This is a genomic window from Streptomyces sp. XY006 (assembly GCF_002237655.1).
GTDB classification, from domain to species: Bacteria; Actinomycetota; Actinomycetes; order Streptomycetales; family Streptomycetaceae; genus Streptomyces; species Streptomyces levis.
The window spans coordinates 171159-342249 of the sequence record NZ_NOKT01000004.1 but is presented as its reverse complement, the minus strand read 5'-3'; the positions used below and the strand labels follow the sequence as shown (position 1 = coordinate 342249).

Below are 171091 nucleotides of genomic sequence, written 5' to 3'. Positions count from 1 at the left end.
GCCCCGCCCGTGCAGCCGCCGGCCCCGCCCGTCACCACGCCCGCGGCAGCGCCGGCCGCCCCGGCCACGCCCCCGCCGCCCGCGCCCGGCGCCGGGAAGATCAACCTGGACAAGGGCCGCGTAAGCCTCCAGAAGAACCAGACGGTCTCCCTGATCAAGGGCGGCCGTCCCCTGCTCTCCCAGGTCAAGATGGGCCTCGGCTGGGAGCCGGCCTACCGCGGCAAGGACATCGACCTGGACGCCTCGGTCATCGCCTACGGGCCGCAGCGCAACCACATCGACAGCTGCTACTTCGGCAAGCTGCAGATCATCGGCGGCGCGATCCGGCACTCCGGTGACAACCTCACCGGCGAGGGCGGCGGTGACGACGAGGTCATCACGGTCGACCTCGGCCGCCTGCCCCAGGAGGTCACCGGCCTGGTCTTCACGGTCAACTCCTTCTCCGGCCAGAAGTTCACGGAGGTCGCCAAGGCCTACTGCCGCCTCCTGGACGGCACGACCGGCGAGGAGCTGGTCCGCTTCGACCTCACCAGCGCCGAGCCCCAGACGGGCGTGATGATGGCCAAGCTGATCCGCCAGTTCTCCGGCGAGTGGGACATGACGGCGATGGGCGACTTCGTGAAGTCCCGCACGGTGAGGGGCATGGTGAAGCCGGCGGCACAGGCCTTGTGACACCACGCACCACGCCGCCCGACGTCTCGGACGCCCCCGGCCCGGGGGCGTCCGACGTCAGCGCTCCGCGTCAGCTCCCCGCGTCAGCGTCCCGCGGCCGCAAGCCCTCCGTCAGCAGCGCGAGATACCGCCGGATGTGGCGCCCCTGTCCGTCGGCCAGTTCCGACGCCGTCGCCACGCCGTGGGCCAGCCGGAGCACGTCCATCGGCTCCACGTCCGGCCGCAGCGTGCCCTCCTCCTGCGCCGCCCGCACCAGCCGCCCCGCCGCGTTCCGCACGCAGTCGCCGCAGGCCGTGGCGGCCGCCGAGCCGCCCTCGGTGACGGCCGGGCCGAGGAGTGCCCGGAGCCCGCGCATGCGGATCATCCCGGTGCCGAGTTCATGGAGCCACTCCAGCAGCGCCTCGCCCGGCGGCAGTTCGGCGGCCAGCGCGTCGGCCCGGGCCGCGAGCGCCTCGATCCGGTCCAGGTAGGCGGCCTCCAGCAGGGCGTGCCGTGTCGGGAAGTGCCGGTACAGCGTCCCCGAGCCGACCCCGGCCCGCTTGGCGATGTCGTCGAGCGACGCCCCTTCCCCGTGCTCGGCGAACGCCTCCACGGCCACTCGCAGCAACCGCTCGTAGTTGCGCCGGGCATCCGCCCGCATGGGCCTGACCTGCGCCACGCAGTACTCCTCACCGACCGGGGACTCTCTGCGCACCCTACCGAGACAGGGCCATCGGACGTCCCGGTCGGCGGGGCCCGGCTCAGGCGGATTCGCGCACCAGGAGCTCGGGTGTCACCCAGGCGTCCGTCCCGCGCAAGGGCTCCTCGCCGGCCCGCAGCCGGGCCACCTGCTCCACCGCCAGCCGGCCCAGTTGCCGCTTGTCGATGTGCAGGGTGGTGAGGGCGGGTTCCACCAGCTCGCCCAGGGAGAGGCCGTCGAAGCCCAGCACGGCCAGCTCGCCGGGGACCGCGCGGCCGTGCCGGCGGGCGGTGCGCATCGCGCCGACGGCGATGAGGTCGTTGAAGCCGAAGACGGCCGTGATCCCGGGCCGCTCCCGCAGCAGGCGTTCCATGCCGGCCTCGCCGCCCCGCACGCTGTGCTCGGGGCAGATGACGACCCAGTCCTCGTCGACGGGCAGGCCGAGCCGCCGGGCCTGCTCCAGGAAGGCCTGCCGGCGGGGGCCGGGGCCGTGCACGCCGTCCAGCATGCCGATCCTGCGGTGGCCCCGGCGGTGCAGGTGGTCCATGCCCTGGGCGACTCCGGCGGCGGCGTCGATGCCGACGGCCGCGAACCGGGTCTGCTGCGGGCCGCGCTCCAGCAGCACCAGGGGGACGCCCCCGAGGTGCCGGATGAGCACGTCGTCGGGGTCCCTGAAGTAGCCCACGACGGCGTCCGCCTGGTGGGAGAGCACGTCGAGCGCCTGCCGTTCCCGGGCCCCGTCGATCCGCGAGTCCCAGACGACGACCTGCCAGCCGCGCTGCTCGGCGGCCTCCAGCACCCCGGCGGCGACCTCGGGGAAGAAGGGGTTGCGCAGGTCCGGGATGACCAGGCCGGCCGTCACCGCGCCCTTGCGGACGAGCCCGCGGGCGAACCGGCTCGGCCGGTAGTCCAGGAGCCGTGCCGCCTCCAGTACCCGCTCCTTGGTCGCCGGGTCGATCTCGCCCTTGTCGTTGACCGCCCGGGAGACCGTCTGGCGTGACACCCCGGCCAGGCGTGCGACGTCGTGGATGGTGGCCCGGCGCCGCGTGCCGCCGGGCCGCTCGGCTCCCGGCTCCGCGGGCTGATTGTCCGTCCGCACGCCCAGCACCCTATCCGGCGGCGGACGCGGCCCGGGGGCGTCAGTCGCCGAGCTCGGTGAACAGCGTCAGCTGCAGGGCGCCCGGTGCTTCGAGCCGGGAGTTCAGGGAGTTCCAGGGGGTGCGGGTCGGCTCCGCGACGACCTCGGCGCCGGCCGCGGCGAGCCTGGCGGTGGTGGCGGCGGAGTCGTCGACCTGGAAGGCGACCCGGATGTGCCCGGCCACGCGCCGCCCCACCTCGACCTCGTCGATGAACGCGGCATGGTTCGGATCGGTCAGCTCCAGGGTGGCCCGTCCGGCCTCCAGGATCGTCACCCGGCCGTCCTCGGAGGCGAAGGCGCCCCGCTCGGGCAGGCCGAGCACGTCCCGGTAGAAGTGCAGCGCGGCGTCGTAGTCGTCGGCGGTCACGACCAGGCGCAGTTCCCGGACGGCGGATTCGACGGCCGGCCCGTCGGCGGACTGGGCGGGGGATTCGACGGCTGGCTCGACGGCTGCTTCGACGGCTGGTTCGTCGGTCATCACGGCTCCTCGGTGACGTCGGGTCACGGCTCACAACCCGCCGACCGGCCCGTTGATTCCCGGCCGACCGGCCGGTGCCGGGTCGCCGCGGGACACCGCGAGAGGCCAGGGGGAGGGCCAGGGGGAGCCATGAGACACCATGGGGCGCCGAAAATCCGGCGACAGCCCGGAGCGGCGCACGCTACGGTCCGCCGGCATGACCCCTTCACTGGAACGTCCGCCCTTCCAGGCCGACGAACGCACCGCGCTCCTCGGATGGCTGGAGCTGCAACGCCGGATCCTGCGCTGGAAGTGCGAGGGTCTCGGCGAGGCGGACGCGCACCGCTCCGTCGTCCCGACCTCCCCCGGGATGACGATGGCCGGGCTGGTCAGCCATATGCGCTGGGTCGAGCACACCTGGCTGGAGGTGCTGTTCCTCGGCGGGGACGCGTCGCGGAACCCGTCCTTCGACGAGACGGAGGAGGACGCCGACTGGCGCACCGGCTCCCGCACGCTGGCGCAGGTGCTCGCGGACTACGAGGCCCAGTGCGCCCGCAGCGACGAGATCGTGGCGGCGGCGTCCCTGGACGACACCGGCCGGCATCCCGGGTACGCCTCCGCCAAGGCCAACCTCCGCTGGATGCTCATCCACCTCATCGAGGAGACGGGACGGCACGCCGGTCACGCGGACATCGTGCGCGAACTGCTGGACGGGAGGAAGGGCTACTACTAGACGGCTCCCGCACCGGCCGGGCCCCCACCGGCCGCTGCCCCCGACCGCTGCTCCGACGCCGCCCTAGAACAGTGCGCTGTACGCGTTCAGTGCCGGCTGGCCGCCCAGGTGGGCGTAGAGCACCGTGGAGTCCCGGCCGATCTCGCCGCGTGACACCAGGTCGACCATCCCGGCCATGGACTTGCCCTCGTAGACGGGGTCGGTGACCATCCCCTCCGTCCGGGCCGCGAGGCGCATGGCGTCCAGGGTGGCCTCGTCGGGGACGCCGTAGGTGCCCGCGTGGTAGCGCTCGTCGAGCTCGACGTCCGCCTCGGTCAACTCGCGCTTGACACCGATGAGTTGCCCGGTGCGGTGGGCGATGCGGGCGATCTGGGCCCGGGTGGCGGCCGGTTTCGCGGAGGCGTCGACGCCGAGCACGCGCCGGGGCCGCCCGCCGGCCTCCTCCAGCGCGGCGAAGGCGGCGACCATGCCGGCCTGGGTCGACCCGGTCACCGAGCACACCACCACGGTGTCGAAGAAGACGCCCAGCTCCCGCTCCTGCTGCACCACTTCGTGCGCCCAGGCGGCGAATCCGAGGCCGCCGAGCGGATGGTCGGAGGCCCCGGCCGGGATGGCGTACGGCTTCCCGCCCGACTCCTCGACCTCCCTGAGGGCCTGCTCCCAGCTCTCCTTGAACCCGATCCCGAACCCGGCCCTGACCAACCGGACATCGGCTCCCGCGAGACGGCTGATCAGGATGTTGCCGACCTTGTCGTACACGGCGTCCGGCCAGTCCACCCAGCTCTCCTGGACGAGCACGCACTTCAGTCCCGCCCGGGCGGCGACGGCCGCGACCTGGCGGGTGTGGTTGGACTGCACGCCGCCGATCGACACGAGCGTGTCGCAGCCCTGGGCGAGGGCGTCCGCGACCAGGTACTCCAGCTTGCGGGTCTTGTTCCCGCCGTAGGCGATGCCGGAGTTGCAGTCCTCCCGCTTCGCCCACAGGGTGGCGCCGCCGAGATGTGCGGTCAGGCGCTCCAGGGGGTGGACCGGCGAGGGCCCGAACAGGAGGGGGTAACGCGCGTACGAGGAAAGAGGCATGAGTCCCTCCGGGTCGATGTCGGTCCGGTCGGTGTCGGTGCGGGTCGCTCGCCGGCCCGCCTCGGTCGGCGAGCCCTTCTGCTGCGCCTCAGTCGGCGAGTTCTTCCAGGCCCCGCCAGATCTCCGCCGTGACGCGGACCGCCTCGGCCGTGTCGCCGGCCGCGCAGGCGTCGATCAGCCGCTCGTGCAGTCCGGCCGAGCGGCAGTTGCCGCCCTCGCCGAAGCGCCGGCGCTCCAGGCGGCGGATGAGCGGGGTGTAGCGGGCGACGGTCGCGGCGGCCGCGCGGTTGCCGCTCGCCTGGACCAGGACCTCGTGCAGGTCGTCGTCGGCCCGCAGGGCCGCGTCCACGTCCCCGGCGCGCACCGCCGCGGCGAACCGCTCGTTGGCGGCGCGCATCACGGCGAGGTCCGCCTCGGTCAGCCGGGGCACGGCCGTGCGGGTCACCAGTTCGTGCAGGGCGCCGACCACCGCGGCGGCGTCCCGGACGTCGGCGGCGACGAGCGGCGTGACGCGGGTGTAGCTCTGCGGCTTGCTCTCCAGCAGCCCTTCGTCGACGAGGCGGGAGAACGCCTCACGGACCGGCGCCCGGGACAGCCCGAGCCGCTCGGCGAGGTCGGCGTCCCGCACCACCGCGCCGGGTTCGAGCTCCCCGGCCACGATGGCGTCCCGGATGGCCGCGTAGGCCCGGTCCCTGAGCAGGGTCCGGGGCACGGGCCGGATGGCTTCCATGAACTGAAATGTTAGATGTCAGCCAGGGCTTCAACAAGGGGTCGGGCTTGAACAAGGGGCCAGAGGGCCGTGACCCGCACTCCCCACGCGGTGCGGGCCACGGCACTCAGGCCGCCCAGGGCCAGTCGGCGTCACGCGAGGCCTCGATCAGCGGCACCATCCGGAACGCCGCGTCCGTCAGGCCGCCGAAGGTGTGCCGGTTCCCGGTGCCCGACGGGCCGTGGCCCGCCCGGTACCCGGCGAGGTTCCAGGTGTAGACCGGCACGTCGGCCGGGATCTGCTCGGTCGGGTCGCCCAGGTGGTGGTGCGTGTACTGCTCGTCGGTGACGATCAGCACCCGGTCGTGCTTCTCGTAGTGCCGGCGCACCGCCTCGGTGGTGTCGGTGCCGCCGAGGCTGTGGAAGCGGTCCAGGACCCGGAGCACGGACTCGCCCCGGCGGAACGGCACGCGCTCGCTCGTCGTGCCGAACTCGACCAGGTCCGCGCGCTCGGCCCGCAGCGCGAGCGCCGTACCGAAGATCGCCGCCGCGTCGGCCCGGTTGAGCTCGGAGCGGTCGGACAGCCGCGACCAGAACATCGAGCCCGAGCGGTCCACGAGCACCAGCGTCCGGCCGGGCAGCACGGGCACGTTGGCCAGCGAGTGGCCGAGGGCCCGCTCCAGGGCGTACGACCAGCGCAGCGACGGGGCGTGCTGGTGGGCGGCGAGGTACCGGAAGGGGAACTGCCGCGAGCGCGCCACCTCCGCCGGGTCGCTGATCCGCGCCGCGACCCGCTCGGCCACCTCGTCGGACACCCCGGCCTCGTCGAAGTTCCGCAGGTTGCGCACGAGCGCCATGGTGCCCATGGACGGGATCACGGCCTCCCAGGCCGCCTTGTCCATCGGACCCTGCAGCCAGCCGGCCAGCGCCTCCCACGTCATGCCGGCCTCGGCCAGCCGCTCGGCACCGCCCTCGGCGGTCACGAGCGCGCGCCGCTCCTCGACGGGCAGCGCCATGAGCGCGCGGTGCGCGCCGAGCGTGCGGCCGGCGGGCGGCACGGCGGTGTCCGGGTGGTGCCGCCGGTCGAGCGCGTAGCGGAACAGCTCGCCCTGCCAGGGCTTGTCCGGGTCGGGCGCCGCGTGCACCAGGTTGAGGACGTCGCCGAAGCGGTAGCCCTTGGAGGCGGTGTCGTACTTCAGCAGCGCCTTGCCGTGGTAGAGGCGGCGGACGGCGTCGGCGATGCCACGCTTGACCGGCTTGGGCACGTTGCGGCCGTACGTCGCGGTCCAGTACGCGAGCAGTTCGCCGGGCTCGTCGGGGCGCTGGAGCACGGAGTCGACGACCTGCCGGTTGGACGGGCCGCCGGTGGCGCCGGCGTCGAGGCGGGCCTTGACGTACTCGGCCGCGCCGACGACCGAGGCGGTGCGCAGGTTGCCCGCGCCGCGCAGCCAGCCGAGCAGGCCGGCCGTCCACTGCGGGTCCTCGACGGCGAGTTCGCGCACGAGCCGGCGGAACCGGTCGTCGCGGTCGGCGCCGGTCTCGTAGAAGGTCTGCTGGGAGACGAAGTTGCTCACGGCGAGCAGGAAGAGCTCGGAGCGGGCGTCCCGCTCCCGGCCCCGGCCGCCCTCGTACGTCCGCAGCACACGTCCCGTGGACGTCACCCGCGAGACGGGACGGGCCCGCGCCGCCTTGCCGTTGAATCGCGCCATGGTGAATTCCCCCGAATTCTTTTCGTGTTCGAGGGAGTCGCGGCAGGAAAATGGTGGGTGCCCGAGGACCGAAGTCGGCGACGGACTTATTCAGATGCTCTGCCCATTGAGCTACGGCGACCCGAGGTCGCCGACGGGACTTGAACCCGCAACCGTCCGATCCCAGGAAGTAACCGTTGCCTTCGCACCGGGCACCCACACATGCCGCGCCTCCCGAGATCAAGTCGGCGGCGGCGTCGGATTCTTTGGAAGAGAAGTAGCCGCCGCCATCGCACCGGGAAGTGCGTGACGTTGTGATCTCACTGTAGGAGGCGCGGAGCCGGACCTGCGAGCGAATTTAATTCCTCTTCTGCCGCTTCCAGGGGCCGGTGATGGCGAGCAGAATGCCGGGCGTCTGGATGCTCGCGAAGAGGGTCCGGCCGTCGGGCGAGAAGGTGACACCGGCGAACTCGCTGTACTCCGGCTCCTCCTCGGTGCCGATGTTCAGCTCGTTGCGGGCGATCGGGTAGGTGCGGCCGCTGTCGGTCGCCCCGAACAGGTGCTGCACGCCCTCGCCGTCCTCGGCGATGACGAGCCCGCCGTACGGGGAGACGGTGATGTTGTCGGGGCCGTCGAAGGCGCCGTCGCGGGACGGGTCGGGGTTCACGCCGAGCAGGACCTTGAGCGTCAGGGTGCGGCGCTTGGGGTCGTAGAACCAGACCTGCCCGTCGTGCTGCACCGGGCTCTCCTCACGGGCGTAGGAGGAGACGATGTAGGCGCCGCCGTCGCCCCACCACATGCCCTCCAGCTTGCGGGCCCGGGTGACCTCGCCGGCGCCGAACTGCTTGCGCACGGGGGTGGTGCGGGCGTCGCGGTCGGGCACGTCCACCCAGTCGACGCCGTAGACGGTGCCGATCCTCGTGGCGCGGGACAGGTCGTCGACGAACTTGCCCCCGGAGTCGAAGCACTTGGGCGCCTGCAGCACACCGGCGTCGTCGGCGAGCCGGCGGAACCGGCCGGGGCCGTACGCGAAGCCCTGCGGCGGGGTCCAGCGGAAGAAGAGGCCGTTGGGGTTCGCGGCGTCCTCGGTGAGGTAGGCGTGGCCGCGCTTGGGGTCGATGACGACGGCCTCGTGGTCGTAACGGCCGAAGAACTTCAGCGGCTTGGGGTCCCGGTTGGCGCGCCGGTCGACGGGGTCGACCTCGAAGACGTAGCCGTGGTCCTTGGTCATGCCGTTGGTGCCGGCGCGGTCGGAGTTCTCCTCGCAGGTGAGCCAGGTGCCCCACGGGGTACGGCCGCCGGCGCAGTTGGTGGAGGTGCCCGCGATGCCCACCCATTCGGCGACCCGTCCGTCGGGGCGGATCTCCACGACCGTGCAGCCGCCGGAGGCGGCGGGGTCGTAGACGAGGCCCTCGGTGAGCGGGACCGGGTGCGTCCAGTTGGCGCGGGGGCCCTTCAGCTCGTGGTTGTTGACGAGCAGGGTGGTGCCGCGCGGGCCGTCGAAGGCGGCGGTGCCGTCGTGGTTGGACGGCGTGAACTCGCCCGACTCCAGTCTCGTCCTGCCGCTGTAGGTGATGATCTTGTACGAGAAGCCGGCCGGCAGGGCGAGGATGCCCCGGGGGTCGGACACGAGCGGCCCGTAGCCGACGCCGTGCCGGGCGTCCGCCGCGCCCTCGGCGCTGTCGGTGTCGTAGGACGCGAGGGCGTTCGGTGCGGTGGCGAGGGCGCCGACACTGCCCGCCAGCGCGACACCGGCACCGGTGATCGCGGAGTTTCTGGCGAAGTCCCTGCGGGTGAGCGACATGGAGTCTCCTGTGACGGGGGCTGCCGTGGAGGGTGGCGAACCTCGTTCGGCGACACCGTCCCGCTCACATGTGAACTCCGTTTGAACAACACCCCGGGGCCGCGGGGAACGGCGCGCCAAGCCACGACGGCGCGCCGCACCCGCGGACCGGCGTCAACCGCCCTGTTGCGATCGCGCCTTGAAGGCGGCCTTCCGCGCTTCCTTCGCCACCTTCTTGTCGGGATGCAACCGCCCCATCGCCTCCAGCACGTCGGCGGTCGCGGGGTGGTCGACCCGCCACACCGCCGCGAAGAACCCGCTGTGCTGCTGCGCAAGCCCCTCGACCAGGGCCCGCAGTTCCTCGGAGTTGCCCTCCGCCGCGAGCTGCGCGGCGACCGTGTCGATGGTCAGCCAGTACACCATCGCCTCGGACGGCGCGGGCACGTCCGCCGCCCCGTGCTCGGTCAGCCACACCCGGGCGAGTCCGCCCAGCTCGGCGTCGTCCAGCACCTCCCGCAACGCCGGCTCGGCCGAAGCGCCGACCAGCGACAGCGCCTGCTGGCAGCGCAGCCGCCGCAGCGGAGCCCCGGCGTCGGAGCCGCGCGCCGCGGCCAGCAACTCCCGTGCCGCCGTGAGCGATTCGCGCCGCTGCAGCCACTGCTCGGTCTCGGCCTGCGCCGCGGCCGGCGGGAACGCCGCCGTGCCGTCCAGCAGCGCGTCGGCGCCCTTGTCCGCCAGGTCCCCGACGGCCGGCGCCTCGAACCCGGCCTCCAGCAGCCGCGCGCGCATCCCGTACAGGCCGAGCGGGGTGAGCCGGACCATGCCGTAGCGGGAGACGTCGGTGTCGTCGACGGGCGCCGCGGGCTCCTCGTCGGCGTCGGCCATGAGGGCCTCGTCGACGGGCTGGTACTCCACGAGGCCGACCGGCTCCAGCATCCGGAACTGGTCGTCCAGCCGCATCATCGCGTCGGAGACCTGCTCCAGGACGTCGTTGGTGGGCTCGCCCATGTCGCTGGGCACGATCACCGAGGCGGCCAGGGCCGGCAGTGGCACCGGGGACTCGCCGGGCGCGTCCTCGCCGGCCGTCAGCAGGTAGAGGTTGCCGAGCACGCCGTCGAGGAACTCGGCCTCGGCCTCCGGGTCCCAGTCGAGGGCGGAGAGGTCGACCTCGCCGTCCTCGTCGAGCAGTCCGTCGAGGTCGGGGACGCTCGCGTCGGCGAGCACGGTCTCCAGAGCCGCGAGCCACACGGCGAGCACGTCGTGCGGGGAGCCGCCGGTGAGCAGCGCGAGGTCCTCGCCCGCGCGGACGGTGCCCTCCTCCTCGTCGACGATCTCGACGAGCCCGGAGTCCACCGCGACCCGCCACGCCTCGCTGGCGTCGGCGGCGGCGTCGTCCCCGCTCAGCCCGAGGGCCTCGGCGGCCGCGGGCAGTTGTTCCTCGACGAGCCCTCCCCCGGCGTCGACGCGGGTGTCCGGCCCGGCCCAGCGGGCGAGCCGGGCGGCCCGGGACAGCAACGGTGTGGACAGCGCGTCGCGCGCCAGCTCCGCTTCGGTGTGCAGCCGCACCGGCGGCAGGGGGGAGCTGTCTGACATCGGCTGTTTCTCCTAGCGCGCCTTCAGGTGACTCAGCCGCTCAGCCTAGACGGATTTCCACCCATGCCGCCCACTTCATCTCCCCGTCGACTGCCGTACATGGCCGAAACCTTGACAAGTGACATGGACAGGCTGGAGATTGACGCGCGTAGAAGTCGGCGGACACTTGTTCACCGGACCTGCCCCACCAGGCGCCGCACCCGTCGATGTCTACGCGCGTCACCGCCCGCCGCACGCACAGCGGCAGACAGTCCGAGCACCACCCTCGTCCCGGCGCCCTGTCACGTCCCCGGAGGGAATCCCGTTGCCGAGCAAGTCGTCCGCGCGCCTCGCCGCGCTCACCGTCGCCGCCGCGTGTTCCGCGGCCTCCACGATCGTCCTCACCACTCCCGCGCACGCGGAATCGGTCCGCATCCACGACATCCAGGGCAGCACCCGGATATCCCCGTACGCCGGCCGGCAGGTCACGGACGTGACCGGAATCGTCACCGGCGTCCGCACCTACGGCTCCTCCCGCGGCTTCTGGATCCAGGACCCGGACCCGGACGCCGACCCGGCGACCAGTGAGGGCGTCTTCGTCTTCACCAGCTCCACCCCGAAGGGCGTCGCCGTCGGCGACTCCGTCAAGGTCACCGGCACGGTCTCGGAGTACGTCCCCGGCGGCACCGGCTCCGGCAACCAGGCCCTGACGGAGATCACCAAGCCGACGACCACGGTCCTGTCCAGCGGCAACGAACTGCCCGCCGCCACGGCCGTCACGGCGCGCTCGGTCCCCGCCGCCTACACCCCCGCGGGCGACCCGGCCGCGAACGGCTCGATCAACGCCCTCCCCCTGCAGCCCGCGCAGTACGCCCTGGACTACTACGAGTCCCTGGAGGGCATGACCGTCCGGGTCGCCGACACCCGCGTGGTCGGCGCCACCGACCCGTACACCGAGCTCTGGGTGACGGTGAAGCCGCACGAGAACCGCGCCCGCCACGGCGGCACGGTCTACGGCTCCTACGACGCCCAGAACACGGGCCGCCTGCAGATCCAGTCCCTCGGATCGTCGGCGGACTTCCCGAAGGCGAACGTCGGCGACACCCTCGCGGGCACCACGGCGGGGCCCCTGGACTACAACCAGTTCGGCGGCTACACCCTGGTCGCGAGCGAACTCGGCACGCTCGAGAGCGCCGACCGGCAGCGCGAGACCACCCGCAAGCAGCGCTCCTCGGAACTGGCGGTCGCCACCTACAACGTGGAGAACCTCGACCCCACGGACGAGACCTTCGCCGCGCACGCCTCCGCGATCGTGAACAACCTGCAGTCGCCGGACATCGTGTCGCTGGAGGAGATCCAGGACAACAACGGCGCGAAGAACGACGGCACGGTCGCCGCCGACCAGACCCTGACGAAGCTGATCGACGCGATCGTCGCGGCGGGCGGCCCGAAGTACGACTGGCGCTCGATCGACCCGGCGGACAACACCGACGGCGGCGAGCCGGGCGGCAACATCCGCCAGGTGTTCCTGTTCAACCCGGAGCGCGTCTCCTTCACGGACAGCCCGGGCGGCGACGCCACGACGGCCACCGGCGTGACGAAGATCCGCGGCAAGGCCCACCTCACCCTCAGCCCCGGCCGCATCGCCCCCGACGACGAGGCCTGGAAGAACAGCCGCAAGCCGCTGGCCGGCGAGTTCGTCTTCCGTGGCCGCACGGTCTTCGTGATCGCCAACCACTTCAACTCCAAGGGCGGCGACCAGGGCCTGACCTCGCAGTACCAGCCGCCCTCCCGCAGCTCCGAGACGCAGCGCCACCAGCAGGCCACCCTGGTGAACGCCTTCGTCAAGGACATCCTCGACACCCAGAAGAACGCGGACGTCGTCACGCTCGGCGACATCAACGACTTCGAGTTCTCGCGCACCGCCGAGCTCCTGGAGGGCGAGGGCGAACTCTGGTCGGCGATCAAGTCGCTCCCCCGCAGCGAGCGTTACTCGTACGTCTACCAGGGCAACAGCCAGGTCCTCGACCAGATCCTGATCAGCCCGTCGATCCGCCGCGGCTGCGACTTCGAGTACGACAGCGTGCACGTCAACGCGGAGTTCCACGACCAGATCAGCGACCACGACCCGCAGGTCCTGCGCTTCCGCCCCTAGCGGGACAGGGCCGGCCGGACCCGGTGTCCGGCCGGCCCGCCCCTCAGGGCACCAGCCCGAGGACGTGGTCGTAGCGCCAGACGGAGCCGCTCTCCAGCAGGCCCGGCCAGTTCTGCACCCGCTTCCACGACTCGGTGGCCGAGCCGACACCATCGCCCGGCGCGGCCAGGGCGTCGGCATGCGCCCCGGCGCTCTCCCACTCGGCGTAGTTCAGCACCCGGGTGCCGTCCGTACTGAGGTGGAAGTGGGCGGAGATACCCCCGGGATGCGGTTCCGGCTCACTCTCCAGGGCCTCGAACACCGCATCGACCCAGGCGCGCTGCCGCTCCGCGTCGGGCCCGTCGAAACGCACGTCGACGATCACCACACACCCCGGAACGGCCGCGTCCGCACGCCGGGCACTGCGGTACCGCCGGTACCGCCCGAGCCACACCCGCTCGATCCCCGGCACGGCCGTGTCGATCTCGTCGACACGCTCCTGCCGGTGGGTCTTCACGAACGCCTCGTAGGCCTGCTCGCTGCGCCACTGCGAGTAGTGCAGCAGGGTGTCCCCGTCGTGCCCGGCGTACACGTGGTACCCGAGCAGGTCCCCGGCCGGCCAGGGCCGCCGCTCCCAGGCCCGCGCGATCGCCTCCACGGCCTGCCGCTGCCGCTCGGGACTCCCGACCCGCCAGGTACTGAAGAAGGGAGCACCGATCCGGGGGTCGGTGAGATCCGGGTGCTGTTCGGTCCGCCGGGCCATGGAGCTCTCCAGTCGTGTTCGCCGATTGTGACGCCCTCACTCTCGGACCTCGACCGAACTTGAGGTCAAGCACACGGCGTTGGCGCCGGGCCGACCCGCACCCGCGTACGGCGAGAAGGGGACGTGCCGGGGGTGTCCGCCCGCAGCGGTTGGCGCGTCGACGAACCCGCCCCGGACCCGGCACCACGCGCACGCACGCGCACCCCCACGATCACACGCACACCCGCCAAGCGGTCACACCGGCCGTCACCGATGCCCGTGCACATACCTCCACCGCACGACCCCGACCGCCACCACGGCCCCCGCCGCCCCGGCCATCAGCACCGGCTTGGGATGCCGCATCCCGGCCTGCACCACGTTCCGCACCGGCCGGGGCCCCACGTGCGCGGCCCGGTCCTGCACGGAGTGCCCCGCCTGCGCCGCGCTGCTGCGCAACTGCACCGTCATCGCCCCGGCCTTGTCCCGCAGGTCGGCGGCCCGCGCCCGCGCACGCCCCTTCACATCGGCCTTCCCGGCCAACTGCTCCACCGTGTTCCCGAGTTCTCCCCGCGTCTGCTCGATCTGCCGCCGCAGCTCATCGGGCCCCTTGGCCCCACCCGTCGGTTTCGCCCCACCGGTCGGTTCAGTCATCGATGCGCCCTTTCCCTGATCTCCTCGACGTCCGCCTTCACGCTGCCGATCGCCTGCTCAGGGGTGGGCGGCGCGGCCCGCTTCAGCTGGCCCCGCCCCATCGCGGCCAGAATCGCCGCGATCACGAACAGCACGCCCATCACGATCAGCGCGGCAGCCCACACGGGCAGCACCAGCGAGAGCGCGGCAGCGCCGGCACCGGCCATCGCGAGGAACCCGGCATAGGCGACAGCGCCCGCCGCACCGAGCAGTCCACCGCCTCGCCCCGCCCGCCGCCCCTTCTCGGCCAGCTCTTCCTTCGCGAGCGCCACTTCCTGCCGCACGAGCCGAGAGAGCTGTTCCGCGGCCTGCCCGACGAGCTCGCCCACGGAGTGGTGCTCGTCGCGCACGGCCCGATGATCCATCGTCCCGGTCACGGTTCCGCCTCCTCTCGAAGTAGGAACCCCCGAGTACCCGTCCGCTCCCCCGGCTATCCCTGCGGCCCGGCGGTGTCCCCGCGCTGCCCGAGCCGGGCCAGCTGCGCCTGGAACCAGTCGAGCCGCGCCTGCAACAAGGCGGCCTCGGCGACAAGTTCGGGCACCCCCAGCCCGTCCACCACCGCGCCCCCGCCCGGCCCCGCACCCGCACCGCCGGGCTCGATACCACCCCCGCCGACGACACGCACCCCATCGCCCGCCAACCGGGCGAACCCGCCGAGCGACACCGCGACGCCCCGCCCGCGTGCACACACCTCACACGCGGGCGCGAGCCCACGCCATCCGACGCGCCCCCACCCGGCATCGGCCAGCGCGCACGCCCCCGCGCCGCACGCGCACCTCCCCACCGTCACGGTCCGCACCCGCTGCCGCGCGTACCGGAACCCCCGTTCGAAGCGGAGGTACGCCCCGAGGACGGACACCTCCAGCAGCACGGCGCCCCGGTGCTCGTCGGCGCACAGCAGGGCCTCGGCGGCGGCCCGGTCGTGCACGCAGTGGAAGCCGCAGTCACAGCGGCGATGCGGCGGCCGGTGCCGCAGCCCGTACACACAGGCAGCCTCGGCGACCACTCCGTACGGCAGCGCACCGCCCAGTGACACACCGGTGAAGCCGGCCCGGGTGCCGTCCTGGGACAGCACCGGGTGGGCGATCTTGTATCCGGTCGGCGGCTCCGTCGGACGCTCCGAGGGAAGCCGCAGCCTCATCGCGCGACCGGAACCTCTTGAACCGCGGGGGCCTCGACTTGATTCGCGGTGGCCTCGACTTGAGCCGCGGGTGCCCCGACGCCCTCATCGACCGTGAGCACCCCCGCACCGACGGCCTCGCCGCCGCCCACGCTCTCCCGCGCATCGGAGCCGACGCCCCGCGCCTGCGGCTGTTCCTCCGCGACTCCCATGGCCAGTGCCTTGCCGAGCTTCATGACGCCTCCCGGGCATCCGTCGCCGACCCTCCCGGCCATGGTGACTCATGAGGCCCCCACAGGGAAGAACACCTTTTTTGCAGCAGCTCTTAAATAAACCCTGTAGAAGAATTAAGTAGAGCTACACAGTTCTCCCGCCGACACTACTCGCATGACCCCACCGCGCACGAACCTCTTCGGCCGCACGCTCTGCGCCATGATCACCCCCTTCACCGCCGCCGGCGTCCTGGACCTGGACGGCGCCCAGCACCTCGCCGACCACCTGGTCGGGGCCGGTTGCGACGGCCTCGTCCTCTCCGGCACGACCGGCGAGTCCCCGACCACCACGGACGCCGAGAAGTCCGCCCTGATCACCGCCGTCCGCGAGGCCGTGGCCGGCAGGGCGACGATCGTGGCGGGCATCGGCACCGCCGACACCCGCCACACCGCCGAACTGGCCCGGGAGGCGGAGAAGGCGGGCGCGGACGGCCTGCTGGTGGTGGCGCCGTACTACAGCCGGCCCCCGCAGGACGCGGTCGAGGCCCACTTCCGCGAGATCGCCGACGCCACCGGGCTCCCGCTGATGCTCTACGACATCCCGGCCCGCACCGGGACCCGCGTCGAAGCGGAGACGATCCTCCGCCTCGCTGACCACCCCCGGATCGTCGCGGTGAAGGACTGCTCCTACGACTTCCTGGCCGCCCAGAAGGTCCTGGCCCGCACGGACCTGGCGTACTACGCCGGGTGCGACGAACACGTTCTCGCGCTGTACGCCGTGGGCGGCGCCGGCTACGTCAGCACGGTGGCCAACGTGATCCCGGGCCACCTGCGCGCCGTCCTGGACGCGTTCGACGCGGGCGACACGGACCGGGCCGCCCGCCTCCAGCAGCAGGCCACGCCCCTCATCGAGGCGATGATGTCGGCGGGTCTGCCGGGAGCCGTCACGGCGAAGTCGCTCCTGAACGACCTCGCCCTCCCGGCGGGCCCGGTCCGCGCCCCCCTGCGCCCCGCCGACCGCACCACGGCGGACAGCCTGCTCGCGCTTCACAGCACCTTGCACGACACGTGACGGCACCCGATGACCACCCGGCCACCCCGGCCCCACCCTGCACGGATCACCACTCGGCACCGATCACCGCTCGGCGAACACCGGCTCCCACCGCCCCTTGGTGTCGTCCTTGGGCGACCGGAAGTCACTGAGGGGTGTCGTCTTCTCCCGGCCGATGGTCACCAGCACCAGCCGCTGGTGGAACTCGTTCCCGTCCGGCCCGATGTCCCAGGCCACCAGCGACTTCCCGCCGGCCCAGGCGAGGAGTTGCTGCCCGCGCACCTCCTGCTGCTTCCCGGTGCGCGCGTCGAGGACGAAGGAGGACGTCTTCCACTTCCGCCCCGCGAACGGCCCGGCGACGAGCCGCCCGTCCGGGGAGACCCCCGCCTCGACGGACCAGTCCCGATAGCGGTCGGGTGTGGGCCCCGGCACGTCCTTCCCGGTGAAGTCGTAGAACTTCAGCCTGGGTTCGCTGGGCATGCCCGACCAGACGAGCCGGCCGTCGCGGGTGAACGCGAAGTCCTGGCGGGAGTTGATGAAGGCGTCGGGATCGTGCGCGCTGCCGCCGATCTCCACCCCGGCCCAGGAACTGCTCCCGGAGGCCACGTCGATGACGTGGAACCCGGTCCGGTCCGACTCCGTGAAGGGGGCGTCCCAGCCCTCCGACCCCTCGATCCTCACCCGCCGGTCGGGGTTGTCGCTGTACGACGTGGCGACGAGCTTCCTGCCGTCGGCGGAGAACTCCACGCCCGCGACCGGCCGGTCGACCGGGATCCACCGCTTGACCTGACGGCTCGCCAGGTCGAGCAGCCCGATGCGCGGCACGGGCAGGTCCCGCTCCAGGACGGCGGCGGTCGTCATCCCCGGGGCGACCGCGACGTAGGCCCAGCGGTCGTCCTTCACGTACTTCTTCGTCCGCGGGTCCAGCAGCCAGTACGTGCGCTGCGACACGGCACGGCCGGCGGACTGCTCGACGGTCGCCCTGGTGAAGTACGCGGCCAGTGCGACCCGCCCGGCGGCGATCATGTCGCGCGGCGGCGACTGGTCCGGGCGGGCCGTGATGTCCGTCTGCTCCACCCCGCCCGAGGGACGGACGTCCTCCTTGCCGGAGTCCAGGACGGGCACGGCCACGGCCACGGCGATCACGGCCGCGGCAGCCGCGGCGACGGACGCGATCCGCCGGCCGCGACGGCGCCGGCGGACCGCGAGCACGCGGTCGGCGAAGCCGGGTGGCGCGGGCTGCTGCCCGTCGGCCTGGTCGCGCAGCGCGTCACGCACGAGTTCGTCGACGTTCACTGGCGGACCTCCACGGGCGAGTAGTCACGGGACGCCGGCTGCTCGGCGGTGGCCGGGCCGAGGGCGGCCAGCTCGGGCGCGAGGGCGCGCAGCCGGGCGAGGGAGCGGTGGGTGGCGGACCGTACGGTGCCGACGGAGCAGCCCAGGATCCGGGCCACCTCGGCCTCGGGCAGGTCCTCGAAGGTGGGGGTCCCCCCGCTTGAGCGAAGCCGAAAGTGGGGGAGGAGCACGAGCACGGTGCGCTGCCGCGCGGTCAGCCGGGCCAGCGCGCCGCGCATCACCAGGCGCAGTTCGGCCGCGCCGGAGGTGTCCTGGCCGGCGGCGGGCTCAGGTGGTTCGGCGACGCTCAGTTCGCGTCGGGGCCATTTCAGACGCCAGCGGCTGACCTGCTGCCGGTAGAGGACCTGCCGGACGTAGGCCTCGGGTTCCTCGATGCGGTGCCAGCGGCCCGCGGCCTTGATCAGCGCGTTCTGGAGCAGGTCCTCGCCGGCGTGCCGGTCGCCGCCGCTCAGCAGGACTGCCGTCTTCAGCAGCGCGGACGACCGGTTCGCCACGAATTCCCGGAAGCTCTCCTGCGCTTCGGCATCCATCGTCACCTTCGCTCTCCCCCGGGGCGGGCCCGGTGCCCGCCCCCCGTACTCCCTGGGACGCGTGCGGGGACGCCGCGCTATGCCACCCGCACGAAGAAAACGGGGACGGCCCGTGCCGCAGACATCTGCGAGACACGGGCCGTCCCCATGCATCCGTACGAGGCCGAAGCCCCCGCCTTCAGTTCCAGGCGTATCCGTCCCCGAAGAGCAGCGTGTGCTCCAGCACGTCCTCCGCCGGGTCGTCGATCTGACCGACGTTGACGTTGATCAGACCGACCCGGTGGCCGTTGTGCGAGTCCTTGCTGGTCTCGTCGGCGTGCGCGGCGCCCGCGGGCAGCCAGCACACCACGATCCCCGCGACGGCCCCCGCCACCCAGCGACGCACCACGCCCCGCCCCCGCTCGTTCCTCATACCCCGGCCCTCGTTTCATCGCTTCGGCTTCTGATCGGACCCTGCGTCCACCCGTTCATCTGCCAAAACCACCACGAGGTCACGCGGAGTACCTCGTACGGGGCGTCAGTTGTGGCTGTGCAGGAACTCGTTCAGGCCGCCCCATACCGCGTTGTTCGGGCGGGCCTCGACGGTGCCGGTGACCGAGTTGCGGCGGAAGAGGATGTTGGAGGCGCCGGACAGCTCGCGGGCCTTGACGATCTGGCCGTCGGGCATGGTGACGCGGGTGCCGGCGGTGACGTAGAGGCCGGCCTCGACGACGCACTCGTCGCCGAGGGCGATGCCCACGCCCGCCTCGGCGCCGACCAGGCACCGCTCGCCGATGGAGATGATGACGTTGCCGCCGCCGGACAGCGTGCCCATGGTCGACGCGCCGCCGCCGATGTCGGAGCCGTCACCGACCACGACACCCGCGGAGATACGGCCCTCGACCATCGACGTGCCGAGCGTGCCGGCGTTGAAGTTGACGAAGCCCTCGTGCATGACGGTGGTGCCCTCGGCGAGGTGCGCGCCGAGGCGGACCCGGTCGGCGTCGGCGATGCGCACGCCCTTGGGGGCCACGTAGTCCGTCATGCGCGGGAACTTGTCCACGGAGGTCACCTGGAGGTGCAGGCCCTCGGCGCGGGCGTTCAGCCGGACCTTCTCCAGGTCGTCGACGGCGACCGGGCCGAGCGAGGTCCAGGCGACGTTGGCGAGGAAGCCGAAGATGCCGTCCAGGTTCTGGCCGTGCGGCTTGACCAGGCGGTGGGAGAGCAGGTGCAGACGCAGGTAGGCGTCGTGCGCGTCGATCGGCTTCTCGTCGAGCGAGGCGATGACCGTGCGGACCGCGACCACTTCGACGCCCCGGCGGGCGTCCGGGCCGATCGCCGCGGTGGCGCCGCCGCCGAGCAGCTCCGCGGCACGCTCGGCGGACAGCCGCTCGGTGCCGGACGGGCCGGGCGCGTCGGCCAGCTCGGGCGCGGGGAACCAGGTGTCGAGAACGGTGCCGTCGGCGGCGATCGTGGCGAGGCCGGCGGCCACGGCGCCGGTGGTGCGAGGAGCAGTCGTGTCGGTCATGAGGGCAACCTAACCGGCGGACACGGGTCGATGCGAACCGGTCCCCGGACGTCTCACAAGCCGGTCGGTGCCACCCCGGCAGCCGGTACGACCCCAACAGCCGGTACCACCCCGACAGCCGGTGCCACCCCGACAGCGCAGGCGCCCTCCGAGGACCGCCTCCTCCCCCTCACCCCGCCCCGGCCGCCGTCCCCGTCAGCACCCGCCCCAGGACCTCCCGCGCGTACTCCTCGTCGTACGGCACCCCCGTCAGCAGCACCTGGAGGCAGATCCCGTCGACGACCGCCACCAGGGCCCGCGCGGTGACGCGGTCCGTGCGGCGGGAGAGCTGCTCGGCGACGCCCTCGGCCCACTCGGCGGCGACGGGCCGCAGGGCGGGCCGGCGCAGCGCGGCCAGGTACAGCTCGTACTCCAGCTCCACCCCCGTGCGGTCGCCCGAGAGCCACTGTCCGATCCAGCCGGCGAGGGAGGCGGCCAGATCGGTCCGCGGGTCGTCCATGTCGCCGCACGAGGCGATCACCTTGGCGAAGCCCTCGTTGGTCTGGCGCAGCGCGGCGACCAGCAGTTCGTCGAGGGTCTTGAAGTGGTACGTCGTGGAACCGAGCGGCACGTCGGCCTCCGCGGCCGCGGTGCGGTGGCTCAGCCCGGCGATGCCCTTCGCGCCGACGACCCGGATCGCCGCGTCGATGATCCGCTGCCGGCGCTCGGGGTCGTGCCGCCGGGGCATCAGTGCGCACCGCCCAGGTTCAGCACCACGACCCCGACGATGATCAGCGCGATCCCGGCGGCCTTGGCGACGGTGAGGCCCTCGCCGAGGAAGGCGATGCCGATGGTGGCGATGGCGGCGGTGCCGACCCCGGCCCAGATGGCGTAGGCCGTGCCGACCGAGACGGTCTTCAGCGTCTGCGCGAGCAACGCGAAGGAGAGCACGTATCCGAGGAGTGTGAGCAGCGAGGGCCCGATCTTGCTGAACCCGTCGCTGTACTTCATGGCGGTGGTCGCGGCCACCTCGGCGGTGATGGCGCCGGCCAGCAGAAGGTAACCCATGTGTACGAGCGTACACAGCATCTGTACGCCCGTACACAACAGCGGTACGGACCAGCCGGCAACGGCTTGATATCGGCGAGAAACCGCTCTCTTCAAACGAGCCACAGGCGTCTCAGATGTCCACTACGGTGTCACCGATCACACACCGGGCCACCACAACTGCGCCGCCGTCAAGGGTGCCCCGCCGGAGGAACGCCGCATGTCAGACGAGAAGTCCCGCCCGCCCCAGGAACGCCCCTGGGAGAGCGGCTGGGCCCCGGACACCACCCGGGCACCGGGAACGCGACGGCTCTGGCTGGCCGGTGCGCTGGCCCTGGCCACGATCACCGCGTGCGTCACGGCCGTCTCCGTGATGGAGAACGAGTCCGACGAGCCGGCGCACCGGGCGGCGGAGCCGACCACGCTGGGCAGCTCGGCCCCCGGCGGTCTGATCTCCTTCGCGACCCCCTCCACGAGCTCCGCCGCAGCCCCGGGCGCGGACCGCGGCCGTCCCTCCCCCACCCCGGCCACGACCGCTCCCACGGGCTCCGCCCCCGCTCCGCGGCCGCAGCAGAAGACACCCGGGACGCCGGAGTCCGCCGGCCCCTCGAAGCCCTCGAAGCGGCCCGCTGCCCCGGGCATCTCCATACGCTCGGTCAACTACCCCGACCGCTACTGGCGCGTCCGCGACGGCTCCGTGCGCCTGGACCCGGTCGGCCCCGGCGCCCGGCACCGCGAGGACGCCACCTTCCGGCGCGTCCCCGGGCTCGCCGCCCCCTCCTGTTCCTCGTTCGCCACCGCGGACGGCCGCTACCTCCGCCACCGCGGCTTCGTCCTGGTCGAGGACGCCGACGACGGCTCGCCGCTGTTCCGCAAGGACGCCACCTTCTGCCCCCGGCCCGCGGCCTCCTCGGGCGCGGTCATGCTGGAGTCGGTCAACTTCCCCGGCCGCTTCCTGCGCCACCGCGACTTCCGGCTCCGTCTGGACCCGTACGAGCACAGCGCCCTGTACCGCGCGGACTCGGCGTTCCGGCTGGTGGCCGGAGTGGGCTGAGGGAGCATGCGCGAAGGGGCGGCACCCGGGAGGGTGCCGCCCCTTTTCGCTTTTCGCCGCTTCGGGGTCTCAGACGTTGAACCCGAGCGCCCGCAACTGCTCACGGCCGTCGTCCGTGATCTTGTCGGGGCCCCACGGCGGCATCCAGACCCAGTTGATGCGCAACTCGTTGACGAGGCCGTCCGTGGCGGACTTGGCCTGGTCCTCGATGACGTCCGTCAGAGGGCAGGCCGCCGACGTGAGGGTCATGTCGACGGTCGCGATGTTCGACTCGTCGACGTGGATGCCGTAGATCAGGCCGAGGTTGACGACGTCGATGCCCAGCTCGGGGTCGACGACGTCCATCAGGGCCTCGCGGAGTTCCTCCTCCGAGGCCGGCTTCATCTCCACGGTCTCGCTCATGCCGTCGTCTCCTTCTCGGCGTCGGCTCCGCCCAGTACCTGGGCCGTAGCGTCCTTCCAGGCCATCCAGCTCAGCAGGGCGCACTTGACCCGGGCCGGGTATTTCGACACCCCGGCGAACGCGACCGCGTCCTCCAGGATGTCCTCCATCGCCTCGTCGGGCTCGAGCTTGCCCTTGGACTGCATCAGCTCCAGGAAGGTCTCCTGGATCTTCCGCGCGTCGGAGAGCTCCTTGCCGACGAGGAGGTCGTTCAGTACGGACGCGCTCGCCTGGCTGATCGAGCAGCCCTGGCCCTCGTACGAGACGTCCTCGATCGTCGTGCCGTCGTACTTCACGCGCAACGTGATCTCGTCACCGCACGTCGGGTTGACGTGGTGCACCTCGGCGTCGCCATCCCGAAGACCACGCCCGTGCGGGTTCTTGTAGTGGTCCAGGATGACTTCCTGGTACATGGAGTCCAGCTTCACGGTCTCAGCTCACGCCCTTCAGCCGAAGAAGTTCCGAACGTGCTCCAGGCCGTCGACCAGCGCGTCGATCTCGGCCGGCGTGGAGTACAGATAGAACGACGCTCGCGTGGTCGCAGGAATTCCGTACCGCAGGCAGACCGGCCGGGCGCAGTGGTGGCCGACCCGGACCGCGATGCCCTGCTCGTCGAGAACCTGGCCCACGTCGTGGGGATGGATGTCGCCGAGGGTGAAGGAGATCGCGGCGCCGCGTTCCTCGGCCGTGGTCGGGCCGATGATGCGCAGGTCGGGGACCTCCAGCAGCCGCTTGACCGCGTACTCGGTCAGCGCGTGCTCGTGGGCGAGGATCTTGTCCATGCCGATCGAGTTGAGGTAGTCGATCGCCGCGCCGAGACCGACCGCCTGGGCGATCGGGGGCGTGCCCGCCTCGAACTTGTGCGGGGCGGGAGCGTACGTCGACGAGTGCATCGACACGGTCTCGATCATCTCGCCGCCGCCGAGGAACGGGGGCAGGTCCTCCAGCAGCTCCTGGCGGCCCCACAGGACGCCGATGCCGGTCGGGCCGCACATCTTGTGGCCGGTGAAGGCCACGAAGTCGGCCTGCAGGGCCTGTACGTCCAGCGGCATGTGCGGGGCGGCCTGGGAGGCGTCGACGCAGACCAGGGCGCCGACCTCCTGGGCACGGCGCACGATCGCCTCGACCGGGTTCTGGGTGCCGAGGATGTTGGAGACCAGCACGAAGGAGACGATCTTCGTCTTCTCGGTGATGATCTCGTCGATGTTCGACAGGTCCAGGCGGCCGTCGTCGGTGAGGCCGAACCACTTCAGCTTCGCGCCCGTGCGCTGCGCGAGCAGCTGCCACGGCACGATGTTGGAGTGGTGCTCCATCTCGGTGATGACGATCTCGGTCTCGGAGTCCACGCGGTAGGGCTCGTCGGCCCAGCCCAGCATGTTCGCCACGAGGTTGAGCGACTCGGAGGCGTTCTTGGTGAAGATCACCTCGTCGCGCGAAGGCGCGTTGACGAACTCCGCGACCTTGTCGCGCGCGCCCTCGTACAGCGCCGTGGCCTCCTCGGCGAGCACATGCACACCGCGGTGGACGTTGGCGTTGTAGCGCTCGTAGTACTCACTGAGTGCGTCCAGCACCTGGCGCGGCTTCTGGCTGGTCGCCGCGTTGTCCAGGTACACGAGCTTCCGGCCTTCGTGGACCTGCCGGTCCAGGATGGGGAAGTCCTTGCGGATCGCCTCGGTGTCGAGGAGGCCCGGCAGCTGTGTCACGCGGATGCGCCACCCTTCGTGTATGCCTCGTAACCCTCGTTCTCCAGCTTGTCGGCGAGCTCGGCGCCGCCGGACTCGACGATGCGGCCGGCCGAGAACACGTGGACGTGGTCGGGCTTGATGTAGCGCAGGATGCGCGTGTAGTGCGTGATCAGCAGGGTGCCGACCTCGCCGGTCTCGCGGACGCGGTTGACGCCCTCGGAGACGACCCGCAGCGCGTCGACGTCGAGTCCGGAGTCGGTCTCGTCGAGGATCGCGACCTTCGGCTTGAGCAGCTCGAGCTGGAGGATCTCGTGGCGCTTCTTCTCACCGCCGGAGAAGCCCTCGTTGACGTTGCGCTCGGCGAAGGCGGGGTCCATGTTGAGGCGCTCCATGGCCTCCTTGACCTCCTTCACCCAGGTGCGCAGCTTGGGGGCCTCGCCGCGGATCGCGGTGGCGGAGGTGCGCAGGAAGTTGGAGACGGAGACGCCGGGGACCTCGACCGGGTACTGCATGGCGAGGAACAGGCCGGCGCGGGCGCGCTCGTCGACGGACATCTCCAGGACGTCCTCGCCGTCGAGGGTGACGGTGCCGCCGGTGATCGTGTACTTCGGGTGCCCCGCGAGCGAGTAGGCGAGGGTCGACTTGCCCGAGCCGTTGGGGCCCATGATGGCGTGCGTCTCGCCCTGCTTCACGGTGAGGTCGACGCCCTTGAGGATCTCCTTCGTGGCGTTGTCGGCCTCGACGGTGACGTGCAGGTCTCGGATTTCAAGCGTTGCCATGGGTGCCTCAGGACTCCTGGGTGAGGGAGACGAGCACGTCGTCCCCTTCGATCTTTACGGGGTATACGGGGACGGGACGCGTCGCCGGAAGGGCGTCGGGCTTGCCGGAGCGGAGGTCGAAGCGCGAGCCGTGCAGCCAGCACTCGATGTGGCAGTCGTCGACCTCGCCCTCCGACAGGGAGACGTTCGCGTGCGAGCAGATGTCGTGGATCGCGAACACCTCGCCCTCGGTCTGCACGATGGACACGGGCGTGCCGTCGAGTTCCACCCGCTTCGGGGTGTCCTCCTCCAGCTCGCCCAGTCCACAGGCGCGTACGAAGGTCATGCGACGGCCGCCTCCAGCTCCTCCTCGATCTTGGCGATCAGGCGCTCCTCGATGTCGGGGAGGCCGATCTGCTGGACCAGTTCGGCGAAGAAGCCGCGGACCACCAGACGGCGGGCCTCGTGCTCCGGGATGCCGCGGGCCATGAGGTAGAAAAGCTGCTCGTCGTCGAAGCGGCCGGTCGCCGAGGCGTGGCCGGCGCCGACGATCTCACCGGTCTCGATCTCCAGGTTGGGCACGGAGTCGACCCGGGCGCCGTCGGTGAGGACGAGGTTCCGGTTCATCTCGTACGTGTCCGTGCCCTCGGCCTTGGCCTCGATGAGCACGTCACCGATCCACACGGCGTGGGCCGCGTCGCCCTGGAGCGCGCCCTTGTAGACGACGTTCGACTTGCAGTGCGGGACGTTGTGGTCGACCAGGAGGCGGTGCTCCTGGTGCTGGCCCCGGTCGGTGAAGTAGAGGCCGAACAGCTCGGCCTCGCCGCCGGGGCCGGCGTACTGCACGCGCGGGTGCAGCCGGACCACGTCACCGCCGAACGTGACGACGACGGACTTGAAGGAGGCGTCGCGGCCGACGAGCGCGTTGTGCTGCGCGACGTGGACGGCCTTCTCGTCCCAGTCCTGCACGGAGACGACGGTGAGCTTGGCGCCGTCGCCCAGCAGGTAGTCGACGTTGGCGGCGAGCACCGCGTCACCGGTGTGGTCGATGACCACGACGGCCTCGGCGAAGGCGCCCAGCTCGATCACCTGGTGGCCGAAGGCGGTGCCGCCCTCGCCGTGCACCGCGATGCGGATGGGCTCGGTGAGGACGGTCTCCTTGGGAACGGTCACGACCGAGGCCTTCTCGAAGGCCGAGTAGGCCTGGGCGGCGATCCGGTCCACCGGGGTGCCGGCCTTGCCGAGCCGCGCGTCGTCGCGGCCGACGGCCTCGACGGTGACGCCCTCGGGGGCCTGGACGTCGACCTTCACGCCGTTGCCGGTGGCGACGGCGGTGCCGTCGTGCAGGCCGCGCAGGCGCTCCAGCGGGGTGAACCGCCACTCCTCCTCACGGCCGTGCGGGACGGGGAAGTCCGCGACGTCGAAGGAGGGGGGCGCGCTCATGCGGGTGGCGACGGTCGACTCCGCGGCGACCGCGATCGAGCCCGCGGTCGTCGACCCCACGGGGATGTTCTGGGCCTCAGCCATGGCTGTCGTAGTGCTCTCTTTCCTGGATGGACGTCTGCTGTCGAGGGGGGCGGGTCAGCCGACCGCGCCTTCCATCTGCAGCTCGATCAGCCGGTTGAGCTCCAGCGCGTACTCCATGGGGAGCTCCTTGGCGATGGGCTCGACGAAGCCGCGCACGATCATCGCCATGGCCTCGTCCTCGCTCAGGCCGCGGCTCATCAGGTAGAAGAGCTGGTCCTCGGAGACCTTGGAGACGGTCGCCTCGTGGCCCATGGACACGTCGTCCTCGCGGACGTCCACGTAGGGGTAGGTGTCCGAGCGGGAGATGGTGTCCACCAGCAGCGCGTCGCAGAGCACGTTGGACTTGGAGCCCGGGGCGCCCTCGCCGATCTCGATCAGACCGCGGTAGGAGGTGCGGCCGCCGCCTCGCGCCACCGACTTGGAGACGATGTTCGACGAGGTGTTGGGGGCCATGTGGACCATCTTGGCGCCCGCGTCCTGGTGCTGGCCCTCGCCCGCGAAGGCGATGGACAGCGTCTCGCCCTTGGCGTGCTCGCCCATCAGGTAGACGGCCGGGTACTTCATCGTCACCTTGGAGCCGATGTTGCCGTCGACCCACTCCATGGTCGCGCCCTCGTACGCCACGGCGCGCTTGGTGACCAGGTTGTAGACGTTGTTCGACCAGTTCTGGATGGTCGTGTAGCGGCAGCGGGCGTTCTTCTTGACGATGATCTCGACGACCGCGGAGTGCAGCGAGTCCGACTTGTAGATCGGGGCGGTGCAGCCCTCGACGTAGTGCACGTAGGCACCCTCGTCGACGATGATCAGGGTCCGCTCGAACTGGCCCATGTTCTCCGTGTTGATGCGGAAGTAGGCCTGGAGCGGGATCTCCACGTGGACGCCCGGCGGCACGTAGATGAAGGAACCGCCCGACCACACGGCGGTGTTCAGCGCGGCGAACTTGTTGTCACCGGCGGGGATGACCGTGCCGAAGTACTCCTTGAAGAGCTCCGGGTGCTCCTTCAGCGCGGTGTCGGTGTCGAGGAAGATGACGCCCTGCTCCTCCAGGTCCTCGCGGATCTGGTGGTAGACGACCTCCGACTCGTACTGCGCGGCGACACCGGCGACGAGGCGCTGCTTCTCCGCCTCGGGGATGCCGAGCTTGTCGTACGTGTTCTTGATGTCCTCGGGCAGGTCCTCCCAGGACTCCGCCTGCTTCTCCGTGGAGCGCACGAAGTACTTGATGTTGTCGAAGTCGATGCCGGAGAGGTCCGAGCCCCAGTTCGGCATGGGCTTCTTCTCGAACAGGCGCAGGCCCTTGAGGCGGAGCTTGGTCATCCACTCCGGCTCGCTCTTCTTGGAGGAGATGTCCCGGACGACGTCCTCGCCCAGGCCGCGACGTGCCGACGCACCGGCCTCGTCCCGGTCGGCCCAGCCGTATTCGTACTTGCCCAGACCCTCGAGCTCAGGGTGGGCAGTCTCCGTGGGGAGAGTCATGCGGGGTTCCTCCCGGCCGTGCTTGCAGATGCGTTGTGGGAAATCTTGGGGATGAACGTCGTGCAGACGCCGTCGCCGTGCGCGATGGTGGCGAGCCGCTGTACGTGCGTACCGAGCAGCTCCGCGAAAAATTCCGTCTCCGCCTCGCACAGCTGCGGGAACTGCTCGGCGACGTGGGCGACCGGGCAGTGGTGCTGGCAGAGCTGTTCACCCTGTTGCGGGTGGGGGGCGCTGCGCGCGGTAGCAGCGTACCCGTCCGCGCTCAGGGCCTTGGCCAGCGCTTCGGTCCGCTTCTCCGGCGGGGCCGCCTCCACCGCCCGGCGGTAGGCGCCCGCCTGCGCGGCGATCCGTGCCCGGGCGAAGGCGGCGATGGCCTCGCTGCCGCCCTCGCGCTCGGCGATCCAGCGCAGCGCGTCCGTCGCGAGCTTGTCGTACGACTGGTCGAAGGCGTCCCGGCCGCAGTCGGTCAGGGCGAACACCTTGGCGGGCCGGCCGCGGGTGCGCGCGCCGTAGATCCGCTGTTCGCGGGGCTCCACGACACCGTCGCCCGCGAGGGCGTCGAGATGCCGGCGTACGGCCGCCTGGGTGAGGCCCAGCCGCTCGGCGAGTTCCGCGACGGTCGAGGGGCCGTGGTCCAGGATGGACCGCGCGACCCGGTTGCGGGTGGACCGCTCCCCGGTCGCGAGCTCCTCCTGGGGGGTCCCCGTGGGGGTCTCCCGAGCCTCGCCGACGTTTTTCACAACGCCATTGTTGCGTAATTCCTCAGGACCGGGCAAGCCGCGTCCGACCCGCCCGACGGTGCCCTGCGTCACTTAGGTATACCTAATCTGACCTGCGGAAATGATCTCTGATCGATCAAAGCGGTGGCATGGTGCAGCCACTTCGGGGAGACTCCCCCACCATGGTCACACCCCCTCCCACCGGCCCACTTGTCACCCGGGACACCCTGCGCGACCAGGTGCGCGAGCTGGGTGTGCGGCCCGGCGAGACCCTCCTGGTGCACTCCTCGCTCAGCGCTCTCGGCTGGGTCAACGGCGGTGCCGTCGCGGTGGTGCTGGGACTGCTCGACGCACTCGGCCCGGACGGCACGCTCGTGGTTCCGACCCAGACCGGCGACATCTCCGACCCCGCGCTGTGGAGCAAACCGCCCGTGAACCCGGAGTGGTGGGCCGACATCCGCGCCACGATGCCCGCCTACGACCCGCTCGTCACGCCCAGCCGCGGCGTCGGCGTCGTCCCGGAGACCGTGCGCACCTGGCCCGGCGCCCTGCGCAGCGCGCATCCGCAGACCTCCTTCGCGGCGGTCGGCCCGCGCGCGGCGGAGATCGTCGAGGGGCACGCGCCCGACTGCCGGCTCGGCGAGCGCAGTCCGCTCGCGAAGCTGGAGGCGACGGGCGCCCGGGTCCTGCTGCTCGGCGCCGGATACGCCTCCTGCACCAGCTTCCACCTCGCCGAGTACCGGATCCCCTCCCCGCGCGTCGCCGTCGGCCGCCCTGGCCCGCACGGCTGGGAGACCGTGACCGAGGTGTCGATCAGCTCGGACCGTTTCGACGAGCTGGGCTACGACTTCGAGCGGGACCGCCCCGTCCTGCGCGGGAAGGTCGGGGCGGCCGAGGCGCGGCTGTTCCCGGTGAAGGACGCGGTGGACTACGCCGAGCGGTGGCTCGCGACGCACCGGCCGCGCGAGGAGGAGTAGCCGCACCCCCCGCTTCGGACCCCCGCGCGCCTACCTAGACTCTGGAGTCATGCGAAGCGACCCCGTGGTCCAGGTCCAGGCCCTGGTGAAGCGGTACGGCGACAAGACCGCGGTGGACGGGCTGGACCTGGTGGCCCACCGGGGCGTGACCGCGGTGCTCGGACCCAACGGGGCGGGCAAGACGACCACGGTCGAGACCTGCGAGGGGTACCGGAAGCCGGACTCCGGCACGGTGCGCGTCCTGGGCCTCGACCCGGTCCGGCAGTCCTCGGACCTGCGGCCCCGCGTCGGCGTGATGCTCCAGTCCGGTGGCGTCTACTCGGGCTCGCGCGCCGACGAGATGCTCCGCCACGTGGCGAGACTGCACGCCCACCCCCTGGACGTGGACGCCCTCATCGAACGCCTCGGGCTCGGCTCCTGCGGCCGTACGTCCTACCGGCGGCTGTCGGGCGGGCAGCAGCAGCGGCTCGCCCTGGCCATGGCCGTGGTCGGCCGCCCCGAGCTGGTGTTCCTGGACGAGCCGACCGCCGGCCTCGACCCGCAGGCCCGCCGCGCCACCTGGGACCTGGTGAGGGACCTGCGCGCCGACGGCGTCTCCGTGATCCTCACCACGCACTACATGGACGAGGCCGAGCAGCTCGCCGACGACGTGGCGATCATCGACGCCGGCCGGGTCATCGCCCAGGGCACCCCGGAGGAGCTGTGCCGGGGCGGCGCCGAGAACACCCTCCGCTTCAGCGGCCGGCCCGGCCTCGACGTGGGCTCGCTGCTGAAGGCCCTGCCCGCCGACTGCTCGGCCGCCGAGCTGACGCCGGGCTCCTACCGGGTCACCGGCAAGGTCGACCCCCAACTGCTCGCGACGGTCACCTCCTGGTGCGCCCAGCACGGCGTGCTGCCGGAGAAGATCTCGGTGGAGCGGCACACCCTGGAGGACGTCTTCTTGGAGCTCACCGGCAAGGAGCTGCGCTCATGACCGCCACCGGCACCGGGACGTACACGCCGAGGCCCGGCGCGGCCCCGCTCCCCCGCATGATCGCGGCCCAGGCCCTGCTCGAGACGAAGATGCTGCTGCGCAACGGCGAGCAGCTGCTGCTCACCGTCGTCATCCCGACGCTGCTGCTCGTCCTGTTCAGCACCGTGGACATCGTGGACACGGGCTCCGGGGAGGCGGTCGACTTCCTCGCCCCGGGCATCCTGGCGCTCGCGGTGATGTCGACGGCGTTCACCGGCCAGGCGATCGCGACCGGCTTCGAGCGGCGCTACGGCGTCCTGAAGCGGCTCGCCGCCTCGCCCCTGCCCCGCTGGGGGCTGATGACGGCGAAGACGCTGTCCGTGCTGGTCACCGAGATTCTCCAGGTGATCCTGCTGACGGTGATCGCCTTCTCGCTGGGCTGGTCGCCGCACGGCAACCCGTTCGCGGTGCTGCTGCTCCTGGTCCTCGGCACGGCGGCCTTCTCGGGCCTCGGGCTGCTGATGGCCGGGACGCTGAAGGCCGAGGCGACCCTGGCCGCGGCGAACCTGGTGTTCCTGCTGCTGCTCGTCGGCGGCGGGGTCGTCGTCCCGCTCGACAAGTTCCCGCAGGGCGCGCAGGACGTACTGGGCCTGCTGCCCATCGCGGCGCTCTCGGACGGCCTGCGGGACGTCCTGCAGCACGGCGCCGGGATGCCCTGGGGCGATGTGGGGATCCTCGCGGTCTGGGCGGTCGCCGCCCTCACCGCCGCCGGGACGTTCTTCCGCTGGGAGTGAGAGGCCATGCCGGACCCTCGTGAAAGCGTGCACAAGCGGCCGCCTACGATGGGACGCGTGCCAAAAGTGACCCGTGCCGACGCCCTGGCGGCCCTGCGGAACCCGCTCGCCTTCATCGCCGCACGCTGGACCCCGGAACCCCGGACCGTCCGGCGCGCGACCCTGTCCGCGCTCGTGATGTCGGTGCTCATCGTCGTCACCGGCGGTGCGGTCCGCCTGACCGGCTCGGGTCTGGGCTGCCCGACGTGGCCCAAGTGCACCGACGACTCGCTCACGTCGACCGCCGCGATGGGCGTGCACGGCGCCATCGAGTTCGGCAACCGCATGCTCACGTACGTGCTGTGCGCCGCCGTCGGCTGGGCCATCATCGCCGCGCGCTCGCAGAAGCCGTACCGGCGCGGCCTGGTCCGGCTGGGCTGGGCGCAGTTCTGGATCGTGATGAGCAACGCGGTGCTGGGTGGCATCGTGGTGCTGGTCGGTCTGAACCCGTACACGGTCGCGGCGCACTTCGTGGCGACGTCGGCGCTGATCGCGGTGGCCACGGTGATGTGGCAGCGCGTCGGCGAGGGCGACGGGGAGCCGCGGCCGCTGGTCGGCAAGGCCGTGCAGCAGCTGGTGTGGTTCCTGGTCGCCGCGTCCGTGCTGCTCATCCTGGTGGGCACGGTCGTCACCGGGGCGGGCCCGCACGCCGGTGACTCCAGCGAGGTCGAGCGGATGCCGGTCGACTGGGAGACGGTGAGCAAGCTGCACGCCGTGCTGGCCTGGATCGTGGTGACGCTGACGTTCGCCCTGTGGTTCGTCCTCAAGGCCGTCGACGCGCCCGGGGGCCCGCTGCGCCGCACCCGCGAGCTGTTCCTGATCCTGCTCGCCCAGGGCGCCATCGGCTACGTCCAGTACTTCACCGACCTGCCCGAGATCCTGGTCGGCCTGCACATGTTCGGCTCGGCCGTGATGTGGATCTGGGTGCTGCGGGTGGTGCTGTCGCTGCGCGAACGCCCGGGGGTCCTGGCCGAGGTGCCCGGCCCCGCCGCCGAGGCGAGCCTCACCAAGGCCTAGACCGGACGCTCACCCGGGCTGACCGAGCGCCGTACACCCGCGGGCGCTCACCCGCCCTGCCCCAGCCCGTAAACCCGGCGCGCGTTCGCCGAGGCCAGCATGCCCGCCACGCGTTGCGCGTCGCTCAGGGACCAGGCGCCCTCGGCGACCCAGGTGCCCAGGACCCGGCCGAGGGCCTCGCGGAACAAGCGGGCGCCCACCACGTGCAGCTCGGGCAGCCCCCGGGCGCCGGTGGAGAAGAGGATCTTGCCGAAGGGGGCCAGCTCCAGGATCTCCGCCAGAACGGTCGCCGCCCGGGCGCCGGTGCGCACCAGGGCCGCCCCGGAGTCCACGTGCACATGCGGGAAGACACCGGCGAGATGGGCGGCCTGCCGGTGGTACGGGTAGGCGTGCAGCAGCACGAGGTCCGTGCCGAGCCCCGCGGTGGCCCGGACGAAGTCGGTCAGCAGCACCGGGTCCGTACGGTCGATGCGCAGGCCGGGAGCGCCGAGCCCGGCGTGCAACTGGAGCGGCAGCCCCGAGGCGACCGCGCTCCACAGCAGGTGCCGCAGCAGCACGGGATCGCTCAGCTCCCCGCCGACGCCGCGCCCGGCGAGCCAGCGGCCGGCGGCCCCCCGCACCTCCCCCGGCCCGGGCGGCTCCGGCGCCAGCGCGAGGCCGTGCCGTACGCCGGCGACGGAGGTGAAGGCGACGGCGTGCGCGGCGGCCGCGTGCACCGACTCGGCGAGGTTGGCGAGGAAGGACTCGACGGTCCCGGAGGTGTCGGCGACCTGCTCGGCCAGGAGCTCCAGCCGGACGATCTCATGGGCCTCGGCGGCTCCGGCGGAAGCCAGCTCACCGGGTTCCGTGAGATCGCCGGGGAGGCCGGAGTCGACCAGGTAGGTGGTGATGCCGCTGCCGCGCAGCAGTCTGCGGCCGGATTCCAGCACGCCCAGTTCACGGCGGCGGGCCAGGTAGCGGGCCGGTGCGCAGTGGGGTTCCAGGCCGAGCAGGGGCGGGCACCAGCGTCTGACGGCGAAGCCGGTCTGGGTGTCGAAGAGGGTGGTGCCGGGGGCGGGCGGGCCCTCGGTGCGCAGGAGGTGGGCCTCGAAGGTGCCGAGGCCCAGCTCCGTGCGGAGTACGCCGTGGCAGTACTGGTCCACAAGTGACGGCGTTTCGATCATCCGGGCCTCCCGGTGTGGACCCTGTTGCTCATACGGGTCCTAACGGGTGAACCGGGTGTGAGGTCGCGGTCCCGGGGTGGGCGGCCGGTGCCGTACGGCGGCTGCGGACCGGATGGGGTTGCTCGCGCAGTTCCCCGCGCCCCCGAAAGCCGGTCAGTCGTTCTTGGGGCCGCCCACCTGGATACCGGCCATACGGCTCCACTCGTAGCGGCCCGTCTTGACCTTCGCGGCGAACTCGCCGTCGAAGGACTCGTGGCGGGTGATGCCCGACTTCTCCACCGCCTGCTCGGCGATCTCGAAGGAGGGGGCGACCAGGTCGCCCCAGTTGCCGTCCTCGCCGACCAGGACGATGCGGGCGCCGCGCCGGCCGAGGTAGGCGACCTGGCCCTCGGCGCCGCCGTGGGCCTTGGAGAAGGAGCTGATCTGCTGGGCGAGCCGGGCGGCCTTGCGCTCGGCCTTCGGGTCAACCTGCTGCGTGTCTGCCATGACCAGGATGCTACTCACGGGTAGATCCACTCGCGAGGGCAGGGCGGTGTGACGTACGTCGGTCGCGTCAGCGCAGGAAGGGGTCGACCGCGACGGCCACGAAGAGCAGGGACACGTAGGTGATCGACCAGTGGAACAGGCGCATCTCCTTCAGCTTCGCGCCCGTCACCTCCGCCTTCGCGCGGTTCTGCAGGCCGTGCGCCTCCCAGAGCCAGAACCCGCCGGCCAGCAGGGCGACCGAGGTGTAGAACCAGCCGGTGTAGCCGAGCGGGGTCAGCAGGAGCGAGACGGCGACCATGACCCAGCTGTAGATCACGATCTGCTTGGCGACGACCTTGTTGGAGGCGACCACCGGGAGCATCGGCACGCCCACGCGCGCGTAGTCCTCCTTGACCTTCATGGACAGCGGCCAGTAGTGCGGCGGCGTCCAGAAGAACATGACGAGGAACAGGATGACCGGCGCCCAGGACATCGAGTTCGTGACCGAGGACCAGCCGATCAGCACCGGCAGGCAGCCGGCGATGCCGCCCCACACGATGTTCTGCGAGGTGCGGCGCTTGAGGATCATCGTGTAGACGACCACGTAGAACAGGAGTGCGCCGAGGGAGAGCCAGGCGCTCAGCCAGTTCACGGTCAGGCCGAACAGCAGGGTGGACGTGATCGCCAGGGTGATGCCGAAGGCCAGGCACTCGCGCGGGCTGACCATGCCGGTGACCAGCGGCCGCTGCGAGGTGCGGTCCATCAGCGCGTCGATGTCGCGGTCGATGTACATGTTGAGGGCGTTGGCGCCGCCCGCGGACATGTACCCGCCGACACAGGTCAGCAGCACCAGCGTCAGGTCGGGCACGCCCTGCTGCGCCAGGAACATCACCGGCACCGTGGTGATCAGCAGCAGCTCGATGATCCGCGGCTTGGTGAGAGCCACGAAGGCCATCACACGGGCCCCGAACGGCCGGTGGGCCGGGCTCTGGTCCGTCCCGAGCATCCCCGCTGGACGGGATTCAACGGCCGTCACGCACACCCCTACAGAGACATCCCAGCAAGCCCTCGGCCGTGTGAAGTCCCGGTAAAGGCTCGCGCGTACCACGCCACTTTAGACGTTGCCCAGACTCGGACATCCGCGGGGGTCGCCTCGTGTTGGCGGGCGGCTTCCGACGGGCGGCCGGAAGCTCGATTGAGCACCCGGATGAGCGGCTCCGTATTCACCTGTCGAATGCGGAACGGCCCAGTCAGGAGGCGGATCGGAATGAGTCCCTGCACTCTGGAGTGACTCGGAAAAACGCACGTCCCACGGGGGTAGGCTCGGCTGCGGCCGGTGGGCGCCCCGAGACACCGGCATCCGACATGTGGAGAGGAGCCCTGACCCAGGGTGAGCATCAAGCCGACCACCACAGACCTCGAGTGGACCGAGTTGGACCAGCGGGCCGTCGACACCGCGCGTGTCCTGGCCGCCGATGCCGTACAGAAGGTCGGTAACGGCCATCCCGGCACGGCCATGAGCCTGGCGCCCGCCGCCTACACCCTCTTCCAGAAGGTGATGCGGCACGACCCGGCGGACGCCGACTGGGTCGGGCGGGACCGCTTCGTGCTGTCCGCCGGCCACTCGTCCCTGACCCTCTACACCCAGCTCTACCTGGCCGGCTTCGGCCTGGAGCTGGACGATCTGAAGTCCTTCCGCACCTGGGGCTCGAAGACCCCCGGCCACCCGGAGTACGGGCACACGACCGGTGTGGAGACGACGACCGGCCCGCTCGGCCAGGGTGTCGCCAACGCGGTGGGCATGGCGATGGCCGCCCGCTACGAGCGCGGCCTGTTCGACCCGGAGGCCCCGGAGGGCGAGTCGCCCTTCGACCACTTCATCTACTGCATCGCCGGTGACGGCTGCCTCCAGGAGGGCATCTCCGCCGAGGCGTCCTCGCTGGCCGGCCACCAGAAGCTCGGCAACCTGATCCTGCTGTGGGACGACAACCACATCTCGATCGAGGGCGACACCGAGACGGCCGTCTCCGAGGACACCGTCAAGCGGTACGAGGCCTACGGCTGGCACGTGCAGCGCGTCGAGCCGCAGGAGAACGGCGACCTGGACCCGGCCGCCATCTACGAGGCCGTCCAGCAGGCCAAGGCCGTCACGGACCGGCCGTCGTTCATCGCGATGCGCTCGATCATCGCCTGGCCGGCCCCGAACGCGCAGAACACCGAGGCCGCGCACGGCTCGGCGCTCGGCGACGACGAGGTCGCCGCCACCAAGCGCGTCCTGGGCTTCGACCCGGAGCAGACCTTCGAGGTCTCCGACGAGGTCATCACGCACACCCGCAAGGCCCTGGAGCGGGGCCAGGCGGCCCGCGCGGTGTGGGAGAAGGCGTACCAGCAGTGGCGCGACAACAACCCCGAGCGCGCCGCCGAGTACGACCGGATCGCCAAGGGTGAGCTGCCCAAGGGCTGGGAGGAGAAGATCCCGGTCTTCGAGGTCGGCAAGGGCGTGGCCACGCGTGCCGCCTCCGGCAAGATCCTCCAGGCGCTCGGCGCGGTCGTCCCGGAGCTGTGGGGCGGCTCGGCCGACCTGGCCGGTTCGAACAACACCACGATCGACAAGACCAGCTCCTTCCTCCCGGCGGACAACCCACTGCCGGAGGCGGACCCGTACGGCCGCACGATCCACTTCGGCATCCGCGAGCACGCGATGGCCGCCGAGATGAACGGCATCGCGCTGCACGGCAACACCCGCATCTACGGCGGCACCTTCCTGGTGTTCTCCGACTACATGCGCAACGCGGTGCGGCTGTCGGCGCTGATGCACCTGCCGGTGACGTACGTGTGGACGCACGACTCCATCGGCCTGGGCGAGGACGGCCCGACGCACCAGCCGGTCGAGCACCTGGCCAGCCTCCGGGCGATCCCGGGCCTGAACGTGGTGCGCCCGGCCGACGCCAACGAGACGGCCATCGCCTGGCGCGAGATCCTGCGCCGCTGGACGAAGGAGTTCGGCAAGGGCCAGCCGCACGGCCTGGCGCTGACCCGGCAGGGCGTGCCGACCTACGAGCCCAACGACGACGCGGCCAAGGGCGGCTACGTCCTGTTCGAGGCCGAGGGCGGCGACCCCGAGGTGATCCTGATCGCGACCGGCTCGGAGGTGCACGTCGCCGTCGAGGCGCGCGAGCAGCTCCAGGGCGCCGGCGTGCCCACGCGCGTGGTGTCGATGCCGTCGGTGGAGTGGTTCGAGCAGCAGGACCAGGGGTACCGGGACAGCGTCCTGCCGCCGTCCGTCAAGGCGCGGGTCGCGGTGGAGGCCGGGATCGGTCTCACCTGGCACAAGTACGTCGGGGACGCCGGCCGCATCGTTTCCCTGGAGCACTTCGGTGCTTCGGCCGACGGCAAGGTGCTCTTCCGGGAGTTCGGTTTCACTGCCGAGAACGTGGCCGCCGCCGCCCGGGAATCGATCGCCGCAGCCCAGCGCTGACGCTCATATACGACACGTAGGAGATGGAATTTCCATGACAGACGCACTCAAGCGCCTCTCCGAGGAAGGCGTGGCGATCTGGCTGGACGACCTGTCGCGCAAGCGGATCACGTCCGGCAACCTCGCCGAGCTGATCGACCAGCAGCACGTCGTGGGCGTCACCACCAACCCGTCGATCTTCCAGAAGGCGATCTCGCAGGGCGACGGCTACGACACGCAGCTGACCGACCTGGCCGCCCGTGAGGTCACGGTCGAAGAGGCCATCCGCATGATCACCACGGCGGACGTCCGGGACGCCGCCGACGTGCTGCGCCCCGTCTTCGACGCCACCGGCGGCAAGGACGGCCGGGTCTCGATCGAGGTCGACCCCCGCCTGGCGCACAACACGCGGGCCACGGTCGCCGAGGCCAAGCAGCTCGCCTGGCTGGTGGACCGCCCCAACACGCTCATCAAGATCCCGGCGACCGAGGCGGGCATCCCGGCCATCGCCGAGACCATCGGCCTGGGCATCAGCGTCAACGTCACGCTGATCTTCTCGCTGGAGCGCTACCGCCTGGTCATGGACGCGTTCCTGGAGGGCCTGGAGAAGGCCAAGGAGCGCGGCCTGGACCTGTCGCGGATCCACTCCGTGGCGTCGTTCTTCGTGTCCCGCGTGGACACCGAGATCGACAAGCGGATCGACGCGCTGGGCACCGACGAGGCCAAGGCGCTGCGCGGCAAGGCCGCCGTCGCCAACGCCCGGCTCGCCTACCAGGCGTACGAGGAGGTCTTCTCCTCGGACCGCTGGAACGCGCTGGAGAAGGCGGGCGCCAACAAGCAGCGGCCGCTGTGGGCGTCGACCGGAGTGAAGGACAAGGCGTACAGCGACACCATGTACGTCACCGACCTGGTCGCGCCGAACACGGTGAACACCATGCCGGAGGCGACTCTGTTCGCCGTCGAGGACCACGGCGAGATCACCGGCAACACCGTCGCGGGGACGTACGAGCAGGCCCGCGCCGACCTCGACGCGATCGAGCGGCTCGGGATCAAGTACGACGAGGTCGTGCAGCTGCTGGAGAAGGAGGGCGTCGAGAAGTTCGAGGACTCCTGGAACGACCTGCTGAAGTCCACCGAGGCCGAGCTCAAGCGCCTCGCCCCCTCGGAGGGCTGAACAGGTGTCGAGCAGCAATCCGCTGCGTGACCCGGCGGACCGACGGCTCCCGCGTATCGCGGGGCCGTCGGGCCTGGTCATCTTCGGCGTCACGGGCGACCTGTCGCGCAAGAAGCTGATGCCGGCCGTGTACGACCTGGCCAACCGGGGTCTGCTGCCGCCGGGCTTCTCGCTGGTGGGCTTCGCCCGCCGCGAGTGGGCGCACGAGGACTTCGCGCAGGAGGTGCACGACGCGGTCAAGGAACACGCCCGCACGCCCTTCCGCGAGGAGGTCTGGCAGCAGCTCATCCAGGGCATGCGCTTCGTGCAGGGCACGTTCGACGACGACGACGCGTTCGAGCGGCTGCGCTCCACGATCGAGGAGCTGGACAAGGCGCAGGGCACGGGCGGCAACTTCGCCTTCTACCTCTCGGTGCCGCCGAAGTCCTTCCCGGTGGTCATCCAGCAGCTGAAGAAGCACGGGCTGGCGGACCAGACCGGCGGTTCCTGGCGGCGCGCGGTGATCGAGAAGCCGTTCGGGCACAACCTGAAGTCGGCCGAGGAGCTGAACAAGGTCGTCCACGAGGTTTTCGCCCCGGACCAGGTCTTCCGCATCGACCACTACCTGGGCAAGGAGACCGTCCAGAACATCCTGGCGCTGCGCTTCGCCAACACGATGTTCGAGCCGATCTGGAACCGGTCCTTCGTGGACCACGTGCAGATCACCATGGCCGAGGACATCGGCATCGGCGGCCGGGCCGGCTACTACGACGGCATCGGCGCCGCCCGTGACGTCATCCAGAACCACCTGCTCCAGCTGCTGGCCCTGACGGCCATGGAGGAACCGGCGTCCTTCGACGCCGACGCGCTGGCCGCCGAGAAGACCAAGGTGCTCGGGGCCGTGCGGCTGCCGCAGGACCTGGGACGCGACACCGTGCGCGCCCAGTACGCGGCCGGCTGGCAGGGCGGCGTGAAGGTGCGCGGCTACCTGGAGGAGGACGGCATCGACGCCTCCTCCAAGACCGACACCTACGCGGCCGTCAAGCTGGAGATCGACAACCGCCGCTGGGCGGGCGTCCCCTTCTACCTGCGCACCGGCAAGCGGCTGGGCCGCCGGGTGACGGAGATCGCCGTCGTCTTCCAGCGGGCCCCGCACTCCCCCTTCGACTCCACGGCGACCGAGGAGCTCGGCTCCAACGCGATCGTCATCCGCGTCCAGCCGGACGAGGGCGTGACGGTCCGCTTCGGCTCGAAGGTGCCGGGCACGTCGATGGAGATCCGGGACGTGTCGATGGACTTCGCGTACGGCGAGTCCTTCACGGAGTCCAGTCCGGAGGCGTACGAGCGGCTCATCCTGGACGTCCTGCTCGGCGACTCGAACCTCTTCCCGCGCACCGAGGAGGTCGAGCTGTCCTGGAAGATCCTCGACCCGATCGAGGAGTACTGGGACAGCAACGGCAAGCCCGCCCAGTACCCGGCCGGTACCTGGGGGCCCGTCGAGGCGGACGAAATGCTCGAGCGACACGGACGGAGCTGGCGCCGGCCATGAAGATAGACCTGACCGACACCACGGCCAGCAAGATCAACAAGGCGCTGGTGCAGGGCCGCCGGGCGATCGGCACCCCGGCGGTCGGCATGGTGCTCACGCTGGTCATCGTGACGGACGAGGAGAACGCCTACGACGCGCTGAAGGCCGCGAGCGACGCCTCGCGCGAGCACCCCTCGCGCACGCTGGTGGTCATCAAGCGCGTCTCCCGCTCGCCCCGCGACCGTACGCAGTCCCGCCTGGACGCGGAGGTCCGGGTCGGCGCGGACGCGGGCACCGGCGAGACGGTGGTGCTGCGGCTGTACGGCGAGGTCGTCGACCACGCCCAGTCGGTGGTGCTGCCGCTGCTGCTGCCGGACGCCCCGGTGGTGGTCTGGTGGCCGGTGAACGCACCGCTCGACCCGGCCAAGGACCCCCTGGGGGCCCTCGCCCAGCGCCGCGTCACCGACACGTACGCCTCCGAGCAGCCGGTGCGGGACCTGGCCACCCGGTCGGGGACCTACACCCCCGGCGACACGGACCTGTCCTGGACCCGCATCACGCCCTGGCGTTCCATGCTGGCGGCGGCCCTCGACCAGGTCGCCTGCGAGGTCAGCGCCGTCGAGGTGGAGGGCGAGGAGTTCAACCCGAGCTGCGAGCTGCTGGCGATGTGGCTCGCGGACCGGCTGGACGTCCCCGTGAAGCGCTCCCTGTCCAGCGGCCCGGGTCTGACGGCGGTCCGCATGGACACCACCTGCGGACCGATCCACCTGGACCGCGCCGACGGGACCCTGGCGACCCTCTCCATCGAGGGCCAGCCCGACCGCGCGGTGGCGCTCAAGCGCCGGGACACGGCCGAGCTGATCGCGGAGGAGCTGCGGCGGCTGGACCCGGACGACACCTACGCGTCGGCCCTGCGGTACGGCGTGGACCGGCTGAAGGCCTCGGGGCCGGTGCCCAAAAGTGACGGGCGGGCCCGACTCGCCCTCCCCGCTCCCGTCGAGGCGGCTGCGAAAGCTCCCGCTGCGCAGGCGACGGCGCAGGCACCGGTGAGGCAGGAGCCGCCCGCTCCGGAACCGGCCCGGAAGGCGGAGGTGAAGTGAGTACGGCACCGCAGCTGGTCGTCCACCGGGACAAGGAGCTGATGGCGCAGGCCGCGGCGGCCCGGCTGATCACCAGGATCGTGGACGCGCAGGCCTCCCGGGGCTCGGCGTCCGTGGTCCTGACCGGCGGCCGCAACGGCAACGGCCTGCTGGCCGCGCTGGCGGCGGCGCCGGCGCGGGACGCGGTCGACTGGTCCCGGCTGGACCTGTGGTGGGGCGACGAGCGCTTCCTGCCGGAGGGCGACCCGGACCGCAATGTCACGCAGGCGCGGGAGGCGCTGCTGGACGCGGTGCCGCTGGACCCGAAGCGGGTGCACGCGATGCCCGCGTCGGACGGCCCGCACGGCGACGACGTGGAGGCGGCCGCCGCCGCGTACGCGGAGGAGCTGGCGGCCGCGGCCGGCCCGGAGAACCACGGGCCGGTTCCCGCGTTCGACGTGCTGATGCTGGGCGTCGGCCCGGACACGCACGTCGCGTCCCTCTTCCCGGAACTCCCGGCGGTCCGGGAGACCGACCGCACGGTGGTCGGCGTGCACGGCGCGCCCAAGCCGCCGCCGACGCGGGTGACGCTGACGCTGCCGGCGATCCGCGCGGCCCGTGAGGTGTGGCTGCTCGCGGCCGGGGAGGACAAGGCCCAGGCGGCGGCGATCGCCCTCTCGGGCGCGGGCGAGATCCAGGCCCCGGCGGCCGGCGCGTACGGCCGCAGCCGCACCCTGTGGCTGCTGGACGCGGCGGCGGCCTCCCAGCTGCCACGATCGCTGTACCCGCCGGCTTCGGCCTGAGCAGGGGCGGCGGTGGCCTCCGAGCCCCGCCGCCCACCTCAGCGAGCCGCCGTGATGCGCTCCGGCCCGCCTTCCAGCCGTTGCTGAAGGTGCAGTTCTTCGATGTCGGCGGCCAGGCAGTCGCGAATGTCCTTCCCCGTGCGCCGCCATCCGAAGAACTCACAGGCCTGTTTGATCAGTTCGTCCCTCGACATCCCAGGACACTCGGCCGCGAGTTCGGCCAAGGCGACGTACCTCTCGGCCGGGGCGATGTGCACGACCTTGCGCACGGTCTGGCCGTCCCCCGGATGCCGCGCCTTCAGCGCGTCGTGCTGTGCGAGGTCAAAGAACGCGCCGTCCGTGGCGACCAGGCCGGAAGCGACCAAGGCATGAGCCACTTCCCGAACGTTGTCCCGGATCCGGTTGCCTGCCCGCCCCACTCTCCAGGCCTCCCGGGCCCGCTGGACCAGCAGGTCCTCATGGATGGGGCCTTCTGTTTCGATCACCTGAGCCAGCAGGGTTCGCAGGGCAGGGCGGGCCTCGGGTGTATGCAGTTCGTACTGCGAGCTGACGATGATCTGGCTCGTCGTGTACCCGGCGCTCCAAGCGCGTTCCCCGCCGGTGTCGACCGGCACTCGTTCGTACGCGACTTCCTCTCGGAGGGCCGTACGCGGTGACGGCACCGCCGGCAGGCCGTCCTCCACCTCGTCCGTGACCGCACCTTCCGATGTCCCCGACCCCTGGTGGGCGGGAGCGCGGGACTGCGAAGCCGAGTGGTCCGCGACGAGCGGACCTCGGGCGACGGCCTGCTCGACCGCTTCACGCAACCTCAGTTCCGCAGCCGCGCGTCCCCGGTACCAGTCGGTGCCCCAGATCCGGTACAAGCGCCAGCCGAGTCCGTTCAGAACCTGTTCGCGCAACCGGTCGCGGTCCCGGGCTGCTTTGCTGGAGTGGTACATGGCGCCGTCGCATTCGACACCCAGGGCGTACGCGCCCGGCAACTCGGGATGGCGCACTCCGAGGTCGATGCGGTAACCGGCGACGCCGACCTGCGGCTGGACCCGGTAGCCCCAGCCGCGCAGGACCGCGAGGACGGATTCCTCGAACGGGCTGTCCGGCTCGGCGTCGGACTGTACGACGTCCCGGGCCAGGACCGCGGGACCGTTCTCCGCGTACTCGAGATAACGCTTGAGGTACTGCACGCTTTCGTTGGCGCTGTCGGCCAGGCCCGTGCCGCGAAAGGAGGCGACGACCTCCATGCGGTACCGGGCTCGGGTCACCGCGACATTGAGGCGACGCCAGCCGCCGCCCTTGTTGATGGGACCAAAGTTCAGGCCCACCTTGCCGTGTTCGTCGGGGCCGTAGCCGACAGACATGATCATCACATCGCGCTCGTCGCCCTGCACGGATTCCAGGTTCTTGACGAAGAAGCCATCGAGGCGGTCCTCGGTAAAGCAGTGGTCTAGGTCCGGGCGCTTCAGCCGCGCCTGCTGCACGGCTTGGTCGATCGCCGATGCCTGCGCCTGTGAAAGGGCCACCACACCGAGCGTCTTGCCGGGCCGGGTGTCGAAATGGTGTATGACTCGCTGAGCGACGAAATCCGCCTCCACCCGGTTATCCCGACGACCTCCCCGGTCGTAGATGCCGTCGGCCTTCAGGAAGGCGACGCCGACGTCGTTGCCCTCGTCGAGAGCTCCGGGGAACGTCACCATGGAGTTCTCGTAGAACTCGTGGTTGCTGAACGTGATGAGGTTCTCGTGACGGCTGCGGTAGTGCCAGCGCAGGGGCAGCTCCCGCAGGGCCCCGGCCTTGCATGCGTGCAGCAGGGACTCAAAGGAGTCCGGGGTCTCCTCGTCCCACTCGTCGGAGGCATCGTCCACCGACGCGTCGAAGAACGAGGTCGGTGGCAGCTGCTTGTCGTCGCCGGCCACGACGAGTGTCTTTCCGCGGTAGATGCAGTTGATCGCGTCGCCCGGCCGCACCTGGGAGGCCTCGTCGAAGATGACGACGTCGAAATGGAAGTCCGCGGGCAGGAACTGGCTGACGGTCAGCGGACTCATCATGAAGCAGGGCTTGACCGACTGAACGACCTCACGTGCCCTGCCGAGGAGTTCCCGTACCGGCATGTGCCGAGTCTTCTTCTCCGCCTCCCGGACGATCACTGCTCCGGCGCCACCGGCGAAGCGCCGGGGCCGTCGCTCGTTGCACGCCTCGATGACAGCACCACCGGCGGCGGCGATCAGGCGTCGGTCGGCCTCCTGGAAGTCGACCACCCTCGCGTTCAGGTCGTCGGACCGGGTGCTGCGCAGGCGCTTGTCCGTGGCGAGGAGGTCGTCGGCCCAAGCACGCAGCACCGCTTGTTCGACGATGTCGGGCAGGCGCTCGGGATCGACACCTCGTTCGGCCGCGCTGGCCACCAGGCCGCCGGCGCCATGCCGGGACAGGACGGAGAGACCTGCGGTGTGGGCATGCCACTCGTCGGGTCCCTCACGGTCGGTTCGAAGTGCCCCGATCACCCGCTGAGCCTGGTCGAAGGGGCCCTGCAACGCGGGCGAGAGCTGCATGCGCCGTCCCGGCTCGAACAAGCCGAGCAGGGCGGTCACCGAACGGCTCCAGCGCTCTGCGCGGCTGCAGGCGACCGCGCACCACGAGGCGAGCGAGCTTCGCACGTTCCGCGCGAGGAGCAGCGGCAGGTCGTCCCCGTCGGCGTCGTCGGAGAGAAGCGCGGCGAGGGCATCTCTCCGCACGGCCGCACCGCTCAGCGCGGCGATGCGCTCGGCCGTCGCAAGAGCGCGGTCGAGTTCCTCCAGGGCGCTCGTGGCTCTCGGGGTGTATCTGCCGAGGAGTGTCGTGTGGCTGTCGGCCAGCCGTGCCGCCTCGCGCGCGGCGGTGAGCCACGCCAGGGCCTGAGGCAGCCGAGTCGGCAGTGACTTGTCCCAGGTGCCGGTACGAGTGAGCGCAAGCACGAAGCTGCGGTCCTCCTTGTACTGACCGGAGAAGCGGGCCAGCACTCCGCGGTGCTGGTCGGCGAACCGGCCGACGACGTCGGGGAGATCTGCTGCGGTGAGGACCTGCTCCCCAAAGACGTCCGCTGCCGCTTCGCGGGCCGCCGTTTCGGCGTCCAGAGCGCGTCTGAGTTCCTCTGCGGCGTCGCGGGCACGGCCCAGTTCGTCGGCGACGAACCAACCGCGTGGCGGTCGGTGGTCTGATGCGGTGAGGTCGGCGAGCTCGCAGAGGGCGAAGGCGGACTCGGCACCGTCCGGCTTGGGCAGGCCGAACAGGTCGGCGAGCTGGGCGAGCTGAGCGGACACATCGTCCGGCAGGCCGTCGGTCGAGGTGTCCGTGCCGGCTGGCAGGCCCTCCCCCAGCGTCCGCACCATGTGGTGGACTTCCCGTACGGAACGGGGCTCATCCTGCGTGGCGGCAAAGGGGCGGCGTCCAGCCGCAGTCACCAAGGCGTCCAAGGCGTCGGCGGCCTCCGCGACCACTTGGTGAGCATCGGAGCCGACCAGGCCGCGCCAGGGAAAGTCCTCACCCTCGGCTGCCGGGCGCCAGGCGCGGCTGACAGCGTGTGCCGCTGCGGTGGCCTCCAGCAGCGAACCGGCACTCAGGGCGCGCACGGCCTTGGCGTCCTCGGCGCTGAGCGACAGGTCGGGGGTCCCCGCCTGCTCCAGCAGCACGAGGCGTCCGAGAACATCGTGCAGGCTGCGTTGCAGTGGTTCGCGCACCTGGTTCATGGCAGCGGCGTAGGCGGACAGCTCCTCACGCAGCCTGCGTGCCCGCTCCAGTTCGTGGGCGGCGGCGCCCGTGACGCGTGCTTCGGTCGTCAGAACACGAGCCAGCTCCGTGGCCACGCTCTTCTTGCTGGTGTCACCGCTGTGCAGTGCCATGACGAAGTCACCGAGACCCACCCCGCGCAGCCGGTTGCGCACCACGTCGAGCGCCGCTGCCTTCTCACTCACGAACAACACGCTGCGGCCAGCGTGCATGAGGGCCGCGATCATGTTGGTGATGGTCTGGCTCTTGCCCGTGCCGGGCGGGCCGCTCATCACGAACGACCGGTCGTCCAGAACCGCCGCGATGCACTGGCGCTGGGACGCATCGGCGTCGAGCACCAAAGGCGTCTTCTCGGGGAGTTGTACTTCGTCGATGCGGTCCAGGTCGGGTGGATCGAAGCCGATGAGGTCGTCGGGCAGCCCCGCGTCCGGACCGAGGGCAGCGGCCCGCACGAGCGGATGGGCGAGGATCTGGTCCTCGTTCTGCTGCAGGTCCTGGTACATCGCCTCCCGGTGCGAGGCGAACAGGCCGAGCACGACGTGTTCGCGCACGGACCAGCCCTGGTGGTTTCCGGCGACGGAGTGTGCGGCGGCAAGCACCGCCGGCACGTCGCTGACATCTGTACCGGTGACCGGGTCCCAGTCGACACCGAGCCGTTCGAGCTTCACAGCCAGTGCCGGGTTGTGGATGCGTTCCTGGCCCTCAGCCAGGTGGAGACGGTAGTGGCGGTTGCTGTCACGCCGCAGCTCCACCGGAACGAGGACCAGCGGGGCTGTGCTGCTCTCGTGCGCCTCCGCCTCGCACCAGTCCAGCATGCCGATGCCGAGCCACAGCACCCACAGACCATAGTCGTTGTACATCTGGCCGGACTTCTGGCGCAGTTGGTACAGCGTGGCGTCCAGCGAGGCCTGGGTGGCCTTCTGCGTGACCAGCCCGGGCCGGGACCGCTGTTCGACGGTCCCGGCGCGGCCGTCCTCGGTGTCCGAGGAGACCGAGGAGAAGTCCCAACCCTTGGTGAGTTCCGCCACGAGAGTGCCGACGCCGGGCGAGGTGATGTCCAGGGTCGAGCTCTTGGTGGGACGGAAGTTCAGCAGACGGTTGCGTCCGCCCATGTCCAGCAACGAGTTGCGCCAGTCGTCGAGGACCGCCCTCAGACGCTCGAGAGTCGGATCCTCGACGGTGGGCACGGGTCGGAACTGATGGGTCATGCGGCGGAACCTCCTGCGAACGCACAGGGGCAACCAGCGTCACAGCCCCCTGGAGGTATCTACCTATCAGTTCCGATCTTCCCGCACGACACAGATCGCCTACAAGATATGTATTGGTTGTGAAACATGTGGCGGCTTGATGCTGTGTACTGTCCGATCACTTGACCGACCCCGCCATCACGCCCTGGACGAAGTGCTTCTGGAAGGCGAAGAACACCACGACCGGGACGATCAGGGACAGGAACGCCCCGGGGGCCAGGACGTCGATGTTGCTGCCGAACTGGCGTATCTGGGACTGGAGTTCCACCGTCAGCGGCTGTGCGGAGCTGTCCGCGAAGAGCAGCGCCACCAGCATGTCGTTCCAGACCCACAGGAACTGGAAGATGGCCAGGGAGGCGATCGCCGGGCGGCCCACGGGCAGGACCAGGCGGGTGAAGATGCGCCACTCGGTGCCGCCGTCCATGCGGGCGGCCTCCAGCATCTCCTTCGGCATCTCGGCGAAGTAGTTGCGCAGGAGGAACACCGCGAAGGGAAGGCCGTAGGCGACGTGGAAGAGCACGACTCCGGGGATCGTGCCGAACAGGCCGAGCTGCCCGAAGAGTTTGGCGACCGGCAGCAGGCCGATCTGCACGGGCACCACCAGCAGCGCGACCACGACCAGGAAGATCGTCTCCCGTCCCGGGAAGTCCAGCCACGCGAAGGCGTACCCGGCGAGCGCCGCCACGACCACGACCAGCACCGTCGTCGGCACCGAGATCAGCACCGTGTTCCAGAACGCCCGGGTGATGCCGGCGTTCTGCAGTAGCGCCGAGTAGTTGTCGAAGGACAGCTGCCCCGGGCTGGAGAGCACCGTCCACCAGCCGCCCTTGGCCGTGTCCTCGGCGGACCGCAGGGAGGACAGGAACAGTCCGGCCAGCGGGGTCATCCACACCAGCCCCACCAGCACGAGGAAGGCCTGGACGACTCCGTTGCCCAGGGAGCGCCGCACCGCGTTCATCGCTGACTCCTTCGGAAACGGCGGACGTTGAACACCATCGCCGGGACGACCAGCAGCAGGAGCAGCACGCCCAGCGCGCTGCCGAGGCCCTGGTTGTTGCCGCCGCCGAACGACACCAGCCACATCTGCGTGGCGAGGACGGTCGCGTCCTCCTGCACGGGCCCGGGCGCGATGATGTAGACGAGGTCGAAGACCTTCATCACGTTGATGACGAGGGTGACGAAGACGACCGTGAGGACCGGGGCCAGCAGCGGCACCGTGATGCGGCGGAAGATCTGCCACTCGTTGGCGCCGTCCATCCGCGCCGCCTCCAGCGCGTCCCGGGGCAGCGTCGACAGGCCCGCCCCGATGAGGACCATCGCGAAGCCGGTCCAGATCCACAGGTAGGCACCGATGATCGCCGGGGTGACCAGCGCGGGTCCCAGCCAGGAGACGCCCTCGTAGGGCGGGGCGAAGTTGGACGCCGGCAGCCTCACCGCGTAGGAGCCCGACTCCAGACCCTCGAAGCGGAAGGAGCCGTCGGCGGCGGTCGTGGCCGTGGCGACCGGCTCGCCGTCGCGGACCGCCTCGACCTTCATCCCGGGCAGTCCGCTCTCCCGTGCGTCGACCTTGCCCTGCTCCCCTCCCCCGCCGGGGGTGAAGTCCAGGTAGACGACACCGCGCAGTTCGTCCGCGGCGGCCTTCTGCCCCGCCGCCGGTGCGGCGGGCCTGGCGTCACCGGGCAGGTCGGCGGGCTGTACGCCGACCAGGCCCAGCGTCAGCGCGTCCCCGGGCGCGGCGGCCGCGCTGCGGTAGGAGCCGTCCTTCTCCTTGGTCAGGCCCTGGCCGTCACGCGCCCGGGCCGTCGGGTAGGAGGACTCGCCCTTGAAGGCGTCGTGGACCGAGACGACCGCGGCGTTCAGCACGCCCTTGTCGGGGTCCTCGTCGTAGGCGAGGCGGAAGATGATGCCGGCGGCGAGGAAGGAGACCGCCATCGGCATGAAGAGGAGCAGTTTGAAGGCGGTGGCCCAGCGGACCTTCTCCACCAGCACGGCCAGGATCAGGCCGAGTCCGGTGAGCAGGGCCGGGGCCACGACGACCCAGATGGCCGTGTTGCGCACGGCCTTGAGGGTCGCCGGGTCGCGGAACATCTCGGTGTAGTTGTCGCCGCCGACGAAGGTCGTCCCGGAGGCGTCGAAGAAGCTCCGGCCGACGCTGAACAGCACGGGGTAGACGACCAGTGCGCCGAGCAGCAGCAGCGCCGGGAAGACGAACAGCAGGGCGACGATCTTCCCGCGCCGCCGTAGCCGCCGGGTGCGTTCGGCGACCGGGCCGGGCGGCGCCGGCGGGCTCGTCTCTTTCACGAGGGTGGCTGTCATGGCGTATCAGTCCTGGTACGCCTTGGCCGCCGCGGCCTCCAGCTTCGCCGCGGTGCCCTTCGGGTCGGACGGGTCGCGCAGGAAGTCCTGGAGCAGCTTCCACTCGCCGGTGCCCTTGGTGCCGCCGAAGGCCGCCGGGGCCTGGTCGGACATGTCGAAGCGGACCGAGTCGCCGGCCTCGACCAGGGACTTGGCGGTGGCGCGGGTGACGTCGTCGCCGTAGGAGGCGAGGTTGAGCTTCTTGTTCGGGGAGAGGAAGCCGCCGGCCTCGGCCCACACCGCGGAGGCCTCCGGGGTGGCCAGGTACTCCAGGAGCGCCTGGGCGGCCTTCTGGTTCTTGCCGTCCTTGAGGACGACGGCGGCGTCGCCACCGCTGACGACGGGGGCCTCGCCGCCGCCGACCGCCGGGAACGGGAAGAAGTTCGCGTCCTCGCCGACCTTCTTGCCGAACTGGTCCTTGGCGACACCGGCGACGAAGTCGCCCTCGTAGACCATGCCCGCCTCGGGCTCCGGCCCGAAGACCTTCTCCACCGAGCCGGGGAAGTCGGTGTTCAGGGCGCCCTTCTGGCCGCCCGCGATGAGCTGCTTGTCCTTGAAGAGCTTGCCGAGGGTGGTGAGGGCGTCGACGACGGAGGAGTCGGTCCACTTCAGCTCATGGGCGGCGAGGGCGTCGTACTTCTCGGGCCCGGCCTGGGAGAGGTATATGTTCTCGAACCAGTCGGTGAGCGTCCAGCCGTCCTGACCGGCGACGGAGAACGCGGCGAGCCCGGAGTCGGAGACGGTCTGCCCGGCCTTGAGCATCTCGTCGTAGGTCTTCGGGGGCTTCACGCCGGCCTGGGCGAGGGCGTCGGGGCTGTACCAGACGGTCGACTTGTGGGCGGCCTTGAAGTACAGGCCGTACAGGGTGCCGTCGACGCTGCCGTACTCCTTCCACACGGGGGCGTAGCCCGCGTCGACGGACTGCTCGGTCTTCTTCGACAGGGGCTTGAGCCAGCCCTTCTGCGCGAACTGCTTGAGCACGCCGACCTGCGGGACCATCACGACGTCGGGGGCGTTGCCGCCCTCGATCTTGCTGCCGACGACGGTGGAGACGTTGTCACCGGTGGACGTGAACTGCGTCTTGGCGCCGGTCTTCTCGGTGAAGGCGTCCAGCACCTTCTGGAAGTTCTTCTGCTCGGTGCCGGACCAGACGCCGGCGACGGTGACGGTCTGGCCGTCGAGCGCCTTGTCGCCGCCGCCGGCCGCGACGGGGCCGCCGCCGCAGGCGGTCGCGCCGAGCGCGAGGACGAGAGCGGTGCAGCCGGTGAGCAGGGTGGTACGTCGTCGCATCATCGTTGATGTCCCTTCGGGGAGTTGACTTGCGGGGCGTTCAGGAACGGATCCACCAGGCGGCCGTCGAGCCGGAGAGGACTCCGGGCGGGCAGGGGCCGCTGGCGAGCAGGGGGGAGCCGGGGACCGGCGCCGGGGTGGGGGCGGTGCCGAAGTTGACGGCGCACACCAGGTCGTCGCGCTCGAAGGCGAGGACGCCGGGCGGGGTGTCCAGCCAGCGCAGGGTGCCTTCGCCCAGCTGCGGCAGGGCGGCGCGCAGTTGCAGGCCGTCGCGGTACAGGTGCCAGAAGGAGCGGGTGTCGGCGAGGGCGCGGTCGGTGGCGTACTCGGCGAAGTACTCGGGTTGCGGCAGCCACGGCTTGGCGCTCTCCGCGCCCGGCGTGAAGCCGAACGGCGAGGCCTGGCCCGACCAGGGCAGCGGCACGCGGCAGCCGTCGCGGATGCGGGCCCTGCTGCCGGTGCGGCGGAAGATCGGGTCGGTGAGCACGTCGTCGGGCAGGTCGACGACCTCGGGCAGGCCGAGCTCCTCGCCCTGGTAGATGTAGGCGGCTCCGGGCAGCGCCAGCATCAGCAGGGCGGCGGCGCGGGCGCGGGCGGCGCCGAGGCCGCTGCCCTCGGTGGCGGGCTCGCCGTAGCGGGTGACGGTGCGGACCTGGTCGTGGTTGTTGAGGACCCAGGTGACCGTGGAGCCGGTGCCGGCGATGTCCTGCATGGCCTCGGAGATGACCTTGCGGAAGGCGTCCGGGTCCCAGGGCGCGCTGAGCAGGTCGAAGAAGAAGGCCTGGTGCAGTTCGTCGGGGCGGACGTACTGCGCGTGCTCGCGTGCGGTGGGCACGGAGACCTCGCCGACCAGGAGGCGCTCGTGGCCGTCGCGCTCGGTGTACTCCTCGCATATGGAGCGCCAGCGGCGCCACACCTCGTGGACCTCGGGCTGGTTCCAGGCGAGCGGGTTGACCGAGTCGCGGGTGCGGGCGTCGGCCTCCGGGTCGTCGGAGTCGGGCAGCTCGGGGTGCTTGTAGAGGCCGGCGGCGACGTCGATGCGGAAGCCGTCGACGCCCCGGTCCAGCCAGAAGCGCAGGACACGCTCGAACTCGGCGGCGATCTCGGGGTTGCGCCAGTTCCAGTCGGGCTGCTCGGGCGTGAACATGTGCAGGTACCACTGGCCGGGGCGTCCGTCCGCCTCGGTCACCCGGCTCCATGCCGGGCCGCCGAACATGGCGTGCCAGTTGTTGGGCGGCTCGGACCCGTCGGGGCCGCGGCCGTCGGCGAAGTGGAAGCGGGCCCGGGCCGGGCTGCCGGGGGCCGCCGCGAGCGCCTCGCGGAACCAGGGGTGCTCGCTGGAGCAGTGGTTCGGGACGATGTCGAGCAGCACCTTGATGCCGAGCCGCCGCGCGGAGCCCACCAGCAGGTCGAACTCGCCGAGGTCGCCGAAGAGCGGGTCGACGTCGCAGTAGTCGGCCACGTCGTAGCCGTGGTCGTGCTGCGGCGAGGGATAGAAGGGGCTCAGCCAGATCCCGTCGACGCCGAGCTTCTTCAGGTACGGCAGCCCGGCCCGGACCCCGGCGAGGTCGCCGATGCCGTCGCCGGTGCTGTCGAGGAAGCTGCGGACGTACACCTGATAGATCACTGCGTCACGCCACCAGTGGTGCCTGTTCAACCCATCGACCTGTCTCTGAGGAGGGCAGCGGTTATGCATGCATGTTAAGTAGGCGTGACGAGAGGGTGTCAATGAAAAGGCAGAAGCTACCGCGGAGTTGATGTGGCGGATATTGGTACACAACGGACAGGAATCAGCGAGATGAGACGTCCGCGTTACCTAACAAGTAAGTAGTCGAGCCGTCGAAGACGTCAGCGGTTCGAGATCAGCGCGAGCTCCCGCGCCAGCCGGCGCACCGCCGCCTCGGGCGTCTGCCGCCCGGCCATCGCGTCGTGCACGACCGCCTGCACCACCAGGCTCACCTGGTCGTAGCGCGGGCTCTTGGGGCGCGGCTCCGCCGCGAGCACGCTCTGGCGCAGCGTCGGCAGATACGGGAACCGGCGGACCAGCTCCGGGTCCGCGTACAGATCGGCCCGCACGGGCGGCAGCGCGCCGCGCGTGAGCACCTGGCGCTGCACGTGCTCACTGGTGAGGTAGGCGATCAGTCGGGCCGCGGAGTCGGGGTGCCGGGCGTGCGCGCTGACGGCCAGGTTCGAGCCGCCGAGGACACTGGTCCCCGGCCCGTCCGGCCCCGGCAGCGGTACGGCACCGACCTCGCCGGCGACCTTCGAGCCGGGCCCGGAGGCGCCGACGTAGGCGTAGGGCCAGTTCCGCAGGAAGAGCAGCCGGCCGTCCTGGAAGGCCTGCTTGGACTCCTCCTCCTTGTACGTCAGGGCCTGTCTGGGGATCCAGCCCTCGCGCACCCCGCGTGCCAGGTAGCCGATGCCCTCCCGGGCCGCCGCCGAGTCGACCGTGACGCGCTCGCCCTCGTCGCCGAGGATCGAGCCGCCCGCCGAGTAGACCGCCTCGGCCGCGTTGACGGTGAGGCCCTCGTAGGGCAGGAACTGCCCGGCGTACCCGTCCAGGCCGTACTTCGGGGCGATGGTCTTCGCGTACCGCGCCAGCTCCGCCCAGGTGCGCGGCGGCTCGACGCCCTCCTTCGCGAGGACGTCCTTGCGGTACAGGAGCAGCCCGGCGTTGGTGACGTACGGGACCGCGTAGAGCTGTCCGTCGTAGGTCGCCGTGTCCACGACGGGCTGGAGGAAGGTCTTCAGCGGGAAGCGGTCGCGGGGCAGGGGCCGGATCCAGCCCGCCGCGGCGAACTCGGAGGTCCAGTTGACGTCGATGTTGAGCACGTCGAACCGGCTGCGGTCGCCGTCGCGCAGGTCGGTGGCCATCTGCGCCCGGGTCTCGTCGGCCGAGTCGGGCAGCTCCACGAGCGTGACCCGCTCGCCGGGGTGGGCGCGGTTCCAGCCCTCCAGGAGGGGGCCGAGATAGCCGGTGAGGTCCCCGGCGGTGGCCAGGGTGAGCGGTCCGCGGCCGCCCGCGGGAGGCTCGCCGGCCTGTGCTCCGGCGGCGACATACCCGGTCAGGACCACCACGAGAACGAGAAGGCCCCTACCGGCGGCATGGATCCACCGCATAGGTTCCTCCCTGTACACCCGGCGACGGGCACCCTTGCCCGGAACAGAGGCCATGTATACCTGTTAGGTATGGGCGATACTAGGGCCTGGAGCACATTGGACCGGACAGGAGGACTGCACGCGTGCGCCTGCCCCTCCTGGCACTCCTCGCCCGCGGACCCGCCCACGGCTACGAGCTCAAGCAGGACCTTGAGCAACTGCTGGGCTCCGCGTACCCTCAGCCGAACGTCGGCCAGATCTATGTGACCCTCGGCCGCCTCGAGAAGTCGGGACTGATCGAGGGCGAGGACGTGGCGCAGTCCAGCCGGCCCAACAAAAAGGTCTACCACCTCACCGACGCCGGGCGGGAGGCGCTGCGCGCCTGGTTCGAGGAACCCGAGGACGAGCCGCGGGTACGGGACGAGTTCTTCATGAAACTGGCGCTCGCCCCGCAGACCGGCCTCGCCGACCAGGTCGCCCTGATCAACCAGCAGCGGCGCCAGTACCTGAACACCATGCGGCAGCTGTCGAAGCTGGCCGCCGCCGAAGACCGCGACAACCGCATCGCCCACCTGCTGATCGAGGGCGCGATGCTGCACCTGCAGGCCGACCTCGACTGGCTGGAGCGGTGCCAGGAAGAGCTGGAGGAGCTGGAGTGAGCGACGACCGTCCCGCTCCTGTGCTGCGCGCCGAGGGGCTGGTGAAGACCCACCACGGCGAGGGCGCACCCGCCCATGCCGTGCGCGGGGTCGACCTGTGCGTCCGGCCGGGCGAGTTCGTGGCGATCACCGGCCCGTCCGGTGCCGGCAAGTCGACCCTGCTGCACCTGCTCGGCGGGCTCCAGCGGCCGGACGCGGGCCGCATCTGGCTCGACGGCGAGTCCACCGACACCTACAGCGAGGCCCGCTGGGCGGTGGAGCGCCGCAAGCGGATCGGGATCGTCTTCCAGTTCTTCAACCTGGTGTCGAACCTCTCCGTCGCGGACAACGTGGAGCTGCCCGCCCTGCTCGCCGGAGTGGCGCCGAAGCAGGCCCGGGCCGAGCGGGAGCAGCTGCTGGCCGAGCTGGGCCTGACCGGCAAGGAGCGCAGCATGCCGGGCGAGCTGTCCGGCGGCGAGCAGCAGCGCGTGGCCCTGGCCCGGGCCCTGGTCAACCATCCGCCGCTGCTGCTGGCCGACGAGCCCGCCGGCAGCCTCGACAGCAAGGGCACCCGCGAGGTGATGCGGCTGCTGTCCCGCTTCCACCAGCGCGGCCAGACGATCCTGCTGGTCACGCACGACGCCCGGCTGGCGAGCGCCGCGGACCGGGTGATCAGCTTCTTCGACGGCCGCATCGCCGACGACGCGACCCTCGACGGCGGCACCCCGCCGCGCCGGGCCGGCATATCCGGTGTGCTGGAGCTGAAGGACTGAGATGCGCGGGTACGACGATCCCCGGAGGGGCTGACCCGTATGCGAGCCACCCTGCGCTGGGCCCACTCCGATCTGCGCACGCACCGCGGCGAGGCGCTGTTCCTCGTCCTCGCCACCGCGGGCATCGTCGCCTCCCTGCTGCTGGCCACGGCCCTGTTCGGCTACGCGACCAACCCCTGGCAGCGGGTCTTCACGCAGTCGCACGGCGCCCACGTGTGGCTGCACACCGACACCGCCGCCGACACCGGCGAACTGGCCGCCCTCGACGGCGTCGACGAGGTCGCCGGCCCCTACCCCACCGCCGCGACCACCGTCTCCTCGCGCGGCAGCCGCGCCTCCGTCGAACTGCGCGCCACCGCCGAACGCCCCTCCGTCGGCCGCCCGCCCCTGGTCTCCGGCCACTGGCTCGACCCCGCCACCCCGCACGGCGTGGTCCTGGAGAGCCGGCTGGCGCGCGCCCTGCTCGCCCAGCCCGGCGACACCCTCACCGTGCCCGGCACCGCGCGCCGGCTGACCGTCGTCGGCGTCGCCGACAGCGCCGAGCCGCGCTACCGGCCCGGGGAGCAGCCGGGTCTGGTGTGGGCGCTGCCGCAGGCCGTGCCCGACCCCGGCGGTCAGGTGATCGGGCTGCGGCTGACGGACCCCGAGGACACGTCCTACGTCGTGCAGCGGGCCGTGACCGTCCTGGGCGCCGGGGCCATCGGGGAGGTCTCCACCTGGCAGCAGGCCCGGGCCGAGGCCCAGGGCGACAACCGGCTGCTCGGCCAGGTGCTGGGCCTGTTCGGGCTGGGCGCGCTGGTCGCCGCCGGACTCGCCGTGCACGGCGCGATCGGCACCCGCATCCGCGGCCATCTGCGCGACCTGTCGGTCCTGAAGGCGATCGGCTTCACACCCGGCCAGGTGGTGCGCATCTTCCTGCTCCAGCACCTGGCCTACGCCCTGCTGGGCGCCGTGGCCGCCGCCGGACTCGCCGAGGCGCTGGGCAGCCGGATACCCGGGCGGCTCGGGGACGCGGTCGGCGTGTGGCAGGGCCTGCCCGGGCACACGGTGGCCCTGCTGGTGATCCCGGCCGGTGCGGTGCTGTTCATCGGCGCCACGACCGGACTCGCCGCGTGGCGGGCCGGACGGGTGCCTCCGGTGCCGGTGCCGCGGCCCGCCGCGACCCCGGGCGGGCGGCTGTCGGGCGTGGCGCGCCGGGCCCTCGGGGTGCGGGTCCCGCCCGCGCTGGTGCTGGGCTGGCACAAGGCGTTCACCCGCCGGCCCCGGTCCCTGGCCACCGTCGCCCGCCTCACCCTGCCGCTGCTGCTGATCGTCGTGGCGATGAGCGCCTGGACCACCATCGACCGCTTCCACAGCGAGCCCGAGCAGGTGGGTCTGCCCACCACGCTCAGCGTCCGCGCCGACGCCGGTCTGAGCGAGCGGCAGGCCCGCTCCCTGCTGGAACGCGACCCGCAGGTGGCCGCCGCCTACCCCGGCGTCGAGACGGCCGCGCTGGTCCCCGGCCAGACGGCGACCATCGCCCTGCGCGGCCTCGGCACCCGCCAGGACCCCTACCCGTACACCCTCGCCGAGGGCCGCCCCGCCCGCGGCGCCGACGAGGCCGTGGCCGGACAGGGGCTGCTCGACCTGCTCGACGTGCGCGTCGGCGACTGGGTGCGCATGACCGTCGGCGACCAGCCACAGATCCTGCACATCGTGGGCCGCAGCATCGAGCCGCAGAACGCGGGCCGGGTCATCTCCACGTCCCTCGACACCCTCCGCGACAACGACCCCGGCCTGCGCCCGACCCTCTACGAGCTGCGGCTGGCCCCCGGCGCCGACCCCGGCAAGGTCGCCGACCGGCTGACCACGGCCGGGCGCGGCCATCTCGACGTGCACACCGTGACCAACCCCGCCGACGGGCTCTCGCCGCTGCGCGCGGTGGTCGCCGGGCTGATCGCCGTCCTGGCCCTCATCGGGCTGATCGAGCTGCTCACCGCGATCGGCGGCACGGTCCGCGAGGGCGAGCGGGATCTGCTCGCCCTGAAGGCCATCGGCCTCTCCCCCCGGCAGATCACGGCGATCACCGTCACCGCCACCGGCTTCACGGCCCTCGCGGCCGTACTCGCCGCCTCCGCGCTGGGCCTGCCGCTCGCGCACTGGCTGATCGACGCACAGGGCCGGTCCAGCGGCATCGGCGCCGGGATCGCCCAGGGCCCGTCGGCCGTACTGATGCTGCTGGTCGGGGCGGCAGCGGTGCTCTGCGCGGCCGCCCTGGCCGCCGTCCCCGCGACCCGAGCGGCCCACCGCCGCCTCGCGGACACCCTCAGCGCGGTGACCTGACAGGAGGACGCAGGCGGTGCGGCCGCGGCGGCCGTCCCGCGCGGGGACGCCGGCGGTGCGGTCGCCGCGGCCCGGAGCCGGTCGCCCTACTTCCGGCCCCGCAGCTCCCGGTAGGTCGCGACCAATGCCTTCGTGGAGGCGTCCAGGCCCTCGACCTCGGCGCCCTCGGTCAGGGCGGGCTCGACGCGCTTGGCGAGAACCTTGCCGAGCTCGACGCCCCACTGGTCGAAGGAGTCGATGTTCCACACCGCGCCCTGCACGAACACCTTGTGCTCGTAGAGGGCGACCAGCTGGCCCAGGACCGACGGCGTCAGCTCCGGCGCCAGGATCGTCGTCGTGGGGTGGTTGCCGCGGAACGTCTTGTGCGGCACCAGCTCCCCCGGCACGCCCTCGCCGCGCACCTCCTCCGGCGTCTTGCCGAAGGCGAGGGCCTGCGTCTGGGCGAAGAAGTTGGCCATGAGCAGGTCGTGCTGCGCCTTGAGCTGGTCGCTCAGCTCGGCGACCGGCCGGGCGAAGCCGATGAAGTCCGCCGGGATGAGCTTGGTGCCCTGGTGGATCAACTGGTAGTAGGCGTGCTGCCCGTTGGTGCCGGGCGTGCCCCACACCACCGGACCCGTCTGCCACTCCACCGGGTTGCCGTCGCGGTCCACCGACTTGCCGTTGGACTCCATGTCGAGCTGCTGGAGGTAGGCGGTGAACCTGGACAGGTAGTGGCTGTAGGGCAGGACGGCGTGCGACTGGGCGTCGTGAAAGTTGCCGTACCAGATGCCCAGCAGGCCCAGCAGCAGCGGCACGTTCGCCTCGGGGGGCGCGGTCCTGAAGTGCTCGTCGACGATGCGGAAGCCGTCGAGCATCTCCCGGAAGCGGTCCGGCCCGATCGCGATCATCAGGGACAGGCCGATCGCGGAGTCGTACGAGTAGCGCCCGCCGACCCAGTCCCAGAACTCGAACATGTTGGCCGTGTCGATGCCGAACTCGGAGACCTTCTCGGCGTTGGTCGACAGCGCCACGAAGTGCCGGGCGACGGCGGCCTCGTCCCCGAGCGCGTCCAGCAGCCAGGCGCGCGCGGACGTGGCGTTGGTGACCGTCTCGATCGTGGTGAAGGTTTTGGAGGCGATGACGAACAGCGTCTCCGCGGGGTCGAGGTCCCGGATCGCCTCGTGCAGGTCGGCGCCGTCCACGTTCGACACGAAACGCACCGTCAGCGAGCGGTCCGTGAAGGCCCGCAGCACCTCGTAGGCCATCGCCGGGCCGAGGTCGGAGCCGCCGATGCCCACATTGACGACGTTGCGGATGCGCTTGCCGGTGTGGCCCGTCCACTCGCCCGAGCGGACCCGGTCGGCGAAGGCGGCCATCTTGTCGAGCACCGCGTGCACACCCGGGACGACGTTCTCCCCGTCGACCTCGACCACCGCGTCCCGCGGGGCCCGCAGCGCGGTGTGCAGCACGGCCCGGTTCTCGGTGGTGTTGATCCGCTCGCCGCGGAACATGGCGTCCCGCAGCCCGAACACGTCGGTGGCGACGGCCAGTTCGCGCAGCAGGCGCAGGGTGTCGTCGGTGACGAGGTGCTTGGAGTAGTCGACGTACAGGTCCCCGACCCGGAGGGTGTACGCGCTGCCGCGGCCGGGGTCGGCGGCGAACAGTTCGCGCAGCTGGACATCGCCCAGCTCCTCACGGTGTTTGGCCAGCGCCGTCCACTCGGACGTCTGGTCGAGCCTGGTACGGCCGTCTGCGTTCATCTCGGACTTCAGCCTTCTTTCCTGTCCTGCCTGTACTGCTGCGTACCTGCCCCGCTGCCGGTCCCAACCTAATTGATCAGCGGTTGCCGTGACCTGTCGTCATACCGTCCTCCGGCACAACAACAGGTACGTCCCGGCGGCGCCCGGGTATCAGCGCGATGACGGACAGGACGAAGAAGGCGGCCGCGAGCAGGGCCGGGGTGTTCTCGCCCCGGGCGGTGGCGACGGCCCCGCCCAGCAGGGCGCCCAGGGGCGCACCGGCGACGGCGAGCGTCCGGTAGGCGGAACTCACCCGGCCGAGCATCTCGGCGGGGCTGCGCTGCTGCATCAGCGTCGTGGTGTTGACGTTCCACACCATGCCCATGAACCCGAAGAGGGCCAGGGCGGCCGTCAGCGCGACCATGCTGCGCACCGACCCCATGACGAGGAACGCGCCGGTCTGCGCCGTGCCGGCGACGAGCACCATGCGCATCCGTCCGAAGCGGGCGACGAGCCGGCCGCCCGCCACTCCCCCGGCCAGACTGCCGGCCGTGTACGCGGTCATCGCCGCCGCGTATCCGGCGTTCCCGGCGTCGAGCCAGCCGGTCACCAGGACGACGAGGGTGGCGACCAGGGCGCCCATGCCGATGTTGCACAGCGCGGTGGCGGCGCAGAGGCCGCGCAGGGCCTTGTCGCGCGCCAGCGTGCGCAGTCCTGCGGCGATTTCGCGGCGCAGGGTGCTGCCCGCCGGTCTCGGTGTGCGCTCGGACGCGGCGGCCGGCAGGGAGGCGATCAGCGCGGCGGCCACGAGGAACGTCACCGCGTCGGCGGCGAAGGGCACGGCCGCCCCGGCCGCCAGCAGCAGCGGCACGACCGGCGCGCCGAGCAGGCCGCCGGCGATGCGCTGGCCGGTCAGCAGCCGGGCGTTGGCGCTGCCCAGCGCGTCGTGGTCGACCAGGGCGGGCAGCAGCGCCGTTGCGGCGTTGTCGAACAGGGTCTGGAGCGTGGTGAGCGCGAAGGCCAGTACGAGGAGCAGGCCGATCGACGCGTGGCCGAGGGCGACGGCCACCGCGAAGGCACCGACGAGCAGCCCGCGCACGGCGTCCACGAGCCACATGGCGCGCCGCTGGTCGACGCGGTCGGCGACGGCCCCGCCGAGCAGGCCGAAGACGATCCAGGGCAGATAGCCGCAGGCCGTGACCGAGGCGATGAGCAGCGGCTCGTCGGTGAGCGTGACGGCGAGCAGGGGCAGCGCGGCCGTGCGCAGCGCGTCGCCGAAGCTGGACAGCACGGCGGCGCTCCACAGCCGTCCGAAGCCCCCGCGCCACGCGGGTGCGCGCACGCCCCGCACCTCGACCGTCGCCACCGCTCCCCCTCAGTTCGCCCGATGCACAAACCGTAGAGGGCACCACTGACAATCGGTCGGCGGCGACCGGGAAAGCAGCTCCGGCCGGGCACCCGCTGGTGCCCGGCCGGTTCCGGCTGCTAGATCTCGCCCCGCAGTTTGGCGAGCGCCTCGGCGAGGATCGCCTCGCCGTCCGCGTCGCTGCGCCGCTCCCGCACGTACGCCAGGTGCGTCTTGTAGGGCTCGGTGCGCGGCGGGTCCGGCGGGTTGTCCCGGTCCTGGCCGGCCGGGAAGCCACAGCGCGGGCAGTCCCAGGTGTCGGGCACCTGCGCGTCGCTGGCGAAGCTCGGCTGGGTCTCGTGTCCGTTGGAGCACCAGAAGGAGATGCGCAGCCGCGGCGCGGACTCGCCGCGCTCGGCCTCGCCCATCGGCCCCGCCCCGACCCGGCTCCCCCGGATCGCGTTGCCACTTGCCACGGTCGTAACTCCCTGCGTGATGGTGCCGCGAAGCGAGTCGGCGTTCCGCTTCGCCGCGAGCGCCTCAGTCTACGTAAGGCCCAACGCGCGTCCAGTGATTGGAGTTACAACCCTCACACCTAGACGCAAGCCCCATGATAGGCCGCGCTCAGCTGCGCGTACCGAACATGGGGCCTTACGTACGGGTTCCGTGCGAACGCGGCTCGGTCAGTTGTTCACCTTCATGAGGATGCCGAGCACGACAATGCACGCGAACCACAGCAGACCGATCACGACGGTGATCCGGTCGAGGTTGCGTTCGGCGACCGAGGAGCCACCGACGGAGGACTGCATGCCGCCACCGAACATGTCGGAGAGGCCGCCGCCCTTCCCCTTGTGCATCAGCACCAGCAGCATCAGCAGCAGGCTGAAGACGATCAGGGCGATCGAGAACCCCAAAACCACGGCTGGACCAACTTCCTCGGACTCGGATGGACGACGCGGGGCCCAGCACGGCGCTGGACCCCGCAAGGGTACGACGAATCGCCGTTAGCGCATACTCACTGGTCGCGGAAGCGCACGATCTTGACGAACTCGTCGGCGTCCAGGGAGGCGCCGCCGACCAGGGCGCCGTCGATGTCGGCCTGCGCCATGATCTCCGCGACGTTGCCGGACTTCACGGAGCCGCCGTACTGGATGCGGACCTTGTCGGCCAGCTCCTGCGTGTACAGCTCGGCGATCTTGCCGCGGATGGCGGCGCAGACCTCCTGCGCGTCCTCGGCGCCGCAGACCTTGCCGGTGCCGATGGCCCAGACGGGCTCGTAGGCGATCACGACGGTCTCGGCCTGCTCGGCGGGCAGGTCCTTCAGACCGCCCTCGACCTGGGCGAGGGTGTGCGAGACGTGATTGCCCGCCTCGCGGACGTCCAGCTCCTCACCGACGCACAGGATCGGGGTGAGGCCGTGCTTGTAGGCGGCCTTGACCTTGGCGTTCACCAGTTCGTCGGTCTCGCCGTGGTACTGGCGGCGCTCACTGTGGCCGATGGCGACGTACGTGCACTTCAGCTTGGCCAGCATCGGTCCGGAGATCTCGCCGGTGTAGGCGCCTCCGTCGTGGGCCGAGATGTCCTGGGCGCCGTACTTGATCTTGAGCTTGTCGCCGTCGACCAGGGTCTGCACGGAGCGCAGGTCGGTGAAGGGCGGCAGGACGGCGACCTCGACGGCCTCGTAGTCCTTGTCGGCCAGGGCGAAGGCGAGCTTCTGGACGTGCGCGATGGCCTCGAGGTGGTTGAGGTTCATCTTCCAGTTGCCCGCCATCAGCGGCGTGCGCCCGGAAAGATTGGATGGAGCCATAAAGGGTCAGTCCTCCAGTGCGGCGAGGCCGGGGAGCGTCTTGCCCTCGAGGTATTCGAGGGAGGCGCCGCCACCGGTCGAGATGTGGCCGAATGCGTTCTCGTCGAAGCCCAGGATGCGGACGGCGGCGGCGGAATCGCCGCCACCGACCACCGTGAAGGCCTGGGAGTCGAGGAGAGCCTGGGCGACCGCCTTGGTGCCCTCGGCGAAATCGGGGTGCTCGAAGACGCCCATGGGGCCGTTCCAGAAGACGGTGGCGGCGTCGGCGATCTTCGAGGCGTACAGCTTGCGGGACTCGGGGCCGATGTCCAGGCCCATCTGGCCGGCCGGCATCGACTCCGCGGCGACCGTGCTGGGCCGGCCCGGGGCCTTGGTCTTGAGGTCCGGGAACTCGGGCGCGACCACGACGTCCACCGGCAGGACCAGCTCGACGCCGCTCTTCTCGGCGCGCTCGATGTACTCCCGGACGACCGGGAGCTGGTCCTCCTGGACCAGGGACGAGCCGATCTCGTGGCCCTTGGCCTTGAGGAAGGTGAAGACCATGCCGCCGCCGATGAGCAGTCGGTCGGCCTTGCCGAGCAGCTGGTCGATGACGGCGAGCTTGTCGGAGACCTTGGCGCCGCCCAGGACGACCGCGTAGGGCCGCTTGACGTCGTCGGTGAGCTTCCGCAGGACGCCGACCTCGGTGGCGATGAGGTGGCCGGCGTAGTGCGGCAGCCGGGCCGGGAGGTCGTAGACGGAGGCGTGCTTGCGGTGCACCGCGCCGAAGCCGTCACCGACGTAGACGTCCGCGAGGGCGGCGAGCTGGTCGGCGAAGGCGGCGCGCTCGGCGTCGTCCTTGCTCGTCTCGCCGGCGTTGAAGCGGAGGTTCTCGATGACGGCGACCCGGCCGTCCTCAAGGGCGGCGACGGTCGACTCGGCGGACTCGCCGACGGTGTCGGTCGCGAACGCCACGTCGGCCCCGAGGAGTTCCCCGAGGCGGGCGGCGGCGGGAGCGAGGGAGAAGGCGGGGTCCGGGGCGCCCTTGGGGCGGCCCAGGTGCGAGGCGACGACCACGCGGGCGCCCGCCTCGGCGAGCGCCTTGACGGTGGGCAGCACGGCGCGGATGCGGCCGTCGTCGGTGATGCTGGTGCCGTCCAGCGGCACGTTCAAATCGGCGCGGACGAAGACCCGCTTGCCCGCGACTCCTTCGGCGAGGAGTTCGTCGATCGTCTTCATGGGGACTCCTGCAAGTGCTCGTGTTCGCTCGGAAGCGCTCGTGATCGAACAGGTCGGTTCTGTACGTGAGTCAGGGCTCGGACCGCGCGGTCACGCGCTGCCCGAGCCCTGCCCTCACATCGAGGCCTGCTCTATTCGATCAGAGCTGGTTGCCGACGAAGACCGTGAGGTCGACGAGGCGGTTGGAGTAGCCCCACTCGTTGTCGTACCAGCCGATGACCTTCACGTTCTTGCCCTCCTGGACCATGGTCAGGGAGGAGTCGAAGGTGCAGGACGCCGGGGCGTTGACGATGTCGGACGAGACGATCGGGTCCTCCGTGTACTCGAGGATGCCCTTCAGCTCGCCCTCGGCCGCCTTCTGGAAGGCGGCGTTGACCTCTTCCTTGGTGACCTCGCGGCCCAGCTCCAGGACCAGGTCGGTGACCGAGCCGGTGGGGACCGGGACGCGCATGGCCATGCCGTCCAGCTTGCCCTTCAGCTGCGGCAGGACCAGCGCGGTGGCCTTGGCGGCACCGGTCGTGGTCGGGATGATGTTCTCGGCGGCGGCACGCGCGCGGCGCAGGTCCTTGTGCGGGAAGTCCAGGATGCGCTGGTCGTTCGTGTACGCGTGCACCGTCGTCATGAGGCCCTTGACGATGCCGAAGTTCTCGTCGAGGACCTTGGCCATCGGCGCCACACAGTTGGTGGTGCAGGAGGCGTTGGAGATGACGTGGTGGTTCGCCGGGTCGTACGTGTCCTGGTTGACGCCCATCACGATGGTGACGTCCTCGTCCTTGGCCGGAGCCGAGATGAGGACCTTCTTCGCGCCGCCGGCGATGTGCTTCTCGGCGTCGGCCTTCTTGGTGAAGATGCCGGTCGACTCGATGACGATGTCGACACCCAGCTCGCCCCAGGGGATGTCGGCGGGGTTGCGCTCGGCGAGGACCTTGATGGTCTTGTCGCCGACGGTGATGGTGTCCTCGGTGTGCGAGACCTCCTGCTTGAGGCGCCCGAGGATGGTGTCGTACTTCAGCAGGTGAGCGGTGGTCGCGGTGTCACCCAGGTCGTTGACAGCCACGATCTCGATGTCTGCACCCTGCTCCAGCAGCGCGCGGAAGTAGTTACGACCGATGCGGCCGAAGCCGTTGATGCCTACGCGGATCGTCACGAACCGATCTCCTCGTTGGTACGCCGGCCATGAAGAGCCGGCGAGCTCTGTTTGGGATGTCCCCGACCGCCTCCGACCCTACCTCCCTGAGGCCCCGGTGGTGACATCCAGATGCCCCATACACGGCAGGGCGGTCCGTACCGGCCAGTAGGGGTACGGACCGCCCGACCCCGAGCGCGAGGATCACCCGATTTCGCTACTCGGAGTGGTGCCTGTCCACCGCGGAGTTCCCCCTTCGGGGGGAGGTCACACGTCGAGGGAGGCGAGCGCCTTTCTCATCAGGGCCGCCCGGTCGGCGGCGGTGGCGACGTGCTCCAGGCCGAAGCCCAGCAGCACGGTGTCGTCCGTGGTGACCGCGCCGTAGGTCTGGAACAGCGCCCCGGTGCGGGTCCAGTCCTTGGTGACGGCCGGGCTGCCCGCGGGCGGTCCGGCGACCTTCCAGGCGCCGAGCGAGGTCTCGAAGCCCTCGGTCTCCCTGGCCGTGCCGCCGACGACGAGCGAGGCCTCGTCGGCCAGGACGCCGTGGCCCCCGGTGCCCGGGTCGGTGACGTAGCTGATCGCGACCTCGACCGTCCGGCCCGCGTAGGCGCTCAGGTCGAACTCCACCTGCTCCCAGCCGCCGGAGCTGCCGGTGAGGCTGTGCCACGCGCCGGTGCTGCCGGTGGCCGTGCAGCCGGCCTCGGACTGGGTCAGGTAGTGCGTCAGCCAGGGGTGCTCGCGGATGTAGAACCCGCCCTCGCACTCCGTCGGCACGGTCGCCTTGGTCGCGCCGCCCTTCTCGGGCAGGGTCGTCCAGTCGTCGGCACCGGCGGTGTGGGCCTCGATCAGGACGTTGTCGTAGCCGGGCTCGGTGTCCCACATCAGCCGGCTGCGCAGCGTGGGCTGGTCGGCCGCGGTGACACCGGTGAGGTCCACGGTGCGCATGAGGCGCTTGTAGCCGTCGTCGGTGTGGACGGCCGCGGCCATCGAGGAGCCGGCGTACGGGCCGTAGGGGTTGACGGCCCCGGCGAACTGGCCGGCGCCTTGGCTCGCGAACCGCGGGAACTCCTTCGCGGGCAGCTCGTCGGAGGTGACGCTGTACCGCCCCGCCTTGTCCAGCGGGTTGCCGGGGGCCGCGGCGAGCGGGCCGGTGAAGCCGCCCAGCTCACCCGAGCCGGTGAATCCGGTGGCTCCGCCGGCCGAGGTCCGGCTGTAGGCGCCCAGGTAGTACTGGCTGAAGTCGTCCGAAAGGGCACCGCCGCCGAGGTCGACGCTGCCGCCGGCCTGCTCGCCGGCCTCGATCAGCCGCCCGCCCTCGTTGAGGAAGGCCCGCAGCTGCAGCTGGGTGGCGTTGCCGGGGACGCTCGTGCCCGTGTAGTGGACGACGGTGTCGAAGTGGCTCAGCACGCCCAGGGCATCCGGCGCTCCGCGCTGGGCGACGTCCCAGACGGCCGCCTTGCGGCCACTGGCCTTGAGCGCGTCCACGTACGTCTGCGCCTGCGTGGCGGTCGCGCCCTCCTCGGCGACGACGAGGGTGTTCGCCCGGGGCCGCTCGGCGACGGTGTAGGTGAAGCGCTCGCTGGAGACCTTCCTTCCGTTGCGGTTCTCCGCGGTGAACCACACCTCGACCCTGTCTCCGGGTTCGCCGTCCTTGACCTTCGCCCGGTACTCGTCGAAGTAGAGGTTGTCCTCACCGCCGTAGGTCTCGCCGCCCTTCCAGGGCCTGAGCGCCATGTCGTGGGTGCGGCCGCCGTTGACGCGGTACTTCAGCTCCTTGTCGCGCAGCGCCTTCCGCGCGACGACGGAGACCTCCTGGTCGGCGCCGCGCGAGTACGACGTGGAGAACGCGGCCGGGGTGAAGTCGGCGGCGCTCAGCCCCACCGACGACTTCGGCCGGTCGGGGTGGGTGGCGGACTCGGCGACGGAGAGCGCGAACGGGACGTTCTTGGCGAACTCCTGCTGGATCAGCTTCTCGTCGTCCGGGAAGGTGAAGACCGAACGGCAGTCGGACGCTTTCCACTCGTCGTCCGGGTCGAGGTTGGAGACGGTCTGGCAGGTCGACATCTCGGGGGTGAACATGGCCAGGCCGTTGACGTTCGCCGCGTGGCCGTCCGCCTCGCCGTTGGTGGTGTACAGCTCGGAGGAGACCTGCGGGTGGTAGCCCGGGACCGCCGGGTTCTCGGGCGTGCCGGCGAGCGCCTTGTAGGCGACGTCGTCCGGGGTGTTCGTGGCCACCTGCCAGCCGACCCCGTAGAGGATCAGTTCGGCGGCGGAGTGGTAGTTGATGCCGTACGTGAAGCCGATGCGCTTCTGAAAGGCGTCCAGCGCCTGGGTCTCCGGCTCGGAGTTCGGGCCGGCGCCGCGGTAGGTCTCGCTGGTGGGATTGGGGGACGAGCCCTCGTTGTCGTAGCCCCACTTGTAGGCGAAGTTGCGGTTGAGGTCGACGCCGTCACCGGTGGTGATGGTGCCGTCGCCGTTGACGTCCCGGAGGTTCTTGCGCCACATGCGGTTGGCGTCGGCGGCGTGGGTGAAGTCGTAGCCGTCGGGGTTGGCCGAGATCAGGAACCACAGCTCGGTGCTGTCGACGATCTTCTTGACGCGCCGGTCCTTGGTGTAGTTGTCCAGGTAGTGGTGCATCAGGCGCCGGGTCATCTCCGGCGTGATCCACTCGCGCGCGTGCTGGTTGGACATGTAGAGGACGGCGGGCTTGGCGCCGTCCTTGCTCTTCTTCGCGCCCTTGGTGAGCTTCAGGGCGAGGATGTCCTGGCCCTTCACGGTCTTGCCGATGGAGACGACCTTGGTGAGGTCCGGGTTCTCCTGCGCGGCCTCGAGGATCTCCTCCTTCAGGCCGCCCTGCCCGCTGTACGGGCGGAACACGCCCTCGGCGGCGGCCTCGACACGGGCGTCCGCGCGGGTGGAGAGGGTGTGCTCGGCGAGGTCGACGCCCTGCTTCCGCAGGTTCTTCGCCTGACGGGCGGTCAGGTAGACCTCGACGGTGGCGGTGCCCTTCTCGGGCACCCGTTCACTGAGCTCGTGGCCGTCCTGGCCGGCCGCCAGCAGCAGGGGTACCTGCTTGCGGGTGACGTCGGCGCGGAAGACCTTGACTTCGTCCGGGTCGGACGGGTTCGAACTCCCCGGTTGTGCCTGGGCGATGGGCGCGATGCTCGCTCCGCCGATCAGGAGCGCGCCGACAGCGAGGATCGATCTCGCTCTTCGTCTCATGAACCCCCCTAGCGTGGGTCCGCCACAGCAGCGAACAGATGCCAGGCTCATGACAGTCCATGATCGAGTCAAGGGTGCCCGAACGACACGCGGAAGCCGGTGACGACCACCCAAGTGGCGGTCGGCACCGGCTTCTTGACGGTCCGTGGGCCGCTGTCAGCCCACGAGGTTGTCGGCGAGCTCCTCGCTGAGGTTGGCCTCCGTGCCCGGGATGCCGAGGTCGGAGGCGCGCTTGTCGGCCATGGCCAGCAGGCGGCGGATCCGCCCGGCGACCGCGTCCTTGGTCAGCGGCGGGTCGGCGAGCGCGCCCAGCTCCTCCAGGGAGGCCTGCTTGTGCTCCATGCGCAGCCGGCCGGCCGCGGCGAGGTGCTCGGGCACGTCCTCGCCGAGGATCTCCAGGGCGCGCTGCACCCGGGCGCCGGCGGCGACGGCGGCGCGGGCCGAGCGGCGCAGGTTGGCGTCGTCGAAGTTGGCCAGCCGGTTCGCCGTGGCGCGCACCTCGCGGCGCATCCGGCGCTCCTCCCAGGCCAGCACGGACTCGTGGGCGCCCAGGCGCGTCAGCAGCGCGCCGATCGCGTCACCGTCACGGACGACGACCCGGTCCACCCCGCGCACCTCGCGGGCCTTCGCGGCGATCGACAGCCGGCGGGCGGCGCCGACCAGGGCGAGCGCCGCCTCGGGCCCCGGGCAGGTCACCTCAAGGGAGGAGGAACGGCCGGGCTCGGTGAGCGAGCCGTGCGCCAGGAACGCCCCGCGCCAGGCGGCCTCGGCGTCGCAGGTGGCCCCCGAGACCACCTGCGGGGGCAGGCCGCGGATCGGGCGGCCGCGCCCGTCGACCAGGCCGGTCTGGCGGGCCAGCTGGTCGCCGCCCGCGACCACGCGCACCACGTAACGCGAGCCCCGGCGCAGTCCGCCCGGGGCCATCACGATCAGCTCGGAGCCGTGGCCGAAGATCTCCAGGATGTCCCGCTTGAGGCGGCGGGCCGCCATCGCGGTGTCCAGCTCCGCCTCGATCACGATCCGACCGCTCACCAGGTGGAGGCCGCCGGCGAACCGCAGAATGGCGGAGACCTCCGCCTTTCTGCAGCAGGTCCGGGTGACGGGGAGCCGGGAGATCTCGTCCTTCACCGCTGCCGTCATCGCCATGGGCCGATCCTTCCATGCATCCGAAAAATACGGTCGTACGCGGCGGCCAACAGCTCCGGGTCGTGCCTCGGGGTGCCGTCGGGCCGGGCCACCGGCGCCAGCTCGACCGCGGCCCCGAACCGCTTGGCGGCATCGGTCAGGGAGTCCCGGTCGGGCACGGCGGCCTCGTCGGCCAGCACCACGTCCAGGGCGAGTTTAGGGGCGTGTCGTCCCAAAACCTCCAAATGACGCTGCGGGGAGAAGCCCTCGGTTTCTCCGGGCTGCGGGGCGAGGTTCAGCGAGAGTACCCGGCGGGCCTTGGTCTGCGTGAGCGCGTCCAGCAGCTCGGGCACCAGCAGGTGCGGGATGACCGAGGAGAACCAGGAGCCGGGGCCGAGCACCACCCAGTCGGCGTCCAGGACGGCCGCGACCGCCTCGGGCACGGCCGGCGGGTCGCACGGCACCAGGTGCACGGACTGCACCTCGCCCGGCGTGAGGGCCACGGTCGCCTGGCCGCGGACGGTGTCCACCTCGTCCGGGCGCGCCGGGTCGTGCCCCCTGACCAGGGCCTGCAGCTCCAGCGGCACGGCCGACATCGGCAGCACCCGGCCCTGCGCGCCGAGCAGGCGTCCGACCAGGTCGAGGGCCTGGACGTGGTCGCCGAGCTGCTCCCACAGGGCGACGATCAGCAGGTTGCCCACCGCGTGCTCGTGCAGGTCGCCCTGGGACTGGAAGCGGTGCTGGATGACCCGGGCCCAGGTCTGGCCCCAGTCGTCGTCACCGCACAGCGCGGCCAGCGCCTTGCGCAGGTCGCCGGGTGGCAGCACGCCCAGCTCGTCGCGCAGGCGCCCGCTGGAGCCTCCGTCGTCGGCGACGGTGACGACGGCGGTGAGGTCGCCGGTGATCCGGCGCAGCGCGGCGAGGGAGGCGGACAGGCCCATGCCGCCGCCGAGGGCGACGACCTTGGGCTGGGTGCCGCGGCGGCGCGGCCGGCCGCCCCGGGCCTCGGCGGGCCGGGGACCCCTGCCTCCGGTGTCGCCCTCGGGCACCACCCGGCGCAGCCGGCTCAGCCGCGGAGTACGTCGTGTCATTCGCGTCCCATGTCCCGGTGTACGACCACCGTCTCCACGCCCTCGGCGGCGAGCCGGGCGGCGAGCTTCTCCGACATGGCGACCGAGCGGTGCTTGCCGCCCGTACAGCCCACGGCGATGGTCACGTAGCGCTTGCCCTCGCGGCGGTAGCCGGTGGCGACGAGCTGGAGCAGCTCGGTGTACCGGTCGAGGAACTCCTTGGCGCCGGGCTGGTTGAAGACGTAGCCCGAGACCTCCTCGTTGAGGCCCGTGTACGGGCGCAGCTCCGGGACCCAGTGCGGGTTCGGCAGGAAGCGGCAGTCGACCACGAGGTCGGCGTCGACGGGCAGGCCGTACTTGTAGCCGAACGACATCACCGTGGCCCGCAGCTCCGGCTCCTCCTCGCCGGCGAACTGGGCGTCCATCTTGGCGCGCAGCTCGTGCACGTTGAGGCTGGAGGTGTCGATCACCAGGTCGGCGTCGCCGCGCAGCTCGCGCAGCAGCTCGCGCTCGGCGTCGATGCCGTCGACGATGCGGCCGTCGCCCTGCAGGGGGTGCGGGCGGCGCACCGACTCGAAGCGGCGCACCAGGGCCTCGTCGGAGGACTCCAGGAAGACGATCCGCCGGGTGACGTTCTTCGCCTCCAGGTCGGCGAGGGACTCGCGGAGGTTGTCGAAGAAGCGGCGGCCGCGGACGTCGACGACGACGGCGATCCGGGCCACGTTGCCCTGGGAGCGGGCGCCGAGCTCCACCATGGTGGGGATCAGCGCGGGCGGCAGGTTGTCCACGACGAACCAGCCGAGGTCCTCCAGGCACTTCGCGGCCGTCGAGCGGCCCGCCCCGGACATGCCGGAGATGATCACCAGCTCGGGGATGGCCGCGTCCGGGACCGGGGCCTTGTCGTTCGCCATGCCCGTACTCACCTGTGCTCCCGCTCCGGTCTGTGCTTGCTGCCCGTGGTGCTCGTTCACATTCATGTCTCCTGCCCCCGTCGTTCGTCCGGTGCGCCCGTGCGTACGGGCTCGCCGCCGGAACCCATGGTGCCGGGTTCCTCTTCCATGATCTCTCCAGTCGCGGTGTTGACGGCGGGTGCGGCCGGGGCCGAGCGGGCCAGGGCCACGACGATCGTCTCCGCCGTCTTGCGGCCTATCCCGGGGACCTCGCAGATCTGGTCGATGGTGGCGGATCGCAGTCTCTTCAACGAACCGAAGTGCTTCAGGAGTGCCTGCTTGCGCGTGTCGCCGAGGCCGGGGACGTCGTCCAGGGGGCTGGAGCGGAAGCGCTTGGACCGCTTGGCGCGCTGGTAGGTGATCGCGAAGCGGTGGGCCTCGTCACGGACCCGCTGGAGCATGTAGAGGCCCTCGCTGGTGCGGGGCAGGATCACCGGGTCGTCGTCGCCGGGCAGCCAGACCTCCTCCAGGCGCTTGGCGAGTCCGCAGACGGCGATGTCGTCGATGCCGAGCTCGTCCAGGGCCCGGCGGGCCGCCGCGACCTGCGGGGCGCCGCCGTCGACCACCACGAGCTGCGGCGGGTAGGCGAACTTCCTGGGGCGGCCGTCGTCCTCGGTGAGGCCGCCCGGGCCGACCGGGGCGCCCGAGGCGGTGAGGACGTCGGGCCCGGCGGGTGACTCCGTGCCCGTGAGGGCGTCGGGCCCGGCCGGGGTCTCCGTGCCCGTGAGGGCGTCCGGGCCGGCGAGGGTGCCCTCGCCGCCCTGGCCGTCCCGCCCGTCCCCGCCGTTCTGCCCGTCGGTCCACTCGCCCGTCTTCTCCTTCTCGGCGAGGTAGCGGCGGAAACGGCGGGTGATCACCTCGTGCATGGAGCGGACGTCGTCCTGCCCCGCGAAGCCCTTGATCTGGAAGCGGCGGTACTCGCTCTTGCGGGCGAGCCCGTCCTCGAAGACGACCATGGAGGCCACGACGTCGTCGCCCTGGAGGTGGGAGATGTCGTAGCACTCGATCCGCAGCGGGGCGCTGTCCAGGTCGAGGGCGTCGGCGATCTCCTCCAGGGCGCGCGAGCGCGTGGTGAGGTCGGAGGCGCGCTTGGTCTTGTGCAGCACGAGCGCCTGCTGGGCGTTGCGCTGCACCGTCTCCATCAGCGCCTTCTTGTCGCCGCGCTGCGGGATGCGCAGGGAGACGCCGGAGCCGCGCCGCCCGGCGAGCCATTCCTGGACCGGCTCGACGGGGTCGGGCAGGGCGGGGACGAGGACCTCCTTGGGGACGGCGTCGCCGGTCTCCTCGCCGTACAGCTGCTGCAGGGCGTGCTCGACGAGGGCGCCGGTGGTGACCTCCTCCACCTTGTCGGTGACCCAGCCGCGCTGGCCCCGGACGCGTCCGCCGCGCACGTGGAAGATCTGGACGGCCGCCTCCAGCTCGTCCTCGGCGACCGCGATCAGGTCGGCGTCGGTCGCGTCGGCGAGCACGACCGCGTTCTTCTCCATGGCCTTCTTCAGGGCCCCGATGTCGTCGCGCAGGCGGGCCGCGCGCTCGTACTCCATCTCCTCGGCCGCCTCGCCCATCTGCCGCTCCAGGCGGCGGATGTACGTGCTCGTGCGGCCGGTCATGAAGTCGCAGAACTCCTCGGCCAGTTCGCGGTGCTCCTCGGCGGTGACGCGGTCCACGCAGGGGGCCGAGCACTTGCCGATGTAGCCGAGGAGGCAGGGGCGGCCGGTGCGGGCGGCGTTCTTGAACACGCCCGCCGAGCACGTACGCACCGGGAAGACGCGCAGGAGGAGGTCGACCGTGTCGCGGATCGCCCACGCGTGCGCGTACGGCCCGAAGTAGCGCACGCCCTTCTTCTTGTGACCGCGCATCACCTGCACGCGCGGGTACTCCTCGTTCATCGTCACCGCGAGGTACGGGTAGCTCTTGTCGTCGCGGTACTTGACGTTGAACCGGGGGTCGTACTCCTTGATCCAGGAGTACTCCAGCTGCAGCGCCTCGACCTCCGTGGACACCACCGTCCACTCCACGGACGCGGCCGTGGTGACCATGGAGCGGGTGCGCGGGTGCAGGCCCGCCAGGTCCTGGAAGTAGTTCGCCAGGCGCTGGCGCAGGCTCTTCGCCTTCCCGACGTAGATCACCCGGCGGTGCTCGTCACGGAACCTGTAGACCCCCGGGGAGTCGGGGATCTCGCCCGGTTTGGGGCGGTAGCTGGAGGGGTCGGCCATGTCTCACACCCTACTGGCGAGCACCGACACTCCGAGCGGACGGCAGGGTGTGATCACGGTCCCGGCGCGAGGCGATTTTCCACGGCATGTGCCGCCACGGGGTTACAGCAGGCCGGGAGCGGGAATGCAGGCTTCCCACGGGACACGGCGGCGTCCGGCGACGTCGCGCCGTGCCGGTGCGAGCACGGATTGTCGGTGCGGACCGGCCGTCTCCCCCAGGGAGCGGCTCGGGCCACGGGTCGGAGGGCTGCGCAGATGAAGCGGATGCGGATCGAGAAAACCCGGCGGACGGTCCGTGCCCGCCGGCACGCGGACGAGACGTTCGGGCTGCGCGACCTCCTGGACCCGCGTGACGCCGACATAGTGAGGGCCAAGCGCCTCTCGCTGGAGGAGCGGAACGGCGGCGACCGCTCCTAGCGGCCGTCGTCCACCGAGAACGCCCGGGGCGCCTCGCCCCGGGCGTTCGCATGTCCGCGTGCGGGCGGGCGTACATCACTGTCCGGCATCAGGTGTTGTCGGGACCAGGTCAACACGCTTCAATGCGGGGGAACTCGGGACCCTGAACGACGGCGTACGGATGTGAAGACCCGCCCGGCGCCGGCGGGACGGCCCCGGGCGGCCCGCGCGAACGGTCTGACCAGCCGTCGCCGACTCACAGAGAGGCCCCTGCATGCCGCACGCGCCACAGCACGCGGACGCCGTCACCGCCGAACTGGACTCGGCCCTGCGGGGCGGCCCCTTCCACGTAGCCCTGCGGGCCGCGATCGCCGCCCGCGGGCTGCCGCTGCAGCGGGTGCAGCACCATCTGTCGCGCCACGGGGTGAAGGTGGGCGTGACGAGCCTCAGTTACTGGCAGCAGGGGGCACGGCGTCCGCAGCGGCCCGAGTCGCTGCGGGCCGTCCGCGCGCTGGAGGAGATCCTGCAGCTGCCCGAGGAGTCGCTGATCCGGCTGCTCGCCGCGTCCGGCGACGGCCCGTCCGGGCAGCGTTCCTCGGCCCGCTCCTACCGCTCTCTCGTCGAGGCCTCCGGGGTGCTGGACCAGCTGCTGGCCGAGCTGGAGTGCCCTCCGGACGGGGGCCTGCACACCCTGGGGCACCACGAGCGGCTGCGCATCGGGGCGCGCCGCGAGCTGGCCGAGCGCGAGTCGCACCACATCGTGCGCGCCCACCGCGACGGCGTCGACCGCTTCGTCGCCGTCCACCACGGCGAGCGGGGGGCCGTGCCGGAGCGCATGCGGGTGCACGCGCTGGAGAACTGCCGTACCGGCCGCGTCCGTTGGCACAGCGACACGGGAGTGCTCGCCGCCGAGCTGCTCTTCGACACCCGGCTGCGGGCCGGGGACACGTTCCTGTTCCGCTACGGCGTGGAGGACGGCACCGCCGGCGTCTCGCGCGAGTACGTCCGCGGCTTCGACTCCCCCGGCGGCCAGTACGCGCTCCAGGTCTCCTTCGACGCGACGGCCCTGCCGCTGCGCTGCCACCGCTTCGCCCAGCACACCGCGGCGGCGCCCCGCAGCGGGTGCCAGGAGCTGACGATGTCCGGGCGGCACCGGTCGGTCCATCTGGTCGAGCCCCGGGTGCGGGCGGGGTTCCTGGGGATCGGCTGGGACTGGGAACCGGGGTTGTGAGGGTGCCGGCGGCGGCGACGGCCGTGGGGGCGCGGCCGTCGGAGGCGTAGGGGCGTAGGGGCGTACTGGCGGGCTCACGTGCGGGCGTGTACGTAAACGCTTGCGTAAGCGTTTACGTGCGGCGCGGAATGCGGTACGTTCCCCGCCTGGACCGACGCGAGGGCCGGAGTCCCGAAGACCGGAGACCCGAGGCCGGAGACCCGACGACGCGACCCCACCGAGGAGGCGAACGGCATGGCGACGATGGCCGACGTCGCGCGGAGCGCCGGTGTCTCCGTGGCGACCGTCTCGCACGTGCTGAACGGCACCCGGCCGGTGCTGCCGCACACCCGCCAGGCGGTCCTGGACGCCGTCGAGGAACTCGGCTACACCACCAACACCCTGGCCCGTGCCCTGGTGACGTCACGCACCCGGTCCATCGGACTGGCGGTGTCGGCGATCAGCAACCCGTACTTCACGGAGATCCTCCAGGGCGTCGAGGCCGCCGCGCTGGAAGCCGGCTACAGCCTGCTGCTCGCCGATCCGCACGACGACCCCGGGCATGAGCGCAAGGTGGTCCAGCTGCTGCACGAGCGCCGGGTGGACGGCATGATCGTCGCCCCCTCCGCCGACCCGCGGGGGCTGCTCGCCTACCTGGGGCGGCACGACGTACCCGCCGTCTTCCTCGACCGGCTGGTGAAGGCCCCGGAGACGGACGGCGGCCCGCGGTTCGACCAGGTGTGCGCGGACAGTGCCGAACCGACGTCCCGGCTGGTCGCCCATCTCGCCGGGCTCGGGCACCGGCGGATCGGGATGGTGGCGGGACTGCCGGGGCTCAGCACCACGACCGAGCGGATCATGGGCTACCGCAGCGGCCTCGCCTTCGCGGGGCTGCCGTACGACGAGCGGCTCCTGGTGCACGGCGACTCGGAGTCGGCCGGCGCCGAGGTGGCCGTCGCCGCCCTGCTGTCACAGGCCGTGCCGCCCACCGCGCTGATCACCGGAAACAACGCGATGACCATCGGAGCGCTGCGGGCCCTGCGCGCCCACCGCCTGTCCGTGCCGGACGACATCGCGCTGTGCTGCTTCGACGACTTCGCCTGGGCGGATCTGTTCTCGCCCCGGCTCACCGCGATCGCCCAGCCCAGCAAGGACATCGGTGCCCGGGCCGTGCGCGTGCTCCTGGAGCGGCTCGCCGAGCCGGACCGGCCGGCCCGGACCCTGCGGCTGCCCTGCACCTTCGTCCACCGCACGTCGTGCGGCTGCCCGTCCGAGGAAGGAATCCCGTCGTGATCGTCGTCGCCGGTGAGGCACTGATCGACCTGGTACCGCGGGGCACGGGTGCCCTGGCGGCACTGCAGCCGGCGCTCGGCGGCGGCCCCTACAACACAGCGGTGGCCCTGGGCCGCCTCGGCTCCCCCGCCGCCTTCTGCTCCCGGGTCTCGTCCGACGCGTTCGGGGAGGCCCTGCTGGACCGGCTGCGCGAGACCGGGGTGGACGTGTCGGCCGTGCAGCGCGGCACCGAGCCCACGACGCTGGCCGTCGCCACGGTCGGCGCGGACGGCTCGGCGGCGTACTCGTTCTACGTCGAGGGGACGGCGGACCGGCTGTTCGCGGCGCCCTCCGCGCTGCCGGACGGCACCCGCGCGGTCTCCTTCGGCACCTGTTCGCTGGTGCTGGAGCCGGGGGCGAGCGCGTACGAGGAACTGATGCGGGCGGCGGCCGCCCAGGGCGTGTTCACCGCGCTCGACCCGAACATCCGGGCCGGGCTGATCCCGGACGCGGACGCCTACCGGGCGCGGTTCAAGAGCTGGCTGCCGTCGGTGACGCTGCTGAAGCTGTCCGAGGAGGACGCCCGGTGGCTCGGCGGCACGCCCCAGGAGTGGCTCGCGGCCGGTCCGGCTGCGGTCGTGATCACCCGGGGTGGTGACGGGCTGACCGCGTTCACGGCCGACGGCGGCACGTACTCCGTGCCGGGCGAGCGGGTGGAGGTCGTGGACACGATCGGCGCGGGCGACACGGTGAACGCGGCGCTGCTGCACGGGCTCGCGGTACGCGACGCGCTGAGCGGTCCGGCCCTGGCCGCGCTGGGGCCGGACGGCTGGTCGGAGCTGCTGGGCTTCGCGGCGCGGGCGGCGGCGGTGACGTGCTCGCGCGCGGGGGCGGAACCGCCGTACGCGCACGAGCTGGACGGCTGACGCCGACTGACCTCGCTCGGCCGCCCTCGCTGGAGGAGGGGCCCCGCGTCACTCCCAGCCTGTGGTGAGGTTCCGGGCGGGTGGCGCCTCAGCCCGTCTCCCCCACCGCCCGCAGCGCGCCGGGGCGGCGGCCGTTGAGGCGGTCCAGGGCCGCGGCTGTGGCGTCGTCCGCGGGCAGGTGGATGATGACGCGCTGCCCCTCGTCGGGGAGCGCGAGCGTCTCGTGCAGCAGCCGCAGGGAGCCGGCTTCCGGGTGGTCGAGGTGCTGGGAGCCCGTCGTCCTGGGTGTCATGGCGAGGTCGGCGAACCGGTCGGTGAAGTCCGCCCCCGCGGTCACCGTCAGTTCGTCGGCCAGCTCGGTGAGGTAGGGGTCCCTGAGGGGGACGCCGTGCCGGAGCCGGGCGACGAGGTCGTCGGCCACCCGCTCCCAGTCGCGGTAGGCGCTGCGGGCCCGCGCGTCGGTGAACAGGTACCGCAGCAGGTTGGGCGGCTCGCCGTCGAGCAGGCCGATGGGGCCGACCAGCCGCGCGTAGCCGGCGGTGTGGGCGAGGACGTCGCCGATCCAGTTGACCACCAGCGCCGGAGCGGGCTCCAGACGGTCCAGTACGGCCCGTACCGTCGGGCGGGCCGTACGGCTGAGGGCCGGGGCGGCGGCGCAGACCAGGGGGTCGCCGCCGTCGGCCTCCTTGGTCAGGCGGCGCAGCAGCATCCGGTCGGCCAGGGACAGGTTCAGGGCGTCGGCGAGGGCGCCGAGCACCTGGGCGGACGGGTTGCGGTCGCGTCCCTGTTCCAGCCGGGTGAGGTACTCGACGCTGATGTCGGCGAGCATGGCCAGCTCGGCGCGCCGCAGGCCCGGGGTGCGGCGCCGTGGGCCCGTGGGGAGCCCGGCCTCGGCGGGGGTGACGGCTTCGCGCCAGGTGCGCAGGTACGTGCCCAACTCGTTGTCGCTCACCCGTCCGAACGTACCGCCCCGCCGCGCGCGGAGGATGGCCCTGTCACTACCAGCCTCGGGCCGGTCTCCCTGCCGGGCCGCGGGGGCCGCAGGGTGGAGGGCATGACGAATGACACCGCCACCACCACCCTTCCGCTGGCCCCGGGGCACTGGGCCCTGGACCCGTTCCACTCCTCCGTGAACTTCACCATCCGTCACCTGGGCATCGCCAAGGTGCGGGGCCGTTTCGAACGGCTGGAGGCCGAGCTGTTCGTCGGGGAGCGGGTCGATGACGTGCGGGTCTCCGCGACGGTCGACCTGGCCTCGATCGACACGGGCAACGCCGACCGGGACGCCCATGTCCGCGCCTCCGACCTGCTCGACGTCGAGAAGCGCCCGACGATGACGTACCGCTCGACGCGGGTGTCGGGTGCGGGCGAGGACTGGACGATGGAGGGCGAGCTGACGATCGGCGGCGTGACGCGCCCGGTGACGCTCGCCGTGGAGTTCGGCGGGCTGGTCGAGGTGCCGATGGACGGCAGCCGGCACGCCGGGTTCGAGGCGACGGGCGAGATCCGGCGCAGCGAGTTCGGGCTCGACTTCGCTCCCGGACTGCTCGGCGAAGTGGTGAAGATCCAGCTCGACATGCAGTTCGTGGAGCCGAAGGCCGCCTGAGCTGAAGCAGTCGTTCCGGCAGACGCTTCGACAGACGTTCCGGCCGTCGTTCCGGCCGTCGTTTCGGCACTGAACGCGCTGTGCCCCACGGGAGTCACCCGTGGGGCACGGCGCGTTCGGCGGGAGCCGTCAGCTCTTGGTCGTCCGCGTGGTCTTCTTCGCGGCCGCCTTCGTAGTCGCCTTGGTGGCCGCCTTCGTGGTCCTGGCGGTCTTGGTGGCCGCCTTCCCGGTCGCGGCGCCGCCGACCCGCTTGGTGGCGGTCTTCTTCGCCGTGGCCTGGGCCGGGACCGTCTTCTTCGCCGCCCGGCGCGGTGCCTTCACCGAGGAGGCGTCGCTGATGCGGTCGGCGCCGAGAATCTCCCGCAGGAACTTGCCGGTGTGGCTGGCCGGGACCGCGGCGACCTCCTCGGGCGTGCCCTCGGCGACCACCAGGCCGCCGCCGGCGCCGCCCTCGGGCCCCATGTCGACGATCCAGTCGGCGGTCTTGATCACGTCGAGGTTGTGCTCGATGACGATGACCGTGTTGCCCTTGTCGACCAGGCCGGACAGGACCTTCAGCAGCTTGCTGATGTCCTCGAAGTGCAGACCGGTCGTCGGCTCGTCCAGGACGTAGACCGTGCGGCCGGTGGAGCGCTTCTGCAGTTCGCTGGCGAGCTTCACGCGCTGTGCCTCGCCGCCGGACAGGGTGGTCGCGGCCTGGCCGAGGCGGACGTAGCCGAGGCCGACGTCCTTGAGCGTGTTGAGGTGCCGGGCGATGGCGGGGACGGCCTCGAAGAACTCCGTGGCCTCCTCGATCGGCATGTTCAGGACCTCGGCGATGGACTTGCCCTTGTAGTGGACCTCCAGGGTCTCCCGGTTGTACCGGGCGCCGTGGCAGACCTCGCACGGGACGTAGACGTCCGGGAGGAAGTTCATCTCGATCTTGATGGTGCCGTCGCCCGCGCAGTTCTCGCAGCGGCCGCCCTTGACGTTGAAGGAGAAGCGGCCGGGCATGTAGCCGCGGACCTTCGCCTCGGTGGTCTCGGCGAACAGCTTGCGGATGTGGTCGAAGACGCCGGTGTACGTCGCCGGGTTCGAGCGCGGGGTGCGGCCGATGGGCGACTGGTCGACGTGGACGACCTTGTCGACGAGGTCGTCGCCGTCCACGCGCGTGTGCCGCCCGGGCACGCTCCTCGCGCCGTTCAGCTCACGGGCCAGGTGCGTGTACAGGATGTCGTTGACCAGCGTGGACTTGCCGGAGCCGGAGACGCCGGTGACCGCCGTGAACACGCCCAGCGGGAAGGAGACGTCGATGTCCTGGAGGTTGTTCTCCCGGGCGCCGTGCACCGTGAGCTGCCGGGACGGGTCCAGCGGGCGCCGGATGCCGGGCAGCGGGATGGCCTTCCTGCCGGACAGGTACTGGCCGGTCTGCGACTCCTCGTTGGCGAGGAGCTCCTTCAGGGAGCCGCTGTGCACGACCTTGCCGCCGTGCTCACCGGCGCCGGGGCCGATGTCGACGATCCAGTCGGCGGTCTTGATGGTGTCCTCGTCGTGCTCCACGACGATGAGCGTGTTGCCCATGTCGCGCAGCCGGACCAGGGTCTCGATCAGCCGGTGGTTGTCGCGCTGGTGCAGGCCGATGGACGGCTCGTCGAGGACGTACAGCACGCCGACCAGGCCGGAGCCGATCTGGGTGGCCAGGCGGATGCGCTGGGCCTCGCCGCCGGAGAGAGTGCCCGCGGCGCGGTTGAGCGAGAGGTAGTCCAAGCCGACGTCGACCAGGAACCGCAGCCGCTCGTTGACCTCCTTCAGGACGCGCTCGGCGATCTTCTTGTCGCGGGCGGTCAGCTTCAGCTCGCCCAGGAAGTCCGCGCAGTCGCTGATCGACATCGCGGAGACCTCGGCGATGGACTTGCCCATGATCGTGACCGCGAGGACGATCGGCTTGAGGCGCGTGCCCTCACAGGTGGGGCAGGGCACCTCGCGCATGTAGCCCTCGAAGCGCTCGCGGCTGGAGTCGCTCTCGGCCTCGCTGTGCCGGCGCTTGACGAAGGGGACGGCGCCCTCGAAGGCCGTGGTGTAGCGGCGCTCGCGCCCGTAGCGGTTGCGGTAGCGGACCTCGACCTGGGTCTTGTGGCCGTGCAGCAGGGCCTTCTTGGCGCGCTGCGGCAGGCCGGCGAAGGGGATGTCCGTACGGAAGCCCAGCGCGTCGGCGAGGGCGCCGATCAGGCGGCCGAAGTAGTCCTTGGTGTGGCCGTGCGACCACGGGTGGATGGCGCCCTCGTCCAGGCTCTTGTCCGGGTCCGGGACGATCAGCTCCGGGTCGACCTCCATGCGCGTGCCGATGCCGGTGCAGTTCGGGCAGGCGCCGAAGGGCGAGTTGAAGGAGAAGGAGCGCGGCTCCAGTTCCTCGAAGGACAGGTCGTCGTACGGGCAGTACAGGTGCTCCGAGAACATGCGCTCGCGCTCGGGGTCGTCCTCGGGGAGGTCGACGAAGTCGAGCACGACCATGCCGCCGGACAGGCCGAGGGCGGTCTCGACGGAGTCGGTCAGGCGGCGCTTGGCGCCCTCCTTGACCGTGAGGCGGTCGACGACCACCTCAATGGTGTGCTTCTCCTGCTTCTTCAGCGTCGGCGGGTTCGACAGCTGGACCGTCTCGCCGTCGACCCGCGCGCGGGAGTAGCCCTTGGTCTGCAGGTCGGCGAAGAGGTCGACGAACTCGCCCTTGCGCTCGCGCACCAGCGGCGACAGCACCTGGAAGCGGCTGCCCTCGGGCAGCTCCAGGACCCGGTCGACGATGGCCTGCGGCGACTGGCGCGAGATCGGCCGGCCGCACTCGGGGCAGTGCGGCTTGCCGATGCGCGCGAAGAGCAGGCGCAGGTAGTCGTAGACCTCGGTGATCGTGCCGACCGTGGAGCGCGGGTTGCGCGAGGTCGACTTCTGGTCGATGGAGACGGCCGGGGAGAGGCCCTCGATGAAGTCGACGTCCGGCTTGTCCATCTGGCCGAGGAACTGCCGGGCGTAGGAGGAGAGGGACTCGACGTAGCGCCGCTGTCCCTCGGCGAAGATGGTGTCGAAGGCCAGCGAGGACTTGCCCGACCCCGACAGGCCCGTGAAGACGATGAGCGAGTCGCGCGGGAGGTCGAGCGAGACGTTCTTCAGATTGTGCTCGCGCGCTCCACGAACGATGAGACGGTCGGCCACGCCGGTCCGCACCTTTCTTGAGAGAAGTGACAGGGGCGGGGCCCCCGTCTTTCTCAGACTAGGGGGAGCCACTGACAACGCCGGTCGGATTCACGGGTTGCCAACAAACCCCGGCTCTCCAGCATGCCCGACGCCACGTCCGACCATATAGCACGTGCATTCGATTTACGGCACTCCTTCACCACCTTCACCCGAAGGAGTGGCGGAGCTAGGGTCAGCACCATGATTGATCACGCTCATGACCTGGCGTCTGTACGGGACGCGACGGAACGGCTGCTGACCGCAGTCGGCCCCCTGGACAACGCCGCTGTGACGCAGCCGTCACGGCTGCCCGGCTGGACCCGCGGCCATGTCCTGGCCCACCTCGCCCGGAACGCGGACGCCCTCGTGAACGTCCTGGAGGGCCGTCCCATGTACGCCTCCGCCGAGGCCCGGGACGCCGACATCGAGCGGGACGCCCCGCGCGCCCTCGACGTCCAGCTCACGGACCTGCGGGAGAGCGCGGCCCGCTTTCAGGAGACCGGGGACGCGCCGGCGGACTGGTCGCGCACGGTGGAGCTGCGCAACGGCGTCAAGGACGCCGCGGCCCGGGTGCCGTTCCGGCGGTGGGTGGAGGTGGAGCTGCACCATGTGGACCTCGGCATCGGGTACGAGCTGGAGGACCTGCCCGAGGAGTTCACCGAGCGGGAGATCGAGTTCCTCGCGGACCGGTTCGCCGGGCATCCCGACGTACCGCCCACCCACGTGACGGACGGCACGCGCGCGTGGCGCACGGGAAGCACGCCGGGCGACCGCCCCGAGGTGACCGTCACCGGGACGCCGGCGGACCTCCTGGGGTGGCTCGCGGGACGCCGCGACGGTGCCGCGCTGACGGTTGACGGCGGACCGCTGCCCGCACTGCCCCCGTTGTAGGACCCGGCCCGCTCCGCCGCTATAGGCTGGCGGACATGACGTACAGCGGACAGGTGACGGTCGGCGGGCCTGCCGACGTGCACGAGCTCAAGGACCTGATGATCACGAAGATCGCGGTGGGTCCGATGAACAACAACGCCTATCTGCTGCGCTGCCGGGCCACCGACGAGCAGCTGCTGATCGACGCCGCCAACGAGGCGCAGACGCTGCTCGGCATGATCGGCGACGACGGGATCACGTCGGTCGTCACGACCCACCGGCACGGCGACCACTGGCAGGCGCTCGCCGAGGTCGTGGCGGCCACCGGCGCCCGCACGTACGCGGGGCGGGAGGACGCCGAGGGCATCCCCGTGCGCACCGATGTGCCGGTCGACGACGGCGACACGATCCGGGTGGGGCAGGTCGAGCTCACCGCGCGCCACCTGGTCGGGCACACGCCCGGCTCGATCGTCCTCGTCTACGACGACCCGCACGGGCACCCTCATGTGTTCACCGGGGACTGCCTGTTCCCGGGCGGTGTGGGCAACACCCACAAGGACCCGAAGGCCTTCGCCAGCCTCATCCACGACGTCGAGACCAAGATCTTCGACGTCCTCCCGGACGAGACGTGGGTCTACCCGGGCCACGGCAACGACACGAGCCTGGGCGCGGAGCGCCCGCACCTGCCGGAGTGGCACGCGCGCGGGTGGTGAGGACGGCGCGGCACGGAGTACGCCGGGGCGGGGCCGGGGCGTGAGCGCGCCAGCGCGTGAGTGGGGCCGGCGCCTGAGTGGGGCCGGCGCCTGAGTGGGGCCGGCGCGTGAGTGGGCCGCGGAGTGAGCGCGCCGGCGCGTGAGTACGCCGGGGAGTGAGCCGCGTACGCGCCCCGTGTGAAGCATTCGCACACACCAGTCTCGTACATGCGCTCCCCTCTCGTGCGCGCACGCGGTCAACTGGTCGCAGCCCCGCGCAGGATGACGGCTCCTGGGCGGACGGGCCGCCGGTCTGTCGTTCCCCGCCCTCGACCGGCGGCCCCGGCGCATGCCGAACAGCGTCTCCACCGGGCGCAGTTCACACGGTTGCAACACCCGTTCCCACGATCCGGACATCTCTCGGCGTGACCTCGACAAAGAGGACCGCCGGCTGTCAATCTCCCGCCATGCTTCCTGCTCAGCGAGCCCTGCGCCGCACCGCCGCCGTCGTCGTCCTCCTCGCCGCCGTGAGTTGTGCCCCGCAACCGGAAAGCTCGGGCAAGCCCTCCGCGTCGGCCTCCCAGGGGTGCGAGAAAGGCAAGTTGGCCACCGAGACGCCGGGCAAGCTGACCGTCGCGACCGACCAGCCCGCCTACGAGCCCTGGTTCAAGGACGACGATCCCGCCAACGGCAAGGGCTTCGAGTCGGCGGTCGCCTACGCCGTCGCCCAGCGGCTCGGATACGGCAAGGGCAAGGTCGTCTGGCAGACCGTCCCGTTCAACAAGGCCTTCGCGCCCGGGGACAAGACGTTCGACTTCGACATCAACCAGGTGTCCATCAGCGACGAGCGCAGGAAGGCCGTGGACTTCTCGTCCGGCTACTACGACGTCCGCCAGGCCGTCGTCGCGCTCAAGAACTCCGAGGCGGCGAAGGCGAAGAGCCTCGCCGGTCTGAAGGGCGTGAAGCTGGGCGCCCAGGTCGGCACCACCAGCCTCGACTACATCAACGACGTGGTGCGGCCCACGCGCGCGCCCGCCGTGTACGCCAAGAACGACCAGGCCAAGTCCGCACTGAAGAACGGCCAGGTCGACGCCATCGTGGTGGATCTGCCGACCGCCTTCTACATCACCGGGGCCGAGGTGACCGACGCGACGATCGTCGGTCAGTTCGAGCATCGCGGCGGCACACCGGAGCAGTTCGGCCTCGTCCTCGACAAGGGCAGCGCGCTCACCTCCTGCGTCTCGCGGGCCGTGGACGCGCTGCGCCGGGACGGCACCCTCGGGAAGATCGAGCAGCAGTGGCTGTCGGACGCCGCCGACGCACCGGTGCTCAAGTGACGGTGCACGACGAGGAACTCGCCGAGGGCGCCGGACACGACGGGCACGACGGCTACGTCCCGTCCCGGCGGCGCCTGGAGCGCGAGCGCCACCGGCGTCGGCGCGCCCGGCGCGCCACGGCGATCGGCGCGGTGTCGACACTGGTCACCGGTGCCGTCCTCTACCTGGTCGTCGTCAACGCCCCGGGCTGGCCGCGCACCAAAGAGACGTTCTTCGACTGGGGCTACGCGCGCGAGGCGTTCCCGGTGGTCCTCGAAGGGCTGTGGCTGAACGTCCGGCTGCTGCTGGTCTGCGGGGCCGCGGTGCTCGTCCTCGGCATGCTGATCGCCGTGGCCCGGACGCTGCGCGGCCCGGTGTTCTTCCCGCTGCGGTTCCTGGCCGCCGCCTACACGGACTTCTTCCGCGGGCTGCCGCTCATCATCAACCTGATGATCGTGGTCCTCGGTGTCCCGGCGCTGCGGCTCCAGGGGGTGACCGTCGACCCGGTGCTGCTCGGCGGCACCGCGCTCACCCTGACCTACTCGGCGTACGTCGCCGAGGTGTTCCGGGCCGGCATCGAGTCCGTACACCCCTCGCAGCGCGCGGCGGCCCGCTCGCTCGGACTCAGCAACCGGCAGGCGCTGCGGTACGTGGTGCTGCCGCAGGCGGTGCGCCGCCAGGTGCCGCCGCTGCTCAACGACCTGGTGTCGCTGCAGAAGGACACCGGGCTCGTCTCGATCGGCGGAGCCGTGGACGCCGTACGGGCCGCCGACATCATCGTCGGGCGCAGCCTCAACTACACGCCGTACATCGTCGCCGGCCTGGTCTTCGTCGCGCTGACCATCCCCATGACCCGCTTCACGGACTGGGTGACGGCCCGCATGGACCGCCGGCGGGCCCAGGGAGGAGTCGCATGAGCGGGGTGCCCGTGCTGCGGATGGAGTCCGTCCGCAAGAGCTTCGGCGGTGCGGTCGTGCTGCGGGACGTGGACCTGGAGGTCGCCCCGCACACGGTGACCGCGCTGATCGGCGCCTCCGGCTCCGGCAAGTCCACGCTGCTGCGGTGCGCCAACCTGCTGGAGGAGATCGACGACGGGGCGATCTGGCTGGACGGCGAGGAGATCACCGACCCGCGTACCGACCAGGACGCCGTCCGCCGCCGGATCGGCGTGGTCTTCCAGGCGTACAACCTGTTTCCGCACATGACCGTGCTGAAGAACATCACGCTCGCTCCCCGCCGGGTGCACGGGGTGTCCCGTGCCGAGGCCGAGGCACGCGCGCGTGAGCTGCTGGAGCGGCTCGGGCTCGGCGGGAAGGCGAGTGAGTACCCGGACCGGCTGAGCGGCGGCCAGCAGCAGCGCGTGGCGATCGTGCGCGCCCTGGCCGTACGCCCCCGGCTGCTGCTGCTCGACGAGATCACCGCCGCCCTCGACCCCGAGCTGGTGGGCGAGGTCCTCACCGTCGTGCGCGGCCTGAAGGACGAGGGCATGACCATGGTGCTGGCCACGCACGAGATGGGCTTCGCCCGGGAGGTCGCCGACCAGGTGTGTTTCCTGGAGGACGGCGTGGTGCTGGAGCACGGCACCGCCCGGCAGATCTTCGAAGAGCCCCGGCAGGAACGCACACGGCGGTTCCTGCGGCGGATCGTGGAGGCGGGGCGACTGTGAGGCGGGGCGACTGTGGAGCGGGGCGGCTGTGAGGGGCGCGGGCCGGGCGAGGGGGGCTCACGCCTCGGCGTGGGCCGGACCAGCCAGTGCCGCGACGCGCTCCACGCCGAACACGTACCCCTGCACTCCGCATCCGGCGATGACGCCGTCGGCGCGCAGCGAGACGTAGGAGTGGTGGCGGAACGACTCGCGCCGGTGGATGTTGGAGATGTGGACCTCGATCACGGGCATGCCGTCACAGGTGTTGAGGGCGTCCAGGATGGCGACGGAGGTGTGCGAGTAGGCGCCCGGATTGATCACGATCCCGCAGTGCCCGAGCCGTGCCTCGTGGATCCAGTCCACCAATTCACCCTCGTGGTTGGACTGCCGGAAGTCCACCGTGCCGCCGTGTGCGGCCGCCGCCTTGGCGCACAGGGCCTCGACGTCGGCGAGGGTGTCGGAGCCGTAGATCTCCGGCTGGCGCTGGCCGAGCAGGTTCAGGTTGGGGCCGTTGAGGATCATGATCGGGGCGTTGGCCAGGGTGCGGGGCACGTTTCCTCCGGTCCGTTCGAGGTCGGGCGGCCCGTGACGGACCGCTGCACAGCCGGTTTATCACGGTGCGCCGACAGCCCGCCGGGCCGTAGCCTCCCGGCATGACGAGCCCTGTCCGTCCGCCCAAGCCGTCGCCCGGTGACCGCGTCGCCGTCGTCTCGCCCTCGTCCGGCCTGCCGGGACTCTTCCCGCTCCCCTACGAACTGGGCCTGGAGCGGCTGCGCGAGGAGTACGGGCTGGAGCCGGTCGAGTATCCGGCGACCCGGAAGATGGGCTCGACACCCGAGGAACGGGCCGCCGACCTGCACGCCGCCTTCGCCGACCCGGACATCAAGGCGGTCATCGCCTCGATCGGCGGCGACGACCAGATCACCGTACTGCCGTACCTGGACCGTGAGCTGTTCCGGGCGAACCCGAAGCCGTTCTTCGGGATGAGCGACAACACCAACCTGCTCGCTTTCCTGCACACCTGCGGCATCGTCGGCTACCACGGCTGCAGCGTCATGTGCGAGCTGGGCCGTCCCGGAGCCATGCATCCGCAGACCGCCGAGTCCCTGCGGGCGGCCCTGTTCACGTCCGGCCCGTACGAGCTGAGGCCCGCCGAGCGGTGGCGGGACGTCGACCGGGACTGGGCCGACCCCGCGACCTTCGACGCCGAGCCGGAGACGCGACCGGGCAGCGGCTGGACCTGGGTGAACCCCGACCGGGTGGTGGAGGGCCGCAGTTGGGGCGGCTGCCTGGAGATCGTCGGCTGGCTGCTGATGGCCGACCGGGAGGTCTCGCACGACCTGTCCGTGTACGACGGCGGTGTCCTGCTGCTGGAGACCTCGGAGGACATGCCGAGTGCCGCGGAGGTCCACGGCACGATCCGGAGCATGGGCGAGCGCGGGCTGCTCCAGCGCTTCTCGGCCCTGCTGATGGGGCGCCCGAAGACCTGGTCTTTGGCACGCCGCAACAGCCCCGAGGAGGGCGCCCGTTACGCCGCCGAACAGCGCGAGGCCGTCCTGCGCGCCATGCGGACCTACGCCCCCGGCGCCACCGTCGTCTTCGACGTGGACTTCGGGCACACCGACCCGCAACTGGTGATCCCGTACGGGGGCATCGTGCGCGTGGACGGGCCGGCTCGGCGCATCACGGTCATGTACTGAGTGGGCCCCCGAGCCCCCCGAGCCCCCCGAGCCCCCCGGAACCCCTCGGAGCCCCCCGTGCCCTCCGCGCCCCCCGCGCGCCCCCGTAACCGCCCGTCACCGTGGGTAGTTGACGCGGCATGCACGACGTACGCACCGTAAGGGCACCTTCCATGCCGCGCCTCGCGGCCGCCTCACTCGCCGGCACGGCCATCGAGTTCTACGACTTCTTCGTCTACGGCACCGCGGCGGCCCTGATCCTGGGGCCGCTGTTCTTCCCGACGTTCTCACCGGTCGCGGGGACGCTGGCCGCCTTCGCCACCTTCGGCGTGGGGTTCGTGGCCCGGCCGCTGGGGTCGGTGCTGTTCGGTCACATCGGCGACCGGCGCGGGCGGCGGCCGGTCCTCGTCGCCTCCCTGCTGCTGACCGGCGCGTCCACGGTCGCCGTGGGCTGCGTCCCGACCTACGACTCGATCGGCGTGGCCGCTCCCCTGCTGCTCCTGGTCCTGCGCTTCCTGCAGGGGCTGGGCCTCGGCGGTGAATGGGGCGGGGCGGTACTGCTGACGGTGGAGCACGCGCCCGCCGAGCGGCGCGGGCTGTGGTCGAGCTTCCCGCAGGTCGGGCCCGCGCTCGGGTTCCTGCTCGCCAACGGAGTGGTCCTCGGACTGTCCTCGACGCTGTCCGAGGCGCAGTTCGCCGCGTGGGGGTGGCGGGTGCCGTTCTGGGCGGCGGGCGTGCTGGCCCTGGTGGGGCTGTGGCTGCGCTCGTCGCTCGCCGAGAGCCCGAGCTTCCTCGAACTCGACGACCACGCGCGCGTGCCGCTCGTCGAGGTCGTGCGCCACCACTGGCGCCTCCTGCTGCTGACCGGCGGAGCCCTCGCCATCGGCTACGCCATCTTCTACGCCGTGACCACCTGGTCCCTCGCCTACGGCACGGAGCGGCTCGGTGTCGGCCGCGGTGTCATGCTCACCTGCATCATGGGCGCGGTGGTCGTGAAGGGCGCGCTCACGCCCCTGGTGGCCCTGCTCGGGGACCGCTACGGGCGACGGCCGCTGTGCCTGATCGGGTGCGCCGCCGCGGCCCTGTGGATGTTCCCGATGGTCGCGCTGCTCGCCACCGGCGCGCCGCTGCCGATGTTCCTCGGCTTCCTCGGCGCGATGCTCTCGTTCATCACGATGTTCGCCGTGATCGCCGCGTATCTGCCGGAGCTCTACGAGCCGCGGGTGCGCTGCACCGGGGCCGCCGTCGGCTACAACCTCGGCGGTGTCCTCGGAGGTGCGCTCACCCCGATCGTGGCGACGGCCCTCGCCGAACAGGGCGGGCGGGTGCCCTGGGGCGTGGCCGCGTACCTGACGGTGATCGCGCTGTGCAGTCTGACGTGCTTCGCGCTGCTGCCGGAGACGCGGCCGGTGCCGGCGGGGGCGGCTGCGGAGGCGGCTTGAGCCGGAAGGGCTCCCCGGAGAGGTGGTGTCACGGATTGATCGCCAGCTCCAGGTAGGCCGCGAACAGCACCAGATGGACACCGCCCTGGAGTGGGGTCGCCCGGCCCGGGACGACCGTCAGCGAGGCGACGACCACCGTCAGGGCGAGCAGCACCATGTGTGTGGCGCCCAGGCCGAGGACCAGGGGGCCGGACAGCCAGACCGAGGCGAGCGCGACAGCGGGGATGGTCAGGCCGATGCTGGCCATCGCCGAACCGAGGGCGAGGTTCAGGCTGGTCTGGACCCGGTCGCGGCGGGCGGAGCGCAGGGCCGCGATGGTCTCCGGCAGGAGGACCAGCAGCGCGATGATCACACCGACGACGGCATGGGGCAGACCGGCCGCCTGCACTCCCGACTCGATGGTGGGCGACACCCCCTTGGCCAGACCCACCACGCCGATCAGCGCCAGGCCCAGCAGCCCCAGGCTGATCATGGCGGTGCGGGCGGTCGGCGCCTCGGCGTGGGCCTCCGCGGTGATCACCTCGCCGTGCCGGGTGATCGGCAGGAAGTAGTCCCGGTGCCGCACGGTCTGCGTCGCGACGAAGAGGCCGTACAGCACCAGTGAGGACAGCGCCGCGAAGGTCAGCTGGACCGTGGAGAACTCCGGACCCGGCTTGCTGGTGGTGAACGTCGGCAGGACCAGACTGAGCGTGGCCAGGGTGGCGACGGTCGCGAGGGCGGCACCCGTGCCCTCGGGGTTGAAGACGGCCGTGCCGTGCCGCAGGGAAGCGACCAGGAGGCACAGGCCGACGATGCCGTTGCAGGTGATCATCACCGCGGCGAAGACCGTGTCCCTGGCCAGCGTCGAGCTCTTGTCCCCGCCGTCGGCCATGAGGGTGACGATGAGGGCGACCTCGATGATCGTCACGGCGACCGCGAGGACGAGGGAGCCGAACGGTTCGCCGACCCGGTGGGCCACCACCTCCGCGTGGTGCACGGCGGCCAGGACGGCTCCCGCGAGCACCAGCGTGACCAGCGCGACGACCGGGCCGGGCAGATCACGCCCCCAGGTGAACACCAGCAGCACGACGGCGAGCAGGGGAACCAGGGTCGTCCACTGCGCCGCGAGCGGCCGCCGCCGTTCGATCATGCGGTGATCCTGTCAGAGGTGGCGGAGCCCCGCACTCCGTTCGCGGGCTTCCGCCACCCGCCGGCCGTGAGGGACTCCGTCGCCCGTGGTGACGTCCTACTTGAGGTCACGCGCGTCCACGAGGTCGCAGTTGGTGTAGACCCGGTCGCCGATGCAGAGCGCGCCCAACCGCTCGGCCATCCTGCCGGTCTCGGGGTCGTCACTGTTGCTCATGGCCTCCTCGTACGAGTCGAACTCGATGAGAGCCAGGTAGCGGCGGGGGTTGTCACGGTCCTTCAGGAGCATCCGGTGGGTGGGGCCGCCGGTCCGACCGGCGACACGCTGCCCAGCCTCTTCGAAGATCTGCTCCATCTCGTCCAAGCGCTCGGTCTCGAAGTCGATGATCTGGACGAACTTCATGGCACCTCCAGCCGGCCACGGCGTCCCCGGGCCGGAAACGCGCTCAGGTCCAAGCAAGCACCGGGACCGGTGACCGGCAATTCGCCGGGCACCGGTCCGGGTGATGGTTGTTCCTACGACCGACGTGGTCAGACGTCGATGCTGTCCTTCGGAGCGCTTCCGCTCTGCCCCTGCGCCGCCTCGGCCGCCGCCTGCTTCTTGGAGGCCCGCAGGCTGGTGATCGTGGTGACGATCAGGACGGCGCAGATCACGCCGAGGGAGACCGGAATGCTGATCTCCGGGACGTGCACCCCGGACTCGTGCAGTGCGTGCAGCACGAGCTTCACACCGATGAAGCCCAGGATGATCGACAGGCCGTAGCTGAGGTGGACCAGCTTCTTCAGCAGGCCGCCGATGAGGAAGTACAGCTGGCGCAGGCCCATCAGGGCGAACGCGTTGGCGGTGAAGACGATGTACGGGTCCTGGGTCAGGCCGAAGATCGCGGGGATGGAGTCCAGGGCGAACAGCACGTCCGTCATGCCGATCGCGAGCATCACGACCAGCATCGGGGTCATGACCCGCTTGCCGTTCTGCTGGATCCACAGCTTGGTGCCGTGGTAGCGGTCGGCCACGCCGAAGCGGCGCTCGGCGGCCTTGAGGAGCTTGTTCTCCTCCCACTCCTCGTCCTCCTCGTCCGCGCGGGCCTCCTGGATGAGCTTCCAGGCGGTCCAGATGAGGAAGGCGCCGAAGAGGTAGAACACCCACGAGAAGCTGGCGAGGATCGCGGCACCGGCGGCGATGAAGATCGCGCGCAGGACCAGGGCTATCAGGACGCCGACGAGCAGCACGCGCTGCTGGTACTGCGAGGGCACCGCGAACTTCGCCATGATCAGGACGAAGACGAAGAGGTTGTCGACACTCAGCGACTTCTCGGTGATGAAGCCCGCGAAGAACTCACCGGCCGGCTGACCGCCGCCGAACACCATCAGGCCGAGCCCGAAGAGCACGGCGAGGACGATCCAGACGACCGTCCAGATTCCGGCTTCCTTGATCGACACGTCGTGCGGCTTGCGGCCGATGAAGAAGTCGACCGCGATGAGGGCGGCCAGGCCCACGATCGTCAGGACCCATAGGGTCACGGAAACATCCACTGCGCCTCCGGCAGTCGTAACGGCAAATGTCAGCGTCGTAGCTGCCGGAGGTCTCTTCCACCCAACGATGGGCCGACGCCCCGGGCCCAGATCCGGCCTTCACCGACCTGTTCCGTATTGACGGGTACGCCGCAGCAGACAGGGAGTACTCCCCTCCGTGCCCACAAGAGTACCCAATCACCAAGAACAGGTAAAGCGATTGGCAAAAGAAAGACCAAAAACCCTGGTCAGACGGCTTTACGCATACTTGGTACGAGCGGCCGCGACCTGCGCGAGCACCTGCTGGAGGACCTGGCTGCCGGGCGGCACGAGCGACGGCTCGTACGTCCAGGCATGGCCGACCCACGGGTCGGCCAGGTGGTCGTCGGCCACCGGCGTCAGGCGCAGCAGGGAGCGCCACAACGGGTCGAGCAGCGGCCCGTACGCGGAGGACTCCTCACGGTCGGCCACCATCATCAGATGGACGCCGAAGGCGGGGCCCTCGTCGGCGAGGTAGCGCAGCTGGTTCACGGCCCGGTCGTCGAAGCCGTGCGGGAAGTCGTTGACGATCAGCAGCTGCTGGGCGGTGTCGAAGCCGGGCGGGAGGGCGTCCGCGGCGCCGCCCCGGACCGCCATCTGCACCAGGTCGACCCGCTGGGTCAGCCGCGTCAGCACGTCCGTCACGCCCGCGGCGCCGAGCGCGGGCGGGGCCGCGAGCACACCGGTCTGCACGAGGGGCGCCAGCGGCTGCGCTCCAGAGCCGGCCGGGTCGATGACGTGCACGGTGAACTCGCCCGCCGGATAGACGGCGAGCAGCCGGGCCGCGTGCGCGACCGCCGTCTCCATCGCGAGACGTCCCAGGGAGTGGGCGTCGGTGAACGAACCGTCGGACGACGCGGTGCGACCGCTGTCGATCCACAGGCCGCGCTCCAGCGGCAGCCGGACCAGCATGGGGATGCGGATCCGCTCGGCCTCGGGCAGGTGCAGGTCGCCCAGGCGCAGGGCCATGGGGATCTCCATCGGCACCCGGTAGGCGTGCCACACGGGGTTGTCCCAGCGGGCGTACGCCGGCGGCAGGGCCGGTTCGACCACGTCGGCCTCGGCCTGCAGCTGGGCGAGGTCCCGGTCGAGGGCTTCCCTCGCCTGGTCGACGAGCTGGGCGTGCCGGGCCCGGGCCGCCTCACGGGCGGCGTCGCCCTGCCCGCCGATCCGGCTGCGCGGGTCGGACAGGACCTGTTCGAGCTCCTTGTCCATGCGGGACTCGGCGAAGTCGACGGCGCTGCGGTAGGCGGCCGTGGTGCGGGCAAGGTCCTCGAACATGCCCCACACCTGGTTGTACAGCCGCTCCTCCATGGACCAGCCGGTCGCGTCGCCCGCGACGGGCCGGGCGGGCTGGCCGGGCGCGGCCGGGGGCGCGGTGGGCGGCGGCGGGGGCGGCGCGGCGTTCTGGCGGCGCGGGTGGCTGTAGTCGATCGGTCCGCCCGCGGTGGGGGCGGACGGCTGGGTGACGGTGCTCGGGTCGGGCGTGGCGCCGGGGTAGGACGGCGGCTGCGGGGACGTCTGCCCCGGCCCGCCGGAGGTCTGGCCGCCGTACGGGGACACCGGAGGGACCGGTCCGGGCTGGGGCGCGGCGCCGGCCTGGTCCGGGCCGAGGGCCGGGGCCGCCGCCTGCCGGGAGCGGTCGCCGTCGGCCGTGCGCGGCGGGGGCGCCTGCACCGAGCGGGCCAGCCCGTGGGCCACCGCCTCGTTGATGCTGCCCGCGAGCTGCTGGGCCTGCGGCAGGCCCTGGTCGGTGAGGAGTTCGGCGAGGCCGCCCGCGTAGCCCTGGCCGACGGCGCGCACCTTCCAGGCGCCCTGCCGGCGGTAGAGCTCCAGGGCGACGACGGCCGACTCCGCGTCCAGGCCGTGGATGGTGTAGCTGGCGATCTCGGCGCCGTCGAGGCCGGTGACGGCGACGAACGGGGCGGCCACGGAGCCGAAGCGGACCGGGCCCGTCCCGCCGGTGGGCAGGGCGAGCAGCACACCGACCCGGTGGACGGTCTCGGCCACGGCGTCCAGGTCCACCGCGAGGCGGTGGTCCGCGGCGGCCTGCCGGGAGACCTCGAGACCCGGCTGGGTGGGCGCGCCCGGGTGGGCGACCCACTCCACGCCGTGGATCCGGCCGTTCTCGTCGCTGAGCGCAGCCGCGGCCACGATCGGCGTGCCGGCCGAGATCCGGATCTCGAGACGGGCCTGGGAGAGCGGGTGGTTCTGCCCCCGCACCAGCTCGGCCGTCATCGCCTTCGTCCCCCTGTGTCGTTGTGTGGTGTCGTGTGCTGCCCGCCGGGCCCACCGGTCCCGGTCCCGGGTGCTCTCAGAGCACCGGCAGGATGGCCGGCATCAGGTCCTGGAAGGTGCGGCCGTTGGCCGGGTTGCCCAGGGCCGTCATCGTCCAGCCGGAGCCCGAGCGGTGCACCTTGGCCATGATCTGGGCCGTGTACTGGCCGCCGCCGGCCAGCGTGTAGCGGGCGAGCTCCTGGCCGTTGGTCTCGTCGACGAGGCGGCAGAACGCGTTCTGCACCTCCTGGAACGTCTGGCCCGTGAAGGAGTTCACGGTGAAGACGATCTGGTCGATGTGAACCGGGACCCGCGCGAGGTCGACGAGGATCGCCTCGTCGTCGCCGCCCTGGCCGACACCGCCGACCAGGTTGTCACCGGTGTGGCGGACCGAGCCGTCGTCACTCACCAGGTGGCGGAAGAAGACCACGTCGACCGGCTGCTTGTCGGCGAACAGCACGGCGGAGGCGTCGAGGTCGATCTCTCGCGTGCGCGAGCCGAACAGGCCGCGCCGGGGAGCCGCCTGCCAGCCGAGACCCATGCGCACCGCGGTCAGGCTGCCCCCGTCGTTCTTCTGCAGACTGATGGCCTGACCCTTGGTCATGTTGACGGTCACGCGCTGATTCCCCTCTCGAACGTCCCCTGTTGCCGCGCAGTCGCGGTTGACCAGCACCCTACGCAGGGGCACTGACAGCGACGTACCCCGGTCCGCACTTTGTGTCGGTCTTGCAACACACCGCGTGCGCGGTGCGCCGTCAGGCCAGGCCCGCCTCCTTCATCTGGCGCAGTTCCTTCTTCATCTCGGAGACCTCGTCGCGCAGTCGGGCCGCGATCTCGAACTGCAGGTCCGCGGCGGCGGCCCGCATCCGCGTGGTGAGTTCCTCGATCTGCTCGGCGAGTTCGGCCGCGGGGCGGTCGGTGGGCACCGTCTCCTTGGCCTTGCCCTTGCCCTTGGCGGGCTTGGCCAGCTCGGCCGCCTTGCCGAGGGAGGGCACGGGCGCCTTGGTGCCGCCGCCGTCCTTCCTCGACTTGCGGTAGCCCGAGCCGAGGAGCTGCTCGGTGTCGACGTCCTCGCGGGCGATCTGGGCGACGATGTCGTTGATCTTCTTGCGGAGGGGCTGGGGGTCGATGCCCTTCTCCGTGTTGTACGCGATCTGCTTCTCCCGGCGCCGGTTGGTCTCGTCGATGGCCTTCTCCATCGCCGGGGTGATCTTGTCCGCGTACATGTGCACCTGGCCGGACACGTTGCGCGCGGCGCGGCCGATGGTCTGGATCAGGGACGTCCCGGAGCGCAGGAAGCCCTCCTTGTCGGCGTCCAGGATCGCCACCAGGGACACCTCGGGCAGGTCCAGGCCCTCGCGCAGCAGGTTGATGCCGACGAGCACGTCGTACTCACCGGCGCGCAGCTCGCGCAGCAGCTCGACGCGGCGGAGGGTGTCGACGTCGCTGTGCAGGTAGCGCACCTGGATGCCGAGCTCCAGGAAGTAGTCCGTGAGGTCCTCGGCCATCTTCTTGGTGAGCGTGGTGACCAGGACGCGCTCGTCCCTCTCGGTGCGCTGGCGGATCTCGTGCACCAGGTCGTCGATCTGGCCCTCGGTGGGCTTGACGACGACCTCGGGGTCGACGAGGCCGGTGGGGCGGATGATCTGCTCGACGACACCGTCGGAGCGGGACATCTCGTAGGTGCCCGGGGTGGCCGACAGGTAGACCGTCTGGCCGATGCGCTCCTGGAACTCCTCCCACTTCAGGGGGCGGTTGTCCAGGGCGGAGGGCAGGCGGAAGCCGTGGTCGACGAGGGTGCGCTTGCGGGAGGCGTCGCCCTCGTACATGGCGCCGATCTGCGGGACCGTGACGTGCGACTCGTCGATGACGAGGAGGAAGTCGTCCGGGAAGTAGTCGAGCAGGGTGTTGGGCGGGGAGCCGGGCAGGCGGCCGTCGAAGTGCATCGAGTAGTTCTCCACGCCGGAGCAGGTGCCGATCTGGCGGAGCATCTCGATGTCGTAGGTGGTGCGCATGCGCAGGCGCTGGGCCTCCAGGAGCTTGCCTTGCTTCTCCAGCTCCGCGAGGCGCTCGGCGAGCTCCTTCTCGATGTCGTTGACGGCCCGCTCCATGCGCTCGGGGCCCGCGACGTAGTGGGACGCCGGGAAGACGTAGAGCTGCTGGTCGTCGCTGATGATCTCGCCGGTGAGCGGGTGCAGGGTGGAGAGCGCCTCGATCTCGTCGCCGAACATCTCGATGCGGACGGCGAGCTCCTCGTAGACCGGGAAGATCTCGATGGTGTCGCCGCGGACGCGGAAGGTGCCGCGGCTGAAGGCCATGTCGTTGCGCGTGTACTGGATGTCCACGAAGCGGCGCAGCAGCTCGTCGCGGTCGATCTCCTCGCCGACCCGGAGCGGGACCATGCGGTCCACGTACTCCTGCGGGGTGCCCAGGCCGTAGATGCAGGAGACCGAGGCGACCACGATGACGTCGCGGCGGGTGAGCAGCGAGTTGGTCGCTGAGTGGCGCAGGCGCTCCACCTCCTCGTTGATCGAGGAGTCCTTCTCGATGTAGGTGTCCGACTGCGGGACGTAGGCCTCGGGCTGGTAGTAGTCGTAGTACGAGACGAAGTACTCGACGGCGTTGTTCGGCAGGAGCTCGCGGAACTCGTTCGCCAGCTGGGCGGCCAGCGTCTTGTTCGGCGCCATCACGAGCGTGGGGCGTTGGAGCTTCTCGATCATCCACGCGGTGGTGGCGGACTTGCCGGTGCCGGTGGCGCCGAGCAGGACGACGTCCTTCTCGCCCGCCTGGATGCGCCGGGCGAGCTCGTCGATGGCGGCCGGCTGGTCGCCGCTGGGCTGGTAGGGGCTGACGACCTCGAAGGGCGCCACCGTGCGTTCGATCTGGGAAACGGGCCGCATGGGTTCCACCGTACGACCTCCCACTGACAACCTGCTCTGATCAGCGGTTTTGCGGGGCGCGGGAGCTCTGGTGCCGTACGGGGCGGTGGGGCCGGAACCGCAGGCGGGCCGGGTTGTGGTGGACGGTGTCGTGGGCGCGGGCGGGGATGCCGGGCTTGGGCTCGACGGGGGTGACGGCGGGCTTGCCCATGACCATCAGCGGGTCGAACATCACCACGACCCCCGCGAGCAGCAGGAAGGCCAGGGGGCCGATCAGCATGGGGGCGAGCAGGCCTGCCGGCGACTCCCCCGTGGTGGGCTCGGCCGTGCCGTGGAGGTGGACGCTGAGGGCGGCCATCCCGGTGTAGTGCATGCCGCTGACGGCCAGGCCCATGACGAGACTGGCTCCGACGCTCCACATCAGGCCCCGGATCTGGCCGGCCGCCCACAGCGCCGCGGTGGCGGCACACATGGCGATCACGACGGAGGCGCCGACGGTGAAGGTGTTGTACTCCAGCTTCCCGTCCAGGCTCATGCTCGCCATGCCGAGGTAGTGCATCGAGGCGATGCCCAGGCCGGTGATGGTGCCCCCGGTGAACAGGGCCGTTCCGCGGGCGCCCTTGTAGCCGACGATGAAGATCCCGACGCCCACCATCACGATCGCGACGGCCAGGCTCGCGAAGGTCATCGCCTTGTCGTAGTGGATCGGGACCTCCTGGACCGTGAAGCCCATCATGGCGATGAAGTGCATGGTCCATATGCCGGAGCCGATGGCGGCCGACCCCAGGGCGAGCCAGCCGGGGCGCCAGGACTGGGCGACGAGCATGGATCTGGTGGTGCAGCGCAGTCCCAGGGCGCCGCCGAGGCAGGCCATGAGGTAGGCGACCAGGGGTGTGACCAGGCCGTAGCTGAATCCGTCGACCGTGCCCTGCATGCGCGGCTGCCCTTCCCGCCCTTTGCGTCCCGTAATACCTGATGTGCGCCCCCTCCCAGGACCGCACCGGCGGTCAGGGTTGACGCAGAGAGTATGACTCCCACCGGAATGGTCGAACGACTTTCCCGCAAAGAAACACGGCCCCGCCCCAGTTGTGCGGCACCAGTGAGCGGAGTTGGGTCAGCTCCATTCACCCTGTGGCCATCCTGCACCCCTCTCGCGTTGACCCTCTGCTGTCACAGTTGTGCTGTCCGTGATGACGCCGACGACCGTCCGACGCGAGGAGTACGCATGCACGCGCGCACTGTTGCCGCCTCGACCACCGCGCTCCTGGGGACCGCCGCCCTCCTCTTTCCCGCCTCCCCCGCGCGGGCCGCCACCGACGGTGGCGGCCCGCCGCGTGTCATCGCCCACCGGGGCGCCTCCGCCTACGCGCCCGAGAACACGCTGGCCGCGGTGGACAAGGCGGCGGAGCTGGGCATCCGCTGGGTGGAGAACGACGTCCAGCGGACCAGGGACGGCGAGCTGGTCGTCCTCCACGACGACAATCTGCGGCGCACCACCGACGTCGAGGAGGTCTTCCCCGACCGGGCTCCCTGGAGGGTGCGGGACTTCACGGCCCGGGAGATCGCCCGGCTGGACGCGGGCAGCTGGTTCGGCCCCGCGTACGCGGGCGCGCGCGTGCCGACACTGGAACAGTTCGTGCACCGCGTCGAGCGCCACCACCAGAAGCTGCTGCTGGAGATCAAGAACCCGGAGCTGTACCCGGGCATCGAGCGCCAGACGCTGAAGGTCCTCAGCAACGAGGGCTGGCTCGACCGGTCGCATCTGGCGGGCCGGCTGATCGTGCAGAGCTTCAGCGCGGACAGCGTGCGGACGGTGCACGCGCTGAAACCCGGGGTGAAGACCGGGCTCCTGGGGACGCCCCCCGTGTCGGACCTGCCGGGGCTGGCCGGCTTCGCCGACCAGATCAACCCGTCGCACGGTTCGCTCAGCCTGGCGTACGTGTCGTCCGTCCAGGCGTTCACCGGGCCGCACGGCAGACCGATGGAGGTCTTCACCTGGACGGTTGACGACGCGGCGACGGCCCAGCGGGTCGCCGGGTACGGCGTCGACGGGATCATCACGAACAGGCCGGACGTGGTCAGGGAGGCCGTCGGCGGGTGACCGGCGCCTGATGCGTGACCGGTCCCTGGTGCGTGGCCGACGCCTGATGCGTGGCTGGTCCCTGGTGCGTGGCCGGCTCACGGCGGCGGCGTTGTCAGTGGTGGGTCGTACCGTGGGCGCATGGACAGTCAGGGGCAGGACGGGCAGCGGGTCGTATGGGCCGTGGTGGGCACCGGGATCGGTCCGCTGCTGCTGGCCGCGACGAAGGACGGCCTGGTCAACGTGGTCTTCCATGCCACGGAGGCGGTGCGGGAGCGGGCGGTCGAGCGGCTGGCGTCGCGGTTCGGCACCGAGCCCGTGGAGGCGCCCGGCTCCCCGCTGCTGGCCGAGGCGATAGGCCAGGTGGAGGCGTACTTCGCCGGTGAGCGCAAGGACTTCGACCTGCCGCTGGACTGGTCGCTGATCTCCGGCTTCAACCGGCAGGTCCTGCGTGCCCTCGCCGACGGCGTGCCGTACGGCTCGGTCGTGGGGTACGGCGATCTGGCCGGGCGGGTCGGGCAGCCGGGCGCCGCGCAGGCCGTGGGCATGGCGATGGGGGCCAATCCGCTCCCGGTGGTGGTGCCGTGCCATCGGGTCGTCGAGAGCGGCGGCGGCATCGGCGGGTTCGGGGGCGGGCTGGAGACCAAGCGGAAGCTGCTCGCCCTGGAAGGGGTGCTGCCCGAGCCGCTCTTCTAGGCGGACCGGGCCGGTCCGCGCCGCGACACGGGTGCGCGGGCTTGCGGCGGACCGGGCCGGTGGGTCGGTGAAGGCCGTCCGGTCAGTCGTAGTGCCGTGCCTCGAAGACGTTGCCGTCCGGGTCGCGGAAGTAGAAGCTGCGGGTGGCCTTGCCCCGGGCCCCGAACGAGTCGTAGGAGAGGTCGGACACCGGCACGGAGCGTTCCTGGAGGCGGCTGAGAAGCGCGTCGAAGTCGCCGTGGGCCAGGGACAGGCAGACGTGGTTCACGGGGTGCCCGGCGCTGTCCGCGGCGCCGGGCAGCATCGTCATGCGTTCGGCGAAGGTCAGCGGCATGAGGTCGAGGATGGTCTCGTCGTTGACGCGTACGGAGGGGAACGGCACCTCGCCGGCGGCGAACTCGCCGAGCCGGAGCGCCTCCAGCCCGACGGCCTTCTCATAGAAGTCGGCGGCGGCGAGCGGGTCGCGCACCCAGAGGACGACGTGGTCGAGACGTGCTGTGTGGTCCGTCATGCACCCCAGGCTCGTGAGGTGTCCGACGGCCCGCAAGGGTTTGGCCCGGTGTGCCGCCCGCCAGAGATGAGGGAAGACCGACTGGCCGGCTGACAGGAGGCAGGCGCGTGGTGCTGGTGGTGTCCGAAGAGGTGCGGGAGGCGCTCGACGCGGGTCAGCCCGTGGTGGCGCTGGAGTCCACGATCATAGCCCACGGGCTGCCGCGGCCCCGCAACCTCCGGGTGGCGCTGGAGCTGGAGACGGCCGTGCGGCAGGAGGGCGCGGTCCCGGCGACGATCGCCGTTCTCGACGGGCGGCCTCGTGTCGGGCTCGACAAGGAGCAGCTGGAGCGGGTCGCGAACGAGGACGGGATCCGCAAGCTGGGCCATCGCGACCTGCCGCTCGCGGTGGCCTCCGGGGCGAGCGGGGCGACCACGGTGTCGGCGACGGCGCTGCTCGCGGCGCTGGCCGGGGTCCGGGTCTTCGCGACGGGCGGGCTCGGCGGGGTGCACCGGGAGTGGACGGCCACGCAGGACGAGTCGGCGGATCTGGGCCTGCTCGCCCGGACGCGGATCACGGTGGTGTGTGCCGGGGTGAAGTCGATCCTGGACGTGCCGGCGACCCTGCAGCGGCTGGAGACGCTCGGGGTCGCGGTGGCCGGGTACGGGACGGACCGCTTCCCCGGCTTCTACCTGTCCGACTCGGGACATCCGGTGGACTGGACGCTGGGGACGCCGGAGCAGGTGGCGGACGTCATGCGGGCGCAGGACACGCTCGCCGGGCCGGAGTCGGCGCTGATCGTCGCGAATCCCGTTCCCGAGGAGGAACAGCTCGATCCGGAGCTGCACGCACGCGTGCTCGCGGACGCGCTGCACGCGTGCGAGGCGGAGGGAGTCACCGGCCAGGCGGTCACGCCGTTCCTGCTCGACTATCTGGTGCGGCACACCGACGGTGCCTCCCTGGAGGCCAACCTGGCGGCGGTCCGCGGCAATGTCCGCCTGGCGGCGCGGATCGCGGCGGCCTGGACTCGGGGATGAGCGGGGTCGGGGGCGGGGCCGGGGGTGGCGGTACCGGTTCAGGCTCCGCCGGGGGCGGTGCGGAGTCGGTGGGCGGTCCCGGGGCGGGCTCAGGGCTCGGGGGCGCGGGCTCGACGGGCGGCCCGGGCGCGGCGGGCCGTCCGGGCGCGGCGGCCGCGCCGGGCTCGACGGGTGGCGGCTCGGGGGTGCCTAGCGGGCTGCTCGTCGTAGGGGACGTCGTCACGGATGTCGTCGCTCGGCATCGGGCGCCACTCGCCGCCGGTACGGACACGGCCGCCACCATCCGGACGGTGCCGGGCGGGGCGGGCGCCAATGTGGCGTGCTGGGCCGCGCACCAGGGCGCCGAGGTGCGGCTGCTCGGGCGGGTCGGTGCGGACGCGGCCGCCTGGCACGAACGGGAACTGGCAGCGCAGGGCGTACGGCCGCGACTCGTCGTCGACCCGCAGGCACCGACCGGGACGGTGATCTGCCTGGTCGACGAGGGCGCCGCCGCGGAGCGGACGTTCCTCACCGACAGCGGGGCGTCGCTGCGGCTCGAACCCGCCGACTGGTCGGACGCGCTGCTCGACGGCGTCGCCCGTCTCCATCTGTCGGGCTACCTCCTGTTCTCGGAATCGAGTCGCGCACTGGCGGCCGTGGCCCTGGAGGCGGCACGCGCGCGTGGCGTGCCCGTGAGTGTGGACCCGGCGTCGGCGGGGTTCCTCGGACAGCTCGGCGCGGAGCGCTTCCTGTCGCTCGTCGAGGGCGTGGACGTGCTGCTGCCCAGCCGGGACGAGGCGTGCCTGCTGACGGGCGTCACCGACGCGGCCGACGCGGCGGCCGCGCTGAGCCGGCGCATTCCGCTGGTGGTCGCCAAGCAGGGCTGCGAGGGGGCGCTCGTGGCCCGTGCGGGGAAGGTGTGCGCCCGCGTTCCGGCCGTGCCGGCGAGGGCGCGGGACACGACGGGCGCCGGAGACGCCTTCACGGGCGCGTTCCTGGCCGCCCTGCTCGCGGGCGCCGATCCGGAGTCCGCGGCGGCGGAGGGCTGCCGGGCCGGTGCGCGGGCGGTGGAACGGGTGGGCGGACGGCCGCCGTCGCCGGAGTGACGGTGCGCGCGACGCCAGTGGTACGCCCTGTCCTGCGCCCGTGGTACCGACGCGCTGCCCTGCGCCACTCATACCGACGCCCGGCCCAGCGCCACGCGCGCCGACGCACTGCCCTGCGCCACGCGCGCCGACGCACTGCCGTGCCGGTCCGCGCTCCCCTGCGCCGGCCGTGCCGGTGCGTCGCTCCGGTTTCTGGACCGGCTCCGTGCCCCAGCCCGCTACGCCTTGCGTCCCCACGCCGTGATCATGGGCGGGGTGGTCAGGTCGAGCGCGCCGGAGGTGACGTTCGCGAGGTGGCGGTCGATCTCCTGATCCGTGGCGAGTCCGGCGGCGACCAGTTGGTCGCGGATCTGGCGGATGGTGACGGACTCCAGGGCCGCGCAGGCCGGCGAGGCGAGCGGGAAGTAGGCGTCGGCGTGGACGCGGGTCAGGCCGGCCTCCCGCAGCATGCGGGGCAGGGTACGGCCGCAGGGCAGTTCGGTGCCGCGGTCGGCGAGCAGCTTGCGGAAGCCGCTGCGCAGCCGGTTCGCGAGCTGCTGCTCGGGGCCGTACTCGTCGGGGCACAGCAGGGGCTGCAGGCCGGGGTCGGCGTCCTCGACGAGGAGACGGCCGCCGGGGCGCAGGGCCCGGACCATGGACCGCAGCGCCCGCTCCCGGTCGGTGACGTGGACGAGGGCGAGACGCGCGTGCACCAGGTCGAAGCCCTCCCCGGGCGGTTCCTGCGACCCGAGCTCGTGGGCGCGTACCTCGACGGGTGGCCGGGACGCGGAGGCCAGCCGGGCGGTGTCGGTGTCGGTCGCGACGACGCGTCCGGTCGGGCCGACCTTCTTCGCCAGCCAGGACACCACGGTCGTGCCGGCCCCGACCTCCCAGCAGCGCCAGCCGGATCCCACACCGAGCGCTTCGAGGTGCCGGAACGTCGTCGGGTCGAAGAGTGCGGCGAAGGCGCTGAAGTGCTCGGCCGCCTCGGTCTGCCGGGTGTCGAGGAGGTACCCATCGGTTCGCGTCATGCCACGATCATCCCAGTTGTCCGACTTATCCGGAACGGTCGACGCTCCCGAGGAGGACGAAGACCACGCCGACGCCCGGCCGCGCGCACCGCAGGCCCCGCCCGGTTCCCCCGCTCCCGCCCGGTCCCGCCTGGTCCTGCCCGGTGCCGCCCGGTCCCGCCATGAGCTGCCGTGAGAACCACCCGGCCCGCGCAGGCGTCGATATGTCGGAGCGTCAGCGCCGACGCGTCGTTCGTCCACAGCCGGGAACCAAGCGGAACGGGCCCTTTCCACAGGCTTACCCGCAGCTCACGCGGGACTGGCAGACTGGCGGGCCAGGGCGCAGGGACGGCGCGAGGAGTTCCACGCAAGGAGATCCGGATGTCCATGGCAGGGAATCTACGGAAGGTCACGAGCCTCGGCGGGGTCGGTGGCCTGCGCAAGGTGGCCCGGCTGGCCCGGCGGCGCCCGCGCGTCGACCTGAGCCACCCGGCCCGCTCCCCTCTGGGCTCCTCGGTGGTGAACTGCGTGTCGTACCGGGACGGTGTCCGCACCCCCGTGCGCGGCGATCTGGTGGAGGTCGTGGAGCGGGTGCGCAAGCACCGGGAGGGCTTCGTCTGGCTGGGCCTGCACGAGCCGACGGACCAGGAGTTCGCGGGCATCGCCGAGCTCTTCGACCTGCACCCCCTGGCCGTCGAGGATGCCGTCGAGGCCCACCAGCGTCCCAAGCTGGAGCGCTACGGCGAGACGCTGTTCGCGGTGTTCAAGACGGTCTGCTACGTCGAGCACGAGGAGCTCACGGCCACGAGCGAGGTGGTGAACACCGGCGAGATCATGGTGTTCGTCGGCCACGACTTCGTGATCACGGTGCGGCACGGCCGGCACGGCTCGCTGGGTCCGCTGCGGGAGGAGCTGGAGTCCGACCCGCAGCAGCTCGCCAAGGGCCCCTCCGCGGTGCTGCACGCGATCGCGGACCACGTGGTCGACGACTATCTGACTGTCACGGACTCGGTGCAGCTGGACATCGACCAGGTCGAGACGGACGTGTTCGCGCAGGACGGCGCGCGGGCCGACCCGGGCCGCATCTACCAGCTCAAGCGTGAACTGCTCGAACTGAAGCGGGCGGTGGTGCCGCTCAGCCGGCCGCTGGAGGATCTGGCCACCCGGCCGATCCGCGCGGTCGACCCCGAGATACAGGCGTACTTCCGTGACGTCTCGGACCATCTGCTGCGGGCGAAGGAGCAGATCGCAGCCTTCGACGAACTCCTCAACTCCATCCTCCAGGCGCACCTCGCGCAGGTCACGGTCGCGCAGAACGAGGACATGCGGAAGATCACGGCGTGGGCCGCGATCATCGCGGTGCCGACCATGGTCTGCGGGGTGTACGGCATGAACTTCGACCACATGCCGGAGCTGCACTGGAGGTACGGCTACGGCATGGTCATCGGCGTCATATCCGTGGCGTGCCTGTCGCTGTACCGGCTGTTCCGGCGCACCGGCTGGCTCTGACACGGGTCTCGCGGCACCGGGGTACGCGCCGGATCAGGCCGTGGTCGTGTCCCTGGCGTAGACGCCTTCGGTGAAGGAGGCGATCTGGTCGTCGGTCAGGCACCGGGCCAGGTCGGATTCGCTGATCATGCCGACCAGTCGCTTGTCCTCGATCACGGGCAGGCGGCGGATCCGGTGTTCGCGCATCTCGCGGAGCACCTCGCCGACATCGGCGCTCGCGTCGATCCAGCGGGGCGTGCCCTTGGCCATCTCACCGGCGGTGACCCTGGCGGGGTCGTGGCCCATGGCGACGCAGCCGACGACGATGTCGCGGTCGGTGAGGATGCCGCAGAGCCGCTCGTTCTCGTCGCTGATGGGCAGGGCACCGACGTTCAGCTCGCGCATGAGCTGAGCGGCGCGGTCGAGGGTTTCGTGGGCGGGGATCCACTGGACGCCGCGGTGCATGATGTCTCCGGCGGTGGTCATGGGGTACCTCCTTGTGCCGGACGGCCGGCGCGGAGCGGGGACGCACCGCGAGTCCCGGCGTCCTTCATTCTCGCCGCGCCGTCGAACGCCCGCACACGCGGACACCGCACAGCCGTACCACCGCGGGAGCGCCCCGTCCTCGACCGCGGGCTGTTCAGCCGCTCCAGGCGGGGTGGCGCGGATCGTCGGCGCGCACCAGCACGTCCGCCGTGCCCGCCGGGTCCGTCTCCTGCTCGTAGCGTTCGAAGGCCGGCAGGGTCCAGTGCTCGTCGTCGGGGGTGCGGCGGCGCAGGGCGCCCGGGGAGAGGAGGACGTGGACGCTCAGATCGAAGGGGAACCAGTGCCGGAGGAGGAAGGGACCGTGCATCAACAGCAGGCTGTCGGGCGGGAGTTGTACGTAGGGACTGCGGGTGGCCCGGTCGGTGGCCGGGTCCCAGAGGTCGGGCAGGACGCGACCGTCACCGCTGGCTTCGAGAGGGTTGAAGACCTCACGCCGCAGGGCGCCGGTGTCGTACCAGCCGCTGTAGTAGGCCTCCACGTCCCGGTGGCCGTACTCCAGCCGGACGGAGGCGGGGCGCAGGAAGCCCTCCGTGCCGACGACGAGCGCGGAGCGGCCGCGGACGCGCAGCGCTTCGCGGACGCGGTGGGCGAGGTCGCCCGGGTGAGCCGCCGGAGCGCCGTCGAAGGCGATGCGCGGCCAGGGACTGCCGTCGGCGGGCTTCAGGTCGAGCAGGCGCTCGGCGAGCAGGTCGCCGAGCCGGTCCCAGGTGATCGCTTCGAGTCGCACACGGCCCATGATGCGTCAGGCCACGGCAGAGCGTCCCCGAGGTCTCTCCGCCGCCGGCCGACCCGCCCGGTGCGCACGGCCGCCGGGGGGAAAGAACACGGTATGGCCGCTCGCGCACTGTTCCCGCCCCACTCCGGACTTCTCGTCTTCCAGCCCCTCAAGCGGCGGCAGTGTGCCGAGTGCCGGCGGGGGCCGCTGCCGCTGCTCGTCCTGGAGGACAGCGCCCCGCGCTGCCTCGACTGTGCCGACCTGGGACATCTGGTGTTCCTGCCGCGCGGCGACACCGCGCTGACGCGCAGGTCGCGGGAGGAGAGCGTGTTGTCGGCGGTGGTGGTGCGGTTCAACCGGCGCAAGAGCCGTTACGAGCGGCAGGGCGTCCTGGTCGAGGAGGCGGCCCTGGCCAGGGCGGAGCAGCGGTGTCTCGCGGACTCCGAGGCGAGACGGCGGCGCCGGGTCCGGGACGCGCGGCGCCGGGCGGATCAGGACGCCCTGTTCGCGCAGGCGTTCGCGGCGGAGATACTCCGGCTGCTTCCGGGGTGCCCGCCCGACCGGGCGCGGGCCATCGCCGCGCATGCCTCGGAGCGGGGCAGCGGGCGGGTGGGCCGGAGCGCGGCGGGGCGGGCGCTGACCGAGGACGCGGTGATGGCGGCGGTCGTGGCGTCGGTACGGCATCTGGACACCCCGTACGACCGGCTGCTGATGAGCGGTGTGCCGCGGCACGAGGCGCGACGGCGGATCGCGGCGGCGGTGGAGACGGTGCTCAGGGGGTGGACGCGGACGGGGCTCGGCTCCACGGGGTGACAGGGGAAGGAGGGGGCGATCCGAGGGCCCGTGGACGTTCGCGTATGCCCGCGCGTCGCTCGGCGATGGTCGCGGTGCCCGTACGGAATTTCACTTGTGGTGGTGGCGGGTGCCGGGCAGGATCCCGGCCCGACGGGCGGGAGAGGCTGAGATGATCGACGGACCGTACTTCTGGCTGACGGTGCTGGGCGTGCTCGGGACCGGTCTGGTGGCCGGGGTGTTCTGTGCCTTCTCGACTTTCGTCATGCGGGGTCTCGGCGCGCTGCCGCCCGCGCAGGGGGTAGCCGCGATGAAGGCGATCAACGTGGCCGCGGTGACCCCGCCCTTCATGGCCGTGTTTCTCGGGTCGGCCGTGCTGTGCGCGGTGATCGCCGTGGTGACGTTCGTGCTGTGGCCGGAGGAGGGGACGGTGGAGCTGCTGGTGGGCAGCGCGCTGTACCTGTTCGGCTCGTTCGGGCTCACTATGGTCGCCAATGTGCCGCGCAACGACGCGCTGGCCGGGCTGGAGCCGGGCACGTCGGAGGCGGCGGCGTACTGGTCGGCGTACCTGCGCGAGTGGACGCTGTGGAACCACGTCCGCACGGTGGCCTCGGCCGGGGCGGCCCTCGCGTACGTCCTGGCACTCACCTGAGGCACGGCGGCACCCCCGCCCGCACCCGCACCCGCCACCACCCACCGCCCTCCACTCACCGCCCACCGCCCACCGCCCACCGCCCACCGCCCCCACCGGATAAACCACACAACCCGGGCTCGCCCTCACGCCGCGTTGCCCGCCCTGCGGCGACAGGCGGTGGCCGGGGCGCGGACGTATCGTGGCGAGAAGAGTGCCGCCCGACGACGCACGGCCTGTCACCCGCGCACGCAAGGAACACGGCCATGGCCGATCCCAAGGGTTTTCTGACCACGCCCCGCCAGGACTGGCCGCGCCGGCCGGTCGAGGAGCGGGTGCGGGACTGGGACGAGGTCTACGTCCCCGGGGCGCTGCTGCCGATCATCAGCAAACAGGCCGACCGTTGCATGGACTGCGGCATCCCGTTCTGCCACGAGGCGTGCCCGCTGGGGAACCTGATCCCGGAGTGGAACGACCTGGTGTCGCGGGAGGACTGGCGGGCGGCCGCCGACCGGCTGCACGCCACGAACAACTTCCCCGAGTTCACGGGCCGGTTGTGCCCGGCGCCCTGCGAGGCGGGGTGTGTGCTGGCGATCAACCAGCCGGCCGTGACCATCAAGAACGTCGAGTGCGCGATCGCCGACCGGGCCTGGGAGGAAGGCTTCGCGCCGCCGCGGCCGCCGGACCGGCTGTCGGGCAGGACGGTCGCGGTGATCGGTTCGGGACCGACCGGGCTGGCCGCCGCCCAGCAGCTGACCCGGGCCGGGCACACGGTGGCGGTGTACGAACGGGACGACCGGCTCGGCGGCCTGATGCGGTACGGCATCCCCGCGTTCAAGATGGAGAAGCACCATCTGGAGCGTCGGCTGGAGCAGATGCGGGCCGAGGGGACCAGGTTCCGCACGTCGACGGCGGTCGGGCGGGACATCGGCGCCGACGAGCTGCGGACCCGCTACGACGCCGTGGTGATCGCGACGGGCGCCACGGCCTGGCGGGAACTGCCGGTGCCGGGGCGTGAGCTGACGGGCATTCATCAGGCGATGGAGTACCTCCCGTTGTCCAACCGGGTGGGGGAGGGCGATCTGGAGACGTCTCCCCTGTCGGCCGCGGGGAAGCACGTTGTGATCGTCGGCGGGGGCGACACCGGCGCGGACTGCCTGGGCACGGCCGTCCGGGAGGGTGCCGCGTCCGTGACCCAGCTGGACATCTACGCGCTGCCGGGCGCGGAGCGCGACGAGGACACCGAGCCGTGGCCGACCTACCCGGTACGGCTCTACCGGCTGTCCGCCGCGCACGAGGAGGCCCGTGACCTGCGGACCGCCCCGGTCGCGGACGCGGACGCGCGGCTGTTCGCGGCGTCCACCCTGCGCTTCGACGGGGACGCGCAGGGGCATGTCCGTTCGCTGCACCTGGTGGAGGTCGACGAGCGGCGCCGCCCGGTGGACGGCACCGGGCGGACGCTTCCGGCCGACCTCGTGCTGCTCGCGCTCGGTTTCTCGGGGCCGGACCGGCAGGACGGCCTCGTCGACCAGCTCGGACTGGAGCTGGAGCCCCGCGGCACGATCGCGCGGGACGCCGGGTTCGCCACCAACGTGCCCGGGGTGTTCGCCGCGGGTGACGCCGCCCGCGGGCAGTCGCTCATCGTCTGGGCGATCGCCGAGGGGCGGGCGGTGGCGGCGGCCGTCGACCGTCATCTGACGGGCGGTTCGGCCCTGCCGGCACCGATCGGCCCGTACGACCGCCCGATGGTGGTGTAGCGCCCAGGCCGACGGCAGTGCAGCGGGCTCCGGCCGCCGGCAGTGCAGCGCGCCCCGGCCGACCGCGGTACAGCGCCCAGGCCGACGGCTGGCATGGCACCCCCGGCCGACGGCGGTGCAGTGCCCGCAGAGCCCCAGCCGCGGGGCCTCCGGGGCCGGGACGTCACCGCTCGTCCGTCCCCGCCGGCTTCGCCGTGGACAGTGCCACCCGGTTCCACGTGTTGATCGTGCAGATCAGGGCGAGCACCTGGGCCAGTTCCCGCTCGTCGAACCGCGCGGCGGCCTCGGCGTAGACGTCGTCCGGGACGCCCGCGCCGGCCACCAGCGTCACGGCCTCGGTGAGGGCGAGGGCCGCCTGCTCCCGCTCGGTGAAGAAGTGCCGCGCCTCGCGCCACACGGCGACCATGTGCAGCCGGTCCTCGCTCTCCCCGGCCTTGCGGGCGTCGTTGGTGTGCATGTGGAGGCAGTACGCGCAGTGGTTGAGGTGGGAGGCGCGGATCTGGATCAGTTCGACGAGGGCCGGGTCGAGGCCCTCACGGGCGGCGGCGTCGAAGGCGATCAGGGCCCGGAAGGCCTTCGGGGCGGCCTTGGCGAACTCCAGCCGGGGCGCCTTCACGGGGGCGGTGTTCGTGCTCGTGTGCGTCGTCATACCGTTCAACCTATGGGCCGGAAAGACCCACGCTAGGGTGCATTTCCATGGCAGATTCGTGGGTCAATTCGGCGGAGCGGATCGGGTCGGATTTGCATCTGGAGCTGACCGGGCCGGGCGGCCGGCGCGCGGCGCTGATCCGGGCCCTGCGGGAGGCCGTCCGCAGCGGGCGGCTGGCTCCGGGCACCCGGCTGCCGCCGTACCGGTCGCTCGCGGCCGACCTCGGCGTGGCCCGCAACACGGTGGCGGACGCGTACGCCGAGCTCGTCGCGGAGGGCTGGCTGACCGCCCGGCAGGGCTCGGGGACGCGGGTCGCGGAGCGCGCCGCGCCGCTGCGGCCGGCCGCCCGCGTGCCCGCACGCTCCCCCGCACGCGCGCGTGGCCCCCGGCACGACCTGACACAGGGCACCCCGGACGCCTCCGCCTTCCCGCGCTCGGCCTGGCTGGCCTCCTACCGCCGGGCCCTCCAGCAGGCGCCCAACGAGGTGTTCGGACCGGGTGATCCGGCGGGCCGGGCCGAACTGCGCGAAGCGCTGGCCGAGTACCTGGCACGCGCGCGTGGCGTGCGGACCGAGCCGGGCAGGATCGTGATCTGCTCCGGCTTCGCGCACGCGCTGCGGCTGCTCTTCGGCGGGGGCGTGCTGCGCGGGCCCCTGGCGGTGGAGGCGTACGGGCTCGGGTTCCACCGCGAGGTCCTGGCCGCCGCCGGGGTGCGGACGGTGCCGCTGCCGCTCGACGAACACGGCGCCCGGGTGGACCGGTTGGGCCGCGAGCGGGCCGTACTGCTCACGCCGGCGCACCAGTTCCCGACCGGCGGCCCGCTGCACCCGGCGCGCCGGACGGCCGTGCTCGACTGGGCCCGCACCCGGGACGCGCTGGTCCTGGAGGACGACTACGACGGGGAGTTCCGCTACGACCGCAAGCCGGTCGGCGTGGTCCAGGGTCTGGACCCGGAGCGGGTGATCCACGTCGGCTCGGTCAGCAAGAGCCTGTCCCCTGCGGTGCGGCTGGGCTGGATGGTGCTGCCGGAGCGGTACGTCGACGCCGTACGGGCCGCCAAGGGGGAGCGGGAGGCGTGGGCGAGCGTCCTCGACCAGCTGTGCCTGGCGGACTTCATCGCGTCGGGGTCGTACGACCGGCACGTGCGGCGGATGCGGCAGCGCTACCGCCGCCGCCGGGACCGGCTGGTCGCGGCGCTCGCCGCGCACGCGCCGCACATCGAGGTCACCGGTGTCGCGGCGGGGCTGCACGCGGTGCTGCGGCTGCCGCCCGGCACCGAGGCGTCCGCGGTCAAGGCCGCCGCCTGGCAGGGCGTCGCCCTCGACGGTCTGGCCGCCTTCCGGCACCCGGAGACGGACATGCCGGTGGGCGACGGGCTCGTCGTGGGGTACGCGACCCCCTCCGAGCACGCCTACGGGCCGGCCCTGGAGGCGCTGTGCGGCGCACTGCCGCCGCCCTGACCGGCCCGTGCGGAAAGCGAGGCTACGGCTTGCGGGCCACCGCCCCGTACCCCGGGATCACCCCGTCGTCCTGCCCGGGCACGGGCTCGCCCAGCTCGGGGTGCCAGTGGTGCGGCACGTCGACGCCGGGCTCGATCAGCTCCAGCCCGTCGAAGAAGCGGGTGAACTCCGCGCGGGAGCGCAGGGCGAGGGTGACACCGGCGGCGCGGAGCTTCTCGGTGGCCGCCTTCGACTCCTCCGGGGTGAAGTCGGAGGTGGCGTGGGTGATCACCAGGTAGCTGCCGGAGGGCAGTTCGGCGAGGAGCCGGCCGACCAGGTCGTGCGCGCCGTCCTCGTCGGAGACGAAGTGCAGCAGCGCGATGAGGGACAGCGCGACGGGCCGGGTGAAGTCCAGGACCTTCCGCGCGCCCTCCAGGATGGCGTCCGGGTCGCGCACGTCGGCCTGGAGGTACTCGGTCACGCCTTCGTCCGTGCCGCGCAGCAGGGCCGCCGCGTGGGCCAGCACGATGGGGTCGTTGTCGCAGTAGACGACCCGGGCGTCGGGGGCGACCCGCTGGGCGACCTGGTGGAGGTTGGGCTCGGTCGGTATGCCCGTGCCGATGTCCAGGAACTGGCGTACGCCCTGCTGGGCCAGCCAGCGCGTGGTCCGGTGCATGAACGCGCGGTTGACGCGCGCCATCACCGGCACCCTCGGGTCGAGGGTGAGCATCTGCCGGCCCATCTGCTCGTCGACCGGATAGTTGTCCTTGCCGCCGAGGTACCAGTCGTACATCCGCGCGGGATGCGGTCTGGTCGTGTCGATCCTGACGGACGACGTGGGGTCCTGCCCGGTCATGAGGCACTCCATAAGGCACAGAGGGTGGTCACTTCAGCACCAGCGATTCGGCATCAGCGATTCGGCGTCAGCACATCAGCTTCTGCAATTCAGCTTCAGCAATTCAGCGTCAGCAAAGGGAAGTCGAGCGTGAGCAAGGGGCGAGCACGTCAGGACAGCAGGAAGTCCGCCTCTCCCGCCTTCGCCCCTTCGATGAAGGCGGTCATCTCGGCGGTGGTGTAGATCAGCGCGGGCCCGTCCGGGTCGGTGGACTGGCGGACGGCGATCCGGCCGTCGGCGAGCTTCATCGCCTCCAGGCAGTTTCCTCCGTTGCCGCCGCTCCACGGCTTGTGCCAGCCTTCGCTGCCCAAGTCGCGCGCGGGCATGCCGTTGTAGACGTGTTTGCGCGGCTTGATGCGATCCATTCACAGCTCCTTGCGGAGATCCCGGAGGATCTCCTTCGTGCGATGTGCCGTAGCGGCCTGCGCCGCCATGCGGTCCAGGACCTCGAGGTGGGTCGCCACCTCGGCGCGCGCGTCCAGGTAGACCGCGCCGGTCAGGTACTCGCTGTAGACCATGTCCGGCAGTTCGGGCATGGCGAATCGGAACAGCACGAACGGTCCGTACGTGCCGGGGTGCGGCCCGGCCGCGAACGGAGCGATCTGCAGCGTCACGTTGGGCAGCGCGGTCGCCTCCAGCAGTCTGTCGATCTGCGCGCGCATCACCTCGGGGCCGCCGACCGGGCGTCGCAGCGCGGTTTCGTCCATCACGACCCACAGCCGGGGCGCGTCCTCGCGGGTGAGGAGGGTCTGGCGCTGCATGCGCAGGGCGACGTGGCGCTCGATGTCCTCGGGCCGGGTCTGGCCGATGGCGCCCGAGCGGAGCACCCCGCGCGCGTAGTCCTCGGTCTGCAGCAGACCGGGGACGAAATGGGGTTCGTAACTGCGGATGACGCCGGCCGCGCCCTCCAGGCTCACGTACATCGAGAACCAGCCGGGCAGGATGTCGTGGAAACGCTGCCACCAGCCGGGCCTGTTGGCTTCCTCGGCGAGCTGGACGAAGGCGTCGGCCTCTTCGTCGGAGACTCCGTAGGCCTTGAGGAGCAGTTGCAGATACGGGATTTTGAGCCCGACCTCCGCCATCTCCATCCGGCGGACCGTGGCCGGGGCGACGCGCAGGATGCGGGCGGCCTCCTCGCGCTTCATCCCGGCGCGCTCACGCAGGTCCAACAGGCGGCGGCCGAGAACGACCTGGCCGACCGTCGGCGCGGACCGCGGTTCGCTCACGCTCCACCTCCACGAAGAGTTCTGACGAGCCGGCCACAAAAGAACGCTGACAGCCCTGCGGCGCCATTCGAAGACCTTTTCGAAGAACTGATCCGAACATGCGTTTCGAACGAATCTTCGAGGATCTCAACTGGCGCCGCGCGGGGTGCTGTTGCGAGCAGTGTGCCACGCCCTTCCAGACCGTCACACCGCACTCTGCAATTTTCAGAGTGACACTTGCCAAGTGTTCACGCCGGGGAGATAGTGGCAAGCGTGATTCCGTCCGCGCCCTTAGGAACAGACGCCGCCGCAGGCCCCCTCGGGCTTGGCGCTGCCACGGGAGCAGGCCCCCTCGGGCCGGCTGCCGAGCGCCGGTTCCGTTTCGAGCTGGCCGCACACCCGGGTTCTCCCGCCCGGGCCAGACACCTGACGCGGGCCCGGCTGACCGGCTGGTCAGTGTGCGAGGACACGTGCGACAGCGCGGCCCTGGTGGTCTCCGAACTGGTCACCAACGCCATCGTGCACACGGCGAGCACCCACATAGTGTGCGAGCTGCACGACGGCGACGACCTGGTGCGGATAGCCGTACGGGACGAGGGCTGCGCCCCGGGTCAGCCCCACGCGGCCAGCCGCACCCGGCCCGAGGAGGAGCACGGGAGGGGACTGCTCCTCGTCGACGCCCTCTGCCATGCCTGGGGTGCCCATGAGCACGGGCCCGGGCTGCTGGTCTGGGCGGAGCTGCCCCGCACGGCGGACGCCCCGCAGGACCCCCTAGCGGCCTTCGACGACCTCGACGACGCGGACTGGGACGACGTCCTGGACGACCCGCGGCTCAAGGGCCCCCGCGCCGGCACGGGCCGTTCCACCGCCGCGGGCCCGGACGAACCCCGGGGCGACCTCGGCTGGGGCGCCCGCCCCAAGCGCGGCCCGTCCGACGAGCCCGGCGACGACGGTCAGGACACCCACCAGGCGCGCCACCGGGCCCACCCGGCCGACACCGCCCCGGACGTTCCCCCGCAGGGGCGAGGGCGCGAGCGGGGCACGGCATGAGGCCCGGCGGCGGCCGGGTCCTGCACCTGGACACCCTGGCCCGCCTCCGGCGCGCGCAGCGCACCCCGCTCCCGATCCTGCGCCTGCCCGTACCCGAGGGCATGACCACCCCGCTGGGCTGCGACGCCGTGGCGATGCCCGCCCGGTACGGCCCGCTGATCATGCCCCGCCTGCCCCGCGTGGGCTGCGTCTACGCCGACGCCGCGCACTGGTGGTGGCTGGTGCCGTCGGACTCCGACCACGCCCTGGAATGGCCGGCCCCCGCGCGCTACGCCGCCGGAGCGGTCGTCCCGGACGTCCCGGAGCTGCCCGAGCTGATCCACCGGCCGGACGGCACGCTCCCGTACACCCCCCCGATCCCCCTGTACCTGAGCCTCTGCCGCGTCACGGGGACGGCCCCGGCCTGGTCACGCCCGGTCAGCGCGTAGGCCGCGCCGAGGCGCGGGAGCCGCAGCCGCAGCCGCAGCCGGTCAACGCGTAGGCCCCTCCGGCGCGCAGGTGCCGCAGCCGGTCACCGTGTAGGCCCGGCCGGCCTCCTTCCCCGGCCGCAGTCCCGCCGCTCCGCACCGAGCCGCATCCCGAGCCCTCCGGCGCGCAGCCGCAGCCGCACTCCGGTCGTCGCACCCGTCCCGCCTCCCGCGCCGTCCCGGGCCTCTGCCGGTCGTGTCGTGCGCCCGCGCGCCTCCGGCGCCCCGGGCTGCGCCCTGCCCCGGCCCGCTCCGCCCCCGCGATAGTGGCCGCTCACGAGCCGGGACGAACCGGGCGGCGGGATGAGCGGGGAGGTCGGTCGACGGTGGCGAAGAAGCGGACCGCGCCGGAGGTGTCCGAGTCGGAGCGGCTGCTCTTCGGCGGGCCGCTCCGCTACGACATGGGCTGGAACCAGCACGCCGACGCGTTCCTCGAACTGAACTTCCGCGCCATGATCACCCGGCTGCCGTCCCTGCTGGCGTCCAGCCTGCGGCTCGCCCGGCAGGCCGACCCGGGCGCCGCGCGGATCGTGCTCGCCGCCGAGGGAGGCCGGGGCGTGGCACAGGCCGTGAGCCTGCTCGCGGTCAACAGCGTGCTGGCCCGGCTGATGGGCGGCGGCCCCATCGACGAGCGGCTGCGCGGCGCGGTCCCCGCCCTGGTCACGGTGGCCGTCGTGATGCTGCTGGCGGCCCTGCTGCGGGCCGCCAGCACCTACGCCACCGGCCGCCTGGAGCCCAAGGTGGAGCGGGTCGCGACCGAGCGGTACCTGGAGCGGGCCGCGGCCGTGGAGCTGGCCGCCATCGAGGACCACGCCTTCCACAAACTGCTGGACACCGCGCAGTACGGGGCGGCCTCGGCCCGCCGGATGATCTCGTACGGGACGCGCGTGATCAACGCGATGATCTCGCTGGTCGCCGCCGCGGGCGTGCTGACCGTGCTGCACCCGGCCCTGCTGCCACTGCTGGTCACGATGGTGCTGCCGAGCGCCTGGAGCGCCCTGACCGTGGCCCGGCGGCGCTACGAGTCCTTCCACGCCTGGGCGCAGCACGCCCGGGCCGGCCGGCTGCTCGGCAGCCTGCTGATCGAGCCGGAGGCGGCCCCCGAGATCCGGGTGCACGGGGTGGGCGCGTTCCTGCTGCGGCACTTCCGCGCGATGTCGGAGACGGCCGAGGCCGAGCAGGCCCGTCTCGCCCGGCTCGCCGCCCGCACCGGGCTGATCGCGGCGGCCTGGACCGGCCTCGCGACCGTCGCGACGTACGCCACGCTCGGCGCGCTGCTGCTCGCCGGGGCGATGGCCCTGTCCGTGGCGGGCACGGCCGTGATCGCCATCCGCACCGGCTCGCAGAGCCTCGACACGCTCGTGGTGGAGGTCAACGCGCTGCACGAGGAGGCGCTCTTCGTCGGCGACCTGCACCGGCTGTACGCGGAGGCGGCACAGCGGGCGATCCCGGCGGGGGGCCGCGCGCTGCCGGAGGACCCGCGCGAGATCCGGTTCGAGAACGTCACGTTCCGCTACCCGGGGGACTCGGCCCGGCCCGCCCTGGACGACGTCTCGCTCACCCTGCCGCTGGGCCGGATCGTGGCGCTGGTCGGGGAGAACGGCTCCGGCAAGACGACCCTGGTCAAGCTGCTCGCCGGGCTGTACAAGCCGGAGCGGGGGCGGATCCTGTGGGACGACGTGGACGCGGCGAGCGCCGACCGGCACCGGCTGGCCGAGCGGATCGCGATGGTCGCGCAGGACTTCAAGAGGTGGCCCTTCACGGCCCGGGTGAACGTCGCCCTGGGGCGGACGTCCGCGCCCGTGAGCGAGGAGCGGCTGGCCGCGGCGGTCGCCGAGGCCGGGGCCGAGCCCGTGATCGCGGACCTACCGCGCGGGCTGGACACGCTGCTGGCCCGCAACTTCTCCGGCGGGCACGAGCTCTCCGGAGGCCAGTGGCAGCGGCTGGGCATCGCCCGGGCGGCCTACCGCAGGGGCCGCATCCTGATCGTGGACGAGCCGACGGCGGCCCTGGACGCCCGGGCCGAGCTGGAGGTATTCGAGCGGATCCGTGCCCTGGCGGACAGCGGGCAGACGGTCGTCCTGATCACGCACCGGCTGGCGTCCGTACGCCACGCGGATCTGGTGCACGTCCTGGACCAGGGGCGGCTGGTGGAGTCGGGGACGCCGGAGGAGCTGCTGGCGACCGGCGGGCTCTACGCCGAGCTGTACGCGCTGCAGGCGGAGCAGTTCGCCGCGTCGCCCCCGCCGGCCCGGAAGGTACCGGCACCGAAGGCGGGCTGACCACGAAGGAGGGCGAGCTCGGCTGAAGGGCTAGCTTGACTGAAGGGCGAGCTTGACTGAAGGGCGAGCTTGACTGAGGGCGAAATCGACTGAGGGCGCCGGCCTGCGGCGCCCCCGGCACGGTCAGGCGGTGACGTCGGCTCCGTCCCCGCTTCGCACGATGACCAGGAACATGTCGGATGCCAGATCCATGACGACCTCGGCGGGCAGGCCTTCCAGACGCCGCGCCTGCGCGAATTCCTCCGCCGGCCAGGAGCCACGCGGCCCGCCGGCGGGAAAGCGCTCGAGCACCGTTCGCCCGTTCACCACCCTGCACCTCCATGTAGCGCTGTACTCGTAGAGTTAAACGCCAACCATGGGGGGAACGGCTCGCGAAGTGACGGTTCTGAGACGTAGTTGACACGCGTTCACCATCACGTGTGAGCAAACTCTCAGCCGCTTGGCTGATTTCCTCACTATGCGTGTCACTCGTCGTACTCGTCGTGATACCTGACGCGCTCACTTCCCGCAGGCGCCCCGAGAGCCGACGCACGCCCCTTGGGCTCCTCCCACTCCTCCTGCCTGCCCAGCGCGGTGAGGTCCAGCAGGCTGGTGGTCGAACCGAGGCCGTCGAGGCCGCGCTCGTACGTGGAGTACGTGTGGAACACGCGGTCGCGGTCCCGCAGGAAGCAGCTCAGGCCGGGGCGCTCGACGAGCTCGCCGTCGCGTTCGAGCGTCACCTCGAAGTCGCGGTTGAAATCGCTGCCGTAGGACGAGTACCAGGGCAGCGTCCAGCCCATCCGCGCCTTGAAGGGCAGGATCCTCGGATACGGCGCCCGGGACACGACGGCGAACGACGTGCCCCGCGCCGCGAGATGAGCGAGATGCCCCACTTGGTCCAGGAAGGCGGAGCAGCTGCGGCACCCGGCCTCCCACTCGGGCGCGAACATGAAGTGGTAGACGACGAGCTGGTGCCGGCCCTCGAACAGGTCGAGCAGGGTGGCCTTGCCGTCCCCGCCCTCGAAGACGTACTCCTCCTCGACCGCCACCATGGGCAGTCCGCGGCGCTCGGCGTTGAGCGCGTCCCGCGCGCGGGTCGCGGCCTTCTCCTTGACCAGCAGTTCCGCGCGCGCCGCGCGCCACTGCTCGCGCGAGACGATCTCCGGAAGCGACATGGGCCCTCCTGTGACAACGGTCCGTCCGGGGTGGTGACCGGCGGGAGGCGCGGAACTCATCGCCGCACGGGACATCTCCCGGAAAAACTTCCCGGAGACTTCCGGCGTCCACCCGGCTCAGGTGTCGTACTGCTGGACGCGCCGGCCGTGGCTGCGGTCGACGAGCGCGGGCAGCCGCTCCTCCAGCTCCTGTACGACCGACGCGACGTCGATGCTCAGCAGTTCGCGGTCCCGCATCAGGATCCGGCCGTCGACGATCGTGGTGCGCACATCGGCCGAGCGGGCGCTGTGCACGAGGGTGGCGGCGAGGTCGTGGACCGGCCGCGTGTGCGGCCCGGTGAGGTCGACCAGGATGATGTCGGCCCGGCGGCCGGGCGCGATCCCGCCCACGGTCTCCCCCAGTCCCACGGCCCGGGCGCTCTGCAGGGTGGCGTGGTGCAGGGCCTGGCGGGAGGTCAGCCAGCGCGGGTCGCCCTCGGCCGCCTTCTGGACCAGTGAGGTGAGGGCCATGGACTCCCACACGTCGAGGGAGTTGTTGGAGGCGGCGCCGTCGGTGGCCAGTCCCACGTCGACGCCGATGTCGCGCAGCGCGCGCACGGGCGTGGTGTCGGGCCAGGCGAACTTGAGGTAGCCGCGGGGCGCGCTGGCGACGGCCGTACGGCCGTCCGCCCTCTCCAGCAGGGGCAGGTCGCGGTCGGTGATGCCGGTGCCGTGGGCGAGGAGCACGTCCGTGTCGAGGATGCCGGTGCGGTGCAGGACCTCGACCGGGGTGACGCCGTGGCGGGCGAGGCTGGTCTGCGTCTGGTCGCGGTTCTCGGCGGCGTGCAGATGCACGGGCAGGCCGTGCTCGCGCGCGAGGTCCGCGGTGGCGGCGAGGTCCGTGTCGTCGACCGTGTAGGGGGCGTGCGGCGCGAGGGCGGTGGTGACGCGCCCGCCCGCCGAGCCGCGCCGGCGCAACGCGAAGTCCAGGGAGCGCTCGCGGCCTTCGGGCCCCTGGGAGGAGAAGTAGGCCTGGCCGAGCAGGGCCCGCATGCCGCACTCGGCGACCACGTCGGCCACCGCGTCCATCGCGAAGTAGTGGTCGGCGAAGCAGGTGACGCCGGCGCGGATCATCTCGGCGCAGGCGAGCCGCGCCCCCAACTCGACGTCCCGGTCCGTCAGGTTGGACTCCACCGGCCAGACGACGTCGTTGAACCACTCCTCGGTGGGCAGGTCCTCGGCGAGGCCGCGCAGCGCGACCATCGGCGCGTGCGTGTGACAGTTGATCAGGCCCGGCAGGGCCACCTGGCCGCGGGCGTCGAGCCGCTCGGCCGCGGGCAGGTCCGCCGCCTCCGCGGCGCTCGTGACCGCCGCCACGGTCCCGTCCCGTACGACGACCGCGGCGTCCTCCAGGAACCCGATCCGCTCTTGATCGTCGTGCACGAGGACCGTACATGCGCTGATGATGAGCTCGGCGGGACTGTCCGCGGCAGAAGGCGTCATCACGCCAACGTACGACGGGGTCGTAGGGCGGTATGAGCCGAACCGCACATCCTGCCGCGGCTCTGTCGCGGGGCGGCCCGGGCGCGCACCCTGGCCTCACCACCCCGCCTGTCGGCTTCGGAAAGGAGCCCGGCATGCTGCTCGGCACCTGGAACCTGGAGAACCTCTACCGGCCCGGCGGCCCGTACGGCCCGCGGGACGAGGCCGCGTACGGGGCGAAGCTCGCCGCCCTCGCCGCCGTGATCACGGAACTCGACCCGGACCTGCTCGGCGTGCAGGAGGTCGGGGACCCCGAGGCCCTGAAGGACCTGGCCGGGATGCTCGGCGACGACTGGCACATCGCCCTGTCCGAGCACGCGGACAGCCGGGGCATACGCGTCGGGTTCCTCAGCCGTGCGGAGCCGACCGTGCTGGCCGACACGGCCGGGTTCCCGGCGGGGCTGCGGCCCGTGCAGGCGGACGACTCCGGGGCGACGGTGCCGGCGGCGGGGCGGGGCCTGCTCGCGGTGGAGGTCGGGGACGGTCCCCTGCGGGTGGCCGTCTGTCACCTGAAGTCGAAGCTGCTGTCGTATCCGGACGGCCGGTTCCACCCCCGTGACGAGGGCGAACGCGCCCGTTACGGTGCATACGCCCTGTTCCGGCGGGCGGCGGAGGCGACGGCTCTGCGCGCCCTCGCGGACGAGCTGCTCGACGGGGACGGGCAGGGCAGGGACGTGGCGATACTGGGCGACCTGAACGACGAGGTGCAGGCCGCGACCACGCAGATCCTGCTGGGTCCGCCCGGCTCGGAGCTCGGCACGCCGGGCTACGACCGGCCGGACCGGGGTGACGCGGCGCGCCTGTGGGACGTGGCCCCGCTCATCCCGGCCGGACAGCGCTGGTCCCGCGTCAACTCCGGGCGGCGGGAGCTGATCGACCACGTGCTGCTGAGCCACCGTCTGGTGCGCCGGGCGTCGGCGGCGGGCACGGGTCTGCCCGGCGAGGGCCCGCCCGCCCTGCCCTCGGTCGGCCCCGACCCCGGGGAGCGGCGGGGCGCCCCCGGCTCGGACCACGCGCCGGTGTGGGTACGGATCGACGGCTGAACGGACACGGGGTGCGGTGCGCCGGGGCCCGCTACCCGGCGAGGGTCGTCGGGGGCACGCGCAGCCCCAGGCGCTCGGCCGGTATGGCGAGTTCGGTGAGGACGGCGGTCAGCCGTTCCCGGTGGCGGCGCCCGATCCGGCCCGTGTCGTCCAGGTGCACCGCGCAGGCGGTCGTCGTGTCGACGAGCCGTTCGAGGAGGCCGGCCACCTCGTCCGCGCCCTCGGTGTGCCGGGCGAGGGCGGGCAGTTCGTGGGCGGCCAGGGAGATGGCCGTACGGGCCTCGGCGAGGGTGCGGTACGCCTCGCGGCGCAGGGTCCAGCGGGTGGCCCGGTGGCCGGAGGGGGTGCCGGCGGTGCCGATGCGCGGGGCGTCGGCCTCGTCGAGGACGTGGGTGAGGTAGGCGTGGGCGGCCTCGCTCGCCGCCGCGAGCCGGGCGCGCACTCCGCCGCCGTACTGCCCGGGCATCGGCAGGTGGCCCACGATCAGCACGATCGCGCAGGCCAGCAGTGTCTCGCCGATCCGGCCCGCGGAGGCCTGCGGTTCGCCGCCGACCATGACCAGGGCCAGGACGAGGACGGTGACGACGGCCGTCTGGGCGGCGAAGTGGCGGGTGGCGACGGGGATCAGCGCGCCGCTGAGGGCGACGAGCGCGATCAGCCCCTCGGGCCGGGGCAGGACCGCGGCGAACCCGGCGAAGAGCAGCGCGCCGAGCACGGTCCCGGCGGCCCGGTTCAGCACGCGCGAGGCCAGCGGTCCCAGGTCGGGCTTGACCAGGAAGACGGCGGTGGCGGGCAGCCAGTACCAGTGCTCGTGCTGCCCATACCACCGGCTGAGGTGCAGGGCCTGGGCGACGGCCGCACTGGCCCCGAAGCAGAGGGCGACGCGCAGCCCGTACTCGCGTCCGGCGCCTCCGAGGGCGGCGCGCAGCCGGTCCCCGGCGGTACGGGTCCGGGTGTGCAGCTCGCCGGCCCGGCCCTGGTCGAACACCTCGGCGGCGTGCAGCAGGGCGTCGTCGAGGGCGCGCAGGGCGGGAGCCGAGCGGGAGGGGGCGGGCAGGGGGCCGGTGTGGGTGTTGCCGCGTACGGCGGCGGCGAGTCGCCTGGGGCCTTCTGAAGCCCGTCCGGACACGGCCTCCTCCGCCCAGGCCAGCGCGGTGGCGGCCTCGGCGAGCGGGAGGGCGGCGGCGTACTGCGCGTGCAGCCGCCGCTCGGCGGACGAGGAGGCGTAGCGCCGCAACCGGGGTCCGGCCAGGGCGTCCTGGGCATGGTCGAGGGCGGCGGTGAGCGCGGCCCGGCGGCGGATGGCGTCGGGCCCGCCGACGGCGTCGAGGAGATCCGCGACGGCGTCGTACACCCCGGCCACCGCCTGCCGCTCCCCGTCGAACCGGAAGTCCCCGGCGAGCGATCCGGGCGTGGGCAGCGCCAGCCGGAGCAGCAGCAGCCAGCCGGCGCCGGCGAGAAAGGCCAGCGCGCGCTCCCAGCCGGGTTCCGGCAGCGGCATCCCGGCCCCGACCGCGGCGCCGACGAGCAGCTGCGTGCCGGTGGCGGACGCGACGGGCCCCACCGCGCTCATGCCGCCGGCGACCAGGCCGACGACCGTGAACAGCGCGGTGAGCACGACCGCGCCGGTCTCCTGGCCCGCGTAGGTGCCGACGACCAGTCCCAGGGCCCCGCCCAGCGCGGGCACCCCGAGCCGCTTGACGGAGGCCCGCCGGCTTCCGGGCCGGTCGTTGATCCCGGCGAGCATGGCGGCGATGGCGGCGACCACGCCGAGGGAGGTGTGCCCGGTCGCGACGGCCACGAGCAGCAGCGGTCCGGCCGACAGGGCCCCCCGCGTCACCGCGCTCCAGGGAACCGGGCCCCGCTGAGCGCGCAGGGCGTGCGCGAGCCAGGGCGGAAGGTGCGGCGTGGGGCGGCGGGACACGGGGCTCCTGTCGTCTGGCCGGAGGCAGGGGTGGGCCTTCGGGCGACGGTGGCCGGGGCGTGGTGTGGCCTCCACGGTAGGCGGGGTTCCTGGAGGGCAGGTTTCCGGAACGTGACGAAGGGCCTCGACAGCCGCGTTCTTTATGTACGCAACCGGTGCGTGCGCGATGTACGCAACCGGTGCGTGCGCGAGCGGCGGGCCGCCAAGGGGGTTCGCACGCGGCGGGCTGCCCGGCGGGTCCGCACGGAGCGGCTCCCGGCGGCAACCTTTCCGGGCCCGGCGGCCACAGACGAGTCGGAAGCGCGCGTTCTCCCCGACCGCGCATGGACCCGAAGGACTCATCCGTGGCATCCGCATCCCACCGCCGTCCCCGTCCCGCGCGCAAGCGGCGCACGGCACTGCTCTCCGCGGCCGTCGTGGCAGCCGTGGGGCTCGTCGTCTGTCTCGTGGTGGCGCTCCGCCCCGGCGGTGAGCCGGACACCGTGCGCACGGCCGCCGGGCCGGACGCGGGCGGCCGGCCGAGCGCGGGGACCGCGCCCGGGAGCGCGGGGACCGCGCCCGGGAAGCCGGCACCGGCCGCGAAGGCGAAGCCGGGGCCCTCCGCGGCGTCCCCGGGCCGGACCTCCGCACCGGCCACCCCGTCCGCGCGCCCCTCGCCCACCACCGCCCCGCGGTCCCCGGCACGGCCGGCGTCCGGCACGGCGGCGGGGCGGATCGCGCCGGGCGTCACGTACCGGGGCGTCGCCACCCACTACGACGCCGCGGACGGTGACGGTGCCTGTTCGTTCGGCCCGAGCCCCGACCTGATGGTCGCGGCGATGAGCCACACCGACTACGAGACGTCGGCGGCGTGCGGGGCGTACCTCCTGGTCCGCGCGGCGAACGGCGCCTCCGTCACGGTCCGGGTCACCAACGAGTGCCCGCTGCCCTGCGCCCCGGGGCAGCTGGACCTCAGCAAGCAGGCCTTCGCGAAGCTCGCCGGCCTGTCCACGGGCCGGATACCGGTCAGCTGGAGCCTGCTGAGCCCGGCCACGTCCGACACGATCTCGATCCGCTACAAGACCGGCTCCAGCCGCCACTGGTGCGGCATCCAGGCCCTCGGGCACCGCAACCCCCTGGCCCGCCTCGAGGTCCGCACGGGCAGCGGCTGGCAGCGGCTGACCCGCACGGAGTACAACTACTTCCTCTCCCCCGACGGCACCGGCTGCGGCGGCCCCCTGCGGCTGACCGACCTCCACGGCGAGCGCCTCACCGTCGAGGGCGTCACCGTGCGCCCGGACGCGGTGCAGCCGACCCGCGTCCAGTTCGCGCGGGTCACGTGACGGCGCCGACCGCCTCCCCCGCGGCCGGGGTGAAGCGAAATCCGGGTGTGCAGGGGCGGCCGGGCCGCGCATGATCGGCGGGTTGCCCGGTTGCCGTCCGCAGCGTCCTCGTGCGCAGATCGGAGCCCTCACGTGATCCGCCGTGTCACCGTCCCGAGCCTCTTCCCGCCGCCCTCCTACTCCCACGCCTCCGTGGTCGAGGCCGGCACGCGGCTGGCGTTCCTCGCCGGCTCCGTGCCCCTGGACGCCCGGGGGGAGCTCGTCGGGCCCGGGGATCCCGTGCGGCAGGCCGAACAGGTGATCGCCAATCTGCGCGAGCAACTGCAGGCCGTCGGCAGCGATCTGGAGCATGTCGTGGCGACCGACGTGTACGTGGTGAGCGGCGAGCCGGCCGTGCTGTCCGCCGTGTGGGCCGTCGTCGAGGCGTCGGGGCTCAGTGCCGGTCCGCACTCCTCGACGCTGATCGGCGTGGCCTGCCTGGGGTACTCGGGACAGCTGGTGGAGATCACGGCGACAGCCGTCGTACCCGAGTAGGCGAGGACCGCCATGTTGATCGAGCACCGCGGGCAGCGCCCCGTCGTCCCCGAGTCCGCGTACGTCGCCCCGACGGCCGTGCTGTGCGGGGCCGTCGTCCTCGGTGAGCGCAGCCGGGTGCTGCACGGTGCCGTGCTCACGGCGGAGGACGGGCGGGTGCGGGTGGGCTCGGACGTCGTCGTGATGGAGAACGCGCTGGTACGGGGGCGGGCCCGGCACCCCGCCGTGCTCGGGGACGCCGTCCTCGTGGGGCCGCACGCGCATGTCAACGGGGGGACGCTGGAGGACGAGGTCTTCGTGGCCACCGGCGCCTGCGTCTTTCCCGGGGCCGTCGCGGGCGCCGGCTCCGAACTGCGCATCCACAGTGTGCTGCACGTCAACTCCGTGCTGCCGCCCGGCACGGTCCTGCCCAATCGGCTGGATCGCGGCGGGAGCACCCCGGGCGCGGCTCTTCGCACCCGGGGAGCACGACGAGCTGTGGCAGGTCCAGGAGGCGCTGGACTTCCCCGGGACCGTGTACGGCATGCCGCGCGGCACCGGGATGCGGGAGGTCATGGCCCGCCAGGCGGCCTTCTACGGGGCCCATCGCGACGACGTCACCCTCGACGGCCCGTCATGAGCAACCGCCCTGCGGCCTCCGTCATGACCCACCGCCCAGCGGCCTCCGTCATGACCCACCGCCCAGCGGCCTCCCCCACACCCGGCGTTTGGGCAGCGGCTCGGCGTAGCTGCCCGCCCGGCTGGTGGTCAGCCCCAGCGCCACCAGCGACTCCGCCAGCCTGACCGCCGCGGCGACCCCGTCGACGACCGGCAGGCCGAGCTTCTCCGCGACCACGCGCTGCAGGCCCGTCATGCCGGCGCAGCCCAGCACCAGCACCTCCGCCCCGGCCGCGCAGGCCCGCTCGGCGGCGGCGAGGAACGCCGTCTCGGTGCGCTCGTCGTCGGCGAGGTCGAGCACGTTCAGGCCCGTGCCGACGACCGCGGCGCAGTTCCGGGCGACGCCGGCCGTCTCCAGGCTGTCCTCGATCTGGCCGCGGGACCGCTCCAGCGTGGTGACGACGCCGTAGCGGCGGCCGAGCAGGCAGGCCAGATGGGCCGCCGCCTCGGTGATGTCGACGACCGGGACGTCGACCAGCTCCCGTACGCCCTCGCGCCCGTGCTCCCCGAACCCGGCCATGACCACGGCGTCGTACGGCGGCCCGTCGTAGGTCCGCAGCGTGTCCAGGACGGCCGCGGCGGACAGGTAGCTGTCGAGCCAGCCCTCCGCGGACGCGGGCCCCCAGGCGGGGGTCAGTCCGGTCACGGTGGTGCCCGGGCCTGCGGCGGCCCGGGCACCTCGCACGATCTCCTCGGTCATCTCCTGCGTGGTGTTGCAGTTGGTGACGACGATCCGCACGTCTCTCAGACCTCCGCGGTGGCACGCTCGGGGCGGCACAGCGCCGCGTACAGTCCGGCCGCGATGGCCGTGCCGATGAACCAGGAGTAGGGCGCCACGTCGCTGAAAGTCGTCACCAGGGCGAGCACCGCCGCGACCCCGGCCGCCGGCAGGAACGCCCACAGGGCCTTGGGGTTGAAGCCCCTGCGGTAGTGGTAGCGGGAGCCGGGCGTGGCGTCGAACAGTTCGTCGACGTTCACGCGGCCGCGCTTGACCCAGTAGTAGTCGACCATGATCACGCCGAAGAGCGGGCCCAGGAAGGCGCCGAGGCCGCCGAGGAAGTAGTTGACGACGGTCGGGTTGGAGAAGAGGTTCCAGGGGGTGACCAGCAGGGCCGCGACGGTGCTGATCATGCCGCCGACCTTGAAGGTGATCTTCTGCGGCCAGACGTTGGCCAGGTCGTAGGCCGGGGAGACGAAGTTGGCGACGATGTTGACGCCCATGGTGGCGATGGCGAAGGTCAGGGCGCCCACCACCAGTACCCAGGTGTTGCCGATCTCGGCGACCAGGTAGGCGGGGTCGGTGATCTCCTTGCCGAAGACCTCGAAGGCGCCCGCGGTGACGATGACCGAGACGATCACGAAGGCCGTGGAGTTGACGGGCAGGCCCCAGAAGTTGCCGCGCTTGACGGACGCGTAGTCGGGCGCGAAGCGGGAGAAGTCGCAGAAGTTGAGCATCAGCGTGCCGTACGTGGCCAGGACCAGGCCGATCGCGCCGAACCACTGGCGCCACTGCTCGCCGACCGACACCGGGTGCGGGGTGGAGGTGAGGGAGATCGTCCAGCCGGCCTTGGCCAGGATCCACACGGCCAGCGCGATCATCACGAGCCAGATCGCCGGGCCGCAGAAGTCCTGGAACTTGCGGACCGACTCCATGCCCCGGCTGATGATCGCCGCCTGCACCAGCCACAGGGCGATGAAGGAGACCCAGCCGAGCGCGTCAAGGCCCAGGAAGGAGTTGTGCGTCCAGGACTCCAGACCCGGCCAGGCCGCCAGCAGCATGACGTTGACGGCGACGGAGGCGAGGTAGGTCTGGATGCCGTACCACATGATGGCGATCACGGCCCTGATCAGCGCCGGGATGTTGGCGCCCCAGATGCCGAACGCGATGCGGCTGACCACCGGGAAGGGCACGCCGTGGCGCTGGCCGATCTTCCCCATCCAGTTCATGCCGATGTAGATGATCACGAACCCGACGAGCAGGGACGTGAAGATCTGCCAGACGTTCATGCCGAGGAAGAGCAGTCCGGCGGCGAACGTGTAGTTGCCGAGGTTGTGGACGTCGGACATCCACATGGCGAAGAGGTCGAAGACCTTCCAGTTGCGCTTCTTGGCGGGCGCGAGGTCTTCGTTGGTGAGCCGGGGATCGGGGACGAACGCGGGGGTGCCGGTGGCTGCGGCACGGTCGGCGAGGGACACGGGGCCTCCAGAGCAGGGGGACGACGGAGGACTGCGCTGTGGGGGGCTGCACGACGTGTTTGGTATACCAAACTGCCGCCATGGTCTCGTCGTCAACCGTTCCGACGGATATCGCTCCCGTTAACGCTCCGTAAAAGACCCCTCGCGTCGGCGAGGATGGGCGGCATGACGAAGATCGAACCCCTGGGAGCGGTGCGCGAACGCGTCACGTCCGAGCTGCGGCAGCAGATCATCGCGGGCAGCCTGCTTCCCGGCGACCGCCTGGTCGAACGCGAGCTGGCGGAACGCTTCGGCGTCTCACGCGTGCCGGTCCGGGAGGCGATCCGCGCCCTGGTGGCCGAGGGCTTCGTCCACTTCGAGACGCCCCGCCGCACGGTGGTACGCCGCCTCACCCCCACCGACGTCAAGGAACTCTTCGAACTGCGCGAGGCCCTTGAGGTCTACGCCGCCGGACTCGCCGCGTCCCGTGCGACCCCCGAGGACCTGGCCGAGGTCCGGGAGCTCCTCGACCGCGCGGCCGCCGCCACCGAGGCCGGGGACGCCGAGGCGATCACCGACGTCAACAGCCGGCTGCACGACCGCATCGTGGCCATGGCCGGCAACAGCCTGCTCACCGAGGCCCTGGAGCCGGTCGCCGGGCGGCTGCGCTGGATGACCCGCCGCAACGAGGAGTGGCCCCAACTGCTCGTGGAGCACCGCGAGCTGTACGAGGCCATCGCCTCGGGCGACCCGGACCGGGCCCGCGCGCACGCGCTGACGCACGTGCGGACCAACTACCGCTCCACCGTGCGGCACCTGTTCGGCGAGGAGGCTCCCTAGACCTCGTCGGCCGGGTCGAGTCCCGCCGCCCGCGCCGCCGTGCGCAGCACATCGCGGAGCATCACGGGGGTGAGCCGGCCCGTGAAGGTGTTGCGCTGGCTGACGTGGAAGCAGCCGAAGAGCTCCAGGTCGTCCAGCAGGTACCGGGCCCCGTGGGCGAAGGCGGGACGGGGCCGGGGCACGGGCCAGCCCGCCTCGGCGAACGCGGGCAGCGCGGCCTGCCAGCCGAACCGGCCGAGCACCACGACGGCCCGCAGCGTCGGGCGCAGCAACCGCAGTTCCTGCACGAGCCAGGGGCGGCAGGTGTCCCGCTCGCCGGGCGTGGGCTTGTTCGCGGGCGGAGCGCAGTGCACGGGCGCGGTGACCCGCACGCCATACAGCTCCAGCCCGTCCCCCACGTGCGAGGAGGTGGGCTGCGAGGCGAGCCCCACGTCGTGGAGCGCCTTGTAGAGGACGTCCCCGGAGCGGTCGCCGGTGAACATCCGGCCGGTGCGGTTGCCGCCGTGGGCCGCGGGGGCCAGTCCCACGATCAGGAGCCGGGCGTCCGCCGGCCCGAACCCGGGCACCGGCCGGCCCCAGTAGGTCCAGTCCGCAAAGGCGGCGCGCTTGCCGCGGGCCACTTCCTCGCGCCAGGAGACCAGCCGCGGGCAGGCCCGGCAGTCGGTGATGCGCCGGTCGAGGATGGAGAGACTGCTGGCGTCCATCACTCCACGGTAGGCGCGGATGGCGCAGGTGGGGTGCACGGGGTCAGAGGCGGCTGGGCGCGCCGGAGCCACAGGAGGGCTCCGGCCAGCAGGAGGGCACCGGTCAGCAGCCAGGGCAGCGGCCCCGGCGTGAGGGCCCCGACGACGAGGCCGATGAGCGCGCCCGTGAGCTGCTGGGCGAGGGACTGCACGGACAGCGCGGTGGCACGGCCCGTACGGGGGACGCGCCGGTGCAGCAGGTCGTTCTCGTTCGGTGACGCCGCTCCCAGACCGAGATACACCAGTCCGAAGCCGGCGACCGCGAGGGCCGTCGCCACGGGGTGCGCGCCGCCGGACGCGGTGACGCCGAGCAGCAGCAAGCCGGCCGCCCCGGCCGCGAGACAGCCCAGCACGGCCCGCTCACCGCCGCCCGAGAGCCGGGCGGCGAGCGGCGCGAGATGGCTGCCGATCCCGAGGCAGACGAAACCCGCGCAGGCCAGCACCGCGTAGGCCAGCGCCCCCGAGCCGGTCCCGCCGGTCAGTTCGACGGTGCGGCCCGGGACGAGCAGTTCCACAGTGGCCAGTGCGCTGCCGACGGCCGCGGCGGTCAGCACGACCCGGCGCACCAGCGCGTCCCGCCCGCCCAGCCGCACCCCGCTCAGCACGGTGACCGGGACACCGCGCAGCACCGAACGCAGCGTGGCCGGTGGCCGCGGCGGCTCCCGCAGGGCGGTCAGCACATAGCCGACGAACACGATCCGGAGCGCGGCCCCCAGCAGCAGGGGCACGGACAACGGCAGCACCGCCCCGGAGGTCGCCTCGCTCAACCGGGCTCCGGGATCGGGGCCCAGACTCAGCAGCCAGGGCAGGGCACCGCCGATCAGCAGGCCGACCGCGAGCGCCGCGGAGGTGGCGGAACCACCCCGGGCCAGCCCCGTACGCAAGTCGGCGTCCGGACCGGCACATCCCTGCACGGCGTCGACGTACCAGGCCTCCGCCGTCCCGCTGGCCAGAGCACGGGCCGTGCCCATGAGCACCATGCCCGCGGTGAGCACCCCGAGGGTGGTGCCGAGGCCTACCAGGGCGAAGGCGACCGCGTTCAGCCCGCCGGCCAGGGCGAGGACCGGCCGCCTGCCGAGGACGTCGGAGAGCCCGCCCGTGGGCAGTTCCAGCACGGCCACGGTCAGCGAATGGACGGCGAACAGCCCCGCGACGGCGGCGAGCGACATGCCGCGCTCGCTGAGCAGGAGCACCATCGAGGCCAGGCTCAGCCCCGGCGGAAGCCAGAAGAGCGCGCAGACGATGACGTAACGCCGCCGAGCACTCCGCACCCCGGGCGGGTCAGTGGGCTTGAGCGAGTCAGTCGACACGGTCGGGTCCGTCGGCGCGGTCGGGTCCGTCGGGGCGGGCGGGTCCGTCGGCGCGGGCGGGTCGGATGCGCCGGGGGTGTCCGGTGTCTCGGTCAGCCGGTCCGTCACGAGTCGGCCTCGTGGGACGCGTCCTGCCGGTCGGCCGTGTCGGCCGTGTCGGCCGTGTCGGCCGTGTCGCCTTCGCTCCGCTGCGGCGGGGCGAGCGGCAGCCCGGCGGTGAGGAGCACGACGTGCCGGGCACGCGGGTCGTCCGCGTCCCGTGCGGTCAGTTCCTCCAGTTTCCCGGCGATGGTCTCCCAGAGCTCGGTGAGCGACTCGGCCGTCAGCCGGGGCATGAGATCGCTGATCCCGGACGGCTCCACCCACTCCTGACCGAACCGCCCGGCCGCCATGTCCGCCTCGTGCCGGGCGAGGGACGCCTCCAGGTGCTCGATCTGCCGCCGTCGCGCCAGCCCCACGAACGCACGGCCCGCCGCGGAGGACTCCATCGACTCGTTGCTCCAGGAGGTCACGGTGTGCAGCGCTCGCCACCGCCGCTCCCGCCCGTCCCGGTGCTCGGCCTCACCGATGAACCCGTACTTCGCCAGCACCCGCAGGTGATAACTGGTCGATGCGGACGACTCCCCCGTCCGCGCGGCGAGCTCGCTGGCCGTGGCGGGCCCGTCCTGCCGCAGCAGCCCGAGCAGCCGGATGCGCAAAGGATGGGTGAGGGCCTTGAGGGCGCCGCTGTCCTGCTCGGGGTCGAGTACACGCCGATGCTCGTCGCTGTCCATGCCGGGAGCGTAGGGCGCGGGAGTGTTTTGCAGAAGAGTTTTTGCAAAACTAATTTGGTAGATGTTGAGGGTGACCTGGAGGGTGACCTCTAGCGCGCAGAAAATCCCCGCCCGGTCGCCCGGCCCGGAGGACTAAGGTCGGACTCATGGCTTCACGAGGTGCGGAGTACGACAGGACGGACGGAACGACCGCCGAGGAGACGGGGTTCCAGGAGACGGCGCCCACGGACACCGGGTCCGGGTCCCGGCAGGCGTCGTCCGGGGACGCTCCGGTCGCTGAGGCCGCACCCGCAGCCACGGCCGCATCCACAGCCGCAGCCGCAGCCACTCCCGGGATCTCCGGCCCCGGCGAGGCGAAGGCCCTGGACCCGAAGGTCGCCGGCGCCATCGCCGCTGCCGAGGCAGCCGGTCCGCAGGGCGGCCAGACCGTCCGCGTCGACAGCTGGATCTGGTCCGTACGCCTGGTGAAGACGCGCTCCCAGGGCGCCACCGCGTGCCGTGGCGGTCACGTGCGGGTCAACGGCGAACGTGTGAAGCCGGCCCACGGCGTGCGCGTCGGCGACGAGGTCCGTCTGCGGCACGAAGGCCGGGAGCGGGTCGTCGTCGTCACCCGGCTGATCCGCAAGCGGGTCGGCGCCCCCGTGGCGGTGCAGTGCTATATCGACAACTCGCCCCCGCCGCCGCACCGTGAGGCCGTCGCCCCCGCCGGCATCCGTGACCGCGGGGCGGGCCGCCCGACCAAGCGGGACCGCCGCGAGATGGAGCGCCTGCGCGGCATGCCCGGACCCGGGCCCGCCGGCGGCTTCGGCCCGGGACCGGGCGGCGGCTTCGGCCCGGGCGGGGGCTTCGGCTCCGGTCCCGGACCCGGCCCCCGCGGCAAGTCGGGCAAGCCGAGGCCCTGATCCGGCTCGGCCCCTCGCGGCCGGACCGGGCGACGTCACGCACCCCGCCGCAGCAGCCGCACCAGGTCGGCGTTGTGCCCCCGTCGGGCCCAGGCTATGAGGGCGAGCGGCACGAGCAGGATGAGGGGCGTCGCCGCGTACTCCCCGTCGAAGACGGCTGTCTGCACGACGAACGCGCCCACCATCAACGCGCCCATCGCGATCGCCGCCACCGACTGCAGCACGGGGACCAACAGGGCGACCGCCCCGGCGAGTTCGAGCGCGCCGATCGTGTACATCCCCGCACTGCCCCAGCCGAGTTCGTCGAAGGACTCGGCGGCCGACGCGTGCCCGATCAGCTTGGGCAGGGCGCTCGCGAGCGCGTAGAAGAGGGCGAGCAGCACCTGGAGGCCGCGCAGGGCGACCCGGGCACGCCGCCCGCGCGGGGTCGCGGATTCGCCGATGACGACGCCGGCCGAGCTGGCCGGGCCGGCCGGGGCGGCGGCAGCGCCGGAAGCGGCGGCAGCGCCGGAAGCGGTGGCAGCTGCGACGGAAGCGGTGGGCTCGGACATGGAGGTCTCCTCGGAAAGGGTCCGTGCTGGTGCGTGCGCGCGTCCGCGGTTGCGTGCGGTCCGTGCTGGTGTCGCAGGGGTAGACCGCCCGCCGCTGCGGAACTCATCGCAGTCCGGCAGCGGATTCGCTCCGCCCTACGCCACCGCCCTCACCCACGTCCGGTCGTCCGTCAGATACCGGTCCACCCTCAGGCCCGCCTCCCCCAGCGCCTCTTCGAACTGCTCCCTGCTCAGCGGCCGGGCCCGGAACGTCTGGGTCCAGACGGCGTCGGGGAACTCGTACTCCGCGCGCACCGAGTTGACGCCGTCGCCGACCGGCTCCGAGGACACGATCCGTACCGTGAAGCCGGCGGGGTCCACCCGCTCGCGCGGCACGTTCGCGTGGTAGTCCTCGCCCTCCCGCTGGATCAGCACGCAGCCGTCCTCGGCGACATGGCGCGCGCACGTGCGCAGCAGGCCCCGCCGCACCTCGGCGTCTCCGGCGTGCACCAGGAACGACGCGAGCAGCACCACGTCGAACGTCTCGCCCAGGTCCAGCTCCTCGATGGGGCTGCATATCGTCCGCGCGCCCCGGACGCGCTCCAGCATCTCGGCGGACTCGTCCACCGCCGTGACCGTGAACCCCCGCTCCAGCAGCGCGTGCGTCATGCGTCCGACCCCGCTGCCCAGCTCCAGGACGCGCGCGCCCTCGGGGACCGCGGCGGCGATGATGTCCGGCTCGTCCCCGACGGGCAACCGCGCGTACAGCTCCACCGCGCAGCCGTCCGGGGTGATGGCCCCGGGGCCCGTCCCTTCATACCCCTCACGCATTTTCAGCTCCATGCCCGTCCAACGGCCGCTCCCCGCACGCCCGTTCCCGTCCCCACCACCTTCACCCGACCGAGTGAAACCCCCGCAAGAACGGACAGCCGAGTACGGACGACAGGGTGATGCCCCCGCAAGGACGGCCAGCCGAGGACGGACAACCGGGCCGCTACAGCGGGAACCAGCCGTGCCCGAGGTGCCAGTGGCCGCCCGCCCGCAGATGGTCCCCCACCGCCCGCTCCACCGACGTACGCCGCGGCAGGCTCTCCACCGGCAGATTCGGGTCTCCGAAGACGAAGCGGACCGGATCGGTGTCGGCCCGGTCCGGCTCCGCACCGGGCTCACGCGCGGACCTGAAACGCTCCTGGAAGCGGACGATGTTGGACTCCGGATCCAGGTACCGCTTCAACTGCGGATCCAGCAGCCAGGAATGACAGACCGCGACCCGGTGGCGCTCCTGCGGGAAGTGCCGGGCGAAGAAGGCCCTCGCGCTGTCGAGGGAACGGTCGCACGCCTCGGGTGACAGCGGTCCGTAGAAGCCGGGGATGTGCAGGTTCAGGCAGGGCTCCCCCGGCGTCACGTCGGTCCCGGAAGCCGCCACCGCCCGGCCGGTCCGCTGTCCGAGCCGCGCCCGTTCGAACTGGAGTCGTCCCAGCTGGTACAGCTCACCGCGGAAGTGAAGCGTGAGCCACTGCGGCACCAGCACTCCGCCCGTGCCGTGCTGCCGCCGATGGAACGCCATGTTCCGCCCGAAGTCGGCGAGTGTGTGCCGGCCGATGTCGTCGGGGACGCCCCGCTCGCGGTGGAAGGCGCGGGTGTGCGGCAGCGCCGCGACGAAGACGTACGCCGCGAAGTAGGACCCGAGCGTCGCCGGGGCCTCGGCGAGGCGGTCGCCGAGCGGCACCCCGGCCCCCGCCTCCCCGACCTCCCCGATGTCCCGCACCAGCTCCTCCACGCACTCCTCCAGCAGCCGCATGGCGCCGGCGTCCGCGGTGAGCGTCCGCCGCAGCGCGACCAGCTCGTTGATGTCCTCGTGCGGCACCGCGAGGTCGAGCAGAATCCCCGGCAAAGCGTCGGCGTCCGGCAGCATGCGCGGCTCCCCTGTCAGCCCTTGGTGAACCCTGGCCACGAAGAGTACGTTGCCCTCAGGAGTAGTGATCGAACGATGCGTACGGGCAGTGAACCGAGGACGGCGCGTAGTGCGCTGCGGGCCCGCTTCTGGCTGAGCCTGTGGGGGCTGGTCTGGGCGGTCGTCGGGACCGTCGCGTTCACCCTGGCGGGGCGGTCCGGCTGGGCCATCGCCTGCGGCGTACTGCTGGTGGTCGTCACGATCGACCTGGTCGTCGTCCTCCGGCACATCCGCCAGGGCCCGCACTACCAGCCGGGCCCCGACATCCCGCCCTACCGACCCCTGGACGACCGGCCCACACACGACCGGCCGACGCGAAAACAGCCACCGGACGACCGCGCCTAGGGCAACGGCCTCACGCAGCGAACCGGACGACCGCGCCCAAGGCGAAGACCTCACCCATCGAACCGGACCACCGCACCCAAGGCGAAGACCTCACGCATCGAACCGGACCACCGCGCCCAGGACGAAGACCTCACGCGTCGAAGCGAGCCGCCCTCAAGAACTCCGGGTTCGGGTCCAGCGCTGCCGCCAGACGGAAGTGGCGCTTGGCCTGGTCGGGGCGGCCCTGCCGTTCGAAGGTGCGGGCGAGCGCGAAGTGGGCGAAGGCGTTGTCCGGCTCGCGCTCCAGGACGATCGAGAATTCGAGCTCCGCCGGCCGCAGCTGCGCCGCCGCGAAGAAGGCACGCGCGCGCAGCAGCCGCGCGGCGGTGTTCTCCGGGTGGGCGGCGATGACCTCGTCGAGCAGCTTCACCGCGCCCCGCGGGTCCCGCGCCGCGAGCAGTTGCTCCGCGGCACGGAAGTCGATGACGTGCGTCTCCGGGGTACGTCCGGTCGAACCGCTGGTCTCGGGCACGGCAGAGTCCTTCCCTCACTCCCCCGGTTCAACGCCCCCTAAGGGGGCCGCTATTCCTGGGGAGACCCCTGGGGCGCCTGCGACCTGCGCACGAGCTCGGCCCACACGTCCTTCACGCGGCGTTCCAGCTCCTCCAGCGGCACGTCGTTGTCGATCACGATGTCCGCGATCGCGCGGCGCTGCTCACCGGAGGCCTGGGCGGCCATCCGCGCGCGGGCGTCCTCCTCGGTCATGCCCCGACGCCGTACAAGCCGGTCGAGCTGGGTCTCGGGGCTCGCGTCGACCACGATCACCAGGTCGTACAGCGGTGCCAGGCCGTTCTCCGTGAGGAGCGGGACGTCGTGGACGACGACCGCGTCCTCGGCGGCGGCCTCCTCCAGCTCACGGGAGCGGGCGCCGACCAGCGGGTGCACGATCGCGTTGAGGGCGGCGAGCTTCGCCGGGTCGGCGAAGACGATGGAGCCGAGCCGCGGCCGGTCCAGGCTGCCGTCCTCGGTGAGGATCTCCTCGCCGAAGGCCTCCACGACCGCGGCGAGCCCCGGCGTGCCCGGCGCGACGACCTCCCGGGCGATGCGGTCCGCGTCGATCAGCACGGCTCCGCACGCGACGAGCAGCCGTGACACCTCACTCTTGCCGGCACCGATGCCACCGGTCAGGCCCACCTTCAGCATGGCCGCAGCCTAGACGCTCCGCCGGGGGCCCCGAGGACGGGGTGCGGCCGACGTGCCGGGCGCGGGGCCGCGAGGGCCGCGAGGGCTGCTCGCGTCGTTCCCCGCGCCCCCGAGGGGGCGCGCCACCTCCGGGTCAGTTGTCGCCTTCTCGTTCCGCCAGGAACTTCTCGAATTCACGGCCGATCTCGTCCGCCGACGGGATGTCCACGGGCTCCGCGAGCATGTTGCCGCGGGTCTCGGCGCCGGCCACGGCGTCGTACTGGTGCTCCAGGCCCTCGACGAGGGCGGTGAGGTCCTCGTCGCCCTCGCGGATCTGCCGGTCGATCTCCGTCTGGGTGCGGTGGGCGTCCGAGCGCAGGGCGTGGGCGATGCCGGGCAGGACCAGTCCGGTCGCCGCCGTGATGGCCTCCAGGACCGTCAGGGCCGCGTCGGGGTAGGGCGAGCGGGCGATGTAGTGCGGGACGTGCGCGGCGACGCCCAGGACGTCATGGCCGGCCTGGAGCAGGCGGTACTCGACGAGAGCCTCGGCGCTGCCGGGCACCTGCGCCTCGTCGAACGGGCTGCGGTGGCCCGGGACGAGGTCGGTGCGGTTGCCGTGCGGGGTGATCCCGACCGGCCGGGTGTGCGGGACTCCCATGGGGATGCCGTGGAAGTTCACGGAGAGGCGGACGCCGAGCCGCTCCACGATCTGCCGTACGGCCGCGGCGAAGCGCTCCCACTCCACGTCCGGCTCGGGGCCGGAGAGCAGCAGGAAGGGGGCGCCGGTGGCGTCCTGGACGAGCCGCACCTCGATGGTGGGCTCCTCGTAGTCGGTCCAGCGGTCGCGCTTGAACGTCAGCAGCGGACGGCGGGCGCGGTAGTCGACGAGCCGGTCGTGGTCGAAGCGGGCGACGACCTGGTGGGGCAGCGAGTCGAGCAGCCGGTCGACGATCTGGTCGCCCGTCTCGCCCGCGTCGATGTATCCGTCGAAGTGGTAGAGCATGACAAGTCCGGCCGACTCCTGGGCGAGCGCCATGTCGACGACGGCCAGCCCCTTCGGCTCCCATGCGTACAAATCCTGCGGATCAAGCACAGTGACCGCTCCTCCTCGTGTCCGTACTCGACAACGCCCTTGCGGCCGTGGGCATTCCCGGAGGGAGAGGAATTCGATCTTGCCGGCCGGTTCGACGTCCGCCCCGAGGGTCCGGACAACGCCAAGGGGCCGCACCTCGAAAGGTACGGCCCCTCGGTCAGGAGCTACTGCTCAGTGAGCGTTCAGCTCTGGCCGCCGGCCAGCTTCTCGCGAAGCGCGGCGAGCGCCTCGTCCGAGGCCAGCGCGCCGGAGTTGTCCGGGCCCTCGGAGGAGTACGAACCGCCACCGGACGCGGCCGGAGCGGCGGCCTCGCCACCCTCGGCAGCGGCCTGGGCGTCCGCCTCGCGGGACTTGATGACCTGCGCCTGGTGCTGCTCGAAGCGCTGCTGCGCCTCGGCGTACTGGCGCTCCCACTCCTCGCGCTGCTTCTCGTAGCCCTCGAGCCAGTCGTTGGTCTCGGGGTCGAAGCCCTCGGGGTAGATGTAGTTGCCCTGGTCGTCGTAGGACGCGGCCATGCCGTACAGGGTCGGGTCGAACTCGACCGCCGACGGGTCGGCACCGAAGGACTCGTTGGCCTGCTTCAGCGAGAGGCTGATGCGACGGCGCTCGAGGTCGATGTCGATGACCTTGACGAAGATCTCGTCGTTGACCTGGACGACCTGCTCCGGGATCTCCACGTGGCGCTCGGCCAGCTCGGAGATGTGGACCAGACCCTCGATGCCCTCGTCCACGCGGACGAACGCACCGAACGGAACCAGCTTCGTGACCTTGCCGGGCACGACCTGGCCGATCTGGTGGGTGCGGGCGAACTGCTGCCACGGGTCTTCCTGGGTCGCCTTCAGCGACAGGGAGACGCGCTCGCGGTCCATGTCCACGTCGAGGACCTCGACGGTGACTTCCTGGCCGACCTCGACAACCTCGGACGGGTGGTCGATGTGCTTCCAGGACAGCTCGGAGACGTGGACCAGACCGTCGACGCCACCCAGGTCCACGAAGGCACCGAAGTTGACGATCGAGGAGACGACGCCGGAACGGACCTGACCCTTCTGGAGGGTCGTGAGGAACGTCTGGCGGACCTCGGACTGGGTCTGCTCCAGCCAGGCACGGCGGGACAGGACCACGTTGTTGCGGTTCTTGTCCAGCTCGATGATCTTGGCCTCGAGCTCCTTGCCCACGTAGGGCTGGAGGTCGCGAACGCGGCGCATCTCGACCAGGGAGGCCGGGAGGAAGCCACGGAGGCCGATGTCGAGGATGAGACCACCCTTGACGACCTCGATGACGGTACCGGTGACGATCCCGTCCTCTTCCTTGATCTTCTCGATGGTGCCCCAGGCACGCTCGTACTGGGCGCGCTTCTTCGAGAGGATCAGGCGGCCTTCCTTGTCCTCCTTCTGGAGGACAAGGGCCTCGATCTCGTCACCGACGGCGACGACCTCGTTCGGGTCGACGTCGTGCTTGATCGAGAGCTCGCGGCTCGGGATCACACCTTCGGTCTTGTAACCGATGTCGAGCAGGACCTCGTCCCGGTCGACCTTCACGATGACGCCGTCGACGATGTCGCCGTCGTTGAAGTACTTGATCGTCTCGTCGATCGCGGCGAGGAAGGCTTCCTCGTTACCGATGTCGTTGACCGCTACCTGCGGGGTGGTGGCGGTGGTCTCGGTGCTGCTCGTCATGTGGGAAAGGGCTCCGGTACGGACATTGAAGTCGTAGGTACTGCTACGCCGGGAGCCCGTTTCGCTCTGCAGAAGCCGGACAGCCAAGGAAGCGCCACACAAGATCGGTGGCGCCTCGACAACCGAGGGGACATACATACAGATGCGAGCGCAGCCTGCTACGTCTGAGGTGCGCAGGCCCGCAGCGCAACTTGTAGCATACGGGGGCAGCCGGGCAGGGTCAATGCGCGAAGCCGCCCACGCGGGGCGGAACACCGCATACCCGGCACAAGTCGTGTCGTTCGAGGCCACACAGGCCCTTCGATGACCCCTTCGTGACCTCCGGGACCGGCTGGACGGAAGAGTACGACGAGGGAGCCGATCATCCAAGAGCCCGAAGCGTCCGAACCCGAGGCCACCCGGCGTACCGCCGGCGTCACGGAGAGCTCCCGCGCCAACCGTGGCTGGTGGGACCGCAACGCGGACGAGTACCAGACCGAGCACGGCACGTTCCTCGGCGACGACCGCTTCGTATGGGGTCCCGAGGGTCTGGACGAGGTGGAGGCGGAGCTGCTCGGCCCGCCCGAGGAGCTGAAGGGCCGGGACGTGCTGGAGATCGGCGCCGGCGCCGCCCAGTGCTCGCGCTGGCTGGCCGCGCAGGGGGCGCGTCCGGTGGCCCTGGACATCTCGCACCGGCAGTTGCAGCACGCGCTGCGGATCGGCGGATCGTTCCCCCTGGTGTGCGCCGACGCCGGTGCGCTGCCCTTCGCGGACGGGTCGTTCGACCTTGTCTGCTCCGCGTACGGGGCGCTGCCCTTCGTGGCCGATCCGCGTCTGGTGCTGCGCGAGGTGCGCCGGGTGCTGCGGCCCGGGGGCCGGCTGGTCTTCTCGGTGACGCACCCGATCCGCTGGGCCTTCCCGGACGAGCCGGGCCCCGAGGGGCTGTCGGTGTCGGGCTCGTACTTCGACCGCACGCCCTACGTCGAGCAGGACGAGGAGGGCCGCGCGGTCTACGTGGAGCACCACCGCACGCTCGGCGACCGCGTCCGGGACGTCGTCGCGTCGGGCTTCCGGCTGGTCGACCTGGTGGAGCCGGAGTGGCCGGCCTGGAACACGTCCGAGTGGGGCGGCTGGTCTCCGCTGCGCGGGAACCTGATCCCCGGCACGGCCATCTTCGTGTGCGAGCGGAGCGAGGCGGGGGCTTCCCCGGCCGAAGGCTGAGCGACTGGGCCACACGCGCGTGCGGGGCGGCCGCGCCGCCGTACGACACTGAGACACGTGATCCGTGACGACGCCCTGGCCGCCCTGCCCGTGCGCGGTGCCCTGCCCGCCCTGGACGACGCCCTGGAGGGGCACGGCACTGCCGTGCTGGTGGCGCCGCCGGGCACCGGCAAGACGACCCTGGTGCCGCTCGCGCTGGCCGGTCTGCTCGGGGAGGGGCCCGCGCGGCGGGTGGTGGTGGCCGAGCCGCGGCGGATCGCCGCCCGGGCGGCCGCGCGGCGGATGGCCTGGCTGCTGGGTGAGCAGGTCGGCGAGAGCGTCGGCTACACCGTGCGCGGGGAGCGGGTCGTCGGGCGGCACGCGCGCGTGGAGGTCGTGACGACCGGTGTGCTGCTCCAGCGGCTGCAGCGGGACCAGGAGCTGGCCGGCGTGGACGTGGTGGTGCTCGACGAGTGCCACGAGCGGCATCTGGACGCGGACACTGTGGCGGCGTTCCTGTGGGACGTGCGCGAGACGCTGCGGCCGGAGCTGCGGCTGGTCGCCGCGTCGGCGACGACCGACGCCCAGGGGTGGGCGGACCTGCTGGGCGGCGCCCCGGTGGTCGAGGCGCACGGCGCCGCCCACCCGGTCGACGTGGTGTGGGCGCCGCCGGTGCGTGCTGTGCGGCCGCCGCACGGGATGCGCGTCGATCCGGCGCTGCTGACGCACGTGGCGTCGGTGGTGCGGCGGGCGCTGGCCGAGCGCGAGGGGGACGTGCTGTGCTTCCTGCCGGGCGTCGGGGAGATCGCCCGGGTCGCCGGGCAGCTCGGGGAGCCGGACGGGGTGGACGTGCTGCAGGTGCACGGCCGGGCCCCCGCTGCCGTGCAGGACGCCGTGCTGGTCCCCGGGGAGCGGCGCCGGGTGGTGCTGTCGACCTCGGTCGCCGAGTCGTCGCTGACGGTGCCGGGGGTGCGGGTCGTGGTGGACTCGGGGCTGGCGCGCGAGCCGCGGGTCGACCACGCGCGCGGGCTGAGCGCGCTGACGACGGTGCGGGCGTCCCGGGCCGCCGGGCGGCAGCGGGCGGGGCGGGCCGGGCGTGAGGCACCGGGGGTGGTGTACCGGTGCTGGGCGGAGGCCGAGGACGCGCGTCTGCCGCGCTTCCCCTCTCCGGAGATCAAGGTGGCCGACCTGACGGCGTTCGCGCTGCAGGTGGCGTGCTGGGGGGATCCGGACGCGTCCGGGCTGGCGTTGCTGGACCCGCCGCCCTCCGGGGCCATGGCGGCCGCCCGGGAGGTGCTGGAGGCCGTGGGGGCGGTGGACTCGGCCGGGCGGGCCACCGAGCGGGGTGTCGCGCTGGCCCGGCTGGGACTGCATCCGCGGCTGGGGCGGGCCCTGCTGGATGCCGCGCCGTCGGTGGGGGCCGAGCGGGCCGCCGAGGTCGTCGCGCTGCTGAGCGAGGAGGCTCCTCGGGAGTACGGGGACGATCTCGCGGGTGCGTTGCGGCGGGCTCGGCGCGGGGGTGACGCCTATGCCGCGCGGTGGCGGAGTGAGGTCCGGCGGCTGCGGGCCCTCGTCTCCGGCGCTTCCCGCTCCCGTGAGGCACCCGGCGTCGCCGGGCCCCCGGCGCAGGCGCCGGAGGAGCGGCAGGTGGGGGTCGTCGCCGCTCTCGCGTTTCCCGAGCGGGTCGCCAGGAGCGACGGCGGGTCGTACCTGATGGTCTCCGGGACCCGTGCCGAGGTCGGTGACGGGAGCGCGCTGCGGGGCGTTCCGTGGCTCGCCGTCGCCGTCGCCGACCGGCCCGTGGGCAAGGGGCACGCGCGCGTGCGGCTCGGAGCGGTGGTCGACGAGGACGTGGCGCGGCTCGCGGCCGGGGCGCTGCTGGAGGAGCGGGAGGAGGTCGGATGGGACGGCGGGGACGTCGTGGCGCGGCGGGTGGAGCGGCTGGGGGCCGTGGAGCTGGCCGTGCGGGCGTTGCGGGACGCCGATCCGCAGCTGGTGCGCGGGGCGCTGCTGGAGGGGCTGCGGCGGGAGGGTTTCGGGCTGCTGCGGTGGTCGCCGGAGGCCGAGGTGCTGCGGCAGCGGCTCGCGTTTCTGCGGCACCACCTCGGTGAGCCCTGGCCGGACGTCGGGGACGATTCCCTCCACGCGCGCGTGGACGAGTGGCTGGAGCCGGAGCTCGGCCGGGCCCGGCGGCGGGCGGATCTGGCGCGGATCGACGCCGGTGAGGCGCTCGCCCGGCTGCTGCCGTGGGCGTCCGGTGAGGCCGGACGGCTCGACGAGCTGGCGCCGGAGCGGATGACCGTGCCGAGCGGGTCGCGCATCCGGATCGACTACACGCGCCCCGAGCAGCCGGTGCTCGCGGTGAAGCTGCAGGAGATGTTCGGCCTCCAGGAGTCCCCGCGGGTCGCCGGCGTGCCGCTGCTCGTGCATCTGCTCTCCCCGGCCGGGCGGCCGGCCGCCGTCACCGCCGATCTCGCCTCCTTCTGGCGGGACGGCTACAAGGGCGTGCGGGCGGAGCTGCGCGGGCGCTACCCGAAGCATCCGTGGCCGGAGGACCCGGCCGGGGCCGAGCCCACGCGACACACCAACGCGCGGCTCAGGCGGTGACCGGCGACGGGTCCTCGGCCTTCGTGGCGGCGGATCCCGGCCGGCGGCGGGCACGGGCCTCCAGGTACAGCGCGAGAGCCAGCAGGAGGAGGCCGAGGGCCAGGGAGCCCCACGGCAGCCAGGAGGTCAGCAGCAGGATGGGCAGGCGCTGCGACGTCACGAGGTCGACGGTGTGCGCGGTGTAGTCCTCGCGCATCTTCACGTGGCCGGCGAACGCGGTGACCCTGTCGCGGTCGCCGAGCAGGGTGCCGCCGCGCAGTTCCTCCCGGTGGATCTCCTCGCCGTAGACGGGAGCGCCGGTGAGGGGTTCGACCCAGAACTTGCGGACCGTGGTGTACCAGCGGGTCGTGCCGGTCTTCTCGACCGCCTCGGCGCTGAGCCCCTCGACGGGCAGGGTCCTGGGGATCGGCACCTTCGTCCAGGGGATGGTCTGCTCGAAGTAGTAGACCTCCAGGCCCCGGAAGTCCCTGGTGCCCTTGTAGTGGATGGGGGCGGTGACACGGGCCTGGGCGTCGAAGTAGGCGTAGTCCCTCTTCTCTGTGAGGAACGGCCATTTGAACTCGATGCCCTCGCGGCGCACCGGGTCCCCGTCGACCATCTCGCCGGTGGCGTGGACGGGCTGCTGGGTGTGGGCGTCGAAGATGTAGCGCTCGGGGATCTTCGAGACCATCCTGCCGTCGGGGCCGACGACGTAGGACAGGCCGTCCCAGACGACCACGTCCCGGCCGGCCGACTCCTCGATCCGTTCGGAGGCCTCCACGTTGCCCTTGAGGGTCTGCACGACGGTGACCTTGGGGACCTGCTTCGCCCGCATCGTGGCGTAGTCGAGGAGGGTGGCGTCGCGCGCCTCCAGGACCATGTGCTGGTAGTGGTTCGCGGGGATCTTGGCGAGGCGCGGGAAGGCGTACCAGCGCAGCAGCGGGGACAGGGCCGCGAAGAACACGGCGAGGGCGAGCAGGACCAGGCCGGCCTTGCGGCGCATCTCGGCCTCCCTCCCGGGCGGGCGGTCAGGGGTGTGCGGGCACGGTCGTCAGCAGGGGCTCCGGGGACGTGCCGCCCGAGGGCCGGGCGAGGGCGGTCACCGTCAGGACCAGGGCGAACGCGGCGGCCAGACCGACGGCGGCGGCGATGAGGGCACGCATACGGGGCCTCCCCACGGACGGAGCTGATAGACCGTCAGGTTTCGGCACCGTAGCAACGCCCGGCGGAGATGAGAACACGTTGCACACACAACGACGCCCCTCCGTGAAGAGGGGCGCCGTCCGTCGTACCTGAGAGCTACGCGCCAGGGCTCGCCGAGGGGCTCGGCGAGGACGTCTCCGCGGCCGCCACGGTCAGTTCGACCGTGAGGGTCGCTCCGCCCGCGGTGGTGATGCGCAGCAGGAAGGTGCCGGCCGTGTCGTCCGCGTACAGCTTCGGCAGCGTCAGCAGGCCCTTCGCGTCCGTCTTCAGGCCCGTCAGGGTGCGCACGGGCTTGCCGGCGGCGTCCTTGAAGTAGGGGCCCTTGTCGTTGGCGGCGGGATCGGCGGCCGACTTGATCAGGGTGGCCGTGGCCGCGACACCGTCGGCGACGGCGCCCTGGTACGTCGCCTTCACCTGGACCGCGTCGGCGAATTCACCGCCCGGGACGCAGGTCAGCGCCGCGTCACCGGTGCGGGCGAGCTTGTCGGCGGCGCGTTCGGTGACGGTGGCCGTGTAGTCGAGGCCCGCGACCGTCCGGCCCACGACCGTGGCCCGGACCGTGACGGCGCCGGTCTTCTCCCCCGCCTGCAGCGCGGGCGCGACGGCCACGCCCGAGCTGTTGGTGGCGACCGTGGCCACGCTCTCGCCGCCGGTGAAGGTGGTGTCCGTGTCGCCGAGGATCGTGAAGCGGATGCGGACCTTGGCGACGGCCTTGCCGGCCTTCGTCTCGGCGCGGGTGCTGATGCGCTGGGTGAAGGCGTCGCCCGCCATGGCGGTGAGCTTCGCCGCTCCCGCGTTCTCCAGGTGGTCCACCGTGTCGGTGGGCGTGGGGGGCGTCGAGGGCGGCGGGGCCGGCGAGCCGGGCGGGGTGGTGGGCGGCTTCGGGCTCGGCGTGCCGGGCTTCTCCGGCTTGGGGCTGGGCTTCGGCTTGGAGGCGCCCTGGCCGGGCGTGCTCGGCGTGGCCGGGCCGGACGGCGTGGACCGGTCGCTGCCCGTGCCGGAGCCGCCGTCGCTGCGGTTGCCGGGCAGCGTGCCCGTGCCGTCGGGGACCTCGTGCGTGCCCTTGCGGTAGTACTCCAGCCACCTCATGACGAGGGCCAGGTACTCGCGCGAGTTGTTGTAACTGAGGATCGCCCGGTCGAGGTCGTCCTGGTCGGACAGGTCCCAGTTGTTGCGGCAGAGGTAGTGCCCGGCGGCGAGGGCGGCGTCGTAGATGTTGTTGGGGTCCTTCTTGCCGTCGGCGTTGCCATCGCGGCCCGCCCACGCCCAGGTGGACGGGATGAACTGCATGGGGCCGACGGCCTGGTCGTACGCGCTGTTGCCGTCGTACGCGCCGTTGTCGGTGTCCTTGATGAGGGCGAAGCCGTTGCCGTCGAGCTGCGGGCCGAGGATCTTCCCGATCGTGGTGCCCTCGGCGTCGACCCGGCCGCCGCGGGCCTGACCCGATTCCACCCGGCCGATGGCGGCGAGGAGTTGCCAGGGCAGGTTGCAGCCGGGCTTGGACTCGCGCAGCGAGGCCTCGGCCTTCTTGTACGCATCGAGGACGGTCGCGGGGATGCCCGCCTCGGTCTCGCCCTGTCCGCTCGGGGACGGACCCGTGGACGGGGAGGGGTTGGGACTCTTCAGCGGCGGCAGGTCCGTGTAGTACGGCGAGTTGCCGGTGGCGCTGCCGTCGGAGGCGCTCACGTCGGGCGACGGGGTGGCGTCGGCGGCGGTCTGTCTGCCGTGGTCGTTCACGCCCGGAGCCTGGGAGGCGGACAGGGCCGCGACCGCCACCGCGGCCACGGCGGTCGTCGCCGCTCCCTTGCGCAGCCTCCTGCCGAATTGCGCCGCCATAGAGTGAACCCCTCCCGTGGACGCCCGAGCGCCCGTCTCTGTCTGTCGCGCTCCGTGTGGTGCGCTCGCGTACTGCTGTTGCGTTCGCACTGTTGTGACGATCGACCGGCCCGAGTGGTTGCCCTCCGGAAGGCATCTCTCCGACCCCGGCACGGTGACCCTGGCGACCCTACGACAACTTGCTTTGCTCAGACACCCGTTCGTGCCCGCTTTTCACCGGTTGGCCATGGGGAGGGCACCCGGGGTACCGGCGCGTGGCGTCGCGCATACTGGGGCCCTGTGATCGCCCCTGGTAACGACCGTCGCGAGGAGCCGAGTTGCCGTTCACGCTGAGCCACGCGGCGGCCGTGCTGCCCGTCCTGCGCACCGACGGGAGCGGCCGGGGCCGGCTGGTGCCCGCGGTGCTGGTGGCGGGAACCTTCGCGCCCGACATGACCTATTACGCGGCGAGTGTGCTGCCCGAGGCGATGGCGTTCGGGGACGTCACGCACTCGTTCCCCGGGGTGTTCACGGTCGATGTGCTGGTCACCTGGGCGCTGGTGGGGCTGTGGCTGCTGCTGCGCGAAACCTTGGTGGCGCTGCTGCCACGGGCCCGGCAGGGGCGGGTGGCGGCCCTGGTGCGGTGCGGTTCGCCCCGCGGGCGGATGCGGCCCGCGCTGGTGGCGCGCTGGTACGGGTCCGCGGTGCTCGGGTCGCTGACGCATGTCGTGTGGGACGCGTTCACGCATCTCGACCAGTGGGGGATGCGGGTGTTCCCGGTGCTGGGCCGGGAGGTGGCGGGCTCGCCGCTGTACTGGTACCTGCAGTACGGCGGTTCGGCGGTGGCCGCGGTCGTGATCGCCCTGTTCGTGGTGCGCGGGCTGCGGCGGATGCCGCAGGGCGAGCCGGTGGGGGTTCCGGTGCTGTCGGTGCCGGACCGGTGGGGGGCCGCGGCCTTGATCGGCGGTTTCGCTCTGGTGGGTGCGGCGCACCGGGCCGCGCGGTGGTGGGCCCACTGGGGGTCGGCGGCGAAGCCGTGGGAGATCATCCCGACGGTGTGCTTCGGCGCGGGCGCGGGACTGGTCCCGGCGCTGCTGCTCTACGCCGTGGCCGTCAGGGTGTGGCGTCCGGCTCCGGTCCGCGGCGGTCCCGACCGCGTCGCCGAGGAGCCGAGCCGCTCGCCGGTTCACTGAGGGCGGGCTTACGGCCGTGCGTCGCCGGACGCCGGCGGACATCGGCCGCCGCCCGGCTCAGGGCGACGGGCTTGCGGCCGTAGGGCATACGCAACCGGAGGCGTACCGCGCTGCGGCCGAGGCGCGTGGAGGGACCGGCCGGGACACGCACGGTGCTGACGCCGACCGCGACGACGGGGACGGGAGGGAGCGCGGCGCGCAGGACGGGCGGGAGTGCCGCGCGGAGTGACGGTGGGGGTGCCGTACGGAAAGACAACAGGAGCCTCGCGCGGAAGGCCGGCTGGAGCCTCGCTCGGCGAATCACGCCAGGGGCCGCGCGGAAGGCTGGTGGAAGTGCCGTGCGGAGCGTCCCGCCCCGGCCCGAGCGGAGCTTCACGTCCGGCACCGCGCGGAAGGACGACAGGAGCCTCGTGCGGAAGGCCGGCTGGAGCCTCGCTCGGCGAATCACGCCTGGGGCCGCGCGGAAGGACGACAGGAGCCTCGCGCGGAGAGTCGGTGGGAGCGCCGCGTGGAAAGCCGGCTGGAGTGCCGCGCGGAGCGTCACCCCTGGGGCCGTGCGGCTGATGAGCGTGCGTATACCCATGCCCGCATCCTTGCCAGGGCCGGGAGGCGGGGCGCCTTCTCGGCGGCCACGCGAGTGACGGGCTGGTGAGAGGGCTCGAGCAGGGCTGAGAGGCAGGACCCGGAGGTCGGGATCGGGTGCAGGCCCGGGGCCGGACTCGGAGGTCGGGATCGGATACAGGGCTCGGGCGCAGGGCTCGGGCGCAGGGCTCGGAGGGCGGGCTCCCGGGAGGGGCCCGGGGGCATCGAGGGGCTGATCCGGTGAGGCCGGTCCTCGATGCCCCCGGGACAGGCGGAACTAGTGCGCCGCCGACTCCCAGTCCGGTCCCGCGCCCACCGAGACGCCCAGCGGGACACGGAGCTCGACCGCGTGGGCCATCTCGCGGCGGACCAGCTCCTCCGCCGCCGCCCGCTCGCCGGGGGCGATCTCCAGGACGATTTCGTCATGGACCTGGAGGAGCATCCGGGAGGACAGGCCCGCCTCCTTCAGGGCGTTGTCCACCTTGAGCATGGCGATCTTGACGATGTCGGCCGCCGTGCCCTGGATCGGCGCGTTGAGGGCCATCCGCTCGGCGGCCTCGCGGCGCTGGCGGTTGTCGCTGTTGAGGTCGGGCAGGTAGCGCCGGCGTCCGAACAGCGTGGCCGTGTAACCGGTCGCCCGGGCCTCGTCGACCGCCCGGCGCAGATAGTCCCGCACGCCGCCGAACCGCTCGAAGTACGCGTCCATCAGGGCGCGGGCCTCCGCCGCCTCGATGTTCAGCTGCTGGGAGAGACCGAACGCGGACAGTCCGTAGGCCAGGCCGTACGACATGGCCTTGATCTTGCGGCGCATCTCGGCGTCCACCGCGTCCGGCTCGACCGCGAAGACCTGGGAGGCGGCCGTGGTGTGCAGGTCCTCGCCGGAGGTGAACGCCTCGATCAGGCCCTCGTCCTCGGAGAGGTGGGCCATGACCCGCAGCTCGATCTGGCTGTAGTCGGCCGTCATGAGGGACTCGTAGCCCTCGCCGACGACGAAGCCGCGGCGGATCGCGCGGCCCTCGTCCGTGCGGACCGGGATGTTCTGCAGGTTCGGGTCCGTCGAGGAGAGGCGGCCGGTGGCGGCGACCGTCTGGTTGAACGTCGTGTGGATGCGGCCGTCCGCGGCGATCGTCTTGATCAGGCCCTCGACCGTGACGCGCAGCTTGGCCTGCTCGCGGTGGCGGAGCATGATCACCGGCAGTTCGTTGTCCGTCTGGCCGGCCAGCCAGGCCAGTGCGTCCGCGTCCGTGGTGTAGCCGGTCTTGGTGCGCTTGGTCTTGGGCAGGGCCAGCTCGCCGAAGAGGACCTCCTGGAGCTGCTTGGGCGAACCGAGGTTGAACTCGTGCCCGGCCGCCGCGTGGGCCTCCTTCACCGCCTGCTGGACGGCGCCCGCGAACATCTGCTCCATGGCCTCCAGGTGGGGCCGGTCGGCCGCGATGCCGTGCCGCTCCATGCGGGCGAGCAGCGCGGACGTGGGCAGCTCCATGTCGCGCAGCAGGTCGGCGGCGCCGACCTCCTCCAGGCGGCTCTCGAAGGCCTGGCCCAGGTCGAGGACGGCACGGGCCTGGATCATCAGGGCCTCGGCCTCGGCGCCCTCGTCCGTGCCGAAGGCGAGCTGGCCGTCGGCCGCTGCGGCGGGGGCGAGCTCGCGGTGCAGGTATTCCAGGGACAGCGCGTCCAGGTCGAAGGAGCGGCGGCCCGGCTTGACCAGGTAGGCGGCCAGCGCGGTGTCCATGGTGACGCCCTCGACGCTCCAGCCGTGCTCGGCGAAGACGCGCATGGCGCCCTTGGCGTTGTGGAGGATCTTGGGCCGCGCGGCGTCGGCGAGCCAGGCCGCGAAGGCCGTCTCGTCGGCCTCGTCCAGCTGGGAGGGGTCGAACCAGGCGGCCGGTCCGCCGGGCGCGGCCAGGGCGACCTCGGCGACGGAGCCGGCACCGAGCGCCCAGGTGTCGACGGTGGCGATGCCCAGGGGGCCGGTGGCGTGCTCGGTGAGCCAGGCGGTCAGCTCGCCCGTGCCGAGCACCGTGCCGTCCAGCTCCACACCCTCGGCGCTGATCGGGGTGGTCTCGGCCTCCTCGGCGCCGGGGTCGACGGCGAAGAGCCGCTCGCGCAGCGAGGGGTTACGGATCTCCAGGGTGTCCAGGACCATCGCGACGGCCTTGCGGTCGTACGGGGCGCGCTCCAGGTCGGTGACGCCCTTGGGGAGCTCGACCCGGCGCTCCAGCTCCGTGAGGCGGCGGTTGAGCTTGACCGCCTCCAGGTGGTCGCGGAGGTTCTGGCCGGCCTTGCCCTTGACCTCGTCGACGCGCTCGACGAGCTCGGCGAAGGAACCGAACTGGTTGATCCACTTCGCGGCGGTCTTCTCGCCGACGCCGGGGATGCCGGGGAGGTTGTCGGAGGGGTCGCCCCGCAGGGCCGCGAAGTCGGGGTACTGCGCGGGCGTCAACCCGTACTTCTCGAACACCTTCTCCGGGGTGAAGCGGGTCAGCTCCGAGACGCCCTTGGTCGGGTACAGCACCGTGATGTGGTCGCTGACCAGCTGGAACGAGTCCCGGTCGCCGGTGACGATCAGCACGTCGAAGCCCTCGGCCTCGGCCTGCGTGGCGAGCGTGGCGATGACGTCGTCCGCCTCGAAGCCGTCCACGGCGAAGCGGGCGGCGCCCATCGCGTCGAGGAGCTCGCAGATCAGCTCGACCTGGCCCTTGAACTCGTCCGGGGTCTTGGAGCGGTTCGCCTTGTACTCCGTGAACTCCTGGGAGCGCCAGGTCTTGCGGGAGACGTCGAACGCGACCGCGAAGTGCGTGGGCGCCTCGTCGCGGAGCGTGTTCGCCAGCATCGACGCGAAGCCGTAGATCGCGTTCGTCGGCTGGCCCGTCGCGGTCGTGAAGTTCTCCGCGGGCAGCGCGAAGAACGCGCGGTAGGCCAGCGAGTGCCCGTCCATGAGCATCAGTCGCGGACGGCTGCCGCCGGAGGTCGTGTCGGTCGTCTTCGATGCTGTCTCTGCCACGCCCCCGATCCTGCCACGCCCCACTGACACTCGGCCCCGCCCCGGGTCCGCGCCGGGCCGGTCCGCGTACCTGCCGACGTCCTACGGATCGGTGGACGTCCTACGGATCAGCGGACGTCCCGCGGATCAGCGGACGTCCTGCGGATCGGCGGAGGCCCTACACATCGGACGAGGTCCTACAGATCGCACACCGGGCCGAGCGGCACAACGGACAGGGGGCCGGTGGGCGGGACGACGCAAGGATCTTGCGGCCCGGCCTCGTCAGGTGACGGCGGGGCCCGTGCGAGGAGCCGTCCCTGGCGCATCTCGGGTGCGGGCCCGCCCTCACCCGTTGTCACCGCCGCGTGGGAGGATCGGAGACGTACCTCACAGCGCAGTCGAAGGGGAGCGTGCGATGGCGTCGAAGCCGCCCAAGAGTGATCCGGTCCAGGACGCGCCGCAGGTCGCCGGGCCGCAGCACGCCGCGGCAGGGCTCCCCGCGATCGGGCACACCCTGCGCGTCGCGCAGCGGCAGATGGGCGTCAGGCGCACGGCGCTGACGCTGCTGAGCGTGAACCAGAAGGACGGCTTCGACTGCCCGGGCTGCGCCTGGCCCGAGCCGGAGCACCGGCACAAGGCGGAGTTCTGCGAGAACGGCGCGAAGGCGGTGGCCGAGGAGGCCACGCTGCGCCGGGTCACGCCGGAGTTCTTCGCGGCCCACCCGGTCGCCGACCTGGCCGGCCGCAGCGGTTACTGGCTGGGCCAGCAGGGCCGCCTCACCCACCCCGTGTACCTCCCGGAGGGCGGCACGCACTACGAGCCGGTCACCTGGGAGCGCGCCTTCGACATCGTCGCGGAGGAGATCGCCGCCCTCGGCTCCCCGGACGAGGCCGTGTTCTACACCTCGGGCCGCACCAGCAACGAGGCCGCGTTCCTCTACCAGCTCTTCGCGCGCGAGCTCGGCACGAACAACCTCCCCGACTGCTCGAACATGTGCCACGAGTCGTCCGGCTCGGCCCTGTCGGAGACGATCGGCATCGGCAAGGGCAGCGTCCTGCTGGAGGACCTGTACCAGGCGGACCTGATCATCGTCGCCGGCCAGAATCCCGGCACGAACCACCCGCGCATGCTCTCCGCCCTGGAGAAGGCGAAGGCCAACGGCGCGCGGATCATCAGCGTCAACCCGCTGCCCGAGGCGGGCCTGGAGCGTTTCAAGAACCCGCAGACCGCGCAGGGCATGCTCAGGGGCGCCGCGCTCACGGACCTGTTCCTGCAGATCCGCATCGGCGGCGACCAGGCGCTGTTCCGCCTCCTCAACAAGCTCATCCTGGAGCGGGAGGGCGCGGTGGACGAGGCGTTCGTGCGGGACCACACGCACGGCTTCGAGGAGTTCGCCGAGGCCGCCCGCGCGGCCGACTGGGACGAGACGCTCACGGCGACCGGCCTGACCCGGGAGGACATCGACAAGGCCCTCTCCCTGGTCCTCACCTCCGAGCGGACCATCGTGTGCTGGGCGATGGGCCTGACCCAGCACAAGCACTCCGTGCCCACGATCCGCGAGATCGTCAACTTCCTCCTGCTGCGCGGCAACATCGGCCGCCCGGGCGCGGGCGTGTGCCCGGTGCGCGGGCATTCGAACGTGCAGGGCGACCGCACGATGGGCATCTTCGAGCGGCCCGCCCCGGCCTTCCTGGACGCGCTGGAGCGGGAGTTCGGCTTCGCGCCCCCGCGCGAGCACGGCTACGACGTCGTCCGGGCGATCCGCGCGCTGCGCGACGGCGAGGCGAAGGTGTTCTTCGCGATGGGCGGCAACTTCGTCTCGGCGTCGCCCGACACGGAGGTCACCGAGGCGGCCATGCGGCGGGCCCGGCTGACCGTGCACGTGTCGACGAAGCTGAACCGCTCGCACGTGGTCACCGGCGCGCGGGCCCTGATCCTGCCGACGCTCGGGCGCACGGAGCGCGATCTGCAGGGCGGTGGCGAGCAGTTCGTGACAGTGGAGGACTCGATGGGCATGGTGCACGCCTCCCGGGGCCGCCTGGAGCCCGCGAGCGCGCATCTGCTGTCGGAGCCGGCCATCGTGTGCCGCCTGGCCCGCCGGGTGCTGGGCGAGGACAGCCGCACGCCGTGGGAGGAGTTCGAGAAGGACTACGCCACGATCCGGGACCGCATCGCGCGTGTGATCCCCGGTTTCGAGGACTTCAACGCGCGCGTGGCCCGCCCGGGCGGTTTCGCGCTCCCGCACGCCCCGCGCGACGAGCGCCGTTTCCCGACGGCCACCGGCAAGGCCAACTTCACCGCCGCGCCCGTGGAGTACCCGCGGCTGCCCGAGGGCCGTCTGCTGCTGCAGACGCTGCGCTCGCACGACCAGTACAACACCACGATCTACGGCCTCGACGACCGCTACCGGGGCATCCGGGGCGGCCGCCGGGTGGTGCTGGTCAACCCCGAGGACGCCCGGGCCCTGAAGCTGGCGGACGGGGCGTACGTGGACCTGGTGAGCGAGTGGCGGGACGGCGTGGAGCGCAGGGCGCCGGGCTTCCGGGTCGTGCACTACCCGACGGCCCGCGGCTGTGCCGCCGCGTACTACCCGGAGACGAACGTACTGGTGCCGCTGGATGCCACGGCGGACACCAGCAACACCCCGGCCAGCAAGTCGGTCGTGGTGCGTCTGGAACAATCGGCGACCGACTGAGCGTTCGCTCAGGCATCGAGACAGCGCCGCAGCGATCAGACGAACGGAGCCGGGCCCCATGGGTGAGCAGCAGCATGTGAAGTTCCCGCAAGAGGTCATCGACGAGTACGCCGCACTCGGTGTGGACCTCCCGGCCCTGTTCTCCGCAGGCCACCTCGGCACCCGGATGGGCGTCCAGATCCTCGAGGCCTCGGCGGAGCGGGTCGTCGGCACGATGCCGGTGGAGGGCAACACCCAGCCCTACGGCCTGCTGCACGGCGGGGCCTCCGCGGTGCTCGCCGAGACGCTCGGCTCCGTCGGCTCGATGCTGCACGGCGGCAGCTCCAAGATCGCCGTGGGTGTCGACCTGAACTGCACGCACCACCGCGGGGTCCGCTCCGGCGTCGTCACGGGCGTGGCCACGCCCGTGCACCGGGGCCGCACGACCGCCACCTACGAGATCGTCATCACGGACGAGAGCGACAAGCGGGTGTGCACGGCCCGGCTGACCTGTCTGCTGCGCGACGTGAACCCGGGCGACGAGGAGATCATCCGCTCCGCGAGCTGACCGACACAGGGAAAACCCTGGAAGGGCGGCCGGGCCCTTGTCGCGGCCGCCCCCGGGCGCTTCACTGACGCTCCACCCCCACAGGAGAAGGCCCGTCCCACCCCCAGAAGGGTTTCTCTTGAGCTCCGTACGTGCCCTCGGCGTCACCGCCGCGGCCGGTGCCGCCGTGCTCGCCACCGCGCTGCCGTCCTCCGCCATCAACTCCTACAACGCCACGCCCGCCCCCGAACGCACCGAGGTCGGCGCGCTCGTGGCCACCTGGGACGACGACGGCGACCCCGCGACACCCGACCGGGTCGACTGGGTCTGCTCCGGCACCATGATCGACCGGGACACCTTCCTGACCGCCGCGCACTGCACCACCGACTGGCCCGACAACGTGCGCTTCCACGTGTCCCTCGACCAGGACGTGCAGGCCGGGCTCGACGCGGCGGCGAAGAAGTACCCCGGCGACCCCGCCGCGCAGGCCGCCGCCGTCGCCGTGCCCGGCACCGCCCACTCGCACCCCGACTATCCGGGACCCGCCTCCGACACCCACGACATCTCGGTGGTCCAGGTGTCCGCCGCCGCGGTCGAGGCCCGCTGGAGCTTCACCCCGGCGACCCTGCCCACCGCGAACCAGCTCGGCAGGCTCGGACCGCAGGGACTGAACGCCACCGACTGGGTCGTCGCCGGATACGGCACCCAGGAGGCCGTCAACGGCCCCGGCGGCCACACCCACCCCGGCGGCGGCGTCCGCATGAAGGCGCCCGTCACCTTCAACGCCCTCAACGACTCCTGGGCCCGGCTCGCCATGACCGCGCCGCAGGGCAACGGCGGTGCCTGCTACGGCGATTCGGGCGGCCCCAACTTCGCGACGCTGGGCGGCAAGCGCGTCCTCGCCGCCACCACCATCACCGGTGACACCCCTTGCTACGCCACCAATGTGACGTACCGTCTGGACACCCCGGGCGCCCGCGCGTTCCTCGCGCCCTTCACACGGCTGCCGTAGCCGGCACCGGCCGCACCACCGCCGAACGCCCCGCCGCATCGGGTCCGACCCCGAAGCGGCGGGGCGTTCGGCATGCCCCCTCCCCGCGGCCCCCTCCCCACCCCCGGGAGATCACCGCACTCCCGAACCGGCGAAATCGGCCTTTTCCCACTCGCCCGGATGCCGCGCCGCCATTTCTCTACGTAACGCTCCGTAACGCGCGCGCAATACAAGACCGCGATTTCCCCTTCGGCCGCTCCCACGCCGGGAACCTTTCCGATCTTGACCCGGCGGCCTGCGGCCCGGGCAGCGCACGATCTCAGCCACGGCCAACCGGAAGTGCGCGTTCTCAGAATGCGGACTTCGGCGAAAATCCACCAAACCCGCCGAGAGGGTCCCTCGCCGAGAGCGGACATCCACCCCGTCATAACAAGAAAGTCACAAGCGAGCCCGCACCACTGACCCTGCCCTTACCCCGGGCTTAGAGTCACGGCCAGTCACCGCTCCACATCGGGAGTTCGGTACCAGCGCGGCACTCACCCCCCGACCAGGGCGGGGCCTGCCTGTGAAAGGACTGATTGTGCGACAGCGTTCCTTGGTGATACTTACCTCCGTTCTCACGACCGGAGCTCTGACTCTCACCGCCTGCGGTTCCCGAGACGACAGCGGTGACAAGGGCGGAGACAGCGGGAGCAGCACGACGCTGACCATCGGCGTCGACGCCCCGCTCTCCGGTGAGAACTCCACCACCGGCCTCGGCATCCAGTACGGCGCCCAGATAGCCATCGACGACGCCAACAAGAACAACTGGGTCCCGGGCGTGAAGTTCCAGCTCAAGGCCCTGGACGACAAGGCGCAGCCCGCGACCGGACAGTCCAACGCCACCAACATCGTCGGCGACAAGACCGCCGTCGGCGCCGTCGGCCCGCTGAACTCCGGCGTCGCCCAGACGATGCAGCAGGTCTTCGCCTCGGCCAACATGGTCCAGATCTCCCCGGCGAACACCAACCCGGAGCTCACCCAGGGCAAGAACTGGCAGACGGACAAGAAGCGTCCGTTCAAGACCTACTTCCGCACCGCCACCACCGACGAGCTGCAGGGCAGCTTCGCCGCCGGCTACGCGTACAACGGCCTCAAGAAGAAGAAGGCCTTCGTCGTCGACGACAAGCAGACCTACGGCGCCGGCCTCGCGAAGATCTTCGCCGAGCAGTACAAGAAGCTCGGCGGCAAGATCGCCGGCACCGACCACGTCAACACCGGCGACAAGGACTTCGGCTCCCTCGTCACCAAGATCAAGAACTCCGGCGCCGACCTGCTCTACTACGGCGGCCAGTACGACGAGTCCGCGCTGATCACCAAGCAGCTCAAGGACGCCGGCGTCAAGATCCCGCTGTTCGGCGGCGACGGCATGTTCGCCTCGACCTACATCGAGGCCGCCGGCAAGTCCTCCGAGGGTGACCTCGCCACGGCGATCGGTGTCCCCGCCGACACCCTGCCCGCCGCCAAGCAGTTCATCCAGACCTACAAGGACAAGGGCTACAAGGGCGACTACGGCGCCTACGGCGCCTACGCCTACGACGCCACCACCGCCATCATCAAGGCCGTCAAGGCCGCGGCCGACGCCAACGGCGGCAAGGTGCCCAGCGACATCAACGACCTGCGCTCCAAGGTCGTCGACGGTGTCCAGAAGTCCGACTTCGAAGGCCTCACCGGCAAGATCTCCTTCGACGAGTACGGCGACACCACCAACAAGCAGCTGACGGTGTACCAGGTCGAGAAGGGCGCCTGGAAGGCCGTCGAGACCGGCACCGCCGACCTGCAGTAATACCGGCCCCCCCATAGCCGCACCCGGGCCGCGCGGGAGGACGACCCCGACCGCGCGGCCCGTTTTCACACCCCCACACAGCACGCGACCACGCACGCATCCAGTGCACACGACCACCAGCGACATGGAGGCCATGCGGTGAACACCCTGCCGCAGCAGCTGGCCAACGGGCTGCTTCTCGGCTCGATGTACGGGCTGATCGCCATCGGCTACACGATGGTGTACGGCATCGTCCAGCTCATCAACTTCGCGCACGGCGAGATCTTCATGACCGGGGCGTTCGGTGCCCTCACGGTCTACTTCTACATCCTGCCCGACGGCACCTCGATGGCTCTCGCCGTACCCCTGATGCTCCTCGGCGGCGCCCTCGTGGCCATCCTCATAGCCGTCGGAGCGGAACGGTTCGCCTACCGGCCCCTGCGCGGAGCACCACGCCTGGCACCGCTCATCACGGCCATCGGCCTCTCCCTGGCCCTCCAGGAGGTCGTGCGCAACTTCTACCCCGGCGCCGACCGCGCCCGCGCCTTCCCGGGACTCGACGCCACCCACGAGATCGGCTCCGTCACCATCAAGGACGCCGACATCTTCCTCATCCTCGCCGCCATCATCTGCATGGCCGCCCTCGCCTTCTTCGTGCGCCGCAGCCGCACCGGCCGCGCCATGCAGGCCACCGCGCAGGACCCCGACACCGCGCAGCTGATGGGCATCGACACCAACCGCATCATCGTCATCGCCTTCGCCATCGGCGGCTTCTTCGCCGCCGTCGCCGCCGTCGCCTACGGACTCAAGTACGGCAACGTCGACTACCGCATGGGCTTCCTGATGGGCCTCAAGGCCTTCACCGCGGCCGTCCTCGGCGGCATCGGCAACATCTACGGCGCCATGCTCGGCGGCGTCGTCCTCGGCATCGCCGAGACCCTCGCCTCCGCCTACATCGACGAGATCCCCGGCATGCAGCAGCTCGGCGGCCAGAGCTGGGCGAACGTGTGGGCCTTCTGCCTCCTCATCCTCGTGCTCCTCTTCAGGCCACAGGGCCTGCTCGGCGAGCGCGTCGCGGACAGGGCGTGATCACATGACCGAGACGACCAAGACCCCCGCCCCGGACGCCACCCCCGCTCCGCCCGCCCCGCGCGGCCTCGTACCGCTGCCCCTGGCGGCCGCCCGCGCCCTGCTGCTCGGCGGCGGCATCGCCACCGCGGCCTCCGCCTTCCTCGCCTGGACCTGGACCAGCGAGTTCCCCGGCGACCTCACCATCACCGGCTACCCCGGCGGCCTGCAGTGGCTCACCTTCACCGCCGGACTCCTCACCACCCTGTACGCGCTCGCCGCGTACGGCATCCGCGGCCTCGGCTGGCTGCTGCCCGCCCGCAACAACGCGCCGCTCGTCCTCAACGCGCTCGGCGGATTCGCCGTCACCTGGTTCACCGTCATCGCCATCAGCGCCGAACTCGGCGGTGTCGTCAACCTCGAACCCGGCGGCTGGATCGCGGCCGTCGCCTCCCTGCTGCCCGTCCTCGGCGCCTTCGCGCTCCCCCAGGAGCACGCAGGCGAGGGCACCAAGGAAACCCTCAAGGCCTACATCGCCAAGCCCGAGCGGATCGCCGCCCCGCAGGCCGTCGCGCCCTGGGTGCAGCGGGCCGTCATCACGGTCGTGACGATCATCGGCCTCGGCGTCTTCACCTACGGCATCGACACCGAGTACGGCGAACTCTTCGTCGGCTACCTCTTCGTCGTCGTCTTCGCCCTCTGGGCGCTGCACACCGCCGGCCTCCTCGACCGCTTCTCCGCGCTCGTCGCCGCCAACCGCAGCTTCACCCTCGCCATGGGCTTCGCCGCGGCCATCGCCTTCCCCTTCACCCAGACCGACGACCACTACGCCAACATCGGCGTCAACATCCTGATCTTCGGGACCGTGGCCCTCGGCCTGAACATCGTCGTCGGCCTCGCCGGACTCCTCGACCTCGGATACGTCGCCTTCCTCGGCGTCGGCGCCTACACCGCCGCCCTCGTCTCCGGCTCCGAGTTCTCCACCATCTCCGGCGTCCACCTGCCGTTCTGGGCCTCCGCCCTGGCCGGCGCCGCCGCCTCCCTGGTCTTCGGCGTCCTCATCGGCGCCCCGACCCTGCGGCTGCGCGGCGACTACCTCGCCATCGTCACCCTCGGCTTCGGTGAGATCTTCCGCATCGCCGTCAACAACATGGACGGCCAGTCCGGACCCGACGTCACCAACGGCCCCAACGGCATCCCCTCCATCCCCGACCTGAACCTCTTCGGGTTCAACTTCGGGCAGGCCCACGACATCGGCGGGTTCACCCTCGGCCGCTTCGCCAACTACTACCTGCTGATGGTCCTCATCATGGCCATCGTGGTCCTCGTCTACACCCGCGCCGCGGACTCCCGCATCGGCCGCTCCTGGATCGCCATCCGCGAGGACGAGACCGCCGCCACCGCCATGGGCATCAACGGCTTCCGCGTCAAGCTCGTCGCCTTCGCCCTCGGCGCCGCCCTCGCCGGCCTCGCCGGCACCGTCAGCGCCCACGTCACCTACAGCGTGGTCCCCACGCCGTACCAGTTCGCCGGCTCCACCCCGCCCAACTCCGCGTTCCTCCTGGCCGCGGTCGTCCTCGGCGGCATGGGCACGGTCGCCGGACCGCTCCTCGGCGCGGCCCTGCTCTACCTGCTCCCCGAGAAGCTCGTCTTCCTCCAGGAGAAGTCGCTCCTCGCCTTCGGCATCGCGCTCATCCTGCTGATGCGCTTCCGCCCCGAAGGCATCATCGCCAACCGCCGGCGCCAGCTCGAATTCCACGAGACGGGCCAACTCGACGTACCGAAACAGACCACGCTGACCGACGAACCGGCCGTCACCAAGGCGGGGGCGTAACCATCATGACGACACCTGTACTCGAAGCCCGCGACGTCACGATGCGCTTCGGCGGCCTCACCGCCGTCCGCTCCGTCGACTTCACGGTCAACGCCGGCGAGATCGTCGGCCTCATCGGCCCCAACGGCGCCGGCAAGACCACCTTCTTCAACTGCCTGACCGGCCTGTACGTCCCCACCGAGGGCACCGTCTCCTACAAGGGCACCGTGCTCCCGCCCAAGCCCCACCTGGTCACCCAGGCCGGCATCGCGCGCACCTTCCAGAACATCCGCCTGTTCGCCAACATGACGGTCCTGGAGAACGTGCTCGTCGGCCGCCACACCCGGACCAAGGAAGGCCTCTGGTCCGCCCTCCTGCGCGGCCCCGGCTTCAAGAAGGCCGAGCGTGAGAGCGAGGAACGCGCCATGGAACTCCTGGAGTTCATCGGCCTCGCCCACAAGCGCGACCACCTCGCCCGCAACCTCCCCTACGGCGAGCAGCGCAAGCTGGAGATCGCACGCGCCATGGCCTCCGAGCCCGGCCTGCTCCTCCTCGACGAGCCCACCGCCGGCATGAACCCGCAGGAGACGCGGGCCACCGAGGAACTCGTCTTCGCCATCCGCGACAAGGGCATCGCCGTCCTGCTCATCGAGCACGACATGCGCTTCGTCTTCAACCTCTCCGACCGCGTCGCCGTCCTCGTCCAGGGCGAGAAGCTCGTCGAGGGCACCGCCGAGGTCGTCCAGGCCGACGAGCGCGTCGTCGCCGCCTACCTCGGAGAGCCGTTCGAAGGCGACCCCGGCGAGGCCGAAGCCGCCGAGGTCGAGGCCGCCGAAGCCGCCGCGGAAGCGCCCAGCACCACCAGCAGCACCAAGGGAGAAGCCAAGTGACCGCACTCCTCGAGGTCGAGGACCTCCGGGTCTCCTACGGCAAGATCGAAGCCGTCAAGGGCATCTCCTTCAGCGTCGACGCCGGGCAGGTCGTCACCCTCATCGGCACCAACGGCGCCGGCAAGACCACCACCCTGCGCACCCTGTCGGGCCTGCTCAAGCCGACGTCCGGGAAGATCCTCTTCGACGGCAAGCCCCTCAGCGGGGTTCCCGCCCACAAGATCGTCGCCCTCGGGCTCGCCCACTCCCCCGAAGGCCGGCACATCTTCCCGCGCCTCACCATCGCGGAGAACCTCCAGCTCGGAGCGTTCCTGCGCAAGGACAAGGAAGGCATCGAGAGGGACATCCAGCGCGCCTACGACCTCTTCCCCATCCTCGGGGAACGCCGCAAGCAGGCCGCCGGCACCCTCTCGGGCGGTGAGCAGCAGATGCTCGCCATGGGCCGCGCCCTGATGTCCCAGCCCAAGCTGCTCATGCTCGACGAGCCCTCCATGGGCCTCTCCCCGATCATGATGCAGAAGATCATGGCGACGATCTCGGAGCTGAAGTCCCAGGGCACGACGATCCTCCTGGTCGAGCAGAACGCCCAGGCGGCGCTGTCCCTGGCCGACCAGGGGCACGTCATGGAGGTCGGCAACATCGTCCTGTCCGGCACGGGGCAGGACCTGCTGCACGACGAGTCGGTGCGCAAGGCGTACCTGGGCGAGGACTGAGCGTCCAGCTCGTATACGAAGAGGCCTGCTTCCCTCCGGCCGGAGGGGAGCAGGCCTCTTCCACGCTGCGGGTCAGCCCTTGTTGGCCTTCTTCTCCTCGGCGTCCTGGATGACCGCCTCCGCGACCTGCTGCATCGACATGCGGCGGTCCATCGACGTCTTCTGGATCCACCGGAACGCGGCCGGCTCGGTCAGCCCGTACTCCGTCTGCAGGATCGACTTCGCCCGGTCCACCAGCTTGCGCGTCTCCAGGCGGAGCGTGAGGTCGGCGACCTCCTTCTCCAGCTCCTTCAGCTCCGTGAAGCGGGAGACCGCCATCTCGATCGCCGGCACGACGTCGGTCTTGCTGAACGGCTTCACCAGGTACGCCATCGCGCCGGCGTCCCGGGCGCGCTCGACGAGGTCGCGCTGGGAGAAGGCGGTCAGCATCAGCACCGGCGCGATGCTCTCCTCGGCGATCTTCTCGGCCGCGGAGATGCCGTCCAGCTTCGGCATCTTCACGTCCAGGATCACCAGGTCGGGGCGGTGCTCGCGGGCCAGCTCCACGGCCTGCTCACCGTCACCGGCCTCACCGACGACGGTGTACCCCTCCTCCTCCAGCATCTCTTTGAGGTCGAGCCGGATCAGGGCCTCGTCCTCGGCGATGACGACACGGGTCGTCATCGGAGGCACGTGCGACTTGTCCTCATCAGGCACGTCAACAGGCTGGGACGACTCGGGGGCGCTCACGTGGGCTCCTTGGTACGGGGCAGGCCGGTACTGCTCCCAAGAGCGTACCTAGCTGCGGTATGGTGGTCGGGCAGTGGGTCCAGATCAACCTTGGATTCACCGGGCCCCGGTAGCCCAATTGGCAGCAGGCAATGGATTCAAAACCCATACAGTGTCGGTTCGAGTCCGACCCGGGGCACTTTTCCTTGGTTTCCAAGGTCCCCCTTTCGAAGCGGATGTCCACGTTCTTGTGAACATCCGCTTTCTGCTCCCCGCCGTCGCGTGGCGTCGCCGAAAGTGTCCCCATGTACGACGTGGGAACGCGAGAGCGGGTACTGGCCTTGGTGGCACAGGGACGCAGCCTGAACTCGGTCAGCAGGGAGACGGGCATCTCCCGGGCGGCGATCCGCTCCTGGCAAGTCCGCCTGCAGCCCAGACCCCGCCCGACGGCTCCGGAGCCCGGGCCGCCCGCCGACGAGCGGGCCTACGCCTACCTGCTCGGCCTCTATCTGGGCGACGGCTGCGTCAGCACGCACCGCCGCGGCGGGCATTACCTGCGTATCGCCTGCACCGCTTCGTGGCCGGGCCTGATCGACGCCTGTGAGGCGGCTCTGCGGGCCGTGAGTCCGAGCGGGCGTTCCTACCGCGTCCGCGCACGGGGATACGTCTCCGTGGTCGGGTACAGCCGGCACTGGCCGATCCTCTTCCCGCAGGCCGGCCCCGGCAAGAAGCACGAACGGCCGATCGCCCTCGTGCCGTGGCAGCAGGCGATCGTCGACGCCCACCCGTGGGAGTTCATCCGCGGCCTCGTTCACTCGGACGGCTGCCGGGTGACGAACCGGACGACCCGGCTGGTGAACGGCGAGCGGAAGCGCTACGAGTATCCCCGGTACTTCTTCACCAACCACTCGGCCGACATCATGCGCCTCTTCACCACGGCCCTCGACCAGGTCGGAGTCGAATGGAGACGGACGAACGCCCACACCGTCTCCATCGCCCGCAAAGCCTCCGTTGCCCTCATGGACGCGCGTGTCGGGGCCAAGTGTTGAGGGAGGGCTGGGTGGGGGTGTCGGAGGTGGGGATGTGGTGGACCCGGACCATGTTCGTGGAGCCCGAGACGCCGGGTGGGGAGCCTGCCGTGATGACGACCGTGTCTCCCGGGCGGCAGCGGCCGTGGCGCAGGAGCAGTTCGTCGACCTGTTCGACCATCGCGTCCGTCGACCCGACTCGCGGCCCGAGGAACGTCTCGACGCCCCACGTGAGGCTGAGCTGGGAGCGGGTCGCCTGGTCGGGGGTGAAGGCCAGCAGCGGAATGGGCGAGCGGTAGCGGGAGAGGCGGCGGGCCGTGTCGCCGGACTGGGTGAAGGCGACCAGGAACCTCGCGCCGAGGAAGTCGCCCATCTCCGCGGCCGCCCGGGCGACCGCACCGCCCTGGGTGCGGGGCTTGTTGTGTTCGGTCAGCGGCGGCAAGCCCTTGGCCAGGAGGTCCTCCTCCGCCGCCGCCACGATGCGGGCCATCGTGCGGACCGTTTCGACCGGGTGCTTGCCGACGCTCGTCTCGCCGGACAGCATCACCGCGTCCGTGCCGTCGATGACCGCGTTGGCGACGTCGGAGGCCTCGGCACGCGTGGGGCGGGCGTTGTCGATCATCGAGTCGAGCATCTGCGTGGCGACGATGACCGGTTTGGCGTTGCGCCTGGCCAGTTTGATCGCGCGCTTCTGGACGATCGGGACCTGCTCCAGCGGCATCTCGACGCCGAGGTCGCCGCGGGCCACCATGATGCCGTCGAAGGCGGCGACGATGTCCTCGATGTGCTCCACGGCCTGGGGCTTTTCGACCTTGGCGATGACGGGGAGGCGGCGGCCCTCCTCGTCCATGATGCGGTGGACGTCCTGGATGTCGCGGCCGCTGCGGACGAAGGACAGGGCGATGACGTCGAAGCCGGTGCGCAGGGCCCAGCGCAGGTCGTCCTCGTCCTTCTTGGACAGGGCGGGGACGGAGACGGCGACGCCGGGCAGGTTCAGGCCCTTGTGGTCGGAGACGACGCCGCCCTCGACGACGGTGGTGTGGACGCGGGGGCCGTCGACCTCGGTGACTTCGAGGCAGACCTTGCCGTCGTCGACGAGGATGCGTTCGCCGGGGGTGACGTCGGCGGCGAGGCCGGCGTAGGTGGTGCCGCAGCCGTGGCCGTCGCCTTGGGCGCCGTCTTCGACGGTGATGGTGAAGGTGTCGCCGCGTTCAAGGAGTACGGGGCCTTCGGTGAAGCGGCCGAGCCGGATTTTCGGGCCTTGAAGGTCGGCGAGGAGGCCGACGCTGCGGCCGGTCTCGTCGGCGGCCTTGCGCACGCGGTGGTAGCGCTCCTCGTGTTCGGCGTGTCCGCCGTGGCTGAGGTTGAATCGGGCGACGTCCATTCCGGCGTCGACCAGGCCTTTGATCTGGTCGTACGAGTCGGTGGCGGGCCCAAGGGTACAGACGATCTTTGCTCGGCGCATAGGTCCGAGCCTATGAGTTACCGACTGGTAGAGAATTGGCCGTGCATGGCCGCTCAACAGACTTTGCGTGAAACGTTATTGACAAGTGTTGAATTGTGCGGCGGGCTGCTCCGATGAGCACCCGGGGATTCCCGGGAACGCCGCCGGGGAATTCGGTCGCGTTTTCGGGAATCGCCCGCGCGGGGGTCAACCGTGCGAAGGGGTCGCCCCTGCGAAGGGTCACAGTCGCGGCGGCACCATCGTGAAACGGGCGTTGATCTGCGCGCGGACGTGCTGGCGCTGGGGTTCCAGGTCGAGCGGGGCGGCCGGGGCGCTCTCGGCGGCGCCGGCGAAGGCGGCGGAGCGCATGCGGCCGGGTGACTGGGGGTAGGCGGGCGGGCTGTTCTCGGCGCCGATGTCGGCGAGTTCGACCAGGGCGGCGAGGGTGGTGCCGAGGGCCTCGGCGTATTCGCGGGCGCGCTGGACGGCTTCCGTGACGGCCTTCTTGCGGGCCTCGCGGTGGGCGGGCGAGTCGGGGCGCAGGGCCCACCAGGGGCCGTCGACGCGGGTGAGGTCGAGGTCGGCGAGGCGGGTGGTGAGTTCGCCGAGGGCGGTGAAGTCGGTGAGCTCGGCGGTGACATGGACGCTGCCGTGGTAGGTGCGCACGCGTTCGCCGCGGCCGTGCTTGGTGAGCTCGGGGGTGATGGAGAAGGCGCCGGTCTCCAGGCGTTCGACGGCGTCGCCGTAGGACTTGACCAGGTCGAGGACGCCGGCGTTGCGGCGGGTGAGGTCGTCGAGGGCGGAGCGGCGGTCGCGTCCGCGGGCGGCGACGGTGATGCCGATGCGGGCGATCTCCGGGTCGACTTCGAGGCGGGCCTCGCCGCGTACGGCGATGCGCGGGGCGTCGGGTGTGCCGTAGGGGACGGCGGGCTGGGAGGCGTCTGCCGTGGGCGCGGTCATACGCCCCACTCTGTCACGGTGTGGCGGGCGGGTGGTCTGGAGCGGGCGGTTCCGAGTCATCAGATCGCAACCTGGCGGGACTGTTGCGGCCGGTCATGACCGGGTCAGAATCTACGCGCGTTATCTACGCGCGTCGTTCACAGATTCCGCGAGGAGAGCCCGACATGCCGTTGAACCGCCGGAAGTTCCTGGAGAAGTCCGCCGTGACCGGGGCGGGGGTGGCGCTGGCCGGTGCGGTCGCGGCGCCGGGCGCCGAGGCGGCCGAGGCCGGGGAGGGCTCGCGGGGGCGCGTCAAGCGGTACGCGTTCACCGTGATGGGGACGACGGACCTGCACGGCAACGTCTTCAACTGGGACTACTTCACGGACGCCGAGTTCGACGACAAGGCCCACAACGACGTCGGCCTGGCGAAGGTCTCGACGCTGGTGAACAAGGTCCGCGCGGAGAAGGGCCGTCGCAACACGCTGCTCATCGACGCGGGCGACACCATCCAGGGCACGCAGCTGTCGTACTACTACGCCAAGGTCGACCCGATCACCGCCGAGGGCGGTCCGGTGCACCCGATGGCGCAGGCGATGAACGCCATGGACTACGACGCGGCGGCGCTCGGCAACCACGAGTTCAACTACGGCATCCCGGTGCTGCGCAAGTTCGAGCAGCAGTGCCGCTTTCCGCTGCTGGGCGCCAACGCGCTGGACGCGAAGACGCTGCGGCCGGCGTTCGCGCCGTACAGCATGCACCGGCTGCGCACGCCGTTCGGGCGGGACGTGAAGGTGGCGGTGCTGGGGCTGACCAACCCGGGCATCGCGATCTGGGACAAGGCGAACGTGCAGGGGAAGATGACGTTCCCGGGCCTGGAGGAGCAGGCGGCGAAGTGGGTGCCGAAGCTGCGGTCGATGGGCGCGGACGTCGTCATCGTCTCGGCGCACAGCGGTTCGTCGGGGACGTCGTCCTACGGTGACCAGCTGCCGTACATCGAGAACGCGGCCGGTCTGGTGGCCGAGCAGGTGCCGGGCATCGACGCGATCCTGGTCGGGCACGCGCACACGGAGATCCCCGAGTACTTCGTGACGAACAAGAAGACCGGCAAGCAGGTCGTGCTGTCCGAGCCGCTGAAGTGGGGGCAGCGGCTGACGCTGTTCGACTTCGAGCTGGTGTGGGAGAAGGGCTGCTGGAAGGTCGAGAAGGTGGGTGCGCAGGTCCTGAACTCCAACACCGTGGAGGAGGATCCGAAGATCGTGCGGCTTCTGTCGGACGAGCACGAGAAGGTCGTGGCGTACGTCAACCAGGTCATCGGCACGAACGCGGCGGAGATGACGTCGGCCGAGGCGCCGTACAAGGACGTGCCGATCATCGACCTGATCAACCACATCCAGGCGGACACGGTGAAGCAGGCGCTGGCGGGCACGGAGCACGCGGCGCTGCCGGTGCTGTCGCAGGCGGCGTGCTTCTCGCGCAGTGCCCGGATCCCGGCGGGCGAGGTGACGATCCGGGACGTGGCGGGCCTGTACGTCTTCGAGAACACGCTGGAGGCGCGTCTGATGACGGGCGCCCAGATGAAGGCGTACCTGGAGTTCTCGGCGAACTACTTCACGCAGACCGCGCCGGACGCCCCGGTGGACCCGGCGAAGCTGACCAACGCGAACGGCACACCGGACTACAACTACGACGTGGTGAGCGGTCTGTCGTACGAGATCGACATCGCGAAGCCGGCCGGGTCGCGGGTGACGAACGTGCGGTTCGGGGGTCAGCCCCTCGCGGACGACGCGAGGTTCGTGTTCGCGGTGAACAACTACCGGGCCAACGGCGGCGGGAACTTCCCGCATGTCGCCGCCGCGCCGCTGCTGTGGTCGAACTCGGACGAGATCCGCAACACCATGATCGCCTGGGTGAAGGCGAAGGGGTCGATCGACCCGGCCGAGTTCGCCGCGGTGGACTGGAGGCTTACGCGCAACGGCACGCCCGTCTTCTGAGCCGCGTACCGCGCCTTGGTCGGCGTATCGCCTGGAGCCGCGTATCGCCGTGCGCCGCGTCCTTCGTCACCTCCGGTCGTCGACGAGCGGGGTCAGGGCCGGTGCCTGGCGGGGCGGCGGGACCGGCCGGGGCTGGGTGAGGCCGAAGGTGGTGAAGGCCGTGCGGCGCGGTAGTCCGTACGTCTCCCTGCCGGTCAGGGAGTTGAGGATGACCGCGCCGCGCCAGGCGACCAGGCCCAGGTCGGGTGTGCCGACGCCGTGGGTGTGGGTCTCGGCGTTCTGGACGTACACCGAGCCGGAGACGGACGGGTCGAGGACGAGGCGGTGTTCCTCGTCGACGCGCGGCCGTTCCTGGCTGTCGCGGCGCATGTAGGGGTCGAGGCCCGCGAGGACGCGGTCGAGGGGGCGTTCGCGGTAGCCGGTGGCCAGGACGACGGCGTCGGTGGTGAGGCGGGAGCGGCTGTCCTGCCGGGCGTGTTCCAGGTGGAGTTCCACCTGGGTCGTGGCGATCCGTCCGGCGGTGCGGACGCGGACGCCGGGGGTGAGGACGGCGTCGGGCCAGCCGCCGTGCATGGTGCGGCGGTAGAGCTCGTCGTGGATGGCTGCGACGGTGCCGGCGTCGATGCCCTTGTGGAGCTGCCACTGTCCGGCGAGGAGCCGGTCGCGGGCGGACTCGGGCAGGGCGTGGAAGTAGCGGGTGTGGTCGGGCGTGAAGTGCTCCAGGCCGAGCTTGGAGTACTCCATGGGCGCGAAGGCCTCGGTGCGGCCGAGCCAGTGCAGCTTCTCGCGTCCGGCGGGCCGGTTGCGCAGCAGGTCGAGGAAGATCTCGGCGCCGGACTGGCCGATGCCGACGACAGTGACGTGGCCGGCGGCGAGCAGGGCGGCGCGGTGGTCGAGGTAGTCGGCGGCGTGCACGACGGGCACGCCGGGGGCCTCGGTGAGGGGCTTGAGGGGTTCGGGGACGTAGGGCTCGGTGCCGATGCCGAGGACGACGTTGCGTGTGTACGTGCGGCCGAGGGCCTCGGCTTCTCCGTCGCTGTCGAGCTGGGTGAAGTCGACCTCGAACAGGTCGCGTTCGGGGTTCCAGCGGACGGCGTCGACCTGGTGGCCGAAGTGCAGGGCCGGGAGGCTCTCGGCGACCCAGCGGCAGTAGGCGTCGTACTCGGCGCGCTGGATGTGGAAGCGCTCGGCGAAGTAGAAGGGGAAGAGCCGCTCGCGGGACCTGAGGTAGTTGAGGAAGGTCCAGGGGCTTGTGGGGTCGGCGAGGGTGACCAGGTCGGCGAGGAACGGGACCTGGACGGTGGCGCCCTCGATGAGCAGGCCGGGGTGCCAGGCGAAGGCGGGGCTCTGGTCGTAGAAGACGGTGTCGAGGTCGCGCAGCGGCTGGGAGAGCGCGGCGAGGGAGAGGTTGGCGGGGCCGATGCCGACGCCGACCAGGTCGTGGGGGGCGTCGGGCTGCCGGTTCGGCGGGGGCACGGGGTTCATCAGGGGGTCTGTCCTTCCACGAGTGTCGCTCGGCTCTCTGCCACGAGGTGCAGCAGGGCGGCCAGGTCGTCGGGCCCGGTGGCGGGGTTGAGGAGGGTGGCCTTGAGCCAGAGCCGGCCGTCCAGGCGGGCCCGGCCGAGGACGGCACGGCCGTCGGTGAGCAGCGCGCGGCGTACGGCGGCGACGGTGGTGTCGGGGGTGTCCGCGGGCCGGAACAGGACCGTGCTGATGACGGGCGGGGCGTGCAGCTCGAAGCCGGGGTGGTCGTGGACCAGGGCGGCGAACGCGCGGGCGTGGGCGCACACCTGGTCGACGAGGGTGCCGAGGCCGGCGCGGCCGAGGGTCTTGAGGGTGACGGCGAGCTTGAGGACGTCGGGGCGGCGGGTGGTGCGCAGGGAGCGGCCGAGCAGGTCGGGCAGGCCGGCGTCGGTGTCGTCGGCGGCGTTGAGGTAGTCGGCGCGGTGCCGCAGGGCGGTGAGGTCGTGCGCGGTGCGGACGGCGAGGAGCCCTGCGGCGACCGGTTGCCAGCCGAGTTTGTGCAGGTCGAGGGTGACGGTGTCGGCGGCGTCGAGTCCGTCGAGCAGGTGCCGGTGCCGGGTGCTGAAGAGCAGGCCTCCGCCGTAGGCGGCGTCGATGTGCAGCCGGGCGCCGTGGGCCGCGCAGTGGGCGGCGATCTCGGGCAGCGGGTCGATGAGTCCGGCGTCGGTGGTGCCGGCGGTGGCGGCGACGAGGACGGGGCCGGTGAGGCGGGTGAGGGTCTCGGCGAGTGCGGCGGGGTCGAGTCGGCCGTCGGGGGCGGGGACGACGGTGGGCTCGGGGAGTCCGAGCAGCCAGGCGGCGCGGGGCAGGGAGTGGTGGGCGTTGGCGCCGGTCACGAGCCGGACGGAGCCGCCGCGGGCCTCGCGGGCGAGCAGGAGGGCGAGCTGGTTGGACTCGGTGCCGCCGGTGGTGACGAGGGAGTCCGGGTCGCATGCGGGGCCGGTGCCGTAGACCTCTTCGGCCGCCAGCCGCGTGACCATCGCCTCCAGTTCACTGGCGGCCGGGGCCTGGTCCCAGGAGTCCAGGGACGGGTTGAGGGCGGAGGCGGCCAGGTCGGCGGCCGCGGCGACGGCCAGGGGCGGGCAGTGCAGGTGGGCGGCGCACAGGGGGTGGGCGGGGTCGGCGGCGCCCTCCGCGAAGGCCCGGACGAGGGTGTGGACGGCGTGCGGATCGCCCTGCTCGGGGAGGATCTCCCCCACCGCTTCCCGGACCCGGGCGGCGACGGCGTCCGGCCCGCCCGCCGGCAACGGCCCGCCCCGCCCCCGGGCGCCCTCCTGCAGCGCGTCGAGCACGATGGCGACCAGGGCCCGCAGGGCGTGCGGCCCGTCGGAACCCGAGGCAAGGGGCGGCGTACGCATGAACTGACCTCCGAGGCGCGGATACGACCCGCCCACCCAGCCCAACGACCGTGGGGGCACGGAGGTACTTCCCCGCACGGGTGTCACCACCGACCACCACCCCCGGCCCACTGCCCGCGCCGGACCCCGAAGCCCGCGCGAGAACTGCCCCCCGAGGTGGCGGCGAGGACTGCTCTCGATCGCGGCCAGGGCTGCCCGAAGTGCCGGCGAGGGCCGTCCCCGGTCGCGGTCACCTTCCCCGGGCCCCTCGTCGGGCAGGCGAGGACCGGCCCGCCGCCTGAGCGAGGGCCGAGCCGCCGCCTAGGCCAGGGCCGGGCCGCCGCCGAGGCGACGGTCGGTCCGCCGCGGGGGTGGCGGGCAGCCGGGGCTGGGGCCGTTATGCCGTGTGGGCTTCGCGTACGCGTAGGGCTCGGGCCAAGTCGGCCAGTTGGTCTGTCAGGCTGCGGCGGAGGGACGGGCTCGGGTCCGTGTCGCGCAGGCACTGTTCGCCCAGGCGGAGGCTGTCCGCGTCGACGGCGTGGGCCGGGAACGCGTCCCGGCCGACGGCCGTGGCGATCGCGGGGCCGCGGCGGTCGGCGACCGGGACCGCGTCGGCGTAGTAGCGCGGCACGTACTCCCGGACCAGGTCGGCCTGTTCCGGCTGCCAGAAGCCGCGGGCGGTGGCCGAGAAGAGGTAGTTGGACAGGTCGTCGGAGGCGAACATCGCCGCCCAGGCGCGGGCCTTGGCCTCCGGGTCGGGCAGCGCGGCCCGGCAGCGGGCGGCGCCCTCCTGG

General features: G+C 71.9%; 153 protein-coding genes and 1 tRNA gene (1 of these 154 running past the window's edge). 62 read left to right on the top strand and 92 right to left on the bottom strand.

What is annotated here, in order from left to right; translation table 11 throughout:
• Positions 1-672, top strand: a 672-nt coding sequence (locus CHR28_RS07645; protein WP_179272342.1) for a TerD family protein, incomplete at its 5' end; no start/stop codon positions are given.
• Between the two features lie 70 nt (positions 673-742).
• Here the strand turns inward: CHR28_RS07645 and CHR28_RS07640 are convergent.
• The 3 genes from CHR28_RS07640 to CHR28_RS07630 form a co-directional block, all read right to left on the bottom strand.
• The gene (locus CHR28_RS07640) at positions 743-1330 is read right to left on the bottom strand and encodes a TetR/AcrR family transcriptional regulator (protein ID WP_094052712.1); all 588 of its coding nucleotides are present in this window, start codon (positions 1328-1330) and stop codon (positions 743-745) included.
• Between the two features lie 82 nt (positions 1331-1412).
• Positions 1413-2450: a LacI family DNA-binding transcriptional regulator gene (locus tag CHR28_RS07635; protein WP_094052732.1), complete on the bottom strand. Its 1038-nt coding sequence runs from the start codon at positions 2448-2450 to the stop codon at positions 1413-1415.
• Positions 2451-2490: 40 nt separating this feature from the next.
• On the bottom strand, positions 2491-2967 hold the full coding sequence (locus CHR28_RS07630) for a VOC family protein (protein ID WP_256984152.1): 477 nt from the start codon (positions 2965-2967) through the stop codon (positions 2491-2493).
• Between the two features lie 196 nt (positions 2968-3163).
• Here CHR28_RS07630 and CHR28_RS07625 point away from each other — a divergent pair, with 196 nt between their 5' ends.
• Positions 3164-3679, top strand: a complete 516-nt coding sequence (locus CHR28_RS07625; RefSeq protein WP_094052711.1) for a DinB family protein — start codon at positions 3164-3166, stop codon at positions 3677-3679.
• 63 nt (positions 3680-3742) lie between these two features.
• On the opposite strand, the gene CHR28_RS07620 is transcribed toward CHR28_RS07625, so the two are convergent.
• The 5 genes from CHR28_RS07620 to CHR28_RS07600 form a co-directional block, all read right to left on the bottom strand.
• Complete coding sequence (locus CHR28_RS07620) at positions 3743-4759, bottom strand: 1-aminocyclopropane-1-carboxylate deaminase (protein WP_094052710.1); 1017 nt, start codon at positions 4757-4759, stop codon at positions 3743-3745.
• An 88-nt stretch (positions 4760-4847) separates the two neighbouring features.
• Positions 4848-5489, bottom strand: coding sequence for a GntR family transcriptional regulator (locus tag CHR28_RS07615; protein WP_094052709.1), 642 nt, complete (start codon positions 5487-5489; stop codon positions 4848-4850).
• Positions 5490-5595: 106 nt separating this feature from the next.
• Positions 5596-7176 carry a TROVE domain-containing protein gene (locus tag CHR28_RS07610; protein ID WP_094052708.1) on the bottom strand — a complete coding sequence of 527 codons (1581 nt, stop codon included), beginning with the start codon at positions 7174-7176 and terminating at the stop codon, positions 5596-5598.
• Positions 7177-7513: 337 nt separating this feature from the next.
• Positions 7514-8959, bottom strand: a complete 1446-nt coding sequence (locus CHR28_RS07605) for an alkaline phosphatase PhoX (protein ID WP_094052707.1) — start codon at positions 8957-8959, stop codon at positions 7514-7516.
• Positions 8960-9112: 153 nt separating this feature from the next.
• On the bottom strand, positions 9113-10531 hold the full coding sequence (locus CHR28_RS07600; protein WP_094052706.1) for a hypothetical protein: 1419 nt from the start codon (positions 10529-10531) through the stop codon (positions 9113-9115).
• Between the two features lie 304 nt (positions 10532-10835).
• Between CHR28_RS07600 and CHR28_RS07595 the strand changes: the two genes are divergently transcribed.
• Positions 10836-12665, top strand: a complete 1830-nt coding sequence (locus CHR28_RS07595) for an endonuclease/exonuclease/phosphatase family protein (RefSeq protein WP_094052705.1) — start codon at positions 10836-10838, stop codon at positions 12663-12665.
• Between the two features lie 43 nt (positions 12666-12708).
• On the opposite strand, the gene CHR28_RS07590 is transcribed toward CHR28_RS07595, so the two are convergent.
• The 5 genes from CHR28_RS07590 to CHR28_RS07570 all read right to left on the bottom strand — a co-directional run bounded on the left by CHR28_RS07590 (position 12709) and on the right by CHR28_RS07570 (position 15432).
• A complete protein-coding gene (locus CHR28_RS07590; protein ID WP_094052704.1) occupies positions 12709-13407 on the bottom strand; it encodes an antibiotic biosynthesis monooxygenase in 699 nt (232 codons plus the stop codon).
• A gap of 246 nt (positions 13408-13653) precedes the next feature.
• Positions 13654-14037, bottom strand: a complete 384-nt coding sequence (locus tag CHR28_RS07585; protein ID WP_094052703.1) for a DUF3618 domain-containing protein — start codon at positions 14035-14037, stop codon at positions 13654-13656.
• Positions 14034-14453, bottom strand: coding sequence for a phage holin family protein (locus CHR28_RS07580; protein WP_179272341.1), 420 nt, complete (start codon positions 14451-14453; stop codon positions 14034-14036). The genes CHR28_RS07585 and CHR28_RS07580 overlap by 4 nt, the downstream gene beginning before the upstream one ends.
• Before the next feature lie 53 nt (positions 14454-14506).
• Positions 14507-15217 carry a hypothetical protein gene (locus CHR28_RS07575; RefSeq protein WP_094052702.1) on the bottom strand — a complete coding sequence of 237 codons (711 nt, stop codon included), beginning with the start codon at positions 15215-15217 and terminating at the stop codon, positions 14507-14509.
• Positions 15214-15432, bottom strand: a complete 219-nt coding sequence (locus CHR28_RS07570; RefSeq protein ID WP_143655787.1) for a hypothetical protein — start codon at positions 15430-15432, stop codon at positions 15214-15216. Before CHR28_RS07570 ends, CHR28_RS07575 begins: the two co-directional genes overlap by 4 nt.
• A 151-nt stretch (positions 15433-15583) precedes the next feature.
• Here CHR28_RS07570 and dapA point away from each other — a divergent pair, with 151 nt between their 5' ends.
• Positions 15584-16480, top strand: a complete 897-nt coding sequence (gene dapA, locus CHR28_RS07565; RefSeq protein WP_094052700.1) for a 4-hydroxy-tetrahydrodipicolinate synthase — start codon at positions 15584-15586, stop codon at positions 16478-16480.
• 63 nt (positions 16481-16543) lie between these two features.
• Here the strand turns inward: dapA and CHR28_RS07560 are convergent, their stop codons facing one another.
• The 6 genes from CHR28_RS07560 to CHR28_RS07535 all read right to left on the bottom strand — a co-directional run bounded on the left by CHR28_RS07560 (position 16544) and on the right by CHR28_RS07535 (position 20899).
• A complete protein-coding gene (locus tag CHR28_RS07560) occupies positions 16544-17755 on the bottom strand; it encodes a hypothetical protein (RefSeq protein ID WP_094052699.1) in 1212 nt (403 codons plus the stop codon).
• Positions 17752-18345: a SigE family RNA polymerase sigma factor gene (locus tag CHR28_RS07555; RefSeq protein WP_094052698.1), complete on the bottom strand. Its 594-nt coding sequence runs from the start codon at positions 18343-18345 to the stop codon at positions 17752-17754. Before CHR28_RS07555 ends, CHR28_RS07560 begins: the two co-directional genes overlap by 4 nt.
• A 178-nt stretch (positions 18346-18523) precedes the next feature.
• On the bottom strand, positions 18524-18757 hold the full coding sequence (locus CHR28_RS07550; protein WP_094052697.1) for a hypothetical protein: 234 nt from the start codon (positions 18755-18757) through the stop codon (positions 18524-18526).
• A 105-nt stretch (positions 18758-18862) separates the two neighbouring features.
• On the bottom strand, positions 18863-19852 hold the full coding sequence (dapD, locus tag CHR28_RS07545) for a 2,3,4,5-tetrahydropyridine-2,6-dicarboxylate N-succinyltransferase (protein ID WP_094052696.1): 990 nt from the start codon (positions 19850-19852) through the stop codon (positions 18863-18865).
• Positions 19853-20021: 169 nt separating this feature from the next.
• On the bottom strand, positions 20022-20579 hold the full coding sequence (locus CHR28_RS07540; RefSeq protein WP_094052695.1) for a TetR/AcrR family transcriptional regulator: 558 nt from the start codon (positions 20577-20579) through the stop codon (positions 20022-20024).
• Entirely contained in the window at positions 20579-20899 is a 321-nt protein-coding gene (locus CHR28_RS07535) for a DMT family transporter (RefSeq protein WP_094052694.1), read from the bottom strand. Before CHR28_RS07535 ends, CHR28_RS07540 begins: the two co-directional genes overlap by 1 nt.
• A gap of 199 nt (positions 20900-21098) precedes the next feature.
• Between CHR28_RS07535 and CHR28_RS07530 the strand changes: the two genes are divergently transcribed.
• A complete protein-coding gene (locus CHR28_RS07530) occupies positions 21099-21932 on the top strand; it encodes an AbfB domain-containing protein (protein ID WP_094052693.1) in 834 nt (277 codons plus the stop codon).
• Positions 21933-22001: 69 nt separating this feature from the next.
• On the opposite strand, the gene CHR28_RS07525 is transcribed toward CHR28_RS07530, so the two are convergent.
• From CHR28_RS07525 to CHR28_RS07490, 8 genes are read right to left on the bottom strand one after another with little or no spacing between them, the layout of a single operon-like run.
• Positions 22002-22334, bottom strand: a complete 333-nt coding sequence (locus tag CHR28_RS07525; protein WP_010039749.1) for a metal-sulfur cluster assembly factor — start codon at positions 22332-22334, stop codon at positions 22002-22004.
• Positions 22331-22801 carry a Fe-S cluster assembly sulfur transfer protein SufU gene (sufU, locus tag CHR28_RS07520; RefSeq protein WP_094052692.1) on the bottom strand — a complete coding sequence of 157 codons (471 nt, stop codon included), beginning with the start codon at positions 22799-22801 and terminating at the stop codon, positions 22331-22333. The genes CHR28_RS07525 and sufU overlap by 4 nt, the downstream gene beginning before the upstream one ends.
• An 18-nt stretch (positions 22802-22819) precedes the next feature.
• Entirely contained in the window at positions 22820-24076 is a 1257-nt protein-coding gene (locus CHR28_RS07515; protein ID WP_094052691.1) for a cysteine desulfurase, read from the bottom strand.
• Positions 24073-24837 carry a Fe-S cluster assembly ATPase SufC gene (sufC, locus tag CHR28_RS07510; RefSeq protein ID WP_094052690.1) on the bottom strand — a complete coding sequence of 255 codons (765 nt, stop codon included), beginning with the start codon at positions 24835-24837 and terminating at the stop codon, positions 24073-24075. Before sufC ends, CHR28_RS07515 begins: the two co-directional genes overlap by 4 nt.
• Positions 24838-24844: 7 nt before the next feature.
• Positions 24845-25162, bottom strand: a complete 318-nt coding sequence (locus CHR28_RS07505) for a non-heme iron oxygenase ferredoxin subunit (protein WP_020273986.1) — start codon at positions 25160-25162, stop codon at positions 24845-24847.
• Positions 25159-26343, bottom strand: a complete 1185-nt coding sequence (gene sufD, locus CHR28_RS07500; protein WP_094052689.1) for a Fe-S cluster assembly protein SufD — start codon at positions 26341-26343, stop codon at positions 25159-25161. The genes CHR28_RS07505 and sufD overlap by 4 nt, the downstream gene beginning before the upstream one ends.
• 54 nt (positions 26344-26397) lie before the next feature.
• Positions 26398-27819 (bottom strand): Fe-S cluster assembly protein SufB, encoded by a 1422-nt coding sequence (gene sufB / locus CHR28_RS07495; RefSeq protein ID WP_094052688.1) that lies wholly within the window; start codon positions 27817-27819, stop codon positions 26398-26400.
• Entirely contained in the window at positions 27816-28559 is a 744-nt protein-coding gene (locus CHR28_RS07490) for a helix-turn-helix transcriptional regulator (RefSeq protein ID WP_094052687.1), read from the bottom strand. The genes sufB and CHR28_RS07490 overlap by 4 nt, the downstream gene beginning before the upstream one ends.
• Positions 28560-28720: 161 nt before the next feature.
• Here CHR28_RS07490 and CHR28_RS07485 point away from each other — a divergent pair, with 161 nt between their 5' ends.
• The 4 genes from CHR28_RS07485 to CHR28_RS07470 are packed head-to-tail and all read left to right on the top strand — an operon-like array spanning position 28721 to position 32317.
• Positions 28721-29515 carry an aminoglycoside N(3)-acetyltransferase gene (locus tag CHR28_RS07485; protein WP_094052686.1) on the top strand — a complete coding sequence of 265 codons (795 nt, stop codon included), beginning with the start codon at positions 28721-28723 and terminating at the stop codon, positions 29513-29515.
• Positions 29516-29564: 49 nt separating this feature from the next.
• The gene (locus CHR28_RS07480) at positions 29565-30488 is read left to right on the top strand and encodes an ABC transporter ATP-binding protein (RefSeq protein WP_094052685.1); all 924 of its coding nucleotides are present in this window, start codon (positions 29565-29567) and stop codon (positions 30486-30488) included.
• Positions 30485-31261 (top strand): ABC transporter permease, encoded by a 777-nt coding sequence (locus tag CHR28_RS07475; protein WP_094052684.1) that lies wholly within the window; start codon positions 30485-30487, stop codon positions 31259-31261. The genes CHR28_RS07480 and CHR28_RS07475 overlap by 4 nt, the downstream gene beginning before the upstream one ends.
• Before the next feature lie 6 nt (positions 31262-31267).
• Positions 31268-32317, top strand: a complete 1050-nt coding sequence (locus tag CHR28_RS07470) for a COX15/CtaA family protein (RefSeq protein ID WP_094052683.1) — start codon at positions 31268-31270, stop codon at positions 32315-32317.
• A gap of 47 nt (positions 32318-32364) precedes the next feature.
• Here CHR28_RS07470 and CHR28_RS07465 read toward each other — a convergent pair whose 3' ends face one another.
• The 3 genes from CHR28_RS07465 to CHR28_RS07455 form a co-directional block, all read right to left on the bottom strand.
• Positions 32365-33480, bottom strand: a complete 1116-nt coding sequence (locus CHR28_RS07465) for an amidohydrolase family protein (protein ID WP_094052682.1) — start codon at positions 33478-33480, stop codon at positions 32365-32367.
• A 153-nt stretch (positions 33481-33633) separates the two neighbouring features.
• Entirely contained in the window at positions 33634-33966 is a 333-nt protein-coding gene (locus CHR28_RS07460) for a hypothetical protein (protein ID WP_094052681.1), read from the bottom strand.
• Between the two features lie 67 nt (positions 33967-34033).
• The gene (locus tag CHR28_RS07455) at positions 34034-34951 is read right to left on the bottom strand and encodes a heme o synthase (protein ID WP_179272346.1); all 918 of its coding nucleotides are present in this window, start codon (positions 34949-34951) and stop codon (positions 34034-34036) included.
• Positions 34952-35335: 384 nt separating this feature from the next.
• Here CHR28_RS07455 and tkt point away from each other — a divergent pair, with 384 nt between their 5' ends.
• The 5 genes from tkt to pgl are packed head-to-tail and all read left to right on the top strand — an operon-like array spanning position 35336 to position 41965.
• Positions 35336-37423 (top strand): transketolase, encoded by a 2088-nt coding sequence (gene tkt / locus CHR28_RS07445; RefSeq protein ID WP_094052679.1) that lies wholly within the window; start codon positions 35336-35338, stop codon positions 37421-37423.
• Positions 37424-37457: 34 nt separating this feature from the next.
• Positions 37458-38576, top strand: coding sequence for a transaldolase (gene tal, locus CHR28_RS07440; protein WP_094052678.1), 1119 nt, complete (start codon positions 37458-37460; stop codon positions 38574-38576).
• Positions 38577-38580: 4 nt separating this feature from the next.
• Positions 38581-40104, top strand: a complete 1524-nt coding sequence (zwf, locus tag CHR28_RS07435) for a glucose-6-phosphate dehydrogenase (protein WP_094052677.1) — start codon at positions 38581-38583, stop codon at positions 40102-40104.
• Positions 40101-41183 carry a glucose-6-phosphate dehydrogenase assembly protein OpcA gene (gene opcA, locus CHR28_RS07430; protein ID WP_094052676.1) on the top strand — a complete coding sequence of 361 codons (1083 nt, stop codon included), beginning with the start codon at positions 40101-40103 and terminating at the stop codon, positions 41181-41183. The genes zwf and opcA overlap by 4 nt, the downstream gene beginning before the upstream one ends.
• Positions 41180-41965, top strand: coding sequence for a 6-phosphogluconolactonase (gene pgl, locus CHR28_RS07425; protein ID WP_094052675.1), 786 nt, complete (start codon positions 41180-41182; stop codon positions 41963-41965). Before opcA ends, pgl begins: the two co-directional genes overlap by 4 nt.
• A gap of 38 nt (positions 41966-42003) precedes the next feature.
• Here pgl and CHR28_RS07420 read toward each other — a convergent pair whose 3' ends face one another.
• The 6 genes from CHR28_RS07420 to CHR28_RS07395 form a co-directional block, all read right to left on the bottom strand.
• Positions 42004-46929, bottom strand: coding sequence for a DUF3320 domain-containing protein (locus tag CHR28_RS07420; protein ID WP_094052674.1), 4926 nt, complete (start codon positions 46927-46929; stop codon positions 42004-42006).
• 157 nt (positions 46930-47086) lie between these two features.
• The gene (locus CHR28_RS07415; RefSeq protein ID WP_094052673.1) at positions 47087-47926 is read right to left on the bottom strand and encodes a carbohydrate ABC transporter permease; all 840 of its coding nucleotides are present in this window, start codon (positions 47924-47926) and stop codon (positions 47087-47089) included.
• Positions 47923-49284 carry an ABC transporter permease subunit gene (locus CHR28_RS07410; RefSeq protein WP_094052672.1) on the bottom strand — a complete coding sequence of 454 codons (1362 nt, stop codon included), beginning with the start codon at positions 49282-49284 and terminating at the stop codon, positions 47923-47925. Before CHR28_RS07410 ends, CHR28_RS07415 begins: the two co-directional genes overlap by 4 nt.
• A gap of 6 nt (positions 49285-49290) precedes the next feature.
• Complete coding sequence (locus tag CHR28_RS07405; RefSeq protein WP_094052671.1) at positions 49291-50616, bottom strand: ABC transporter substrate-binding protein; 1326 nt, start codon at positions 50614-50616, stop codon at positions 49291-49293.
• A 37-nt stretch (positions 50617-50653) separates the two neighbouring features.
• On the bottom strand, positions 50654-52309 hold the full coding sequence (locus CHR28_RS07400) for a glycoside hydrolase family 13 protein (RefSeq protein WP_179272340.1): 1656 nt from the start codon (positions 52307-52309) through the stop codon (positions 50654-50656).
• 152 nt (positions 52310-52461) lie between these two features.
• On the bottom strand, positions 52462-53733 hold the full coding sequence (locus CHR28_RS07395) for an ABC transporter substrate-binding protein (RefSeq protein ID WP_094052669.1): 1272 nt from the start codon (positions 53731-53733) through the stop codon (positions 52462-52464).
• Between the two features lie 122 nt (positions 53734-53855).
• Between CHR28_RS07395 and CHR28_RS07390 the strand changes: the two genes are divergently transcribed.
• The 3 genes from CHR28_RS07390 to CHR28_RS07380 are packed head-to-tail and all read left to right on the top strand — an operon-like array spanning position 53856 to position 57445.
• Entirely contained in the window at positions 53856-54371 is a 516-nt protein-coding gene (locus tag CHR28_RS07390; protein ID WP_094052668.1) for a PadR family transcriptional regulator, read from the top strand.
• Positions 54368-55123, top strand: a complete 756-nt coding sequence (locus CHR28_RS07385) for an ABC transporter ATP-binding protein (RefSeq protein ID WP_256984151.1) — start codon at positions 54368-54370, stop codon at positions 55121-55123. The genes CHR28_RS07390 and CHR28_RS07385 overlap by 4 nt, the downstream gene beginning before the upstream one ends.
• Before the next feature lie 39 nt (positions 55124-55162).
• Positions 55163-57445, top strand: coding sequence for an ABC transporter permease (locus CHR28_RS07380; RefSeq protein ID WP_094052666.1), 2283 nt, complete (start codon positions 55163-55165; stop codon positions 57443-57445).
• Between the two features lie 86 nt (positions 57446-57531).
• Here CHR28_RS07380 and pgi read toward each other — a convergent pair whose 3' ends face one another.
• The 12 genes from pgi to uvrC all read right to left on the bottom strand — a co-directional run bounded on the left by pgi (position 57532) and on the right by uvrC (position 73242).
• A complete protein-coding gene (gene pgi, locus CHR28_RS07375; RefSeq protein WP_094052665.1) occupies positions 57532-59184 on the bottom strand; it encodes a glucose-6-phosphate isomerase in 1653 nt (550 codons plus the stop codon).
• Between the two features lie 76 nt (positions 59185-59260).
• Positions 59261-60529, bottom strand: a complete 1269-nt coding sequence (locus CHR28_RS07370; RefSeq protein ID WP_094052664.1) for an MFS transporter — start codon at positions 60527-60529, stop codon at positions 59261-59263.
• 119 nt (positions 60530-60648) lie between these two features.
• Positions 60649-60984, bottom strand: a complete 336-nt coding sequence (locus CHR28_RS07365) for an RNA polymerase-binding protein RbpA (RefSeq protein ID WP_003957010.1) — start codon at positions 60982-60984, stop codon at positions 60649-60651.
• 207 nt (positions 60985-61191) lie between these two features.
• Positions 61192-61428 carry a preprotein translocase subunit SecG gene (secG, locus tag CHR28_RS07360; RefSeq protein ID WP_094052663.1) on the bottom strand — a complete coding sequence of 79 codons (237 nt, stop codon included), beginning with the start codon at positions 61426-61428 and terminating at the stop codon, positions 61192-61194.
• 95 nt (positions 61429-61523) lie between these two features.
• Positions 61524-62279, bottom strand: a complete 756-nt coding sequence (gene tpiA / locus CHR28_RS07355; protein ID WP_218829461.1) for a triose-phosphate isomerase — start codon at positions 62277-62279, stop codon at positions 61524-61526.
• A gap of 42 nt (positions 62280-62321) precedes the next feature.
• Positions 62322-63533 (bottom strand): phosphoglycerate kinase, encoded by a 1212-nt coding sequence (locus CHR28_RS07350; RefSeq protein WP_094052661.1) that lies wholly within the window; start codon positions 63531-63533, stop codon positions 62322-62324.
• Positions 63534-63672: 139 nt separating this feature from the next.
• The gene (gene gap / locus CHR28_RS07345) at positions 63673-64680 is read right to left on the bottom strand and encodes a type I glyceraldehyde-3-phosphate dehydrogenase (RefSeq protein WP_010039682.1); all 1008 of its coding nucleotides are present in this window, start codon (positions 64678-64680) and stop codon (positions 63673-63675) included.
• 246 nt (positions 64681-64926) lie between these two features.
• The gene (locus CHR28_RS07340) at positions 64927-67881 is read right to left on the bottom strand and encodes a M14 family metallopeptidase (protein ID WP_094052660.1); all 2955 of its coding nucleotides are present in this window, start codon (positions 67879-67881) and stop codon (positions 64927-64929) included.
• A 156-nt stretch (positions 67882-68037) separates the two neighbouring features.
• Positions 68038-69027 (bottom strand): DNA-binding protein WhiA, encoded by a 990-nt coding sequence (gene whiA, locus CHR28_RS07335; RefSeq protein ID WP_094052659.1) that lies wholly within the window; start codon positions 69025-69027, stop codon positions 68038-68040.
• Complete coding sequence (locus CHR28_RS07330; protein WP_094052658.1) at positions 69018-70097, bottom strand: gluconeogenesis factor YvcK family protein; 1080 nt, start codon at positions 70095-70097, stop codon at positions 69018-69020. Before CHR28_RS07330 ends, whiA begins: the two co-directional genes overlap by 10 nt.
• A complete protein-coding gene (gene rapZ, locus CHR28_RS07325; protein WP_094052657.1) occupies positions 70094-71053 on the bottom strand; it encodes an RNase adapter RapZ in 960 nt (319 codons plus the stop codon). The genes CHR28_RS07330 and rapZ overlap by 4 nt, the downstream gene beginning before the upstream one ends.
• Positions 71050-73242 carry an excinuclease ABC subunit UvrC gene (gene uvrC, locus CHR28_RS07320; RefSeq protein ID WP_094052656.1) on the bottom strand — a complete coding sequence of 731 codons (2193 nt, stop codon included), beginning with the start codon at positions 73240-73242 and terminating at the stop codon, positions 71050-71052. Before uvrC ends, rapZ begins: the two co-directional genes overlap by 4 nt.
• 264 nt (positions 73243-73506) lie before the next feature.
• Between uvrC and CHR28_RS37680 the strand changes: the two genes are divergently transcribed.
• The 4 genes from CHR28_RS37680 (at position 73507) to CHR28_RS07305 (ending at position 77046) form a co-directional block, all read left to right on the top strand.
• Positions 73507-73659, top strand: a complete 153-nt coding sequence (locus CHR28_RS37680; RefSeq protein WP_179272324.1) for a hypothetical protein — start codon at positions 73507-73509, stop codon at positions 73657-73659.
• Positions 73660-73912: 253 nt separating this feature from the next.
• On the top strand, positions 73913-74869 hold the full coding sequence (locus CHR28_RS07315) for a hypothetical protein (protein WP_094052655.1): 957 nt from the start codon (positions 73913-73915) through the stop codon (positions 74867-74869).
• A 234-nt stretch (positions 74870-75103) separates the two neighbouring features.
• Positions 75104-76141: a LacI family DNA-binding transcriptional regulator gene (locus CHR28_RS07310; RefSeq protein WP_094052654.1), complete on the top strand. Its 1038-nt coding sequence runs from the start codon at positions 75104-75106 to the stop codon at positions 76139-76141.
• On the top strand, positions 76138-77046 hold the full coding sequence (locus CHR28_RS07305) for a carbohydrate kinase family protein (RefSeq protein WP_094052653.1): 909 nt from the start codon (positions 76138-76140) through the stop codon (positions 77044-77046). The genes CHR28_RS07310 and CHR28_RS07305 overlap by 4 nt, the downstream gene beginning before the upstream one ends.
• A gap of 88 nt (positions 77047-77134) precedes the next feature.
• Here CHR28_RS07305 and CHR28_RS07300 read toward each other — a convergent pair whose 3' ends face one another.
• A complete protein-coding gene (locus CHR28_RS07300; protein WP_094052652.1) occupies positions 77135-77998 on the bottom strand; it encodes a helix-turn-helix domain-containing protein in 864 nt (287 codons plus the stop codon).
• Between the two features lie 102 nt (positions 77999-78100).
• Here CHR28_RS07300 and CHR28_RS07295 point away from each other — a divergent pair, with 102 nt between their 5' ends.
• A complete protein-coding gene (locus tag CHR28_RS07295) occupies positions 78101-78652 on the top strand; it encodes a YceI family protein (RefSeq protein WP_094052651.1) in 552 nt (183 codons plus the stop codon).
• 129 nt (positions 78653-78781) lie between these two features.
• On the opposite strand, the gene uvrA is transcribed toward CHR28_RS07295, so the two are convergent.
• Positions 78782-81835, bottom strand: coding sequence for an excinuclease ABC subunit UvrA (uvrA, locus tag CHR28_RS07290; protein WP_094052650.1), 3054 nt, complete (start codon positions 81833-81835; stop codon positions 78782-78784).
• 222 nt (positions 81836-82057) lie between these two features.
• On the opposite strand from uvrA, the gene CHR28_RS07285 reads away from it, so the two are divergent.
• The 5 genes from CHR28_RS07285 to CHR28_RS07265 all read left to right on the top strand — a co-directional run bounded on the left by CHR28_RS07285 (position 82058) and on the right by CHR28_RS07265 (position 86400).
• A complete protein-coding gene (locus CHR28_RS07285; RefSeq protein ID WP_094052649.1) occupies positions 82058-82747 on the top strand; it encodes a maleylpyruvate isomerase family mycothiol-dependent enzyme in 690 nt (229 codons plus the stop codon).
• Between the two features lie 35 nt (positions 82748-82782).
• On the top strand, positions 82783-83439 hold the full coding sequence (locus CHR28_RS07280) for an MBL fold metallo-hydrolase (protein ID WP_094052648.1): 657 nt from the start codon (positions 82783-82785) through the stop codon (positions 83437-83439).
• A 446-nt stretch (positions 83440-83885) separates the two neighbouring features.
• Complete coding sequence (locus CHR28_RS07275; RefSeq protein ID WP_094052647.1) at positions 83886-84755, top strand: ABC transporter substrate-binding protein; 870 nt, start codon at positions 83886-83888, stop codon at positions 84753-84755.
• The gene (locus tag CHR28_RS07270; protein ID WP_373453331.1) at positions 84752-85651 is read left to right on the top strand and encodes an amino acid ABC transporter permease; all 900 of its coding nucleotides are present in this window, start codon (positions 84752-84754) and stop codon (positions 85649-85651) included. Before CHR28_RS07275 ends, CHR28_RS07270 begins: the two co-directional genes overlap by 4 nt.
• On the top strand, positions 85648-86400 hold the full coding sequence (locus CHR28_RS07265) for an amino acid ABC transporter ATP-binding protein (protein WP_094052646.1): 753 nt from the start codon (positions 85648-85650) through the stop codon (positions 86398-86400). Before CHR28_RS07270 ends, CHR28_RS07265 begins: the two co-directional genes overlap by 4 nt.
• A gap of 57 nt (positions 86401-86457) precedes the next feature.
• On the opposite strand, the gene aroQ is transcribed toward CHR28_RS07265, so the two are convergent.
• Positions 86458-86931 (bottom strand): type II 3-dehydroquinate dehydratase, encoded by a 474-nt coding sequence (gene aroQ, locus CHR28_RS07260; RefSeq protein ID WP_094052645.1) that lies wholly within the window; start codon positions 86929-86931, stop codon positions 86458-86460.
• 101 nt (positions 86932-87032) lie between these two features.
• Here aroQ and CHR28_RS07255 point away from each other — a divergent pair, with 101 nt between their 5' ends.
• Together CHR28_RS07255 and CHR28_RS07250 are read left to right on the top strand one after the other, a co-directional pair.
• The gene (locus CHR28_RS07255; protein ID WP_094052644.1) at positions 87033-88079 is read left to right on the top strand and encodes a S66 family peptidase; all 1047 of its coding nucleotides are present in this window, start codon (positions 87033-87035) and stop codon (positions 88077-88079) included.
• Positions 88080-88231: 152 nt separating this feature from the next.
• On the top strand, positions 88232-89500 hold the full coding sequence (locus CHR28_RS07250) for an MFS transporter (RefSeq protein ID WP_094052643.1): 1269 nt from the start codon (positions 88232-88234) through the stop codon (positions 89498-89500).
• A 28-nt stretch (positions 89501-89528) separates the two neighbouring features.
• On the opposite strand, the gene CHR28_RS07245 is transcribed toward CHR28_RS07250, so the two are convergent.
• The 7 genes from CHR28_RS07245 to CHR28_RS07215 all read right to left on the bottom strand — a co-directional run bounded on the left by CHR28_RS07245 (position 89529) and on the right by CHR28_RS07215 (position 98266).
• Positions 89529-90629 (bottom strand): calcium:proton antiporter, encoded by a 1101-nt coding sequence (locus CHR28_RS07245; RefSeq protein WP_094052642.1) that lies wholly within the window; start codon positions 90627-90629, stop codon positions 89529-89531.
• 96 nt (positions 90630-90725) lie between these two features.
• Positions 90726-91028 (bottom strand): hypothetical protein, encoded by a 303-nt coding sequence (locus tag CHR28_RS07240; RefSeq protein WP_094052641.1) that lies wholly within the window; start codon positions 91026-91028, stop codon positions 90726-90728.
• 128 nt (positions 91029-91156) lie between these two features.
• Complete coding sequence (locus tag CHR28_RS07235) at positions 91157-92158, bottom strand: TerC/Alx family metal homeostasis membrane protein (RefSeq protein WP_094052640.1); 1002 nt, start codon at positions 92156-92158, stop codon at positions 91157-91159.
• A 237-nt stretch (positions 92159-92395) separates the two neighbouring features.
• Positions 92396-94414 (bottom strand): TerD family protein, encoded by a 2019-nt coding sequence (locus CHR28_RS07230; RefSeq protein ID WP_094052639.1) that lies wholly within the window; start codon positions 94412-94414, stop codon positions 92396-92398.
• Between the two features lie 76 nt (positions 94415-94490).
• The gene (locus CHR28_RS07225; RefSeq protein ID WP_094052638.1) at positions 94491-95069 is read right to left on the bottom strand and encodes a TerD family protein; all 579 of its coding nucleotides are present in this window, start codon (positions 95067-95069) and stop codon (positions 94491-94493) included.
• Positions 95070-95208: 139 nt separating this feature from the next.
• The gene (gene uvrB, locus CHR28_RS07220; protein ID WP_094052637.1) at positions 95209-97353 is read right to left on the bottom strand and encodes an excinuclease ABC subunit UvrB; all 2145 of its coding nucleotides are present in this window, start codon (positions 97351-97353) and stop codon (positions 95209-95211) included.
• Positions 97354-97393: 40 nt separating this feature from the next.
• Positions 97394-98266: an MHYT domain-containing protein gene (locus tag CHR28_RS07215; RefSeq protein ID WP_094052636.1), complete on the bottom strand. Its 873-nt coding sequence runs from the start codon at positions 98264-98266 to the stop codon at positions 97394-97396.
• Between the two features lie 291 nt (positions 98267-98557).
• On the opposite strand from CHR28_RS07215, the gene CHR28_RS07210 reads away from it, so the two are divergent.
• Together CHR28_RS07210 and CHR28_RS07205 are read left to right on the top strand one after the other, a co-directional pair.
• Positions 98558-99433 carry a glycerophosphodiester phosphodiesterase gene (locus CHR28_RS07210; RefSeq protein ID WP_094052635.1) on the top strand — a complete coding sequence of 292 codons (876 nt, stop codon included), beginning with the start codon at positions 98558-98560 and terminating at the stop codon, positions 99431-99433.
• 120 nt (positions 99434-99553) lie between these two features.
• Positions 99554-100108, top strand: coding sequence for a methylated-DNA--[protein]-cysteine S-methyltransferase (locus tag CHR28_RS07205; protein ID WP_094052634.1), 555 nt, complete (start codon positions 99554-99556; stop codon positions 100106-100108).
• A gap of 82 nt (positions 100109-100190) precedes the next feature.
• On the opposite strand, the gene CHR28_RS07200 is transcribed toward CHR28_RS07205, so the two are convergent.
• Positions 100191-100619: a VOC family protein gene (locus tag CHR28_RS07200; protein WP_094052633.1), complete on the bottom strand. Its 429-nt coding sequence runs from the start codon at positions 100617-100619 to the stop codon at positions 100191-100193.
• Between the two features lie 107 nt (positions 100620-100726).
• Between CHR28_RS07200 and CHR28_RS07195 the strand changes: the two genes are divergently transcribed.
• Both CHR28_RS07195 and CHR28_RS07190 read left to right on the top strand, forming a co-directional pair.
• Complete coding sequence (locus tag CHR28_RS07195; RefSeq protein ID WP_094052632.1) at positions 100727-101635, top strand: pseudouridine-5'-phosphate glycosidase; 909 nt, start codon at positions 100727-100729, stop codon at positions 101633-101635.
• A 185-nt stretch (positions 101636-101820) separates the two neighbouring features.
• On the top strand, positions 101821-102720 hold the full coding sequence (locus CHR28_RS07190) for a carbohydrate kinase family protein (RefSeq protein ID WP_094052631.1): 900 nt from the start codon (positions 101821-101823) through the stop codon (positions 102718-102720).
• Between the two features lie 218 nt (positions 102721-102938).
• Here the strand turns inward: CHR28_RS07190 and CHR28_RS07185 are convergent, their stop codons facing one another.
• A complete protein-coding gene (locus tag CHR28_RS07185) occupies positions 102939-103730 on the bottom strand; it encodes a methyltransferase domain-containing protein (protein ID WP_094052630.1) in 792 nt (263 codons plus the stop codon).
• Between the two features lie 16 nt (positions 103731-103746).
• On the opposite strand from CHR28_RS07185, the gene CHR28_RS37675 reads away from it, so the two are divergent.
• Complete coding sequence (locus CHR28_RS37675; RefSeq protein ID WP_179272339.1) at positions 103747-103905, top strand: hypothetical protein; 159 nt, start codon at positions 103747-103749, stop codon at positions 103903-103905.
• 185 nt (positions 103906-104090) lie between these two features.
• Positions 104091-105218, top strand: coding sequence for a magnesium and cobalt transport protein CorA (locus tag CHR28_RS07180; protein ID WP_094052629.1), 1128 nt, complete (start codon positions 104091-104093; stop codon positions 105216-105218).
• 33 nt (positions 105219-105251) lie between these two features.
• On the opposite strand, the gene CHR28_RS07175 is transcribed toward CHR28_RS07180, so the two are convergent.
• Together CHR28_RS07175 and CHR28_RS07170 are read right to left on the bottom strand one after the other, a co-directional pair.
• Positions 105252-105683 carry a CBS domain-containing protein gene (locus tag CHR28_RS07175; protein ID WP_094052628.1) on the bottom strand — a complete coding sequence of 144 codons (432 nt, stop codon included), beginning with the start codon at positions 105681-105683 and terminating at the stop codon, positions 105252-105254.
• 154 nt (positions 105684-105837) lie between these two features.
• Positions 105838-106479 (bottom strand): uridine kinase, encoded by a 642-nt coding sequence (locus tag CHR28_RS07170; RefSeq protein WP_179272338.1) that lies wholly within the window; start codon positions 106477-106479, stop codon positions 105838-105840.
• Positions 106480-106572: 93 nt separating this feature from the next.
• On the opposite strand from CHR28_RS07170, the gene CHR28_RS07165 reads away from it, so the two are divergent.
• The 3 genes from CHR28_RS07165 to CHR28_RS07155 all read left to right on the top strand — a co-directional run bounded on the left by CHR28_RS07165 (position 106573) and on the right by CHR28_RS07155 (position 109638).
• Positions 106573-107271: a DUF2293 domain-containing protein gene (locus tag CHR28_RS07165; RefSeq protein ID WP_094052627.1), complete on the top strand. Its 699-nt coding sequence runs from the start codon at positions 106573-106575 to the stop codon at positions 107269-107271.
• 151 nt (positions 107272-107422) lie between these two features.
• Positions 107423-107902, top strand: a complete 480-nt coding sequence (locus CHR28_RS07160) for an anthrone oxygenase family protein (protein ID WP_094052626.1) — start codon at positions 107423-107425, stop codon at positions 107900-107902.
• A 245-nt stretch (positions 107903-108147) separates the two neighbouring features.
• Positions 108148-109638 (top strand): glutamate synthase subunit beta, encoded by a 1491-nt coding sequence (locus CHR28_RS07155; RefSeq protein ID WP_094052625.1) that lies wholly within the window; start codon positions 108148-108150, stop codon positions 109636-109638.
• 163 nt (positions 109639-109801) lie between these two features.
• Here the strand turns inward: CHR28_RS07155 and CHR28_RS07150 are convergent, their stop codons facing one another.
• A complete protein-coding gene (locus CHR28_RS07150) occupies positions 109802-110287 on the bottom strand; it encodes a carboxymuconolactone decarboxylase family protein (protein ID WP_094052624.1) in 486 nt (161 codons plus the stop codon).
• 47 nt (positions 110288-110334) lie between these two features.
• Between CHR28_RS07150 and pdxR the strand changes: the two genes are divergently transcribed.
• Positions 110335-111747, top strand: coding sequence for a MocR-like pyridoxine biosynthesis transcription factor PdxR (gene pdxR / locus CHR28_RS07145; RefSeq protein WP_094052623.1), 1413 nt, complete (start codon positions 110335-110337; stop codon positions 111745-111747).
• 22 nt (positions 111748-111769) lie between these two features.
• Here pdxR and CHR28_RS07140 read toward each other — a convergent pair whose 3' ends face one another.
• From CHR28_RS07140 to CHR28_RS07130, 3 genes are all read right to left on the bottom strand, one after another.
• Positions 111770-112582 (bottom strand): SAM-dependent methyltransferase, encoded by an 813-nt coding sequence (locus tag CHR28_RS07140; RefSeq protein WP_094052622.1) that lies wholly within the window; start codon positions 112580-112582, stop codon positions 111770-111772.
• A 149-nt stretch (positions 112583-112731) separates the two neighbouring features.
• Positions 112732-112986: a DUF397 domain-containing protein gene (locus CHR28_RS07135; protein ID WP_030246665.1), complete on the bottom strand. Its 255-nt coding sequence runs from the start codon at positions 112984-112986 to the stop codon at positions 112732-112734.
• Positions 112987-113847, bottom strand: coding sequence for a helix-turn-helix domain-containing protein (locus CHR28_RS07130; RefSeq protein WP_094052621.1), 861 nt, complete (start codon positions 113845-113847; stop codon positions 112987-112989). It abuts the gene before it with no gap.
• A gap of 243 nt (positions 113848-114090) precedes the next feature.
• Between CHR28_RS07130 and CHR28_RS07125 the strand changes: the two genes are divergently transcribed.
• The 3 genes from CHR28_RS07125 to CHR28_RS07115 all read left to right on the top strand — a co-directional run bounded on the left by CHR28_RS07125 (position 114091) and on the right by CHR28_RS07115 (position 117625).
• Complete coding sequence (locus CHR28_RS07125; RefSeq protein WP_373453330.1) at positions 114091-114876, top strand: ATP-binding protein; 786 nt, start codon at positions 114091-114093, stop codon at positions 114874-114876.
• Positions 114873-115304 carry a hypothetical protein gene (locus CHR28_RS07120; RefSeq protein ID WP_094052620.1) on the top strand — a complete coding sequence of 144 codons (432 nt, stop codon included), beginning with the start codon at positions 114873-114875 and terminating at the stop codon, positions 115302-115304. The genes CHR28_RS07125 and CHR28_RS07120 overlap by 4 nt, the downstream gene beginning before the upstream one ends.
• Before the next feature lie 365 nt (positions 115305-115669).
• Positions 115670-117625, top strand: a complete 1956-nt coding sequence (locus tag CHR28_RS07115; RefSeq protein ID WP_094052619.1) for an ABC transporter ATP-binding protein — start codon at positions 115670-115672, stop codon at positions 117623-117625.
• Between the two features lie 123 nt (positions 117626-117748).
• On the opposite strand, the gene CHR28_RS07110 is transcribed toward CHR28_RS07115, so the two are convergent.
• The 3 genes from CHR28_RS07110 to CHR28_RS07100 all read right to left on the bottom strand — a co-directional run bounded on the left by CHR28_RS07110 (position 117749) and on the right by CHR28_RS07100 (position 120261).
• Entirely contained in the window at positions 117749-117931 is a 183-nt protein-coding gene (locus tag CHR28_RS07110) for a hypothetical protein (protein ID WP_094052726.1), read from the bottom strand.
• A 158-nt stretch (positions 117932-118089) separates the two neighbouring features.
• Positions 118090-118779, bottom strand: a complete 690-nt coding sequence (locus CHR28_RS07105) for a DUF899 domain-containing protein (protein WP_094052618.1) — start codon at positions 118777-118779, stop codon at positions 118090-118092.
• A gap of 117 nt (positions 118780-118896) precedes the next feature.
• Positions 118897-120261, bottom strand: a complete 1365-nt coding sequence (locus CHR28_RS07100) for an amidohydrolase (RefSeq protein ID WP_094052617.1) — start codon at positions 120259-120261, stop codon at positions 118897-118899.
• A gap of 134 nt (positions 120262-120395) precedes the next feature.
• Here CHR28_RS07100 and CHR28_RS07095 point away from each other — a divergent pair, with 134 nt between their 5' ends.
• On the top strand, positions 120396-121343 hold the full coding sequence (locus CHR28_RS07095) for an endonuclease/exonuclease/phosphatase family protein (RefSeq protein WP_094052616.1): 948 nt from the start codon (positions 120396-120398) through the stop codon (positions 121341-121343).
• 31 nt (positions 121344-121374) lie between these two features.
• Here CHR28_RS07095 and CHR28_RS07090 read toward each other — a convergent pair whose 3' ends face one another.
• The gene (locus CHR28_RS07090) at positions 121375-123267 is read right to left on the bottom strand and encodes an FUSC family protein (RefSeq protein WP_094052615.1); all 1893 of its coding nucleotides are present in this window, start codon (positions 123265-123267) and stop codon (positions 121375-121377) included.
• Positions 123268-123611: 344 nt separating this feature from the next.
• Here CHR28_RS07090 and CHR28_RS07085 point away from each other — a divergent pair, with 344 nt between their 5' ends.
• Together CHR28_RS07085 and CHR28_RS07080 are read left to right on the top strand one after the other, a co-directional pair.
• On the top strand, positions 123612-124589 hold the full coding sequence (locus CHR28_RS07085) for an expansin EXLX1 family cellulose-binding protein (protein WP_094052614.1): 978 nt from the start codon (positions 123612-123614) through the stop codon (positions 124587-124589).
• Positions 124590-124721: 132 nt separating this feature from the next.
• A complete protein-coding gene (locus CHR28_RS07080; protein ID WP_094052613.1) occupies positions 124722-125123 on the top strand; it encodes a RidA family protein in 402 nt (133 codons plus the stop codon).
• A gap of 667 nt (positions 125124-125790) precedes the next feature.
• Here the strand turns inward: CHR28_RS07080 and CHR28_RS07070 are convergent.
• Positions 125791-126519 carry an aspartate/glutamate racemase family protein gene (locus CHR28_RS07070; protein ID WP_094052612.1) on the bottom strand — a complete coding sequence of 243 codons (729 nt, stop codon included), beginning with the start codon at positions 126517-126519 and terminating at the stop codon, positions 125791-125793.
• A 5-nt stretch (positions 126520-126524) separates the two neighbouring features.
• Positions 126525-127976 (bottom strand): NCS1 family nucleobase:cation symporter-1, encoded by a 1452-nt coding sequence (locus CHR28_RS07065; protein WP_094052611.1) that lies wholly within the window; start codon positions 127974-127976, stop codon positions 126525-126527.
• A gap of 156 nt (positions 127977-128132) precedes the next feature.
• Here CHR28_RS07065 and CHR28_RS07060 point away from each other — a divergent pair, with 156 nt between their 5' ends.
• Positions 128133-128795, top strand: a complete 663-nt coding sequence (locus CHR28_RS07060) for a GntR family transcriptional regulator (RefSeq protein WP_179272337.1) — start codon at positions 128133-128135, stop codon at positions 128793-128795.
• Here CHR28_RS07060 and CHR28_RS07055 read toward each other — a convergent pair.
• The 3 genes from CHR28_RS07055 to CHR28_RS07045 all read right to left on the bottom strand — a co-directional run bounded on the left by CHR28_RS07055 (position 128792) and on the right by CHR28_RS07045 (position 131621).
• Complete coding sequence (locus CHR28_RS07055) at positions 128792-129499, bottom strand: uracil-DNA glycosylase (protein ID WP_094052609.1); 708 nt, start codon at positions 129497-129499, stop codon at positions 128792-128794. The two genes, CHR28_RS07060 and CHR28_RS07055, sit on opposite strands and share 4 nt — an antisense overlap.
• Positions 129499-130848, bottom strand: a complete 1350-nt coding sequence (locus CHR28_RS07050; protein ID WP_094052725.1) for an MFS transporter — start codon at positions 130846-130848, stop codon at positions 129499-129501. Before CHR28_RS07050 ends, CHR28_RS07055 begins: the two co-directional genes overlap by 1 nt.
• A gap of 104 nt (positions 130849-130952) precedes the next feature.
• Positions 130953-131621, bottom strand: coding sequence for an ArsR/SmtB family transcription factor (locus tag CHR28_RS07045; RefSeq protein ID WP_256984150.1), 669 nt, complete (start codon positions 131619-131621; stop codon positions 130953-130955).
• 335 nt (positions 131622-131956) lie between these two features.
• Here CHR28_RS07045 and CHR28_RS07040 point away from each other — a divergent pair, with 335 nt between their 5' ends.
• Positions 131957-132523 carry an RNA-binding S4 domain-containing protein gene (locus CHR28_RS07040; protein WP_256984153.1) on the top strand — a complete coding sequence of 189 codons (567 nt, stop codon included), beginning with the start codon at positions 131957-131959 and terminating at the stop codon, positions 132521-132523.
• A 35-nt stretch (positions 132524-132558) separates the two neighbouring features.
• Here the strand turns inward: CHR28_RS07040 and CHR28_RS07035 are convergent, their stop codons facing one another.
• The 3 genes from CHR28_RS07035 to CHR28_RS07025 form a co-directional block, all read right to left on the bottom strand.
• On the bottom strand, positions 132559-133074 hold the full coding sequence (locus CHR28_RS07035) for a DoxX family protein (protein ID WP_094052608.1): 516 nt from the start codon (positions 133072-133074) through the stop codon (positions 132559-132561).
• Between the two features lie 135 nt (positions 133075-133209).
• Positions 133210-133884, bottom strand: coding sequence for a class I SAM-dependent methyltransferase (locus CHR28_RS07030; protein ID WP_094052607.1), 675 nt, complete (start codon positions 133882-133884; stop codon positions 133210-133212).
• A gap of 163 nt (positions 133885-134047) precedes the next feature.
• Positions 134048-134968, bottom strand: coding sequence for an acyltransferase domain-containing protein (locus CHR28_RS07025; RefSeq protein ID WP_094052606.1), 921 nt, complete (start codon positions 134966-134968; stop codon positions 134048-134050).
• A 75-nt stretch (positions 134969-135043) separates the two neighbouring features.
• On the opposite strand from CHR28_RS07025, the gene CHR28_RS07020 reads away from it, so the two are divergent.
• Positions 135044-135352: a DUF6343 family protein gene (locus tag CHR28_RS07020; protein WP_094052605.1), complete on the top strand. Its 309-nt coding sequence runs from the start codon at positions 135044-135046 to the stop codon at positions 135350-135352.
• Between the two features lie 130 nt (positions 135353-135482).
• Here CHR28_RS07020 and CHR28_RS07015 read toward each other — a convergent pair whose 3' ends face one another.
• The 4 genes from CHR28_RS07015 to rpsA all read right to left on the bottom strand — a co-directional run bounded on the left by CHR28_RS07015 (position 135483) and on the right by rpsA (position 139282).
• Positions 135483-135863, bottom strand: coding sequence for a tetratricopeptide repeat protein (locus CHR28_RS07015; protein WP_094052604.1), 381 nt, complete (start codon positions 135861-135863; stop codon positions 135483-135485).
• Between the two features lie 50 nt (positions 135864-135913).
• Entirely contained in the window at positions 135914-136534 is a 621-nt protein-coding gene (gene coaE, locus CHR28_RS07010; RefSeq protein ID WP_094052603.1) for a dephospho-CoA kinase, read from the bottom strand.
• A gap of 133 nt (positions 136535-136667) precedes the next feature.
• On the bottom strand, positions 136668-137606 hold the full coding sequence (locus tag CHR28_RS07005) for a PAC2 family protein (RefSeq protein WP_094052602.1): 939 nt from the start codon (positions 137604-137606) through the stop codon (positions 136668-136670).
• Positions 137607-137788: 182 nt separating this feature from the next.
• On the bottom strand, positions 137789-139282 hold the full coding sequence (rpsA, locus tag CHR28_RS07000; protein ID WP_094052601.1) for a 30S ribosomal protein S1: 1494 nt from the start codon (positions 139280-139282) through the stop codon (positions 137789-137791).
• A gap of 363 nt (positions 139283-139645) precedes the next feature.
• On the opposite strand from rpsA, the gene CHR28_RS06995 reads away from it, so the two are divergent.
• Both CHR28_RS06995 and hrpB read left to right on the top strand, forming a co-directional pair.
• The gene (locus CHR28_RS06995; protein ID WP_094052600.1) at positions 139646-140482 is read left to right on the top strand and encodes a class I SAM-dependent methyltransferase; all 837 of its coding nucleotides are present in this window, start codon (positions 139646-139648) and stop codon (positions 140480-140482) included.
• Positions 140483-140539: 57 nt separating this feature from the next.
• Positions 140540-143068 carry an ATP-dependent helicase HrpB gene (gene hrpB, locus CHR28_RS06990; protein ID WP_094052599.1) on the top strand — a complete coding sequence of 843 codons (2529 nt, stop codon included), beginning with the start codon at positions 140540-140542 and terminating at the stop codon, positions 143066-143068.
• On the opposite strand, the gene CHR28_RS06985 is transcribed toward hrpB, so the two are convergent.
• The 3 genes from CHR28_RS06985 to CHR28_RS06980 all read right to left on the bottom strand — a co-directional run bounded on the left by CHR28_RS06985 (position 143058) and on the right by CHR28_RS06980 (position 146086).
• Complete coding sequence (locus CHR28_RS06985; RefSeq protein WP_094052598.1) at positions 143058-144050, bottom strand: DUF3068 domain-containing protein; 993 nt, start codon at positions 144048-144050, stop codon at positions 143058-143060. The genes hrpB and CHR28_RS06985 overlap by 11 nt on opposite strands.
• 25 nt (positions 144051-144075) lie before the next feature.
• On the bottom strand, positions 144076-144210 hold the full coding sequence (locus tag CHR28_RS37110; RefSeq protein WP_107473113.1) for an SPW_0924 family protein: 135 nt from the start codon (positions 144208-144210) through the stop codon (positions 144076-144078).
• 136 nt (positions 144211-144346) lie between these two features.
• Positions 144347-146086, bottom strand: a complete 1740-nt coding sequence (locus tag CHR28_RS06980; protein ID WP_094052597.1) for a lytic transglycosylase domain-containing protein — start codon at positions 146084-146086, stop codon at positions 144347-144349.
• Positions 146087-146403: 317 nt separating this feature from the next.
• On the opposite strand from CHR28_RS06980, the gene CHR28_RS06975 reads away from it, so the two are divergent.
• Positions 146404-147258, top strand: a complete 855-nt coding sequence (locus CHR28_RS06975; protein ID WP_094052596.1) for a DUF4184 family protein — start codon at positions 146404-146406, stop codon at positions 147256-147258.
• An 859-nt stretch (positions 147259-148117) separates the two neighbouring features.
• Here the strand turns inward: CHR28_RS06975 and polA are convergent.
• Positions 148118-150844 carry a DNA polymerase I gene (polA, locus tag CHR28_RS06965; protein ID WP_094052594.1) on the bottom strand — a complete coding sequence of 909 codons (2727 nt, stop codon included), beginning with the start codon at positions 150842-150844 and terminating at the stop codon, positions 148118-148120.
• A gap of 394 nt (positions 150845-151238) precedes the next feature.
• Between polA and CHR28_RS06960 the strand changes: the two genes are divergently transcribed.
• The 8 genes from CHR28_RS06960 to CHR28_RS06925 all read left to right on the top strand — a co-directional run bounded on the left by CHR28_RS06960 (position 151239) and on the right by CHR28_RS06925 (position 161323).
• Positions 151239-153518, top strand: coding sequence for an FdhF/YdeP family oxidoreductase (locus tag CHR28_RS06960; RefSeq protein WP_094052593.1), 2280 nt, complete (start codon positions 151239-151241; stop codon positions 153516-153518).
• Positions 153519-153576: 58 nt separating this feature from the next.
• The gene (locus CHR28_RS06955; RefSeq protein ID WP_094052592.1) at positions 153577-154065 is read left to right on the top strand and encodes a PaaI family thioesterase; all 489 of its coding nucleotides are present in this window, start codon (positions 153577-153579) and stop codon (positions 154063-154065) included.
• A 118-nt stretch (positions 154066-154183) separates the two neighbouring features.
• Positions 154184-155056 (top strand): trypsin-like serine protease, encoded by an 873-nt coding sequence (locus CHR28_RS06950; protein WP_094052591.1) that lies wholly within the window; start codon positions 154184-154186, stop codon positions 155054-155056.
• Between the two features lie 574 nt (positions 155057-155630).
• Positions 155631-156860 (top strand): branched-chain amino acid ABC transporter substrate-binding protein, encoded by a 1230-nt coding sequence (locus CHR28_RS06945; protein WP_094052590.1) that lies wholly within the window; start codon positions 155631-155633, stop codon positions 156858-156860.
• A 138-nt stretch (positions 156861-156998) separates the two neighbouring features.
• Positions 156999-157928 (top strand): branched-chain amino acid ABC transporter permease, encoded by a 930-nt coding sequence (locus CHR28_RS06940; protein ID WP_094052589.1) that lies wholly within the window; start codon positions 156999-157001, stop codon positions 157926-157928.
• A gap of 4 nt (positions 157929-157932) precedes the next feature.
• Positions 157933-159741, top strand: coding sequence for a branched-chain amino acid ABC transporter permease (locus CHR28_RS06935; RefSeq protein ID WP_094052588.1), 1809 nt, complete (start codon positions 157933-157935; stop codon positions 159739-159741).
• Positions 159742-159746: 5 nt separating this feature from the next.
• On the top strand, positions 159747-160610 hold the full coding sequence (locus CHR28_RS06930) for an ABC transporter ATP-binding protein (RefSeq protein ID WP_094052587.1): 864 nt from the start codon (positions 159747-159749) through the stop codon (positions 160608-160610).
• Positions 160607-161323 carry an ABC transporter ATP-binding protein gene (locus CHR28_RS06925; protein WP_094052586.1) on the top strand — a complete coding sequence of 239 codons (717 nt, stop codon included), beginning with the start codon at positions 160607-160609 and terminating at the stop codon, positions 161321-161323. Before CHR28_RS06930 ends, CHR28_RS06925 begins: the two co-directional genes overlap by 4 nt.
• 72 nt (positions 161324-161395) lie before the next feature.
• On the opposite strand, the gene CHR28_RS06920 is transcribed toward CHR28_RS06925, so the two are convergent.
• Entirely contained in the window at positions 161396-162052 is a 657-nt protein-coding gene (locus tag CHR28_RS06920; protein WP_094052585.1) for an ANTAR domain-containing response regulator, read from the bottom strand.
• Between the two features lie 103 nt (positions 162053-162155).
• On the opposite strand from CHR28_RS06920, the gene CHR28_RS06915 reads away from it, so the two are divergent.
• Together CHR28_RS06915 and CHR28_RS06910 are read left to right on the top strand one after the other, a co-directional pair.
• Positions 162156-162230: transfer RNA gene (locus CHR28_RS06915), tRNA-Leu, on the top strand.
• Positions 162231-162336: 106 nt separating this feature from the next.
• Complete coding sequence (locus tag CHR28_RS06910; protein ID WP_094052584.1) at positions 162337-163080, top strand: helix-turn-helix domain-containing protein; 744 nt, start codon at positions 162337-162339, stop codon at positions 163078-163080.
• Here the strand turns inward: CHR28_RS06910 and pyk are convergent.
• Both pyk and CHR28_RS06900 read right to left on the bottom strand, forming a co-directional pair.
• Entirely contained in the window at positions 163049-164524 is a 1476-nt protein-coding gene (gene pyk, locus CHR28_RS06905; RefSeq protein WP_094052583.1) for a pyruvate kinase, read from the bottom strand. The genes CHR28_RS06910 and pyk overlap by 32 nt on opposite strands.
• A gap of 219 nt (positions 164525-164743) precedes the next feature.
• The gene (locus CHR28_RS06900; RefSeq protein ID WP_094052582.1) at positions 164744-165463 is read right to left on the bottom strand and encodes an SIMPL domain-containing protein; all 720 of its coding nucleotides are present in this window, start codon (positions 165461-165463) and stop codon (positions 164744-164746) included.
• A gap of 164 nt (positions 165464-165627) precedes the next feature.
• On the opposite strand from CHR28_RS06900, the gene CHR28_RS06895 reads away from it, so the two are divergent.
• Entirely contained in the window at positions 165628-167436 is a 1809-nt protein-coding gene (locus CHR28_RS06895) for a bifunctional metallophosphatase/5'-nucleotidase (RefSeq protein WP_094052581.1), read from the top strand.
• 66 nt (positions 167437-167502) lie between these two features.
• On the opposite strand, the gene CHR28_RS06890 is transcribed toward CHR28_RS06895, so the two are convergent.
• From CHR28_RS06890 to pepN, 3 genes are all read right to left on the bottom strand, one after another.
• Entirely contained in the window at positions 167503-168921 is a 1419-nt protein-coding gene (locus tag CHR28_RS06890) for a lysine N(6)-hydroxylase/L-ornithine N(5)-oxygenase family protein (RefSeq protein WP_094052580.1), read from the bottom strand.
• Positions 168921-170318: a pyridoxal phosphate-dependent decarboxylase family protein gene (locus CHR28_RS06885; RefSeq protein WP_094052579.1), complete on the bottom strand. Its 1398-nt coding sequence runs from the start codon at positions 170316-170318 to the stop codon at positions 168921-168923. The genes CHR28_RS06890 and CHR28_RS06885 overlap by 1 nt, the downstream gene beginning before the upstream one ends.
• A 376-nt stretch (positions 170319-170694) precedes the next feature.
• On the bottom strand, positions 170695-171091 hold the end of the coding sequence (pepN, locus tag CHR28_RS06880) for an aminopeptidase N (RefSeq protein WP_179272336.1). The gene runs 2099 nt beyond the window's last position; 397 of the gene's 2496 nt are visible here — the last part of the coding sequence; its start codon lies beyond the right edge, outside the window; its stop codon occupies positions 170695-170697.

Coding starts and splice junctions, on each gene's coding strand:
- CHR28_RS07630 (WP_256984152.1), bottom strand. CDS start 2,967: ATGACCGACGAACCAGCCGTCGAAGCAGCCGTCGAGCCAGCCGTCGAA.
- CHR28_RS07625 (WP_094052711.1), top strand. CDS start 3,164: ATGACCCCTTCACTGGAACGTCCGCCCTTCCAGGCCGACGAACGCACC.
- CHR28_RS07620 (WP_094052710.1), bottom strand. CDS start 4,759: ATGCCTCTTTCCTCGTACGCGCGTTACCCCCTCCTGTTCGGGCCCTCG.
- CHR28_RS07615 (WP_094052709.1), bottom strand. CDS start 5,489: ATGGAAGCCATCCGGCCCGTGCCCCGGACCCTGCTCAGGGACCGGGCC.
- CHR28_RS07610 (WP_094052708.1), bottom strand. CDS start 7,176: ATGGCGCGATTCAACGGCAAGGCGGCGCGGGCCCGTCCCGTCTCGCGG.
- CHR28_RS07605 (WP_094052707.1), bottom strand. CDS start 8,959: ATGTCGCTCACCCGCAGGGACTTCGCCAGAAACTCCGCGATCACCGGT.
- CHR28_RS07600 (WP_094052706.1), bottom strand. CDS start 10,531: ATGTCAGACAGCTCCCCCCTGCCGCCGGTGCGGCTGCACACCGAAGCG.
- CHR28_RS07590 (WP_094052704.1), bottom strand. CDS start 13,407: ATGGCCCGGCGGACCGAACAGCACCCGGATCTCACCGACCCCCGGATC.
- CHR28_RS07585 (WP_094052703.1), bottom strand. CDS start 14,037: ATGACTGAACCGACCGGTGGGGCGAAACCGACGGGTGGGGCCAAGGGG.
- CHR28_RS07575 (WP_094052702.1), bottom strand. CDS start 15,217: ATGAGGCTGCGGCTTCCCTCGGAGCGTCCGACGGAGCCGCCGACCGGA.
- CHR28_RS07570 (WP_143655787.1), bottom strand. CDS start 15,432: ATGAAGCTCGGCAAGGCACTGGCCATGGGAGTCGCGGAGGAACAGCCG.
- dapA (WP_094052700.1), top strand. CDS start 15,584: ATGACCCCACCGCGCACGAACCTCTTCGGCCGCACGCTCTGCGCCATG.
- CHR28_RS07555 (WP_094052698.1), bottom strand. CDS start 18,345: ATGGATGCCGAAGCGCAGGAGAGCTTCCGGGAATTCGTGGCGAACCGG.
- CHR28_RS07550 (WP_094052697.1), bottom strand. CDS start 18,757: ATGAGGAACGAGCGGGGGCGGGGCGTGGTGCGTCGCTGGGTGGCGGGG.
- dapD (WP_094052696.1), bottom strand. CDS start 19,852: ATGACCGACACGACTGCTCCTCGCACCACCGGCGCCGTGGCCGCCGGC.
- CHR28_RS07540 (WP_094052695.1), bottom strand. CDS start 20,579: ATGCCCCGGCGGCACGACCCCGAGCGCCGGCAGCGGATCATCGACGCG.
- CHR28_RS07535 (WP_094052694.1), bottom strand. CDS start 20,899: ATGGGTTACCTTCTGCTGGCCGGCGCCATCACCGCCGAGGTGGCCGCG.
- CHR28_RS07530 (WP_094052693.1), top strand. CDS start 21,099: ATGTCAGACGAGAAGTCCCGCCCGCCCCAGGAACGCCCCTGGGAGAGC.
- CHR28_RS07525 (WP_010039749.1), bottom strand. CDS start 22,334: ATGAGCGAGACCGTGGAGATGAAGCCGGCCTCGGAGGAGGAACTCCGC.
- sufC (WP_094052690.1), bottom strand. CDS start 24,837: ATGGCAACGCTTGAAATCCGAGACCTGCACGTCACCGTCGAGGCCGAC.
- CHR28_RS07505 (WP_020273986.1), bottom strand. CDS start 25,162: ATGACCTTCGTACGCGCCTGTGGACTGGGCGAGCTGGAGGAGGACACC.
- sufD (WP_094052689.1), bottom strand. CDS start 26,343: ATGGCTGAGGCCCAGAACATCCCCGTGGGGTCGACGACCGCGGGCTCG.
- sufB (WP_094052688.1), bottom strand. CDS start 27,819: ATGACTCTCCCCACGGAGACTGCCCACCCTGAGCTCGAGGGTCTGGGC.
- CHR28_RS07485 (WP_094052686.1), top strand. CDS start 28,721: ATGGTCACACCCCCTCCCACCGGCCCACTTGTCACCCGGGACACCCTG.
- CHR28_RS07480 (WP_094052685.1), top strand. CDS start 29,565: ATGCGAAGCGACCCCGTGGTCCAGGTCCAGGCCCTGGTGAAGCGGTAC.
- CHR28_RS07475 (WP_094052684.1), top strand. CDS start 30,485: ATGACCGCCACCGGCACCGGGACGTACACGCCGAGGCCCGGCGCGGCC.
- CHR28_RS07470 (WP_094052683.1), top strand. CDS start 31,268: ATGCCGGACCCTCGTGAAAGCGTGCACAAGCGGCCGCCTACGATGGGA.
- CHR28_RS07465 (WP_094052682.1), bottom strand. CDS start 33,480: ATGATCGAAACGCCGTCACTTGTGGACCAGTACTGCCACGGCGTACTC.
- CHR28_RS07460 (WP_094052681.1), bottom strand. CDS start 33,966: ATGGCAGACACGCAGCAGGTTGACCCGAAGGCCGAGCGCAAGGCCGCC.
- CHR28_RS07455 (WP_179272346.1), bottom strand. CDS start 34,951: ATGCTCGGGACGGACCAGAGCCCGGCCCACCGGCCGTTCGGGGCCCGT.
- tal (WP_094052678.1), top strand. CDS start 37,458: ATGACAGACGCACTCAAGCGCCTCTCCGAGGAAGGCGTGGCGATCTGG.
- opcA (WP_094052676.1), top strand. CDS start 40,101: ATGAAGATAGACCTGACCGACACCACGGCCAGCAAGATCAACAAGGCG.
- CHR28_RS07420 (WP_094052674.1), bottom strand. CDS start 46,929: ATGACCCATCAGTTCCGACCCGTGCCCACCGTCGAGGATCCGACTCTC.
- CHR28_RS07415 (WP_094052673.1), bottom strand. CDS start 47,926: ATGAACGCGGTGCGGCGCTCCCTGGGCAACGGAGTCGTCCAGGCCTTC.
- CHR28_RS07410 (WP_094052672.1), bottom strand. CDS start 49,284: ATGACAGCCACCCTCGTGAAAGAGACGAGCCCGCCGGCGCCGCCCGGC.
- CHR28_RS07405 (WP_094052671.1), bottom strand. CDS start 50,616: ATGATGCGACGACGTACCACCCTGCTCACCGGCTGCACCGCTCTCGTC.
- CHR28_RS07400 (WP_179272340.1), bottom strand. CDS start 52,309: ATGCATAACCGCTGCCCTCCTCAGAGACAGGTCGATGGGTTGAACAGG.
- CHR28_RS07395 (WP_094052669.1), bottom strand. CDS start 53,733: ATGCGGTGGATCCATGCCGCCGGTAGGGGCCTTCTCGTTCTCGTGGTG.
- CHR28_RS07380 (WP_094052666.1), top strand. CDS start 55,163: ATGCGAGCCACCCTGCGCTGGGCCCACTCCGATCTGCGCACGCACCGC.
- pgi (WP_094052665.1), bottom strand. CDS start 59,184: ATGAACGCAGACGGCCGTACCAGGCTCGACCAGACGTCCGAGTGGACG.
- tpiA (WP_218829461.1), bottom strand. CDS start 62,279: ATGGCGGGCAACTGGAAGATGAACCTCAACCACCTCGAGGCCATCGCG.
- CHR28_RS07350 (WP_094052661.1), bottom strand. CDS start 63,533: ATGAAGACGATCGACGAACTCCTCGCCGAAGGAGTCGCGGGCAAGCGG.
- CHR28_RS07340 (WP_094052660.1), bottom strand. CDS start 67,881: ATGAGACGAAGAGCGAGATCGATCCTCGCTGTCGGCGCGCTCCTGATC.
- whiA (WP_094052659.1), bottom strand. CDS start 69,027: ATGGCGATGACGGCAGCGGTGAAGGACGAGATCTCCCGGCTCCCCGTC.
- CHR28_RS07330 (WP_094052658.1), bottom strand. CDS start 70,097: ATGACACGACGTACTCCGCGGCTGAGCCGGCTGCGCCGGGTGGTGCCC.
- rapZ (WP_094052657.1), bottom strand. CDS start 71,053: ATGAATGTGAACGAGCACCACGGGCAGCAAGCACAGACCGGAGCGGGA.
- uvrC (WP_094052656.1), bottom strand. CDS start 73,242: ATGGCCGACCCCTCCAGCTACCGCCCCAAACCGGGCGAGATCCCCGAC.
- CHR28_RS37680 (WP_179272324.1), top strand. CDS start 73,507: ATGCGGATCGAGAAAACCCGGCGGACGGTCCGTGCCCGCCGGCACGCG.
- CHR28_RS07315 (WP_094052655.1), top strand. CDS start 73,913: ATGCCGCACGCGCCACAGCACGCGGACGCCGTCACCGCCGAACTGGAC.
- CHR28_RS07310 (WP_094052654.1), top strand. CDS start 75,104: ATGGCGACGATGGCCGACGTCGCGCGGAGCGCCGGTGTCTCCGTGGCG.
- CHR28_RS07295 (WP_094052651.1), top strand. CDS start 78,101: ATGACGAATGACACCGCCACCACCACCCTTCCGCTGGCCCCGGGGCAC.
- CHR28_RS07285 (WP_094052649.1), top strand. CDS start 82,058: ATGATTGATCACGCTCATGACCTGGCGTCTGTACGGGACGCGACGGAA.
- CHR28_RS07280 (WP_094052648.1), top strand. CDS start 82,783: ATGACGTACAGCGGACAGGTGACGGTCGGCGGGCCTGCCGACGTGCAC.
- CHR28_RS07275 (WP_094052647.1), top strand. CDS start 83,886: ATGCTTCCTGCTCAGCGAGCCCTGCGCCGCACCGCCGCCGTCGTCGTC.
- CHR28_RS07265 (WP_094052646.1), top strand. CDS start 85,648: ATGAGCGGGGTGCCCGTGCTGCGGATGGAGTCCGTCCGCAAGAGCTTC.
- CHR28_RS07255 (WP_094052644.1), top strand. CDS start 87,033: ATGACGAGCCCTGTCCGTCCGCCCAAGCCGTCGCCCGGTGACCGCGTC.
- CHR28_RS07250 (WP_094052643.1), top strand. CDS start 88,232: ATGCCGCGCCTCGCGGCCGCCTCACTCGCCGGCACGGCCATCGAGTTC.
- CHR28_RS07245 (WP_094052642.1), bottom strand. CDS start 90,629: ATGATCGAACGGCGGCGGCCGCTCGCGGCGCAGTGGACGACCCTGGTT.
- CHR28_RS07240 (WP_094052641.1), bottom strand. CDS start 91,028: ATGAAGTTCGTCCAGATCATCGACTTCGAGACCGAGCGCTTGGACGAG.
- CHR28_RS07230 (WP_094052639.1), bottom strand. CDS start 94,414: ATGACGGCCGAGCTGGTGCGGGGGCAGAACCACCCGCTCTCCCAGGCC.
- uvrB (WP_094052637.1), bottom strand. CDS start 97,353: ATGCGGCCCGTTTCCCAGATCGAACGCACGGTGGCGCCCTTCGAGGTC.
- CHR28_RS07215 (WP_094052636.1), bottom strand. CDS start 98,266: ATGCAGGGCACGGTCGACGGATTCAGCTACGGCCTGGTCACACCCCTG.
- CHR28_RS07210 (WP_094052635.1), top strand. CDS start 98,558: ATGCACGCGCGCACTGTTGCCGCCTCGACCACCGCGCTCCTGGGGACC.
- CHR28_RS07205 (WP_094052634.1), top strand. CDS start 99,554: ATGGACAGTCAGGGGCAGGACGGGCAGCGGGTCGTATGGGCCGTGGTG.
- CHR28_RS07200 (WP_094052633.1), bottom strand. CDS start 100,619: ATGACGGACCACACAGCACGTCTCGACCACGTCGTCCTCTGGGTGCGC.
- CHR28_RS07185 (WP_094052630.1), bottom strand. CDS start 103,730: ATGACGCGAACCGATGGGTACCTCCTCGACACCCGGCAGACCGAGGCG.
- CHR28_RS07180 (WP_094052629.1), top strand. CDS start 104,091: ATGTCCATGGCAGGGAATCTACGGAAGGTCACGAGCCTCGGCGGGGTC.
- CHR28_RS07175 (WP_094052628.1), bottom strand. CDS start 105,683: ATGACCACCGCCGGAGACATCATGCACCGCGGCGTCCAGTGGATCCCC.
- CHR28_RS07170 (WP_179272338.1), bottom strand. CDS start 106,479: ATGGGCCGTGTGCGACTCGAAGCGATCACCTGGGACCGGCTCGGCGAC.
- CHR28_RS07165 (WP_094052627.1), top strand. CDS start 106,573: ATGGCCGCTCGCGCACTGTTCCCGCCCCACTCCGGACTTCTCGTCTTC.
- CHR28_RS07160 (WP_094052626.1), top strand. CDS start 107,423: ATGATCGACGGACCGTACTTCTGGCTGACGGTGCTGGGCGTGCTCGGG.
- CHR28_RS07155 (WP_094052625.1), top strand. CDS start 108,148: ATGGCCGATCCCAAGGGTTTTCTGACCACGCCCCGCCAGGACTGGCCG.
- CHR28_RS07150 (WP_094052624.1), bottom strand. CDS start 110,287: ATGACGACGCACACGAGCACGAACACCGCCCCCGTGAAGGCGCCCCGG.
- pdxR (WP_094052623.1), top strand. CDS start 110,335: ATGGCAGATTCGTGGGTCAATTCGGCGGAGCGGATCGGGTCGGATTTG.
- CHR28_RS07140 (WP_094052622.1), bottom strand. CDS start 112,582: ATGACCGGGCAGGACCCCACGTCGTCCGTCAGGATCGACACGACCAGA.
- CHR28_RS07135 (WP_030246665.1), bottom strand. CDS start 112,986: ATGGATCGCATCAAGCCGCGCAAACACGTCTACAACGGCATGCCCGCG.
- CHR28_RS07120 (WP_094052620.1), top strand. CDS start 114,873: ATGAGGCCCGGCGGCGGCCGGGTCCTGCACCTGGACACCCTGGCCCGC.
- CHR28_RS07105 (WP_094052618.1), bottom strand. CDS start 118,779: ATGTCGCTTCCGGAGATCGTCTCGCGCGAGCAGTGGCGCGCGGCGCGC.
- CHR28_RS07100 (WP_094052617.1), bottom strand. CDS start 120,261: ATGACGCCTTCTGCCGCGGACAGTCCCGCCGAGCTCATCATCAGCGCA.
- CHR28_RS07095 (WP_094052616.1), top strand. CDS start 120,396: ATGCTGCTCGGCACCTGGAACCTGGAGAACCTCTACCGGCCCGGCGGC.
- CHR28_RS07060 (WP_179272337.1), top strand. CDS start 128,133: ATGGGCGGCATGACGAAGATCGAACCCCTGGGAGCGGTGCGCGAACGC.
- CHR28_RS07055 (WP_094052609.1), bottom strand. CDS start 129,499: ATGGACGCCAGCAGTCTCTCCATCCTCGACCGGCGCATCACCGACTGC.
- CHR28_RS07045 (WP_256984150.1), bottom strand. CDS start 131,621: ATGGACAGCGACGAGCATCGGCGTGTACTCGACCCCGAGCAGGACAGC.
- CHR28_RS07035 (WP_094052608.1), bottom strand. CDS start 133,074: ATGTCCGAGCCCACCGCTTCCGTCGCAGCTGCCACCGCTTCCGGCGCT.
- CHR28_RS07030 (WP_094052607.1), bottom strand. CDS start 133,884: ATGCGTGAGGGGTATGAAGGGACGGGCCCCGGGGCCATCACCCCGGAC.
- CHR28_RS07025 (WP_094052606.1), bottom strand. CDS start 134,968: ATGCTGCCGGACGCCGACGCTTTGCCGGGGATTCTGCTCGACCTCGCG.
- CHR28_RS07020 (WP_094052605.1), top strand. CDS start 135,044: ATGCGTACGGGCAGTGAACCGAGGACGGCGCGTAGTGCGCTGCGGGCC.
- coaE (WP_094052603.1), bottom strand. CDS start 136,534: ATGCTGAAGGTGGGCCTGACCGGTGGCATCGGTGCCGGCAAGAGTGAG.
- rpsA (WP_094052601.1), bottom strand. CDS start 139,282: ATGACGAGCAGCACCGAGACCACCGCCACCACCCCGCAGGTAGCGGTC.
- CHR28_RS06985 (WP_094052598.1), bottom strand. CDS start 144,050: ATGCGCCGCAAGGCCGGCCTGGTCCTGCTCGCCCTCGCCGTGTTCTTC.
- CHR28_RS37110 (WP_107473113.1), bottom strand. CDS start 144,210: ATGCGTGCCCTCATCGCCGCCGCCGTCGGTCTGGCCGCCGCGTTCGCC.
- CHR28_RS06980 (WP_094052597.1), bottom strand. CDS start 146,086: ATGGCGGCGCAATTCGGCAGGAGGCTGCGCAAGGGAGCGGCGACGACC.
- CHR28_RS06960 (WP_094052593.1), top strand. CDS start 151,239: ATGGCGTCGAAGCCGCCCAAGAGTGATCCGGTCCAGGACGCGCCGCAG.
- CHR28_RS06955 (WP_094052592.1), top strand. CDS start 153,577: ATGGGTGAGCAGCAGCATGTGAAGTTCCCGCAAGAGGTCATCGACGAG.
- CHR28_RS06935 (WP_094052588.1), top strand. CDS start 157,933: ATGACCGAGACGACCAAGACCCCCGCCCCGGACGCCACCCCCGCTCCG.
- CHR28_RS06930 (WP_094052587.1), top strand. CDS start 159,747: ATGACGACACCTGTACTCGAAGCCCGCGACGTCACGATGCGCTTCGGC.
- CHR28_RS06910 (WP_094052584.1), top strand. CDS start 162,337: ATGTACGACGTGGGAACGCGAGAGCGGGTACTGGCCTTGGTGGCACAG.
- pyk (WP_094052583.1), bottom strand. CDS start 164,524: ATGCGCCGAGCAAAGATCGTCTGTACCCTTGGGCCCGCCACCGACTCG.
- CHR28_RS06900 (WP_094052582.1), bottom strand. CDS start 165,463: ATGACCGCGCCCACGGCAGACGCCTCCCAGCCCGCCGTCCCCTACGGC.
- CHR28_RS06895 (WP_094052581.1), top strand. CDS start 165,628: ATGCCGTTGAACCGCCGGAAGTTCCTGGAGAAGTCCGCCGTGACCGGG.
- CHR28_RS06890 (WP_094052580.1), bottom strand. CDS start 168,921: ATGAACCCCGTGCCCCCGCCGAACCGGCAGCCCGACGCCCCCCACGAC.
- CHR28_RS06885 (WP_094052579.1), bottom strand. CDS start 170,318: ATGCGTACGCCGCCCCTTGCCTCGGGTTCCGACGGGCCGCACGCCCTG.